The 227,913-nt window shown below is 51.4% G+C and carries 232 protein-coding genes, 1 other RNA gene, 8 pseudogenes and 1 other annotated feature (2 of these 242 only partly in view); of the genes and pseudogenes, 83 read left to right on the top strand and 158 right to left on the bottom strand.

All coding sequences use genetic code 11. The features are described 5' to 3' along the window. The 5 genes from sufC to ydiJ form a co-directional block, all read right to left on the bottom strand. Positions 1-537, bottom strand: partial view of a Fe-S cluster assembly ATPase SufC gene (gene sufC / locus ACX9GT_RS12335; RefSeq protein ID WP_473191323.1) — the 5' portion only. 210 nt of this gene lie to the left of the window's left edge; only the first 537 of its 747 coding nucleotides appear in the window; it begins with the start codon at positions 535-537; the stop codon falls past the left edge of the window. 21 nt (positions 538-558) lie between these two features. Beyond that, positions 559-2,055 (bottom strand): Fe-S cluster assembly protein SufB, encoded by a 1,497-nt coding sequence (gene sufB / locus ACX9GT_RS12330; RefSeq protein WP_473191322.1) that lies wholly within the window; start codon positions 2,053-2,055, stop codon positions 559-561. Positions 2,056-2,069: 14 nt separating this feature from the next. After that, positions 2,070-2,441, bottom strand: a complete 372-nt coding sequence (sufA, locus tag ACX9GT_RS12325) for a Fe-S cluster assembly scaffold SufA (RefSeq protein WP_473191321.1) — start codon at positions 2,439-2,441, stop codon at positions 2,070-2,072. Between the two features lie 219 nt (positions 2,442-2,660). Further along, positions 2,661-3,077: a 1,4-dihydroxy-2-naphthoyl-CoA hydrolase gene (gene menI / locus ACX9GT_RS12320; protein WP_473191320.1), complete on the bottom strand. Its 417-nt coding sequence runs from the start codon at positions 3,075-3,077 to the stop codon at positions 2,661-2,663. Further along, positions 3,074-6,130: a D-2-hydroxyglutarate dehydrogenase YdiJ gene (gene ydiJ, locus ACX9GT_RS12315; protein WP_473191319.1), complete on the bottom strand. Its 3,057-nt coding sequence runs from the start codon at positions 6,128-6,130 to the stop codon at positions 3,074-3,076. Before ydiJ ends, menI begins: the two co-directional genes overlap by 4 nt. 245 nt (positions 6,131-6,375) lie before the next feature. Here ydiJ and ydiK point away from each other — a divergent pair, with 245 nt between their 5' ends. Further along, the gene (gene ydiK / locus ACX9GT_RS12310) at positions 6,376-7,470 is read left to right on the top strand and encodes an AI-2E family transporter YdiK (protein WP_473191318.1); all 1,095 of its coding nucleotides are present in this window, start codon (positions 6,376-6,378) and stop codon (positions 7,468-7,470) included. Between the two features lie 127 nt (positions 7,471-7,597). Beyond that, an RNA gene (rprA, locus tag ACX9GT_RS12305) (antisense sRNA RprA) lies at positions 7,598-7,708 on the top strand. A 75-nt stretch (positions 7,709-7,783) separates the two neighbouring features. On the opposite strand, the gene ACX9GT_RS12300 is transcribed toward rprA, so the two are convergent. The 4 genes from ACX9GT_RS12300 to ACX9GT_RS12285 form a co-directional block, all read right to left on the bottom strand. Then, positions 7,784-8,989, bottom strand: coding sequence for an MFS transporter (locus ACX9GT_RS12300; RefSeq protein WP_473191317.1), 1,206 nt, complete (start codon positions 8,987-8,989; stop codon positions 7,784-7,786). Positions 8,990-9,240: 251 nt separating this feature from the next. Next, a complete protein-coding gene (locus tag ACX9GT_RS12295) occupies positions 9,241-10,680 on the bottom strand; it encodes an FGGY-family carbohydrate kinase (protein WP_473191316.1) in 1,440 nt (479 codons plus the stop codon). Positions 10,681-10,824: 144 nt separating this feature from the next. Further along, entirely contained in the window at positions 10,825-12,297 is a 1,473-nt protein-coding gene (locus tag ACX9GT_RS12290) for an FAD-binding oxidoreductase (RefSeq protein WP_473191315.1), read from the bottom strand. A gap of 21 nt (positions 12,298-12,318) precedes the next feature. Further along, on the bottom strand, positions 12,319-13,107 hold the full coding sequence (locus tag ACX9GT_RS12285; protein WP_473191573.1) for an SDR family oxidoreductase: 789 nt from the start codon (positions 13,105-13,107) through the stop codon (positions 12,319-12,321). Between the two features lie 370 nt (positions 13,108-13,477). Between ACX9GT_RS12285 and ACX9GT_RS12280 the strand changes: the two genes are divergently transcribed. Further along, positions 13,478-14,182, top strand: coding sequence for a MurR/RpiR family transcriptional regulator (locus ACX9GT_RS12280; protein WP_473191314.1), 705 nt, complete (start codon positions 13,478-13,480; stop codon positions 14,180-14,182). Positions 14,183-14,234: 52 nt separating this feature from the next. Here the strand turns inward: ACX9GT_RS12280 and ppsA are convergent, their stop codons facing one another. Then, positions 14,235-16,613: a phosphoenolpyruvate synthase gene (ppsA, locus tag ACX9GT_RS12275; RefSeq protein WP_473191313.1), complete on the bottom strand. Its 2,379-nt coding sequence runs from the start codon at positions 16,611-16,613 to the stop codon at positions 14,235-14,237. Positions 16,614-17,093: 480 nt separating this feature from the next. Here ppsA and ppsR point away from each other — a divergent pair, with 480 nt between their 5' ends. From ppsR to ACX9GT_RS12260, 3 genes are all read left to right on the top strand, one after another. Further along, positions 17,094-17,915 carry a posphoenolpyruvate synthetase regulatory kinase/phosphorylase PpsR gene (ppsR, locus tag ACX9GT_RS12270; RefSeq protein ID WP_473191312.1) on the top strand — a complete coding sequence of 274 codons (822 nt, stop codon included), beginning with the start codon at positions 17,094-17,096 and terminating at the stop codon, positions 17,913-17,915. Between the two features lie 177 nt (positions 17,916-18,092). Next, positions 18,093-19,139 (top strand): 3-deoxy-7-phosphoheptulonate synthase, encoded by a 1,047-nt coding sequence (locus ACX9GT_RS12265; protein ID WP_473191311.1) that lies wholly within the window; start codon positions 18,093-18,095, stop codon positions 19,137-19,139. Between the two features lie 55 nt (positions 19,140-19,194). Further along, complete coding sequence (locus ACX9GT_RS12260) at positions 19,195-19,683, top strand: glutathione peroxidase (RefSeq protein ID WP_473191310.1); 489 nt, start codon at positions 19,195-19,197, stop codon at positions 19,681-19,683. Here the strand turns inward: ACX9GT_RS12260 and ACX9GT_RS12255 are convergent. From ACX9GT_RS12255 to thrS, 23 genes are all read right to left on the bottom strand, one after another. After that, the gene (locus tag ACX9GT_RS12255; RefSeq protein ID WP_473191309.1) at positions 19,680-21,122 is read right to left on the bottom strand and encodes a protein adenylyltransferase SelO; all 1,443 of its coding nucleotides are present in this window, start codon (positions 21,120-21,122) and stop codon (positions 19,680-19,682) included. The two genes, ACX9GT_RS12260 and ACX9GT_RS12255, sit on opposite strands and share 4 nt — an antisense overlap. A gap of 251 nt (positions 21,123-21,373) precedes the next feature. Beyond that, on the bottom strand, positions 21,374-22,111 hold the full coding sequence (locus ACX9GT_RS12250) for an EAL domain-containing protein (RefSeq protein WP_473191308.1): 738 nt from the start codon (positions 22,109-22,111) through the stop codon (positions 21,374-21,376). A gap of 556 nt (positions 22,112-22,667) precedes the next feature. Further along, positions 22,668-23,681 (bottom strand): lipoate--protein ligase A, encoded by a 1,014-nt coding sequence (locus ACX9GT_RS12245; protein ID WP_473191307.1) that lies wholly within the window; start codon positions 23,679-23,681, stop codon positions 22,668-22,670. 58 nt (positions 23,682-23,739) lie between these two features. Beyond that, on the bottom strand, positions 23,740-24,198 hold the full coding sequence (locus tag ACX9GT_RS12240; RefSeq protein WP_473191306.1) for an NlpC/P60 family protein: 459 nt from the start codon (positions 24,196-24,198) through the stop codon (positions 23,740-23,742). Between the two features lie 131 nt (positions 24,199-24,329). Then, positions 24,330-24,722 (bottom strand): 4-amino-4-deoxy-L-arabinose-phosphoundecaprenol flippase subunit ArnF, encoded by a 393-nt coding sequence (gene arnF, locus ACX9GT_RS12235; protein WP_473191305.1) that lies wholly within the window; start codon positions 24,720-24,722, stop codon positions 24,330-24,332. Next, entirely contained in the window at positions 24,719-25,063 is a 345-nt protein-coding gene (gene arnE / locus ACX9GT_RS12230) for a 4-amino-4-deoxy-L-arabinose-phosphoundecaprenol flippase subunit ArnE (protein WP_473191304.1), read from the bottom strand. Before arnE ends, arnF begins: the two co-directional genes overlap by 4 nt. Next, positions 25,060-26,724 carry a lipid IV(A) 4-amino-4-deoxy-L-arabinosyltransferase gene (arnT, locus tag ACX9GT_RS12225; RefSeq protein ID WP_473191303.1) on the bottom strand — a complete coding sequence of 555 codons (1,665 nt, stop codon included), beginning with the start codon at positions 26,722-26,724 and terminating at the stop codon, positions 25,060-25,062. Before arnT ends, arnE begins: the two co-directional genes overlap by 4 nt. Then, positions 26,721-27,632 (bottom strand): 4-deoxy-4-formamido-L-arabinose-phosphoundecaprenol deformylase, encoded by a 912-nt coding sequence (gene arnD, locus ACX9GT_RS12220; RefSeq protein WP_473191302.1) that lies wholly within the window; start codon positions 27,630-27,632, stop codon positions 26,721-26,723. Before arnD ends, arnT begins: the two co-directional genes overlap by 4 nt. After that, entirely contained in the window at positions 27,629-29,611 is a 1,983-nt protein-coding gene (gene arnA / locus ACX9GT_RS12215; protein WP_473191572.1) for a bifunctional UDP-4-amino-4-deoxy-L-arabinose formyltransferase/UDP-glucuronic acid oxidase ArnA, read from the bottom strand. Before arnA ends, arnD begins: the two co-directional genes overlap by 4 nt. Beyond that, entirely contained in the window at positions 29,611-30,591 is a 981-nt protein-coding gene (gene arnC, locus ACX9GT_RS12210; protein ID WP_473191301.1) for an undecaprenyl-phosphate 4-deoxy-4-formamido-L-arabinose transferase, read from the bottom strand. The genes arnA and arnC overlap by 1 nt, the downstream gene beginning before the upstream one ends. Next, positions 30,578-31,732: a UDP-4-amino-4-deoxy-L-arabinose aminotransferase gene (gene arnB, locus ACX9GT_RS12205; RefSeq protein ID WP_473191300.1), complete on the bottom strand. Its 1,155-nt coding sequence runs from the start codon at positions 31,730-31,732 to the stop codon at positions 30,578-30,580. The genes arnC and arnB overlap by 14 nt, the downstream gene beginning before the upstream one ends. Before the next feature lie 376 nt (positions 31,733-32,108). Next, positions 32,109-32,864 (bottom strand): vitamin B12 ABC transporter ATP-binding protein BtuD, encoded by a 756-nt coding sequence (btuD, locus tag ACX9GT_RS12200; protein WP_473191299.1) that lies wholly within the window; start codon positions 32,862-32,864, stop codon positions 32,109-32,111. Positions 32,865-32,879: 15 nt separating this feature from the next. Beyond that, complete coding sequence (locus ACX9GT_RS12195) at positions 32,880-33,431, bottom strand: glutathione peroxidase (RefSeq protein WP_473191298.1); 552 nt, start codon at positions 33,429-33,431, stop codon at positions 32,880-32,882. A 71-nt stretch (positions 33,432-33,502) separates the two neighbouring features. Continuing rightward, a complete protein-coding gene (btuC, locus tag ACX9GT_RS12190; protein WP_473191297.1) occupies positions 33,503-34,510 on the bottom strand; it encodes a vitamin B12 ABC transporter permease BtuC in 1,008 nt (335 codons plus the stop codon). A 176-nt stretch (positions 34,511-34,686) separates the two neighbouring features. Next, complete coding sequence (locus tag ACX9GT_RS12185; RefSeq protein WP_473191296.1) at positions 34,687-35,094, bottom strand: DUF2502 domain-containing protein; 408 nt, start codon at positions 35,092-35,094, stop codon at positions 34,687-34,689. Positions 35,095-35,766: 672 nt separating this feature from the next. Next, positions 35,767-36,063 (bottom strand): integration host factor subunit alpha, encoded by a 297-nt coding sequence (gene ihfA / locus ACX9GT_RS12180; protein ID WP_004943604.1) that lies wholly within the window; start codon positions 36,061-36,063, stop codon positions 35,767-35,769. Positions 36,064-36,067: 4 nt separating this feature from the next. After that, positions 36,068-38,455, bottom strand: coding sequence for a phenylalanine--tRNA ligase subunit beta (gene pheT / locus ACX9GT_RS12175; protein WP_473191295.1), 2,388 nt, complete (start codon positions 38,453-38,455; stop codon positions 36,068-36,070). A 14-nt stretch (positions 38,456-38,469) separates the two neighbouring features. Further along, entirely contained in the window at positions 38,470-39,453 is a 984-nt protein-coding gene (pheS, locus tag ACX9GT_RS12170) for a phenylalanine--tRNA ligase subunit alpha (protein ID WP_473191294.1), read from the bottom strand. Between the two features lie 140 nt (positions 39,454-39,593). After that, positions 39,594-39,717, bottom strand: a sequence feature (Phe leader region). Next, positions 39,668-39,712, bottom strand: a complete 45-nt coding sequence (pheM, locus tag ACX9GT_RS12165) for a pheST operon leader peptide PheM (protein ID WP_459402801.1) — start codon at positions 39,710-39,712, stop codon at positions 39,668-39,670. Its footprint overlaps the feature before it by 45 nt. Before the next feature lie 115 nt (positions 39,718-39,832). After that, complete coding sequence (gene rplT / locus ACX9GT_RS12160) at positions 39,833-40,189, bottom strand: 50S ribosomal protein L20 (protein ID WP_473191293.1); 357 nt, start codon at positions 40,187-40,189, stop codon at positions 39,833-39,835. Between the two features lie 43 nt (positions 40,190-40,232). Further along, on the bottom strand, positions 40,233-40,430 hold the full coding sequence (gene rpmI / locus ACX9GT_RS12155) for a 50S ribosomal protein L35 (protein WP_004931418.1): 198 nt from the start codon (positions 40,428-40,430) through the stop codon (positions 40,233-40,235). 97 nt (positions 40,431-40,527) lie between these two features. Continuing rightward, positions 40,528-41,079, bottom strand: coding sequence for a translation initiation factor IF-3 (infC, locus tag ACX9GT_RS12150; protein WP_071882841.1), 552 nt, complete (start codon positions 41,077-41,079; stop codon positions 40,528-40,530). Positions 41,080-41,082: 3 nt separating this feature from the next. Beyond that, positions 41,083-43,011 carry a threonine--tRNA ligase gene (gene thrS / locus ACX9GT_RS12145; protein ID WP_473191292.1) on the bottom strand — a complete coding sequence of 643 codons (1,929 nt, stop codon included), beginning with the start codon at positions 43,009-43,011 and terminating at the stop codon, positions 41,083-41,085. A 356-nt stretch (positions 43,012-43,367) separates the two neighbouring features. Between thrS and ACX9GT_RS12140 the strand changes: the two genes are divergently transcribed. The 3 genes from ACX9GT_RS12140 to ACX9GT_RS12130 all read left to right on the top strand — a co-directional run bounded on the left by ACX9GT_RS12140 (position 43,368) and on the right by ACX9GT_RS12130 (position 46,130). Beyond that, positions 43,368-43,946 (top strand): DUF2239 family protein, encoded by a 579-nt coding sequence (locus tag ACX9GT_RS12140; protein ID WP_473191291.1) that lies wholly within the window; start codon positions 43,368-43,370, stop codon positions 43,944-43,946. Positions 43,947-44,008: 62 nt separating this feature from the next. After that, positions 44,009-45,373 (top strand): MATE family efflux transporter, encoded by a 1,365-nt coding sequence (locus ACX9GT_RS12135; RefSeq protein ID WP_473191290.1) that lies wholly within the window; start codon positions 44,009-44,011, stop codon positions 45,371-45,373. A gap of 67 nt (positions 45,374-45,440) precedes the next feature. Continuing rightward, positions 45,441-46,130, top strand: a complete 690-nt coding sequence (locus ACX9GT_RS12130; protein ID WP_473191289.1) for a MarC family NAAT transporter — start codon at positions 45,441-45,443, stop codon at positions 46,128-46,130. Positions 46,131-46,151: 21 nt separating this feature from the next. Here the strand turns inward: ACX9GT_RS12130 and ACX9GT_RS12125 are convergent, their stop codons facing one another. Both ACX9GT_RS12125 and ACX9GT_RS12120 read right to left on the bottom strand, forming a co-directional pair. Then, a complete protein-coding gene (locus tag ACX9GT_RS12125) occupies positions 46,152-47,036 on the bottom strand; it encodes a PHP domain-containing protein (protein WP_473191288.1) in 885 nt (294 codons plus the stop codon). A gap of 113 nt (positions 47,037-47,149) precedes the next feature. Continuing rightward, the gene (locus ACX9GT_RS12120; RefSeq protein ID WP_473191287.1) at positions 47,150-47,812 is read right to left on the bottom strand and encodes a transglycosylase SLT domain-containing protein; all 663 of its coding nucleotides are present in this window, start codon (positions 47,810-47,812) and stop codon (positions 47,150-47,152) included. Positions 47,813-47,921: 109 nt separating this feature from the next. Here ACX9GT_RS12120 and ghoS point away from each other — a divergent pair, with 109 nt between their 5' ends. Beyond that, positions 47,922-48,221: a type V toxin-antitoxin system endoribonuclease antitoxin GhoS gene (gene ghoS / locus ACX9GT_RS12115; protein ID WP_473191286.1), complete on the top strand. Its 300-nt coding sequence runs from the start codon at positions 47,922-47,924 to the stop codon at positions 48,219-48,221. A 91-nt stretch (positions 48,222-48,312) separates the two neighbouring features. Here ghoS and ACX9GT_RS12110 read toward each other — a convergent pair whose 3' ends face one another. Further along, positions 48,313-48,762 carry a GNAT family N-acetyltransferase gene (locus ACX9GT_RS12110; protein WP_473191285.1) on the bottom strand — a complete coding sequence of 150 codons (450 nt, stop codon included), beginning with the start codon at positions 48,760-48,762 and terminating at the stop codon, positions 48,313-48,315. Positions 48,763-48,994: 232 nt separating this feature from the next. Here ACX9GT_RS12110 and ACX9GT_RS12105 point away from each other — a divergent pair, with 232 nt between their 5' ends. Further along, positions 48,995-49,864, top strand: a complete 870-nt coding sequence (locus ACX9GT_RS12105; RefSeq protein WP_473191284.1) for a fructosamine kinase family protein — start codon at positions 48,995-48,997, stop codon at positions 49,862-49,864. A 49-nt stretch (positions 49,865-49,913) separates the two neighbouring features. Here ACX9GT_RS12105 and ACX9GT_RS12100 read toward each other — a convergent pair whose 3' ends face one another. Continuing rightward, entirely contained in the window at positions 49,914-50,474 is a 561-nt protein-coding gene (locus ACX9GT_RS12100) for a YniB family protein (RefSeq protein ID WP_473191283.1), read from the bottom strand. A gap of 195 nt (positions 50,475-50,669) precedes the next feature. Here ACX9GT_RS12100 and hxpB point away from each other — a divergent pair, with 195 nt between their 5' ends. The 5 genes from hxpB to ACX9GT_RS12075 all read left to right on the top strand — a co-directional run bounded on the left by hxpB (position 50,670) and on the right by ACX9GT_RS12075 (position 55,555). After that, positions 50,670-51,335, top strand: a complete 666-nt coding sequence (gene hxpB / locus ACX9GT_RS12095) for a hexitol phosphatase HxpB (protein WP_473191282.1) — start codon at positions 50,670-50,672, stop codon at positions 51,333-51,335. Positions 51,336-51,601: 266 nt separating this feature from the next. Beyond that, on the top strand, positions 51,602-52,438 hold the full coding sequence (kduI, locus tag ACX9GT_RS12090; protein WP_473191281.1) for a 5-dehydro-4-deoxy-D-glucuronate isomerase: 837 nt from the start codon (positions 51,602-51,604) through the stop codon (positions 52,436-52,438). 58 nt (positions 52,439-52,496) lie between these two features. Beyond that, positions 52,497-53,258, top strand: a complete 762-nt coding sequence (gene kduD, locus ACX9GT_RS12085) for a 2-dehydro-3-deoxy-D-gluconate 5-dehydrogenase KduD (protein WP_473191280.1) — start codon at positions 52,497-52,499, stop codon at positions 53,256-53,258. Positions 53,259-53,432: 174 nt separating this feature from the next. Next, entirely contained in the window at positions 53,433-53,981 is a 549-nt protein-coding gene (locus ACX9GT_RS12080; RefSeq protein WP_473191279.1) for a metal-dependent hydrolase, read from the top strand. 182 nt (positions 53,982-54,163) lie between these two features. After that, complete coding sequence (locus ACX9GT_RS12075) at positions 54,164-55,555, top strand: L-cystine transporter (RefSeq protein WP_473191278.1); 1,392 nt, start codon at positions 54,164-54,166, stop codon at positions 55,553-55,555. Positions 55,556-55,636: 81 nt separating this feature from the next. Here ACX9GT_RS12075 and kdgR read toward each other — a convergent pair whose 3' ends face one another. Continuing rightward, a complete protein-coding gene (gene kdgR, locus ACX9GT_RS12070) occupies positions 55,637-56,428 on the bottom strand; it encodes a DNA-binding transcriptional regulator KdgR (protein WP_459398667.1) in 792 nt (263 codons plus the stop codon). Positions 56,429-56,659: 231 nt separating this feature from the next. On the opposite strand from kdgR, the gene ACX9GT_RS12065 reads away from it, so the two are divergent. Further along, positions 56,660-58,066, top strand: coding sequence for an MFS transporter (locus tag ACX9GT_RS12065; protein WP_473191277.1), 1,407 nt, complete (start codon positions 56,660-56,662; stop codon positions 58,064-58,066). A 40-nt stretch (positions 58,067-58,106) separates the two neighbouring features. Here ACX9GT_RS12065 and htpX read toward each other — a convergent pair whose 3' ends face one another. The 4 genes from htpX to ACX9GT_RS12045 form a co-directional block, all read right to left on the bottom strand. After that, the gene (gene htpX / locus ACX9GT_RS12060; protein WP_459398669.1) at positions 58,107-58,985 is read right to left on the bottom strand and encodes a protease HtpX; all 879 of its coding nucleotides are present in this window, start codon (positions 58,983-58,985) and stop codon (positions 58,107-58,109) included. A gap of 275 nt (positions 58,986-59,260) precedes the next feature. Next, entirely contained in the window at positions 59,261-61,309 is a 2,049-nt protein-coding gene (gene prc / locus ACX9GT_RS12055; protein WP_473191276.1) for a carboxy terminal-processing peptidase, read from the bottom strand. Between the two features lie 19 nt (positions 61,310-61,328). Next, on the bottom strand, positions 61,329-62,039 hold the full coding sequence (gene proQ, locus ACX9GT_RS12050) for an RNA chaperone ProQ (RefSeq protein WP_473191275.1): 711 nt from the start codon (positions 62,037-62,039) through the stop codon (positions 61,329-61,331). A gap of 95 nt (positions 62,040-62,134) precedes the next feature. Further along, complete coding sequence (locus ACX9GT_RS12045; RefSeq protein ID WP_473191274.1) at positions 62,135-62,632, bottom strand: GAF domain-containing protein; 498 nt, start codon at positions 62,630-62,632, stop codon at positions 62,135-62,137. A 233-nt stretch (positions 62,633-62,865) separates the two neighbouring features. On the opposite strand from ACX9GT_RS12045, the gene yebS reads away from it, so the two are divergent. The 3 genes from yebS (at position 62,866) to ACX9GT_RS12030 (ending at position 67,156) form a co-directional block, all read left to right on the top strand. Continuing rightward, complete coding sequence (yebS, locus tag ACX9GT_RS12040; protein WP_473191571.1) at positions 62,866-64,113, top strand: membrane integrity lipid transport subunit YebS; 1,248 nt, start codon at positions 62,866-62,868, stop codon at positions 64,111-64,113. After that, the gene (locus ACX9GT_RS12035) at positions 64,082-66,712 is read left to right on the top strand and encodes a PqiB family protein (protein WP_473191273.1); all 2,631 of its coding nucleotides are present in this window, start codon (positions 64,082-64,084) and stop codon (positions 66,710-66,712) included. Before yebS ends, ACX9GT_RS12035 begins: the two co-directional genes overlap by 32 nt. Before the next feature lie 195 nt (positions 66,713-66,907). Then, the gene (locus ACX9GT_RS12030; protein WP_473191570.1) at positions 66,908-67,156 is read left to right on the top strand and encodes a DUF1480 family protein; all 249 of its coding nucleotides are present in this window, start codon (positions 66,908-66,910) and stop codon (positions 67,154-67,156) included. 71 nt (positions 67,157-67,227) lie between these two features. On the opposite strand, the gene ACX9GT_RS12025 is transcribed toward ACX9GT_RS12030, so the two are convergent. Further along, complete coding sequence (locus ACX9GT_RS12025; protein WP_473191272.1) at positions 67,228-67,614, bottom strand: ASCH domain-containing protein; 387 nt, start codon at positions 67,612-67,614, stop codon at positions 67,228-67,230. Positions 67,615-67,928: 314 nt separating this feature from the next. Between ACX9GT_RS12025 and yniD the strand changes: the two genes are divergently transcribed. Next, the gene (gene yniD / locus ACX9GT_RS12020) at positions 67,929-68,036 is read left to right on the top strand and encodes a small membrane protein YniD (RefSeq protein ID WP_473191271.1); all 108 of its coding nucleotides are present in this window, start codon (positions 67,929-67,931) and stop codon (positions 68,034-68,036) included. Here yniD and ACX9GT_RS12015 read toward each other — a convergent pair. After that, the gene (locus ACX9GT_RS12015) at positions 68,033-68,209 is read right to left on the bottom strand and encodes a hypothetical protein (protein ID WP_473191270.1); all 177 of its coding nucleotides are present in this window, start codon (positions 68,207-68,209) and stop codon (positions 68,033-68,035) included. The genes yniD and ACX9GT_RS12015 overlap by 4 nt on opposite strands. 170 nt (positions 68,210-68,379) lie before the next feature. Here ACX9GT_RS12015 and ACX9GT_RS12010 point away from each other — a divergent pair, with 170 nt between their 5' ends. The 4 genes from ACX9GT_RS12010 (at position 68,380) to ACX9GT_RS11995 (ending at position 73,714) form a co-directional block, all read left to right on the top strand. Further along, positions 68,380-68,589, top strand: coding sequence for a hypothetical protein (locus ACX9GT_RS12010; protein WP_473191269.1), 210 nt, complete (start codon positions 68,380-68,382; stop codon positions 68,587-68,589). A gap of 554 nt (positions 68,590-69,143) precedes the next feature. Next, the gene (gene pckA / locus ACX9GT_RS12005; protein ID WP_473191268.1) at positions 69,144-70,760 is read left to right on the top strand and encodes a phosphoenolpyruvate carboxykinase (ATP); all 1,617 of its coding nucleotides are present in this window, start codon (positions 69,144-69,146) and stop codon (positions 70,758-70,760) included. Between the two features lie 255 nt (positions 70,761-71,015). Then, positions 71,016-72,275: an oligosaccharide MFS transporter gene (locus tag ACX9GT_RS12000; protein WP_473191267.1), complete on the top strand. Its 1,260-nt coding sequence runs from the start codon at positions 71,016-71,018 to the stop codon at positions 72,273-72,275. Beyond that, positions 72,272-73,714 carry a glycoside hydrolase family 32 protein gene (locus tag ACX9GT_RS11995; RefSeq protein ID WP_473191266.1) on the top strand — a complete coding sequence of 481 codons (1,443 nt, stop codon included), beginning with the start codon at positions 72,272-72,274 and terminating at the stop codon, positions 73,712-73,714. Before ACX9GT_RS12000 ends, ACX9GT_RS11995 begins: the two co-directional genes overlap by 4 nt. 35 nt (positions 73,715-73,749) lie before the next feature. Here ACX9GT_RS11995 and ACX9GT_RS11990 read toward each other — a convergent pair whose 3' ends face one another. The 3 genes from ACX9GT_RS11990 to ACX9GT_RS11980 are packed head-to-tail and all read right to left on the bottom strand — an operon-like array spanning position 73,750 to position 76,739. Then, on the bottom strand, positions 73,750-74,751 hold the full coding sequence (locus tag ACX9GT_RS11990) for a LacI family DNA-binding transcriptional regulator (protein WP_473191265.1): 1,002 nt from the start codon (positions 74,749-74,751) through the stop codon (positions 73,750-73,752). A 57-nt stretch (positions 74,752-74,808) separates the two neighbouring features. Next, positions 74,809-75,369 carry a HutD/Ves family protein gene (locus ACX9GT_RS11985; protein WP_473191569.1) on the bottom strand — a complete coding sequence of 187 codons (561 nt, stop codon included), beginning with the start codon at positions 75,367-75,369 and terminating at the stop codon, positions 74,809-74,811. Further along, positions 75,369-76,739: a formimidoylglutamate deiminase gene (locus ACX9GT_RS11980; protein WP_473191264.1), complete on the bottom strand. Its 1,371-nt coding sequence runs from the start codon at positions 76,737-76,739 to the stop codon at positions 75,369-75,371. The genes ACX9GT_RS11985 and ACX9GT_RS11980 overlap by 1 nt, the downstream gene beginning before the upstream one ends. A 194-nt stretch (positions 76,740-76,933) precedes the next feature. Between ACX9GT_RS11980 and hutC the strand changes: the two genes are divergently transcribed. The 5 genes from hutC (at position 76,934) to ACX9GT_RS11955 (ending at position 82,244) form a co-directional block, all read left to right on the top strand. Beyond that, positions 76,934-77,671, top strand: coding sequence for a histidine utilization repressor (gene hutC / locus ACX9GT_RS11975; protein ID WP_473191568.1), 738 nt, complete (start codon positions 76,934-76,936; stop codon positions 77,669-77,671). Positions 77,672-77,807: 136 nt separating this feature from the next. Continuing rightward, entirely contained in the window at positions 77,808-79,028 is a 1,221-nt protein-coding gene (gene hutI, locus ACX9GT_RS11970) for an imidazolonepropionase (RefSeq protein ID WP_473191263.1), read from the top strand. After that, positions 79,025-79,825: an N-formylglutamate deformylase gene (gene hutG, locus ACX9GT_RS11965; protein ID WP_473191262.1), complete on the top strand. Its 801-nt coding sequence runs from the start codon at positions 79,025-79,027 to the stop codon at positions 79,823-79,825. The genes hutI and hutG overlap by 4 nt, the downstream gene beginning before the upstream one ends. Positions 79,826-80,128: 303 nt before the next feature. After that, on the top strand, positions 80,129-81,664 hold the full coding sequence (locus ACX9GT_RS11960) for a serine hydrolase domain-containing protein (protein ID WP_473191261.1): 1,536 nt from the start codon (positions 80,129-80,131) through the stop codon (positions 81,662-81,664). Positions 81,665-82,076: 412 nt separating this feature from the next. After that, positions 82,077-82,244: a hypothetical protein gene (locus ACX9GT_RS11955; protein WP_473191260.1), complete on the top strand. Its 168-nt coding sequence runs from the start codon at positions 82,077-82,079 to the stop codon at positions 82,242-82,244. 70 nt (positions 82,245-82,314) lie between these two features. Here ACX9GT_RS11955 and ACX9GT_RS11950 read toward each other — a convergent pair whose 3' ends face one another. Further along, positions 82,315-83,190, bottom strand: coding sequence for a nucleoside-specific channel-forming protein Tsx (locus ACX9GT_RS11950; RefSeq protein ID WP_473191259.1), 876 nt, complete (start codon positions 83,188-83,190; stop codon positions 82,315-82,317). A gap of 461 nt (positions 83,191-83,651) precedes the next feature. On the opposite strand from ACX9GT_RS11950, the gene ACX9GT_RS11945 reads away from it, so the two are divergent. Continuing rightward, positions 83,652-85,025 carry an IS4 family transposase gene (locus tag ACX9GT_RS11945; protein WP_473189182.1) on the top strand — a complete coding sequence of 458 codons (1,374 nt, stop codon included), beginning with the start codon at positions 83,652-83,654 and terminating at the stop codon, positions 85,023-85,025. Positions 85,026-85,230: 205 nt separating this feature from the next. On the opposite strand, the gene ACX9GT_RS11940 is transcribed toward ACX9GT_RS11945, so the two are convergent. The 4 genes from ACX9GT_RS11940 to ACX9GT_RS11925 form a co-directional block, all read right to left on the bottom strand. Then, positions 85,231-85,503 (bottom strand): hypothetical protein, encoded by a 273-nt coding sequence (locus ACX9GT_RS11940; RefSeq protein WP_473191258.1) that lies wholly within the window; start codon positions 85,501-85,503, stop codon positions 85,231-85,233. Positions 85,504-85,575: 72 nt separating this feature from the next. Continuing rightward, on the bottom strand, positions 85,576-86,469 hold the full coding sequence (gene yddG, locus ACX9GT_RS11935; RefSeq protein ID WP_473191257.1) for an aromatic amino acid DMT transporter YddG: 894 nt from the start codon (positions 86,467-86,469) through the stop codon (positions 85,576-85,578). Positions 86,470-86,559: 90 nt separating this feature from the next. Further along, positions 86,560-87,930: an APC family permease gene (locus ACX9GT_RS11930; protein ID WP_473191256.1), complete on the bottom strand. Its 1,371-nt coding sequence runs from the start codon at positions 87,928-87,930 to the stop codon at positions 86,560-86,562. A gap of 128 nt (positions 87,931-88,058) precedes the next feature. Further along, positions 88,059-89,477, bottom strand: coding sequence for a glutamine synthetase family protein (locus ACX9GT_RS11925; protein ID WP_473191255.1), 1,419 nt, complete (start codon positions 89,475-89,477; stop codon positions 88,059-88,061). Positions 89,478-89,714: 237 nt separating this feature from the next. Between ACX9GT_RS11925 and puuD the strand changes: the two genes are divergently transcribed. From puuD to ACX9GT_RS11880, 9 genes and pseudogenes are all read left to right on the top strand, one after another. Further along, on the top strand, positions 89,715-90,476 hold the full coding sequence (gene puuD, locus ACX9GT_RS11920) for a gamma-glutamyl-gamma-aminobutyrate hydrolase (RefSeq protein WP_473191254.1): 762 nt from the start codon (positions 89,715-89,717) through the stop codon (positions 90,474-90,476). Then, positions 90,473-91,030: an HTH-type transcriptional regulator PuuR gene (gene puuR / locus ACX9GT_RS11915; RefSeq protein WP_459398699.1), complete on the top strand. Its 558-nt coding sequence runs from the start codon at positions 90,473-90,475 to the stop codon at positions 91,028-91,030. The genes puuD and puuR overlap by 4 nt, the downstream gene beginning before the upstream one ends. Before the next feature lie 15 nt (positions 91,031-91,045). Further along, positions 91,046-92,542, top strand: a complete 1,497-nt coding sequence (puuC, locus tag ACX9GT_RS11910) for an aldehyde dehydrogenase PuuC (RefSeq protein WP_473191253.1) — start codon at positions 91,046-91,048, stop codon at positions 92,540-92,542. A 10-nt stretch (positions 92,543-92,552) separates the two neighbouring features. Then, positions 92,553-93,833 carry an NAD(P)/FAD-dependent oxidoreductase gene (locus ACX9GT_RS11905; protein WP_473191252.1) on the top strand — a complete coding sequence of 427 codons (1,281 nt, stop codon included), beginning with the start codon at positions 92,553-92,555 and terminating at the stop codon, positions 93,831-93,833. A 379-nt stretch (positions 93,834-94,212) separates the two neighbouring features. Continuing rightward, the gene (locus ACX9GT_RS11900) at positions 94,213-94,377 is read left to right on the top strand and encodes a YnfU family zinc-binding protein (protein ID WP_459398702.1); all 165 of its coding nucleotides are present in this window, start codon (positions 94,213-94,215) and stop codon (positions 94,375-94,377) included. Between the two features lie 873 nt (positions 94,378-95,250). Continuing rightward, complete coding sequence (locus tag ACX9GT_RS11895; protein ID WP_473191251.1) at positions 95,251-95,658, top strand: hypothetical protein; 408 nt, start codon at positions 95,251-95,253, stop codon at positions 95,656-95,658. 159 nt (positions 95,659-95,817) lie between these two features. Continuing rightward, positions 95,818-96,168: pseudogene (locus ACX9GT_RS11890) on the top strand (helix-turn-helix domain-containing protein); the annotation flags it as partial. Positions 96,169-96,246: 78 nt separating this feature from the next. Further along, the gene (locus tag ACX9GT_RS11885; protein ID WP_473187570.1) at positions 96,247-97,389 is read left to right on the top strand and encodes an IS4 family transposase; all 1,143 of its coding nucleotides are present in this window, start codon (positions 96,247-96,249) and stop codon (positions 97,387-97,389) included. A 104-nt stretch (positions 97,390-97,493) separates the two neighbouring features. Further along, positions 97,494-98,183, top strand: a pseudogene (locus tag ACX9GT_RS11880) (IS630 family transposase); the annotation flags it as partial. A 348-nt stretch (positions 98,184-98,531) separates the two neighbouring features. Here the strand turns inward: ACX9GT_RS11880 and ACX9GT_RS11875 are convergent. Together ACX9GT_RS11875 and ACX9GT_RS11870 are read right to left on the bottom strand one after the other, a co-directional pair. Next, positions 98,532-98,891 (bottom strand): helix-turn-helix domain-containing protein, encoded by a 360-nt coding sequence (locus ACX9GT_RS11875; protein ID WP_473191250.1) that lies wholly within the window; start codon positions 98,889-98,891, stop codon positions 98,532-98,534. 62 nt (positions 98,892-98,953) lie between these two features. Then, the gene (locus tag ACX9GT_RS11870; protein WP_473191249.1) at positions 98,954-99,214 is read right to left on the bottom strand and encodes a type II toxin-antitoxin system RelE family toxin; all 261 of its coding nucleotides are present in this window, start codon (positions 99,212-99,214) and stop codon (positions 98,954-98,956) included. A 256-nt stretch (positions 99,215-99,470) separates the two neighbouring features. Between ACX9GT_RS11870 and ACX9GT_RS11865 the strand changes: the two are divergent. Continuing rightward, positions 99,471-99,869 (top strand): annotated as a pseudogene (locus ACX9GT_RS11865) (transposase); the annotation flags it as partial. Positions 99,870-100,349: 480 nt separating this feature from the next. Here the strand turns inward: ACX9GT_RS11865 and ACX9GT_RS11860 are convergent. From ACX9GT_RS11860 to ACX9GT_RS11600, 53 genes and pseudogenes are all read right to left on the bottom strand, one after another. Then, on the bottom strand, positions 100,350-100,580 hold the full coding sequence (locus tag ACX9GT_RS11860; protein ID WP_473191248.1) for a hypothetical protein: 231 nt from the start codon (positions 100,578-100,580) through the stop codon (positions 100,350-100,352). Between the two features lie 15 nt (positions 100,581-100,595). After that, positions 100,596-100,835, bottom strand: a complete 240-nt coding sequence (locus ACX9GT_RS11855) for an Ig-like domain-containing protein (RefSeq protein ID WP_473191567.1) — start codon at positions 100,833-100,835, stop codon at positions 100,596-100,598. A 179-nt stretch (positions 100,836-101,014) separates the two neighbouring features. Continuing rightward, positions 101,015-101,182, bottom strand: a pseudogene (locus ACX9GT_RS11850) (isocitrate/isopropylmalate family dehydrogenase); the annotation flags it as partial. 139 nt (positions 101,183-101,321) lie between these two features. Continuing rightward, complete coding sequence (locus ACX9GT_RS11845; RefSeq protein ID WP_473191247.1) at positions 101,322-101,531, bottom strand: hypothetical protein; 210 nt, start codon at positions 101,529-101,531, stop codon at positions 101,322-101,324. A 91-nt stretch (positions 101,532-101,622) separates the two neighbouring features. Next, complete coding sequence (locus tag ACX9GT_RS11840; protein WP_473191246.1) at positions 101,623-101,904, bottom strand: hypothetical protein; 282 nt, start codon at positions 101,902-101,904, stop codon at positions 101,623-101,625. An 11-nt stretch (positions 101,905-101,915) separates the two neighbouring features. After that, complete coding sequence (locus tag ACX9GT_RS11835; RefSeq protein WP_473191245.1) at positions 101,916-104,363, bottom strand: tail fiber/spike domain-containing protein; 2,448 nt, start codon at positions 104,361-104,363, stop codon at positions 101,916-101,918. Then, on the bottom strand, positions 104,360-104,983 hold the full coding sequence (locus tag ACX9GT_RS11830; RefSeq protein ID WP_473191566.1) for a hypothetical protein: 624 nt from the start codon (positions 104,981-104,983) through the stop codon (positions 104,360-104,362). Before ACX9GT_RS11830 ends, ACX9GT_RS11835 begins: the two co-directional genes overlap by 4 nt. Beyond that, on the bottom strand, positions 104,970-106,196 hold the full coding sequence (locus ACX9GT_RS11825) for a baseplate J/gp47 family protein (protein WP_473191244.1): 1,227 nt from the start codon (positions 106,194-106,196) through the stop codon (positions 104,970-104,972). Before ACX9GT_RS11825 ends, ACX9GT_RS11830 begins: the two co-directional genes overlap by 14 nt. 113 nt (positions 106,197-106,309) lie before the next feature. After that, on the bottom strand, positions 106,310-106,576 hold the full coding sequence (locus ACX9GT_RS11820; RefSeq protein WP_473191243.1) for a hypothetical protein: 267 nt from the start codon (positions 106,574-106,576) through the stop codon (positions 106,310-106,312). Between the two features lie 68 nt (positions 106,577-106,644). Next, positions 106,645-106,989, bottom strand: coding sequence for a hypothetical protein (locus ACX9GT_RS11815; protein ID WP_473191242.1), 345 nt, complete (start codon positions 106,987-106,989; stop codon positions 106,645-106,647). Next, positions 106,986-107,675, bottom strand: coding sequence for a phage baseplate protein (locus ACX9GT_RS11810; RefSeq protein WP_473191241.1), 690 nt, complete (start codon positions 107,673-107,675; stop codon positions 106,986-106,988). Before ACX9GT_RS11810 ends, ACX9GT_RS11815 begins: the two co-directional genes overlap by 4 nt. Beyond that, on the bottom strand, positions 107,672-108,685 hold the full coding sequence (locus tag ACX9GT_RS11805) for a hypothetical protein (protein ID WP_473191240.1): 1,014 nt from the start codon (positions 108,683-108,685) through the stop codon (positions 107,672-107,674). Before ACX9GT_RS11805 ends, ACX9GT_RS11810 begins: the two co-directional genes overlap by 4 nt. A gap of 262 nt (positions 108,686-108,947) precedes the next feature. Then, positions 108,948-109,610 carry a hypothetical protein gene (locus ACX9GT_RS11800; RefSeq protein WP_473191239.1) on the bottom strand — a complete coding sequence of 221 codons (663 nt, stop codon included), beginning with the start codon at positions 109,608-109,610 and terminating at the stop codon, positions 108,948-108,950. 10 nt (positions 109,611-109,620) lie between these two features. Further along, positions 109,621-111,597: a lytic transglycosylase domain-containing protein gene (locus ACX9GT_RS11795; protein WP_473191238.1), complete on the bottom strand. Its 1,977-nt coding sequence runs from the start codon at positions 111,595-111,597 to the stop codon at positions 109,621-109,623. 109 nt (positions 111,598-111,706) lie between these two features. After that, positions 111,707-112,273, bottom strand: a complete 567-nt coding sequence (locus tag ACX9GT_RS11790) for a hypothetical protein (RefSeq protein ID WP_473191237.1) — start codon at positions 112,271-112,273, stop codon at positions 111,707-111,709. Further along, complete coding sequence (locus ACX9GT_RS11785) at positions 112,273-112,713, bottom strand: hypothetical protein (protein ID WP_473191236.1); 441 nt, start codon at positions 112,711-112,713, stop codon at positions 112,273-112,275. Before ACX9GT_RS11785 ends, ACX9GT_RS11790 begins: the two co-directional genes overlap by 1 nt. 57 nt (positions 112,714-112,770) lie before the next feature. Beyond that, on the bottom strand, positions 112,771-114,075 hold the full coding sequence (locus tag ACX9GT_RS11780) for a hypothetical protein (RefSeq protein WP_473191235.1): 1,305 nt from the start codon (positions 114,073-114,075) through the stop codon (positions 112,771-112,773). Beyond that, positions 114,072-115,016 carry a hypothetical protein gene (locus ACX9GT_RS11775; RefSeq protein ID WP_473191234.1) on the bottom strand — a complete coding sequence of 315 codons (945 nt, stop codon included), beginning with the start codon at positions 115,014-115,016 and terminating at the stop codon, positions 114,072-114,074. The genes ACX9GT_RS11780 and ACX9GT_RS11775 overlap by 4 nt, the downstream gene beginning before the upstream one ends. Further along, on the bottom strand, positions 115,009-115,422 hold the full coding sequence (locus tag ACX9GT_RS11770; RefSeq protein WP_473191233.1) for a hypothetical protein: 414 nt from the start codon (positions 115,420-115,422) through the stop codon (positions 115,009-115,011). Before ACX9GT_RS11770 ends, ACX9GT_RS11775 begins: the two co-directional genes overlap by 8 nt. Positions 115,423-115,430: 8 nt before the next feature. Next, on the bottom strand, positions 115,431-115,886 hold the full coding sequence (locus ACX9GT_RS11765) for a hypothetical protein (RefSeq protein ID WP_473191232.1): 456 nt from the start codon (positions 115,884-115,886) through the stop codon (positions 115,431-115,433). Position 115,887: 1 nt separating this feature from the next. Continuing rightward, entirely contained in the window at positions 115,888-116,355 is a 468-nt protein-coding gene (locus tag ACX9GT_RS11760; protein ID WP_473191231.1) for a hypothetical protein, read from the bottom strand. A 51-nt stretch (positions 116,356-116,406) separates the two neighbouring features. Next, positions 116,407-117,435 (bottom strand): hypothetical protein, encoded by a 1,029-nt coding sequence (locus tag ACX9GT_RS11755; protein ID WP_473191230.1) that lies wholly within the window; start codon positions 117,433-117,435, stop codon positions 116,407-116,409. A gap of 13 nt (positions 117,436-117,448) precedes the next feature. Further along, the gene (locus tag ACX9GT_RS11750) at positions 117,449-118,045 is read right to left on the bottom strand and encodes a hypothetical protein (protein ID WP_473191229.1); all 597 of its coding nucleotides are present in this window, start codon (positions 118,043-118,045) and stop codon (positions 117,449-117,451) included. Next, positions 118,045-119,361 (bottom strand): DUF2213 domain-containing protein, encoded by a 1,317-nt coding sequence (locus ACX9GT_RS11745; protein WP_473191228.1) that lies wholly within the window; start codon positions 119,359-119,361, stop codon positions 118,045-118,047. The genes ACX9GT_RS11750 and ACX9GT_RS11745 overlap by 1 nt, the downstream gene beginning before the upstream one ends. Continuing rightward, positions 119,342-120,157, bottom strand: coding sequence for a hypothetical protein (locus ACX9GT_RS11740; RefSeq protein WP_473191227.1), 816 nt, complete (start codon positions 120,155-120,157; stop codon positions 119,342-119,344). Before ACX9GT_RS11740 ends, ACX9GT_RS11745 begins: the two co-directional genes overlap by 20 nt. Continuing rightward, entirely contained in the window at positions 120,120-121,532 is a 1,413-nt protein-coding gene (locus ACX9GT_RS11735; protein WP_473191226.1) for an anti-CBASS protein Acb1 family protein, read from the bottom strand. Before ACX9GT_RS11735 ends, ACX9GT_RS11740 begins: the two co-directional genes overlap by 38 nt. Continuing rightward, positions 121,532-122,854 carry a terminase large subunit domain-containing protein gene (locus ACX9GT_RS11730; RefSeq protein ID WP_473191225.1) on the bottom strand — a complete coding sequence of 441 codons (1,323 nt, stop codon included), beginning with the start codon at positions 122,852-122,854 and terminating at the stop codon, positions 121,532-121,534. The genes ACX9GT_RS11735 and ACX9GT_RS11730 overlap by 1 nt, the downstream gene beginning before the upstream one ends. 11 nt (positions 122,855-122,865) lie before the next feature. Further along, complete coding sequence (locus ACX9GT_RS11725) at positions 122,866-123,903, bottom strand: terminase small subunit (RefSeq protein WP_473191224.1); 1,038 nt, start codon at positions 123,901-123,903, stop codon at positions 122,866-122,868. Positions 123,904-123,912: 9 nt separating this feature from the next. Then, complete coding sequence (locus tag ACX9GT_RS11720; RefSeq protein WP_473191223.1) at positions 123,913-124,167, bottom strand: hypothetical protein; 255 nt, start codon at positions 124,165-124,167, stop codon at positions 123,913-123,915. A 2-nt stretch (positions 124,168-124,169) separates the two neighbouring features. After that, positions 124,170-124,784: a Mom family adenine methylcarbamoylation protein gene (locus ACX9GT_RS11715; protein WP_473191222.1), complete on the bottom strand. Its 615-nt coding sequence runs from the start codon at positions 124,782-124,784 to the stop codon at positions 124,170-124,172. Next, positions 124,781-125,290 (bottom strand): ParB/Srx family N-terminal domain-containing protein, encoded by a 510-nt coding sequence (locus tag ACX9GT_RS11710; protein ID WP_473191221.1) that lies wholly within the window; start codon positions 125,288-125,290, stop codon positions 124,781-124,783. Before ACX9GT_RS11710 ends, ACX9GT_RS11715 begins: the two co-directional genes overlap by 4 nt. Before the next feature lie 351 nt (positions 125,291-125,641). Beyond that, positions 125,642-126,229, bottom strand: a complete 588-nt coding sequence (locus ACX9GT_RS11705) for a hypothetical protein (RefSeq protein WP_473191220.1) — start codon at positions 126,227-126,229, stop codon at positions 125,642-125,644. Between the two features lie 247 nt (positions 126,230-126,476). Next, entirely contained in the window at positions 126,477-126,701 is a 225-nt protein-coding gene (lysC, locus tag ACX9GT_RS11700) for an Rz1-like lysis system protein LysC (RefSeq protein WP_473191565.1), read from the bottom strand. After that, the gene (locus ACX9GT_RS11695) at positions 126,619-127,023 is read right to left on the bottom strand and encodes a hypothetical protein (protein ID WP_473191690.1); all 405 of its coding nucleotides are present in this window, start codon (positions 127,021-127,023) and stop codon (positions 126,619-126,621) included. The genes lysC and ACX9GT_RS11695 overlap by 83 nt, the downstream gene beginning before the upstream one ends. Next, positions 127,008-127,487: a lysozyme gene (locus tag ACX9GT_RS11690; RefSeq protein WP_473191219.1), complete on the bottom strand. Its 480-nt coding sequence runs from the start codon at positions 127,485-127,487 to the stop codon at positions 127,008-127,010. Before ACX9GT_RS11690 ends, ACX9GT_RS11695 begins: the two co-directional genes overlap by 16 nt. A gap of 1 nt (position 127,488) precedes the next feature. Further along, positions 127,489-127,761: a phage holin family protein gene (locus ACX9GT_RS11685; protein ID WP_473191218.1), complete on the bottom strand. Its 273-nt coding sequence runs from the start codon at positions 127,759-127,761 to the stop codon at positions 127,489-127,491. A gap of 213 nt (positions 127,762-127,974) precedes the next feature. Then, complete coding sequence (locus ACX9GT_RS11680; protein WP_473191217.1) at positions 127,975-128,634, bottom strand: antitermination protein Q; 660 nt, start codon at positions 128,632-128,634, stop codon at positions 127,975-127,977. Then, entirely contained in the window at positions 128,631-128,915 is a 285-nt protein-coding gene (locus ACX9GT_RS11675; RefSeq protein WP_473191216.1) for a DUF1364 domain-containing protein, read from the bottom strand. Before ACX9GT_RS11675 ends, ACX9GT_RS11680 begins: the two co-directional genes overlap by 4 nt. Beyond that, positions 128,912-129,508, bottom strand: coding sequence for a DUF1367 family protein (locus ACX9GT_RS11670; RefSeq protein WP_473191215.1), 597 nt, complete (start codon positions 129,506-129,508; stop codon positions 128,912-128,914). The genes ACX9GT_RS11675 and ACX9GT_RS11670 overlap by 4 nt, the downstream gene beginning before the upstream one ends. A 963-nt stretch (positions 129,509-130,471) precedes the next feature. After that, positions 130,472-132,757, bottom strand: coding sequence for a DNA cytosine methyltransferase (locus ACX9GT_RS11665; protein WP_473191214.1), 2,286 nt, complete (start codon positions 132,755-132,757; stop codon positions 130,472-130,474). Beyond that, positions 132,754-133,581: a DNA adenine methylase gene (locus ACX9GT_RS11660; protein WP_473191213.1), complete on the bottom strand. Its 828-nt coding sequence runs from the start codon at positions 133,579-133,581 to the stop codon at positions 132,754-132,756. Before ACX9GT_RS11660 ends, ACX9GT_RS11665 begins: the two co-directional genes overlap by 4 nt. Then, on the bottom strand, positions 133,581-134,180 hold the full coding sequence (locus ACX9GT_RS11655; protein ID WP_473191212.1) for a hypothetical protein: 600 nt from the start codon (positions 134,178-134,180) through the stop codon (positions 133,581-133,583). The genes ACX9GT_RS11660 and ACX9GT_RS11655 overlap by 1 nt, the downstream gene beginning before the upstream one ends. A gap of 204 nt (positions 134,181-134,384) precedes the next feature. Next, positions 134,385-134,639 (bottom strand): hypothetical protein, encoded by a 255-nt coding sequence (locus ACX9GT_RS11650; RefSeq protein WP_473191211.1) that lies wholly within the window; start codon positions 134,637-134,639, stop codon positions 134,385-134,387. Continuing rightward, the gene (locus ACX9GT_RS11645) at positions 134,636-134,965 is read right to left on the bottom strand and encodes a hypothetical protein (protein WP_473191210.1); all 330 of its coding nucleotides are present in this window, start codon (positions 134,963-134,965) and stop codon (positions 134,636-134,638) included. Before ACX9GT_RS11645 ends, ACX9GT_RS11650 begins: the two co-directional genes overlap by 4 nt. Beyond that, complete coding sequence (locus ACX9GT_RS11640) at positions 134,955-135,188, bottom strand: hypothetical protein (RefSeq protein ID WP_473191209.1); 234 nt, start codon at positions 135,186-135,188, stop codon at positions 134,955-134,957. Before ACX9GT_RS11640 ends, ACX9GT_RS11645 begins: the two co-directional genes overlap by 11 nt. Next, positions 135,175-135,372, bottom strand: a complete 198-nt coding sequence (locus tag ACX9GT_RS11635; protein WP_473191208.1) for a hypothetical protein — start codon at positions 135,370-135,372, stop codon at positions 135,175-135,177. The genes ACX9GT_RS11640 and ACX9GT_RS11635 overlap by 14 nt, the downstream gene beginning before the upstream one ends. A 40-nt stretch (positions 135,373-135,412) precedes the next feature. Continuing rightward, positions 135,413-135,874, bottom strand: a complete 462-nt coding sequence (locus tag ACX9GT_RS11630) for an ASCH domain-containing protein (RefSeq protein ID WP_473191207.1) — start codon at positions 135,872-135,874, stop codon at positions 135,413-135,415. Beyond that, the gene (locus ACX9GT_RS11625; protein WP_473191206.1) at positions 135,871-136,692 is read right to left on the bottom strand and encodes a chromosome partitioning protein ParB; all 822 of its coding nucleotides are present in this window, start codon (positions 136,690-136,692) and stop codon (positions 135,871-135,873) included. The genes ACX9GT_RS11630 and ACX9GT_RS11625 overlap by 4 nt, the downstream gene beginning before the upstream one ends. Positions 136,693-136,853: 161 nt before the next feature. Next, on the bottom strand, positions 136,854-138,461 hold the full coding sequence (locus ACX9GT_RS11620; protein ID WP_473191205.1) for a DUF4942 domain-containing protein: 1,608 nt from the start codon (positions 138,459-138,461) through the stop codon (positions 136,854-136,856). A gap of 156 nt (positions 138,462-138,617) precedes the next feature. After that, entirely contained in the window at positions 138,618-138,896 is a 279-nt protein-coding gene (locus ACX9GT_RS11615; RefSeq protein ID WP_473191204.1) for a hypothetical protein, read from the bottom strand. Continuing rightward, a complete protein-coding gene (locus tag ACX9GT_RS11610; RefSeq protein WP_473191203.1) occupies positions 138,880-139,275 on the bottom strand; it encodes a hypothetical protein in 396 nt (131 codons plus the stop codon). Before ACX9GT_RS11610 ends, ACX9GT_RS11615 begins: the two co-directional genes overlap by 17 nt. Before the next feature lie 16 nt (positions 139,276-139,291). After that, a complete protein-coding gene (locus tag ACX9GT_RS11605; protein WP_473191202.1) occupies positions 139,292-139,690 on the bottom strand; it encodes a zinc-finger-containing protein in 399 nt (132 codons plus the stop codon). Continuing rightward, positions 139,691-140,716, bottom strand: a complete 1,026-nt coding sequence (locus ACX9GT_RS11600) for a hypothetical protein (protein WP_473191201.1) — start codon at positions 140,714-140,716, stop codon at positions 139,691-139,693. It lies immediately after the preceding gene. A gap of 40 nt (positions 140,717-140,756) precedes the next feature. Here ACX9GT_RS11600 and ACX9GT_RS11595 point away from each other — a divergent pair, with 40 nt between their 5' ends. Then, positions 140,757-141,014, top strand: coding sequence for a hypothetical protein (locus ACX9GT_RS11595; RefSeq protein WP_473191200.1), 258 nt, complete (start codon positions 140,757-140,759; stop codon positions 141,012-141,014). Positions 141,015-141,063: 49 nt separating this feature from the next. On the opposite strand, the gene ACX9GT_RS11590 is transcribed toward ACX9GT_RS11595, so the two are convergent. After that, entirely contained in the window at positions 141,064-141,261 is a 198-nt protein-coding gene (locus ACX9GT_RS11590; protein ID WP_473191199.1) for a hypothetical protein, read from the bottom strand. Between the two features lie 84 nt (positions 141,262-141,345). Between ACX9GT_RS11590 and ACX9GT_RS11585 the strand changes: the two genes are divergently transcribed. After that, on the top strand, positions 141,346-141,564 hold the full coding sequence (locus ACX9GT_RS11585; protein WP_473191198.1) for a hypothetical protein: 219 nt from the start codon (positions 141,346-141,348) through the stop codon (positions 141,562-141,564). Positions 141,565-141,700: 136 nt separating this feature from the next. On the opposite strand, the gene ACX9GT_RS11580 is transcribed toward ACX9GT_RS11585, so the two are convergent. Next, positions 141,701-142,165 (bottom strand): toxin YdaT family protein, encoded by a 465-nt coding sequence (locus ACX9GT_RS11580; RefSeq protein ID WP_473191197.1) that lies wholly within the window; start codon positions 142,163-142,165, stop codon positions 141,701-141,703. 10 nt (positions 142,166-142,175) lie between these two features. Beyond that, a complete protein-coding gene (locus ACX9GT_RS11575) occupies positions 142,176-142,424 on the bottom strand; it encodes a YdaS family helix-turn-helix protein (protein WP_473191196.1) in 249 nt (82 codons plus the stop codon). 106 nt (positions 142,425-142,530) lie between these two features. Between ACX9GT_RS11575 and ACX9GT_RS11570 the strand changes: the two genes are divergently transcribed. The 9 genes from ACX9GT_RS11570 to ACX9GT_RS11530 all read left to right on the top strand — a co-directional run bounded on the left by ACX9GT_RS11570 (position 142,531) and on the right by ACX9GT_RS11530 (position 149,559). Beyond that, positions 142,531-142,971 carry a helix-turn-helix domain-containing protein gene (locus ACX9GT_RS11570; protein ID WP_473191195.1) on the top strand — a complete coding sequence of 147 codons (441 nt, stop codon included), beginning with the start codon at positions 142,531-142,533 and terminating at the stop codon, positions 142,969-142,971. Between the two features lie 380 nt (positions 142,972-143,351). Continuing rightward, positions 143,352-143,561: a hypothetical protein gene (locus tag ACX9GT_RS11565; RefSeq protein ID WP_473191194.1), complete on the top strand. Its 210-nt coding sequence runs from the start codon at positions 143,352-143,354 to the stop codon at positions 143,559-143,561. Between the two features lie 466 nt (positions 143,562-144,027). Then, a complete protein-coding gene (locus ACX9GT_RS11560) occupies positions 144,028-144,267 on the top strand; it encodes a hypothetical protein (protein ID WP_473191193.1) in 240 nt (79 codons plus the stop codon). 180 nt (positions 144,268-144,447) lie between these two features. Then, positions 144,448-144,621, top strand: a complete 174-nt coding sequence (locus tag ACX9GT_RS11555; RefSeq protein ID WP_473191192.1) for a DUF1482 family protein — start codon at positions 144,448-144,450, stop codon at positions 144,619-144,621. A gap of 249 nt (positions 144,622-144,870) precedes the next feature. Next, the gene (locus ACX9GT_RS11550) at positions 144,871-145,167 is read left to right on the top strand and encodes a hypothetical protein (RefSeq protein WP_473191191.1); all 297 of its coding nucleotides are present in this window, start codon (positions 144,871-144,873) and stop codon (positions 145,165-145,167) included. A gap of 3 nt (positions 145,168-145,170) precedes the next feature. Next, complete coding sequence (locus tag ACX9GT_RS11545) at positions 145,171-147,633, top strand: hypothetical protein (RefSeq protein ID WP_473191190.1); 2,463 nt, start codon at positions 145,171-145,173, stop codon at positions 147,631-147,633. Beyond that, on the top strand, positions 147,630-148,133 hold the full coding sequence (locus tag ACX9GT_RS11540; protein ID WP_473191189.1) for a siphovirus Gp157 family protein: 504 nt from the start codon (positions 147,630-147,632) through the stop codon (positions 148,131-148,133). Before ACX9GT_RS11545 ends, ACX9GT_RS11540 begins: the two co-directional genes overlap by 4 nt. Positions 148,134-148,208: 75 nt before the next feature. Next, a complete protein-coding gene (locus tag ACX9GT_RS11535) occupies positions 148,209-148,451 on the top strand; it encodes an excisionase (protein ID WP_473191188.1) in 243 nt (80 codons plus the stop codon). After that, the gene (locus tag ACX9GT_RS11530; protein ID WP_473191187.1) at positions 148,435-149,559 is read left to right on the top strand and encodes a phage integrase Arm DNA-binding domain-containing protein; all 1,125 of its coding nucleotides are present in this window, start codon (positions 148,435-148,437) and stop codon (positions 149,557-149,559) included. The genes ACX9GT_RS11535 and ACX9GT_RS11530 overlap by 17 nt, the downstream gene beginning before the upstream one ends. A 124-nt stretch (positions 149,560-149,683) precedes the next feature. Here the strand turns inward: ACX9GT_RS11530 and icd are convergent, their stop codons facing one another. After that, positions 149,684-150,937 (bottom strand): NADP-dependent isocitrate dehydrogenase, encoded by a 1,254-nt coding sequence (gene icd, locus ACX9GT_RS11525; protein WP_473191186.1) that lies wholly within the window; start codon positions 150,935-150,937, stop codon positions 149,684-149,686. Positions 150,938-151,076: 139 nt separating this feature from the next. Between icd and rluE the strand changes: the two genes are divergently transcribed. The 7 genes from rluE (at position 151,077) to ACX9GT_RS11490 (ending at position 156,874) form a co-directional block, all read left to right on the top strand. Further along, entirely contained in the window at positions 151,077-151,703 is a 627-nt protein-coding gene (gene rluE, locus ACX9GT_RS11520; RefSeq protein WP_473191185.1) for a 23S rRNA pseudouridine(2457) synthase RluE, read from the top strand. Positions 151,704-151,720: 17 nt separating this feature from the next. After that, positions 151,721-152,167: an NUDIX hydrolase gene (locus tag ACX9GT_RS11515; RefSeq protein WP_473191184.1), complete on the top strand. Its 447-nt coding sequence runs from the start codon at positions 151,721-151,723 to the stop codon at positions 152,165-152,167. A gap of 105 nt (positions 152,168-152,272) precedes the next feature. After that, positions 152,273-153,376: a tRNA 2-thiouridine(34) synthase MnmA gene (mnmA, locus tag ACX9GT_RS11510; protein WP_473191183.1), complete on the top strand. Its 1,104-nt coding sequence runs from the start codon at positions 152,273-152,275 to the stop codon at positions 153,374-153,376. Positions 153,377-153,378: 2 nt separating this feature from the next. After that, positions 153,379-154,005, top strand: coding sequence for a high frequency lysogenization protein HflD (gene hflD, locus ACX9GT_RS11505; protein WP_473191182.1), 627 nt, complete (start codon positions 153,379-153,381; stop codon positions 154,003-154,005). Between the two features lie 22 nt (positions 154,006-154,027). Further along, positions 154,028-155,398: an adenylosuccinate lyase gene (purB, locus tag ACX9GT_RS11500; protein ID WP_473191181.1), complete on the top strand. Its 1,371-nt coding sequence runs from the start codon at positions 154,028-154,030 to the stop codon at positions 155,396-155,398. 525 nt (positions 155,399-155,923) lie between these two features. Next, positions 155,924-156,076, top strand: coding sequence for an ogr/Delta-like zinc finger family protein (locus ACX9GT_RS11495; protein ID WP_473191180.1), 153 nt, complete (start codon positions 155,924-155,926; stop codon positions 156,074-156,076). A 318-nt stretch (positions 156,077-156,394) separates the two neighbouring features. After that, positions 156,395-156,874, top strand: coding sequence for an Hcp family type VI secretion system effector (locus tag ACX9GT_RS11490; RefSeq protein WP_473191179.1), 480 nt, complete (start codon positions 156,395-156,397; stop codon positions 156,872-156,874). Between the two features lie 60 nt (positions 156,875-156,934). On the opposite strand, the gene ACX9GT_RS11485 is transcribed toward ACX9GT_RS11490, so the two are convergent. From ACX9GT_RS11485 to ACX9GT_RS11470, 4 genes are all read right to left on the bottom strand, one after another. Continuing rightward, positions 156,935-157,726, bottom strand: a complete 792-nt coding sequence (locus ACX9GT_RS11485) for a DUF4225 domain-containing protein (RefSeq protein ID WP_473191178.1) — start codon at positions 157,724-157,726, stop codon at positions 156,935-156,937. A gap of 1 nt (position 157,727) precedes the next feature. After that, complete coding sequence (locus ACX9GT_RS11480; RefSeq protein WP_473191177.1) at positions 157,728-158,045, bottom strand: hypothetical protein; 318 nt, start codon at positions 158,043-158,045, stop codon at positions 157,728-157,730. An 84-nt stretch (positions 158,046-158,129) separates the two neighbouring features. Beyond that, positions 158,130-158,324, bottom strand: coding sequence for a hypothetical protein (locus tag ACX9GT_RS11475; protein ID WP_473191176.1), 195 nt, complete (start codon positions 158,322-158,324; stop codon positions 158,130-158,132). 321 nt (positions 158,325-158,645) lie between these two features. Continuing rightward, on the bottom strand, positions 158,646-159,347 hold the full coding sequence (locus tag ACX9GT_RS11470) for a GNAT family N-acetyltransferase (protein WP_473191175.1): 702 nt from the start codon (positions 159,345-159,347) through the stop codon (positions 158,646-158,648). A 260-nt stretch (positions 159,348-159,607) separates the two neighbouring features. Here ACX9GT_RS11470 and phoP point away from each other — a divergent pair, with 260 nt between their 5' ends. The 3 genes from phoP (at position 159,608) to ACX9GT_RS11455 (ending at position 162,944) form a co-directional block, all read left to right on the top strand. After that, on the top strand, positions 159,608-160,279 hold the full coding sequence (phoP, locus tag ACX9GT_RS11465) for a two-component system response regulator PhoP (protein ID WP_020826469.1): 672 nt from the start codon (positions 159,608-159,610) through the stop codon (positions 160,277-160,279). A 5-nt stretch (positions 160,280-160,284) separates the two neighbouring features. Continuing rightward, complete coding sequence (phoQ, locus tag ACX9GT_RS11460) at positions 160,285-161,742, top strand: two-component system sensor histidine kinase PhoQ (protein ID WP_473191174.1); 1,458 nt, start codon at positions 160,285-160,287, stop codon at positions 161,740-161,742. A gap of 80 nt (positions 161,743-161,822) precedes the next feature. Continuing rightward, positions 161,823-162,944: a ribosomal protein uL16 3-hydroxylase gene (locus ACX9GT_RS11455; protein WP_473191173.1), complete on the top strand. Its 1,122-nt coding sequence runs from the start codon at positions 161,823-161,825 to the stop codon at positions 162,942-162,944. Positions 162,945-162,991: 47 nt separating this feature from the next. Here ACX9GT_RS11455 and pepT read toward each other — a convergent pair whose 3' ends face one another. From pepT to lolC, 8 genes are all read right to left on the bottom strand, one after another. After that, entirely contained in the window at positions 162,992-164,224 is a 1,233-nt protein-coding gene (gene pepT / locus ACX9GT_RS11450; RefSeq protein ID WP_473191172.1) for a peptidase T, read from the bottom strand. 342 nt (positions 164,225-164,566) lie between these two features. After that, the gene (locus tag ACX9GT_RS11445; protein WP_473191171.1) at positions 164,567-165,337 is read right to left on the bottom strand and encodes a hypothetical protein; all 771 of its coding nucleotides are present in this window, start codon (positions 165,335-165,337) and stop codon (positions 164,567-164,569) included. Positions 165,338-165,398: 61 nt separating this feature from the next. Next, positions 165,399-167,855, bottom strand: coding sequence for a hypothetical protein (locus ACX9GT_RS11440; RefSeq protein ID WP_473191170.1), 2,457 nt, complete (start codon positions 167,853-167,855; stop codon positions 165,399-165,401). 219 nt (positions 167,856-168,074) lie between these two features. Then, positions 168,075-168,932, bottom strand: a complete 858-nt coding sequence (gene cobB / locus ACX9GT_RS11435; protein ID WP_473191169.1) for a Sir2 family NAD+-dependent deacetylase — start codon at positions 168,930-168,932, stop codon at positions 168,075-168,077. Between the two features lie 9 nt (positions 168,933-168,941). After that, positions 168,942-169,856, bottom strand: a complete 915-nt coding sequence (nagK, locus tag ACX9GT_RS11430; protein WP_473191168.1) for an N-acetylglucosamine kinase — start codon at positions 169,854-169,856, stop codon at positions 168,942-168,944. A 53-nt stretch (positions 169,857-169,909) separates the two neighbouring features. Then, the gene (lolE, locus tag ACX9GT_RS11425) at positions 169,910-171,157 is read right to left on the bottom strand and encodes a lipoprotein-releasing ABC transporter permease subunit LolE (RefSeq protein WP_473191167.1); all 1,248 of its coding nucleotides are present in this window, start codon (positions 171,155-171,157) and stop codon (positions 169,910-169,912) included. Further along, positions 171,157-171,861 carry a lipoprotein-releasing ABC transporter ATP-binding protein LolD gene (gene lolD / locus ACX9GT_RS11420; RefSeq protein ID WP_473191166.1) on the bottom strand — a complete coding sequence of 235 codons (705 nt, stop codon included), beginning with the start codon at positions 171,859-171,861 and terminating at the stop codon, positions 171,157-171,159. The genes lolE and lolD overlap by 1 nt, the downstream gene beginning before the upstream one ends. Next, on the bottom strand, positions 171,854-173,056 hold the full coding sequence (gene lolC, locus ACX9GT_RS11415) for a lipoprotein-releasing ABC transporter permease subunit LolC (RefSeq protein ID WP_473191165.1): 1,203 nt from the start codon (positions 173,054-173,056) through the stop codon (positions 171,854-171,856). Before lolC ends, lolD begins: the two co-directional genes overlap by 8 nt. Positions 173,057-173,352: 296 nt before the next feature. Here lolC and mfd point away from each other — a divergent pair, with 296 nt between their 5' ends. Beyond that, the gene (mfd, locus tag ACX9GT_RS11410) at positions 173,353-176,832 is read left to right on the top strand and encodes a transcription-repair coupling factor (RefSeq protein ID WP_473191164.1); all 3,480 of its coding nucleotides are present in this window, start codon (positions 173,353-173,355) and stop codon (positions 176,830-176,832) included. 17 nt (positions 176,833-176,849) lie between these two features. Here mfd and ACX9GT_RS11405 read toward each other — a convergent pair whose 3' ends face one another. The 10 genes and pseudogenes from ACX9GT_RS11405 to ACX9GT_RS11360 form a co-directional block, all read right to left on the bottom strand. Continuing rightward, on the bottom strand, positions 176,850-178,067 hold the full coding sequence (locus tag ACX9GT_RS11405) for an acyltransferase family protein (protein WP_473191163.1): 1,218 nt from the start codon (positions 178,065-178,067) through the stop codon (positions 176,850-176,852). A gap of 404 nt (positions 178,068-178,471) precedes the next feature. Continuing rightward, a complete protein-coding gene (locus ACX9GT_RS11400; RefSeq protein ID WP_473191162.1) occupies positions 178,472-179,008 on the bottom strand; it encodes a glycine zipper 2TM domain-containing protein in 537 nt (178 codons plus the stop codon). 359 nt (positions 179,009-179,367) lie between these two features. Further along, on the bottom strand, positions 179,368-180,672 hold the full coding sequence (locus ACX9GT_RS11395; RefSeq protein WP_473191161.1) for an NAD(P)/FAD-dependent oxidoreductase: 1,305 nt from the start codon (positions 180,670-180,672) through the stop codon (positions 179,368-179,370). A gap of 332 nt (positions 180,673-181,004) precedes the next feature. Further along, a complete protein-coding gene (gene ycfP, locus ACX9GT_RS11390; RefSeq protein WP_473191160.1) occupies positions 181,005-181,547 on the bottom strand; it encodes an alpha/beta hydrolase YcfP in 543 nt (180 codons plus the stop codon). Positions 181,548-181,617: 70 nt separating this feature from the next. After that, a pseudogene (gene nagZ / locus ACX9GT_RS11385) lies at positions 181,618-182,639 on the bottom strand (beta-N-acetylhexosaminidase). A gap of 32 nt (positions 182,640-182,671) precedes the next feature. Continuing rightward, positions 182,672-183,541, bottom strand: a complete 870-nt coding sequence (gene thiK, locus ACX9GT_RS11380; RefSeq protein ID WP_473191159.1) for a thiamine kinase — start codon at positions 183,539-183,541, stop codon at positions 182,672-182,674. Next, a complete protein-coding gene (lpoB, locus tag ACX9GT_RS11375; RefSeq protein ID WP_473191158.1) occupies positions 183,522-184,100 on the bottom strand; it encodes a penicillin-binding protein activator LpoB in 579 nt (192 codons plus the stop codon). The genes thiK and lpoB overlap by 20 nt, the downstream gene beginning before the upstream one ends. Before the next feature lie 25 nt (positions 184,101-184,125). Then, positions 184,126-184,515 carry a YcfL family putative periplasmic lipoprotein gene (locus tag ACX9GT_RS11370; RefSeq protein ID WP_473191157.1) on the bottom strand — a complete coding sequence of 130 codons (390 nt, stop codon included), beginning with the start codon at positions 184,513-184,515 and terminating at the stop codon, positions 184,126-184,128. 12 nt (positions 184,516-184,527) lie between these two features. After that, positions 184,528-184,878, bottom strand: coding sequence for a purine nucleoside phosphoramidase (hinT, locus tag ACX9GT_RS11365; RefSeq protein WP_473191156.1), 351 nt, complete (start codon positions 184,876-184,878; stop codon positions 184,528-184,530). 144 nt (positions 184,879-185,022) lie between these two features. Then, positions 185,023-185,397, bottom strand: a complete 375-nt coding sequence (locus ACX9GT_RS11360) for a winged helix-turn-helix transcriptional regulator (RefSeq protein ID WP_473191155.1) — start codon at positions 185,395-185,397, stop codon at positions 185,023-185,025. A gap of 98 nt (positions 185,398-185,495) precedes the next feature. Between ACX9GT_RS11360 and ACX9GT_RS11355 the strand changes: the two genes are divergently transcribed. Together ACX9GT_RS11355 and ACX9GT_RS11350 are read left to right on the top strand one after the other, a co-directional pair. Further along, positions 185,496-186,251, top strand: a complete 756-nt coding sequence (locus tag ACX9GT_RS11355; protein ID WP_473191154.1) for an SDR family oxidoreductase — start codon at positions 185,496-185,498, stop codon at positions 186,249-186,251. 18 nt (positions 186,252-186,269) lie between these two features. Beyond that, positions 186,270-186,452: pseudogene (locus ACX9GT_RS11350) on the top strand (type II toxin-antitoxin system HicB family antitoxin); the annotation flags it as partial. 261 nt (positions 186,453-186,713) lie between these two features. On the opposite strand, the gene ACX9GT_RS11345 reads toward ACX9GT_RS11350, so the two are convergent. From ACX9GT_RS11345 to ACX9GT_RS11335, 3 genes and pseudogenes are all read right to left on the bottom strand, one after another. Further along, positions 186,714-187,121: a hypothetical protein gene (locus tag ACX9GT_RS11345; RefSeq protein ID WP_473191153.1), complete on the bottom strand. Its 408-nt coding sequence runs from the start codon at positions 187,119-187,121 to the stop codon at positions 186,714-186,716. Beyond that, entirely contained in the window at positions 187,114-187,572 is a 459-nt protein-coding gene (locus ACX9GT_RS11340) for a hypothetical protein (RefSeq protein WP_473191152.1), read from the bottom strand. The genes ACX9GT_RS11345 and ACX9GT_RS11340 overlap by 8 nt, the downstream gene beginning before the upstream one ends. A gap of 5 nt (positions 187,573-187,577) precedes the next feature. Beyond that, positions 187,578-187,799 (bottom strand): annotated as a pseudogene (locus ACX9GT_RS11335) (phage integrase); the annotation flags it as partial. 7 nt (positions 187,800-187,806) lie between these two features. On the opposite strand from ACX9GT_RS11335, the pseudogene ACX9GT_RS11330 reads away from it, so the two are divergent. Next, a pseudogene (locus tag ACX9GT_RS11330) lies at positions 187,807-188,091 on the top strand (IS630 family transposase); the annotation flags it as partial. Between the two features lie 90 nt (positions 188,092-188,181). Here the strand turns inward: ACX9GT_RS11330 and ptsG are convergent. The 14 genes from ptsG to yceD all read right to left on the bottom strand — a co-directional run bounded on the left by ptsG (position 188,182) and on the right by yceD (position 200,474). Further along, entirely contained in the window at positions 188,182-189,615 is a 1,434-nt protein-coding gene (ptsG, locus tag ACX9GT_RS11325) for a PTS glucose transporter subunit IIBC (protein ID WP_473191151.1), read from the bottom strand. Between the two features lie 338 nt (positions 189,616-189,953). Further along, positions 189,954-190,730 (bottom strand): metal-dependent hydrolase, encoded by a 777-nt coding sequence (locus tag ACX9GT_RS11320; protein WP_473191150.1) that lies wholly within the window; start codon positions 190,728-190,730, stop codon positions 189,954-189,956. 14 nt (positions 190,731-190,744) lie between these two features. Beyond that, positions 190,745-191,752 (bottom strand): DNA polymerase III subunit delta', encoded by a 1,008-nt coding sequence (gene holB, locus ACX9GT_RS11315; RefSeq protein ID WP_473191149.1) that lies wholly within the window; start codon positions 191,750-191,752, stop codon positions 190,745-190,747. Continuing rightward, a complete protein-coding gene (gene tmk / locus ACX9GT_RS11310; protein WP_473191148.1) occupies positions 191,752-192,390 on the bottom strand; it encodes a dTMP kinase in 639 nt (212 codons plus the stop codon). The genes holB and tmk overlap by 1 nt, the downstream gene beginning before the upstream one ends. Further along, positions 192,380-193,405, bottom strand: a complete 1,026-nt coding sequence (gene mltG / locus ACX9GT_RS11305; RefSeq protein WP_473191147.1) for an endolytic transglycosylase MltG — start codon at positions 193,403-193,405, stop codon at positions 192,380-192,382. Before mltG ends, tmk begins: the two co-directional genes overlap by 11 nt. Positions 193,406-193,418: 13 nt before the next feature. Continuing rightward, the gene (pabC, locus tag ACX9GT_RS11300; RefSeq protein WP_473191146.1) at positions 193,419-194,216 is read right to left on the bottom strand and encodes an aminodeoxychorismate lyase; all 798 of its coding nucleotides are present in this window, start codon (positions 194,214-194,216) and stop codon (positions 193,419-193,421) included. Between the two features lie 135 nt (positions 194,217-194,351). After that, on the bottom strand, positions 194,352-195,593 hold the full coding sequence (fabF, locus tag ACX9GT_RS11295) for a beta-ketoacyl-ACP synthase II (RefSeq protein ID WP_473191145.1): 1,242 nt from the start codon (positions 195,591-195,593) through the stop codon (positions 194,352-194,354). 81 nt (positions 195,594-195,674) lie between these two features. Next, positions 195,675-195,911 (bottom strand): acyl carrier protein, encoded by a 237-nt coding sequence (gene acpP / locus ACX9GT_RS11290; RefSeq protein WP_004719003.1) that lies wholly within the window; start codon positions 195,909-195,911, stop codon positions 195,675-195,677. Between the two features lie 154 nt (positions 195,912-196,065). Continuing rightward, complete coding sequence (fabG, locus tag ACX9GT_RS11285; protein ID WP_473191144.1) at positions 196,066-196,800, bottom strand: 3-oxoacyl-ACP reductase FabG; 735 nt, start codon at positions 196,798-196,800, stop codon at positions 196,066-196,068. A gap of 11 nt (positions 196,801-196,811) precedes the next feature. Beyond that, complete coding sequence (gene fabD, locus ACX9GT_RS11280) at positions 196,812-197,741, bottom strand: ACP S-malonyltransferase (protein ID WP_473191143.1); 930 nt, start codon at positions 197,739-197,741, stop codon at positions 196,812-196,814. Positions 197,742-197,759: 18 nt separating this feature from the next. After that, entirely contained in the window at positions 197,760-198,713 is a 954-nt protein-coding gene (locus tag ACX9GT_RS11275; protein WP_473191142.1) for a beta-ketoacyl-ACP synthase III, read from the bottom strand. A gap of 6 nt (positions 198,714-198,719) precedes the next feature. Beyond that, positions 198,720-199,754: a phosphate acyltransferase PlsX gene (plsX, locus tag ACX9GT_RS11270; RefSeq protein WP_473191141.1), complete on the bottom strand. Its 1,035-nt coding sequence runs from the start codon at positions 199,752-199,754 to the stop codon at positions 198,720-198,722. Between the two features lie 12 nt (positions 199,755-199,766). Next, positions 199,767-199,934: a 50S ribosomal protein L32 gene (gene rpmF / locus ACX9GT_RS11265; RefSeq protein ID WP_004943042.1), complete on the bottom strand. Its 168-nt coding sequence runs from the start codon at positions 199,932-199,934 to the stop codon at positions 199,767-199,769. Positions 199,935-199,952: 18 nt separating this feature from the next. After that, positions 199,953-200,474, bottom strand: a complete 522-nt coding sequence (gene yceD, locus ACX9GT_RS11260; protein ID WP_473191140.1) for a 23S rRNA accumulation protein YceD — start codon at positions 200,472-200,474, stop codon at positions 199,953-199,955. 142 nt (positions 200,475-200,616) lie between these two features. Between yceD and ACX9GT_RS11255 the strand changes: the two genes are divergently transcribed. After that, entirely contained in the window at positions 200,617-201,198 is a 582-nt protein-coding gene (locus ACX9GT_RS11255; RefSeq protein ID WP_473191139.1) for a Maf family protein, read from the top strand. A 2-nt stretch (positions 201,199-201,200) separates the two neighbouring features. Here the strand turns inward: ACX9GT_RS11255 and rluC are convergent, their stop codons facing one another. Continuing rightward, positions 201,201-202,160: a 23S rRNA pseudouridine(955/2504/2580) synthase RluC gene (gene rluC / locus ACX9GT_RS11250; RefSeq protein ID WP_473191138.1), complete on the bottom strand. Its 960-nt coding sequence runs from the start codon at positions 202,158-202,160 to the stop codon at positions 201,201-201,203. Between the two features lie 555 nt (positions 202,161-202,715). Here rluC and rne point away from each other — a divergent pair. Together rne and ACX9GT_RS11240 are read left to right on the top strand one after the other, a co-directional pair. After that, entirely contained in the window at positions 202,716-205,985 is a 3,270-nt protein-coding gene (rne, locus tag ACX9GT_RS11245; RefSeq protein WP_473191137.1) for a ribonuclease E, read from the top strand. Positions 205,986-206,097: 112 nt separating this feature from the next. Further along, a complete protein-coding gene (locus ACX9GT_RS11240) occupies positions 206,098-207,102 on the top strand; it encodes an IS110 family RNA-guided transposase (RefSeq protein WP_473188564.1) in 1,005 nt (334 codons plus the stop codon). A 32-nt stretch (positions 207,103-207,134) separates the two neighbouring features. Here the strand turns inward: ACX9GT_RS11240 and ACX9GT_RS11235 are convergent, their stop codons facing one another. Next, a complete protein-coding gene (locus ACX9GT_RS11235) occupies positions 207,135-207,302 on the bottom strand; it encodes a hypothetical protein (RefSeq protein WP_473188563.1) in 168 nt (55 codons plus the stop codon). 218 nt (positions 207,303-207,520) lie between these two features. Here ACX9GT_RS11235 and pyrC point away from each other — a divergent pair, with 218 nt between their 5' ends. The 4 genes from pyrC to solA all read left to right on the top strand — a co-directional run bounded on the left by pyrC (position 207,521) and on the right by solA (position 210,741). Continuing rightward, a complete protein-coding gene (gene pyrC / locus ACX9GT_RS11230) occupies positions 207,521-208,570 on the top strand; it encodes a dihydroorotase (RefSeq protein ID WP_473191136.1) in 1,050 nt (349 codons plus the stop codon). 76 nt (positions 208,571-208,646) lie between these two features. Further along, positions 208,647-208,886, top strand: coding sequence for a DNA damage-inducible protein I (gene dinI / locus ACX9GT_RS11225; protein WP_473191135.1), 240 nt, complete (start codon positions 208,647-208,649; stop codon positions 208,884-208,886). 345 nt (positions 208,887-209,231) lie between these two features. Then, positions 209,232-209,486: a biofilm formation regulator BssS gene (gene bssS / locus ACX9GT_RS11220; RefSeq protein ID WP_473191134.1), complete on the top strand. Its 255-nt coding sequence runs from the start codon at positions 209,232-209,234 to the stop codon at positions 209,484-209,486. Positions 209,487-209,628: 142 nt separating this feature from the next. Continuing rightward, a complete protein-coding gene (gene solA / locus ACX9GT_RS11215; RefSeq protein ID WP_473191133.1) occupies positions 209,629-210,741 on the top strand; it encodes an N-methyl-L-tryptophan oxidase in 1,113 nt (370 codons plus the stop codon). 99 nt (positions 210,742-210,840) lie between these two features. On the opposite strand, the gene ACX9GT_RS11210 is transcribed toward solA, so the two are convergent. Together ACX9GT_RS11210 and ACX9GT_RS11205 are read right to left on the bottom strand one after the other, a co-directional pair. Then, complete coding sequence (locus tag ACX9GT_RS11210; RefSeq protein ID WP_473191132.1) at positions 210,841-211,899, bottom strand: AI-2E family transporter; 1,059 nt, start codon at positions 211,897-211,899, stop codon at positions 210,841-210,843. Positions 211,900-212,108: 209 nt separating this feature from the next. Next, on the bottom strand, positions 212,109-213,251 hold the full coding sequence (locus tag ACX9GT_RS11205) for an IS4 family transposase (RefSeq protein ID WP_473187570.1): 1,143 nt from the start codon (positions 213,249-213,251) through the stop codon (positions 212,109-212,111). Positions 213,252-213,664: 413 nt separating this feature from the next. Between ACX9GT_RS11205 and ACX9GT_RS11200 the strand changes: the two genes are divergently transcribed. Both ACX9GT_RS11200 and ACX9GT_RS11195 read left to right on the top strand, forming a co-directional pair. Continuing rightward, positions 213,665-214,219 (top strand): cytochrome b, encoded by a 555-nt coding sequence (locus ACX9GT_RS11200; RefSeq protein ID WP_473191131.1) that lies wholly within the window; start codon positions 213,665-213,667, stop codon positions 214,217-214,219. 24 nt (positions 214,220-214,243) lie between these two features. Beyond that, a complete protein-coding gene (locus tag ACX9GT_RS11195) occupies positions 214,244-214,822 on the top strand; it encodes a YceI family protein (RefSeq protein WP_473191130.1) in 579 nt (192 codons plus the stop codon). Between the two features lie 54 nt (positions 214,823-214,876). Here the strand turns inward: ACX9GT_RS11195 and trhO are convergent, their stop codons facing one another. Then, positions 214,877-215,929: an oxygen-dependent tRNA uridine(34) hydroxylase TrhO gene (gene trhO / locus ACX9GT_RS11190; protein ID WP_473191129.1), complete on the bottom strand. Its 1,053-nt coding sequence runs from the start codon at positions 215,927-215,929 to the stop codon at positions 214,877-214,879. 196 nt (positions 215,930-216,125) lie between these two features. Here trhO and ACX9GT_RS11185 point away from each other — a divergent pair, with 196 nt between their 5' ends. The 5 genes from ACX9GT_RS11185 (at position 216,126) to ACX9GT_RS11165 (ending at position 222,232) form a co-directional block, all read left to right on the top strand. Continuing rightward, a complete protein-coding gene (locus ACX9GT_RS11185) occupies positions 216,126-217,223 on the top strand; it encodes an NADH:flavin oxidoreductase/NADH oxidase (protein WP_473191128.1) in 1,098 nt (365 codons plus the stop codon). 269 nt (positions 217,224-217,492) lie between these two features. Beyond that, positions 217,493-218,419 (top strand): Kdo(2)-lipid IV(A) acyltransferase, encoded by a 927-nt coding sequence (locus ACX9GT_RS11180; RefSeq protein ID WP_473191127.1) that lies wholly within the window; start codon positions 217,493-217,495, stop codon positions 218,417-218,419. A gap of 80 nt (positions 218,420-218,499) precedes the next feature. Next, positions 218,500-218,784 (top strand): YciI family protein, encoded by a 285-nt coding sequence (locus ACX9GT_RS11175; protein ID WP_473191126.1) that lies wholly within the window; start codon positions 218,500-218,502, stop codon positions 218,782-218,784. 202 nt (positions 218,785-218,986) lie between these two features. Beyond that, positions 218,987-220,225: a multidrug efflux MFS transporter MdtG gene (mdtG, locus tag ACX9GT_RS11170; RefSeq protein ID WP_473191125.1), complete on the top strand. Its 1,239-nt coding sequence runs from the start codon at positions 218,987-218,989 to the stop codon at positions 220,223-220,225. A gap of 471 nt (positions 220,226-220,696) precedes the next feature. Next, positions 220,697-222,232 (top strand): peptide MFS transporter, encoded by a 1,536-nt coding sequence (locus ACX9GT_RS11165; RefSeq protein ID WP_473191124.1) that lies wholly within the window; start codon positions 220,697-220,699, stop codon positions 222,230-222,232. A gap of 46 nt (positions 222,233-222,278) precedes the next feature. On the opposite strand, the gene ACX9GT_RS11160 is transcribed toward ACX9GT_RS11165, so the two are convergent. After that, entirely contained in the window at positions 222,279-222,677 is a 399-nt protein-coding gene (locus tag ACX9GT_RS11160) for a VOC family protein (RefSeq protein ID WP_473191123.1), read from the bottom strand. Positions 222,678-222,825: 148 nt separating this feature from the next. On the opposite strand from ACX9GT_RS11160, the gene ACX9GT_RS11155 reads away from it, so the two are divergent. Further along, positions 222,826-223,614 (top strand): AraC family transcriptional regulator, encoded by a 789-nt coding sequence (locus ACX9GT_RS11155; RefSeq protein ID WP_473191122.1) that lies wholly within the window; start codon positions 222,826-222,828, stop codon positions 223,612-223,614. Here ACX9GT_RS11155 and leuA read toward each other — a convergent pair. Then, a complete protein-coding gene (leuA, locus tag ACX9GT_RS11150) occupies positions 223,586-225,253 on the bottom strand; it encodes a 2-isopropylmalate synthase (RefSeq protein ID WP_473191121.1) in 1,668 nt (555 codons plus the stop codon). The genes ACX9GT_RS11155 and leuA overlap by 29 nt on opposite strands. Before the next feature lie 128 nt (positions 225,254-225,381). After that, positions 225,382-225,621, bottom strand: coding sequence for a YceK/YidQ family lipoprotein (locus tag ACX9GT_RS11145; RefSeq protein ID WP_473191564.1), 240 nt, complete (start codon positions 225,619-225,621; stop codon positions 225,382-225,384). A 279-nt stretch (positions 225,622-225,900) separates the two neighbouring features. On the opposite strand from ACX9GT_RS11145, the gene ACX9GT_RS11140 reads away from it, so the two are divergent. After that, positions 225,901-226,125 carry a hypothetical protein gene (locus ACX9GT_RS11140; RefSeq protein ID WP_473191120.1) on the top strand — a complete coding sequence of 75 codons (225 nt, stop codon included), beginning with the start codon at positions 225,901-225,903 and terminating at the stop codon, positions 226,123-226,125. Between the two features lie 299 nt (positions 226,126-226,424). Further along, positions 226,425-227,913, top strand: the 5' portion of a protein-coding gene (locus ACX9GT_RS11135) for a potassium/proton antiporter (protein WP_473191119.1). The gene runs 233 nt beyond the window's last position; the window shows 1,489 of its 1,722 coding nt (coding positions 1-1,489); it begins with the start codon at positions 226,425-226,427; its stop codon lies beyond the right edge, outside the window.

The raw sequence follows: 227,913 nt of genomic DNA, 5'->3' as shown, positions 1-227,913 counted from the left end.
ATCAATATCCAGCCCGGAATCGGTTTCATCGAGAATGCACAAATCCGGCTCCAATGCCGCCATTTGCAGGATATCGTTACGTTTTTTTTCGCCACCAGAAAAACCGACGTTTACCGAACGGGTCAGCAGATCGGCGGGCATACTCAGCAACGCGATCTTCTCCTCAATAAAATCGGCGAAATCGAAGCGATCGAGCGCCTGTTGCCCGCGATATTTACGCACCGCGTTAACCGAGGTTTGCAGGAAGAAATGGTTGCTGACGCCAGGGATCTCAACCGGATACTGAAACGCCAGAAAAACCCCTTCACCGGCGCGATTTTCCGGCGCCAACGCCAGCAGATCCCTTCCTTTAAAGCTGATTTCACCGGTGGTCACCTGATACTCTTCACGCCCGGCCAGCGTGGCGGCCAAGGTACTTTTGCCGGAACCGTTCGGGCCCATGATGGCGTGCACCTCACCCGGTTTAATCTCCAGATTCAGGCCCTTGAGGATCTCATTACCTTCTGCGCTAACGTGCAAATTCTTGATGCTTAACATGCTGTGTCCTCATTGGCGTGCTTAACCCACGCTGTGCTCCAGGCTGATCGCCAGCAGTTTCTGTGCCTCAACGGCAAACTCCAGCGGCAGTTCGGAGAATACATCCTTACAAAAACCATTAACGATCATCGAGATAGCATCATCTTCGCTGATACCACGCTGTAGGCAGTAAAATAACTGGTCGTCACCGATCTTCGAGGTGGTGGCTTCATGCTCCAACTGGGCGCTGTTGTTGCGCACCTCCACATACGGGAAGGTATGCGCGCCGCTGTCCGGGCCGATCAGCATCGAATCGCACTGGGTAAAGTTACGTGCGTTTTCCGCCCCCGGCAGGATCTTCACCAGGCCACGGTAGGTGTTCTGGCTATGCCCGGCGGAGATCCCTTTGGCAATAATGGTGGATTTGGTGTTTTTACCGATATGGATCATTTTGGTGCCGGTATCGGCCTGCTGATGGCCGTTGGTTAGCGCCACAGAGAAAAATTCGCCGCTCGAGTTATCCCCTTGCAGGATCACGCTGGGGTATTTCCAGGTGATCGCCGAACCGGTTTCCGACTGCGTCCACGACATTTTGGAACCGGCACCTTCACACAGCGCCCGCTTGGTGACAAAGTTCAGAATCCCACCCTGGCTTTCGCCCCCGGCAAACCAGTTTTGCACCGTCGAATACTTCACTTCGGCATCTTTATGCAGGATCACTTCTACCACCGCCGCATGTAGTTGATAGCTGTCACGCACCGGCGCTGAACAACCCTCAATGTAGCTGACGTAGCTGCCCTCATCGGCGATCAGAATGGTGCGCTCGAACTGGCCGGTTTTGGCCGCGTTGATGCGAAAATAGGTAGACAGTTCCATCGGGCAACGAACGCCTTTCGGCACATAGACAAAGGTGCCGTCAGAGGCCACCGCGGCGTTGAGCGCGGCAAAGAAGTTGTCGTTATGCGGCACCACGCGGCCCAGATACTTGCGTACCAGATCCGGATATTCTTGAATTGCCTCACTGAACGAGCAGAAAATCACTCCGCTTTCTGCCAGTTTTGTACGGTAGGTGGTAGCCACAGAAACCGAATCGAAGATGGCGTCTACTGCTACCTCGCTGCCTTCGCGCACCGGCACGCCCAGTTGGTTGAACGCCAGTTCCACTTCACTGGTCAGGTAATTGTTTTCCGTCACCGCGCCGGGTTGCTGCTCGGCCCCCGGCTGAGAGCCGCAGGCGTCGTCACAATGGCCGCAAGAGGGGGCGGAATAATAGCTGTAATCCTGATAATTCAATGCGTCGTAGTGGGCCTTCAGCCAATGCGGCTCCTCCATTTGCAGCCAGGCGCGGTAAGCCTCCAGGCGGAACGCCAGCATCCACTCGGGCTCATTACGCTTGGCGGAAATCGCGCGTACCACCTGTTCATTGATGCCCCTGGCTAATTCATCGGTGGCCAACTGGGTGAAGAAACCTTCCTTGTAACGGCCCTCGCTGACCCAAGCCTGTACATCATCAGTCACTTCTACCTTGCTTCGTGTCATGTTGATTGCATCGCTCAAACGCCAAAGCTCTCACCGCACCCGCAGGCGTTCTGAGCTCTAGGGTTATTGAATTTGAAGATCTGATTCAACCCGTCACGGACAAAATCCACCGTGGTTCCATCAATAAACGGCATCGCTTTCAGTGGCACATACAGCACCGCGCCGTCGCGTTCGAAACGTAGATCGTCTGCGGCAGGTTCACGCGTCAGATCCAACACATAGGCAAAACCGGCGCAGCCTGATTGCTTCACCCCAAGCCGCAGCCCCAAGACCTGCGGCTCCTGCTGCATCAATTTAATAATTTGCGTCACTGCGTTGTCGCTGAGCGAAATACCCTGCCAGACACTGTCTGCCAAAGAGAACGTACCAACATCTTCCGTTTGCATAAGACCCGCCTCGCTCTGGTGTTTCATCCTGTCCAATTAAACATAGATATAAAATACCTATTTAAGCATCCTGTCTGTCGCAAAAATGCGCTTCGTTGTATTAAGTTTAGCTGTTACTGAGTTTTTTGAACCGCTGGCGGCCAAATGAACTGATTGGAGGGAGAGCGAGGAAAGAATTTAGTGAATTGCCCGCAGATCGGCTATCTGCGGGCAAGAGAATTACTCAATGACCGCCGTAGTGAGGCGAGAAGTGCAGCACAGGCGATCGCGACCATCGAAAATTTCGATCTGCCAGACCTGATTACGCCGGCCGACGTGCAATGCGCGGCAAACGCCACGCACCTGCCCTTCAAACACCGCCCGAATGTGGTTAGCGTTGATTTCCAGCCCAACCACCTTTTGTTCCCCTTCGGTACACAGGTAACCGGCCATGGAACCCATCGATTCCGCCAGCACCACCGAAGCGCCGCCGTGCAACAGGCCGAACGGCTGGGTGGTGCGATTGTCAACCGGCATCACCGCTTCCAGATAATCATCTTCGATGCGGGTAAACTGGATCCCCACATGGCCCACCATGCACCCTTCGCCGGTGCGATTGAGCTGTTCCAGCGTTGCTTCACGTTTCCACAGTTTCACACCATTATCTCCAGAAGAGCCTGTAACGGATGCCGCACGCCATTACCTTCAATGCGTTTCACCTGGCTGCGGCAGGAATAACCGGTCGCCAAGCAACGTTGCCGCGGCAAACGTTGCAGCGCCTGGTGCCAAGAAAGCTCATAAATCCCCAAGGAGTTCTGTAGATTCTTGGCTTCATGGCCGTAGGTTCCCGCCATGCCGCAACAGCCGACGCTGACGTTCTCCAATTTTGCGCCAAAACGGCTAAAGATCGCGGCCCACTGCTGGGTACTGGCTGGCAGCGCAGTGGTTTCGGTACAGTGGCCAAACAGATACCAGGCTTCCCCGGTTGCTGGTTGTTCCGGGCGAGCCGCCAGCAACTGTTGCAGCCATTCGTGTACCAACTGCACCTGGAAATTGCCCCGGTTATCACCGAGGATTTCCTGATACTCATCGCGGTAGCACAGCACCAACGCCGGATCGACCCCTACCATCGGCATACCGAGCTTCGCCACCCGGTTGAGGAAATCGGCAGTTTTGCGTGCCGTTTTGGCAAACCGCGTCAGGAACCCTTTAATGTGTTGTGCTTTACCGTTAGGGGAGAATGGCAACAATACCGGTTGGTAGCCCAGCTTCTCCACCAGCCGCACAAAATCAGCCACCACCTGCGCATCGTAATAGCTGGTAAACGGATCCTGCACGATCAGCACATGCTGCTCGCGTTGTGCCTCGCTCAGTGCTTCAAGCTGTTCCAGCGTCATGGTAAAGGCGCTGTGGCCGGAAAGCTGCTGGCGCAAGGTCGGGCTGGAGAGCAGCGGTAAATCCACCATGCCGATGGTGCTACGGCTCAGTTCGCGCATCCAGGGCTGTTTAAAGAAGAAGTTGAACACCTTCGGCGCTTTGGCCATCAGCGGCGTATAGCTCTCCACCCCGGCGACCATATAATCGCGCAGCGGGCGCAGATAACGGGTGTGATAAAGCTGTAGGAAGCGGGAACGGAAGCCCGGTACGTCGATCTTGATCGGGCACTGGGTCGAACAGGCTTTACAGGCCAAGCAGCCGGACATCGCCTCTTTCACTTCGTGCGAAAAATCATACTCCCCTTTGCCTGCACGCCAGCTATTGCGGGTTTTCTCGATCACTGTGCGGAAGCTCAAACGCTGCTGCGGCAGTTGCTGCTCCAGCGCCACCGGATCAACCCCCTGCTCGGCCAGCAGCCGCAACCATTCACGCACCAGCGCCGCACGGCCTTTTGGCGAATGAATACGGTTACCGGTGATCTTCATCGACGGGCACATCGGGCTACGCACGTCAAAGTTGAAGCACAGGCCGTTACCGTTACATTCCATTGCGCCACGGAACGAAGTGCGGATATCCAGCGGAATACGGCGATCCAGCGTGCCGCGTTTCACCGCGTCCACTTTCATCATCGGCTCATCCACGCCCATCGGCGGGCAGATTTTGCCAGGATTGAGGCGATTAAGCGGATCAAACGCCGTCTTGATGCGGCGCAACTCTTCATACAGAATTTCACCGAAGAATGCCGGGCTGTATTCCGCGCGGAAACCTTTACCGTGCTCGCCCCACAGCAACCCGCCGTATTTGGCGGTGAGTGCCACCACCCGATCAGAGATTTGCTTCATCAGCACTTCTTGCTGCGGATCGCACATATCCAGTGCCGGGCGCACATGCAACACCCCTGCATCGACGTGGCCAAACATGCCGTAACTCAGGTTGTAACTATCCAGCAACTGGCGGAATTCGGTAATGTAATCGGCCAGATGCTGTGGCGGCACACAGGTATCTTCGGCAAACGGGATCGGCTTGGCCTGCCCTTTGGCATTGCCCAGCAGCCCCACCGCCTTTTTGCGCATATTGTAGATACGCTCAATGCCGGTAAGATCGCCACAAATCTGATAACCAATCACTCCAGACTGTTGCTTGGCAATCAGATCGTCCAGGCGCTCACACAACGCCTCCATCTGGCCATCGATCAACGCTTTATCGTCACCGGCAAACTCGACGATATTCAGCCCGAGCATCTCTTTATCCGGCACGTTAGTGATCAACTCGCTGACCGAATGCCAGACGATATCCTCGCGCGCCAGATTGAGCACCTTGGAGTCGATGGTTTCCACCGACAGCGCCTTGGCTTCCACCATCACCGGCGCATTGCGCAGCGCAGAATCAAAAGAATCGTATTTGATGTTCACCAGGCGGCGTACTTTCGGCAGCGGCGTAATATCCAGCCGCGCTTCGGTGATAAACGCCAGCGTGCCTTCGGAGCCGGTAAGAATGCGCGTCAGATCGAAGGTTTGCAGATCGTCGCTCAGCACATGGCGTAAATCATAGCCGGTGAGGAAGCGGTTAAGTTTGGGGAATTTATCCAGGATCAGCGCACGCTGTTCGCGGCAACGGTTAAGCACCGTGTCGTAAACACGCCCTTCCGGCGTGTTTTCCTGGGCAATCGTTTCCGCCAACGGCGTCGGCATGGCGCGGGTATCGATCATATCGCCCCCCAGCAGCACCGCCCGCAGCCCGAGCACGTGATCCGAGGTTTTGCCGTAAACCAGTGAACCCTGGCCGGAGGCATCGGTATTGATCATACCGCCGAGGGTGGCACGGTTACTGGTGGAAAGCTCAGGAGAGAAGAAATAGCCGAACGGCCGCAGATACTGGTTGAGCTGGTCTTTAATCACCCCGGCCTCAACCCGCACCCAACCCTGTTCAACGTTGATATCCAGAATACGGTTCATGTAGCGCGACATATCGACCACAATGCCAGCGTTCAGCGCTTGGCCGTTAGTGCCGGTGCCGCCGCCGCGCGGGGTGAAGGTCAGCGCTTTGAAGCGCTCTTCTGCCGCCACGCGGGCGAGTAACGCCACATCACTGGTGGAACGGGGGAACACCACCGCATCGGGCAACAGTTGATAAATACTGTTGTCCGTTGCCATCGTCAGACGATCGGCGTAGCTGGTGGCAGTATCGCCGCTGAATCCGTTTTGTTTTAACGCTTCCAAAAAATCGAGCACACATTGAACGAGGCCGGGTGCCTGAGAAATCTGTGGGATCATTCGCTTTTTTGACCCTGTCTGTCTAATTTTTAACTACTTAACCGGGCCTAGATGCAGACCCACCCCTATCTTTATATCGCCAGTAAAAGCTAACATACTGCGTTTTGTGCAGGCACTCACATTATCACAAACTGACGGCAACAGAAGCGCTGGCGGCAAAACGTGCGCTTGGCTGTGAAAGTTGCCCGAAATGCACCATGATAAAAACGGATAGAAGATTTCACTAATAGGATGAAAACGCATTCATGACACAATCGCAACGCCGATACGATTTACCCACGATTATTTTTGGCGTGTTGTTTATTGCCATTATGATCGTCGCCAGTTTTTGGGTGGTTCAGCCGTTTATTCTTGGCTTCGCCTGGGCTGGCATGGTGGTGATCGCAACCTGGCCGGTATTGATGAAACTGCAACGCTTGCTGTGGGGCCGCCGCTCGCTGGCGGTGCTGATCATGACCATTCTGCTGATCCTGCTGTTTGTGCTGCCGATTTCGTTGCTGGTCAGCAGCGTCGTCGACAATAGCGCACCGATAGTCTCCTGGGTGAATTCGCCGGGTAAGATCCAGATCCCGGATCTGGAATGGCTACGTGCCATCCCGCTGATTGGCGACCGGGTTTATAGCAGCTATCACCTGCTGGTGAGCACAGGCGGAGCCGCGCTGATCGCCAAAGTGCAGCCCTATTTCGGCCAGACGGCCACCTGGTTCGTCACGCAGGCCGCGCATATTGGGCGTTTTCTGGTGCACTGTATGCTGATGGTGCTGTTCAGCGCCCTGCTGTATGCCCGGGGTGAACAGGTCGGGCTGGCGATCCGCCATTTTGCCGTGCGCCTGGCTGCCGAGCGTGGCGATGCCGCCGTGCTGCTGGCAGGGCAAGCGATCCGCGCCGTGGCGTTGGGCGTGGTGGTGACGGCTCTGGTGCAGTCGGTGCTGGGGGGAATTGGTCTGGCGGTGGCTGGCATTCCTGCTGCTACGCTGTTGACGGTATTAATGTTCGTGTTCTGCGTGGCGCAGTTGGGGCCATTACTGATTCTGATCCCGGCGATTATCTGGCTGTACTGGACCGGCGACACCACTTGGGGCACCGTGCTGCTGGTCTGGAGCTGTGTGGTGGGTACGCTGGACAACTTCCTGCGCCCGGCGCTGATTCGCATGGGCGCAGATCTGCCGTTGATTCTGATCCTGTCCGGTGTGATCGGCGGTCTGCTGGCATTTGGGATGATCGGCCTGTTTATCGGCCCGGTGGTGTTGGCGGTTTCTTATCGTTTGGTCAGTGCCTGGGTCAATGAAGCCCCAGAACCCAATACCGATATTGAGGAAGTGGTTAAGGACTTAGAATAATTGTAATCAATCAACGATCTGCCCGACCGAGGGCAGATCGTTAATCCCCTTGCCCCCCTTTTCGCTTTATACCGCCAGGCTTGATTAGGACGAGTCTTAGTGACGAGCCCTGTCTAAGTACTTATTCTGATTGCTATATCTTGCTGATTTGCAGGCAAGTATCCAAACAATATCATCCCATGCATGTGAATTGCTGTGTGTAGTCTTTGCCCGTCTCCTACGATGGGCTTTTTTTTTGTTACCCGCCGGTGGACGGTACTTGAAAAGGTCCGTACCCACGGCTTTCACTGCGGGTACGCTGTATTTCTCAGGATTATTCAGCCGTAACAGGTTTGACCGTGGAAAGTGGTTGAGCTGTGACACGGTGCTTGAGCACAAAGCAGGCAGCAATACCAAAACAGGCCATCACGACGGTATAACCAAAATAAAGCTGGTAACCGGTTTTCTGATCGGGGGCATAATCCATGATATAACCATTAATCAATGGGATAAAAATATCCGGGCAATAACCAACCGCAGAAATCACGCCAATTGCCAGACCGAGCTTACTTTCAGGCACCTTCAGGTTCTCAATAATCGCCCAGTACAGGCCGCGTACTGCGTAAGTCAGCAGGCCGACAAACAGAATAAAGAAAACACAGAAGCCAATCACCACGCCCGCAGACAAACGGGTCGCCGGAATACAGATCAGCCCGACAAGTCCAAGTGCGCTAAGCATTAATGCGTAGGTTAATACTCTGATATTCCCTAATTTATCCCCCAGAAAACCACCGACTACGCCTCCTACTGGCCGCAGCCACAGCTTGATCGTGGTGATCGTTCCCGCCATCACCGCGGTAAATCCCCAGCCACCGGCCTGCAAATAGCCTGAAAAACTGTAGGTAGACCAGAATAAGTGATAGCCGGAGGAGATAATAATCGCGATCAGCCATACCTCGGGTTGGCGCAGGATAAAACCTAAATCCTTCATCAGGTTTTTATGGGTGACTTTTGTCTGCTTTTCTTCTGTCTCGTTCGGTGAGTTTCCTTCAAACCAGATACAGACAAAACAGACGACGGCTAACGCAATACAAAACCAGGAGTACAGATGAATAACGTAGACCAACCCCTGAACCACGTTCGCGTCATTCGGGCCGACCGTCATCGAGAAGATAAATAACGCAATACTCGCCAGAATTGATTCCACCAAGCCACGGCCACCATCATAAATACCGTAAAAGCGCCCGGCCTCATTTTTGGCCGCAAGCAGCTTGATGCGCTTCATAACGGCGCCCCAGAAGGTTAAACCAGTCGTCACTCCCCAGCCGGAAAAAATGATTAACAGCGCGGTGTAGGAAGGTAAGGTGCTATACCAAAGCCCTAACAGCCCCGTTCCCAGTAGCGACAGGGTGATCAGCTTCATCGGTTTCACTCTATCTGCCAACCAGCCGCTGGGCGTGTAGCAGATAAAGAATAAAAAACCCATGACTGAATACAACTCACCGAGCTGTACATTGGAAATATTAAAGGCGTGGATCATCGTATCCTGATAAATCTGCCTCAAGTATAACATCGGATATATTGCCCCACCGGCGACAGTCAGCAATAATATTTGTATATATCTGGCACTATTTTTAACTTGCGCAGTCTTTGCTGTATTTTCCATAATAGTCATACCTGTGTGATATTGTTTACCCTCTTTATTCCAAGCAGCAAGATGCCCTAAGCCAGATATTTACTTAACACCTATGCGTATTACCCAAGGCACCTTGGAATGGCGTAGAGAGATTTTTATATTGATGGTTTATTAAGAAAACCATAGGCCTCTGACAGGAGTGGATCGGTATAATTGCGTACTTTCATATAGACATTTTTATTAATCTCATCGTAGTAAATATGGTTGTTCTGATTAGGAGCGTACTTCTTCTTAACTTGCACCATATCTCTTTTCGCCTGGTTGAAATCCCCCACCACGCCTAATCCAACGGCGGTACACATGGCAGCCCCCAGGCAGGCTGAACTATTGGCCTTCAGGGTATAGGTCTCTTTACCAAACAGATCGCAGATAATCTGCACTAAAACATCGCTTTTTGCCCCGCCGCCAATAATACGAATGCTGCTTATCGTGGATGCCGTTTCCTGTAACATCGCATCAATATTATTTTTTATCGTGTAGGCAATAGCTTCCAGAATAGAACGATAAATATGATATTTAGTATGCCGCTCATCAAAGCCAAGCATGATCCCTTTGCGGAATTGATGGCTTGGAGGGCTCAGCCAGTCAAGAATAGTGATCAGCCCTTCCGAACCTGGTGCGATGGATTCGGCTATACGATTTAACACATCCTCTTCACTGATATTTTCCATTTCAGCGATCTTACTGATATCTTCACCGGCTAAATTTTTAAACCAACTCACCGTCCACATACCACGGCGGATCCCGGTAGATTCATAGACATATTTAAAAGGTTCACACGCCAGCGTCGGGAAAAAACTCTCAGCATTAGAGTAATAATCATGACGATAAAGCATGGCCGAAATAAATGTCCCTAACGAGATCATGATTTCATCGGTCACAGTGATACCTGCCCCCAACACTTCGACCGCCTTGTCATTGCCAGTGGCAAACACCTGAATGTTGGCGTTCAGACCAAAACGCTCGCAGAGTTCTGCACGGAGCGGCCCGTAACTCTCACCGGGTTTTATTAACTCAAACAGCTGGCTACGCGTTAACCCCTGACGCTGGATCTCGGCGTCATCGGCCCATTGCAGAGTTTGCCAATCCATTGGCCAATAGACCTCCTGGTTGGAACAACTGTCTTTGAACGCGCCGGTCAGCCGTAGCCCAAGGTAACCGGAGGTGGTGGTGACATATTTCACCGCGTCATTCTGGTGGACATAGGGTTGCGACATACGCATGTCCATCCAACTGATGACCGGCTCAACCAACTCACCGTTTTCATCCAGTAACACCCGGCAACAACGGATAGTACACAGCCCCATTCCCAGAATCTGATGCCGATCGCCGGTAAATTTATCCAGGCAATCGTCTATGGCCCGAACCAGGCTCTCCCAGAGGTCTTCACCGGGATGGTAAACAACCCCGGCTGCCGGTGTTTCCGTACCCTGTAATAGATCACTGCCATAACAAATTTCATTACCCTGCCGATCAAAAATACCCACCTTGGTACTTTGCGATCCACTATCAATGCCCATAAATAGCTTTTGCATTATTCACTTCCATTATTCTTGATAGCTATAAGGCGGGAGAGATATTTATCTATCCTGAGTTGCAATATTATTGACTGCAACGCCAAGCACGCAGGATATTACATAAGCCTCTCCCGTTCCCTTTGGAAGATTTATCCGTGAAAATTACTCGAAGAAATGTTCAGTACCCGGCTGCGGATAAATACAGCCAAAGTTCATGATGCCTTTCGGATCATAGACCTGCTTCAACCCTTGCAGAATATAATAGGCGCTGCCATGTTCCTGCTCGGTCCATTCGTTTCGATATTTTCCAATACCGTGATGGTGACACATGGAACCACCCAGTTTCAGCGTTTCTTCCACAATAATACGCTGGATAGGATGGTGATAAATACGCATTTCATCCTTGGGTTCGCAGTGAATATGATAGTTATAAACAAAGTACATATTAGTACCGTTAATATAACTGTGCGATGAGTGCCCCCCCAGCATGGTGAGATCTTCACTGCGTTCAAATTCACTACGAATACGCTGGATCACGCGATCGTAGATTTTCGGGATCATTTCCCAACTTGCTGAAATCTCGGTGGTGAAACCATCATGCCGATTGTGATTCACCATCTCGCTCACCTCTTGCTCGATGCGCGCCTGTGACCAGTTGAGATGATTGAACCAGTCTTCGATCAGTTGGCTTTTAACCGGTTTCAGGATCCCCGCCGCATGCTCTTTGATGATGTCGTTGATGCCATCAATGGTGGCATTCACAATGCCGGAAGGCCCTTCCACCATAAAGATCAGGACACATTTACCTTCGTGGAAGGCCGAGAAATGCTGCGCCGCATCCTCTTCTGAATAAACCCGCGCCACCGAAGGGCGATAGCCTGCCGCCATAACGTCACGCAGGATCTTGATACCTGAAGCAACATCCTTGATTAAGTGGCCAATAAACCGGTTGTTCTCCGGGTAGAACTTGAACAGTTTCACCGTAACTTCAGTGATAAAACACAGGGTACCTTCGTTACCAATCACCACATGGCGGATGTCCGGGCCACCCGCACGGCGGGCGACGCTCTTGATGCGTGAAATATGCCCATCAGGGAAGACACACTCCAGGCCAAGCACCATGTCCTCAATCCCGCCGTATAGGGTAGAGAACTGGCCGATGCTGCGGGTTGCCACTAACCCACCATACTGCGCCACCGGTTTGGACTGGGGTGAGTGGCCGGTGGTCAGGCCCTGCTTGCGCACTTCATCTTCCAGCGTTTGCAGGCAAACACCGGCTTGCACCTTGGCTTCCATATTATAACTGTCGATCTTGATGATTTTATTCAGGCGCGCCGAGTCAATCACCAGCGTATTTTCTTTCCAGTTTTCCAGGCCGCCCTCAGTTGCCGTCTTGCCACTTCTTGGAATAACGTTAATGGCATTTTCATTACAGAATTTAAGGATCTCAGCCACTTGGTTGGCACTTTCTGGCAGCACAATTGCCGTAGGCATAGGAACATTCAGCTGTTCTTTGGCCTTGGCATATTTCTTATATCTGTCGGCTGCTGCATCATAGAGCTTGGCATGATCGGTCACGATCTGATCCGCTTTCAGCAGGCTACGCAATTGTTCTAATGTGTCATGCTTGTTCATAATTACCCTTATCATTATTGATTAACGCACTAAAAATCCACCGTCGACCGCTATCACTGAGCCGTTGACATAATTGGATGCATCTGAGGCCAAAAAGACCGCCGTTCCCATCAGATCGGCAATATTTCCCCAGCGATTAGCCGCAATATGAGAAAGCACCCGTTGATTAGCGTCAGGATCTGAACGTGTTTTTTCAGTTAATGGCGTTGCATAATATCCAGGGGCGATCGCGGTGACCTGAATATTAAATTGTGCCAATTCGTCGCAATAGGCTTTCGTCAGCCCAACAATGCCGTGTTTACTCGCTGAATAGGCCGGTGACCACTGCCCGCCCAAATAAGAGAACATAGAGGCGATATTGATAATTTTCCCGCTTCGTTGTGGGATCATGTACTTGGCCACTTCGTGCGACATTTCAAAGGCGGCGCTCAAATTGAGAGCGATCATTTTATCCCACTGTACGCGGGTAAATTTGAGAACATCCGGCTCGTTAATGCACATCCCGGCATTGTTAACCAATATATCGATTCGGCCAAAACGCGCGGCTACCTGATCTATGGCCCGCTGTGGCTCTCCTTCACGGGTAATGTCCGCAAGAATAAACTGATAATCTACCCCACACTCTTCTACCAGATGCCGGGTTTCCCCTTCGTCGTCCGCAATGGCGATAACAGCAACATTGGCGCCAGCTTTAGCAAACGCCAGGCTGTATGCCTGCCCCAGCCCGCTGTTGCCTCCTGTGACGATCGCTGTCCTTCCCTTTAGGGAGAACAGGTTCAAACTGAAGTCTGTGATTTTTTCCAACATGATCGTTTCCTGATGGTTTTTAACATTTCACTTTCATTAGCCCTGACCCTGGATAACATTTATACCAATTATTTTCCACAAAACCATGCCTTAGATCCTATTTGTGGAAAATTATCACCATTAAGTTAAATTTAACCTGTTTTTCAGGTTAAATAGGAATAAATACAAATAAATATTGCATTATTATGGTTATTAATTCTTATTTTTATTGAAAAAATGGAATTTTAGACTTTTTGAGAGATGAGTTAATAGGCTGGCGATGAGGAGTGGCTTTGCCGAGGTGGTTATCTCTTCAGCAATCGGGGTACTCATCGGGCTGATTTTCTCGTAACATTGAGCAGAGATGATCGAGGCTTAACATCGGAAATAAATCATGATAAAGATTGATTACAATAGTTTGAATGTATTGGAAAAGAAACTATTAGACAGCACCAAGGAATGCATTCAGCATAATTCAACGGTTTCTATTACTGAGCTGAGTGCTCAGTTTGATGTTTCAACGTCAAAAATCTCCAAGTTTGTTAGAAAGCTGGGGTTTGAATCTTTCAAACAATATAAAAAATTTATTATCAGCGAACATAATGATGCTCCCCCGGCAAAACCATCAAGCGAGCTACAGCGCATATCAGACTATATCGCTAACTTTGACGATAACCTTGCTCATGATTTTTGGTTAAAGATAAAAGATTGCAATAAGCTGATTATCTATGGGCTAGGCCCTTCTTACATTTGCGCTGATTACTTTGCCTATCGTCTGCGGATTTTTTCTGATGTATTTTCGCTAGCGACCAATGAAGTGACTACCGTCAGAAACTCTGACAGCAAGGACACTAAACTCCTGGTGCTATCGACTACCGGGCAATTCAAATCTTTTGATGAAGAATTATCCGATTTAAATTACAAAGAGATAATCTTTTTATTTGAAGAGTTCCGCTACTTCCCCAAATTGCAGCAAAACACGCTTTTTTATCTTACCAATAGCGGTGGCAACAGTAAGCTAAAGCCCTATGAGAAATCACGGACGTTATTTTTTATTTTTCTAGAGGAAGTGATACAAAAATTCATGCCTAATACTTAGCCTAGCGAAATAGCGTAGAGGGGCACCTATTCGGTGCCCCTGGAAAGATCAATTACCTTTTCTTCGACAGATTCATCCAGGTTTGCACCACGGTATCCGGGTTAAGCGACAAACTGTCGATCCCCTGATCCATCAACCACTCGGCAAAATCGGCATGATCCGACGGCCCTTGGCCACAAATCCCCACGTACTTGCCGTGGCGCTTGGCGGCTTGAATCGCCATGGTCAGCAGCATTTTTACCGCTTCGTTGCGTTCGTCGAACAGTTCGGAAACCACGCCAGAGTCGCGATCCAGCCCCAGAGTTAGCTGCGTCATATCGTTGGAACCGATAGAGAAGCCGTCGAAATGCTCGAGGAACCGATCGGCCAGCAAGGCGTTGGAAGGGATCTCGCACATCATGATCACTTTCAGCCCATTCTCGCCACGCTTGAGCCCCTGACGCGCCAACTCCGCCACCACCGCTTCCGCCTGCGCTACGGTGCGGACAAACGGCACCATAACCTCGACGTTGGTCAGCCCCATATCATTGCGCACCCGTTTCATTGCCTCGCACTCCATGGCAAAGCAGTCACGGAAGCTGTCAGCAACGTAGCGACCAGCGCCACGGAAGCCCAGCATTGGGTTTTCTTCGTGCGGTTCATACTTCTCGCCGCCCACCAGGTTGGCGTATTCGTTGGATTTGAAGTCAGAAAGACGCACGATCACGCGCTTCGGCCAGAATGCTGCGCCCAACGTGGCGATCCCTTCGGTCAAACGGCCCACATAGAACTCGACCGGATCATCATAACCCTGCATCAGCGCACGGATTTCGGCTTGCAGTTCTGGCGTTTGCTGGTCGAACTCCAACAGCGCACGCGGGTGCACGCCAATCATGCGGTTAATAATGAATTCCAAGCGAGCCAGACCCACACCTTCGTTCGGTAGCCGGGCAAAATCGAAGGCGCGATCCGGGTTACCCACGTTCATCATGATCTTCAGCGGGAGTTCTGGCAGCTCGGTGACCGCTGAACTCTGCACGGTGAAGTCCAGCATGTCGCTGTAAACAAAACCGGTATCGCCTTCGGCACAGGACACGGTGACTTTCTGCCCATCTTTCAGCAGATCGGTGGCATGACCACAGCCAACCACCGCCGGGATCCCCAATTCACGGGCAATAATCGCCGCATGACAGGTTCGCCCGCCACGGTTGGTGACAATCGCGGCGGCTTTTTTCATGATCGGCTCCCAGTCCGGGTCGGTCATGTCAGTCACCAGCACATCGCCAGGCTGAATACGATCCATTTCACTGATATCGTAAATCACTTTCACTGGGCCAGCCCCGATGCGCTGACCAATAGCCCGCCCTTCCACCAGCACGGTGCTGTTGCCGTTCAACTGGTAACGCTCCATCACTTTTTCATTGGAGCGCACGGTTTCCGGGCGCGCTTGTACGATCAGCAATTTGCCGGTGTGGCCATCTTTTGCCCATTCGATATCCATCGGGCGGCCGTAATGTTTTTCGATCAACAAAGCCTGATGCGCCAAGGCCTGCACTTCATCATCAGTCAAAGAGAAACGGTTGCACAACGCCTCTGGCACATCTTCGATCCGAACCTGTTTGCCGTGATCTTGTGAAGGTGCGTACACCATGCGGATTTTCTTCGAGCCCAGGTTGCGGCGCACAATGGCTGGTTTACCTTTCAGCAACGTCGGTTTGTGCACATAAAATTCGTCTGGGTTGACTGCGCCCTGCACCACCATTTCACCCAGGCCAAACGCCGAAGTAATAAACACCACCTGATCAAAACCGGATTCAGTATCGATGGTGAACATCACCCCAGACGACGCCAGATCGGAACGCACCATGCGCTGCACGCCCGCAGACAGCGCCACGCCGCGATGATCGTACCCTTGATGCACCCGGTAGGAGATCGCACGATCGTTAAACAATGAGGCAAACACGTGCTTGATCGCCACCATCACGGCATCGATGCCTTGCACGTTGAGAAAAGTTTCCTGCTGGCCAGCAAACGACGCATCTGGCATATCTTCGGCCGTGGCGGAAGAGCGCACGGCAAACGAGGCTGCGCTTTCGCCGTCTGCCAGTTGCTGGTACGCCAGGGTAATTTCGCGCTCGAATTCTGGGTGGAAAGGCGTATCGATCACCCATTGGCGAATTTGCGCACCGGCTTTGGCCAATTGAGCAACGTCGTCAATGTCGGTTTGATCCAATAACTGATAGATGCGTTGGTTAACACCGCTTTGCTCAAGAAAATCATTAAATGCCTGTGCGGTGGTGGCAAACCCGTTTGGTACGGCAACACCCAAATCGGAAAGATTGGTGATCATTTCACCGAGGGAGGCATTTTTACCGCCGACACGGTCAACGTCGTGCATGCCAAGTTGGTTATACCAAAGTACATTACGCAAGTCTGGGCCATTGTTGGACATCGAGACAATCCTTATTGCTATCAGTAGGGTCTAAGCGGATTTTATTTGGTAAGCAGAACCAAGCCAGACTAGCACAATGATCTATAGAAATTGGAAAGGTGAATCGATCAACCCAATAAAGAAAATGGATTTTAAGATAAACACTGAAATAACCGAATTTAAATGGGGATCGTTCCCTTTAGCACTAAACAAATATAATTCAATAAGTTAGATATTTTTATTTTCAAATTAAACACTCATGCTACTCAAAAATGGATTTGTGGAAAATAACATCAATCAACTAAGTACATTCGCCACTAACTCACAAAAACCGTTTTATAAAAAATAAAATCATGTTTTATTAAGAGAGTTAGTGGCCTATTTTTAGACTGGCTGGTTAAAATATGGCTTTATTAATCGCCATTAATCATGATATTCAATCATTCACAGATCACGATATTTCTCACCCCAGGATCACTGTTTTCAGTCAAGGAGTTGTGGATGGAAAGAAGCGTTTTTTATATTTCAGACGGCACGGCCATCACCGCCGAAGTGCTGGGGCATGCGGTGCTGTCGCAGTTCCCCATCAAGGCGACGACCTATACCCTGCCATTCGTAGAAACCGAAGCGCGGGCCCGTGGCGTGTGCCAACAAATTAATGATATTTATCATCAGACTGGGGTTCGCCCGCTGGTGTTCTATTCGATTATCTCTCCAGAAGTACGCCAGGTGATCACCCAGAGTGAGGGTTTCTGCCAGGATATCGTACAAGCACTGGTTGGGCCGTTGCAGGGCGAACTGGGGGTAGAACCCACGCCCATCGCCAATCGCACCCACGGTTTGACTGAAAGCAATCTCGGCAAATATGACGCCCGTATCGCCGCCATTGATTACACTTTGGCGCATGATGATGGTATTTCACTGCGTAATCTCGATCAGGCACAGGTGATCCTGCTTGGCGTTTCGCGCTGTGGCAAAACCCCCACCAGCCTGTATCTGGCCATGCAGTTCGGTATTCGCGCGGCCAATTACCCGTTTATCGCCGACGATATGGACAATTTACAACTGCCCGCCGCGCTAAAACCCTTGCAGCATAAGCTGTTTGGCCTGACGATTGACCCGGAACGGTTGGCCGCCATCCGCGAAGAGCGGCGGGAAAACAGCCGGTATGCTTCACTGCGTCAGTGCCGGATGGAATTGGCAGAAGTGGAAGCCCTGTTTCGCAAAAATCAAATCCGCTACCTCAATACCACCAACTATTCGGTGGAAGAGATCTCGACCAAAATCCTCGATATTCTTGGCATGAGCCGCCGTATGTTCTAAGTAAAGCAGCAGGAAACTGGCCTGCTGCCGCCCACTTTTTACCCTGTCAGGCTTTTTTGCTGAATTTGCTCAACAGAACCGGGTTTCTACGGTTGAATTCAGCGATTTTTGCGTTATTGTGATCGTCATCACTTCCCGGTATTCCTGCCGTAGCGAAGAACAGTTTTAGAGAAAATCATGCACAAAACAGATGAATTGCGAACCGCGCGCATCGACCATCTCGTTACGCCTCAAGCGCTAGCGGAAAAGTTGCCGATCTCAGACGCCATTGCCAATAACGTGACAGCGTCACGCAAACGTATTGAAAACATCCTGATGGGCGAAGACCGCCGCTTGCTGGTAGTTATTGGCCCCTGCTCCATTCACGATCTGGATGCGGCTGCCGATTATGCTGGCCGCTTGAACGTTTTGCGTGAACGCTATCAGGATCGCCTGGAAATCGTGATGCGCACCTATTTTGAAAAACCGCGCACCGTGGTCGGCTGGAAGGGGCTGATCTCCGATCCCGATCTGGATGGCAGCTTTCAGGTCAATCGTGGGATCGAAATGGCCCGCAAGCTGTTGCTGGCCGTTAACCAGCTCGGCCTGCCCACCGCCACCGAGTTTCTAGATATGGTGATCGGCCAGTATATTGCCGATTTGATCAGTTGGGGGGCGATTGGCGCACGCACCACGGAAAGCCAGGTACACCGCGAAATGGCCTCGGCGCTCTCCTGCCCGGTGGGCTTCAAGAACGGCACCGACGGTAATACCCGTATTGCCATCGATGCCATCCGCGCAGCTCGTGCCCGCCATATGTTCCTGTCGCCCGACAAGCACGGCCAGATGACCATTTACCAGACCAGCGGTAACCCATTTGGCCACATCATCATGCGCGGGGGCAAAAAGCCGAACTATCACGCCAATGATGTGGTGGCCGCCTGCGACAGCCTGCGCGAGTTCGATCTGCCGGAGCATTTGGTGATCGACTTCAGCCACGGTAATTGCCAGAAAATGCACCGCCGCCAGTTGGAAGTGGCAGAGAACGTCTGCCAGCAGATCCGGGCTGGTTCAGTGGCGATTACTGGCGTAATGGCGGAAAGTTTCCTGGTGGAGGGTACGCAGAAAATCGTCAGCGGCCAACCGTTGACCTATGGCCAGTCGATTACCGATCCTTGCCTGAGCTGGTCCGACAGCGAACAGTTGCTGGCAATGTTGGCAGATGCGGTGGATACTCGTTTCTGATCGCCTTGAGTGGGGTGTGTCTCACGCCCCACCAGCAGAAATGCGGAGCCCTTGTATGAACAACTCTTTGTTATCTATCCCCTGCGTCACCTTGCAGGGCGAGTTCAAAACGCTGGCTGACTTCTCCGCTCGGGTTTATCTGGTAGTCAACACCGCCAGCCAATGTGGTTTTACCCCTCAGTATCAAGGGCTGGAAAATCTCTGGCAGCGCTACCGCGAACGTGGCTTGGTGGTGCTCGGGTTTCCTTGCAATCAATTTGGCAAACAAGAGCCGGGTAACGCGCTGGAAATCGCCGAATTTTGTAATCTGAATTATGGCGTTAGCTTCCCGCTATTCAGCAAGATCGACGTTAACGGTGCAGACGCCCACCCACTGTTTAGCGAATTGAAACGCCGGGCACCCGGTCTGCTGGGCAGCCAGCGTATCATGTGGAACTTCACCAAGTTTCTCTTCACTGCGGATGGTGCTCGAATTACCCGTTTTGCCCCGTTCACCAAGCCAGAACGCTTGCCCGAGCACATAGAAAAACTGCTTGAGCCTTAGCTCGAGCAGGAAATCTCCAGATGTTTGCCCCAGTCTGGCGGCAACGCGGCGAGATCGTCATATTGCGGATCATCAGCAAACGGCTGTAACAATGCCTGGTGCAGCCGTGCCAGTTTGCTGACATCATGTTGTTCCGCCGCCTCGATCGCCTGCTGAGCCAGATAATTGCGCAAAATCAACCGCGGATTCGCCGCCTTCATCGCTTGCTGACGCTCGGCATCGCTCACTTGTTCTTGCTGCAAGCGCAGGCGGTATTGCTGATACCAATGATCAAACGCGGCGCGATCGATAAACTCATCCCGCAGCGGGGATTGCGCCTGCTGCTGTTCAACCGTGCTCAATAGGCGGAACGTGCGGGTATAATCACGCCCTTCCTGCGCCATCAGGCGCAGCAGGCCAGTCAGCAGATCGTTATCCAGCGTCGACGGCGTGAAAAAGCCCAGCTTGGCGCGCATCTGTTCGCCATAAGCCTGCATTAGCGCGGGTTCATAGGCCGCCAGCGCATCCTGTAACTGTTCGGTTGTCATCAGGCCGGAAAGCGTGTGCGCCAACCGGTGCAGGTTCCACAGCCCGACCGCCGGTTGATTATCGAAAGCGTAACGGCCCTGATGATCCGAGTGGTTACAGATGTAATCCGGTTTGTAATCATCAAGGAAGCCATAAGGCCCGAAATCCAGGGTAAGGCCGAGGATGGACATGTTATCGGTATTCATCACACCGTGCGCAAAGCCGACTGTCTGCCAATGGGCAATCAGGCGCGCGGTACGTTCTACCACCTCGGTAAACCACAGCGAGTAACGCTCTTTTTCTTCAACCCATTGCGGCCAGTGATGGGCAATCACGAAATCCGCCAGTTGCTTCACCTGATCTGCCTGCTTGCGGTAATAGAAATGCTCAAAATGACCAAAGCGTATATGGCTTTCTGCTACGCGCAGCAGCATCGCTCCCCGCTCTGGTTGTTCGCGAAATACCGGTTGTTCGCTGGTTACGATGGTCAACGCCCGCGTAGTGGGGATCCCCAAATGATGCAGCGCTTCAGAGGCCAAAAACTCGCGGACTACCGAACGCAGCACCGCCCGGCCATCCCCCATGCGCGAATAAGGCGTCAAACCCGCCCCTTTCAGGTGCCAGTCCATGCGGCGACCATCCGCCAACCTCTGTTCACCCAGTAAAATCCCTCGGCCATCGCCCAACTGCCCAGCCCAGGAACCAAACTGGTGGCCGCTGTAAACCTGCGCCAATGACTGCATGCCCGGCAACAGCGTTTCCCCTGCCCAAACTGGCGTTTTTTCCGGTGTAAACCAGCTGTCATCCAAACCCAACTCACAGGCCAACGGCTGGCTGTGGTACAGCAAGCGAGCACCTTTGAGTGGCGTTGGATTCAACTCGGTGTAAAAACCGGGCAACTGCTGATAATAAGTATTTTCAAACTGTGGCATAGGCCCTCCATTACCTTCAGTGTAGAGCCTGAGCACGCTGATTAATACGGAGGAATTGCAGGGATAACGCTCTGCCTGTTTACCAGGCAGAGGTGAATGCATTACCGGCGACGCCGGGAAATTTTTAATGCTTTACCACGTTGACCAAAAAAATGCTTTGCGAACGAAAAAATCGCGATAAATAACAAGACTGGGATCACGAGAACAATCATTCCGTCCATTGTTAACCTCATTAGGTGTGTTAGAAATAATCAGCTATTGCTATCGAATCCCGCATCAATCCTTCGCAGAGTTCGTAGATTATCCACACTAATGACAGGCCATAAAAACCCCTGTAGACCTAAAACACCAGCGTTTCTGAGTTTATTGAAGTACTCTTTTTTTTCTATTCCGCAAACGATCACCCCCTTACAGAGCAGATTGATATTTTTCAATAGCGAATCAATAACCACGTCATAACCCGGATGGGTAAACAGCTGCCAGTAAAAGCGTTTATCTACTTTTACGTAGTCAAACAGGCCATCATACAGTGCCGTGAGCGTTGTTTTACCCGAGCCAAAATCATCCAGCCACAGGGTAAAATATTCACTCAATAACCTGACCGTTTGATTGTTTTTTCCCGCAGAAAGATGAGGGAAACTCTCGCTGATCTCAAAATTAATAAACGGCCATTGCTGAACACGCTGGCGTAGCACAAGGTTGCTAATAAGCACATCAGCAATGGTTTCTTCAATATTGATGGTTAATAATACGTCATTCTCAACGAACCATGATGCCTGCTGTTCAACCAGCAGCAATTGTTCATTAAATAATTCAATCCGTTGTTCAGGGGATAATAAATTAACCCCAATTTCCATCGGCATTGCCAGATCGCCATCCGGGCTATTGAAACGACTGAGGATCTCCACCGCCAGTAATCTTCCTTCCATTGAGTAAACCGGGTGGAAGACAGAATGACTAATAAAGTCAGCTTCAAATTTAACTTTCATTTTAATGCCAAAGGATTAACGGCGATTATTCAATGCTATATCAATATATTCTATCGCTCAACCCCACCTAAGATTAATCGTAAATTTTAATGTAATTACCAATACATTATCAATAAATCAATAGTTTAAAGCTATGTTAAAACCATAAATAGTTTAATTATAAATTAATTTATCTTAAGGCTAGGAAACCAGCGGAAGAGTGATTTCTATTCTACTTGAGTTTATGGCGTGCAAGCCCGCCGCCCATTTTATTTATCATTACTGATTTATTTAGAAAAATCCTAAAAAAGGGGAAGCCGAGAGAATGTCATCTGGAACTCTCTCAATATTGGGAATACCACTTAATCATTAATTTTATTTATGTATAAATAACTTCTGTTACACCGTGCATCAGAGCGACCAAGTCATCACTGCCTTGATTTTTGCCATATCTGTACTACCAATGCATTTACCCCAATCAAGACAATAAAACAGCAGCAGTTAACTATCTGCCAGCGTTGATAGCATAAAAAAGGACAGGTTTCCCCGTCCCATACTCTTCATCTGCCCGATAACGCTATTTGATCGTTTCCATCAACCAGTCACGTAACGCAGAAAGCTCGTCTGATTGCTGCGGAAACTGCAATTGCAGACGCTCACAACAGGCTGCCAGCGCCTCACTGCGATAAGGGCACCCCACCAGCATCGTGGCCAAAGCCTGCAAAGGGGCAGGATTAAGGCTGTCGGTAAAGATCTGCGCCCGTACAATCGTGCCCTTTTCCACATCAAAGAAAATATCTACGCCTCCCCAGCTAAAACGCTCATTCAGCAGATGGCTGAACGCAGGCGCTTTACCGAAATTCCATTCCCAACTGCTCTGTTTAGCAAATTGTTGTTCAAAATCAGGTAAGTTGGGGAAAACATCCGGTGAGATCACTTCCGCGGGTGCACTGTCACCATAGTGGGCAAAAAATGCCTGGATGATAGCGTCACAAACCTGCTGATGGTGAATCTCTGGTAAGAATTCCGCCAGATTGGCGACGCGAGAGCGAACGGAAGTAATACCTTTCGCCTGTAGCTTTTTAGGATCGGGGTTGAGGTAATCAGCCAAGCGATTGAGATCGGCGTTCAGCAGCAGAGTGCCATGATGGAAGCCCCGATCTTGCGTCTCGCGATAAGCAGAACCGGATATTTTGCGAACCCCGTCGGCCGTATCTACCACCAGATCGTTGCGCCCGGAAGCTACCGCGTTAATCCCCAACTGCGCCAGCGCGTGCAGAATAATGCCGGTTGAAACGGTTTTATCGTAACCCGGCTTGCCCGCCATAAAGGTAAAACAGGTATTACCGAGATCGTGAAACACCGCACCACCGCCGCTGCTGCGCCGTGCCAGGCGAATGCCGTCCTGCTCCATCCGCCGGGTATTACACTCTTTCCACGGGTTCTGTGATTGGCCAATGACCACGGTTTCCGCATTGCGCCACAGGAACAGGATGTTCTGCGTCGTCATTTCGCGGAAGATACACTCTTCAACCGCCAGGTTGAACCAAGGATCGTAAGAGTCAGAAATTAATAAACGTAAGGAATTCATGGCATTCACCAATAACAATGTGATGCTGCCATGATACACCAGCGCAACAGGTTACACGCTAGATTCGGCGCGCTTGCCAGTAGACTTTCCGCCAATACACATTGTTCAGCGAGGAACGCGTTACACCACGGCTGGTGGAAGCGTGGATAAATTGGTCGTTGGTATCGTAGATGCCGACATGCAGGCCATTCTCACCGCTGCCGGTTTTGAAGAATACCAGGTCGCCCGGCAACAGTTCATCACGCGATACTTTGGTGCCGACACCGGTCTGCTGTTCCGTAGAACGTGGCAATTGCAGGTCAAAACGATCGCGGAAAGTACGGTAGACGAAGCCGGAACAGTCGACACCGCCTTGATCTAAACCACCATAGCGATACGGGGTGCCATACCATTGGCGTAATTGCTCATTCAGTTGCGCGACAACCACGATTGAATCGGACAGGCGGCCATTCGGCGGTGGCGCATGGCTGCTGCAACCGGCCAGAATCAAGCTGACTAATAAAAACCACACACGCATCGCATCGTTCCCTTCACTGAATACGTTGCCACAGAGCCAACACTGAGTAATTTAAATAAGGATAGCGCCGATTTATCTCGCAAGACAGGAAAAAGACAAGCGTTGTGAAGGAGATATCGAGGATTTGTCCGCTATTGGGGGGATTTGACCTTCGCCTTGCTGTTAATCAACCAAACACCAAACAGGATCGACAGGGTTCCCAGCGTTTTCAGCAAAGTCGCCGATTCGTTAAACCAAGGCAGGATCACCGCGGCCAGATAGACCAACGCATAGCTGACGCTCAATAACGGGTAAGCGCGATTCAGTGGCAGGTAACGCAATGCAAAGAACCAGCACAGCATCGACAAGGCATAGCCGAAAATGCCACCACTGACTGCCAGTAACGCCAGCCAATGATGACGTAATAACGCCAGCGTAATATCTGCAAATGATAAGAGCGGGATCTGCGCCATGCCCCATTTCATCAGCAATTGTGCCAACGTCACAAGGAAGACACTGGCGGCTCCCCAAGCATAGCCTTTCATGGATTAAGACTCATCAGCAGTATCCCCAGCATAATCAAAAACACGCCGCACCAGTGGCGCAGCGTGGTGGGTTCATTAAACAGCCAGCGTGCTGCCAAAGTGACCAGCACGAAGTTGAGGCTGAGCATCGGGTAGGCCACGCTGAGCGGCAAACGCTGCAACACGTTGAGCCAGATGAGCATGCCCAACCCCAGAAAGATCACTGCCAGCGCCAACCAACGCAGAGTGGTGTTCAAGCGTCGTTCTACCGCCTGTTCCCAGGTTTGGGCCGCCTGTTTCTGGCATAGCTGCCCTGCGCAGGTCAGCAGGCTGACCAGAATCACCAACCCGTAGGCCATCATGGCTGCTGCTTGTACCACAACAGGGCCAGGCGATGCATTTCGGTAACGCTATCTGGCGCTGGGAGATCCTGCGGTACATGTTCACCACGGGAAAGATGCAGCACCAGTGACACATCGCCCTGCTTGCGTGCCTGCTCCAGCCACTGCGGGAAATCTTCATCGCGGATGTAGTGGCTGCGTGAATCTTCGTAATTCAGGCCGTAGGAAACCTCACCCCGCTGGCTGAACATCAGTATATCGCTGCGCTTCAATTCCCAGGCCAACCCTGCTGCCACACCTACGTTGTCGGCGAGAACATACTGGCTCTGACTCAGAACCGGCAGATTGGCCCGCACAAAGTTTTGCGGTTGCTTGGAGTCAATCACCTGCTGCGGAATGGCATAGCCAATCAGCAAGCAGAGCAGCAACGGACAGGCCGCAGCCCACGTCCAACGCTGTGCATTATTGCGCGCAGAGATCACGGCAAACAGCAGCCAGCCACCAAACGCGATGATACCCAGAATGATTTTCGGATGTTCTTCTGACGTGAACAGATGCACTTTAGGCAATAAATCGAAGCCCATCAATAACAGCGCCACAATACCAATCAGGCCAAACAGACCATTTAGTACCGCATTAGCCTTGAATATCCGGGTGCGCAATTGCGCCACGCAATCTTCCGCATAGGCCGCCATCAGCAAGGCCAACGGGGCCATGCACGGCAGAATGTAAGTCGGTAATTTACCTTTAGCGATACTAAAGAAAATTAGCGGCATCATCACCCAGCTTAACAAGAAGAACAGCTCTGGGCGCTGAGCGCGCTCACGCCAGCCTTTGACCAGTGAACCGGGCAACAGCGCCAGCCATGGCAACACGGCGGCAATCAGGATCGGCAAGTAATACCAGATAGGGGCTTTATGTTGGGCATTCTCTTCGGCAAAGCGCTGAATATGCTCAACCCAGAAGAAATAGTTCCAGTAATCCGGTTCACGCTGGGCCACCGCCAGCGCCCACGGCAGGCTAAGCAGCACAGCAACCACCACCGCGATGGGCCCGTAAATCAGCAATTCTTTGATTTTGCGCTGCTGGATCACAATCGGGATCACCGCAATCACCGGCACCGCCAAGGCCAGGAATCCTTTGGTCATAAAGCCCATGCCACAGGCCAAGCCGAGCAGCACGTAGCCCCCGAGTTTGCCTTTGGTGGTGGTGGCTTTTAACGTCAGGTAATAACTGACCATCGCCGCCGTCAGCCACAGCGAGATCATCGGATCGAGCACGCTGTAAGTCCCGATGCTGAATACCAGGAACATCGACAGGAAGATCAACACCGCCAGATAGGCACGGTGCGCGTTCTTCCACATCAACCACGCCAGTGCAAACACCAGCAGTGCAGCCATGCCGGTACTGAATACCGAAGCGAAGCGCACGGCAAAATTGTTATCGCCAAATAGCCACTGGCTAACGTTGTTGAACCAGTAACCTGCTACCGGTTTTTCAAAATACCGCAGGCCAAGCAGATTAGGGACGACCCAATCGCCCTTCGCCAGCATTTCACGGCTGATCTCGGCATAGCGGGTTTCATCGGGTTGCCATAACAGGCGTCCATTGAGCGGAATCAGATAGACTAGGGCAAAAAAAATGGCCAATACCATGGCCCAGGTTCCTTTCAGCGCTTTCATGAAACGTCTTTTTCCTCTACTTCAGTTTGACAGCCTAACCAGCCTTCACGGCCAGGAAAGGGGGCTCGCGTGATGCGGCCCAACGGCAGCGACGACGGATCCTGTGGCAACAAGGCACTCAGCGGGCAGAATTCAATGCCCTGCTGCTGCGCACGCTGCAACAGATCTTCAAACATGGCCGCCTGAGACATCCCCTCCACCTCGGTATGAATGGTGTACACCGGCACGCCCCGATCGTTTTCGATCGCATGCAGAATGTAGTCATTGAAGTCGGCGATGCTGACTTCGCTGCCAATCACTTCATCAAAGGTAGGGAGTGTGACGGGAATTTGCACCGTTCCAGGTTGACCGTTGTTTAATAGCGGACGAAACGGGTGTGTGCCACGGCAATCGCTGTTGTACTGAAAATCAAAGCCCTGCTTCACCTCGACAACACGCTGGTCGGCACGCCAGCCAGCCACTGCTGAGAACTTGACCGGTTGCCCGGTGCTCGCAGTCAGTGCGTCAACGCCCAACTGCACTTGCCGCGTCAATTCCTGTTCCGACCAGCGCGCCACTCGAGCCTGCCAACCTTGATGATCCCAGGCATGCAGCCCCACTTCATGACCCGCCTCGGCGGTACGTTTCATCAACGGCCCTAACGAGCGGGAGATGTTACGCCCCGGCCAGGCAGTGCCCGCCAGCAGAATATCCCAGCCGTACAGCGAAGCCGCATTTGAGCGCAGCATTTTCATCAGAAATTGAGGACGAAGGAGGCGCCACAAGTGGCGCCCCATATTGTCCGGCCCAACACTGAAGAAGAAGCTGGCCTGAATATCGTACTTATCGAACAGCTCCAGCAAACACGGCACCCCTTCACGGGTGCCGCTGAAGGTATCTACATCAACTCGCAGGCCGACCTTCTTCATGCACCATTACCTTCCTCTACCGTGGTACGCAGGAAGTAATCCAGCGTATCGGCAACGGTCTGTTGCATGGCGATGGTTGGCTGCCAGTCCAGCAAACGGCGCGCATTTTTGATGCTTGGGGTACGGTGTTCAACGTCCTGATAACCCTTGCCGTAGTAGCTGCTGCTTTCCACGTCTTTGAAACCGGCAAACGGTGGGAAATTGCCACGCAACGGATGGTTGTTGAAGCTTTCCAGCAGCATTTCCGCCAGTTCACGAATGCTCGCTTCATTGGTCGGGTTACCGATGTTAACGATCTGACCGTCACACTGCCCATGACGGTTTTCAATAATGCGATACAGCGCTTCGATGCCGTCATTGATATCGGTAAAGCAGCGCTTCTGCGCACCACCGTCAACCAGTTTGATCGGCGAACCTTCAACCAGGTTGAGGATCAACTGAGTGATAGCACGTGAAGAGCCAATGCGTGCCGCATCCAGATTATCCAGGCGTGGCCCCATCCAGTTGAACGGACGGAACAGCGTGAACTTCAGGCCTTCTTTCGCGCCATAAGCCCAGATTACGCGGTCCAACAGCTGCTTAGACACGGAGTAAATCCAGCGCTGCTTGCTGATTGGCCCCACGATCAGACGCGAATTGTCTTCATCAAACTCTTTATCATCACACATACCGTAAACTTCAGAGGTGGATGGGAAGATGATGCGTTTGTTGTACTTCACACAATCACGGACGATTTTCAGGTTTTCTTCAAAATCCAGTTCAAACACTTTCAGTGGATTACGGGTGTATTCGATCGGTGTAGCGATCGCCACCAGCGGCAATACCACATCACATTTCTTGATGTGATACTCGATCCACTCGGAATGAATGCTGATATCCCCTTCCACAAAGTGGAAGCGCGGGTTATCCAGGAACCGGCTGATGGCGTCGGAACCAATGTCCAGGCCATAGATGTCATAGCGATCTTCACGCAGCAGACGTTCAGTCAGGTGGTTACCGATAAAACCGTTAACCCCGAGGATCAGCACACGGGTTCTACGTTTCATGGCCGCACTTGGCTTCGGAGCCAGGCGCACATCGGTAACAATGCCCATCTCCAGCGCCAGACGCGAACCCTGCACGTATAAGCCAGATTCACTTTGGCCTGCGACGATCTCCAACGCGCCATCACCACAGGCAATGATCAGCGGCGAAGTGCTCAACACGGTACCCGGCTGTTTGCCATGCTGGGTGTCCAGCACGCGTGAGCGCCACACGGTCAGTTTGCGCTGGCCAAGATAGCTGAAGGCACCTGGGTAAGGTTCGGTTACGGCGCGCACCAGATTGTCGATCTCGCGGGCGGATTTATGCCACTGAATCTCGCCATCGGCGGCGGTGCGGCGGCCAAAATAGCTGGCCTCTGCTTCATTTTGCTTGGTAAAGGTTGCCGTGCCGTTTTTCAGCTTTGGCAGTTGCTGTTTCAACAAACTCTGTGCAGCTTCCAACACTTTCTTATGCAACGTCAGCGCGGTGTCGCTGTCTGTGATAGCCACTGTTTGCTGGCCGACGATGTCGCCCGCATCTGGATGCTTGACCATCTTGTGCAGCGTGACGCCGGTTTCTGTCTCGCCATTCAGCAGCGCCCAGTTAACCGGCGCACGCCCGCGATAGCGTGGTAACAGTGAACCATGCAGGTTAAAACCGCCCTTCGGTGCCAGCGCCAGCACTTCTTCGCTCAGCATGTTGCGGTAGTAGAAAGAGAAAATGATGTCAGGCTGTAATTCGCGGATACGCTCAACCCACAGCGGGTGGTTCACGTCTTCCGGCGCATACACCGGTAAATCCAGCTCAGCCCCTTGACGGGCAACAGAAGAGAAGAAGTTGTTTTCACCAGGATCGTCGGTATGGGTGAACACTGCCTTCACGTCATAGCCCGCTTCAGTCAGTGCTTGTAAGCCAGCACAGCCGATATCATGGTAAGCAAATACAATAGCTTTCATCATTCTTCTTCCTGAGTATTTTGGGTCTGCTTATCGCCGACCACTTTCTGAACAAAATAACGAGGGCGGGCGCGGACATCATTGTAAATCCGGCCGATGTACTCCCCCAGCAAACCCATGCCGACAAACTGTGCGCCAATGAAGGTGAAAAGCACCGCAAACAGAGTGAACACCCCGCCCGCCGCCCATTCAGGCCCCAAGATCAAACGCAGGGCGATCAACAACACCGCCAAGACAAACCCGGACAACGCAATCACACTGCCGACAACGCTGAGCAAACGCAGCGGCGTGGTCGTCAGGCAAGTGATCAGGTCATACATCAGGTTGATCAGCTTCATCAGGCTGTATTTGGAATCACCGAATTCACGTTCGGCGTGACGCACCTCGATTTCAGTGGTGCGCCGGGCGAAAGTATTCGCCAGAATGGGGATAAAGGTACTGCGTTCGTGACAGTGCAACATCGCTTCAATAATATGACGACGATAAGCACGCAGCATGCAGCCGTAATCACCCATCGACTTACCGGTCGCGCGCTGGATCATCATATTGATCATGCGCGAAGCCGACTTGCGGAACCAGGAATCCTGACGGTTGGCACGCACGGTACCCACTACGTCATATCCCTCTTCCGCCACGCTGACCAAGCGGGGAATTTCTTCTGGCGGGTTTTGCAGATCGGCATCCAGGGTGATCACCAGATCGCCACTGACCTGATTGAAACCGGCCATGATGGCAGAGTGCTGACCGTAGTTACGATTCAGCAATACCGCAATAATGCAACTGTCTGGCTGTTCAGCGGCCGCCGTCAGCATCTCGGCAGAATTATCACTGCTACCATCATCAACCAGAATAATTTCATAGGGTTGGGCTAATTGCTTACAGGCGGCAGTGGTACGTTCCAGCAACGCAGGTAAACTTTCCTGCTCGTTGAATACCGGGATGACCACCGAAACTTTCTTAATCGGTTCAGCGCGAGACACGAGATGACTCCACAACAGAAGATAAGGCATTGACCACGCGATCGACATCAGCTTCGGTCATATCAGGGAATAGCGGTAAGGTGCATAAACGCGCCGAATTCCATTCGGTATTAGGCAACGAAAGCTGCGGATAACGCTCACGATAGAATTTTTGCGTATGGGCGGCACGGAAATGCAGGCCGGTGCCCACACCGACGTCTTTTAACCGTTCCATCAGTTGGTCACGATCGATGCCACAGCGTTCCGCATCAACGCGGACCATAAACAGGTGCCATGCGTGGTCGTGCGGGTAATCCGGCAACCCCAACGGCTGGAAAGGAGAATCTTTCAGCGCCTCGAGGTAACGTTCAGCCAACGCTTTGCGCCGCGCATTCAGTTCCGGCAGGCGCGCCAGTTGCACTACGGCAATCGCGGCGTGAATATCGGAAAGGTTGTACTTATAGCCCGGTTCAACCACTTCAGCCTGCGGTTTGCGCCCTTGCAACTGACGATCGAAGGCGTCTACCCCCAAACCGTGGAACTTCAGGCAACGCACGCGATCGGCCAATGCGTCATCATCGGTAGCAATCAAGCCACCCTCGGCGCAGGTCAGGTTTTTGATCGCATGGAAGGAGAAAATCGCAGTACCGCGTGCGCCGACCCACTCGCCATTAAAACGAGTGCCCACCGCATGGGCCGCATCTTCAATCAGGGGGATCTTATGACGTTCGGCCACATCACGCAGCGCATCCATCGGTAATGGCGCACCTGCATAATGAACAGGAATGATCGCTTTGGTACGTGCCGTGATTGCTGCTTCTACATCGGCGGCGCTGACCATTAACGTATCGCGGTCAACATCGATCATCACAGGCGTTGCGCCAAGCAGTTCGATCATGTTTAGCGTGGAAACCCAGGTCTGCGAAGGCGTAATTACCTCATCACCTGGCCCAATACCCAGTGCCATTAAGGTGACATGCATGCCTGCGGTCGCAGAACAAACGACAACAGCATGTTTACATCCGAAGGTTTTACAAAACTCACTTTCCAACTGCTGATTCTGTGGCCCGGTGGTGATCCAGCCGGAACGCAGTACCTTTTCTACCGCCGCAATTTCTTCATCACCAATAGCCGGGCGTGAAAAAGGCAGGAATTGATCCATAGTTAGACCTCAAACGTCTCGAATTTCTTTAAGCCACTGTAAAACTGTTTCATTTAACCAATGTTAAACGCCAGAGAGAATGATTCCTGGTGGGTAAACTGCCAATGTACGTCGGTAAGCTTAACTAAACCTTAAGCTGTAAATGACTGTCAGGAAGTTTTCCGAAAGACATTGCCATTGACAAAAATAAAAATACTCATTGCAATCAAAATGTTGCGTTATTATAGTTTTCTATTTACCGCGTCTAGCGTAGCACGCCATTGACGTTTTTCAACGAAAGAATCTGTTTTTGGGGGAAGAATCAGATAATAGATTGATGATTTGCAGGCGATCTATCAAAAATCTAACTGATTAAAATAGCAGCAAAAAAATCCAGCTATGCCGTTTTGGTCATAATCCAACGCTGGTCACCCAACGCCTGTAAGTGAAAATCAACGTCATAAATACGTGACAGCATCTCTGGCTCCATCACGTTGTGCGTACTCCCTTGTGCCACCAGCCGCCCAGCATGCAATAACCAGACACTATCGGCCTGCTGCAACGTATGGTTCAAATCATGTGCACAGATCAGCGCACTGCGGCCGCTGTGACAAAACTCCCGCAACAGGCGGTCAAGCGCCACTTTCTGCGCAACATCCAGGCTATTGGTGGGCTCATCAAGCAACAGTAACTGGCTATGTGGGTTGACAGTAGGCCACACCTGCAACAGAACCGCAGCCAGACGCACCCGCTGCCATTCGCCACCGGATAACTGAGTCAGCATGCGTGATAGCTTGTCTGACAGTTTCAAGCGCTCAGATAAATAAAGGATGGTGTTTTCTAACTCACGTTCATCCGAACCCACAGGTTGATGCAAAGCGAGGTATTGGAATACCGGCATCAGAGCAACAGGTGGCTGCTGCTGGCAGAGATAAGCGCGGCGCATCGCCAATTCATAACCTGGGTAATCATCCATTGGCCTGCCCGACAACAGAACTTCCCCCTGCCCCGGCAGGATCCCTGCCAGCCTTGCCAGCAGCGTACTTTTCCCGGCACCATTAGGGCCGATCAGGTGAACCTGCAACCCAGCACTGATTTGCCCTGAACAAGGGGCAAAACGACCTTCTATTCCCACCTGGCTGAGTTGCAGCATGTTTTAATGGCCTCTTTACTTCGCCAGCGCCAGCTTGACCGCTTGTATCACGACCGGATCCTCCGGCGTCATATCGGGAGAGAAACGCTGGATCACCGTGCCATCGCGGCCAATCAAGAATTTCTCAAAGTTCCACAGGATATCGCCCGTTTGTTTTGGTGCGCGCCCCTTGCTGCTCATACGCTCTAAAAACTCACTGCCTTCAGGGGTGACAGCCTGTGATTGTGCGGCAATCAATGCCTGATAAAGCGGATGACGATTCGTACCATTCACCTCAATTTTGGCAAACATCGGGAATTTGACGCCAAAAGTACCGCGGCAGAAGGCCAGGATCTCTTCATTAGTACCGGGTTCCTGCCCCAGAAACTCATTGGACGGGAAACCCAACACGGCAAAACCTTGCTCATGATAGGCTTCATAGAGTTTTTCCAGACCTTCATATTGCTTGGTCAGGCCACATTCCGAAGCAACGTTAACCACCAGCAGCACTTTCCCTTGATACACACCCAAGGTAGTCGGCTGGTTTTCAATAGTTTGCAGCGGAACGGCATAAATTGGCTTACTCATCAGATTTTATCCTATGGTTTTATTTGCAGGTGAAGCAGAGAAAGTGCCACCGGTTCATAGCGGTAGCTCACTTACCTTACGCTTTTTGACCGAGTCAGTAACCAGATAAATAGCGGTGCGCCCAGTGTGGCAGTCACTACGCCGATGGGGAGTTCTGCGGAGAGCAGCGCGATACGCGCAACGACGTCGGCCACCAGCAACACGCCGGCCCCTGCCAACGCACAGCCGGGCAACAGGAAGCGCTGGTTGGTCAAGCCACTGAGCCGTAGCATATGAGGGATCACCAAGCCTACAAAACCAATCACCCCTGCCAGTGCCACACTGGCTCCCACCAGCCAGCCGATCGCCAGCACCAACAAGTTGCGCCACAGATGAAGAGAAAGCCCCAGTTGCCGGGCCTGAATTTCACCCAGCGCCATCAGATTTAGCGCTTTACCCTGCGCGCATAGCCACAGCAGCACCGGCAACAATATCAGCAGCAACCATTTTTGCCGCCAGTCGACCCCACCAAAACCACCCATCATCCAATACATCAGTTGCCGCAGATCGAGGCTAGAGCTGAAATAAACCGCCCATGTCATGATGGCGCTACAGACAATGCCCAACGCCACTCCCACCAATAGCAGGCGTGCATTGCTCATTCGGCGACGGCGGGCAAAGCTCAATAATAGGAAGGTCATCACCAGTGCGCCGAGGATCGCACTCAGGCTCATCAAGGCAACCGGCAATAATCCGTTGCCGAACAGCACCGTCAGAACCAGTGCCACGCCAGCCCCATTCGCCACACCAAGCAATCCAGGCTCTGCCAGCGGGTTTTCAAACAGCGCCTGCATCGCCGCTCCCGCAACTGCCAAGCTGGCCCCCACCAACATGACCGCCAGCGCTCGCGGCAGGCGCAGTTGCCAGACAAATAGCCGCGCAGACTCACTCAGCCACTGAGTGGGCCAGATCCAGACATCCCCGGCACTCAGGCTGAAGACAAAAGCCACCACAACGCCCAGCGTCAACAGTGACAAATGGCGTTTATCGCGTTGGCGCTGATTTTGCTGCAATAACGTGAACGTTTGGTGGGTAGGCATAGGCGCAACAATTCCTGCAGACCGTTGTCATGGCCTGATAATTAACATCTTGCAGCGAATATTAAGAGGTTAGCGCCGTGAGGGAAAGGGTTGTGTCGCAGATCGGCCAGGAAAACAGCGGCTAGCACTGCCGATCACCCAACAGGTGATGGCAATACTAACCGCGGGTGAATCAATTAGTGGCGCGGATCGTTGTTGTTTTGTGGATAAGGCCGACTGTGGGCATTATGGCTATCGTTGCGGTTATTGCCACGATCGCCATCATCGTGCGCATTACGATCATTGTTACGATCGCCATGGAACGGATTCCTGCCGCGCTCAGCATGGCCGCGAGGATCCGATGGCTGCCAACGCCCGCCATCCCAATACATGCCGCGTTCATTCCGTTCCCCGACACTCTGCCCCTGATGCGCATGCCACCACTGTGGCGGACGCCAGTCATAGCCATCCCAGTAATAGCCACGTTTGTCTTGATCGCCCAGGTGCAGTGAAACACCAGGTACATTGATATCAATAGAGACATTCGCCTGGGCTGCCACCGGCAGCAGCAGAGGTAAACACACCAGCAACAGGATCTTTTTCATTGATAATCTCTCTTTATTGCAAAACTGAGAAGGTTATATCAGTGCAGCTATTTCACGCCTATCGCTTCAAAGCCTATTTTCAGATCGTTTTCGCGCCCTTTACACAATCCCTACATTGTCACCATCCCTATTTAATTAATACATACGCTAACAGAGCTTAACGAATAATTGACGCACTGATTTCGCCATGGTTATTTATAATCATCTGACACTCATCTAAGGGTATTATTATGATTAAGCGCATTGGGGTTTTATTAGCCATAGCTTTGCTCACTACGGCTCTGTCTGCCTGCTGTTTCGGCCCGCGTGGCGGCCATGGCGGCGGTTCACACGGTGGTGGCTCGGGTCATTACTATCATTAACCCAGAGACTATGACCCCTGAGTTATTTTCAGCGTACTATTAAAATAAAGCGATATAGGAATGCTCTGTAAATATCATCAAGTGCATTTGTAGCAGTAAATATAATTGGTAAGATTGCCTACTGTTTCCATGTTAGTGAGAAATAGGGTAACACCACGTTCCTGAGTAATAGAAATGACCATGGGTAACAGTAATGAAAATAATAAAAAACAGGTAACAAGATATTCCCACATAATGTCACCGTTCAAATTATGACTCTGTATGAAATAAGAAAAAGGCCGCAAACGCGGCCTTTTTGGTGTTACGCAACTTATTCTTTCGGGCTCGCGTTTTCCACCCGGCTTTTTAGTTTTTGCCCCGGACGGAAAGTGACCACGCGGCGCGCCGTAATCGGAATGTCCTCACCGGTTTTCGGGTTGCGTCCCGGACGTTGGTTCTTGTCACGCAAATCAAAATTACCAAAACCTGACAGTTTTACCTGCTCACCGTTCTCTAAAGCCCGACGGACCTCTTCAAAGAACAGTTCTACCAGATCTTTGGCGTCCCGTTTGCTAAGCCCGAGCTTCTCAAACAGGTGTTCTGACATTTCAGCTTTAGTAAGCGCCATAGGTTCAATCCCTCAAGGATGCTTGGAATCGCTGTTTTAGAGCCTCTACGCATCTTGCAACGGTAGCGGCGATCTCCTCTTCTTCCAGTGTACGAGCGGTATCCTGCAATACCAGACTGATAGCCAGGCTCTTGTAACCCTCTGCTACGCCCTTGCCACGGTACACATCAAACAAGTTTACGCCAACTACCTGATTTGCGCCAACTTTCTTACACTCTGCCAAAATATCTTCTGCGGCGACGTTTTCAGCCACGACAACCGCGATATCACGACGGTTTGCAGGGAAGCGAGAAATTTCACGCGCTTGAGGTACGGCGCGGGTTGCGACCTTATTCCACTCCAGTTCAAACACCACAGTACGGCCGTTAAGATCCAGTTTACGCTCAAGTTCTGGGTGAACCACACCAATGAAACCTACGCGCTCACCGTGCAAATAAATCGCCGCACTTTGCCCTGGGTGGAGGGCCGAATGGGCCTCTGCCTTGAACTGAATTTCAGATAACTTACCTGTCAGCTCAAGCACAGACTCCAGATCCCCTTTCAAATCATAGAAGTCCACCGGCTTTCTTGCCAGATCCCAGTGTTCTTCATGGGTATGCCCGGCAATCACGCCAGCCAGCATGACGTCCTGGCGGATCCCCAGATTCGCCGTAGTATCAGGCACAAAGCGCAGGCCGCTTTCAAACAGACGCGCTCGAGTTTGCTGACGATTCTGGTTGTACACTACCGCAGACAGTAAACCCGTCCACAGCGACAGGCGCATAGCAGACATTTCTACCGAGATCGGGTTTGGCAGGATCAGCGCTTCTTCACCCGGATGCAGCAGCGCCTGTACTTTCGGATCGACAAAACTGTAAGTAATTGCTTCTTGGAAGCCGTGATCGACCAGCAGGGTTTTTACCCGCTTCAGCGCCAGATCGGATTCACGATGCGTTGTCATCACCAGATCGGCACGCACAGGGACGTCTGGAATATTGTTGTAGCCGTATACACGAGCGACTTCTTCTACCAGATCTTCTTCGATCTCCATATCAAAACGCCAGCTTGGCGCAACTGCCAACCAGTTGTCACCCTGCTCGGTTACCTGGCAGCCGAGGCGGCGCAGGATATCGCTCACCTGCTCGGCAGGCACCACATGGCCAATCAGGCGATCCAGCTTTTCACGGCGCAATGTGATAGAGGCACGTTTCGGCAACGCGTTTTCATCGGTCACATCAATGATAGGCCCAGCTTGACCGCCACAGATATCAATCAGCAAACGAGTTGCACGCTCCATAGCCTTATACTGCAATGCCAGATCCACACCACGCTCGTAACGATGGGAAGCATCGGTATGCAAACCATGACGACGCGCACGGCCAGTAATCGACAGCGGGCTGAAGAACGCACATTCCAGCAGCACATCCTGGGTTTCGTCATTCACACCAGAATGCTCACCGCCAAAAATGCCGCCCATTGCCAGCGCTTTGTGATGATCGGCAATCACTAGGGTATCTGCATTCAATTTAGCTTCGTTGCCATCCAACAAGCGCAGCGTTTCGCCTTCAGATGCCATACGCACCACGATCCCACCTTCGATGCGGTTCAGATCGAACGCATGCATCGGCTGGCCAAGTTCCATCAGCACGTAGTTGGTAACATCAACCACGGCATCAATAGAGCGAATCCCACAGCGGCGCAGTTTTTCCCGCATCCACAACGGTGAAGGGGCTTTCACGTTGATCCCTTTCACCACACGGCCCAGATAACGCGGGCACGCCTGCGGTGCGTCTACTCGGATTGGCAGCGTGTCGGTAATGGTGGCAACAACCGGACTCATATCTGGTTCGTTGAGCGGCAACTGATTCAGCACGGCAACGTCACGCGCAACGCCAATGATGCCCAGGCAATCCGCACGGTTCGGGGTGACGCTGATTTCGATCGCGCTATCATTCAGCTTTAGATACTCACGAATATCAGTACCGATCGGCGCGTCTTCTGGCAGCTCAATAATGCCGTTATGATCGTCAGAAATCGCCAGCTCGGAAAACGAACACAGCATACCTTCTGAAGGTTCGCCACGCAGCTTGGCGGCTTTGATTTTGAAATCACCCGGCAATACCGCGCCAACGGTGGCAACCGCCACTTTTAAACCAGCACGGCAGTTTGACGCACCACAGACGATGTCCAGCAGACGATCGCCACCCACATCAACCTTGGTGACGCGCAATTTGTCGGCGTTAGGATGCTGCCCACACTCCACTACGTGGCCAACCACCACGCCGTTAAAAGCACCAGCTACCGGCTCAACGCCGTCTACCTCCAGGCCTGCCATGGTGATTTGATCGGACAATGCTTCGCTGCTGATGGCCGGGTTTACCCACTCGCGCAACCAGAGTTCACTGAATTTCATGTGATATTCCCGCCTTACTTAAACTGTTTGAGGAAACGCAGATCGTTTTCGAAGAATGCGCGCAAATCGGTGACGCCGTAACGCAACATCGTCAAGCGCTCCATGCCCATGCCGAAGGCAAAACCGGAGTAAACTTCCGGATCGATACCTACATTGCGCAGTACGTTCGGATGCACCATGCCACAACCTAACACTTCCAACCATTTACCATTTTTGCCCATCACATCAACTTCTGCGGAAGGCTCAGTAAACGGGAAGTAGGAAGGACGGAAACGAACCTGCAAATCTTCTTCAAAGAAGTTGTTCAGGAAATCATGCAGCGTGCCCTTCAGATTGGTAAAGCTGATGTTTTTATCGACAATCAGCCCTTCCATCTGATGGAACATCGGGGTGTGCGTTTGATCATAATCGTTACGATAGACGCGGCCCGGTGCGATAATGCGGATCGGTGGCTGCTGGTTCTTCATGGTACGGATCTGCACGCCAGAGGTCTGGGTACGCAGCAAACGCGTAGCGTCAAACCAGAAGGTATCGTGATCGGCACGCGCAGGGTGATGAGCTGGAATATTCAGCGCGTCAAAGTTGTGATAATCGTCTTCGATTTCCGGGCCGGTTTCGACAGAGAAACCCAGTTCGCCGAAGAAAGTTTCAATACGATCGATGGTGCGGGTCACCGGGTGCAGACCGCCATTCTCTAAACGACGACCTGGCAGTGAGACATCAATAGTCTCAACCACCAGGCGTGCGTTCAGTACGGCAGATTCCAGCATGTTCTTGCGCGCATTCAGCGCATCCTGAACGTCCTGTTTTGCCTGATTGATTACCGCTCCGGCAGCCGGGCGCTCTTCCGCTGGCACTTCACGCAGTGACTGCATCTGCAAGGTGAAATGACCTTTTTTGCCTAAATATTCGACGCGTACCAAATCTAACGCGGCAACATCCTGGGCATCTTCTATGGCTGCCTTGGCTTTGGCAACCAGCTCTGCGAGATGTGACATTGCTTTCCTCTTCCTTTGGCCATGACGGCCCGCTAAGTTATGATTGATTATTATTCGAGCACGCCTTTGGCCTTATCCTCAATGAATTTCACGTTGCAACCCACAGCACTACGGTTTGAAAGGCGAAGAAGATGGCCAAAAACAAAAAAGCCTCCGCATTGGGAGGCTCAGGCGCTACTTTTCGTTTCTTTTCTTACGCCGATGCCCCCTGAAATCAGGCGCTAAAGTAAAAAAAGAAACGGAAAATAGCAGAGTGCATGCTTGCATTACCTTGTCGATTGATTGACGACCAGTTTGATAGTGGATGCCAATAAAAGTCAATATTTGTCTCTGAAAAATAACAATTAAAAGAGGGAGCAAGCTCCCTCTTTCGTCTTTCTTACACCAGAGCCGCTTTCGCTTTTTCAACCAGTGCGCCAAAGGCCACTTTGTCGAATACTGCGATATCAGCCAGGATCTTACGGTCAATTTCAATAGAGGCTTTTTTCAGGCCGTTAATGAACTTGCTGTAAGACAGGCCGTTCTGACGGGAAGCGGCGTTAATACGTGCAATCCACAGCTGACGGAACTGACGCTTACGTTGACGACGGTCACGGTAAGCATACTGGCCTGCTTTGATTACTGCCTGGAAGGCAACACGATAGACGCGCGAACGGGCACCGTAGTAGCCTTTCGCCTGCTTCATAATTTTCTTGTGACGTGCGCGTGCAATTACACCACGTTTTACGCGAGCCATATGCTCTCTCCTAAAGTCTTATTCTTGATTCAAAAAATGTGGCTTATGCGTACGGCAGGCACGCAGTAACCAGGACCAGATCGTTCTTAGACACCATGCCTTTCGGACGCAGGTGACGTTTACGCTTGGTTGCTTTTTTGGTCAGAATATGACGCAGGTTAGCATGTTTACGCTTAAAACCACCGCTGCCGGTTTTTTTGAAGCGCTTGGCTGCACCACGTACAGTTTTAATTTTTGGCATGTTAATTAAATCCACTTCGCATTGTTAAACAACGAATCAGTGAGGCGAATAAAACCCACGCACGCTTGCACGGCGCGGGTTCAATTACTTGGAAGCCTTACTGTTTCTTCTTGGGTGCGAGCACCATAATCATCTGACGGCCTTCGATCTTCGTAGGGAAGGATTCGACCACTGCCAGATCAATATCTTCACACAGGTCTTTACGGACGCGGTTAAGCACTTCCATACCGATCTGCTGGTGCGCCATTTCACGCCCACGGAACCGCAGGGTGATTTTGGCTTTATCGCCATCTTCCAGAAAGCGAATCAGGTTGCGTAGTTTGACCTGATAGTCGCCATCATCGGTGCCAGGACGGAATTTGATTTCCTTAACCTGGATAACTTTTTGCTTCTTCTTCTGTTCTTTGGTCGACTTGCTCTTCTCATAGAGGAATTTGCCGTAATCCATGATCCGGCAAACTGGCGGCTCGGCATTTGGGCTGATTTCTACTAAATCGACGCCCGCTTCCTCAGCTTTTTCAAGAGCTTCATTCAGACTGACAATACCAATCTGCTCGCCATCGACGCCGGTTAGGCGAACTTCTTGCGCGCGAATTTCTCTGTTAATGCGATTTGGACGCGCCGGTTGAACTCGTTTTCCGCCTTTAATACTTTATTCCTCCAGTTGATGAAGACTACGGCTGCGAATCTCTTTCAGCAGCTTGTCTACGACGTCACTCACGTCAAGGCTCCCCAAGTCTTTGCCACGGCGGGTACGAACGGCCACTTTGCCTGATTCGACCTCTTTATCACCGCACACCAACATGTAAGGAACTCGACGTAAAGTATGTTCGCGAATTTTAAAGCCAATCTTCTCGTTTCTCAAGTCCGCTTTTGCCCTAATCCCTGCATCTTGCAGTTTTTTGGTCAATTGCTGGACGTAATCAGACTGGCTGTCGGTGATATTCATCACCACTACCTGCACTGGAGCAATCCAGGTTGGGTAGAAACCGGCATATTCTTCGGTAAGGATACCGATGAAGCGCTCCATGGAGCCAAGAATAGCACGGTGAATCATTACCGGTACCACGCGTTCGTTGTTTTCGCCGACGTACGACGCGCCTAGACGGCCCGGTAAGAAGAAATCGAGTTGCACGGTACCACATTGCCATGCGCGATCCAAACAATCATGCAAGGTAAATTCAATTTTTGGACCGTAGAAGGCACCCTCACCCGGCTGATATTCAAACGGAATCCCGTTTTCGGCCAGCGCGGCGGCCAGATCGTCTTCAGCACGTGTCCACATATCGTCAGTACCGATACGCTTCTCTGGGCGAGTAGACAATTTCACCGCAATTTTTTCGAAGCCAAAGGTGCCGTACATATCGTAGACCATCTTGATGCAGTCGTTCACTTCAGCACGCACCTGATCTTCAGTACAGAAGATGTGGGCATCGTCCTGGGTGAAACCACGGACACGCATCAGACCATGCAGCGAACCTGAAGGCTCGTTACGATGACAACTACCGAACTCGCCCATGCGCAGCGGCAGGTCGCGGTAAGACTTCAGGCCTTGATTGAAGATCTGCACGTGGCCCGGGCAGTTCATCGGCTTGATGCAGTATTCACGGTTTTCTGACGACGTAGTGAACATGGCGTCTTTGTAGTTTTCCCAGTGGCCGGTTTTTTCCCACAGCACACGGTCCATCATGAACGGCCCTTTCACTTCCTGATACTGGTACTCTTTGAGCTTCATGCGCACAAAGGCTTCCAGTTCGCGGAAGATGGTCCAACCGTCGTTGTGCCAGAACACCATGCCCGGCGCCTCTTCCTGCATATGGTACAGGTCAAGCTGTTTGCCGATCTTACGATGGTCACGCTTCGCCGCTTCTTCAAGACGTTGCAGGTAAGCATTCAGTTGCTTTTTGTCTGCCCATGCGGTGCCGTAGATGCGTTGCAGCATTTTGTTTTTGCTGTCGCCGCGCCAGTAAGCACCCGACGTTTTCTGCAGTTTGAAATGATGGCAGAAACGCATGTTTGGCACGTGCGGGCCGCGGCACATGTCGATATATTCTTCGTGGTGGTACAGGCCAGGACTGTCGTCACGGCTGACGTTTTCATCCAGAATTGCCACTTTGTAGCTTTCGCCACGAGCAGCAAAGGTGTCGCGGGCTTCCTGCCAGCTCACTTTTTTCTTGATGACGTCATAATCTTTGTCGGCCAACTCATGCATCCGCTTCTCCAGCAGATCCAGATCTTCCTGCGTCAGGGTACGGTCAATGTCAACGTCATAGTAGAAACCATTGTCGATCACCGGGCCGATGGCCATTTTGGTGTCTGGCCACAGCTGTTTGATCGCATGGCCTAACAGGTGCGCACAGGAGTGGCGCATGATTTCCAGGCCTTCGGCGTCTTTGATGGTGATGATGGCTAATTGCGCATCAGACTCGATCAAATCGCTGGCATCAACCAGTTCGCCGTTGACACGGCCAGCAATACAGGCTTTTGCAAGACCAGGGCCGATATCGCGGGCAACGTCCATCGGGGAAACGGCATGATCATATTGACGCTGACTTCCGTCAGGAAGAGTAATAACAGGCATTAATAATTCCTTATCTACAGTGGTGACCCACACGACAGATCACATGCAGTACAGATATTTTGATGAGTATTGAGTAAGTTATGCATCATATCTCGCCCACAATTGCCAGATTGCTGCACAACTTGATACGCCCATAAAACGCGTACCTTCAGCGGCTTTTTACAACCCTGCGGATAGTAACATTAAATTTGTAGCGGATAAATAAAGTGCAATCGCACCAGCATCAACAAGTTATTGCTGTTGGTGATGAGTGTGCCAGGCGATGGGTAAAACACCGTGAATATCACAGTGCTTGACTTTTAAGCACAATCCCGCCAAATTAATCCGGGTAAAATAATAATGTCCGGGTATAAAAAATGAATACGATTAATTCTGCAACATGCACCGCATTTTTACGCCACCAACGTGTCGCCACAGGTTCCTACTCTGAAGTTGCAAAAGTGCTGGCATCGCTCGATCTTTCAGCTGGCGGTCTGTTGGTGTTTGATGATGCCACAGGAGCACAGGTCGACTATCCCTGGCCTGAGGGCTATGTCTGGCCGCAGCCAGGGGAGAATCCCCCAGCGCAGGAGACTGAACTTGCCACTCAGCCTTCCGTCGGGCGGCCAAAGCTCGGTGTGGTGGCACGTGAAGTGACGCTGCTACCCCGCCATTGGGAATGGTTAGCACAGCAGCGTGGCGGTGCTTCTGCCGCATTGCGTCGCCTGGTTGACGAAGCTCGGCACAATACGGCGGAACAAGACCACGAACGCCAAGCAAAAGAGCAAGGTTACCGATTTATGACCGCCATCGCCGGTTGCTTACCTGGTTATGAAGAAGCGGTGCGAGCGCTGTTTGGCCATGACGGTAAAGTCTTTGCCGAGCGTATTGTTCATTGGCCAGCCGATATCCAGGCGCATCTGGCCTGGATGACTCGCGATGCTTTCACCTCGTGATATCACGCACACTTAGGCACGATGGGTGCTATTACCTCCTTATAAGTGCAGGAAAACGTTAAATGCCAACCCGTTCGCAACCAAGGCAGAAGCCGCTCTGGCGCATCTACCTGATCTTTTTGGTACCCATGGTACTGTCCAATTTCCTGCAAGGATTTTCTGGCACGCTTAACGGTATTTATATCGGCCAAATGCTTGGCACTCATGCTTTGGCAGCGATTGCCGGTATGTTTCCCGTGGTTTTCTTCTTTATCTCACTGGTGATTGGCGTCGGTGCCGGGGCATCGGTGTTGATTGGGCAGGCATGGGGGGCAAATGAACCTGAGAAGGTGAAAACCATCGCCGGAACTGCGCTGATGCTGGGCGTCATCATTGGCTTGCTGGCCGCCGTGTTTGGCTCTCTGTTTGCTCGCCAGGCGTTGCAGGCTCTGGGAACGCCACCGGATGTGCTGGAAGAAGCGGTTTCCTACGCCCGTATCATGATGCTGATTATGCCGCTGTTGCTGGTGTTTATTCTGTTCACTCAGTTGCTACGCGGCGTCAGTGACACGGTTTCTCCACTGTTGGCACTTTTACTGTCTACCAGCGTGGGTTTGCTGCTGACCCCGGCGCTCATCCGTGGTTGGTTAGGATTTGCTCCAATGGGCATCCAGAGTGCGGCACTGGCGGGTATGGTGGGTAACGCGCTGGCCATGATCTATCTGGCGGTGCGCCTGCGCCGTCAACAACACGTGCTGGCCCCCGATCGTGCCATGCTGGCCGCGTTGAAGCTGAACCCGGTGGTGCTGCGCAAAGTGTTGCGCATTGGCTTGCCGACCGGTTTGCAGATGGTGGTGATTTCAATTTCTGAGCTGGCCATTCTAACACTGGTTAACCGCCACGGTTCGGATGCCACCGCAGCCTACGGTGCTGTCACGCAGATCGTCAATTACGTGCAGTTCCCGGCGCTGTCGATCGCCATTACGGCTTCCATTCTCGGAGCCCAAGCGATCGGCGGCGGGCATATGGAGCGGATTAGCCCCATTCTGCGTACCGGGCTGTTCATCAATCTCTGGTTGACCGGCACGCTGATCGTGTTGGGCTACTTGCTTTCGCATTGGCTATTGGGCTTGTTCCTCACTAACCCTAGCGTCTTGGCGCAGGCAGAACATTTGTTACACATCATGCTGTGGAGCATGCTGGTGTTTGGTTTCCAGGCCATCGTCGGTGGTATTATGCGCGCCAGCGGCGTAGTGCTGGTGCCCGTATCCATTTCGATTCTGTGCATTCTGGTCGTGCAGTTACCTGCGGCTTACCTGCTCAGTACCCACTTTGGCTTGGAGGGCGTATGGATGGCGTTCCCCATTGCTTATTTGACAATGCTGGCATTGCAGACCACTTTCTACAGGCTGGTTTGGCGGCACAAAAAAATCGAACGTTTGGTATAACCTTGTTGAGATGAAGCGTCAGGCGCTTTTCTGACATCCACGTCCACAATTTTTGGGGTTTGTTTTTATGTTGACCATTTTGCAGTTGTTTCAAGCCATCGGGCTGGGACTGGTGTTACTGCTACCATTGGCTAACCCACTGACCACGGTGGCGTTGCTGCTTGGCCTGTCGGGCAATATGACGAGTGAAGAGCGTAATCAACAGTCGCTGATGGCTTCGGTGTATGTGTTCTTTATCATGACGGTAGCGTTTTATGCCGGCCAACTGGTCATGAAAACCTTCGGCATCTCCATTCCCGGTCTGCGCATCGCCGGTGGCTTGATTGTCGCTTTTATCGGTTTCCGTATGCTGTTTCCACAGCAAACTCCGGGCGAAACCCTGGAAGTAGAAACCAAAAATAAAGAGCTGCGCAAAAAGACCTCCGCCAATATCGCCTTTGTGCCATTAGCGATGCCGAGTACCGCCGGGCCGGGTACGATTGCGATGATCATCAGTTCTGCATCGAGCATCAAAGAAAATACGCTGGGATTTGCCCATTGGGTGTTATTGGTAGCACCCGTGCTCACCTTCCTGGCGGTTTCGGTGATTTTGTGGGGCTGTTTGCGCAGTTCGACCAGCATCATGCGTTTGGTGGGTAAAAGCGGCATTGAAGCCATCTCCCGCCTGATGGGTTTCCTGCTGGTCTGTATGGGCGTTCAATTTATTATCAACGGTGTGCTGGAGATAATCTCCACCTACACACCAAACGCCCTCTAAAAACCTTAATTTGGCAAGGGCTCATGCGCTAGCGGCTGCAACAAATCGGCGTATTTCTGCGAGATGCTGTAAGCCGTAAGCGCATTGCCCAACTTCTATTTTCGGTTTGTTGCGCCCATGGAAATCACTACCGCAGGTCACAAATGCCGAACGATCAACAGCGAAGTCGTATAGCTGGCTGGCCAACTCTGGCGAATGGTAGCTGGAGAATACCTCAATACCCATCACGCCCGCTTTCAGCATGTCATCAATCACCTGAGTATGATCCTGTTTAACGTTGGCACCAATATGCGCCACGACCGGTACCCCGCCATTATGGCGAATCACGTCGACCATTTCGCTCATTGCCGGGTAAGTGACCGGCATGTAGCAGACTTTCCCAGGGCCAAAGAAATCCCAGTAAAAGTTAATCAATGGCATATCGGCCCTGGCACCACCCGCACGATAAGGCAGTAATAGCGGATGGCCGTCATTGCGTTCATCCTCGAGGATCACCTCTCCCATCTGCTCTTCTTGCGGAATAGCCCCGCCACACACCTGCTCCAACCGTTGTTCATCAAGATAGAAATTCAGCTCGCGCAACTTTTCGAACTTTTTCGGTGTCAGTTCACGCTGGATCGCACTGAAATTCTGGTGGATCGCCACAAAGTCTTCACTGGGAGTAAAACCATAGCCCAACAGATGATAGTTACGCCCGGCAAAGGTGCAGTCGATCTCAATGCCAGATAGCACATTCAGGCAAGATGACGCCAAGGCCTTGGCTTGCTCTACCGAATAGGCGTTGTTGTGATCGGTCACCGCCAGCGTGCTGATGCCCTGTTTCTGGCAGCGGGCAATCAATACCTCAACCGGGAAATCCGCGTCATCGCTGTAATTGGAGTGCATGTGCAGGTCAATCTTTTCCATGGGGATATCCCTTATGCAGAAAACTATCATCAAAGCCGGTGGGCAATAACTAAAAGTGAGGAGTGTATAAAAGCAAAACCGGTCTATTACGACCGGTTCTAAGAAACTTAATACTATTCAGACATCGCCTGATAGGCGGTAGTGACTTTCCAGAGATAGCGCGGCGCTTGCGGTGCCGGGTGCTTCTTCTGGATATGCTGGTAGAACTCGTCCGGGCTCATCTGGTTAATACGGTTTACCGCCACACGTTTATCGGATGAAAATGTCCGTAACATCGCCCCGGCACCATTCACATAAGAGACGATGGTGGCATAGCGTAACGTTTGTGGATCGGTGATCCCGGCTAGCTGCTGGCTTTGAAGAATATTGATATAGGCCGTTCCCAGATCAATATTGACCGCCGGATCCTTCAACTCACGTGAGCTTGGTTGCCCATCCTTTCCCTTCATACGGTAGGCATCACGCCCGGCGGTTGATGCTTTCAGTTGCATTAATCCTACTGCATTCGAGGTGCTGACGACGTTCGGGTTAAACCCGGACTCCACCTGAATAATGGCCTTAATCAAGGTTTCGTCGACGCCATAGTTGCTGGCAGCCTGACGAATGTAATCATTATAGGCGACCGGTGTGCCGGTTCGGTTGCTGGGGGTTTGCGGTGGGGGCTTGAGCCAACCGCCTGATGTACCACTGCCTGCCGTGTTGCCCGTTGTCTGCGGATCGTTCGCGCAACCGGCTAATAGTAAGATTGCCATCAGGCAACCGATTTTTGTTTTCACAGAATCCCTCACTCCTTTCAATGAGTTGCGTAGCATATACAACCTGTAAGGACGCCTGTATAACTTTTTTGGTCTATTCTCAGGGTATCCATATACCAAGAGGTGATTTATGAGTCAATCTCCACCCACCTGTTTTGTGGTGACTTTCAACGTTCAGGAAGACGGTTCAACCGATTTATCCAAGCTAAGCGGGCAACTCACTCGCGAAGGATTTACCACCTCGGTCACTGATGAGCGAGGCATCCAACATCAACTGGAGAGCACCAGCTTTGCGTTGATAACGCCGCTGGATCAACAGGTTGTACAACAACTGGCCCAAGGGTTCGGCCAGGTTGCCTTAGGCAAGCCCCCCAAGGTCACCGTTGCTACCTCCAAGGACTACGTCAAGCGGTTACATACTGATACATAAAATAAAGTCATTCACCGTCGCGGGATTCATCACCCACTTTGGGTAACGAAACCTGCGACGATCACCCCACCAACCTTGCACACATCCCCCCCTAGTGCTGCTGATAAATATCAGGCCGAACAATATGCCAGGCGAAGTTCTCTTCATTGATTGGCTGATACCCCACTTTTTGATACAACCAAGGCGCGCTGTTGGTAACCAACATGATGCGCCGCAGGCGCTGCAACACCGGATGTTCCAGCGAACACTCCATTAGCCAGCGTGCCAGCCCCTGCCGTTCAAATTCTGGCGTGACGAAAACGTCACACAGATAGCCAAAAGTCACGTAGTCAGTCACCAAGCGGGTAAAACCGATTTGCTGGTTCCGATGATAAAGCCCAAAACACAGGCTGTTCTCTATCGATAGGCTTACCGTTTCCAGCGAAATCCCTTTCGCCCAACTGGTGGTGGTCAAAAAAGTGTGGGTAAAAACCAGATCCAACTCACTCTTATCGCTACTGATGTGAAATTCGCCGCGCTGCCATCGCATGTTTTGCTCCATCACTACTCCTACTGTTGGCTGATTTAAGGACACAGTGCACAAACATCGCCGAGCAACCAGCAAGTTGCAAGAGTAGGCGTACTTAAATTAATCAATAGCGTATATACTTTGACCAGACACGCGGCAGTGGAATTATCACCAGTAGTTGGTACAGCTGTGCGCCATGTCGTGTTTTCGCAACAGGAAAGACGCTAACCTAATGAAATCGCAGGCAACACAGAGGGGAATGACTATGTGGCAAGCCGTTAGTCGTCTGTTAAGTGAACATCTTGGCAGCGCAGAAATCCGCGAAAGGACTGAACTACCCGGAGGAGAAATTCATTCGGCGTGGCGCGTGAGTTACGGTGACAGCGAGGTGTTTGTGAAATGCGATACCCGCGAACTGCTGCCGATATTCACGGCCGAAGCCGATCAACTGGCACTCTTGGCGCGCAGTAAGACCGTACGCGTACCCGAGGTGTACGGTGTTGGCAGCGATCGCGATTACAGTTTCCTGCTGCTGGAATATCAACCACTTAAACCGTTAGATGCGCATGGTGCGCATTGTCTGGGCCAGCAGTTGGCCCGCCTGCACCAATGGAGCGAACAACCGCAGTTCGGTCTGGATTTCGATAACGATCTTTCCACCACGCCGCAGCCCAATGCCTGGCAACGCCGCTGGGCCGAGTTTTTTGCCGAACAGCGCATCGGCTGGCAGTTGCAGCTAGCTGCCGAAAAGGGCATGACCTTCGGCGATATCGATGAAATCATCGACGTAGTGTATCTGCGACTACAACACCACCAACCGCAGCCTTCCCTACTGCACGGGGATTTATGGCCCGCCAACTGCGCGTTGGCCGCCGATGGCCCGTTCCTGTTTGACCCGGCCTGTTACTGGGGCGATCGCGAGTGCGATCTTGCCATGTTGCCACTTTACCCGGACCTGCCAGCACAGATTTATGATGGCTACCAAAGCATTTGGCCACTGGAGGCCGGTTTTATTGAGCGGCAGCCGCTGTATCAACTCTACTACCTGCTTAACCGCAGCAATCTGTTCGGCGGCCAGCATTTGGTCACCGCACAGCGCGCTATCGACGCCTTGCTACATCCTGACGTGCTCTAAATAATAAGGGCGCTGCAAGCAGCGCCCCGATTCTCAAACCTTTGCCACATTACGCTGTGCCAGCCATTTGCCCCAGCAGTTTAAACACGAAATAGGCCACCACCGCGATCACCACCGGCAGAATGTACAGCGGGAAGTACTGTAGGAAGATAGTATGATGCGGTAGTGTAATACGTTCTTCTAACTGCGCCCGCGTCTGCCCGTCGTTCCCCTTCGCCTGCTCTAAAATCATCTGATCTTCCAGCCCTTCACGGATAAACTTCACCTGACGCGACATCCGCGCACCAGAAGTCTGTAACGCCAAGCCAACAAAAATCAGAAAATAGATGATGATGAACATCAGGTTGGCACCGCTGAACAGGCTCTTGTCGACATCCGGCACCGGCGAGTTGTACCAGAAAATATTCAGGAACGAGGTATTAAAACGCAGCATATCCACGATGACGTGAACAAAATCCAGCATCACGGCGTTAATACCTTTGGTTTTTTCACTGTGTTGATAAACAAAGCTCAACAGTGAAACCAGTGTTGAAAGTAACGCCGGGATGAAAACCACCCACCCGAGAATCCGTTTCAGTATGGCGATGCGCCCAGCCTGTTGATACGTCATGTGTTCCCCTTGTAAGTGACGTAACCGTCAATGGGCTAAGTCTACTCGTAGTTAATGAGGCTCGCCCACCGTTTTCTTTATCAATTGATTAGCAGATCCAAACGAGCATAACCAGAGAGGTACAGACCCACCGGCAAAAATGATAAAGTGGGGAAAACGTGATCTTTTACCGGCGCAGTAGGAGCTAATCATTAAATGACTTATTCGCAACGCATAGAAACCGCTATTTTTGACATGGATGGTTTATTGATCGATTCGGAACCCCTGTGGCTACAAGCGGAATTGGATATCTTCGGCTCGCTAGGGCTGGATCTGTCCGATCGTCACAAACTGCCAGATACGCTGGGCCTGCGCATCGATCTGGTAGTGAAAATGTGGTACCAGTCGATGCCGTGGCAAGGCGTGTCACAAGAAGAGGTCGCCGGGCGCATTATCGAACGGGCCATAGAGCTGGTGCGAGAACAACGCCCGCTGCTGCCCGGCGTGCAGCAGGCGCTGGAACTGTGCCGCAGCCTGGATTTGAATATCGGCCTGGCCTCCGCTTCACCGCTGCACATGCAGCAACAGGTTTTGAAGATGTTCGATCTGGAAAGCTACTTTGATCAACTGGTTTCTGCCGAGTATCTGCCCTACAGCAAGCCGCACCCGGAGGTTTATCTGATTGCCGCAGAGCGCTTGGGCAGCGAACCGTCGAACTGTATCACGCTGGAAGACTCCTTCAATGGCATGATTGCCACCAAAGCGGCACGTATGCGCTCCATTGTGATTCCAGCACAAGAATATCATCAGGATCCCCGCTGGGCTCTAGCGGATTATAAACTGCATAGCCTTGAGCAGTTGACCGCCGATCATCTGGCATAACCCTGTCGGCATCGGCCCCTGCTGATGCCGTTTATTTTCCCTCCCAGTTGCATCTCCGGCACTTTTTTACTGCAAAACCCCGACTGCGTCATAAAATAAATAAAACGGCATTTCATTTTTATTGAATTCGTATGTCAGGCGTTCTATGCTGGCACCATAAAGAAAACGCCGGGCAGCCGATGACCGCTGTTACTGCCACACAGTGCCAGTTGGCGGCCCGGTGCTTTCTTCCTCAATGGTGAACTTCAAAGAAGAGAGACATTGCCATGGACGTTCGTCAAAGCATTCACAGTGACCACGCTAAACGGCTCGATACCGCTGGATTACGCCGCGAATTCCTGATTGAAAACATCTTCGAAACCGACAACTACACAATGACCTACAGCCATATTGACCGCATCATTATCGGTGGGGTTAAACCGGTAAATGTCACGGTCAGCATCGGCGACGAAGTGGGTAAACAACTGGGCGTGAGCTATTTCCTTGAGCGCCGTGAATTAGGCATGATTAATATCGGCGGGCCGGGTGTGGTAGTCGTGGATGGCCATACCTACGAAATTGGCCACGAAGAAGCGCTGTACGTAGGCAAAGGTGCACAGCGCGTTGAATTCAGCAGCCTGGATGCCCACAAACCCGCCAAGTTCTATTACAACAGCGCCCCGGCGCATACTCATTACCCCAATAAAAAGATCACCCTGGCAGAAGCTTCACCGCAAACGCTGGGTGACAACGCGACCAGCAACCGCCGTACCATCAACAAATTCATCGTTCCAGACGTCTTACCCACCTGCCAGTTGACCATGGGCCTGACCAAACTGGCGGAAGGCAATCTCTGGAACACCATGCCCTGCCATACCCACGATCGCCGCATGGAAGTGTATTTCTATTTCGACATGGACGACGATACCGCAGTGTTCCACATGATGGGGCAACCGCAGGAAACACGTCATCTGCTGGTACAAAACGAACAGGCGGTGATCTCGCCAAGCTGGTCGATTCATTCCGGTGTCGGCACCAAACGTTATACCTTTATCTGGGGTATGGTTGGCGAAAATCAGGTTTTTGGTGACATGGACCATCTCGCTACCTGCGATCTGCGTTAAATCCCTTCAGCCATCATCTGCACGGTGCACCCGCGCCGTGCAGCACGAGAATACAGTCATGATTTTGAATTCCTTTGATTTAGCAGGCAAAGTGGCGCTCATCACCGGCTGCAATACCGGTTTGGGCCAAGGTGTAGCGGTTGGGCTGGCTCAGGCCGGTTGCGACATTATCGGCGTCAACCGCAGCGATCCACATGAAACAATGGCTAAAGTGACTCAGCTTGGGCGCCGCTTCCTGAATTTGAAAGCCGATTTAGGCAAGATTGACGCTATTCCTTCATTATTGGAAGAAGCCGTCCGCGAATTCGGCAAAGTGGATATTCTGGTCAATAACGCGGGTATTATCCGGCGTGAGGACGCGCTCAGCTTCAATGAAAAAGATTGGGACGATGTGATGGACGTTAACATCAAAACCCTGTTCTTTATGGCGCAGGCCGTGGCGAAACAGTTTGTCAGCCAAGGGAGCGGCGGCAAAATCATTAATATCGCCTCGATGCTCTCTTTCCAGGGCGGTATCCGCGTGCCTTCTTATACCGCCTCAAAAAGCGCCGTGTTGGGCATTACCCGCCTGCTGGCGAACGAATGGGCGCAATATGGTATCAACGTGAACGCCATTGCCCCCGGTTACATGGCCACCAACAACACTCAGCAACTGCGCACCAATGAAGAACGCAATCAGCAAATTCTGGAGCGCATTCCCGCCGGGCGCTGGGGCACGCCAGAAGATATTATGGGGCCGATCGTCTTTCTGGCCTCTGCCGCTTCCGACTATGTGAATGGTTATACCATTGCGGTTGATGGCGGTTGGCTGGCACGTTAAACGCGTGCATCAAGACACTTTCTTGGGCTCTGTGCATGCAGAGCCTTCTATTGATTCAACCCGTTGTAATACGCCGTAAAATAAACAATTAGTTACGCGGTAACATCTTCCGAAACTGTAAAAAAAACCATATACTGGATAAATTAACAGTTTAGTAACCGGAATAACCACAGCATGACCGCGGAAGGACATCTTATTTTCTCTGTTGCCTGTGCGATCTTCGCCAAAAAGGCAGAGGTCACGCCTGAGCTAGCCCACGGTGACTGGTGGCACATTATTCCTGCCGCCTTGCTGACATCATTATTACCGGACATCGACCATCCTAAATCCGTGCTAGGTCAGCGCCTGCGCTGGATCGCGATTCCCATATCACGCGCTTTCGGTCACCGCGGCTTCACTCACAGCCTGCTGGCCATTGTCGGTGGCATGATGTTATTCCGGTTAGATGTGCCCCACAGTTGGCCCATCCCTATTGATGTGCTGCACGCCATGATCATTGGTTACTTCAGCCATTTACTGGCCGATATGCTGACCCCGGCCGGAGTACCGCTGCTTTGGCCCTGCCGCTGGCGCTTCGGTCTGCCGCTGCTGAATTCGCAGAAAGGTAACCAACTGGAACGTGTCTTGTGTTTATGCCTGGTCGCTTTTGCTCTTTATTGGCAAGGAGGATACACACTCCCCGTGCAGTCATATTTTGAGCAAATTAAAAATATTCGATTGTGATCACAAAAAACCGGTGATTTTCTCCTCTTTAGGTCTATAAATTAAACAAATTCGAGCTGAAAGTTATATTCAATTCCATTTGGATATAAGTGGGCTTTCCAGCAAACTGTTACGATATTTACATCGCTACACATCGGTGAGTAGCACTTTTAAACTATAAAAAAGATGATTGGAGACATGGGATGAATCTACCGCTCGTATTAAACGTGCTGGTTTTTGTCGCCCTCCTTTTGCTGTTGGCGCAAACCCGCCATAAGCAATGGAGTCTGGCGAAGAAAGTTTTGGTCGGTCTGGTGATCGGTGTGCTGTTCGGTTTGGCATTGCAAGGGGTTTACGGTTCAGACAACCCGGTGCTGAAAGAATCCATCACCTGGTTCAATATTGTCGGTAACGGCTATGTGCAATTGTTGCAGATGATCGTGATGCCACTGGTCTTCGCTTCGATCCTGAGTGCGGTAGCCAAACTGCATAATGCCGCTTCTTTGGGCAAGATCAGCGTCCTGACCATCGGCACCCTGCTGTTCACTACGCTGATCGCCGCATTGGTGGGGGTATTAGTGACCAACCTGTTCGGCCTGACTGCCGAAGGCTTGGTGCAAGGCACGCAGGAAAGCGCGCGTCTGTTAGCGATTGAGAGCAACTATGTGGGTAAAGTGGCCGATCTGACCGTGCCGCAGTTGGTATTGTCATTTATACCGAAAAACCCCTTTGCCGATCTGACCGGTGCTAACCCGACTTCGATTATCAGCGTGGTGATCTTTGCCGCCTTCCTGGGCGTTGCCTCGTTGCAACTGCTGAAAGACGATAAAGAAAAAGGCCAGCGCGTATTGGCAGCGATCGACACTCTGCAAGCCTGGGTGATGAAGCTGGTACGACTGGTGATGAAACTCACGCCATACGGTGTGCTGGCGCTGATGACCAAGGTGGTTGCTGGTTCCAACATCCAAGACATCATCAAACTGGGTAGCTTCGTAGTCGCCTCTTACCTCGGCCTAGCGATTATGTTTGCGGTTCATGCCCTGCTGTTGGCCTTTACCGGGGTTAACCCGCTGAAATTCTTCCGCAAGGTGTTGCCGGTTCTTACTTTTGCCTTCACCAGCCGCTCCAGCGCCGCCAGCATTCCGCTGAACGTGGAAGCACAAACCCGCCGTCTGGGTGTGCCGGAATCCATCGCCAGTTTCTCCGCTTCGTTCGGGGCCACTATCGGCCAGAACGGCTGTGCGGGCTTGTATCCGGCGATGCTGGCCGTAATGGTCGCACCCACCGTGGGCATCAACCCGTTAGATCCGGTGTGGATCGCTACGCTGGTAGGCCTTGTGACCATCAGTTCCGCCGGTGTTGCCGGGGTCGGTGGTGGTGCAACCTTCGCTGCCCTGATCGTTCTACCCGCCATGGGCTTGCCGGTAACGCTGGTTGCCTTGCTGATCTCCGTTGAACCTTTGATCGACATGGGCCGTACCGCATTAAACGTTAGCGGCGCGATGACCGCCGGTACCGTTACCAGCCAATTGATGAAGCAGACCGACAAGTCCATCATGGACAGTGAAGACGAAGTGGATCTGGCTCATCGGTAAAGATTTATCGCAGTGACAAAAAAACCGGCGTCATTAAATCAATGCGCCGGTTTTTTTATTGCGGTGACACAGGGTAACCGATTAAAACGGATAGTCGTGATACCCCATCTGCTCGGAAATCAAGCGAGCAGCGGTGTGCAATTGCGCTACATAACCATCTTTAGCTTCTTCAGAGAAACGGATAGTTGGGAAGGAAATACTCAAGCCAGCGATCACCACGCCAAAGCGGTCAAACACCGGAACCCCGATGCAACGCAGCCCTTCTTCCTGCTCCTCAATATCTTCACCAAACCCCTGCTCGCGCACTTTATCCAACAGCGGCAGCAACGCCTTGGCACTGACGATGGTATGAGGAGTACTGCGGGTAAACTCGACGTGAGAGAGGATCTCTTCAACTTCACCGCGATCGCGCCATGCCAGCAGCACTTTGCCAATGGCGGTACTGTGCAGAGGGTTACGACGACCAATGCGCGAATACATACGCAGGTTATACATTGAGTCAATTTTATGGACATAGACAATGCTGTCTTCATCCAACGCACCCAGGTGAATAGTTTCGCGGGTCTGGTTCGACAGCTCACGCATCTGGATGTCGGCACTGCGGATCAGATCGACGTTCTGCAACGATTTGGCCCCCAGCTCAAATAATTTCAGGGTGAGAGAATACTTCTCAGACTCCCCTTCCTGAGCGACGTAGCCCAGCGATTTCATCGTCTGTAGGAAACGATAAACGGTACTTTTGGACATCATTACCCGTTGAGAAAGTTCGGTAATACCGATTTCGCGTTCGTCGCCCAATGCCTGCAAGATGCCAAACACTTTCAGCACTGATGAGACCGAATCCGGTTGCTTGTCTAGATCTGCGTTAGCCATGGTCAATACCTTACTCACCTGTTTTTGTTTTAGGAAATTTGAACAAGAGTTTCAGTATAATCGGAACATTTCACCCCGCGCAATGAAAGTTGCGGAATAATGACCAGCAATGAAGCAATTAGCGACACACTTCTCACCACTTTTTACACTTACCGCGGAAAACGGTGGGTGCATTCAGCGGCAAATATGATTAGCATGTTAATACTTCCCCTGTTTATAAATGTCCTGACTATGACGCGTTCTTGTTCCGACGGCCTCCCCGTCCCACAGCGGTATGGCGCGATCCTTGCCATTGCATTGGGTATTACCGTTTCCGTGCTCGACGGCACGATCGCCAACGTCGCCCTGCCGACCATTGCCCGCGATCTGCAAGCCAGCCCAGCCAGCTCGATTTGGGTAGTGAACGCCTATCAACTGGCCGTTGTTATCTCATTACTGTCTCTGGCTTCGCTCGGCGATCTGATTGGTTATCGCCGTATCTATCTGGCCGGTTTACTGGTCTTCAGCATAACTTCACTGTTCTGTGCCCTGTCTGATTCACTGGTCACCCTGACGATTGCCCGCGTGCTACAGGGCTTTGGCGCGGCGGCGATTATGAGTGTCAATACCGCGCTCATCCGTATTATCTATCCACAACGCTTTCTTGGCCGTGGTATCGCCATCAATTCACTGATTGTGGCTTTTTCTTCGGCGGCAGGTCCGACAATAGCGGCTGCCATTCTGTCTGTCGCATCATGGCAGTGGCTGTTTGCCATCAACCTGCCAATAGGCATTGTTGCCCTGCTGTTGGGGATGAAATTCCTCCCGGCAAACAGCCAGAAAAACAGCAATCAGCGTTTTGACCCTATCAGTGCGCTCATGAACGCCCTGACTTTTGGCCTATTGATCACCGCCATCAGCGGATTTGCCCAAGGGCAGAGCCTGTTGCTGATCGCCAGTGAAGTTGCCGCGTTATTGGTGATTGGCTATTTCTTTGTTCGCCGCCAGTTGAACCAGGAGTCCCCGCTATTACCCGTGGATCTGTTGCGCATACCTATCTTCGCTCTGTCGATGGGCACCTCTATCTGCTCTTTTACCGCGCAAATGCTGGCGATGGTGTCGTTGCCGTTCTTCCTGCAAGGCGCGCTGGGCCGTGACGAAGTCGCGACCGGCTTGCTGTTAACGCCTTGGCCACTGGCGATCATTGTGGTCGCACCGATTGCAGGCCGTCTGGTAGAACATATTCACGCCGGATTATTGGGGGGCATTGGCTTGGCGACTTTCGCCCTCGGCCTGTTCCTGCTGGCGATGCTGCCACAAGACCCAACGGATCTGGACATCATCTGGCGCATGGTACTCTGCGGCGTCGGGTTCGGGCTGTTCCAATCTCCCAACAATCACACCATCATTTCCGCCGCGCCGCGTCATCGTAGCGGCGGTGCCAGCGGCATGCTCGGTACTGCGCGCCTGCTGGGGCAAACCTCCGGCGCGGCGTTGGTGGCCCTGATGTTCAACCTGTTCCACAGCAACGCCACTCACGCCTCGCTGGTGCTTGCAGGAGTCTTTGCCAGCGTGGCAGCAATAGTCAGTTGCCTGCGCATCACTCAGCCCCGTTCTGCGCCACCAGCACGCAGCAATGAGCCCAACTCAACGACATAAAAAACCCCGGCAAGCGGGGTTTTTTACTGTCTATTGACGACTACTTCAGGTATTGGCCGGAACGCAGCGCTTCAATACGCTTATCCAGCGGCGGGTGAGACATGAACAATTCGCTGAACGACTTGGATTTGCCGTTGATGCAAAACGCCATCATGCTGCCCGTTTCTTGTGGTTCGTAGCTGGTCTTCAAGCGTTGCAGTGCAGCAATCATCTTCTCGCGGCCCACCAGTTTGGCAGAACCGGCATCAGCATGAAACTCGCGATGACGCGAGAACCACATGGTGATAATGCTAGCCAGAATACCAAAGACCAGTTCCAGCACCATCGATACACCGAAGTAAATCATCGGGTTACCATTGCCTTCACCTTCGCCATCACGGTTACCCAGGAAGCCCGCGGCCACCTGCGCAATCAGGCGTGAAATAAAGATCACGAAAGTGTTCACCACCCCTTGGATCAGGGTCATGGTCACCATGTCACCATTAGCAACGTGGCTGATTTCGTGCGCAATAACCGCTTCTGCCTCATCACGGCTCATGCTTTGCAGCAGGCCGGTGCTGACAGCCACCAGCGAAGCATCACGACGTGCGCCAGTGGCGAAGGCATTGATATCCGGTGCGTGATAGATCGCCACCTGCGGCATGGCAATGCCAGCCTGCTGTGACTGACGGCGTACCGTTTCCAGCAACCAGTTTTCAGTTTCGTTACGCGGCTGTGTAATTACTTCGCCACCGACGGAGCGCAGCGCCATCCATTTAGACATCAGCAGTGAAACAAACGCACCACCAAAGCCGAACAGACCGGCCATGATCATCAGGCCCTGAACGCTACTGGATCGAATTCCTGTCAGGCTGAGCACCAGCCCGAAAACCAACATCACCGCCAGGTTGGTGAGCAGGAACAGAGCTATACGCATCATAGAATGTTTACTTCCTCATAAATGTTAATAAAACGCTGCCTTAGATACTCTGAACGTATGGGCATTCGTCACAGTTTCAACAGTTGCGCGCCATTAACCTACTAAAAATACGAAACTTTACAAAAACAGCACTCAATAGCGATTCTGTAAATTGTAAACGATTGTTGCGTAAAAGTGTGAGACTTTATAGCAATAATAAAAGATGGATTATGCCCGTACGCTGCAATAAAAAACGCACCCAATACAGGTGCGTTTTCCACTCAGAACCCAACAAATTACTTGGCTGGGGCTGCTTGCTGCGAGGGTTGCTGTTTTTCGATATTAGCGAGATCCAAAGCAATTCTGACCGTCTCATCCAGATACGGATCCGGATCTTTGTAATCCTTCGGCACATCGTCCAGAGACTTCAACGGTTTCTTCCCTTCACGCTGCAAGCGCTCGTTAATGCGTTTCAAGCGCGTCGCATCATCGTCATGGTTCTCTTTCTCGCGCGTGGCCAGATTGAGGGAAACGATGTTACGTTTGTCTTTCAACGCCTTGTAATGAGCAATGTCCTGCGCGATGAACTGGAATTCTGGATCCTTGGCAATGCGCTGTTCGTGATCTTTCAACAGTTGCGGTTCGAACGGCTTCATATCCCCCGTCCTGGTGTAGGTAGCTGCATTGATGCTATCCCACGGCATGGCGTTATCTTCGAAGCTTTCACCGGTTTCTGCCGGATCGATACCGGTTGGCATCAGGATATCCGGTGTCACACCTTTACGTTGGGTACTGCCGCCATCAACACGGTAGAACTTCTGAATGGTGTACTGCACGGAGCCCAGCGCTGGCCACTCAGGGCGCAGCATCTGGTCGTAAATCCGGTTCAACGAGCGATACTGCTGCACGGTACCTTTACCGAAGGTAGGCTCACCCACGATCAAGGCACGGCCATAGTCCTGCATTGCCGCAGCGAAAATCTCAGACGCCGAAGCGCTGAAACGGTCAACCAGCACCACCAACGGGCCTTTGTAGTAAATCACGCCGTCGGCATCCGCATCTTCACGGATTTTGCCGTTGTTATCACGCACTTGCACCACTGGGCCGCTCGGGATAAACAGGCCGGAAAGTGAGACAGCCTCCGTCAGCGCACCGCCGCCGTTGGTACGCAGATCAATGATCAGGCTATCAACGTTCAGCTTGGCCATTTTCTGCAACTGGACTTTGACATCATCGGTCAAACCCACATAGAAACCGGGAATGTCCATCACCGCAACTTTCTGGTTGCCAACGGTTTTGATGGTCATTTTCACCGCACGGTCTTCCAAGCGGATACGCTCACGAGTCAGCGTCACTACTCTGGTTTTAGTGCCCTTGCCTGCTGGCAGGATATCCAAGCGCACCTTGCTGCCCTTCGGCCCTTTAATCAGGGAAACCACGTCGTCCAAGCGCCAGCCGATCACATCCACCATCGGTTTACCCGCCTGACCCACGCCGACAATACGGTCACCCACGGTGATCGCCTTACTCTTCGCCGCCGGGCCGCCCGGCACCATGGAGTTGATCAGCGTGTAGTCGTCATCCATCTGCAACACCGCACCGATACCTTCGAGCGACAGGCTCATTTCGGTATTAAACTGCTCGGTATTGCGTGGCGACAGGTAGTTGGTATGAGGATCGATTTCGTGGGCGAAAGCCGTCATGACCAGCGTGAAAACGTCTTCGCTGTTGCTTTGCGTCAAGCGTTTGATCGCGAACTGGTAACGCTTGGTCAGCGTGTCACGGATCTCTTTTTCAGTTTTGCCGGTCAGCTTCAGGTTGAGTTGGTCATATTTGACCTTTGCATCCCACAGGCGATCCAACTCCGCTCTGTCTTTTGGCCACGGCGCCTTGCTGCGGTCGATATCAATAGTGTCATTGCCGGTGAAGTTCATCGGCTTTTCCAGCAGCGACAGCGCATACTGGTAGCGCTCAAACCGGCGTTTCTGCGCCAGGTTAAATAACGCGTAAGGCGTATCCAGCTTGCCAGATTTCAGCTCTTCGCCCAGCGTATTGCGCTTGTCGGCAAACTGCGCGACATCAGAAGCCAGCAATACGTTATGGCTGTAATCCAGCATATTCAGGAAGCGATCGAAAATCTTGCCTGAAAAGTCCGCATCGAGGGCAAACTGGCGATAATGAGAGCGAGTGAAGCGCGAAGTAACGCGCTCACTCACGGTAGCATGTTGCGGTTCCTGCTCGAGCTGTGGCAGTTGATCGATGCGGATGTTGGCTGTATCCGCTCCGTAACTGACACCCGCCCACAGCAGAGCAACGACTGCTGTTAATCTGACAAATTTGTTCATGCCTTGGTTGGCCTCCGTATCAGAACTGCAAGTGTTCTGCGCGCACAATCATCGCCAGACCGGAAGAGAGCTGCACACGTACGCCATCTTTAGCGATTTCGAGTACGGTAGCATCCATCGCACTCTTCCCTGCTCTGACTTTGATTTCTTGGCCAATTTGCAGTTTAGAGATATCGGTGACTGGCACATGACGCGGCTGGCTTTCCTCTTTAACTGCACGAGGTTCACGAGCTGGCTGCGGGCGAGTTTGTGGGCGCGGCTTGCGGTTCTCTGGCGCGGCACCGCCTTCACGACGTACCGCGGGCTTTTTGCCAGCAGGACGCGGACGACGAGGTTCAGCGGCAGCAGATTCACCGGCGGCTTCACGTTTTTTGGCGTTTTGCTCAGCACGCTGAGCCTGAACGCGCGCTTTGGCCTCTTCAAGCTGCTGGCGGGCATGATCAACATGCTGCTGCTCTAACTCACCGCACGGATTACCGTCAAGATCAACGCGCTGTGCGCCAACTTTAACGCCGTAAAGGTAACGCCAGCTTGAAGTATACAGGCGCAGGGCAGAACGCAACTGCGTTTTGCTGAGGTTTTCTTCCCCTTGCACACGTTCTACCAGATCCTGAAAAATACCGATTTTCAACGGGCGAGCTTCGCCCTCGGCGCTAAAGCAGAGCGGGAAACGCTCGGCAAGAAAAGCAATGACTTCTTTGACTGAGTTCAACTTGTGTTGATTTTCCATGAAATTTCCTGATTACAACGGGTTGCCAACAAGCCGCAGGCATGAACAGGCGTCATTATAATGACGCCATCGCTAAATGCCACGTTAACCGTAGATCAACTTGCTGCTACAGTGACGTATTTCGCACAATTGCCTTGTGCTAACTGCGCACAGAGCCCTGCCACCACGGCTTTCAGGCCAATTTCGTCCTGTTCATCGAAGCGTTGATAAACTGTGCTATCAATATCCAGAACGCCAATAACCTGACCGCTGACTTCCAGCGGCAGTACGATTTCGGCATTGCTGGCTGCGTCACAGGCAATATGCCCCGGAAACGCATGGACGTCACCGACACGTTGTACAGCGTTTTCTGCCACTGCCGTACCACATACGCCTTTCCCAACCGGAATACGCACGCAGGCGATCTTGCCCTGGAACGGGCCGAGCACCAGCTGATTGCCATCCATCAGGTAAAATCCCACCCAATTCACGTCCGCCAGACGTTCATTGAACAACGCACTGGCGTTGGCCAATGCGGCAATAAAATGGGTTTCCCCTTCCAGCAACGCACCCAGATCGCGTTTTAATTCCGCGTAGAATTGTTCTTTAGTCATTATTAACCGTTCACACTTTCAGAGAGCCGAAGCTTAATCCGTATAAAATAAGCATTAAATGCCCATAGCCACAAGGTTAATCATCTGTTGCTTCACAAAACCCTGCTTAACAGGGTATGTTTGCCACGTTAAAACCGTCTGAAACCTGCTTTGCTGCCCGCTTTTATGCCAGCCAGGTTTATTTTCCAGCTACGCTAGAGCCTATCTGCAAGTTTCCGAGCAACCTTGTCATGATGAAGATACATGCAATGACCGGCCCATTATCCAAAGCTCGCCCTCAGCGCTGCTGTGAATGCGATCTGTTATTCACTCTGCCGCCGCTGTGCAGAAACCAGGCTGCCTACTGCCCACGCTGCAATGCCAAAGCGATCCATGGCCGGGACTGGTCAATGACCCGCCTGACCGCCATGGCGATCGCCATGCTGTTACTGATGCCGTTCGCCTTTACCCAACCCTTGATCAGCATTCGTTTACTGGGCACTCGCATTGACGCCAGCCTGCTGGAAGGTATCTGGCAGATGAGCAGCCAGGGCGACCCGATCACCGCCAGTATGGTGGCCTTCTGCACCCTGGGTGCGCCGCTGACGCTCGCAATCTCATTACTGTACTTACGTTTCGGCCACGCGCTCGGCATGAACCTGCGCCCGGTGCTGCTGATGCTGGAGCGGCTGAAAGAGTGGATCATGCTGGATATTTACCTGATTGGCATGGCGGTTGCGGCTATCAAGGTCAAGGAATATGCCGACGTTCAGGCTGGCAGCGCGTTAATCGCCTATCTGTCGCTGACGCTGCTCAGTATTCTGACCCTGATCCACATGAACCTGGAGCAACTGTGGGATCGCTACTACCCGCAGGAACAGCCAGAAGGTAAACCAGAAACGCTGCATGTCTGCCTGTCGTGCCATTTCACCGGTTCCCCGGATGAACGGGAACGCTGCCCGCGCTGCCATATCCCGATGCGCCGCCGCCAACCCTACAGCTTACAGAAAACCTGGGCAGCGCTGATCGCCGCCATTATTTTGCTGATACCGGCCAATCTGCTGGCGATCTCGATCGTTTATGCCAACGGCGTGCGCATGGAAGACACCATTTTCTCTGGCGTCGTTTCACTGGCAACCTCCGGTAACCTGCCGATTGCCGCCATCGTATTTATTGCCAGCGTGTTGGTACCTTTTACCAAGGTGATCGTGCTGCTCACCCTGCTGTTCAGCATTCATTTAAAAACCTCGCACAGCCTGAAAACGCGGATCCGCCTGCTGCGGCTGGTTACTTGGGTCGGCCGCTGGTCGATGCTCGATCTGTTTGTGATTGCGTTAATGATGTCTCTGGTCAACCGTGACCAATTGTTATCTTTTACTATGGGACCGGCAGCCTTTTACTTTGGCGCTGCGGTTATTTTAACTATCCTTGCCGTACAGTGGCTGGACAGCCGATTGATTTGGGATGCACATGCAACAGGAAACGCCGAATACGCCGACTGAGGCGCGGGTCAAAAACAAGCGCCGTATTTCGCCATTCTGGTTAATGCCGTTTATCGCCCTGCTGATTGCCGGTTGGCTGGTATACAACAATTTTCAGGAACGCGGTAATACCGTCACCATTGATTTCCAGTCGGCGGCCGGTATCGTTGCTGGCCGCACGCCGGTGCGTTATCAGGGCGTCGATGTGGGCACGGTGCAAAGCATTTCGCTGAGTCAGGACCTACACAGTATCCTGGTGGAAGCCAGCATCAAAAGCGATCTGGAAGACTACCTGCGCGAAGGCACACAGTTCTGGCTGGTGACGCCCAAAGCCTCGCTGGCCGGGGTTTCCGGCCTGGATGCCCTGGTTGGCGGCAACTACATTGGTATGATGCCGGGCCGTGGCAAGCCGCAAACGCACTTCACCGCGCTGGATACCCAGCCGAAATATCGCCTGAATACCGGCGAACTGATGATCCACCTGCGGGCGGACGATCTCGGCTCACTGAACCCCGGTTCACTGGTTTATTACCGTAAAATCCCGGTGGGCAAAGTTTATGACTACACCATTTCTGCTGGCAACGAAGGCGTCATCATTGATGTGCTGATCGATCGCCGTTTCGCCAAGTTGGTCAAAGATAACAGCCGTTTCTGGAATGTTTCCGGCTTTAAGGGTGATTTCAGTCTGGCCGGAGCTTCGGTGCAGATGGAAAGCCTGGCCGCGTTGGTCAACGGTGCGATCGCCTTTGACTCACCGCTTGACGGCACCCAAGCCAAGGCCGATCAAAGCTACGCTTTATATCCGGATCTGGCCCGCAGCCAGCGCGGCGTGAATATCACGCTGGATCTGCCAAGCGGTAATAATCTGAGCGAAGGCCGCACGCCGCTGATGTATCAGGGATTGCAGGTCGGCACGCTCACCCGCTTGACGTTGCAGCAGGACAGCAAAGTCACCGGTGAATTAACTCTCGATCCTTCGGTGGTCGATTTGATGCGCAGCGGTACTCGGATTGAAATGCGCAGCCCGAAAATCAGCCTGAGCGACACCAAACTGAGCCAGTTGCTGATCGGCACAACGCTGGAACTGGTGCCGGGCGAAGGCGAGCCGCAGCAGCATTTCAGCGTGCTCGACAGCAATAAAACCCTGCTGCAACAGCCGGGCGTGCTGACGGTGACGCTGCATGCCCCACAGAGCTACGGCATTGATGTCGGCCAGCCGCTGATCGTACACGGCATCAAGATTGGCCAAATCCTTACCCGCGCCCTGACTGATAACGGCGTGACCTTTACCGCCGCCATCGATGCACAGTATCGCCGCCTGGTGCACCAAGACAGCAAGTTCGTGGTTAACAGCCGCGTGGATGTGAAATTCGGGCTGGATGGCGTGCAAGTGCTGGGTGCCAGCGCACAAGAGTGGTTCGACGGCGGCGTGCAACTCATCCCCGGCAGCAAAGGCGAACCGGCAGCGCAATATCCGCTGTACAGCAATAGCGAGAAAGCCGAGGCCGGGATCGTCGGCAACACCCCAACGCCGACGTTAACCCTGACGGCTGCCAGCCTGCCGGACGTACAGACCGGTTCCGTGGTGCTGTATCGCAAATTCCAGGTGGGCGAAATCGTTAACGTGCGGCCAAAAGCCAATGAGTTTGAGGTTGATGTTTATATCAGCCCGGAATACCGCAAATTGCTGACCAGCGAGAGTATTTTCTGGGCCGAAGGCGGTGCCAAAGTGCAGTTGAACGGCAGCGGTTTGACGGTGCAGGCTTCACCGCTGAACCGGGCGCTGAAAGGTGCGATCAGTTTCGACAATCTACCAGGCGTCACGCTGGATAAAGGTGCCAAACGCGTGCTCTACGGTTCCGAAACCACGGCGCGCGCCGTCGGCAGCCAGATTACCCTGCGTACCTATGATGCCAGCAAGCTGTCGCCCGGTATGCCGCTGCGCTATCTCGGTATCGACATCGGCCAGGTTGAGTCGCTGAAGCTGGCACCCGAGCGCAACGAAGTGCTGGTAAAAGCGGTGCTGTATCCTGAATACGTGCAAACCTTCGCCCGCCTCGGCAGCCGTTTTGCCATCGTTTCACCGGAGATCTCCGCCGCCGGGGTGAATAACCTCGACACCCTGCTGCAACCTTATATCAACGTTGAGCCGGGTAACGGCCGCGCATTGCGCATTTTCGAACTGCAAGAAGCCAGTATCACCGATTCCCGCTATCTCGACGGCCTGAACGTGATCCTGGATGCAGCGGAAACCGGCTCACTGCAAGTTGGCACGCCGGTCTTGTTCCGAGGGATTGAAGTGGGTACGGTCACTGGCTTCTCTCTGGGAACGATGTCCGACCGGGTGCTTGTTTCGTTGCGGATCAGCAAAAAATTCCAGCATCTGGTGCGCAACAACAGCGTATTCTGGCTTGCCTCTGGCTATAACCTGCAATTTGGTCTGACCGGTGGCGTGATTAAAAGCGGCACTTTCCAGCAGTTTATCCGCGGAGGGATTGCTTTTGCTACGCCGCCAAGCATTCCGTTGGCACCACAGGCGACAACAAATAAACACTTCCTGCTCGACGCGGAAGAACCTAAAGAGTGGCGTAATTGGGGCACGGCGATCCCCAAAGATTAAATGCAACAGGCAGAGCGCACCGTGCTGGTGGTGATTGCGGTAGGCTCCAATCAGGGCCGCCTCAGTTTTGCGGTGGAATACCAGACGGCGGCCAGCTTGAAGTTTTCTGTGGCTTTTTTTGCTCCGTTGGCTATGCTCATACAGGCGACCTCAACTGGTCTTACCTCCCACCACCTGCATGAGCAAGGAGTTCCAATGGGCAAAACCGTTGTAAAGATAGGCAGTTTCGAGGTCGATGACGCACATTTAACGTCTGCGTCTGAACATGCCGAAGGGAAAACCACTCTCGTCATTCCCTGCAAATCAGATCCCGATCTGTGTATGCAACTGGACGGCTGGGATGAACATACCAGCATCCCTGCCATGCTTGATGGTAAGCAGTCCTTATTGTACAAACAGCATTACGATCGGCAGGCCGATGCCTGGGTCATGCGGCTGGAATAACCCTACAAAGCAAAAAACGCGCGGTGTTCCCATTGGGCACCGCGCGTTTTTTTATGCGATATCGATACCGCTTAAAACTTTTCGATCACCTTAAAGTGCATCAGCACCAGCGTCATATCCGGTGAGAACAGTTCGTACTCTTCAAAAAAGCGTTTATGCTCTTTGCGCCAATAAGCCAGCGAACGATCGCCCTCACCTTCGGCCATCGCATGAGCTTCACTCACTTGATCATAAGTGCTCATCTCCACGGTGGTCAGTTCGATCGCACAAACCGGTTCATTCTTACCATCGACCACCACAAAAACGTCACCGGGTTGTGGGATACCCTCACCATCCAGACTGGAACAGGTGGCCGTTTTAACACCGTCCAAAACCCGCTTGGCCAAATCATCCGCCTGCTGTGCAGTATCACCAAACGCCCAACGTTCTATCTCTTCATATTTTGCCGCAAATGCCATAGCTGTACCTTTATCGATTAAGTCACTGATGCCCACAGGATAGTACACTTGCGCCTGCCGTATTGCACCGGGCCGCCCGGCATTCCAAGCCCTTTTTACGCGATTTGGGGTAAAACCCTGTGCGTAGCACGCAGCAGCAGGCATACTGTGGGCCAAAATCTACCCAATAGTCGCTAGGCAAACCAATGAAGAAGGCAGAGAAAGACCCCGATGACACCTTTAGTGATTTGCTGAAGATCGTGGCTTTTACCGCTATTGCGATCGTCGGCCTGGGCATTGGGTATCTCTGCCTCTAAAAGGATGAGGAAGCGAAATTGCCAACCAAACGTATGCGTGCCAAACATTGGAAAATGTTTGTGATTCTGGTGTTGATCTGTCTGGCGTTGTTGCTGTTACGCTGGGCGGCTATCGCCTTCGGTTAATCACACTCCCTGCTGCCAGCTTCAGTTGCCCGCTTTGCCGTTGGCTCCAGCAATTCCCGCAAGTAAGCGATACGCGCCTCGCCCTGCGGCAACCAAAGACGGCACCAGCGGTTCTGTACTTCTGCCCGTTGGCTGAGCCGATAATATTCTGCCAGTTGTTCGATCAGTTTCATTGATTCGCCCTCCCGTTGTTTGACGCCACCAGTATTGAATACAAAAACCAGAAGAAACACTGACGGATTATTTTTTATTCTTCCTGTTTTATTTTTTGTTCATCCTCACGGGTGGCGAACCCGGCAGGCAACTGCTACATTGACCAAAAATCACCCAGCCGAGGTTAGCGATGAGGTTCTCGGAGCAGGAGATAAAGCCCGTATGGGATGAAGTTGCCCGGTTGATTGGCGACAGCGTGATGCAGTTGCGCCATCGCGGCGAGGTTTTATCAGTAGAAACGCTGGCCAAACATCTGACACAACAGCTGGCAGCCAGCCATGACGTTGAACGCCGGATCCTGATCGGTGCAGCGATCAACATGCTGAAAGATGGTAAGTGAATCGCCAACCTGATGGCTGGCGATTCTAAGAAAGCCCGAGGTATGCAAGCTCGGCCTCTCTCAGGGCGATACTCTCACACGCAATCCGTCGACATTAATAGGATTTATCGGGAAATTACGGTTATTGGCATAATTTATGCCATGTAAAAGCGTTTTGTAATGACAATACACTTTTATAGTTTACTCAGTTTATTATTTACCCGATGAAAAAATGAACGCCAGCAAGTAATGAATTGAAATCATTCTTTTAACTCAAGAATATGCTGAAACACCGTTTTAATAAAAATACCCAGTAAAATTATAGTAATACAATTTAATATATTGCCATATTAATTCGATATCCCCCTTTGCTTTCATATTTTCTTAATTAACTCTCGTCAATGTCTGGTTATTAAAATCATCAGGCGGACAGGCGATGTTATGCTATAGTAGCCGCTTGGTTAATAAATAGAGCCGGAACGGTAAAAGCTGAATCCGGTCAGCAGGAATCGCCCCCCGTTTTAGCACGCGACACCGTACAAAACGGGCAGAACATAGCCAATAAGGAAGTAGATATGTCTTCAACTGTTACCCCACAAACTCTCACTCGTTACGGTATTCATCAAGCTAGCGAGATCGTTTATAACCCTAGCTATGAACAGCTGTTTGCCGAGGAAACCCGCACCGATTTGCCCACATTGGAACGCGGTACGCTGACCCAGTTAGGCGCGGTCAACGTCGATACCGGCGAGTTCACCGGCCGTTCGCCAAAAGACAAATACATCGTGCGTGACGACACTACGCGCGATACCGTCTGGTGGTCCGACAATGGTACCGGTAAAAACGATAATCAGCCGCTTTCGCCAGAGGTTTGGCAACATCTGAAAACCCTGGTTGGCAATCAGCTTTCCAATAAGCGCCTGTTTGTCGTGGACGCATTTTGCGGTGCCAACGCCGATACCCGGCTGAAAGTCCGTTTTATTACCGAAGTGGCCTGGCAGGCGCATTTCGTCAAGAATATGTTTATCCGCCCTACCGAGCAGGAACTGCAAGGTTTTGAACCCGACTTTGTGGTGATGAACGGCGCTAAATGCACCAATCCCGATTGGCAGCAACAGGGTATGCATTCAGAAAACTTTGTCGCCTTCAATCTGACCGAACGTATACAGTTGATCGGCGGCACTTGGTACGGCGGCGAAATGAAGAAAGGGTTGTTCTCTATTATGAACTACCTGCTGCCGCTGAAAGGCATCGCTTCCATGCACTGTTCAGCTAACGTGGGTGAGAAAGGCGATGTGGCGATTTTCTTCGGCCTGTCTGGCACCGGCAAAACCACGCTTTCCACCGATCCGAAACGCCAACTGATTGGCGACGACGAACACGGCTGGGATGACGATGGGGTATTCAACTTCGAAGGAGGTTGCTACGCCAAAACCATCAAACTTTCAGCCCAGGCCGAGCCAGAGATTTATCAGGCGATCCGCCGTGATGCGCTGTTGGAAAACGTTCAGGTGCTGGCGGATGGCAGCATCGATTTTGACGATGCCAGCAAGACCGAGAATACCCGCGTTTCCTACCCGATTTACCATATCGAAAACATCGTCAAACCGGTTTCCAAAGCCGGGCACGCCAAGAAAATCATTTTCCTGACGGCGGATGCCTTTGGCGTATTGCCGCCGGTTTCACGCCTGACGGCAGAACAGACCCAATACCATTTCCTCTCTGGCTTCACCGCCAAACTGGCCGGTACTGAGCGCGGCATCACCACGCCTACCCCAACCTTCTCAGCCTGCTTCGGTGCCGCGTTTTTGGCATTGCACCCAACGCAATATGCTTCGGTGCTGGTGAAGCGCATGGAAGCGGCCGGGGCGCAGGCTTATCTGGTAAATACCGGCTGGAACGGCAGCGGCAAGCGTATTTCGATTAAAGATACCCGCGGTATTATCGATGCCATTCTGAGTGGCAAGATCGAACAGGCGGAAACCTTTACGCTGCCGATCTTTGATCTGGCCGTACCATTGGCATTACCTGGCGTGGACCCGTCGATCCTCGATCCGCGTAAAACCTATGCCGATGAATCGCTGTGGCAGGAAAAAGCACAGGATCTGGCACAACGTTTTATCGATAACTTCAGCAAATATACCGTGACAGAAGCGGGTAAAAAGCTGGTGAATGCCGGGCCAAAACTGTAATTTCCCCTAAAGAGTGCACTCTTTTACGGATGCTTAAATATCGGGGCTCTGCATGCTAAGCCCCTTTTTATTTCAAAACCGATAGCCCCAGATAATCCCTTCCTATCGTTGCTGCTTCACTCGTGATGCAGCTCACAAAGCATAAATGTTAACGTTACCTTTTGTGATTAACATCGCAATCAGGCATGGTAGTGGCTTTATCCAGCCAAAAGTTAACGTTAACAATAATGCACTCTCATCCATCAGGGCTTTCACATGAACCGCGAAACCAAAAAATATTATGTGCTCTTAAGCGGCCTGCTGTTCTTTTTCTTCTTCACCTGGTCATCCAGTTTTTCCCTGATTTCCCTCTGGCTAAATCAGAAGATTGGTTTAAAAGGCGCTGAAACCGGCCTGATCTTCTCAGCCATCTCGCTAGTCGCCCTGTGCGCCCAGCCGCTGTACGGTTTTATTCAGGACAAACTCGGGCTGCGCAAACATCTGCTGCAATTTCTCGGCGTAATGTTGCTGCTCACCGGGCCGTTCTTTATCTACGTTTATGCACCGCTGCTAAAAGCCAACTTACTGCTTGGCGCACTGGTAGGTGGCATGTTTATCGGAGCCACCTTTTTCGCTGGGATCGGCGCGCTGGAGTCTTACACCGAACGCGTCAGCCGCATTATCGGCTTTGAGTTTGGCCGCGCCCGCATGTGGGGCTCGCTCGGCTGGGCCTGTGCCACCTTCTTTGCCGGGTTTATCTTTAACATCAACCCCAACATCAACTTCTGGCTGGCCTCCGCCTCTGCCGTGATATTTCTGCTGTTACTGAGCCAGATACGTGAGCTAAAAACCAATGCCATGGCGGGCCTGGAGTTCGGTAAGCCGGAGAACCTGAAGCTACAGGATGCGCTGGCCCTGCTGCGCCTGCCGAGCTTTTGGGCGTTGGTGGTATTTGTGCTCGGCATCAGCGTTTACAACGTGTTTGACCAGCAGTTCTCCGTGTACTTTGCCTCGCAGTTCCCCACCTCGCAGCAAGGCAATGAAATGTACGGCTTCCTCAACTCCCTGCAAGTGTTTCTGGAAGCTGGCGGCATGTTCCTAGCCCCGTTGCTGGTGAACCGCATAGGTGCCAAGCAAGGGTTACTGCTGGCCGGTAGCCTGATGGCGTTGCGCATGTTTGGCTCCGGCTTGGCAAGCGGTGCGCTGATGATTTCCATCATGAAACTGTTGCACGCCGTTGAGTTGCCCATCCTGCTGATTGCCATTTTCAAATATATCGCCACCCGCTTCGACAGCCGCCTGTCTTCCACGCTGTATCTGGTGGGCTTCCAGTTCGTAACCCAGGTGATGGCCAGCTTCCTGTCGCCGCTGGCTGGCTACGGCTACGACCACATCGGCTTTGCCCCCACCTACCTGCTGATGGGCTCTGCCGTCGCCTGTACCACACTCATTTCCTGCTTCCTGCTGCGCGCTGAGCAGGCAAACCAAGCACCTCAATTTCAACCTGTAATTAAATCAAGCGAGTCGATGCAATGAAAAAAACCTTAGCTCAAGCCGCTCACACAATTGAGACTCTGCGCGCACAGCGCCGGGACGATTACTACCCACGCTTCCACCTGGCCGCACAGGCTGGCTGGATCAACGATCCCAACGGACTGATCTGCATTAACGGGGTTTATCACGCGTTTTATCAACACCACCCTTACGATGCAAACTGGGGGCCGATGCACTGGGCACACGCCACCAGCAGCGATCTGGTGCACTGGCAGCATCAGCCTATCGCGCTGGCTCCGGGCGATGACTACGATCGGGACGGCTGTTTCTCCGGCTGCGCGGTTGATGATCATGGCGTACTGACGCTGATTTATACCGGCCACGTCTGGCTGGGCAAAACCGGCGACGACGACCAGGTGCGCGAAGTGCAGTGCCTAGCCACCAGCCACGACGGCGTGAACTTTGTTAAACAGGGGCCAGTGTTGGTTCCGCCGGCAGGTATTCAGCACTTCCGCGATCCCAAAGTGTGGCGCGAAGCGGGCAGTTGGTGGATGGTGATCGGTGCTAAAGAGAACAACCTCGGCCAGGCCCGGTTATATCGATCTTCCGACCTGCGTGACTGGCAGTTCGAACGCGTTATCGCCCAGGCGCAAAATGCGGCCCAGGGCTATATGTGGGAATGCCCGGACTTCTTCCCGCTGGGTGAACGGCAGGTATTGCTGTTCTCGCCGCAGGGGTTGGTTGCGCAAGGTTACCGCAACCGTAACCGTTTCCAGAGTGGTTACCTGCTAGGCAACTGGCAGCCGGGGCAGGATTTTACCGTCACCCAGCCTTTCTGTGAGCTGGATGCCGGGCATGATTTCTATGCGCCGCAGACCTTCACCGCCGCCGATGGCCGCCGTATGCTGTTTGCCTGGATGGATATGTGGGAATCCGCCATGCCCAGCAAAGCGCATGGTTGGGCCGGGGCATTGACCTTGCCGCGCGAACTGACGCTGGATGCTCAGGGTAAAGTGCTGATGAACCCAGCCCGCGAACTGGCCGCATTGCGCACTGAACCTCAACGTTTAGGTGCTCTACAGTGCCACAACCAGCAACAGTTGTTGGGTAGCAACCTGCATGAACTGCTGCTGATTGTGGATATCAACGCCAGCGAGGCAGAACGCTATGGCATGGCCGTGGGCAAAGCCGCGCGCGTGTATGTTGATAATCAGGCCCGCCGCCTGGTTCTAGAGCGCTTTAGCCCTGAACTGGGCCTGTGCGGTTGCCGCAGCGTGCCGTTGCCGGAAGGCGATACGCTGACATTGCGGATTTTTGTTGATCGTTCTTCACTGGAAGTGTTTGTCAATCAGGGAGAAGCCTGCCTGACCAGCCGTATTTACCCTACGGATGGCGATCGTCATCTCAATCTGTTTGCCGAGGCGGGCAGCGCGCAGTTTGTTGATGTGCAAGCATGGGAGCTGGCCACTATCTGGCGGTAAAGCCTCACCTGCTCCCGCCGCGCAGGAGCAGGTTGTTACAGCGAATCGCGCAGCAGCAACGGGCAGGCAATCCGCACCGTTTCCTTATGCGTAAGCTGATTAATCAAATGCAGCGCCGCCTGACGCCCCAATTCATAATGCGGTAATTGCACAGTGGTTAACGGCGGTTGGAACAGCTCGCCAATCCCCACCATATTGTCATAACCCAATACCGCCACCTGCTCAGGGATTTTCCAACCCTGCGCCAGTAAGGTTTGATAGACCATGAACGCCACACGATCGTTACCACACACCACCGCATCACAATCCTGCACGCCTGGGGAGAAATGCCTGGCTAAAATCGTGACAACGTCACGATAATGTTTATCCCCACCACTGAGATCCAAGTGATATTGACGCAGTTGGCCCACATCGCCACCGGCTTCGCGCCAGGCGCGCTCTAAGCCACGCCGCCGCAGCCCGGCTGCCAAGGCGCTTTCCGGCAGTTGAATGCACAATGGCGCACGATAGCCGCGAGCGATCAACGCCCGCATCGCATCGTACTGGCCTTGTTCATCATCGGGAATATAGCTGGCGACCGAACTTTCTGGGCTGATGCAGTTGGCCAATACCAGTTGCTGATCCAGCAACTTGGCCGGAATGGTGACTTGACGCAGCCCCATAGTGGTAAAGATCACGCCGTCTGGCCGGTGCGCCAGCAGCAAATCGACCATCTGTTCGGCATTATCGTCGGCAAACAGGTTGACCACAAAACTGTTCCAACCCTGTTCACGGGCGGTTTTTTCAATCGAGAGGATCATGTCAACTGAGAACGGTGTCGTCGCCGTATCGAGCGCCAGCACGCCAAGGGTTTTCACCCGGCTGCTGTCGCCACGAATACGCCGTGCCGCAAGATCCGGCACGTATTCCAGTTGATCAATGGCCTGTTTTACGCGCTGGTAGGTATCCGGCCGAAGTTTGCCGGGCTCGTTGATGGCGCGGGATACCGTCATCAACGACACACCAGCGAGTTTAGCAACATCTTTCAGCGAGGCCATGTGCCCTTCTCTGTCTGGGATAGAAGGTCTGATAATCCCATAACTTAGCCACAGACTCTAGCGGGCAGTGATATCCGCCCACAGCGCGATCGCCCCTTCTCGTGGCGAAAATCGCAGCGATCGCTGTTGCTGTTGCCACCAGCAGCCCTGACGTTGGCTCAATGGGCTGCCATCCTCCAGTTGCCACTCGCCCTGCAACACATACAGCACGCCAGCATGTGAGGCCGGGACGAGCACTTCAGCCGTGATGCGCTGGACATTGGCACTACAGCGCCCGCGCCGCGTCATGATGTTAAAATCCTGGCTGCTGCCGCCGAGCAAAAATGCCTCCAGCGCCACATCGCCGGGAAAGGCAAACGGCTCTCCCAACTGCTGCAAGCGATGGTCGATCTGGCCCGCGCTGTACAGATGTACGCCATCGCCTTCCAGCAGGGTGATTGAGCGATCGATACCGTTAAAGGCCGAGAACGGGCCATCTTGTGCGATCGTGGCAATGCTGGCGCGCCAGTCAAAATCGGCATTGCCCGGTGGCTGGCTGGTGATCTCACGGGTTTCACCACCGCCGTTGCGCCATGGGCTGACCGGCAGGCTGGCAAAATCGAAACGGTTCAGGTTCATCATGCCTCCTGTTGGAAGGTTTTCAGCACGTGCAGAAACTCGGCGCTGCTCTGCTGTTGCAGCGCATGGCGCCCCTGCTCAATCACCTGACGGCCCGCCACAAATACGTCGCGGATCTGCTCTTTGCCCCCGGCGAACAGCCAGCGGTTGAGGATGGATTCATCCGGTGCCGCAGCCAGGTAGGGATCGTCACCGTCCAGCACCAGCCAATCCGCACGGTAACCCACCGCCAGTTGGCCGATCGCCGTACCACAGGCCTGCGCCCCGCCCTGTAACGCCTGCTGGTAGAGCACATCGGCCACCGCGGGCTGTTCTGGCGTGGTCAGGCGATTGCGGCGCTGATCGCGCAGCCGCTGGCCATATTCAAACCAGCGCAACTCTTCCACCACGTTCAATGAAACATGGCTATCGGAACCAATGCCCCAGCGCCCTTGATGATGCAGATAGCTGTCGCCGGGGAAGATGCCGTCACCCAAGTTGGCTTCGGTGGTTAAACACAGCCCGGCGACCGCTTTACTGCGCGCCAGTTGTTCCAGTTCCTCACGATCCAGATGGGTGGCATGCACCAAACACCAGCGGCTTTCCACCGGCAGGTGATCATACAGCCAGGCCACCGGGCGTTGACCGCTCCATGCCAGGCAGTCGTTAACCTCTTTTTGCTGCTCCGCAATATGAATATGCACCGGCAAGGCCGAATCGGAGGCGGCCAACACTTGCTGCATCTGGCTAAGCTCCACCGCCCGCAGCGAATGGAAGCACAACCCATGATTCTGTAACGGTTGCCCAGCCAGTTGGCGAGTAATGGTCTGCTGCTGTGCCAGATAGCTCTCCACATCCTGAATGAAGCGCTTTTGCCCCGCTTGCGCTGGCTGAGCGCCAAAACCGGCATAGCTGTAGAGCACCGGCAACAACGTCATGCCAATCCCCGCCTGCTGCGCAGCCTGGCTGAGGCGGCCGGTCATTTCGCCACGATCGGCATAAGGTTTACCGTCTGGGGCATGGTGTAAATAATGAAACTCTGCCACCTGGGTATAGCCGCCCTTGAGCATTTCGATATACAGTTGACGGGCAATCACCTCAACCTGCTCTGGGGTTAAGCGCTGCACCAGCCGATACATCAGATCGCGCCAAGTCCAGAAACTGTCTTGCGGATTGCCTGCCACCTCTGCCAAGCCAGCCATCGCGCGCTGGAAAGCATGGGAATGCAGGTTTGGCATGCCCGGCACCACATCACCGTGCAAGCGCAGACAATCGGTAGATTCGGCATTCGGAGTAACCTGGGTCAGTTGGCCGTGCACATCGACATCGAGCCGCACGTTGTGAGCCCAACCGGACGGGAGCAGTGCGCGAGAAGCAAAATAAGCAGGCATAGCAGTATTCCAAAGTAGGTGTAACAGCTAAGAAAGCGCGGCAGGCGCATAGGTTAAAATTTTGTGAACCAATTTCACTCATCGGGTGAATTGGCCCTACTTGTATATACATATACATATGCCAACATCAACAGTAAACTGATGTTATTATTTTTTTATTTGACGAGGTTAACGTCGTGGTAGATCAACAGATCATGCTGCAACTGGCTGCCGCAATGAGCGATACGCCCGCCCCGATTTATCAACGGGTCAAACAGGCGATAGTGAGCCAAATCCGCGCGGGCCACTGGCAACCACACCAGCGCGTGCCCTCTGAAAGCGAACTGGTGGCCGAGCTTGGCGTCAGCCGCATGACCATCAACCGCGCCCTGCGCGAACTGACCAGCGAAGGCTTTCTGATCCGCATGCAGGGGGTTGGCACTTTTGTCGCCGAAGCCAAAGCGCACACTGCCCTGCTGGAAGTGCATAATATTGCCGACGAGATTGCCGCACGCGGCCACCGCCATAGCAGCAAAATCCTGGAGCTTAAAGCCCGGCCGGCAAGCGACGAAGAGGCAGCAGCGCTCGGCATTCAACCTGGGCAACCCCTGTTTTATTCGCAGATCGTCCATTACGAAAATGACATCCCGGTGCAGATAGAAGATCGCTGCGTTAATCCGCTGATCGCGCCGGATTATATGCAGCAGGATTTCGATCGGGTCACGCCCTATATTTATCTGACGCAGGCAGCGCCGTTGACCGCGGGTGAACACATCGTAGAAGCCGTCATACCCACGCAACACGAGCGTGAACTGTTGCAGTTGGAGGCTCATGAGCCGGGCCTGTTGATCCACCGCCGTACCTGGTCAGATAAAACGGTGGTGACCTCCGCCCGTTTGCTGTATCCGGGCAGCCGCTACCAGCTGTTTGGCCGCTTTACCAATCAGGTCTGAATCCCGCCGGGGCAAACTCCGCCCCGAGCTTCATCACATTCTCATAACAAATTTTTATCCTCTCTCTTGTAGCATCCCGATGAATGCGTTAGCTTGGCTTTAATTGTATATACAACCATGTGGGAGTGGGAACACCATGACGTCTGAGATCCACTGTGACAGCCTGTGGCACGGTGCCGATATTGTCACCATGCGCGACGGCAAATATCACATTATCAGCAATGGCGCGATCGCCGTGCGCGACGGCAAGATTGTCTGGATGGGCGAAGAGGCCACCATGCCGGTGCTGGCGGCGGCTAAAACGGTGCGTTTCGACGGCGGGATCATTACCCCCGGCCTGATCGACTGCCACACGCATCTGGTCTTTGGCGGCAACCGCAGCGCTGAATTCGAACAGCGTTTAAATGGCGTCAGCTATGCCGAGATCGCCGCACAAGGCGGTGGCATTATCTCCACGGTAAAAGCCACGCGCGACGCTGAAGAAGCACAGTTATTAGAGCAGGCCCTGTTTCGCCTGCGGCCACTGCTGGCAGAGGGCGTCACCTGTGTAGAGATCAAGTCCGGCTATGGTTTAACGCCGCACAGCGAGCTGAAAATGCTGCGCGTTGCGCGCCAGCTAGGCGAGTTGTTACCAGTTGAAGTGAAAACCACCTGCCTGGCGGCACACGCGCTGCCGCCGGAATACGCTGGGCGGGCCGACGATTATATCGATCTGGTCTGCCATACCATCATCCCAGAAGCGGCAGCGGCAGGTTTGGCGGATGCGGTGGACGCCTTCTGCGAGCATCTGGCGTTTTCTCCGGCACAGGTCGAGCGGGTGTTTAACGCCGCAGAACAGGCTGGCCTGCCGGTCAAACTGCACGCCGAGCAGCTTTCCGCTCTCGGTGGCAGTGCGCTGGCGGCACGCCATCACGCCCTTTCTGCCGATCATCTTGAATACGCCACCGCAGAAGACGCCGCTGCGATGGCCGCCTCTGGCACCGTGGCAGTGCTGCTGCCGGGAGCTTACTATATGCTGCGTGAAACCCAATGCCCGCCGGTCGAGCTGTTCCGCAAACACGGCGTGGCGATGGCGATCGCCAGCGATGCCAACCCCGGCACTTCGCCAGCGCTGTCGCTACGCTTGATGATCAACATGGCCTGTACGCTGTTCCGCCTGACGCCGGAAGAAGCGCTGGCCGGCGTGACGCTGCATGCCGCCAAAGCGCTGGGCTTGCAGGCCAGCCATGGCTCACTGGAGACCGGCAAGGTGGCAGACTTTGTTCACTGGCCGCTGGCACGTCCGGCGGAACTGGCTTACTGGTTGGGCGGCCAACTGCCCTGCACGGTGATTTTCCGAGGAGAAGTACGTCAATGATTCGCGATCCCTTTGAGTTCCACAGCGGTAACCTGCCGCTGTTGATCAGCATTCCCCATGCCGGTACTCGGCTGACTCCGGCGGTTGAACGCGGCTTGAGCGATGATGCGCGGCCACTGCCGGACACCGATTGGCATATTCCACAGCTGTATGATTTTGCCCGTAAGATGGGTGCCAGTATGCTGGTCGGTAACTATTCACGCTTTGTGATCGATCTTAACCGCCCCGCAGACGATAAACCGCTTTACACCACCGCCACCACCGGTCTGTTCCCTGACGTGCTGTTCGATGGCCGCCCGAGTTTTCTGCCGGACCTGGCCCCGAGCGATGAAGAACGTGCGGGCTACTTGCAGAACGTTTGGCAACCCTATCACCAGCAATTGCAGAACGAGCTGGCACGGCTGAAAGCCCAGCACGGCTATGCACTGCTGTTTGATGCGCACTCCATTGCTTCGGTGATACCGCGGCTGTTTGATGGCAAGCTGCCGGATCTCAATCTAGGCACCAACAGCGGAACCAGTTGTGCCAGTGCCATGAGCGATCGGCTGATCGCCTGTTGTGAACAGCAGCAGCAATTCACCCACGTGCTCAACGGGCGCTTCAAGGGCGGTTACATCACCCGCGCTTATGGCCAGCCGCAGGAAAACCAACATGCGGTGCAACTGGAGCTGGCGCAGGTCAATTACATGTCAGAACAGTATCCATTTGCGTTTGACGCACCGCGCGCCGCGCCGTTACAGCACCTGCTGCAACAGATGATTGAAGGCATGCTGGCCTGGGGCGACCAACAGGCTTAACCTTCCAGCTTCGGCGTGCCTGATGCGCCGAAGCTTGCACTCATTTCCCCCGCGAGTTTCACCTATTATCAGCAGCCTGATCTTTTTTCCGAATCTGTTGTTATCACTGCAATTTGTGTACTGCATCGCAATTTTGATGGAAAGATAACCAACGGATCTGCACAGCGCACAAAACAGCGGCCTGCACGTTTTACCGTGCGCGACAATCTGGCGAAAACCCGGCCATGCTTCAGCCCAGACTCAAGCCGCTGCATCCAGATACCTGAAGCCGAACGGGAACAACCATCAGCTCTGGAGGCAACTATGTTTGATACCCCGCTAAACTGGCACGCTGCGCAGGCCATGGCCGTCGGGTTGTTGGCCAACTGGCAAACGGCGGGCGAGCCCGGTGGGGCAATTACCCTGTTTGACAGCACCAAAACCCAGGCAGTGGCCTGTGCAGGATTGGCCGATCTGGCCCGCAATGAACCCTTTACCGCCGACAGCGTGGTGCGCTATGCCTCTCTCACTAAACATATTTTTGCCGCACTGGCGCTCAATGCAACCGATAACGCCATTCGCCTTAACGATCGCTTAGGTGGCCTGCTGCCTGAACTGGGTAAACAACTGGCAAATGTGACCGTCGGCCAGGCGCTGGATATGACCAGTGGCCTGCCGGACGTGCGCGAAACACTGGGCCTGCTTGGGATCTCCGTCAATACCGTCAGTGATGCACAGCCGGTGCTGGAATTTATCCGCAGCCTAGGGCGACTCAACTACCCGGCGGGCAGTGAAGTCGCTTACACCAACACCGGTTACCGCCTGGTGGAAGCGGCGTTAAACGCCAAGGGATATGACTTCAACGCTTTGGTACAGCAGCATCTGGCGCGCCCGCTTGACGTTCAGCTACAGGCACCAGAAAGCTGGTTCGATGTGGTGCCAGGATTGGTACCCGGCTATTGGCGCGCAACACAAGGTTGGCAACAAACCAGCAGTGGGCTGCATCTTTCGGCTTCCGGTAGCCTGACCGGCAGTGCCAACGCCCTCACCCGCTGGCTGCAATCTCTGCTGGCAGACCGCGGCCCCGGTAAAGGTGTACTAGCGCAGCTTGGCGCACCACGCAAGCTCCACCACGGCCCAACCAGCCGCTATGGGCTCGGGCTGGCACAAACGCCCCTTGGCCGCCATACCCTGTTCGGCCACGGGGGATCCCTCACCGGTTATAAAAGCTATTTCCTGTTGGCCCCTGAACGGCAAGCCGGTGCCTTGTTGGTGGCCAACCGCGAAGACTGCGACAGTTTTAGTATGATTTTGCAGGTCATGGCCGCGCTGTTAAGTGAAGCCTTGCCCGAACGCAGTACGGCAATCCCTGATGGGATCTACGCCACCATCGCCGAGCCTTACTGGCTGGAAGTGAAAGACGGTAACGTCGCCTATCTGGGGACCAGCGAACCGCTTTATCAAAGCGCCGACGGCTATGCCATGTCGCTTTCTGCCCATCTACCGATGCGCCTGAAATGGACCGGGAAAGCGGTCGAGGGGGAAGTTGGCCATCTGGAACACAGTTTCTTACCGGTGACGACCGAGTTCGGCTGCCTGAAGCAGGTGCAGGGCATCTGGTATCACCCGCAATACCGCACCGCTTTCGAGATCCGCGGCAATAAAATCCACATTGGTGTTGGCCCCGCCGCACAAATTGGTACTCTGAGTTCTCTCGGTAACGGGCGGATGCTGGTTGAAAGCCAAGACGGACCATGGCTCAAACGTTTTTGCCTCTATTTTCGCGGCTACAGTGTGGATCTGATCGCCAATCGCAGCCGAGTCTTAACGTTCAAACGCGACATGACCGTGCACGCTTAACGTTGTCTCAGGATCCGCTATCGGCCAAGCGGACAACACATCATATTCACCGTGGTTATTCATGCCAAAATGCTGAAAATTTATTCATGCGGAAAACTATTCATAAAAACCGAATAAAATCAGCCTATTTTTCTTGCGGAAAAATAGGCCATCCAGTACTTTGTGTGGGTCACAAAAAAGAGTTAGCTTGCTCTTTTTCGTTGCGCCTCAAAATACTATTTTATGTCATCAGAAAGTGATGATACTTATTATTTCCCGCCTTTCCGTGCGGGATTTCTTTTTGTAGGTTACTGTTATTTTTCGTGCTCTTTCTTGAGCTTTTGTTAGCGATAAACTAAATTTCAGTACTCACAAACCTTAACCTCCCGCGGTGGCCAGGCTGGCAACGAGTGGGCGTTCAGGAGTTACAGCTATGCAAATGACCCTTATGGAATACATCACGCAATACTTCAATGGCGATCTCTATCGCTATGCCCGGTATGAAGGTGTGAGCCGTGAGCAAATTCTCAAATGGATAAATAACGAATGTTATGTCATCAAAGGGAAATTGGTCATGCCGGTTAAACATTTGCCCGGTTGAGTCAACATTGTAACGGAGACAAAAAAACCCCGTTTGAACGGGGTTTTTTGCTATTAGATACCACGGAAAATCAGAAATTATAACCGACAACCGCGTAGTAACCCCAACCGGTAGACTTGATCGGGCCTTGCGGTGTACCGATATCAACCCCATCCTGCCATTGACCACCGTTATGGAAGTAACGGGCAACAAACGAGTAATGCCAGTGATCGTAGTTCAGCGCCAACACATGGCTGGAAGCAATGGAATTGCTGGTGCGAGCCTGGCGGCCATTAACGGTGAAATCGTTCTTACCCAGATCGGAACCAAAATCAAAGTTAGTGAAACCAATATAGTTCAGGTTGCCGCCCCACATCTGAGTCAACGGCACAAAGTATTTCACTTTGAAACGGTAGCCATCCCAACTGTCTTCATTCGCCGCACCGTAGTTCTGCCACTGATATTTGGCGTAAATGTTCATCGACAGGCTGATTGGCAAACCCGTGTCGATGTCAGTCCCTAGCCCCATATACCAAGTGCTCTGGCGCGATGCGTTGTTGCGACCCATGTCGTAGATATAGTTGTTGGCGAAATACCACTCTTTAAATGGCCCAAAGCTCAGATCGGCACCGGTCAGTTTGTCGATCGAGAAACGCGGTTCGATCTCCATAAACAGCGGTGAGCCGTTATCCCAAATACCCCGGTTTGGCGTATTGCCCGTACCAAAGAATTTCGGCACATCCACGTAGCCATAAAAATCCAGCCAGTCTTTCTTGGTGTAGGCTTCGTATTCCAGATACACGTCATTGTTCAGTTGTGGCCCGAAGCGGGTGTGGTAGCTACCTACCACATTGACACTCTGGTGCCACCAATCTGAAACGAACTGGCTATCTTTGCTATCCGCCATTGATGATGTGCTGTAAGACGCAGTGAGAAGCACACCTGCTGCGAGAGCGATTTTTTTCATTTTATTACCACATGCTTAAAGGGCCATTGGCGGCCCGTTAGAAAGATGACGATGAGTCTGGTGTAACGAACGGTTAATCCGACGCGCGCATTATAGAAACCTGCGGGTGCAAGAATCTGTGATCCAGTGGGATATTTTACGCAAAAGTAACCGATTGCGTTCTCATTTTATGAATTATTTTTCATTTGAATTCATATTCAATGTGATAGCCATCATAAATAAGGGCTTTTAGAACAAAATTTGTGCCGTTTATCTACGGCCAACAAGATTAATCGGACTCAGGATAATGGCGTAAAAAAGCCGACTATGGGTGTTAATGCTGATCAGTTAAGGCTAACCAGTTCCCTCTCCCTTGGGGCTGTCTCTTATACACAACTCCCCGACATACTCGTCGGGGGTTTTTGAACTTTTTTCCTATCTGTTGATCTGTCTTGATATTCTCCCTTCCTTCGGTTTTTAGTATGGTGCTTTCTGATTGTGATTCATGGGCTCAAGACACTTTCGGTCTTGCTCAACTCGGCGACAAACGCAGGACTCATCGCCTGGTGAAACTCACTGCTTCACTGGCTCAACACACAGGACTTTCTATTGTGAAATCATCACATTCCCCTGCCGAAGTCGAAGGCGCATACCGCCTCATGCGTAACCCCAATGTCTCGCCGGAAGCCGTCGCTGATGCGGGTTTCATCGCAACGGCAAGCGCCGCCAAAGAGCACCCACTTCTCCTTGCATTAGAGGACACGACTTCCATCAACTTCAGTCATCCCACGGCTTTTGACGAACTCGGCAATACAACGACCAGCCCTAAAATACGGGGGCTACTGGCGCATTCTGTCTTGCTTTACTCACCCAAAACGGCACAAGTGGTGGGCCTTATCGACCAGCAGCGCTGGAGTCGTGACATCGCTGAATACGGTAAGAAACACCAGCGAAAACAACACGCTTACGAAGAAAAAGAAAGTTACAAATGGCAGCAGGCGTCTGAACTCATGGCGCAGCGGCTCGGCGATACGCAACAGCAAGTTATCTCGGTCTGTGACCGGGAAGCCGATATCTGGCATTACCTCGACTATAAAATCAGCCAGGGCCAGCGCTTCGTCGTCCGGGCGGCACAAAATCGCCGGCTTGAAGACAGCAGTGATAAACTCTTCGAGTTGCCTGCCACACTCACACAAACAGGCAGCCATTGGCTGAATGTCGTTCAAAAAGGAGGGCGCGCAGCCCGTCAGGCACAGATGTTCGTCAGTTACTGTCCTGTTGAAATAAAACATCCAAACCAGCCCGGAGCCTCCGTACCGTTGACGTATATCTGCTGCCGTGAAGAAGAGCCGGAAGGGGCCTGCTGGCATCTGTTAACCTCAGAAAAAGTGGGCTCGGCAGCAGAAGCGCGCGTCATCATCAGCTACTACGAACGTCGCTGGTTAATAGAGGAATATCACAAAGCGTGGAAAAGTGGTGGGACGCAGGTTGAGGCGTCTCGCATGCAAAGCCGGGCCAATCTGGAACGTATGGTGGTCATTCTTGCCTTTATTGCGGTTCGGGTGTTGGCGTTGCGTCAGGGCGGGCTGAGCGAAGAGACGTTGAATGCGTCCTGTGAACGCGTCTTAAGCCCAATAGAATGGAAACTGCTGTGGGTAAAACAGGAAGGAAAAGCGTTACCGAAGCAAGCGCCGACGCTGAAATGGGCGTATCTGAATCTGGCAAAACTGGGGCACTGGTATGACAGCAAACGAACGGGCCGTGCGGGCTGGGTAGTGATGTGGGAAGGCTGGTTCAAGCTTCAGGATATCGTTGAAGGGTATAATCTCGCGAAGTCTCTTGATCAGGAGATCTGATCAAGAGACAGCCCTTGGGGAGAGGGTTAGGGTGAGGGGAAGATCACTGAACTAAAGCCCCTCACCCCGGCCCTCTCCCACAGGGAGAGGGAGGCCACACCTTTAGCACCTGCTGCATAATTATGCAGCTTTGCGCTTAACTGACCGGCATTAGACTATGGGTGTCGGCTTTAACTCAAAGGTTGGCACTGTACAAAACGGTGATCTAGCGCACTCCGGGAAGCGCCTTGGCAATATTCTCCTGGCGGAATACCACTTCATCCCCCCGGGCAATTTCCCAACGGGCGACCGGAATGTCGGTCTTGGGTGCCGCAACCACTACGGAACCATAAATCAGCTTATCGTCACGGCGCAGAATAACCACATCCAATTGGTATTCGTGCAGTAAGTTAGCGGTGGTCAAGCGCACAATGTCGCTGGTACTGAAGCTGTGCCCGTCAAGCGCAGGTTGCTGAATAAACTGAATATCATTTCTCATTTTTCACGTTCCTTCAGGCAGAACAGTTAATTTGAGATTAGCTTAAATCCATCACTTCGCGAATCACCAAGGTTAACCTGCGCGCGTGGCCCGCCAGCAGATCAACGAACCGGCAGTGACCATGGCCACTCCCTGCCAGAAGTTAATGGTCAGCGACGTGCTGAGAACCACGGCGGCAAATACCGCCGACAGCACCGGCGTAAAATAAGAAACCGTGGCCAGCAAGGTCATGTTGCCATGCAAGATCCCGACATTCCATGCCGCATAGCCAGCCCCCATGGCGATCCCGGCAGACAGCAATGCCACGCTAACCGGCAGGCTGAAATGCATGCCGCTTTCATTACTGAACGGATATTGCAGCCACAGGGCCAACGCGGCCAGCGTAATAAACAGCACCACCGCGTTTTTGCCTTGGGCGATCCTCTTGGTGACGTTGCAATAGACCGCCCAGATCACCGCACCGCTGAACGCCAGCCCATAGCTCAGGGGATTGCTACGCACATTGACCAGCATTTGTGCTGGCGACCATCCCCCATCGCCGCTCATGATCCAGCCAATGCCAAACAGCGACAGCAGCAGCCCAGGGATCACCCACCATGTAGCCTTCTGGCCATTAAACAGGATCGCCATCAGCACGGTAAAACAGGGCCACAGATAGTTGATCATCCCCACTTCAATGGCCTGCATACGGTTACTGGCGTAACCCAGCGACAGCGAAAGACAAATCTCGTAGGCCACAAACAGCAGGCTGCCAATAATCAGATAAGAACGGGGGAAATCACGCAGCTTCGGAATACCCATCACGATCAGCAAGAACAGCGTGCTCACGCTGTAGATCATCGCCGCGCCGCCTACCGGCCCCAAGCCTTCGCTGACGCTGCGGATCAGGCCGACCACGCTGCTCCACAGCACAATCGCCAGCAGGCCAAACAGAGTTGCTTTATGGGATACGGACAAGGCAGGCATCAAGGTAGGATCCAATCATCGGTTTTTTAGGATTTTCACTCTACTGGCCTGAAAGGCAAAAAGAAAGGCGGGATCACCCGCCTTGCAAGATTACTGCTGCGGCTGCCGCTCAAACTGTGGCGGCGGCTGGCGGAAACGACGGGTGAGGTACACCAAGTAGGCAAACCCCAGTGCCGCCCAGATCAGCCCCATGGTAAGCGAGCTTTTCTCCAGATTCAGCCACAGAACGCTGACCGTCAGCGCCCCCACCAGCGGCAGGATCAGGAAGTGAAAACGATCCTTCCAGGTTTTGTTGCGCCCTTGGCGGATAAAGAAGTGGCTGATCACCGAAAGGTTAACGAAGGTGAACGCCACCAGCGCGCCAAAGTTGATCAAGGCGGTAGCGGTGACCAAATCAAAGGACAGCGCAGACAACGCCACCAGCCCGACCATCAGCACGTTAAGCGCGGGCGTGCGCCATTTGGGGTGTACATAGCCGAAGAATTTTTCCGGGAACACGTTATCGCGCCCCATCACATACAGCAGCCGTGAAACGCTGGCATGGGAGGCCAAACCGGAGGCCAGCGTATTAATAAAGGTGGTGCAGAGGAAAATCGCCTGGAACAGTTTCCCGCCCACGTACAGCGCAATTTCTGGCAGCGCCGCATCGGGCTCTTTGAAACGCTCAATATTGGGGAAAAACAGCTGAATAAAGAAGGACACGCTGATGAAAATCACCCCACCGTACAAGGCGGTGAGAAATATCGCCTTGGGGATCACTCTGGCGGCATCCGGCGTTTCTTCACTCAGCGTGGTGACGGCGTCAAAGCCCAGAAACGAGAAACAGAGAATGGTCGCCCCGGTGATAATCGGCACCAGATGGGCGTTTTCACTGACAAAAGGTTGCAGGCTCCAGACCGTGCCCACTCCTTCCCCGTTATGCAAGCCATGCACCACCAGGAAGATAAACACCACAATAATCGCCACCTGGGCCAGCACAAACAGCGTGTTGAAGTTGGCGACCACATTGACGCTTTTCAGGTTGATCGCCGTCATGATAATCACAAAACCCACTACCCAGATCCATGGAGGCACTTCGGGGAACAGCGCGGTGAGGTAAATCTTCGCCAACAGCGTGTTGATCATCGGCAGGAACAGATAATCCAGCAACGACGACCAGCCGACCAGAAACCCAACGTGCGGGTTAATCGCTTTTTGCGCGTAGGTATAGGCGGAACCGGAGGTGGGAAACTGGCGCACCAGCTTGCCGTAGCTGATGGCGGTAAACAGTACCCCCGCCAGCGCCAGTAGATAGGAGGCCGGAACGTGGCCATCCGTTACGCCGGAAACAATGCCGAAAGTGTCAAACACCGTCATCGGCGTCAGGTATGCCAGGCCCATCATTACCACTTGCCACAGTTTTAATGTTTTACGCAGTTGCGGTTTGCCCGCGCCATTACGGTCGATGGCACTTATCGTCATGGGTTATTCCTCGCCGGCGTCCTGTACGCCAAGTTGGAAGAAAGTAGTCACCGCTGCGCACGGCTTCGCCGGGCCACAGGGAACCCGCGGGAATACGCCGGGCGCGCGGTGGGATCAGGCTGAACGCCTCAGGCGTTTTTCAGCATCCACTCGATTTCGGTTTCGGTGATCAGCCGTTCAAACTGCACCAGCTCATCGGTCTTGCAGGCCAGATAGACATGGCTGAATCTTTCCCCCAGCAGCGCATTCAGCACCGGCTGGTGTTCGAATTCATACAAAGCGTCACTCTGGCGAATGGGGAACGGTAAACCTTCCTGCTCCAAGCCGTTGCCGGTCACCGGCTCAAGCAGCGGTAATGAGGTGTCGAGGCCGTACACCATCCCGGCCAGGATCGCGGCCATCACCAGGTAAGGGTTGGCATCAGCCCCCGCCACGCGGTACTCCACGCGGTGGCTGTCGCGATCGCCGCAGGGAATACGCAGGGCGACGGTGCGGTTATTGTGGCCCCAAGAAGCCTGCGTCGGCACATACATGCCGGGTTGGAAGCGGCGATAGGCATTCACATTGGGTGCCAGCAGCGCCATGGAGGCAGGCATCAGGGCGATCATCCCCGCCAGTACCTGCTTCAGCAGCACGGAGTCTTCACCATCGTCGTCGGCAAACACGTTGTTGCCTTGATTATCCAGCATGCTGATATGCACATGCATACCGCTGCCCGCATGTTCTTCATAAGGCTTGGCCATAAAGGTGGCCTGGATGTGGTGCTTCTCTGCCACCATGCGCACCAGGCGTTTCAGCGCCAGCGCGTGATCGCAAGCCAACAGCACGTCGTTGGTGTGATGCAGGTTAATCTCGAACTGACCGGGGGAGGCTTCTGCTACCGCGCCGTCTGCCGGGATCCCCTGCAAACGCGCCAGTTCATCAATCTCACTCAGCACATCGGCAAAGTGATTGAGGTTATCGACCGAATACACCTGGCTTTGCGTGTTGCGCTCCTGAGTGCCAGGCGCGCACGGCGGTTGCAGGTAACCTTCAGAATCGCGCTGGCGATCGATGAGATAGAACTCCAACTCTACCGCTACTACGGGGGATAACCCGCGCTGACGCAAACGCTGCCACACCCGGTTCAGCACATTACGCGGTTCAACGTCAAAGGGAGTACCATCTTCATCCAGCATGGTGAGCAGTACCTGCCCGATATATTCCGGATCGGCCGCCGACGGCATCAGGGTTCCAGCCACCGGGACACAGATATGATCCGGCTCACCCAATTCTTGCCCTAACCCGGCCTCTTCCACCACGTTGCCAAGAATGTCCATTGCAAACACCGAGGCCGGGAAGTAACAGCCTTTCTCCAGTTTGCCCAAGCCAGCAACCGGGATACGTTTACCACGGAAGCTGCCGTTGAGATCGGTCAGTAAAACATCAATATGCTGGGTTAACGGATAACGTTCCAGATACTTCTTCACTTCGCGCTGGAACGCGCTACTTCGCCTTTCTTCGTTGTGCTGCACAAAGTTTTCCACTTCTACGATGTTGGTTTGCATGATTCACCCGTCATTGTGTTTGGTCTGTGGTTCTCACACTTATTGCTTTCGATGTTTATTGACCATCTTGCTCAATATAATGTCCACCAATGAAACATAGATGCAACAAAATTGTTTTGCAAGTGTTACTTTTGGTTTGAATATTGGCCATTGCACTGCTAGATTTAGTTAATATTGAACAAAAAAGGCGATATTTTGGCATAACGGTCATAATTTCGAACACATTAAGGGGATAGCATGGGCAATATATTTAACAGACCACTCATCGGTATTGTGATGTGCAGGTATAGGTTAAACCAACACCTCACACAGACCTTGCAAGAAAAGTACCTGAATGCGGTTTTGACCGCTGGCGGGTTGCCTGTCGCCCTGCCACACGCGCTGGCAGAGCCGGAAATGCTGGAAGAATTGCTGCCACATCTCGACGGCATCCTGCTGCCGGGCAGCCCCAGTAATGTGCAGCCGCACCTTTATGGTGAAAACGGCGATGAGCCTGACGCCGATCCTGGGCGAGATGAATTGAGCCTGGCGCTGATCCGCCTGGCGCTCAACAGGCGCATTCCCCTTTTCGCCATTTGCCGCGGTATGCAGGAGATGGTGGTCGCCACCCAAGGCACCCTGCATCGCCGCCTGTATGAACTGCCCGAATTGCTTGAGCACCGGGAAGATCACGATCTGCCGCTGGAACAGCAATATGCTCCCGCGCATGAGGTGATTGTTCAGGATGGTGGCTTGCTGGCGCAGTTGCTGCCGGATTGCAACAAATTCTGGGTGAACTCACTGCACGGCCAAGGGGCTAAAACGCTCGGCCCCAGCGTGCGCATTGAGGCGCATGCCGCCGATGGGCTGGTGGAAGCCATCAGCATCCGCGATCAGCCGTTTGCGCTGGGCGTGCAGTGGCACCCGGAATGGAACAGTGATGAATATGCGCTATCCCGCCTGCTATTTGATGGATTCATTACCGCTTGCCAGAATTATCAGAAGGAAAAACGCCTATGAGCGATGTCAGCTTGGCACCGGGGAAACGCTTGTCGCAGATCCGCCAGCAATTAGGCTTGTCGCAGCGCCGGGTCGCCGAACTGTCTGGATTAACGCACAGCGCTATCAGCACCATTGAACAGGACAAAGTCAGCCCGGCCATCAGTACGCTACAAAAGTTACTGACGGTGTATGGGCTGTCACTATCGGCTTTTTTCGCCGAGCCGGAGCAACCGGATGAACCACGGATCGTCATCAATCATGAAGACCTGATTGAAATCGGCAGCCAAGGGGTTTCGATGAAACTGATCCATAACGGTGACCCCGAACGCACGCTGGCGATGATGATCGAAACCTATGAGCCGGGAACCACCACCGGTGAACGTCTCAAACATCAGGGGGAAGAGATCGGCACCCTGCTGGAAGGCGAAGTCATGCTACAGGTCAATGGGCAGACCTATCACCTGCAAGCAGGCCAGAGCTACACCATCAATACCGGTATTCCCCATAGTTTCAGCAACACGTCGGCGCGGGTGTGCCGGATTATCAGCGCCCACACGCCGACCACCTTCTGATTAACGGAGCAAGGTATGGATTTCCACCATCTACAGTATTGGCAACAACGGGCACAGACCCTGAAGATTGAAAACCGGCTGTTTATCAATGGCCGCTACCAACAAGCCGCCGCTGGCGAAACCTTCGCCGTGGAAGATCCTGCCGCCCAACGCGAACTGGTGCAAATGGCACGCGGTGGTCAAGTGGATATCGATCTGGCGGTGAACGCCGCCCGCGAGGTATTCGAACATGGCGACTGGTCGCAGGCGGCACCCGGCCAGCGCAAGGCTACGCTATTGAAACTGGCGGTGCTAATGGAAGAACACCATGAGCAGTTGGCGCTGCTGGAAACGCTGGACACCGGCAAACCGATCCGCCACAGCCTGCGTGATGACGTTCCCGGTGCCATTCGCTGCATCCGCTGGTACGCAGAAGCCATCGATAAAGTTTATGGCGAAATCGCCCCCACCGGTAACGACGCGTTGGCGCTGATCCAGCGGGAGCCGATCGGCGTAGTGGGTGCCATTGTGCCCTGGAACTTCCCGCTGCTGCTGGCCTGCTGGAAACTGGGCCCGGCGCTGGCGGCCGGTAACAGCGTGGTATTGAAACCTTCCGAGAAATCACCGCTGACAGCGGTCTATCTGGCTGCTTTAGCGCAACAGGCCGGGCTGCCGGACGGCGTGCTGAACATCGTGCCAGGTTATGGGCATGATGCCGGGAAAGCGCTGGCGCTGCACCATGACGTTGATGCTCTCGCCTTCACCGGCTCCACCCTAGTGGCGAAGCAACTGATGAAATATGCCGGTGAATCCAATATGAAGCGCGTCTGGCTGGAGGCTGGCGGCAAAAGCGCCAACATCATCTTCGCCGACTGCCCAAACCTGGATAAAGCCGCACAGGGTGCCGCCGCCGGTATCTTCTACAACCAAGGCCAGGTGTGCATTGCCGGTACGCGTTTGCTGGTGGAAGAAAGCATCCAGCAGGAATTCCTCCAGGCGCTGCGCAAGCATGCCGCGGCCTTCGAGCCCGGTAACCCACTCGATCCGCAGACCATTATGGGGACGCTGATCGACCATGGACACTGCGAAAAGGTAGTTGGCTATATTGAGCAGGGGCTGGAGCAAGGAGCCGCCCTGTTCCTGGATGGCCGCGAGCACTCTCAAGGCCACCAGCAAAGCTATCTCGGCCCGACCATTCTTACCCAAGTGGACAACGCCATGAGCGTAGCGCGCGACGAAATCTTCGGCCCGGTGCTGGCAGTGACCCCCTTCAACGGTGAACAGCAGGCTTTGGAACTGGCCAATGACAGCGAATACGGGTTAGGAGCCGCCATCTGGACCCGCGATCTCTCCCGCGCACATCGCATGGCACGCCAGTTGAAAGCGGGCACCGTGTTCGTTAACAACTACAACGACGGCGATATGACCGTGCCCTTCGGCGGCTACAAGCAAAGTGGCAACGGGCGCGACAAGTCATTGCATGCGCTGGATAAATTTACCGAACTGAAAACCACCTGGATTTCTCTGGAATAAGGACCGAATCATGACCGAACACGTAAAAAGTTATTATGCGGCGACGGCCAATGCCCATCAGCCTTATCCGCAGTTGAATGAATCGATCGAATGTGACGTTTGTATCGTTGGTGGCGGCTATACCGGCCTGTCTTCAGCGCTGTTCCTGGTGGAGGCGGGCTACAACGTGGTGCTGCTGGAATCCGCACGCATCGGTTTCGGCGCCAGCGGCCGCAACGGCGGGCAGTTGGTCAACTCCTACAGCCGCGATATTGATGTGATTGAAGCGCGCTACGGGGCAGAAAGCGCTCGCGTGCTGGGCAGCATGATGTTTGAAGGGGCCGACATTATCCGCAGCCGCATCGAACATTACGCCATCGAATGTGATTATCGCCCAGGCGGTATTTTTGCCGCACTCAACAACAAGCAATATCACGCGCTGATCGAGCAGAAACAAAACTGGGAACGTTACGGCAATACGCAGCTTGAGCTGCTGGACAGCGAACGCGTCCGCCAGGAAATCGCCAGCGATCGCTACGTCGGCGCATTGCTCGATCGCAGCGGTGGTCATATTCATCCGCTCAACCTGGCGCTGGGCGAAGCCGAAGCTATTCGCCAACAGGGTGGCCGGATCTTCGAACAATCGGCGGTGACCAACATCCGCCACGGTGAGCCTGCACTGGTCAGCACCGCTAACGGGCAAGTGACCGCGCGCTATGTCATCGTCGCCGGTAACGCCTATTTGGGTGACAAACTGGAACCCCGCTTGGCCAAACGCAGTATGCCGTGCGGCACCCAGGTGGTGGCCACCGAACCGCTGGCCCCGGAAGTCGCAGCCTCGTTGATCCCGCAGAACTATTGCGTGGAAGACTGCAACTACCTGCTGGATTATTACCGTCTCACCGGTGATAACCGCCTGCTTTACGGCGGTGGCGTGGTTTACGGTGCGCGCGATCCTGACGATATCGATAATCTTATCCGCCCCAAACTGCTGAAAACCTTCCCACAGCTAAAAGGGGTGCGCATTGATTATCGCTGGACCGGCAATTTCCTGCTGACGCTGTCGCGCATGCCGCAGTTCGGCCGGTTGGAAAATAATATCTACTATATGCAGGGTTACAGCGGCCACGGCGTAACCTGTACCCATCTGGCGGGCAAACTGATTGCAGAATTAATGCGCGGCGATGCCGAACGCTTCGATGCTTTTGCCAAATTGCCGCACCTGCCATTCTTTGGCGGACGTAATCTGCAAATCCCGTTCACCGCGATTGGCGCCGCCTACTACACATTGCGCGATCGGATTGGGGTTTAAGTACGGAGCACTTCACATTAGTTCGATTAAACAATCGACAAGATGATCAATAATCAGTCAATGTTATGATTGCAGGCGGTTTCATACGGAAATACTCATCATTATGATGCAATATTGCATCGATATTTTGATGAACTATCGTCTCAAAAATCATATAGTACTGGCAGATTAAAAATCACCGATTTCCCTGGTGTTGTTATACTTGCCCCTCACTTTTGTAGGGGCTTTTTTTCCTTACACTTCCAACTGACACTATTCCTTTTAATTTCAGCAGAATCCGGCAAAGTTCACGGTTCCACTCTGCGCATTGAACAATAGTGAGCTATCAGTCACCGAACAGAGTACACTGCCTTCACCACACATCTACCCGGTGAAAGATATGTCCCTCCTTGATGCCTTCAAGATGTTTAGTGATACATCATCAGCCAATGTCACTTGCCCAAAATGCTCTAAAGTTTCGCCACAGAATCGCCAGAAGCTTAACAAGAACATCACCATGATCTGCCCTCACTGTGGGCATTATTTCCGTAAGAACGAAAATTAAAGACATTATTCATAACGTCTTTTGTCAAAATATCTTGCCAGCACTACCGCTCATCAAGAGTTTTCATTACCTCATATCCCGCCGTTTGCCGCTTTTCACTGACCCCGCAGGCTCAGATCACCGTGGCACAACTTGCTCCATGTTAAATCCCTAGTTAACCTACGGCGCAGAAGTCAGGATCGCTAAAAGCAGGACAGTGTTATGAAACATTATATAATCCCCACTCTCCTCGTCATTGCGACGATCCTGAGTATTTTATACATCGCCAATCTGGCTGAATGGTTTATACACTGGTGGGCTAAGCCGGAAATTTTTTGATACTCGATGCGAACAAAAGTAGCCGAACTTCCCTTCCGGGGGGCTTTGGCTGTACCCATAGAGGCTCTTCACGCTGTTAAGACCGTCGATTGAATTTAGAACAATGGTGACTTCACCTTTCTACAAAAGTCAGCAAGCGCCATGTCAGAACTTCCTGCTGTTACGCTATCTATCTTCCCTGAGAATTTTTTAACCGAACGTGGAGAAACCTCTTTTTTCTGGTTTTATGAACTGCCTAACCCGCAATAACAAAGAATTAAATTCTGAAAAATATTTCAACGTTGTTCAACGATATCCACCTTATGCAAAACAGCTCCAGATTGTGTCAGCACACTCGGTTATCCCACATTCTTGCCCGCGCTATTGCACAAACGTCGTCAACCACCTTTACTGATCGTATACCATCTGCCGATGCAAAGAGGCTCTATGAAGATTATTATATGTACCGTTTTAGTCGCCATGCTGGCTGGATGCGTTTCAGCTTCGATTTCAGGTGGCAGTTCAGGGGTTTCAAGTGCGACGATTGGAATCGGTTCCGGTGCGCGTTTTTGATTCTTGGCGCAGCCGCATCCTGGTACAGATTACGTAAGGACGGTGCACTTCCCAAGTTGTAAAAAAACCCCAGACATTGAAGGGGTTGGGTGTTATATTATCGATAATATTGCAAGCAACGGTTTTTCTTACATGCACATCAATACGAAACACAAGCTCTTCATACTCATCTATCTAACAGCGGCTTATGCTGTTGCTGTCCCTTTCATTTACATGATTATGGGGCTGGTTTTTGGTGGAGCTCTGACTGATATGTGGAAAGGTGAATATTCATTCTTTGACTTTTTTGAGCAGCGGAAAATAATCTACCTTAAACTTTCTGCTGTTGGAAGTTTAATGGGGTTTGCTTACTGGTTTGCGTTCTACCGGAAATACCGATACTTCGATCCGCTAGATAAATACTTCAAATAATATTCACATTAACCTGATAAAAAAACCGCCGAAGCGGTTTTTTTATATTTGGGTTGTTGGTTCAATACTCACACCATCTCCATACCTTATTGCCATTCTATACCTGTCATCATTGAAGATGCTTGATTTTGTTGATGAAGAGGATCATGCTTTCATCCCATGAAGATATTTATCACCGCTGAGCAAAAAATCGAACTCGAACGCCGGCATGATTCCAGCCGGGACAAACACGTTTGCGATCGTATTAAAGCCGTCCTTCTCGCCTCCGAAGGTTGGAGTTCGGTCATGATTGCTCAGGCTCTGCGCCTGCATCAGACCACTGTTGACCACCATATCAGTGAATATCTGAATAAAGGGAAATTGAAACCCGAAAATGGTGGCTCTGATGGCATGCTCAGCGCAGAAAAAACCGAACAGCTTATCAGCCACTTAACTCAACATTTATTCCATCATACTGTCCAGATTGTGGCCTACGTGGCACAAAAATGGGGTGTCATCTTAGCTATCCCCTCATATGAGTGAGGCATGGTACGGCTTCTGAGGTATGATCTCCGTTATTGACCCGCTAATAACGAGCAGACAATCTCCATGCTTAACCACGAAATAATCCTTAACCACATTGATGACATATTCGGGCAGGACATGCATGCCAAGCGTGTATTGTCGCTCGCCAATGCAACCCACGGGGTGATTGAGTCGGGCTCATTGGCCATCCATGCAATTGGCAATGGGCTCTCTTTGGCAAGCGGCCTTGAGCGAAAGCACGCCGTCAAGCAGGTTGATAGACTGCTCACCAACACTAAACTAAACGTCTGGAGCCTGTTTGATGACTGGGTTCCCTATGTGGTGGCTGAACGTACTGACATCGTCGTCTCCATGGATTGGACTGAGTTTGATACTGATGACCACAGCACCCTGGTTATCAGCTTGCAAACCAACCATGGACGCAACACGCCGCTCCTGTGGAAAACCCACCAGAAATCCTTGCTCAAAGGGCAACGCAACGCTCATGAAAAGGCGCTGTTAACCAAGCTCAGGAAGACCTTGCCGCAAGGGGTTTTTGTCACCGTCGTGGCGGACCGTGGCTTCGGTTATATGGCGTTGTTTGAACGTCTTGAACAAGAGTTGGGTTTTGCCTATATCATTCGTTTTAAAAGCAATATTCTCGTTGGCTACCCAGGTATGGCTCAGGTGCCGGCGACTGAATGGCTTACCCCGACCGGGCGAACTCGCACGCTCAAAGAGGTGGAGCTTACCGGGCAACGACAGCGGGTCGAGCGGGTCTATTGCTGTCACAAGAGCGGTATGAAAGAGCCGTGGTTTCTGGCGAGTAATCGCGTCGATTTGAGCGCTGCCAAGGCCTTGAGTCTGTATGGTCAGCGCTGGGGTATCGAGAGCAGTTTTCGGGACATCAAGGACTACAGATTTGGCATGGGAATGGGTCAGGTTCGTGTCAAAAATCCGGCACGACGCGACCGATTATTTCTGTTCAGTGCGCTGGCGATAGTCCTGTTGACGCTGCTGGGCAAGGCGGGTGACAGCGTGGGTCTGGAACGAACGATCAAGGTCAATACCAGCAAAAGCCGAACGTATTCATTTTTCCGACAGGGTGTCATCTACTATCAGTTGCTGCCTAAAATGAAAGAAGCCTACGCGACGTTGTTGATGGAGAAGTTTACTTATTACCTGAGGCAGCATCGGTTATATACCCGCACACTTGGAATTATTTGAGTCTCTAAAAATGAGGGGATCATTGCAGCATCGGTTATATACCCGCACACTTGGAATTATTTGAGTCTCTAAAAATGAGGGGATCATTAAGGGGTGTCATATACAGCGTCCCAGGAATGAACAAATGGCTGCACCGGCACGGCTTCAGCTATAAGAAACCCTCAGGCGTACCCCATAAATTCAGCGAAGAGAAACAGCAACAGTTCATTGAATATTATGAAGAATTAAAAGTTGCCACGAGAGGTGAACCGATCCTTTTTCTGGATGCAGTACATCCGACTCAGGCGACAAAACTGAGCTTCGGCTGGATAAAAAAGGGGGAAAAAAAGACTGTTGAAACAACAGGAAGCCGTACTCGGATGAACATTCTGGGCGCTCTGGATCTGAATGATGCTGCCCATCCAGTCATTCATGATTACGAAACGATTAATGAATACACTATCTGTCTATTTTTCAATGAGATAAGAACATGTTATCCCGACTATAATCAACCAATTCATATTATTCTGGATGGAGCGGGGTATAACAAAACAAACCTGGTCAAAGATTGGGCATTTGTCTGCAATATAAAATTGCATTCCCTGCCACCTTACAGCCCCAATCTAAATCCCATAGAACGGTTATGGAAGTTGATGCACGAATGTGCAAGGAACAACCGTTACTTTGCCAGTAAGCCTGATTTCCGAACGGCTATTTTTAACTTTTTTACGACAACGCTCCCTGAGATGGCGGATTCATTATCGTCCCGGCTGAATGACAATTTTCAGGTGCTAAAGCAAGCGTCTTCAAGTTAATCGGGTATATATTTTTTTATTTCATTTTCACGGATAATTATCGTCATTCCTTTACAATAGCCCTTTTCGATATTACACAGCCTATTACTGCCAGATTCCCACACCGCCGTACATACGGGTCCGTATACGGCGGTTCGGTTATGTTGGTCGTCGCCTCCCTATAACTCTGGCAGGCCCAGTCTGATAAACAAGATGTTCGGCAGGGCTATGCTCAGTGCTGGCACAGAAGAGATGCAAAAGCCCGGTACCACGTTATGGAACTTAAATAACCGAAAATAATCACGACGAAAATCTTGTGGTACTGATAACCCGCAGTCCGGCGGGTTTTTGCTATCAGTGAATGGGGCATTACGGGATCAACTGCTCAGGCTGGCAATCATACAGCGCAGCCAGTTTTTCACGAGTACGCTTCTGAGGGCGATCTGACGCCTCCCATTGTGAAACTGTTGATTGTGTTGTGCCGAGTTTCTCCGCGACATCGTACTGAGACAGGTCACGATAGATACGCCAGGCAGCCAGGATAGAAACATCTTGGCTAACCATGATATTGACGACCGCGTTAGGGATAGTCACATCATCATTTTTTGATGGCACATAAGGCACATCTTCCCATTCATCCTTTGCGTTGATCAGGTTTTCGTATTCGGCATATGGCACCACGGCATATTGTGGTTCGCCTTTATCGTTACGGATAATTTGCACGGTCATTTTCGTTTACTCCAGTGTGAACTCAGGCGTAGCGCTCAGGGGAAAGGGCAGGTTTCCCCGCCTTAGTATGTTGTCGATGACCTGCGCTTAACTGCGGTAATCTCGCAGATAACCGGTTCACCCTCAGTGATTTCGAAGATTATTCGGTAGTCCCCGACCCTTAACCTGTATTGCTTATCAGTCACTTGGAGCTTCTTGATATCTAGCGTTACGGTGGGAAAGGCTTCGAGCTGATTAACCTTCTCACTGATGGCTTTGCGGTATCTTGTGTCGATTGAAAGCAACTGTTTGAGCGCTTTTTTCGTCCACTGAACCGTAACCATCGTTTCCCCATTTTTGTTGAAGAGCTATCCGCTTTGGATGATTAGATAATAAGTCTTTATCTCAAAAACCTCAATATAAATGCGATTTAAATACGATTTAACTATAATCTATCTCGCAGTTAAACCTTGAACCGTCTAAGTGCATTTTTTTTATACCCGGAGAGAATATGGCAATAAAAGTTTTCACCTGGGCCAGAGGGTAGTTACGCACAGCAGGTGTTGGATCCTGCATAAATCACAGATCAGTGATGCCCGTAAAGCAGCAAAAGAGTCGTGGCTGCTCTTCAGCAGTACAGATGACCTCAAACCACGTGAAATCATGAAGTTGTACAGTCGTCGAATGCAGATCGAGTAGAACTTCCGGGATGAGAAAAGCGAACGCTTCAGGTTCGTTCTGCGTGCCAGTTACAGTCGTTCAGCGGGAAGAATGCTGGTCCTGAGCCTGCTGGCAACGTTGAGCACAATAGTCCTGTGGCTTATTGGCTATCATACTGAAAACAAAGGACTCCATCTGAGGTGTCAGGCCAACAGCATTAAATCACGGCGTGTTATCTCGTATCTGACGTTAGCGGAGAATGTCTTACGACACTCCCCGCTAATTTTAAGGCGAACGGTGCTGAGCACCGTTGAGGTTGATGACAAAGTGGTTTTTTAAGCCAGAGATACTCGGGCCTAGCGCACCGAGGGGCGCTCCGGCGGCTTACGCCGCTACGCCCCCTTCGGCACGCTCTCCCTAATATCTGGCTTTGTCAGCAGTCTGAACGGTGCTAAGCACCGTTCTTAATCACCTCACCAGAACATACCGAAATATGGTGCTGGTTTATGGGGATCCCTCAGCGCACGCGGCGGGCTGTTAATTAACACATGCTTTCTTACCAGAGTAAATTAGTTCATTTATAGCAAAATTAATCTTAGGAAATCACTACAATGAACATGAAGCATTCATTCGCGTCTTTGCTCTGATTTTCTAGTTAAGTAATCATCAAGAATTGCAGACATTATTTTCAACTGCTTTTCTTGACTTTCGTTAATACTCTTTAATTCCATTATTATTTGCTTAGCCATAACTGCATATCTAATTATGAAAAAGATAATAAATGATGAAATTACAAAGTATAAAAATGCAACGGCAAACTCACTTGAATCCCCGTAATACATAAAATCCCCTTTCTTTATTTGGTGTGAGAATATCGTAGCAGGGATCAACTGATTGGCAAAACCCTACCAACTTAACTACCCACTCATAGCGCAGTAAGTTAATCAGCCAGAGCCCCCAGCTTTCCGGAGAGGACTCACGCAAAATCACAGTGGCCCCTTCCCATTCTTCGACCGGCAACGCCTTAAGATTCAGTTTTTTTCCTACCATTTGGTAATGCTCCTATTAGGCTGTGACAGTCACGACACACGTAGCGGTTTCCCCGCCGTCCGTGGTCTTAATGGTGATCGTTGAGGTGCCCGCAGCAAGGCCGGTGATAACGCCTTTATTGGATACCATGACATTACTCGGCGCAGAGAATGTCCACGTTAACCCACGATTGGTCGCTGAGGCTGGTGCGATCGTTGGGGTTAACGTGAGACTGGTACCGAAAGCCAAAGAGGTTGTGGCCTTATCCAAAGTCACGCCAGTAACCGGAATGTTTACGGCATAAATCCGCACCGGCTTACCTTTGATGCGCAGCGTGTAGGATGTGGGAGGATGAAAATAGCTCACTTTTCATACCGTTTTGCAGAAGAATTTTGGGAGGGGGAAAAACAGACGGGAGCCATAAGCTCCCGTAATCATTTAACGCTAAAACACCCTTACATGTGTTTAACGATAGCGTCGCCAAACTCTGAGCATTTCAGCAGCTTAGCGCCTTCCATCAGGCGTTCGAAGTCATAGGTCACGGTCTTGGCAGCGATTGCGCCTTCCATGCCCTTAACAATCAGGTCAGCCGCTTCGAACCAGCCCATATGACGCAGCATCATATGCTTGCCCCATCATAACTAATTGATTAATATAAATTACTTGCTAATTCATATCGCTAAAAATCGGCATTAGTGAGCCTTGATTGGCGGTAGTTGCAGTTGGGTTTTGCAGAAAGAAATTTTCTCCTGAATCTACAATTTAACGTGACCGGTCATCATTACCTCGCACCAGAGCCGCAGCATCCCGCAGTACACCTTTGTGAAGCGTGTTACCCACCGCCCTACGCTTCGATTCCAGTTCATTTACGATCGCCATCCTGTCAACGAGCTGTCCACGATAAACCAGCTCAACAACTACCGCCCCAATTTCCGCAGCGATCATCCCGCTTCTTTCTTCGTCCAGATCCATAGATGACTCCATTTATTTTTTTTCGCTCAGAGTAACATGGTGATAGATCTCAGGACAGCTTGCCGGAATTTCTCCCGGCAAGTGGTGGCTGTCAGATGCGAGTGGCTCCCGAAAACTCATCAAGCATCAATAGTTGATTTTCAGCTTGTTTAAAAATATTCCCGCCGTTAGGATCGTACAGAAATGGATATGAACCCTCTCCACTCTGTGTGCTGTCCATTGATTTTCTAATGTATACAACTCCGCTACACGATGCATTGATAGTCACATCGATAATATCAACAGTTGTTTCAATTATGTGCTCTTGTGACCCAACGCTAACACCATCAATAGTAATGCTGGCTACTTTTTTTTGCGTTAGTTTAAATGTCATTTCTAGACCCCTTAATTACTAATTAATCCATAGGCTTTCCACACACCAGGATATCCGCTTGCCACACAAGCCCAGCCCTCATAACCGCTTGGCACAGGAGCAATATTTATGACCCTATCTCCAACAAGATGATCGCCAGAAGTTGGTGGAGCGCTGCCATACATGATCAAAGGCTTTAATGGATGCTCTGTTTTACCCGGCAACGTGGATATTACGCCGTAACTGGCCCCTACAGATATGATGTCGATAAAATCACCGCCAACTAATCCCGCCCCACCATAGAACACGATAGCAAGAACATCACCAGCTTTCGCACGAATAGAAAAAGACCCGTTCACATACCAGCCTCTAACCGTGCTAGTGTCTCCAAGTGTGCCAAAATGGCTAGTGCCTTGAGTTATATTTTCGACACGTACACCTATTTGTGTATCGGTTTTTTTTCTGTAAATCGCACAAAAGCTTATCCATGAGTCAAAGCGTATTTCCTCAGTAAATATTGAAAACTTTGGAAATGTAACGCCAGTAGCAACTAATGATATGTTTTTCTGCTTAACAGCAACAGAAAACCCATTATTGCCACCATAAACGCCACTGGGTAGAGTTGAACCTGACGGGTATATGCTAAAATCGCCACCAATCATTATGTTGCTTGGTGTTATTGGGACTCTATATTCAGCACGATAACCGTTGTTACTGACAGACATATATGTGCCAGAGTTCTCGGTTTTCTGCCCATCCACGCTCCAGCCGTTAGCCATAACGCAGTTTGCATCTGTATCGACTTGTAGCCCTTTCATGTCCATGAAATCATTAACAGTATCAAAATAAACAGCATTGAATGTAATGCTGTTTTGTATTGCGTTTGTCTTTGTTAAATCGTTACGTACATTAAGAGTCTTTCTAAACTCACCGCCGAACATTTTGAACGCCTGAATGTTTCCTGTTCCAGTGAGCGTCAATCCAACGTTTTGACCGATAATGCAACCAACAAAATCATTTGCGTTAAAATCCCGCCCATTACTTAACAGTATTTCAGTATCACTGAAACGTGTGTTATTAAATGTATTCCAGTATGCTTGCTTAAATCCGGGGTGCAGTGTATCAATTCCAAATAGAGTCTCATCGAAATGACAACCGTTTATTTCAGAATACCAGAGTCCGGAAATATTAACCAATCCTTCCACACGCAAGCCATGCAGCCTGAATCGCTTGCAAGCTAAAATATTTAGCAATGGGCCTGTATACCCAGGGGCTGCGCGCAATACTGCCCCTTCTGCAAAAATAGACATCGTGAACTGAGGGTCGTTATTATTGCTGTTCCGCTCAAGAAAAGTGAGCGGACCGTTCATCAGGTACACCCCTTCTGTAATCGTAAAATTGGCATTTGCATTAGCTAACGCTTGCAGTGCACCAGTATCGATCGTCACGCCATCCCCGGCCGCACCGGTATCACCAGAAGTCAGAGAATCACGGTTTTTATCGTGTTGAGTTCGTGGGACAGCTCCTGCTATTGGCTGCTCAACAGTAACAAGAGCGTCGCCAAATCCGTCCCTCGGAGATGCCAGATTGGACCTCAAAACAACATCACTAACACTTTGCCACTTCCCTGAACCTGTTCCCCCTGTAGTTTCTGGCGTTGAATTTGGTGGAACAATCTTACCCGTTAGTCCGTAGTCGCCAGTCCAGTAATACCAAGATGAATCATCATTATTGAAAATGAATTCTTTTGTTGATTTGAGAACACCACCGGTTAAAAAATTTAATGGGCCCGTAAAAGCATCACCACTAATTCCAGTCCCTGGGTTAATCGCAAGAAATGAATTCATCTCAACAGAGAATGTTACCAACAATGGTAATCCATTGATGATATCCCCTTCTTGCAATAGAATCATATTGCCTTTAACGATGGAAAATGTACCTACAACCATACCAGATACGGTAAGCTGTAAGGTGCAGGGGCCTGTATTATTTTTCTTTGGAAAAATGGTTAGTGGCTGACGAAGATTAAACGTACTAATTCCGTTAATATAGAATGTTGATGGAATGGATATTGTTAATCCGTTCTCAGTGCCACCGGCATTGGCTGATAAAAACCTACCATTTTGCAAATCTTCAATCTGAACAAAATTGTTCTCAGAGCCACGCGTTGCAAAGTTTGAAGCAACATCACCCAGCGACCACCCCTTTGCAAATGTTCCCTCCTGCCCACGAATAACCGTCAACGTATCCTGATTAACAGATACAAGATGGCAAATTTCGAAAACAGTTTCTTGGGCATCAGTGAGGGTCAGCTTTGAATAATATGTGCCATCTACCGATGGGTTAACCAGGTCGGCATCTGGCAGTAATGTTTTTGCAAACTGCGCCCCCGTTCCCGGCATAACTGTTATTGTGGTTTGCGTCGCGTTAATATCAGCGGCCAAAGTAGACCTGATGTTATTTCCAAACCCAAGATTCATGATAATACCACTATGTCGTAGGTGTAAATGAATGGCAATTTAACAAAACCCTGCTCTATTGCCGACGCCAATGATTTTGATACTCCATCCCCGTAATCTGGTAGCTTTATGGAGTAAATGCCATTTTGTGTCGTTACGCTAATATCGAATGTATTTTGCAATTTCGGGTCAATGCCATTTTTCCCATGAATAAATCGAGCAATACGCCTTTTTAACCAAGGTGTGGAAAACTGAAAACCATCACCCTTGTAAAAATTCCATGTCAATATTCTTTTGAATAAATCATCCGATGCGTAATAGTATTGACCAGGAACATAGCCCGATAAGCTAGCATACGGGATTGCATCATATTCGACGGTATTATAATCGCCCTTCTGATTTTGCCCTTTAGATAGCTCCAGAGTTGGCCGCGTCTGCCCATAAATCCCAAGCGCTATCCAATCAAGCAGATATCCCGTTATTTTATCTGATGTCCAACAAGGAAGATAAAGCGCATTAAAATAATCGAGGTAACTTTGCGCTATCGTGTTGTAAGCATCAAAGAAAGCCACTATATTTTCATCGTCGTTATATTGTACAAATGGATATGCGGGGATTATCTTTTGCTCAATTTGTTCCATCATATTTTTGCACCGTCATGTGTGATGCGTCAGTAGTAAAATATTTATAGTAATCGCCAGAAATTAATCCTGTATTAGGGTCTGGCTCTACAACACTACCATCAATTGCCACCGATATTTTAATCAGCGATATTTGGTCAACACTAATCACCGATAAGATGGATTGTTGAAAAATGCTTTGCAATTGGTAGATATTTATCGGCGTTCCGACTGATATTGAATTTATGTAATTAACAATTGCGGTCACGGAAAGCTCGGAAATCACACGCGGATCAACTACGTTGTAATTCCTGGTGTTCCACGTGATGATTACATCAACACTTTGTGACGATGGGATAATAAAAGGGATTTTGTAGTAGTCAGGATAATCGAGAATCGTCACCGTTTCGCTGGCCGGGACATGACCGGACGGATTATTCACATCAACAGTCAAGACTGAAGTGTCGGGTATCGATTCATAAATGGCCCTGGCCACCTCATAGGGATCACCACCGCCGACGATGACAGCCCAGATCCCCACAGAAATTTGTCGATATGAAACCAAGTTAGGGTGTACACCCGACACATTAGACAGCGCGGTTCTGAGTGCATCAGGCGTTCCCTGCACGGCGAACATGCCAGCCTGCATCACCTGTGATCGATAATCCTCGTTGTTTTGTGCATCAAGTCCTGGTACACCTTCGTAAATGTTGGTTACCGATAAATTAATTCCCACCGGTACGGAGGTGATGAGCTGCGTCACTGTACCCGCAGGAACGGCCCAGTTACCAGGTGCGACAGCAAGACAGTAAACCGATGTGCTCTGCCCATTGGCAGGGATAACGCTATTATTCTGTACGGCGTACTGATAGTTACCGTCCGATATGATAAATCCACGTGGCACCACAAATCCTGGAGAGCCGATGAAAACCACTGACACGGACGTGTTAGAACCAATTCCGCGCTGTACGCCATAAATCCCACCCAACTGGTTCAATAAAGGGATGTTGGCACCATAGGGGGTGACGGAGTTGATTAGATCCACCATGGCACTATCGATAAGAGCTACCGCACCAGTGGCAGTACCAGCCATGTCAGTTATCAATCCTGGGGGAAGGTTTGCTGTGTATCCGGGCACCTGAGAAGAAACTAAGGTGATGAGTTTTTCAAGCAATTGCTGTGGTGGGGTCGGTTGTGCCCCAGCCTGAGTTACAACTACTGGGAAGTCTGACATGAAATTTTTCCAATAAAAAACCGGCTCAGTGGCCGGTTGGGTTTTATAAAATTTGTAAATCAGGCTAATAGCGTTGATATTTTAGCCGCTAAAATCAGACACTCTATTGCAATTTACTCCGTTTTGACTTCTGCTGTTTTCTTTTCTTTCTCTAACCTTTCAATGTCTATGAAGTTTTCATATTTTAGAACCATTTGCACAGCCCGACATAGGCAATATGGAACAATTGCAAAAGTTATAGAAAATGAAAGCGCGTAGATTTGATGCATCACGGTTTCTGCTTTGTCCATGATGGTGAAAGCATATAGGGATCCTAGTAGGGTAATAACTATGCACGCCACCCAAAGAACCTTCATAACCAAATATGCCAGTATTTTCATTACACCATTCCATTAGTTTAAATGAATTACGATCATATCACCATCGCTTAACAATTCCATGCAGCAGATCACACAGCTATTTGTTGCCGAATAGACGCCCCGGTCAAGGTGGTGATCGCAATGTCGTATGTGGGGTTTTTGGCACCCGATACTTTTCGGATAGATAATGATGCAAAGTACCTACTGAATTGCTGCTGAACCATATTTACATAGTAATCTGGGTATACCTGCTCAACGATGGATTGTTGAGCAGGTATACCGAACTGGGCATAGAACGGTGATTCGCCTAGGCTAAGCTTGAGCGTTTGGATTAAGGTAGTGATCCAGCCATAGGAAAAATCTCCGTTGGCATCCGACTCGACGGCAACCCATTTCTTTATGCCGCTTTCTTCAATGCGCCCCCAAGTTCTCATTGTGGTTTCTCCGAAATTCTGGTCGCATTGCCAGGTTCGACATTATTCACACTGTGCTTGTGATTCATCAGGCTGATGTTACCCGCTGTAGTGTCGCTCTCTACATGCAGCGGACCAATGAGCTTGGCGGTTGTGCCACTTTGCATCTGGTCAGCATCCTGCACTATCTGCCCGTTAAGATGAATAATGCCATTCAGATAGATATGCTCGGCCTTTATCGTGATCTTGCCCTGTTCGATATTGACAGACGAATCCTTACCCGTTGTCTGCAAAAGGACACCTTTGGGTCCGTAAATTGTTACCTGATCCGGGTCTGCTCCTTCCCAACCAATATTCCCGACCGGCATGAAAAATAACGCCGTCATCGACGGTGGTGTGCTCACATCCGGCAAGCCGACACCAAGGCCACTTACATTGCGTATGGATACGCTGAGAGGAACTGTAACCCCTTTATCCCCGATCTTTATCGGATAACGGATGTACTCCGGCCCAAATACAGGGATTGTCACCTCAGGCAAGTTGTAATCACCAGGTAACACATCAAATTTAACAGTAACTATCGAACCTGAAACGGCTGTAACGTGGCAAGGAAATCCCTTACCGTCCAAGTTATCATTACTGTTTATGGCCGACTGGCTATATTCAGCAAGCGATTTAGCGAATGATATTTTTTGTGCATTGCTCATCGTTCAGTCACATCCTTTAATCTTGGAACGGCTTCAAAGACGGTTACCCAGGCATCTTCTGATCCACTTCGGTAGTCGCCGATATGTCGCATTCCCATAACCTCATAAGTCCCTGAGAAGCTGAGGCGTTGCTTCTCCGAGTACTGCCCCATCTGATTACCGACGGCCAGAATAGAGTTTTGGCCTATGGCATCAAATGGCAACCTTACCCAATCACCCACCTGAATATCCGCACGCATGCTGGTTTTGATCGATATTCGCTGTGCCTCAAGCCATGTTGGTTGCCCTATCAAATCCTTGGCTTGTATAGAGATAGGCGATTTTTCTTTAGAGCTGTCGAAAACGTTAATCTGGTTTTTTTGTATGGCCACATTCACACCAGAGAAGGCCAGTCCTCCTAACATGCCCGGAGTGACCCTTTTCAGCATTTGCGCCATTTCAAAAACGCTTCTGAAAACAGCTTTCCAATCTTCATAAAGCACGAGGTTTTGATGGATATTGACGTTGATTTTCAACTCTTTATTCTTTTCACTAAAAGTGATGCTCAACGCTCGAATGATAACATCGCTAAGCTTTTCACCTTGTTTGCCATCCATCGTAATGTTGAGAGGTTTCCCAGCATCATCAGTGACCTCTATCGGCCATATTGGGAGATTCAATGTCTGGTAAATACCCTGCCAATTTCCATAAGGGGAGTAGACAACACCTTTCAGCAGCAATGTTGATGGTGATGGCGTTGCTAAAGGAAGGCCCTTGGTAAAACCTCCGTAAATGGTAATCTTAGCCAAGTGAAGATTTACGGCTTGTTGAAGCATGGAAATTGGCAGGCCATAGACGGTCAGCATTGCCCCTCCGGCCATCATGTCTGACCCAAACGTTGGTGCATCCAGAGTGATCTGCAGTGCTCCGCCTGGGTTAGTTGAACTGTCCCACGGACCTATATTATTACCGCTTGCATCTTTGAACGGCTTATTATTTTTATCAGTAATTTCTATACGGTAATAGCGCATTACGTGGCCTCAAAATTGCTTGTGCTCGCCCTATATACCAATGAACCCGGAGCGTAAGGCAATGCGAGATTAATATTTGAATCGTCTGGTGATGCAATCAGTGGTGTGTAAATCACCGTATTATTATTGGTATCAGTTGCATGGATATAGTACCGATTGGAATACAAGTTAAACGGCACTGAAATAAACAGGGTCTCTGTCCCTACAGTGGTAGTAAAACGAAACGGTGAATTATTAGTTGGGGCAAATTGCGTATATGTAGTCATGATGGGAACAGGCTCGAAATGGATTGAGTTACTCCAGACCAACTTAGCCCTGATGGTGATGGAACCCCATTGGCGAACTTGCTCATCAAGTTCCCCATGACGGCCTCAAGTTGTGACACATAAAGTAGCGGCTGTTCAAATTCAAACGCCCATTTGTATTGCACTTGTTTAACCTGCTCACTAAATCCAGATAGATCGACCAAAGAGCGTAACACGCAACCAACATAGATGAATGATGGTGTCATGACGGTATAAGTCCCGCCTAAATCAGTATGATTATCCAGTGCGACTTTTAAGGTGGTAAACATCACTGGTTTGGCAACGTATCCCCCATTAGTAGTGGTGGCCGGCCTTGTCATATTCATCGTGATTTTGTTGGGTTTTTTAATCACGGCATTTGCTGCCGTTGCCTGGTTGAGGAAGGGATACGTCCCGATATCATTGACAACCAACGTCCCGCCTGCCGCTGGCTCGAAGTTCGTCGTTAAAGTATCCACATTCAAACCAGAACCACCCAGCAGCCCATTTACCACGCTAACCCCTTCGGTTAGCACGGCGATCGGTAACACCCCACCAGGAACAGACTGAGCAATGCCATTCACCAATAAAATCGGCGACTTTTGGAACGCCAGAGAAAAGGCATTTTCATAGAGATTCACGGATCCCCCCTTAGAACGGGATGATAATAGGCGGTGGCATGTTGGAGCGAAGTTGCGCATTGATGTCAGAACCTGGAGCCTGGTTCAGCGCAACATCGATCACTAACCGGTTTTGCTGGCCACCAGCTACAACACGGCTATCTGTGTTTGACTGCTGGATCCTGGCTAGTTGCTCACTCTGACCAATCTGAGGAATGTACTTCTTAAGCTTCTCGATGTAATTGCGGGTTTCTTCTGGCATCGCTGCCAGCCCATACTTATCAAGATTGCCTTGGCCCCAATTGTAAGCAGCCGCCATCATGAGCGGATCGCCGTCATATTTTTTCGATAGCTTGGCGAAGTATCTGGCCGATGCCTCTGCCGCTTTCTCCCTGTCGAACACTTCACCACCACGCAGTCCCATTTCCGCAGCGGTAGGATCCATAAACTGAAACGCACCTTTGGCTTGCCCTTTTCTTGTCATCGGGCCTATCGCCCACGGGTTACCGTTAGATTCTATCTGCTCGACAGCGCTCAGGAAATTCTGCTGTAGGCCGTACTGGCTTTCAAGTTGAGAATAGTCATGCCATGCTGCTGGGCGTTTTTTCCGTGCTGACTGCGCATGTTGAGCTGGTTCCGCGGGCCCGTTATGACTATTGTCAGTAGGTTCATCATTCATTTCATCAGGGAATTGCCACCACTTAAGCTCAAGGTTGGCATTTCTTCTTAAATAATCCCGAGCCCATTTACCGTTTCTCTCCCCTAAACTCCCAACCCAATTGCCGATGCTTTTGATACTCCAAGGGTTTGACGCATCAGAAGCGGCTCCCCTAATAGTGGTAGGGTCAGCCTTCTCGCTGGTGCCATCACCCACCCACCCTGCTATCTTTGTAACTGCATGGCCTATAGCCCTGGTTATGTCACCCACAGCCTTTGTGAAGCCTTTGAGGTCGGATTGGAAACCGGGGTTGCTGATCCAGGCGCTGAATGTCTCAACGCCATCTTTGAGCGTGTCGAATACCGCTTTTCCGTTCGGTCCTTTTAGAAAGCTGTCAACAGCTTGGGTAAAAGTATTAGACAGGTCTCCTATCGGTTTATTCAGGGACGCCAGCGCCGTTATGAACGAATTGAGCATCAAGTCAGTGTTTGTGCCTAAAGTAGAACTTACATCCTGGAAGCCTCGCCCTACACTCTCCGACATCTCCAACCGTTGCGATGCGGACTCATATTGCCTGTTATAGCCCGTGACTTCCTTCTGATTTGCTGCTACCTGGTTGAAGGCATTGAGACTGGTCATGCCCTCAAGTCTTAATCTTGATATTTCTGCATACGCCAACCCAGAGCCGTTATCACGCGCCGCCATATCCGCGATTTTCTGGTAATACAGCGGCATGTTTTTCCCTGGGCTGGCATTCGGATCCAGGCCGAGTGACATAATACCGGGGCGGTAGGGTGAGTCGATTCTCTGGGCATCCGTAAGCCCCTGGATCACGCTATCAACATCACTGAATCGGCTACCGTATATGTTGTGGGCTGCCTGCTTCTGCCCGGTAGTCATCTTGTTGGCTTGCGCATCCGATAACTGGCGACCGGCGTTCTTGGCAATCATGTTGTAGCCGAACGCGCTACCGGTACCCAGCAGGGACATTTTAAGCCCCCAGGAGATCGACTGCTCGAACAGGCTTTTCAACTTACCAACCGTCTTATCAAGCGACTTGTTCACCTGGTCAAAACTTTTTTCCGTACCCTTTGCCAGCTTGTTGACGTTATTCAGAAAGCCTTTTCCGCCACCGCCCCTGTCATCAGAGCCGTTACCGTTATCCCCGCCAGCATTGCCGCCATTTCCACCACTTCCACTATTTCCGCTATTTCCGCCACCTCCGAGGGGGGAGCCGTATTTGCTGTTGTATCTTTCCGCTGCCACTGTGAGTTTTTCATAGAGTGACAACGTTTCTTTCAGTTGTTCGTTATCAACGGGGATCGTCAGGATAGGTAAGCTTTCAGACATTAGAAAATACTCTTTTTGTGTTTCATCAACTCGCGAAACTCGGCAGCAGTACGGACTTCAAAGTTAAATGCCCGCATAAAACCGTCGATCCCTTCGTTGCAAAGGTAATCTAGGATGGTACTGACGAGGTGATCTCCGTCTCGCCAGAACTCTCTTTGGCGATCGATGTCGGCAACGATGTTGCCCACTCCATAGCAGTTTGCGATGTATAAGCACTGTTCCAGAGAGAACTCACTTCTTTCATGAGTTCGGTGACCTGACTTGGCTTGTTGATCACATAAACGCATGTAAAAAAAATTATTTCCCCCATCACATCATCGGGATCGACAATCCCGCGATCCATGGCCACATCAAGCGGGATTTCCTCCCAGCCCTTACCATCAACCGGCACTATCGCTGATGCATTCCTGATGATTTCCTGCACAAGGGTGTTCTGCACCCCGCTTGGCCCTTCCCATACGCCATCAATTTTTGATACGCGCTCGAGCATAAGGTAGGCAACTCGTGGTCCTGCAATGACGCCTAGCCCCTGCCCAAAGATGGCTGCAAAGGCTTTTCCCAGTGTCAAGAAATGCTCTCGATACACGGCCTTGGAGATCGGTACTGCGTGGACGTAAATGTTGCCGCTTTCGGTTTCAACAGGAACAACCAGATTCATTTTGCGTGAAATTTCCATTACAGCTCCCACATTGCGGCGTTGGTATCGTAGATGCCAAAAATTGAAATAAGATAAGCCGGATCTCGTCCAGAAAAACTAACGTCACCAGCCGAGCGAATTGTTGCGTTACGAATTGAAAAATCACCGAGCACCGTTGAATCGGAATAGATTTTCGCATCGCCAAGCAACGTGTCGGTTTCGATCTGATTTTTGAACAGTTGAGCCATACCTTGGGATCGCACCAAATGGATTTGCACGTTAATCATCTGGTAGGGATTGGGGGAAGAAACGCCCCCGGTCATTGTCGGCAGTAAAACCCCGGCATCACCTTGGAACTGGATATCAATACCATCCTGCGTCAAATATGCTGCTGAGATATTAAGTTGGGGGTATTGAGTGAATTTAATCGACCCTCTGACCTTGTTTAAAAAACCTTGTTGCACAAAAGGATTCGGCATTTTATTTTTTCCAATAAAAAACCCGCACTCGGCGGGTTATTGAACGGATGGCAGCGCTTAGGAAAGCTGCATGGTCACGTTGATGTTGAAGATGATCTTGGTAAACCCACGCATCGGCGTGTATTCAGCAGATAGCCCCGCATAACGACCAATTGCATAGTCATTCGGGTTATTTTTGACATAGGTTCCAAATGGCACTGCTGCAACAGCCGGGTTGCCGTTTACCAGCCCAAACGTCACACCAGAGTTGAATACTGCCTGGGCGCGATTCTGCAATCGGTTGACGCCATCCTGATTGAAATACAGCGGATTGATTGGGTTGTTGCTGCCGTTGATCACTTCGTTCGCCAACGCCATATGCGTATTGATCTGGATCCAGTCTACCGAATACCAGTACGTCATATCGTTGCCATCAGAGGACACCCCCCTCACCACCAGCGTGTTGCTGATCCCCCCTTCCGCACCTGTACCAACATAGTTGATGTTGTTTTGCGTCAGTTGCGTTTTTGCCGGACCGGATCCCGAATACTTGGTAACGCCAATCAGATAACGGAATGCCATAGGCGGCACTTTGTTGATGTCCGATGGACTGGCCGAGATGTAATTCCACATCAACGACGCAACACTGCATTCGGTTTCTGGAGCCGTGGTATCTTGCACCATCGTAATGGCTGACTTGATGCCAGCATAGAGATTTACCGGGCCTGCGGTGGTGGTAATGAAGAAGTACAGTAATGACTCATTCGCCGCATGATTGCCCACCAGAGCAATGAATTCAGGAACACCATCCCATGCCCGTGGAACGAGATATGCATAGACCTGCAGTGTTGGTGCATCGATGTAAGTGGACAAGAGCGCCACGCTATCTTTTACCGCGTCAGCAACGCCCAACTCCAAAACATAGACCGACTGATTTGCCCCTTGAGCGAACCAAGTGGTACCCATTGCCAATAGCTCTGTTGCACCGGGCAATCGGGCATTCCCAAACGTGGTGACCGGTGTGACGGTCTGTGTGAAAGCTACCGTCAATGTCGTTGCACTCACCACTGTCGCTACGTGCGTGCCGTTATAGGCTGCTGGGTATGCACCTGTTATGGTTAACTCTAACGTGGTGCCCACGGCATGGCTGGCAGGTAATGGTGACGTGAGCGTGACGCTCAACACGTCATCGGCTACCGCCATTGCTGTGATGGGAATGTTCACCAGCGCGGTTAAATCGGATAACTGGGTAATCAGCGCTGTTTTGCCATGATCCAATAGCGTGGCGCCAGTGGAAATAAACGCCCCGGTTTGTTGTAGCGTTGACGGGATCAGTCCAACCGTTTGTGAGACGTTTACCGTTACAATTTGATAATCACTCATTGCAATAACCCCACATGAATAAACGCTGCTTTTATTAGTTTCATGGATATATCCCTGGCCGTTTGTTGGTAATAGTTGATCTCGAAATCGATATGTTTTTTCTTGGCCAGTGCGTTTATTTCGACTTGGTTTAACTTGTCGTCAAAAACAACCGGCGAATTGGTGATGCCGAACTCCTCGAAGTCCAGCGCGGTGTTTACGATGTAATCAACGTAATCAAGCGCCTGGGCATTGTTCATGCCGTACAGCGTGATTCGCACCGTATCCTGTACGTGCTGAGAACGTGTCAAGTAATGGGGGGCTGCCTGTAGCGGCTTGGTATCCCTGACGTCTGCAACGATGTACGGTGGTGGCATGTCAGATGGCGACAAGAATGATGGGTAAACAGTGCCGTACTTCGTCAGGCGCATCCATATTGGCGTGCTGTTCGACAAAATCAGGTCAGTATCGATATCATCTGGATCGTTAATAATCTGCGGCTGCATCGAGGGTAAAACAGCAGTGCCACGGTAATGGAAAATGCCTGATTGGGTGTACTTGCTTTCCATTCTGGAAAAGTTGAATTGCACCCCTTCATAATATCCGAGGTAAATTGCTGACGGGCCCACCACGTTGAAGTCGTCTATCTTCTCCACTGGCGTGAAAATGATGTTATTGATCGACTGTGAAACGGTTTCCGTCTGCTCACTCACCACTTGCCGGTGCAAACTACCGGGGATCTTGACAGATTTTGCCACGTTAGCCAGACCAAGCCGCTCCAGTTCTTCGGCTTTCACCACGTTGGCATTGACCCAAAAAACGTAACCATCCAGCGGTAGAACCTGCCGAACGTACAGGGTGAAAGTTATTTGTTGGTTTGACGAGATGGTTTCAACAGCGGATTGTAAAACTTGGGCCAGATCCGTTTTTGCAGAACTGGCAACTTCTTCTAGGCTAGGCATCGAAACTTATCCAAGCATTGAATGATGATAGGAACAGGCCCCCGTCGATAAATGACGGCCTGCGTGGGCCATGATGGATTTTCAGGCGACTGTTGATGCCTTCGAGCGCAGCAAGCGTGGGAACTCCATCAACATTCAACCCGGCCATTTCTTCCCGCTCAAGAAAAATAGTGAAAGCCCTTACGATGCCCCCTAGAATTATTTCGTCCTGGTTAAACGGTGCGTCGTATTTGATGTGGTTGATCAACTGGTCAGTAACAGCATCATGAACCTCTTTGAGTATCTCTTCCTGATGTTCGGCATAAAAGCAGGAAAACAGCTTGTAGTACTCCTCCAAGTCCTCCGCCACCTGATATGTCGTTGCTGATGTGTCACCATAGCCATATGGCATATCAACCACACCCATGCATACCTTCACCGTGTCAGCCCCCAGTACGGCCCCAGTTCCATCAGAATGGCTAGTGCGGCCCTTCCATATGGATCCTGCAACATCATCAAATCAGCAAGGCTGAGGTTACTCATTGCATCACCCAGCACTGATGATCCAGACGTTCCCTGATCGGCGGCTGATGTCATGATCCCGTTTATTTTTTTACCCAGGCCAAGCGCTTTGCGTATATCAGCAAAGTAAGTGCCAGGCGGCACGTCATTGGCATAATTCAGCAGGAAAGATCCGGCCAGGTTATAAACGCAGGAACAGTACAAGGTCGGCAGCAGATTAAGGCCTATATCATGTGGCACCCATTCAAACGCTGAGTTATAGGAAAACGTGAGTGCATAGGCATCATCTGAAATAGCTGTGTTGGGAACCTTCATATACTCACGAACAAAAATCAAAAAACCTTCGATGCTCGGCAGGCTCCCTGACATGTTATTTCTCCACTTTTAATTTTTGCTTAAACGGTTTTTTGTCTTCTTGGCCGGGTTCAAGCGGTTGGCTCTCGATCGTCATCTCAAAGCCGGGAATTTCTTCCTTCCCATGGCTTTTCGCTGCCTTGGTCAATTCGTTATTCATCGCTAAAACGCTGTTATCACGAATTTCTTGTGCGCGGACATCCAAGAATTCTTGGCGAGCCTCATAGCCTGACTTCATCTTCGTCAGTTTGATTTCCTTGTCCTGCGAGTAACACAGCCCTGAGAAATTGGCGGGGATTTTTGCAACATCTGCGAAACCGTAAGGTTCATGCTGAGAGATAATTGAGCTGCAATCTTCAGGGCTGCAATCAATCACAACTTGATCACCGGCACCGATAGGTCGGGAAAAAGTCTGTGTGCGCTCTGGAAGTTTGTAGTTGAACAAATGGGCCTGAGCTGAGCAGTTGGCAATAAACAGTTTCATTGTTGATCCTTGAAAAATGGACGGCTCTCACCGCCCATTATGGTGGGAATGTTATTCGTACTTTGCCGACAGTAACGTCACACCTTCTGGGCGCAAGTTCCATCCCGGTGTGGTTCGCATGGTGTACAGGGTTGTAAGTGCACCATCTGCGATCGGCGTAGTGATTTCCGTTGGTGCTGCCACATCACAGAACATCTGATTAACTGCACGTTGGTTTGGCGTCAGTCCTGCGAATACGTTGGTGTTGATTGCAGCGTTGTTCTCTGGAACCTGCAGTACAGGCGCAGAAATAACGATCAGATCGGTATCACCGGCCCCCTTACCAACCAACGTGTCATCCACGGTGAAAACAACATCATCACCTACAGCCTCGTCGGCAATGGCCTTAACAACCACACCTGCAGTAGCCGTACCTGCACCCGGGCGCTGGTAGCTGGTTAGCTGGACAACGCCGGTATAGGAAATCTGGCTCAGGAAACGCTGTGGCCCACAAATAACAATCCGGGTCGGTAGCCCAAGGATCAGCATGCGGATCTTCAACGCAGCAATATAGCCAAGGAGTGCCTGAGCCAATTCACCGCGGTCCCATTTGGTGTAAGTGGTTTCGCCATTGCTATCGGCTCCCAGGCTCACTGTCGTTGCACCGGGTGCGTTGACAATCCCTTCCCCATCCGTTGGCACCATGCCATACAGAAGCATTGTGCGTAACGTCTGAGCGGTACCTTGACGTGCGGCCAATTGAAGCGCCGCAGGCAATGCATAACCCCACTCACTCGCAGCAGTATCGTCATAAAGCCCATACTGGGAGCGAGTAGAAATGCGGTAGGTCTTCATCTGCATGTAACCAGGCACAACAGAAGAAGAGGAAAGCTGGTTTGCCAGTGACTGACTGACGTTGTTCTGCGTGGTCAGTCGCAATGTTTTCTGGTAGACCAGCAGGTCATTGGTACCAATTTTGACCTCTGGCTTGGTACTCGGAAGCAAGTCGAATGCACCGGTTACCATGCTGTATTGCATGGCAATCTCTGGCAGCATCATTGACGGGTTTAGCGTTTTGAACGCTGGGGCAAATGTGCTCATTGTGTGGCCTCAGTTAGATTTGGAAAAGTCCCAGCGGGGCATCGTTCCAGTTGACATCTTTTGTGGTGGCGTCCTGCTTTGCCGCCAAGTTGCCAGATGGCGAGATATACAAAAGCTTGATCGCAATACCGCCTGTAGCCGCCACGTCCACATATCCTTTGTCTGGATCCCAAACGAATTTATTGGCGTCTACTGCAACGGCACCAGTAGCCAAAGCAGCCACATCAGCGCTAACAGGAAGTGGGATCCGAGCACCGGAACCCAGGCGGTAAAAGTGAATACCGTTACCAGCCATAAATTGCGGAACACTATTATTCGGTGTTACAACGCCGTGGAATGCCTGATTGAACACGCAGAACCCGTTACAGAGATCCGTAGTCGCTTGCTTGATAATGGAACCAAGCGGACGTTGTGGTGACGTAGGGATAAACTCAATAATCCCCATTCCACCCCACATAGAACCAGTCACGTCATCGGCAACAACACCGGCGTTTAGCAGCAGGCGGATCGCAGGGTCGTCCTGCGCATCACCTTGTACCAGCCCGGTAGAGTCGAGATTAAAGCTGTTCTTAAATGCTGGGCCAGACTTGAAAGCGTTATCTAAAGCCATTAGTGATTTCCCCCACGGGTGTTAAATTCAACGAGCTTTTGTGCAGGGAACTTAACGGCGTTCAGCCATGTATCCATGTCACCTTTAAACTCTTTGATTGGCCGGCCAGCTTCATCATTACGGACGAACTGAACCAAATGACCAGGTGTGTTTGCGATCTCTTTTTCAGTGGAGTTTTTCGCGTCAGCAAAAATCTCTTTTTCAACCATCGCCAGGACAGCCGAATCAGCAATAGCTCTGATATCGAGATCTTTGTGAGTGGCTGACAGTTTTTGAAGGCCAGTAAGGATGCGCTTGCGGTACGCCATGGAGTTTTCACCCGCAAACGGCGATGGCGCTTTCTTTCCGCAAGCTGCGTAGGCTGAATCCGCCACGACTTGTGCCGTAGTCAAACTGGCTTCATCCTTGCGGCTTTCTTCTGCTGCTGCTTCCGAATCAGCCTTAGCCTTTTCCTCTGCCGCCTTGGCTTCTTCTTCCGCTGCCGCGTCAGCTTTGGCTTTCTCTTCTGCCTCTTTTTGCTTGGCTTCTTCCTCTTCTGCATCGGCGCGTTTTTTTTCATCCTCAGCAGCAGCATCAGCACGGGCTTTTTCGGCCTTCGCCCTTTCTTTCGCTTCTGCCTCAAGCCGGGCTGCGGTTGATGATTCCAGACTGTCCATGCGGGCACCGATAGCATCGAAGCGCGTATTGATGGTTGTTGATAAACCACTCATCGCTTCGGCCAGGAACCGCTTAAGTTCTTCTTCATTCATGTTCAAATCACCTGTATTAGAAATATCGATACCTTCCGGGATTTTATTTTTATCCCAGACACCCAGGGTTCCACTGTCTTCAGTTACTAAAGCGATGTGATCTAATAAGAAAGGTTTCCCCTCTATTAGCAATGTGGTATCACCATCTTCAATTACAACGTTACCCGATTTGTCGTCAAAAACTACGGAAGGGCTTGTAGATACCTTACCCTTCAATATTTCATCAACGACGTCACGAATATATATTCTGACAACTGCCCATATCTCATCCCCCTTGATATAGGGAAGCATGACGCAGCCAACAACTCTTTTTTTGAAGTCTTCCTCTGTTAGTTTTGCACCTTCTGGGTGATTTCTAATAACTGGCAAGCCGTTACAACGTTTCAGAAATTCATCGTTAAGATAAAGATCTGGATTACGCCAAACGTTTTCATGAATGCTGGTTCTATAGGCTAGGCCAGTGCCAGTTATTCGGAGATTAACCAACCACATATTGGAAAACTCAACAGGGGAAGGTATAGTGCCATCGCGAATATTTTCGGCCAATTCAAACTCTGTCAAATTCACGTTTACCTTTTTCAGTTAAAAATTCGACTGGTAGTTTTTGCGGTGCGTAAATGGGGATTGCCTTGCAACTGCAAAAAACCTCCTCACCTGCTGCCGTGATTTCGTCGTAATACCCGTTAACCGGTTTTATCAAACCTTTTTCCAATGCCCACGAACCACGAATGAGATAAATTTTCTCGTCCCGTTCTTTGTGGTCTTCCCGATAGTTATATCCGGGACGACGCCATGGGGAGTGCCAAGTGAACGCAATGGCTCCCCCTTGTATCGAGATCAGGTAGTTGATGTTGCTGGCCAGCTTATGGCCCTGGTCGATAGCAACACGGCGATTGATGAATGATTGTTCCATCAACTGTTTTTTTATCTCGGCTTTTTGGGCGTTCTTGTCGATTGCATTACTGCCCCCGGGCGGTACCGACGACACCCAACCTTTAAATCGCTGTATGGTTTTCTCAATAGCCGTTTCCCGATTGATCTTAATCAGGTCAGCAGCCATGAAAATACGTCGGTCTAGCTCCTTCCTCAGGTCTGGTTTGATGTTGTTCAACGTGATGCGGCTTGGACCATCCACAGGTTGATCGTGCAATGCACCGCCATCGATAACCAAACGCCTGTAAACAGCCCTTAGATGATTGCGCGTGGTATCAATATTTAAGGTTTCTTTGTTTGCCGCGATACGCAGCTTATTTGACCATGTGAGAAGTGACTTTTCAGAGTCCCAACCATTATCGATATAGTAATTAACTGCATCAGTCAGGATTTCATAAAACGTCTTTTTCCTCTTCGGTTTGGTAGCCATTATTGTTTACCTGTATTGGCGGCGCGTTCTTTTCCAATATGTCGTAATCGAAAACGATAGGTGAGTCTTTCGAGATTTCCAGCTTATTAATGGTTTCATTGGCCCATTCAATTAATGCACACCTGTTGTGATTATCAACAAATGGCACCATGGCAGAAACGTATTTAACGGCACTGTCTATTACTTTACTGTCACTCACTTGTTTATCTTCCGGTGACTTCTCGGTTAGCTCCGGCCATTTGGCGCTAAATGTACCTCTCCACTTCAAAAATGTAGTGTGGTAATCATCGGGAATAATATCAGGGTGTTCTTCCTTCAACGCATCAAAGAAATCCTCACTCCACGCTATATATTGCACAATGCGTTCGAAAAACATGATAACGGGATCTATTTCTTGCCGAACGCTATCAATGTATTGGGATACCGCCTTGGAGTCTTCTTTGCCATCACCAAAGCCATTAGCAAATGCTTCTTCCTTCAACATGATTGCCGGAGTGTCGCTGGCTGATGCGATGTTAGACACGATGTTGTCACGCGCTGTCTTCATGGCACCATCGATATTCTGCAAGTTCAGGGACTCGACAGAATCCTCTTTGCCGATATTGATGACGCTCCCGTTCTCAGCCTCCTTGAGGAAGCTGCGCTTTATCTTGTTAGCTACCCCCATCAAGTTGGAGATTACAGACGAGTTCTGCTCTGTTTTGGCGATCAACACCCCCGCCTTTTTACTCACCAGATTATCGGTGACCATGGTCTGAAGGTATGACTTCAACGGGTACAACGCCCGTTGGAATACAGATCGCCCAGTGTACCCAAAAGCAGACGTTTGGTAGTTGAGGTAAATCGGTGCACCGTTAAACACTTTTATCGTGCGTGATGGATGCCATTTTTTACCAGCAATACTGAGGAACTTTGCAGGAAGCTGAAATGTTGGCGAGTTGGGGTCTTGTTCCGTTACCATTGAGCCTGCGGCGTTCAGCGGATCCCAGACGTTGATAAAAATATCAGCAGCAGTCAGGCCAAAGCCAGGGAGTGTTGTATCACTACCGGCACTCAACGTACCGATGCCAACAGCCGCAGCGCCATAACAACGATTAACAAAGAAGAGATTCTTTATTTTCTCGTTTATTTTTAGCGCCTTCCACGTATCTTCAAATGCCTTGACTACCCGATCATCCGGGTCATCATCCACGCTGTAAATGCGCGGCTTAAACATGGCCTTATTGATTGGCGTTTCAACTAATTTTCCACCAAGGGGGTGCTGGGCCCAGATGATTTTACACATCTCATAACCGGCTTGGTCACCTGGTTCTATACCATCGCACATGAGCATTTTGGCCAGTTGCGATCCAATGACGTTAGAAAATTCAGCCATTACAGTGCTGCTCCGTTACCAAATGCGATGATCAGGCCGTACATGTAACAATCAAGAAGATCGTCGGCCCGCGTATGTGCTTTTTTGTCGGCCAGATGGAATCCGGCGACCTGCTTGGAAAGGTGGTTAGCTTCTGCGTTCTTGAATGGAACCGTTTTATTAAATGCAGGCTCTGCAATCTTGCATCGGCCCAAATAGTGATATCCAGATGCCATCACCCCGCGTTCGTCTTTGCCCTTACTCGTCAACGCAGAATCTATAGGCTTCATGTCCCAATCTTCCGTATCAGCTTTTTGAAGCAAGATTGCACCCATAGCAGCATCCTCCATGAAAAGGCCACCACTCCCCATGCGGGGCTTGCAGATACGGGATAAGCGATCGAGGTTTTGATAAACACTAGGGATGTACTCAGGCAGTAATGAGCCTTTGATTTGCGTTACATCCCAATCAATGATCACCAACTCAGGTTCTTCCACGTAGTTGTACGTGTAGGCGAAATATACAAAGCCGGTACCATCGTTTTCTTGACCGCCTTTCAGTGCGGTGTCTGCGATGGCAAAGATCAGATCGCAAGTTTCCGGCATCGCTACCGGCTTGCCATCCACCAGCCATTTGTTGATGTCGAACAGCGCATCCTTAGACCAGTCCACGAATTCAGCCAGGAACTCTTGCCGAAATACTCGCGGTTCGCAGTTCTTTTCTTCTTCTGCCAACTCTTCAGGTGGTACAAACGGGTTAGAAGATGTCGGCGCATGATGTTCAAAAAACCCGAGTTTTTTGTTGTTACACAGTGCGTAGAAGAAGTTGTCCTCATCAATACCGTCAGGAGTGGAAAACACCCAAACACGACCACGAGTAGTCAATAGCGTTGGCTTGATCGACTTCGGCCAAATTTCTTCCAACATTTCGGGTGATTTTGTGAATGCTGCTTCATCGATCAGCACCACGTCATATTCACGACCACGGCCCGCGAGTTTATTATCGTTTGTTACCCAGAAATCTATCTTGCCGCCGTTCTTCAGCAAAATACGCTTTTCGCTACGTGACTGGCTCTTAATAAGAGGGCCAAGCAGCTCTACCAGCTTGTCGAAGATTTCCTGATACTGCCTATACTCAGCAGTGAAAATGCCAACCTTACCGCCTTCTGGCTGGCCGGTGCTGGGTGATGTGAACTTATTGGTTGCGTAGCTGAATGCTGTAACCACCAGCATTACTGTTTTGCCCCAGCGGCGACCACAACGCACCACGTTGTACCGGTGCTCAGATCCTTCGGTCCAAATCCTCAATTGCCCGGCATGCAATTCCGGAAGGAAAATTTCCATACCTCCCCCGTTTATTTGCTGCCGGGTGGCTTCAGTGAGTTGTGAATAATGATCTGTTGGTTGCCATTGCCACCATTTCGTAAAATTTCGATTTCAGCACGTAGCTTTTCGTTGGCCAGCTGGAGGCGTTCAAAATCTAGCGACTGAATTTTTTCAGTGCGGCGGAATGTCAGGAGTTGCAGCAGTTGTGCCCGTGCCGCTTTTTTATCTTCTGTCAGGATCTCAATGCCGAATTTACTTTCCTTCACACCTGCGAAGTACTGGAAAGCCGGGCCTTGCAGATCACGCGTATCAGCAAAGAAGGTTTCTCCCACCCCTTCACCATTGCAGCGAGGGCAATCCGGGTTAGGATCCGCATTCTCGACAAATCCCAAGCCGCCATATTCGGGCTTAGGCCTATTGTCTGCCGTTGCCTTTGCGTCGGCTTTGTCGAATTCCTCAATGTCTCGCCACTGGTAAAAGTAATTTTCACCCCAGCAGTGACGACAATTCACACGGCGGAATTGAGAGAGCTGGTTCGGGTCCGCTTTGATAATGGCCATAAGCTGATCGACCAACTCATCCAGATCGGCTTGATATCGTTTCGAAGCTTTTGCCTCAAGGTCACGAATTGCTTGGCGAACCTTAACATTCCTATACAATCGGCTGGCAGCGGCATAGGCTGTATTTCCCTCGCATGTGTAACCAGCTTGTCGGTATGCATCAACCCTGCTCTTGGTGATAACGTACCAGTGGGCGAACCAAGCTTGTTGCAAGGTTATGCCGTATTCGGCAGGCTCTATCGATAATTCCGTACCGCTATCTTCATGCTCTGGATCCGTCCGTTCTTCCGTCCGTGCTGCTTTACGTTCGACCGACCGACCATTTTTGATTTGGTCGGCTTTTTTGGTCGGCGATTTGGACGGTTTTTTTTTACGTACCCAACCGTTTTTTTTCGCCATGTCGATCAGCGTGGTCTTCGCTATACCGTGCTTTTTTGCCACCTTGTCGATGGAGATCTCGCCAGCACAGTAATCGCGCTTTAGTTCGCCCCCATCTGGTTTGCTCATGCGGCTTACTCACTTCGGTTTTAAATGCTCCAGCAAGAAAATCATGGCTCGCGTGTCGCCTTTCTTGGCCTTGATGTAAAGTGCGTTCGACAGGTCTGCAATCCCCTTGGCCTTCCCCCTGCGTACTGCCTGGCGGTAAGTGGCGATCGCGTCTTTGTCGGCTCGCATCTTTTCAATGTCGATATCCAATGCGTCGGCTATTTGCTGCTCTGACAATCCACGCCCGGATAATGCCTCGATTTTGTCGAGCGTCGGCTTGTCCATGGCTATACCCTCTTGGGATATGGCTTATGGCGAGCGATGAGGATTTTTTTCATTTTCTTGTCGAGGGGCATCAGGTATTTGTGTTTCCCTGACGTCTTGAATTCTTGTGCGTTGGGGTCCAAGTGTTGGCGAACGGCATCAATACTTTGCTTCACACCCTTTGCCGCCACACTGCGCGGATGGACTTTTTTACCTTTGACGATGAATGCACCCAACGTTCCTGCACCGACCAGACCTTCATAAATCCAGTTGGTCGCCTGATAGATGCCTCCATGGTGATTTTGGTCTTTGTCCGCATAAGAGACGATCAGCCGTAGGCCCGGACAAACCGCAGCCAGGAATTTAATCGCCTTTGCTAAAATCTGGCTTACTGGCGATTGGTGATCCCTCAGGGCTACGCGGGTCAATTCGCAAACTTGATCCTGCTGCAAGCTGTAAGGCTGGCCAATGTGGTTGTTGGCGCCACGGCTAAATATCACCACGCCAATAAACTGGCCATCTTCCCAGGCACCGACCTTTACCAGCTTTCCGACCGGTACCGCTTTGGCGTAGTGCCAATTCAGGCAGGCATAAGCGGCCGCTTTGTGGGTTGCCCAGTCCACAGTGAGAGTAGTCATAAGACACCCCCGCAGTGTGGACACAGCTTTCCTTCCAATTGGTCGAGCTTGCCTTGGTCGTTCTCATCACCAGGAGCGAAATCGATGTTCAGCATCTGATCGATTTCTTCCGCACTGAATCCGGTCAGAGTAAGGTCGAATCCTTCCACCAGCAGATCACCCAATTCCATTGTCAGCAGGTCGATATTCCAACCGGCATCCAGTGGCAATTTATTATCCGCTAGGCGGTAAGCTTTTTTCTCCGAATCCGTCAGTCCGTACAACGTAATTGTGGGTACCGGGTCAAAACCGATTTTTTCCGCAGCCAACAATCTACCGTGACCGGCAATCACCTCCCCGCACTCATCGATCAGTATCGGATTGGTCCAGCCGTATTTTTTTATGCTCCCAATTATTTTTTCCACCTGCTCCGGCGAGTGAGTTCTCGCGTTTTTCGCATAAACCATCATCGAATCGAATGATTTATAAACGATTGCAAGCTTTTCCTGATTTTTTACTGTGGTCATTTCTGAGGATCCAATAATATGGCCCTGCTTGTACAAGCAAGTGGGCCTTGGTTCGTACTCATGACCTGTACTGTGGGTATGAATGATCGTCAGTAGCTCCAACTATTGACGGTCGCCCACCTTCCAAATAGAATTTTCTGCTGCCTTCTTTAATTCAAACCTCGGAAATTTTTCAATCACTGCATTCAAAAACAGATCGTTTGTGCTGAATTTCCACCCGTAAAAATCAAATAGACAGAAGAAAATAAAAAAAGCGCTGGCAACCAGTGCCCAGGGTGGGCTGATGGGTGTTGCACACAGCTTTGCTTGCGCATTATCGGTGACACTCAGTGAATGCCACCTGTAATGCTGTCAGTCCCTCAGGAACTCATCTGTACGACTGCACATTTTGCTTTCGAGTAACTCCGCACTGGTGCAGGTAATAACCGCTGTGTGATGAGGGTGGACGTTCTCAGCCATCCACTTGATCAGCGGCTTTGCGACTTCTTCAAAACTCAATGCCAACGCAGCGTTCTCATCGCTGACCGCACACTCGCCTAGGCATGGCCCTTGCTCGGTAAAACAGTTGGTGCAGGCATGATCGTGTTTTTCTTGCTGCTGGAATGTTTCATGGATACCGCCTCCCATGTTGTACCACCACCAGCATTTACCGTATTCGCGATTCAGGGAGTGGTCATCCAGCAACTCAATTACTCCCAGGTCACTTATCGCTGCCTCATGCTCTGGCTGATAACCCTCCCCAGTGGCGACCTTTATATATTCAACCATCTCCTCGCGCGATGGGATTAAGGTCACGGCTTGAATGCCAGGGATTTTACTTTTAGCAATGGCATCAAATAGCGCGTTAATGTGATCCCAATCACGACCACCGTTCGGGAAGTAATCCTGCATCGCCGCCAATGCATCACTCTTAATTTCTTCTGCTGTTTTGTTTGTCATTATTTATTCCTGTGTTTGTTAGTCAGAACCGCATGACCCGGAGTCACTAGAACTGCCGCCAGAATCGTGTGAACAGCTTGAATCACTGCCACTACCATAGTCCGCGCCTATCCATACAGGACTTGCCGGGTTTAGTGGGTTCATCAAGCTGTCAGTGCTTGATTGCTGAGATTTGCGACGACGAAGAATCTCTGCTTCACGGCGTAAAGCTTCATCAATGCGATTGCTCATTGGTTTCTCCCGGCAGCTAACTGCCATTGCGTTTATCTTCGATAGCCCTGATTGCTGCTTTATCAAGATTGCAGTTTTCTATCGTTTCCAGTAGCTGATCATTCCAAATGACACTACCGCCGTAGGTCAACGGCAGTTCAGGCAATGGCGGGATGCAATCAGCGGTCAGACGGGCGGGGATTGGTACTGTTGGAACCGGAACGTATTTTATTCGCTCTATCGAGCACCCCGTCAGCGACATCCCGACCAACAATGTCACGAGAGCAGGCGGACTTTGCCAGTATGGTTTTGTAGACCACTCTGACAGGCTCACTGTCGTTTGCGTTTTTCTGTTTTGCATCTTCATTAGCCTTGGCGATATCGTTGAACAGGTTCATTGTGGTGATAACATTTCCTGTTATTTTTTCTGCGCTATCTCTTTCTTCTTTGGCTTGAAATAAGGCCTTGTCTGTCTCAACGTATTGACCATGGTAGTGGAATGCTGAATAAGCCAACCCCCCAAGGAGCGACAGAATAAAGATGGCAATGACTACCAGATATCTAAGTTTTATTTCTGGCTCCATGTGCAGACTTTGTGCTCTATCTCTCTGCGATTCATCAGGCCTTTCCACTGCTTGCCACCCGCATAAATCCACTGACGCAGTCCTGCGCAGGCACCGGCATAATCCCCAGCGTTTAATTTTCGCAACAGAGATGAATGCTCGAACGCGTACACGCCGACGTTGTAGCTAAAGCTGATTAGCGCGGCTTTTTGATGTTCACTTGCAGGGACTTTTACTGAACGTTCTACTGAACGGGAAAAAGGAACCAAGTCTTTATCAAGCATCACCTTGCACTCAGCCGGCGTGTACCTTTTCCCGAGCACGATATCTTTGCCTGTATGTCCATAACAAACGGTGAGCACGCCAGCCACATCGTAATATGGCTCGTAACGGACACCCTCGATATCAACAATCAACACAGCCGCGATCGCAAGTGCACCACCACCAGCGGCGGTGAGAATCTTGTTTCTTAAGTTGGATGTCATGTTAAATCTCGTTCGGGGCTTTAGCGCCAAGATCAGCAACTACACGCGCTGTTGCTGATGGATTCTGTGCGCTTGTTTTGCTTAAGATGTCCTGCAATATCTTTGTTCGCTTCATTTGCTCCCGCCGATTCAGCAGATAAGTTAAAACACCAAGGGCTATGCTAAAAAACACGCCGATGATGAATCCCCAATCGTGCAGCGATAGGCTGGCAAAGAAGGCAGTAAGACCAGCGCTGCCATATGAGGCGTTACTGTACTTATCGTCCATCTTCATGATCTCCACCTCCCGGCTGTCGGGGTGTGTTGTTGTTAATAAAAACGGCCACGCAATAGCGCAGCCGTTATTTTTGTGAGCAATTCTGTTTTACAGTCACATGATCCAACCCTCCAGAAACGCGAAAACCCGCACGGAGGCGGGTTTTTTGATGTTTAGTAGTATTGAGAGTATTAAACTCCCACTATGGGAGTCAATTTAGGGCAAAATTATTCACGGGTCAATACCTGTTTCACGATGAACGCTGATTTCTGACATGCCAGTGATTCGTTGATACTCACTTTCCGCCTGAGCTTCGTTTGCATAGCACCACGCCAGCAAGTCATCATAAAATGCGTTCCAACGTCGCGACCATGTGGGCTGCGAAACACCGGGTACCAAAGCTGATATTGCCCGATGCACCTTGGCGCGAGTCATTGGCTTAAGGCCAGTTCCTTTGCACTTAGAGCAGTTGTTATGGGTCAGCACGCCCGTTCTCTCTGTTTTCTTTCTGTCTACCACCTCACCTACGCCACCACACCGGCACTTTTCGCCTGGTGTGTCCAAAGTGCGACAATAATCAGCCAGGACAAACGACGACAGCGTTTTAAGTGCATATCCTGACCTTCCCCCCTCAATTATGCCAACATGCTTTCTCGATACCTTTAGGGCATACTGCGTCAATTCATTGAGGGCCATTTTCCCTGACGCTAGATCCTTGGTGTACTTGGCATATAGCAAACTCAGCCCACCACGATACCGCGCTTGGGTCATGCCTAAGGCCGTCAGTACGTCGATTTTTGACAAATGGCTATTACCAGTGGATCTTGCTTGGTATGCCACAATCTGGGCAGATTTTGGATCGCCCATCGTCAGTGCGAATTTGAGCCTCATAATTTGCCCTCAGCTATCAAAACGTACTGAGTGCGCATTACACCTTCAGCATGGTATAGCCGCGCTGTGTCGTTATCGATATTGCGAGTGCGCCGGTCAACTTCATCATGGCAAGCACTGCACGCCCAAGCGACTTGTATATCCGGTGGCTTGATGGCCGTTCCGCAGGTTCCGGCAAGCCGGAAGTGTGCAGGAACTGTGGTTTCGTCATTATGGTTACAGATGCCGGGGATCCGTATCTGACACTCACGCCCACGAGCTTCCTTGGTTAGCTTGCTCATGATGCATACTCCATAAGCTGTGAAGCAGCATTTTCGGCAGCGTCCGGTGATGTGAATGTCTTATTGAGGATGAAGTGCCACAGTACGTTAAGCGTAGATTTATAGAGTTCCCCAAACTCGTTATCGTCCATACTGGCGAATGAGATCGATACAGGTTCTTTGACTAAGACGCCGTTCGGCATGACTTGCTCGGTGTAATACCCTGCTTCGATTGTGACCCAACGCCGGAACGCATCGAACGATTTTAGCAACGTCACACGATCAGCCCGTTGTGCCGCAACTTTTCGCAGGTAGCCTTTGGCCAAACTGTTTAATGTATCCCCATGACCAGCAAACTCAGCCAAATGACGAACATAGCCGCGGATCAGGCTCTTTTCTTCCGGCGAAATCGCACCGCCAGTTGGCGTCCAGTATTCAAAGCCAAGGTTTAAGAGGGAAAAGAACTTGCGGTGAAACTTGGGGTTACGGACACGCTTAAAGTCGGCTGATACTACCGCGCCGATCTTTATCTTGTTATGCAAGAACTCCCTAACATCGGGCGTAGCCGGTGTCAGTGTGTCATGACTGGTTTTAATAAATGATAACTGTGCCATCTTTCACCTCGGATTGATGGCACAACAATGCTGATTCAGGGCGTCAGGTGTTCAAGCTGACCTACTGATTATAACATGCATTCTGTGGTGTTCTAACTGATTTTAGGGGCAATAAATGTGTACCCCAACGACTCTGCCAACTCTATAAAACCTCGAACTGTTCCCACAAATTGATCGTTCCTCATGATTTCTGCAGCGGTGACAATCCCACTCCGTGTGTAAAGGATCGTGCACCCTTCATAAGGTAATTTGATGGGTAATTTATAGAGGTAATGCTCACTCTTTAGCATAGAAGCCACCTAAGGTATTATTTAATAAAAAATCACCCGCGCTTAATTTGGGCATTATATTAAATTCCTTGGTGTTTTTAAAAAACAAAAAAATACCACAACTTATTTATAAGAATATCTTTATTATTAATTTAATGGTGTAACGTTAGGTAGCCTTATTAATCAACGAGCCACACCTCCTTTTTGTGTAAATAAATGCAAATCCCTGAGTGCAGATTGCCTCATGACCATATAATCCGCAAGCATTTACAATGTGACCTGAGTCACACTTTAAAACAGGGCCACTCAGTGGCCCAGATGCCACAAAAAAACCAATAAAAACGCCATTCGGGGCCACTCAGTGGCCCTAAATTTTTACCATTAGACAACACCAATGAACACAGATATTGAAACAGAGATCGTTAATGCAATTCTGTTGCTATTAACAAAGAAAAGGCGCAGCAAAAAATGGCTTGCGGAACAACTAGGAGTGGATTATGGGAAAGTGAAAAGAATGTTACGAGAAAAAAATCGACAACCACTGCTAATAAAAGTCGCGGATGAAATGTTAACGTTACTCGGTAGTAGTTTACGTGAAATAATTACGATGAAATTTCTTGGCGAATTAGCGAAAAGTCTTAAGATATGTGAACGGTTGGAAATGATACCCCCGTGTTTAAACGGGGGGTGATATTTATGCTGCCATTTGCCGCATGCACAGTTCCGGCAAGTTAGCCTGTACCATGTCACATGCCTCTGTCGGACATACAGCATTACCACAACGGGCTACCTGGTCTTTCTGTGATATCGGTTTACCATCAGGGTCACGGTCAATGATGTAGTTCGGTGGGAACCCCTGCGCATTGTAGAGTTCACGTGGGATCAACATGCGCATGCAGATATCGACAATGACGTAATCGCCAACGCGTATATACTGGCGTCTTGGCTCAGGGAACAGATACGAGTCGCCTGGTAAGTCGCTGTATTCATCTACGAGACGAGCAACGCACCATGCATTATAACGTTGCTCGTCCGTCAACGGCTCGATATCACATTGTGCCTCTACCAATCCAAACCGGTCACGCGTTGGAACTGTGTGCATCGGGGCGTCAACGTCGATCCCATCTCTCTCATTGCCGTAATACTTCTGTAAAAAAGCTTGAACGTGGCCGATGTGCTGCCCACCGGACATGATTGTCGGGACCGGTTTGATAGTAGGTTTCCCGTCTTTGCAAGCGCCCTTCAGATGCAATAAGTGTGAGGTGCAAAGCGCATGATGATCAACCTGTGTCACCGTGTGTAATGGCTGATCCGCCCCCAATCCCGAACCGGTATAGTTGCCACCGTAGTGCTTGATCAAGTGCGCCGTAGTAATAGCGAATTTATTACCTCCAGCGGTGATCGTCCCCAATGGTTTTTCAAGATGGAGAACGCGGGGAGCCTGCCCCTCTCTCTCTCCGTATCCCATCTGAATCAGGGTGGCGGACGCTAGCGCAGTATGAGACGTTGTTGGTAGGGTGATCATCGGCATATCAGCAGCACGCGGTTTGCCTGAATATTTTGGACCACCAGCCCCAACCAGCACTCCAGACATAAGCTGACTTTTACCGCCACCACCAGCAGTGACCGTTCCCAGCGGAACATCTACCGGGTGTCCAGTGCTATTGCCAAATTGCCGGACCACTACCGGAGCCGCCAAACTGAAGCCGTGAGTCTGTGTAATTGTCTGTACCGGCTGATGGAGAGATTGCCCACGGAAACAGTCGTAACTTGTACGGTTACTGGTGTGGTTGCATTTCACAGCAAACGGTTCCAGCAATAGATGCTCAGCTTTGCTTGTTACCGTTGTGAGTGGTTGAACGGTGGGATAAGACAGGCGATCACCACCGAACCCGGTTTGCCCAATACGGACAATGTACGGATCAGGATTATCGATTACGTAACGTTGCAGGCCACGCACTATACGCCGCAACGTATTATCTGCCAGCGGTTTTTTACGCCCCAAAATTGAACGTGTCGGCTGTGTCCAATCAATACAATCAGCCGCCGTTCTCCACGGTTTAAGCTTGCCGGATTTCACCTCGTCTGATTTTGGATCGCCATACTTTGCCTCTGGCCATACAACTGGCCGACCATCGCAACGGGCAATGATATACAGACGCTTGCGGATCGTTGGCGCACCGGACATATATGCTTTACGCTCCCGGTGATCAACGTTGTAACCAAGCCCTGCAATCAGCCGATCAGCATCAGGACTGTTGATATCAATATTCAAAAACTCACAGCACTCCTTCAGAGCTGGATGATCTGCAGAAATACCGCTTCCCAGCATCCCGATAAAACCTTGGAATGTCTCCCCGCGACGGTCTGGGTCTGGGTAGTATTTACCAGCACGTTCGATCAACGGCCCCCACATCCTAAATTCTTCAACATTTTCCATCATCAACACGCGGGGGCGCACCGCCAAAGCCCAACGCAGCACAACCCAGGCCAAACCTCTGATCTCTTTTTGTACCGGTGTCCCGCCTTTTGCTTTTGAAAAATCGCGGCAATCGGGAGAAAACCAGCCCAGCAGTACCGGTATCCCCCCAGTAGACGCGACAGGATCCACGCTGAAAATATCCTCTGGGTAGTGCAATGTTTCAGGATGGTTCATGGCGTGCATAGCCATCGCAACTTTGTTGTGATTCATTGCGATATGTGGTGCATATCCCAGCGCACACTTGATGCCCTCACAACTGCCACCACCCCCGGCAAATCCGACAACAACCAAACCATTTTCGATATCAGGCCTGGCTATCTCAATTTCTTGCCGCCGTGCCCACTTATGTGCAGTTTGCTGAATCTCTGTAGGATCAACGCGTCGCAGGAACATATCGTTCATTTCTGATAAGAGCGCTGCTTGGCGCTCTGGGGTCAGTTTGTGAACAGGGATCACTGATGATGCACATTGTTGTACTTCTGTTGGCCATACGCTCATGCTGCATGCTCCTGTTCTTGGCAGTTGGGACTAATCCAAAGGCATTCAACACGCACCTTCGTACCTCGCCCGGCGCTGATACGCGATTCGCGTTCTTCCTTCCTCCAGCCTATTAACGTGTCGTTATACAGCTTGCTGTCGTAACCGCTTAACAACACCATTCCGCGCACTTTCAGCAGTTCTTCCAGTAAGATAGCGTGCTCATCGGCGGTCATTTCGTACTGGTAGTAACGATTGCCAGCAACCCTGGTTTCGGGAAGGTATGGGGGATCAACGAAAAATAAAGTATTCGGCGCATCGTGCCTGCGGATAACATCAAGAGCCGTTTTATTTTCGATAATCACCCCTTCAAAACGCTGTCCAACAGCCGCCAGGTTATCCGGATATTTTGCCCACAGGTGCGCGGCTGTCGCGTATTTGCGTTTACTGTCGCTACGGAAGCCGGATTGCCCCCCCACTCCCGCCGCTGTACCAAAACCCATACATGCCCGAACTACCATCCTACGAGCGCGCTCTATTGGGTTTTCCGTTGGCGTGTAAGCTGCGTTAAATTCATCACGGCTGTATGGGGTTAACGCGCAAAGCGTACGGAGGCGGTGATTATCAAGTGGGTCACGCAGTACGCGGAACAGATTAACGATCTCGCCGTCAAGGTCGTTGTAAACCTCTGCGTAGCTACGTGGCTTTCTGAGCAGTACGGAGGCCGCTCCTCCGAACGGCTCAACGTAGCAAGTGTGCTCTGGCATATGTTCAATAATCCATGGAGCAAGCCGGAACTTGCCACCATGGTACCGCAATGCAGGGGATTTGATTTCTTGTTGCATTACTCCCCCTCGACCTTGAAGGCTTGAGCACGCAGCGTCGCGGCGCATTTAGTAATGGCTTTATTCCAGGTTTCAGTTTCTGACCATAACAGACTCATTTCGTACTCAGCGGGGCAGAATTTTTTATCCGGCAACTTGACAGGCTGCTGTAGTCGCTGCTCAAGCTCTACCACCTGACGCTCCGCGACCTTGGCTTTGTTCATCCATTCCACGCAAAAAATCGCGCACTTATCCGCGCCAGCGCTTTCAGCTTCGGATAATATTTCGAGCTCTGCTATGCGCCGGTCTTTCTCTTCCAGCGCTGCGAGTAGGGCGTTGATTTTTGCCTGCTGCACATTCCAAACCAGCGGGGCGTTACTGCAATCGTCCGGTGATTCGCATCCACAATGCGGGCAAATTGCATCGTTATAATCACCGGTATCAGCAATCTCCCCGCCGCCGTCGCATTGCTGGCTCGGGTATATCTCGCCGCACTCTTGGCACTCAACAACGTAATAACCACCAGAATTATCATCTGTGACATATCCATCCGCCACGGCCTCCCGACTTTTGGTATCAAGAGGCTTTCTTGCTTTCAGTTCTTCGAATTGCTTACTCATCAGTTGATCCTCACTGGAAGATAGGCCATTGGCGATTCACAGCGGTGTACGTTTGCCCCAGCACGTGAGTGCAAACGAATATCAATGTCTCCGTTACACACACGCACTCTGTTGACCATACAGTCCTGCAAGTGACCGTATGCAACCATCGGTACACGATCACCAATGTAAACGGACGTTGCTCGTTTCAATTTGTAGCGCGGCTTACTCATGCTTTGCTTCCTCCTGGGCGTTAACTTGCCCGTTGAATCCTTTTTCGGTGAAAAATTCCAAGCCAGTCCGATATGCTTGAATTAGTTCTATAGATTCGGGGAGGAACGCAAACTCTTGCGACCATCGCCCCATACTTTCTAACCCTGCCTTCAGCTTCCCCACGATCACCCGCTCGATGTATTCCCTGCGGGATTCGAGTAATTCTGGCGATGCGACACACATATAAAATCTGAGTTGCTCTATCACCCTCTCTCCCCCTGTGTGTGCTGCCAAACGAGTTCGCCTGTCTTTTCAAACTCATCAAGCGCGGCCAGATAATCGATATTGTCTAAAGAAACTGAGCTTGTGCTGCTGCCGTGATCGTTTATTTGCCTCAGGCACTCTCGGGAACCGTTAATAAGAGTCAGCATGAAGTGCTCCGGAACTTTGCTACCATCGCCATACAGGCATGGCACTTGCTCAAGCCAGATTAATCGCCTCATATGGTGAAGTCGGTCATAGTGGCGCTGGCGATCATTCAGGGCTTTTGCCGCTGCTGACTTTTCGGCGTCGGTTCGGTTGTCACTCTTCATGATGGGCCTCACACGTTTTAGCCCAATCAACAGCGTGATTAATTGGGTCGCCAAACATCCCGCAATCGCCATTCAGGTGTACTGAGTGGTATTTCCCGGTGCTATCCATCAGCAGTTCATAGCCGTTATCGCAGACATGGTTAACGACACCCCGATCGCCATCGTTCATATAAACGGTATCGCCGAGTTTTAATTTCGGCTTCAGTTCGCTATTGGTTGCCACGTTTTACCTCCACATCGGTAGTGATCGCCTGCACGGATGCACCGCCGACAATGCGAATGTTTTGGCCGATAAAGAGCTTATTTAGCCGCCCCTCTGCCTCGCGTAATGCCTGCCGGTAAACCTGCTCTATTTGGCAATCTGGCCCCCAGCTACCGAGGTTGGAAATCTGTATTGTCAGCTTCACGGTTGCACCGGTTGTTGTTCTAACTTTTGGCTTGCAGCTATTAGTTGCCATTGGGTGCCACCTCCAATTCGGTCAAATCGATATAGCTTTCAGGCACAATGAGATTGAACATTTTGTGTGGACGATGGTGGGCCTCGAAAAAACCGAGACGGCCTTTCATTGGCTTGAATGGCAAGGTACGAGCATTGGCCAACGTAAATCCCACGGGACCGAAGAACCACGGCGATTCGCTTTTATCGACGCAATCGGCGATCGTTACCATGCCGACAAAGCCGCCTTTTTTCAGGTATTGGGTATCAGGTAATTGGAGGGCGACGTGGACGCCTTTGGCCCTACGCAGAATTTGCCTTGCTAATGCCATTTCAGCCACCGTTGGCTTATGTGCTGATGCATGAATAAGTACAGGCCCACGATAGTTCGTGTTCCAAGTGCGGTTTTCGATGTCCTTGTAGCCGTTCACAATGAGCCAAGCCCACGGCTGACGAATTGAAATAGCTTTCACGGCTTCACCTCTTGGGTACGGTACTCATCCAAGATATAAAGGACGTCCAATGCTGTGCCTTCCGGCAAGATATAGGCTGTACGACCATCAATTTCACGCACCTCAGCCCGAGCCAGAATATTCACCAGACTGCGTGATTTAGCAGCGCTGAACTGAGGTATAGCTGTTGATTTAGTGGCTTTTACTTTCCCCTTGTCCTGAGCTTTGTTCGCATCACCTTTCAGAACCTCAGCGGCCTTTTCGCCATGCTTTTTGACGCGTTCAACTGCCAGCGGAATATCAATCACGCCCTCCTCCACTAATTGATGAACATCATGGTTCGCAGAAATTAATACCAGTGCATTATTTACTTTATAAAGGGGTATATGCAGAACCTCGGAAATTTTGCTTGGTGATAGATTTAGATTCTGCAAATCTTTAACAAGCAGCGCTTCTTCATAATCAGTTATTGGCAATTGCTTACTGCTGGTTCTAATACGTGCAATACGTTCAACATCGTTCCCTTCGAATGGCTCTATTTTTATCCACTCAACCGGCAAGCCTGCCTCATCACGCATGCGGCGATAGGTCAATGTACGGCGATGCCCTTCAACAACCCACACGCCGCCTTCATCACGAGGTGTAACCTCAAGGTTCGGGACTTTCCCACCTTTCAGCATGTACTGATAAGTTTCTTCATTTGCCTCGCGATAGCGTTCGTTATCGACTCGGCGGTTAAATCCTTCTTTGATGTGAATATCATCAAGGCGAATTAACAGCGATGTTTTCCCTCGCTTAATTACCTTTCCATCAATCATTTTATTAAATGAGTTTGTCATTGGTCATACCTCTTCTTTCGATAATGATGATTTTGCTATTTAATTTTTATTGCTTTTTCAACATTCATGCGTACACCACCAGCATGCAAATACATGCCACCAGCGCGGTAAAATTACAGACGAAAAATATCCATGCCCCGATAGATAGCTTCTTCATGGAGTTAATCCCTCCGCACCGCAGCCAAGATCACTACTGAAATGCTTGTGCCAGCGAACTCATTGCTGATAGGTTCAGACCAACTCACGTCCCAACCGGGTAAAATATCTTTCCCCTTCATTCCTTCCGGCAGGATGGCAACCAACCGGCTACCGGATTTTGTCAACGATGCAGCAGCAACCACATGTGCCAGTGCTCGGCCTTCGCTGAACGGCGGGTTCATAACGATCCGGTCGAAACATCCGCCTTGCTCAGCCCATTGGATGAAATCGGCATTAACAACACGATGCCCCTTTTCTTCCAAAACCTTGCAATTCAGAACAGAGATCTCAACGCAGGTTGTTTTTTCTTTGGGCAGGAAGTCGGCTATCCCGCCCAGACCTGCGCTTGGTTCAAGGCATGAGTGGTTAGGCCCGATTTGTGCAGCCTCAACGCAACGGATCGCCAGACTTTCAGGTGTTGGGTAGAATTGGTGGGATTTCTGGTCTGGGATGCACCCTGACGCGACGATCTCGCCAATCACATCCGTAGGGTCATAGTCAAACTCAAACCAAACACTGTGAGCCTGACGCATCTTTGAGGCCCCGATAGAAATGAGCACTCTTTCAGCTTCCGCTCTGGCAAATTTATCAAAATCACCTTGCCCGAATTGGCGGCTGTTTTTATTTTCAGTCAGCCCAGCCTTCCAATCACGGCCAGACCAACCGCCCCAATAACCGGTAGGTGCTTTACGCAGGGCAACCAGCTCGGCGATAACGGCAAATGGCAAAGGCCGTAAAATCATTTCGAAGTCTTTAAGCTTCTTTTTCGGCTTTTGGCGGAATTCTGGCGGGATCGCCGTTGGGAACATGCTCGCCAATACGCAATTCAGGCGCCATGCCATTTCAGGGTGAACTTCAAAATGAGCAGTCCCCTTGAGGTAACAACGGATCCGCAAAGCCCCACCATCAATCGTTAACCAGGTGCCTGTCTGCCGATATGCCTGTTTTATCATTGCTTCGGTGGAACCGTGCCGGGGTTCATCACGCCCCATAAATTTGGCAACCACCTGCCGCAGATCATGAATATAACCGGCAACCGAATAGTTAATGGTGTCATAGCTGTTACGAACGCCTGCAATGATCATGCGCTTGCCGAACCCCTCAGGGCGGTTTGTCACATGCTCACCAGACAGCGCCCGGAAAATACCATCGACCCGTTCACCAAAGAATTTTTGCCGTGAATTGAGCAGCTCCATGATTGTCGGGCGTGCGGTTTCTTCCTCGAAATCCGGTGTTTTCATTTCGCTGATCTGTTCGTTCCATTCGTCACGACGCTTTTGAGGCATGTATTCGTATACATCAGTGAGATTCAGAGCCTTTTGCCAAAAATCAGCATTCAGGCTGGCGATCGCGCCGTCGACTTTAAAAACTTCGGAAACACTAGGCATGCACCGGCCCTGCTTAAGACCATTGCCATTGATAAAATGGTGTACAGATGCCGTATGGGTAGACACGATGCCAGACATCATTTCTATATCCGTGCGCAGTTGCTTGTACTGACCGAGCAGGTTATCAATCAGGTCGGTAGATGCCGGGGCAAAAAAGCCCTCGCTCAAAACTAATTCACTCATGATGAAATCCTTATGCCTTAGACTCAGCAGCTAAGCGGCGCAATATTTCCGCTTCGGTTGGCAATGGAGTTGCCGCCACGCTCATGTAAATTTCGCGGCGAACCGGTGTACCTCGTTTCAGCAGATGCTCCACACGGTAGAATGGCATTCTCAGCATCATGGCAATTGCCCAGGCGTTCTGCCGGAAAGGTGAAGCTGATAAATCCCAGTCAGCACCCGGCGACTGTACATATTCCGATTGCCGATTTTGACGATCGCGCCGGAACTGAGCTGTGGAGCAATGACTTCAACCGGTTTTGCTGGCTGTTGATAGCAGGCTCTTGAGCGGGCCCGCGCTGCCGAATTCCAGCCATCAATGATCGTCTTGCAGTAGTCACGGCCATCATCCATCGGGATACGGCGTTCGTTTATCAGACGGTTAATTTCTAACGACATTTGTCATTCCCCCTCTAACATCTGAGAGCAACCGATCGAACAACTTATGCAGGTGGCAAAACTTCAATTCGGCATCACTGAAACACCATGTTGTCTTAATTTTCTTCGTGCCCTTGCCACTTGCCCGGTAGTTGGCATCGCCCATTTCGATAAAGCATGCTGTGGTACTTATCAGCAGATAGCGGGCCATGTTCCCCTGCCCCGTTCGTACCAGCTCGACGTTGGGTGAACGGAGCATTGAACGCAGACGAATCCGGACCTGTTCCCGGTTCATGCCACTTTCTGGGTGGAGTGTTTTGATCAGGGCGTAAATCTCATTCGTGGAGAGATTTTTTCCCTGGATAGCATCAACAAATTGCTTGGTCGTAATTCTGGTCATTGGTCATACCTCGCACTTACAGCGAATTTTTATAATCGGTGGCCAGTCGCTGCACTCTCCTGCACTGGTCAACATCAAACATCCCGATGTGGCATTCTGAACCGGGAATTCCCAGGCTCTCAGCAAGCCACTGATACGCGTCAGCGCGTTTCATACCGAATTCCTGCCACAACGGATCGAACGCCGCATGAGCCAAGCGTTTTGCCGCCCGCAGTTGCGCGTTAGCCAAACGACCAAGCGGCAATGCGTCGCTGTCACGGTGGCAACCGACATACGCACCACACGGCGAGCATGACCAAAAATAATGCTTTGCTAAATCTCGGCGCTGCGGGTAAATCTCAAACCCTCGCGTCAGTTCTGCTGGTTTACCGCAGTAATCGCAGATGACCACCCGGTTGATATTTATCGTTTCCATTTAATCTCCTGTGTACGGCTGTTCGCCGGTTTCTTTGTAGGCCTGGTACAGATAACCCCTCCATGCGATACGGCATGTGGTGTCATGTGATAAACCCAAGCGAGCTTTTGAGTAATTCGATTTGGCCATTTCCTCAGCCTTATTTTTTGGCTTCTTGCTGGATATAATTAACCGGGCAAAAGAACCATCGTAATCAATAAAACTGCGTTCCTGATTCACCAGGTGGGGCGGCGACAATGTTTTCCAGTCATTCGCAATTGTGTGCAATATCACGGACTCCGGTGTATGTCCTTGTTGCCGGAACTCATCCAATCGCTCAATGCAGGCTATTGCCCCTCGCTGGGTTTTTAAGGGTTTCCCCAGCTCAACGCAGAATTCACCCCACTGACACCAAATCTCAGGTGATAGCCATTCAGGTAGTTCAAGAGAATTAAAATCAAACTCCTTCCCGCTCCCCCCCTTGGGGGGTTGGGGGGGGGCTTTTTTCTCTTTTTCTTTTTCCTTCTCTTTATCCTTCTCTTCTCCTTCTCCTTCTCTTGCTTCCAAGGATCTCGGAAGCCCCTTCGATGCCCCTTCGTTATTTCCATCAATTATTTGCGTATTCCCCCGTCGCCCGACAAGGTGATAATCATCCCGATACATATCAAAAAACATTGATAAATAAGGATTTTCAGGGAGCGTGTTATAAGCATTTTGCACCCCTTTACATTGCTTATCTGTGGGCTTTAATCGCTTACCAATTTGTTCATGGGCCATTCCAGGCACCCACACCATCTCGGTATCGGTGTCGTAGTAGCAAAAACCCGCATCTTCCGCCCTTTTAAGCCCCTTTGAAGCCCCTTCGAAGCCCAAACCAGTTTCATGAGCGATATAAAGAAGCGGTAAGTAATAAAGCCCCATCATGTGGGCGTGTGGGGATGTTAAAAGATAAAGCGACACCACCAATGCTTCAGCACCAGCATCCCGTAGTTTCCTATGGGTCTTGCCGATCCAAAATGTTGGTGATACTTTTGCGAAGTCCCGCATACTGCCGCCTAATTATTTCGTTAATTTCAGTGAGATAACCATGATGGATATTTTGGTTGTAAAACATAAGCCTCAGATATGCATTGGCGCATCGTCTGATAGACTTAGCCTGGTGATCGACAGAACTGAGCAAGAGTTCGACTATCAATCGTCCGATCCAATGCCTGATGACTACCGTTCTGTTGCTATTCCTATTGAGGAAATACCTGCTCTTATTGATGCATTGAAGATCGCATACGAAAAAACCAAACATTTCCCAACGTTAGATGTAGAAGCCAGATTTAAAGATCCGATTTAATTTCTACGCCCCCTTGCCGTTTTGATTGCGGGCTTACCCTTAACCCGCTTTAATGGCTTGGCATAGGTTTTAGCAACCGCCAAACTGCTAGCGATCGTCGCATTTGGCCGATCGCTGTAATGATCAGCACCGCGTAATGCTGCCGAACGCGTAATGCTGCCGAACGCGCAACATCAAGACTGAAACCATCACGAACCAACTGATCGCGAATCTGTGCCTCTACCTGTTCTTTTGTGAAATTAGCCATTGGTTTTCACCCATATTTGGTGCCGAACCTTCCCCTGGTATATCCTCGCGGTTCCTACACCTAAGGAACCAAGGGAGGTTCGACATGACTGTTAAAAATCAATTTATTGCTACTAATCCAGTAGTAACGAGAGATGCTAATACCGGTAAAACACGTGTTTGCCTGGAGGTGACCGCTCTTGAAAGCTATCCACCAGGTACTGAGATTGCATTGATGCCATCTCTTTCCGAGTATCTTCTCGACTCAGATTCCACAACTGAATTATTGAAACAACTCCTGGAGGTGCAAAAAGCTCAGGCATAAGCCATTTGAGAACGTACCAAGCAATATTTCTGGCAATACGTTTCCGAAATGAATTTTCTTTCTTTAGCGCCAATACTCTGGCGCTAGTTTTGTTTTTATTGAATATTGAATTGCTCATTGGTCATTCCTCGCTTACTTAGTGCAGGTGCGTTCTGGCTACCTGCCGGAATCTCGCGAACTCACGTTCAGCCTCATCACACTCACGATCGAATACAGCCAGAGGCGCATGCAGCAGCGCGGCCGTAATCGCGTCTTGGTGCTCTTTCAATGCACGGGTTGCCAGATACTCAATGCTGTTCCCTGCCACCATTTGGGCCCGTAACGTTGACGGCATTGCATCCAGGATCGCCGGTAACAAATCCATGATGTTCTGCTTCGCCCGCGCTGTGTCGCCGTCCAGCCAGCGGAAAAGCTGTTGTTTGTTGTTGTGCCAGGCGTCAAAATCAATCGTGCCGTCAGCACGCTCAATGATGCCCAGGCGCGGAACGGCCATGCTGCGCTGGTGATATGCAGCGGTTACCAATTCAGCTATACGGCGCTGTCCAACCTCTGCAGCCCATGCCCGTAATGTGTTGCGTACCTGCTCGTGTTTGATTTCCATAAATCAGCTCTTAAACTCCTTGTTGCGTAGATTGTCCTGGTGGCAGGCCGTCAGTAGGGTTTGGGTATAAATCAGGTCTCAACTCATGCGGGGTAATCCCTGTAAGTTCGTAAACCTTCAATACCCGCCCCGAAGGCACATTACCTTTGTACTTATTTTTCCACCGACAAACGGATTGCTCCGAAATCTCTAATTGCGCCGCAAAACCCCGTAAAGATCCTGCGGCGTCGATGGCGCGCTGTAGTGCAGTTTTTTTCATGATTAAACCTCAGTGTTAATTACAATTAATGATTAAACCTTAGGATTAATAAAAAAGCAACCATTAGGTTGTTTTTGATTCACAACCTATGGCTTATACTGTTGATATGAAAAAAGAAAAATCTTTGATGCCACCGCCCCTAGCGGAGCGACTTAATGTTTTGATGAAACGATCTGGGGTGAATAAATCTGGGCTGGCGAGGATTTGCGAAATAACGCCGCAAGCGGCCGGTAAGTGGTTCACTACAGGGAATATCAGTAAAGAATCAGCCATAAAGATTGCTGAGGCTTTTGGTGTCTCTCTAACTTGGTTATTGGGTGATGAATCGTCAGAGAGTTCAGTGCCAGTAGAGGATGATTACAACCCGGCCGAACTGAATGACAGGCATAAGATCCTTCTAAAACTGTTTGACAGACTGCCGGAGAGCGAAAAAGACAGCCATATAGCAGCACTGCATGTGAGAGTTGAAGATTACGATAAGTTATTCAAGGAATTACTAAAATCACGAAATCTTGATGAAATAATGCAAGCAAAGAAAGACAAGTAACACCACCCCTTCCCATTAAGCCGACTTATGTCGGTTTTTTTCGTCAAAAAATCATCAAGTTAAAACCTATGGTTTAAATATTTTAACTCCAATGGTTGTATTTAATTTAAACTAATGGTTTAATTAATCACATCAAAGGCAAGCAGCCAACGCGATAAGGCAAGGAAAGCCCACGAAGTAGCTACCGGCGAGCGTATGAAACACCGGGTGAATCGCGAAAATTTTTAGCCGGTTGGGGTGATGGAGAACCGAAATCTATCACGCAGGGGTGGGAAATCCAGATTACCACACCCCAGCCAGCTAAATTCACGGCACAGCATGCTGATCAGGTAGGTAGTACGTTCCGCCAGCCGGGCGATAACGGCGCGAGGTAGTGACCAATGTCGACCGACAACAGGAGAGAGAAAGTGAAATTTCGAGATCTGCCAATAGAGATTCAGATAATTGCCGCAGAATTGCTAAAAGAAAAAATTATCGATCCGCGCATAGGCTTAGTGAAAGAGCCAGCGGTAGAACTGGCTCTGGAAATCAGAATTGCGTTTGAAGCGCTTTTCAGTGAATCGACTCCTAGCGAAGCCCAAGCTTCTTAGCGATTCCTTCAAGAATTCCATTGTGCCGATCACTCACGATACTTATAGCCGCCCCACATGCGGCGCATTGAATGAAGTGTAGTTTGTGCTGGCATCCGCTTACTTTTGTATTGCTGTTCAGTTCAAAAGAGGATGAATCACATTTAGGGCATTTAGTAGTTAAAGCCATCTTTATTCCTTACTTATGGTGTGAGAACTGTAAGGATACCACCGAGCTTGATGTGGATAAAAGACAGGCAACACCCAGCCAGCGGTGGTGTAAAACACTGGCAGTAAGTGGCTGGTTTTGTGTTACATCCGTACACCCTCCAACCAATGCACTTACGGACCACCGGGAAAGTCCGGTAGCGAGGATATGACCTGACACCCCGGAAAGACGGGACCGCGCGAGGGCGGTGACGTTACCCCCTGGACCTGACAGCCGGGAAAGACCGGCAACTATTAACCATGGCGATAAGGATGCTTGATGAAACCGACTTCATTAAAACCAGGCATGCGCGTGTTGATAAAGCCGCATTTTGGCAGTGGTGAATTAACTGGAACCTTTATTCGCCGTGTTGCTGGCCAACCTAATCGTCCGGCCCATAGCATTATCCGTGTCGACGAATTTGCGGGGCTGGATGGAGACAATGTAGTTGATACCCCGTTTTCTGATTACGATGTCTCTCGACGATTACATCCGTTACTTCCAAATCCAAAGAAGTAACCAACGTTAAATTTTACAACCATGCGAGGCTTGACCAATGGATTATTCAAAAACCTGTATTGAGGATTTACTATTTTGCTTTGAATCTTTCGGCTATGAATTTTATTGCGATGGTGACGAACAGAAATACCACGCGGTAACCGGTGCGCTTTAATTTAAACGCTAACACTTGGGATTAATATGCAAGAAATACTATTTGCATTGGTTGTAACTGTTTGCCCTGCTCATGCACCTTGTACTGATGTTGTTTATGAAGTCTATGACAATAAACAAGAGTGCGAACATGTCATTTTCGAAAGGAGAATATTTAACGGAAACTGTTATGAAGTTGATTCAATTATCAGCAAGCGTTGAACATGTTCCCCACTGCACATAGTGGGGATATTGAAATGAACCTCACGTCATCCTTTAACAATTGGTGGGGGCGCCAAGGCGATGGGGTTCATTTCAATATGATGTAAAAAGGCCCGCGCAAGGCGGGCCAGTCTACTGGCTTAACGTTATCCGGGAACGGCGGAGTCAGCGACCAAACCGACTCCAGCGAGGTATGACCAATGGCTTACGCCATCGGACGCCGCAATTGTAGTGCAAATGGGGGTAACCATGCAAGATTTACCAAAATCAATAAATACCACGTTGTATATCGTTGCTCAAAAATACAACTGGCAAAGTGAATTCACCGTGCATGTTTTCGATTATAAACCGATACGCAACAAGGACGTCATTAATATCGTTTTGTGTGAGACACAATTATCGATGGACATCCCCGACTCAGAATTCACTGCGCTTGCTATTAACATGTTAGAAGAGGAAAAAGAGTCGGTATTACGTGAGGCGCAATCAAAAGCTCAAGACATTCAGGAAAAAATAAAATCTTTACTACCTAAAAGCGAGGGATGACCAATGCCTTTATTTACCTGTGGGTTCTTACCCAAAAAATCAGCATCAGCAAATGGCACTGTTGCATTAGCTATTGCCATCGAAGCTAAAAACATTAAATTAGCAGAAATGAAAGCAACAATGCTTTTAGAGGAAGCATTTCCTGATTCAACTGCCAATTTTTTTAAACCTAAAATTTGTGCTGACCGTGTTGGATTGCCCCGCCCTGCCGTTAATGAATTCAGTTCATATTGGATGAAGCATAACCGTTGGAACGAAGAAACCAAAGAGTTTGAGCCTATCCCATTGCCTGATCTTGATGATGATGGCGAGACACCAATCACCAGTACAAAGAAAATATTCGATTTATCCACAGATGTTCGGGTTACTTACGTCCTGATGTACGGCAGCAGGCCCGACACAGTGGATCAAGAACACCTGTCGAACGCATTTGAGATGATCAACAACGATGAAGCTGACCCAACATTACGCGCCATCATTGAAGGCCTACCCCGTATTCCACAAGTAAAAACGATGCCTGTCGCATCGTTGGAAAAATTGATTGAAGCGATCCAGGCACATTCCCCAGCGTTTACATCATGGCCTGATGTCAAAAAATTTGGCGAACAGCTATTAGCCGGTGAATCCGTGCATGAAAATGATGGTGCTGTGTATGATGATACTGATGAAATCATTGATCTAATGAAAGTCAGCCCTCGCGAACGCCAAGCATCTGTATTGCTTTTTGGTAACTCGCCCATTACTGGGGATATGTTTTCTCAAGTCTGTGACTATCTGAATGATTTGGATAATGGCGATGCCGACGGTGAAGAATACGAAGGTCGCCTTAACCAATACATTCTAAACGCCATGGCTGGACACCCCCCAGTTAAGCAAATGCATGTTGAAGGATTGAACAACATGCTTATAGGTCTGCATAAACATTTCGATAATCAAGAGCCAGGCCGCAGAGCAGTTACCCTATTCATCAGAGATTGGACAGATAACCCAGACAAGCGCGATAAACTGTCTGGCACCAGCACCAGCACCAGCACCAGCACTGACGATAGCACCACGTTACCGGATTATGATGCTCTCGAAAAACACATTGCACTATCGATCATGTCCAAGCACCCTGCCACTGCCAAGGCTTCCGATGTCACAAAGGCCAAAGATATTATCGCTTCTCGCGATTCTGTATGGCGTGCCTGGAATAAAACTTTTCGCGTCATCGTCGGCATTCTGAATGTTGATGTTGACACCAGGCACGCCATTATTTCAGAGGGCCTGAAAAACCTGAAATTGGTCAATAACGACGATGAACGCCTGCACTTTGTTAAATCCCGCTTAGCTGGCAATCCAGCATGCCCCGAACTGGCGAACTATGGACAGCAGACTGAAAAGCCACTGGCGGTGCAAAGTCTTGGCAATAGTAAATTCTCAATCGAAGGGTTGACAGGCGCACAGCAAAGCACTGCATCAAAAGAGCCTGAAAGCGATACAAAAGCGCCAATACCTGAGGCAAAAACGCCAGATATTGCAACGGTACCGGTAAACGTTGAGTCGCAATCTACATTAGCTGATTTGGGTGCCGCGCATGAGGAACTCCGCAATCGTGCTGATGAGTTAGAAAAAGAACTGGCAGCAAAGACCGGTAGCGCGGCTGAAAACCTGAAAATATGGAAACAGGTTCAACGCACCGATCCTGCTCGCACCAAGCGCCAAGATACCACCAACGGTAAAGGCGATGTCACTCGCTCAATAACGAGCATTAAGCCCGTATACCAATACATGAGGGCTACTGAGATCTTTGGGCCGTTCGGTATTGGTTGGGGGGTGGACGTGGTTGAAGAACGCTTTGACCGCGGCATACCGCTGATGGAACCCATAATCGATAATGCGGGCAGGGAAACTGGGAAAAAGGTCATGCGGGATGGTGATGGCTCGATCATGACATCTCTCAATCACACCATGAAAATCACTCTCTGGTACCTATATGGTGGTCAACGAGGCGAAATCACTGCATACGGTCACACAAAGGCTCTCTACTCCAGCAAATATGGGTTGACGGTTGAAGAAGAACCGTCGAAGAAAAGTCTGACAGATGCCACAACAAAAGCCCTTTCGTCACTAGGTTTCAGTGCGGACGTTTACTTGGGCCTGTTCGAAGATGCCGAATACTCGCAAGAAAATGCAATCGAGCATGGCATTAAAAATGCAAGTGATAAGGCTGAGGAGTCAGTACGCCTTCGTAAAGAGCTTGATGAGAAGTTCACGAAAAATACTGAAACCATGCGTTCTGCTGTCACCAAGAATGAAGTTGCTCAGGTTGCATCATCACTCACACGCACCATTGGCACGCACATCAAGAGTGCTAAAGCGGTTGGCGATACCCAACTTGCGAGTTATTTAGACAGTCGTTTACATCGGCTGGAAGAAATCAAGAAAGAATGCTTGGCAAAGTTTGACGCGGAGAAACCAGAATGAGCACTCGTACCATAGATTTAGCTATCGAAATGAAAAAGCTGCAGGAGCTGGCGGAAGATGGCGAACTGACCCCGGAAATGATCAAGGACACGCTCGAAGGGCTTGAGGGCATGCTGGGAGATAAGCTTGATGCAACTATGTCAGTCGTACGTAGTTTCTTGGGCCAAGCGGAAATTTGTGACTCAGAAGCTAAACGCCTTGCGGCCCGAAAAAAAAGCTGGGAGGGCCAAGCCGATCTACTGAAAAAATACATACTTGACTGCCTTATAACATCTGGTTCTGACTCCGTGAAAACTGCAAAAAATACTTTTACTGCACGTAAAGGTTCGGCATCACTTGTGATTGACGACGAAGAGTTACTACCGGATGAGTTTGTCGAGTCTTATACCGAGATCGTCAACAAGATTAAAAAGGATGAACTGAAAAAAGCCATCATAGCCGGCACTGACATAAAAGGGGCGCATATCGAAACCGGACCCCGTTCACTGCAAGTCCGCTAACTGATTTCCAAAAATCAAAACCACACCGGCCAGCACGCTAATCTGCTGGCCGGTTATATCGTTGAGGTATGACCAATGGCTCGTTTGCTACGTATCACCGACTGGGCAAAGGAAGAGTTCGGGGAGAAGCCCCCGGCCTACTCAACCCTTTTGACTTACGCAAAAAACAAGATGATTTACCCACCGCCGCAGAAAGCCGGTCGTTCCTGGTGGGTTGAAAAAGGGGCGCGATTCACCGGATTGACCTGCCAACCTGAGACTAAGAAAAGCGACGATCCCCGCCTATTGAGGATTTTAAGTGATGGCAAGACCACGTAAATACAACATCAGTGTTCCGGGTCTTTCTTGCTATACAGACCCAAGAACAAAAAAAGTATACTGGCGCTATAAACACCCAATCACAAAGAGATTACACGGGTTAGGAGACAATGAGGCCGAAGCCACGGCAATTGCCATTGATGCAAACGCCAGATTCGCAGAGCAGTTATTGCGAAGCACGCTGATTGTTCGTGACAAGTTGAGCCGCGCCGTTGGCGGGAGCATAAGCGTTTCGACGTGGCTCGATCGTTATCTGAAAATCCAAGATGAACGCAAAGATGCAAAAGAGATCACGGAAAATACCGTGAAGCAAAAAATCGCCCCGGTCAAAGCCATGCGGGCTGCATTGGCTACAAAACCGATTAAGGATGTTGATACCCGCGATATTGCCGACATCTTGGACGATTACAAGAATAGGGGCTATTCCAGAATGGCCCAGGTGGTTCGCACAACGCTGATCGATGTATTCAAAGAGGCCCAGCACGCTGGTGAAGTGCCACCGGGTTATAACCCTGCCGAAGCGACTAAAAACCCTTACAACAGAATAGGACGTGAACGCATGGTATTAGATGAATTTAACGCCATTCTAGCTGTTATTGAACCACCATTTGAGTACATGAGGAATGCAATGCTACTGGGTCTTATAACCGGTCAACGTGTCGGTGATATTAGCAAGATGCAGTTTTCCGATATCTGGGATGGTCACCTGCACGTTGAGCAGATAAAAACTGGTGCGAAGCTAGCGATCCCGCTATCCCTCCACTGTGACGCTATTGGCATGACGTTGGATCGGATAATAGCCCAATGTCGTGACAACATCGTCAGTCCTTACCTGATTCACTACACTCACAACACATCAATGGCCAGACGTGGAGGATTAGTTCAACCCAACACATTAAGCAGCAGTTTTAAAAAAATCCGTGATCTCTCTGGACTGTCTTGGGAAAAAGGCACTCCTCCCACATTTCATGAAATCCGCTCGCTGGCTGAACGTCTGTACAGGGAACAAAAAGTGAATACCAAAGATCTGTTGGGGCATAAGTCCCAGCGTCAAACTGACCGTTATAATGATGATCGAGGGAGGGATTGGAAGGTCGTTGGGGGGTAAAATTCGCCTGTTTTATGTACAGTTTTGTAGAAGAGTTTTGTAGGAGTTTTGTAGAAGAATTTTTGGAGGGGGAAAAACAGACGGGAGCCATAAGCTCCCGTAATCATTTAACGCCAAAACACCATTACATGTGTTTAACGATAGCGTCGCCAAACTCTGAGCATTTCAGCAGCTTAGCGCCTTCCATCAGGCGTTCGAAGTCATAGGTCACAGTCTTGGCAGCGATTGCGCCTTCCATTCCCTTAACAATCAGGTCAGCCGCTTCGAACCAGCCCATATGACGCAGCATCATTTCAGCCGACAGGATGATGGAACCTGGGTTCACTTTATCCTGACCAGCATACTTAGGCGCGGTGCCGTGGGTAGCTTCAAACAGCGCACAGTCGGAACCGATGTTGGCACCAGGGGCGATACCGATACCGCCAACCTGTGCGGCCAGGGCGTCAGAAATGTAGTCACCGTTCAGGTTCATACAGGCGATAACGTCGTATTCTGCCGGGCGCAGCAGGATTTGCTGCAAGAATGCATCGGCGATCACGTCTTTAACCACGATCTGTTTGCCCGTATTCGGGTTCTTGATCTTCAGCCATGGGCCACCGTCGATCAGTTCACCACCAAACTCTTCACGTGCCAGTTCGTAGCCCCAATCTTTGAAGGCACCTTCGGTGAACTTCATGATGTTGCCTTTGTGAACCAGGGTCACAGAATCACGGTCGTTGGTGATCGCATATTCGATCGCCGCACGCACCAAGCGCTTGGTGCCTTCTTCAGAACATGGCTTGATGCCAATACCGCACTGCTCTGGGAAGCGAATTTTCTTCACGCCCATTTCATCGCGCAGGAATTTGATCACTTTATCAGCTTCTGCTGAACCGGCTTTCCATTCGATACCGGCGTAGATGTCTTCGGCGTTTTCACGGAAGATCACCATATCAGTCAGTTCAGGCTGTTTTACCGGGCTTGGCGTGCCCTGGTAGTAACGCACCGGGCGAAGGCACACGTACAAGTCGAGCTGCTGGCGCAGGGCAACGTTCAGGGAGCGGATGCCGCCACCAACCGGAGTGGTCAATGGGCCTTTGATAGCAACGCGGTAGTCACGGATAAGACTCAGTGTTTCGTCCGGCAGCCACACGTCTTTCCCATAAACGTGGGTGGATTTCTCACCGGTATAAATCTCCATCCAAGAGATTTTACGTTCACCGTGGTAGGCTTTTTTTACTGCTGCATCAACCACGTGAATCATAGCAGGGGTAACATCGACACCAATACCGTCACCTTCGATGAACGGGATGATCGGGTTAGGCGGAACAACCAGTTTACCCTGGGCATCAACCGTAATCTTTTTACCTTCTGCCGGAACAACTACTTTGCTTTCCATCAACCTCTCCTTCATTCTTCAAGCGCAATTTTTGTTAATGCTTTGTAAGATGCGTGTCAATACTACTTGAATATTCAGTCCGCGCCAATCCGAAACGGATTCGGTTATAATGCGCCTATCATCCGTAATATCAACGACTATGAATAAATTCCCTGTTAAAAATCACCGAGTTAAACGATTCAGCCCAGCCAAACCCGCCGCTCGCGCAGCGCCGCAGGGGCCGCGCCGAATCGTGTTATTCAACAAACCTTTTGATGTATTGCCGCAGTTTACCGACGAATCCGGGCGTACCACGCTGAAAGCCTTTATCCCCTTTACCGACGTCTATGCGGCCGGGCGCCTCGATCGCGACAGCGAAGGTTTACTGGTGCTTACCAATGACGGCAAGTTGCAGGCTCAACTGACACAACCGGGTAAAAGAACCGGCAAGGTGTATTACGTGCAGGTGGAAGGCGAGCCGCAGGACAGCGATTTGGCGCAATTGCGCACAGGCGTGACGTTAAAAGATGGCCCAACCTTGCCCGCTGGCGCGGAGCTTGTGGAGGAGCCGCAGTGGTTATGGCCACGCAACCCGCCAATCCGCGAGCGCAAATCCATACCCACCTGCTGGTTGAAAATCACCTTGTATGAAGGCCGTAACCGCCAGGTGCGACGCATGACGGCGCATATCGGCTTCCCTACCCTGCGCCTGATTCGCTACAGTATGGGAAACCTTTCCTTGGGTACATTACAGCCCGGTGAATGGCAAACCCTTGATTCGCTGTAACCACTAGAGGAACAGCTATGTTCAAGCCACACGTTACCGTTGCCTGCGTGGTTCATGCCGCCGGTAAATTTTTGATCGTCGAAGAAACCATCAATCACAAAGCCTTGTGGAATCAGCCGGCAGGCCATTTGGAGGCGGATGAAACGCTGATCCAGGCCGCCGAGCGCGAGCTGTGGGAAGAAACGGGCATTCGCGCCACACCGCAGGCGTTCCTGCGCATGCATCAGTGGCTCGCACCGGACAGCACGCCGTTTCTGCGCTTCAGCTTTGTGATTGAACTGGAAAGCCCGTTGCCCACCGAGCCGCACGACAGCGATATCGATCGTTGCCTGTGGCTGACCGCCGAAGAGATTTTCTCCGCCAGCAACCTGCGTTCCCCGCTAGTTGCCGAGAGCATTCGCTGTTATCAGCAGCCGGAGCGTTATCCTTTATCACTGGTCGCCAGCTTCAACTGGCCATTTTGACGGCATAGACAACATATAAGTGCCGTGCGCGCAGGCGGCCAACATGGTAAAGTACTGCGCTTGTTTTTTATCACACAGTCATGTGTTCAAGTTCGTGAGATCCCCATGTCAGACAACAGCCAGAAAAAAGTAATCGTCGGGATGTCCGGCGGTGTCGACTCTTCCGTTACTGCCTATCTGTTACAGCAACAGGGCTATCAGGTCGCTGGGCTGTTTATGAAGAACTGGGAAGAGGACGATGACGAGGAATACTGTTCAGCCGCCACCGATTTGGCCGATGCGCAAGCGGTTTGCGACAAACTTGGCATTGAGCTGCACACGGTGAACTTCGCCGCCGAATACTGGGATAACGTGTTCGAACTGTTCCTCGAAGAATATAAAGCGGGCCGCACGCCGAACCCGGACATCCTGTGTAATAAAGAGATCAAATTCAAAGCGTTCCTGGAATTTGCCGCAGAAGATCTGGGGGCAGATTACATCGCTACCGGCCACTATGTGCGCCGCCAGGACGTTGACGGTAAAAGCCGCCTGCTGCGCGGCATCGACGGCAACAAAGACCAGAGCTATTTCCTCTATACCCTCAGCCACGAGCAGGTGGCACAAAGCCTGTTCCCGGTGGGCGAGCTGGAAAAACCGGAAGTTCGCCGCATCGCGGAACAACTGGAGCTGGTCACCGCCAAGAAAAAAGATTCCACCGGTATCTGTTTTATCGGCGAACGTAAATTCCGCGACTTCCTCGGCCGCTACCTGCCTGCGCAACCCGGCCCGATCGTCAGCGTTGACGACCAGACCATCGGTGAACACCAGGGGTTGATGTATCACACCCTCGGCCAGCGTAAAGGGCTGGGCATTGGCGGCATGAAAGACAGCAGCGAAGACCCGTGGTATGTGGTGGATAAAGACGTTGCCAACAATATTCTGATCGTTGCCCAGGGCCACGATCACCCGCGCCTGATGTCCACTGGCCTGATCGCCCAACAGCTGCACTGGGTCGATCGCCAGCCATTGACGGCAGCCCTGCGTTGCACGGTGAAGACTCGTTATCGCCAGCAGGACATTCCCTGCACCGTAACGCCGATCGACGCAGAACGCATTGAAGTCCGCTTCGACGAGCCGGTGGCTGCCGTAACCCCAGGCCAATCCGCCGTATTCTATCTCGGCGATATTTGCCTGGGCGGCGGCATTATCGAACAACGCTTACAGGAGTAATCGTGGCGAAGAATTATTACGACATCACGTTGGCAATGGCTGGAATCAGCCAGTCAGCGCGCTTGGTACAGCAACTGGCGCACGAAGGGCAAGCCGATCGCGAAGCGTTTCACACTTCGCTGAGCAGCCTGTTGCAAATGGATCCTCCTTCTACGCTGGCGGTATTCGGCGGTGAAGAGCGTAACCTGAAAATGGGCCTTGAAACGCTGATGAGCGTGCTCAATGCCAACAATAAAGGCTTGGCCGCTGAGTTGACCCGTTACACCATCAGCCTGATGGTGCTGGAGCGCAAGCTGAATGCCAACAAGTCGGCGATGAATACGCTCGGTGAACGCCTGAGCCAGTTAGAGCGCCAGCTGGCGCATTTCGAACTGGAGTCAGACACCATCATCAGCGCGCTGGCCGGTATTTATGTCGACGTGGTTGCGCCGCTGGGGCCGCGGATTCAAGTCACCGGTTCACCGGCTATCCTGCAAAATCCGCAGGTGCAGGCCAAGGTACGCGCCACGCTGCTCGCAGGCATTCGTGCTGCGGTGCTGTGGCAGCAGGTCGGCGGCAGCCGCCTGCAATTAATGTTTTCCCGTAATCGTCTGTTCAAACAGGCGCAAAAACTCGTTGCTCATTGTTAATCGATCCCAGGAGTTGCTACCGATGGAATTATCCTCACTGACCGCCGTTTCCCCCGTTGACGGACGCTACGGTGATAAAGTCAGCGCACTGCGCACCATTTTCAGCGAATACGGTTTGCTGAAATTCCGCGTGCAGGTTGAAGTACGTTGGCTGCAAAAACTGGCTGCCTGCACACAAATCAAGGAAGTTCCGGCTTTTGATGCCGACGCAAACGCTTACCTCGATAAAATCGTCGCAGAGTTCAGCGAGCAAGACGCACAGCGCATTAAAACCATTGAACGCACCACCAACCACGACGTGAAAGCGGTTGAATACTTCCTGAAAGAAAAGGTGGAAGCGGTTCCTGCCCTACAGGCGGTGTCAGAGTTTATCCACTTCGCCTGTACTTCAGAGGACATCAACAACCTGTCACACGCGCTGATGCTGCAAACGGCACGCCAGGATGTGGTGCTGCCATTCTGGCGCAAAATCATTGATGCACTCAAAGGGCTGGCGCTGGAATATCGTGACATTCCGCTGCTGTCCCGCACCCATGGCCAGCCAGCGACCCCGTCCACCGTCGGTAAAGAGTTCGCCAACGTGGCTTACCGTATGGAGCGCCAGTTTCGTCAGCTGGAACGCGTTGAGATCCTCGGGAAAATCAACGGTGCCGTGGGTAACTACAATGCCCACATCGTGGCTTACCCGGAAGTGGACTGGCACCGTTTCAGCGAAGAGTTTGTCACTTCGCTCGGTATTACCTGGAACCCATACACCACCCAGATCGAACCGCACGACTATATCGCCGAACTATTCGATTGCATCGCGCGTTTCAACACCATTCTGATCGACTTTGACCGTGATATCTGGGGTTACATCGCCCTCAATCACTTCAAACAGAAAACCATTGCCGGTGAAATTGGTTCCTCCACCATGCCGCACAAGGTTAACCCGATCGACTTCGAAAACTCCGAAGGCAACCTGGGCCTGGCTAATGCCGTGCTGGGCCACCTGGCGAGCAAATTGCCGGTTTCCCGCTGGCAGCGCGATCTGACCGACTCTACCGTGCTGCGCAACCTGGGCGTCGGCCTGGGCTATGCATTGATCGCCTATCAGGCCACCCTGAAAGGCATCAGCAAGCTGGAAGTGAATCAGGCGCACCTGCTGGACGAACTGGATCACAACTGGGAAGTGCTGGCTGAACCCATCCAGACGGTGATGCGCCGTTACGGTATCGAAAAACCGTACGAGAAGCTGAAAGAGCTGACCCGTGGCAAGCGCGTGGATGCGGCGGGGATGCAAGCGTTTATCGACAGCCTGGAACTGCCGGAAGCAGAAAAAACCCGCCTGAAAGCCATGACTCCGGCCAACTATATTGGCCGTGCCACCAGCATGGTAGATGAGTTGAAATAAGCTCGCGGCAAGACTATCAAGGCGACTTTTCAGTCGCCTTAGCTATGTCTTATTATATTGAAATAAAAAGATTTATTTCTAACCGCGTCCACATAATGACCACATCGACAAAAGCCCATTGCTGGGGCTTTTCTTTTGGCACAAAAAAGCCAGCCCGTAGGCTGGCCGGTCACTGCTCTGTGGCCTGCATCGGTGGATGTGCAAAGCTTTCTTTACTTCTTTTCCTTGGTGCGGCCTCACTGTTGACTGGTTTTCAGTCTACTGGGGTAATCCGCTTCCCTTCAATTGGCTACACAGATCAATTGTCATAAATTGATCGCTAAAACCGATCGAAAGATAATCAACGGGCAGGTGATGAAATCATCACGGATTGCGGCCAAGTGATAACGGATAGCAAGGGAGTCATAACGGATTACGCGGGTTGCCAATAGCAAAAATATCAGCGCACAAGACGTGTTGACCGCTCACCGGTTCCCCGCAGGCCTGGCGCAACTAAAAATTACCTGTAGCAAATGTGGCGCATGGATGCACATCCGTAAGTCAGTATGGAAAGCTCCGCAATTTGCTGACCGGTATTGCACCTGCACCAACGTAGAATGCAGTGAAACCGGGGTGTTTAATGTGACGTGGTCGCACGCCATCAGCCCCAGCGGGGCTGGAAAGCAAGGGGCTGATTAAAGCCCTGCTGGAAAGGTTGCGACCAGATGAGCGGCAAATGGCATTAGACCTGTTGCAAGGGCATGCCGGATAACGAGACCCCCACCAAAAATAGCTGGCGTGTGTCATGTCGGCAGCACTGGCAGCAACCAGCAAGTTGATCGTATTATCACTGAATCCTTTGGTGATGCGGCATGCTCAAGCCTTGATATAAGCAAGGTAGGTTGCGCGACGGGAGGAGAACGAACAAGAGAAGGTGCGACACGTTCACCTGGTCAACTTCGGTAGGTTGGGGTTATGTGTTGAAAATATTTTTTTACTTATTGTTAAAGGACTTACATGGCTAATTCAATCTATTTGACATTGAAGGGTGAGAAGCAGGGCGTAATATCTTCAGGGTGTGGCTCTTATGATTCGATTGGCAATAAATTTCAGGCTGGACATGAAGACCAAATAATGGTTTATGCGTTGACTCATGGTATCAACCGAGAACAGCATACCGCACATCAACCGTTTACAATTACCAAGCCAGTAGATAAGGCCACACCTCTGATTGGTATGGGTATCACCAATAATGAAGAGATGTATCTTCTGCTGGATTTTTATCGGACATCCAGTGTTGGTGCTCAGGAGAAATATTTTTCCATAGAGATCAGGAAAGCCAAACTAAAACGTGTGTCGTTGAATTACCCACATGCATTAACTAACAATGATAGCCAGCCTGAAGAAGTATTAAGCGTTGTCTATCAAGATATAAAATGGGCTCATCATATGGCTGGGACAACAGGTTACAGCCTATGGGAAGATAGGGTGTATTGAACAGTTTTTTTGATAGTGTATCGGTACATAATGCTTGTTTACTATGTACCGGTATTGTTGTTATTTTTTTTCTGATAAATCATTCCAATTGGTAGAGTTACCACTCATTAACTGATAGAGGGATAACCCTGTGGCTGAATCTCCTACCAGTTCGCTGATGAGACCGGCTGCCCCCATATCTCTCCATCCAATAATATAATCATCCCTGATGTATCGGAACAGTTTCCAAGAATCTGTTTTCAATACCGACCTGAAGAGCGAGCCTGCGGAAAGAGAAAGGTCGCCTATAGAGTAGGCGATATCACCGTCTTTATCGTCGCCCCCTAAAGCCTTGGCGGCATGTCTGTAGGCGCTTCGCAGAGGTATGGATGTAGGATCTTCTCGATATACAAGATAGTATCCATTTTCCCATGAATTCTCTAATCCATGAAAGAGTAAAGGTGCTCCTAGTGAACCACATGCCAATCCTAAACTTGCAACGCATATGCCTCCACCTCCGAATGCTTGTAATCCACCGCTAATAAAACCAACTTGTTTTAATGTGATATTTAACACTGAGTTTTGTTGTTTTTTTCTTTCTGCAATGGCATATAATTTCGCAGTTCCCATCTGCAAATTTACATACGTTTTGTAAAGCTTATTATATTGCTCTTGAAGTTTTAACATGGCACTGGGAAATTGCAATTTACCATATTTAAAATCTAAGATGTAACTATCTGATAATTTATGCTCTTCCACAACGAAGCTATTGATAAGCCTGATATCATTTAAAGAGAAATGAGCCAAATCGCTAGCCATTCTATTTACTTTTTCTTTTTCTCTTTCTAATATTGTAAGTGAAAACCCATCCATGTTATCGTCCTCTTAGTGTAAATAAAACCTTCAAACTCCAGAGTAATTTCCTTAGAAATGGTGTAAATGCAAACATTATTGCAAATAATGACATGTATATTATTGTGAATAATATATATTCTTTTTCATTCATCTCTCGAGTGAAAAAGAAATAAGCCACTATCATAAAAAATGCATACCAATATAATCCTGATAAACTCCAGAAGAATTGCCAGCTAACGCTAGTTTTTTTATATCTTGCAATTTTAATTAATGTGCTAGCATCTATCTCCTTCATACCAAGTTCTATTAATTTTTTTTTCATCTCACCGTCATCCATATTTTGAAATCCTTATTCATAATGATTAAACGGGGTTTTCTTTTGCTGCCGCAGGCCAACCCGGAAACGCATTAACCTGTAAAATTAATCCGTTTCCGGATTATCAGTTGAAGGGTTTACACTTGGTAGTTTCCGGCGCGGGCTATACAACGAGCCATCCACAACAATGAATCCTTTATTAATCCATTGTGTTACCTGTTGCGGCTTGACGTCACACACCCTCGCAAACTCGGCTTGATTGCCGCCATAGTGGGCGGTGATGCATTCAAGTAATGACATTGTTTTTCTTAACACATTCATATTGTTCAGCGCTGCGCCCTTCAATGATGCCGTAAACCCTAGCCAATGAGTGTATAGTAAAAAACCTTACACTAAATGCAAGGCGTTTTACTTTACTAATAACATAATGGGGGGTTCATACGCCTTACCCAACCGGCAACAGCCAATCGCCGTCCAAACGGAAAGCATGCCCCGGCCTAAAGTTCACCACTGCCCCAGATAGCACTAAATGAGGCTATGCAATCTCTCTAACCAATTGTTTTAATTGACTTCCCCCGCTATCGCGAGGGGGAGCAGGTTACGAAGAAGTCGCCTTAATTTTTACGGCATAAACGCCTGCAACCGCTGTTTTTGCCGCCCGTCGGCAGTAAAGTTCCCATCATCCAACCACTGTTCGAACGCAGTACGCACTGCGGGCCAGCGATCTTCGGTCATCGCGAACCAGTCGGTATCCCGGCTGCGCCCTTTGGTCACCAGAGCTTTCATAAACCGCCCCTCATAGCTGAAACCGAAACGCAGCGCCGCCTGCCGGGATGGCTCATTCAGGCTGTCACACTTCCATTCACAGCGGCGATAACCCAATTCGTCAAAGGTGTAGCGCAACATCAGGTAAATCGCCTCGGTGGCGCAAGAACGCTGTTTCATCAGCGGAGACCAGTTGACGTGGCCAATCTCCAACACGCCGATTGCCTCCTCAATGCGCATAAAAGCCACCGTTCCTACCGGCGTTTGACTATGCGAATCGTTCACCACCAAATTCACCAGGCTCGTATTGGCTTCGAGCTTTGCCAAATGTGCACGCATTTCCGGCAAACTTTCGGGCCGTTCGCCCATAAGATAGGTCCAATCGCGGCCATCCGCTGCTTGCTGGTACGCATTGAATAGCGCGGTAAAATCTCGCTCGGCGTCTAACGCTGTAAGCTGGCAAAACTTACCGGCTAAGGTTGCGCCGGTCGGCCGTAACCGTGGTTGCCATTGTGGTAATGGATCCCCCACCGGCTGACCATATTGATTTATCACCATAAACGTCTTCCATCTGATTGCTGCAAGGTTGAATTTTTTTGGGTATAAAAAGCATCCCCTTCGTTTAAGTTTGGTTTACCTTTGTCTCTATGCTGTTTATCCTGCGTTTATTACTCACTGTCGATAATTGCCGCATCCCATTGTGTGATAACACGGATTTCCCAGCACCCGCCTGCGGCATCAACGGGTTTATACCTACCATAACTTAGCGCGCTCTGGGTAGCCGGAACTTCACCCGCGTATTTACAGGAGTCTGCCCCATGCGAGTACTGGTTGTTGAAGATAATGGTCTATTGCGCCACCACCTTTCCGTGCAGATGCGCGAAATGGGGCATCAGGTGGATGCGGCAGAAGATGCCAAAGAGGCTGACTATTTCTTGCAGGAACATGCGCCTGATATCGCGATTGTCGATCTTGGCCTGCCAGGAGAAGACGGCCTGAGCCTGATCCGCCGCTGGCGCGCCCATCAGATGAAATTGCCCATTCTGGTACTGACCGCCCGCGAAAGCTGGCAGGATAAAGTCGCGGTGCTGGAAGCCGGTGCCGATGATTACGTCACCAAGCCATTCCACTTGGAAGAAGTGATCGCCCGTATGCAGGCGCTGATGCGCCGCAACAGTGGACTGGCTTCGCAGGTGATCGTCCTGCCGCCCTTCCAGATCGACCTTTCGCGCCGTGAGTTAAGCGTTAACGAACAGCAAATCAAGCTGACGGCGTTTGAGTACACCATCATCGAAACCCTGATCCGTAACGCGGGCAAAGTGGTGAGCAAAGATTCGCTGATGCTGCAACTTTACCCGGATGCCGAGCTGCGTGAGAGCCACACCATTGACGTGCTGATGGGCCGCCTGCGTAAAAAACTACAGGCGGAATATCCACAGGAGGTGATCACTACCGTGCGTGGTCAAGGCTATCGTTTTGATGCTAAGTGAACATCATGTTCAAAAAGGATAAAAAGCCCTTCTCGCTGCGCGCCCGGTTTCTGATGGCCACCGCCGGGGTGATCCTGGCGCTGTCGTTATCCTATGGGCTGGTGGCGGTAGTGGGCTATATCGTCAGCTTCGACAAAACCGCTTTCCGCCTGCTGCGCGGTGAGAGCAACCTGTTTTTCAGCCTGGCGCAATGGAAAGAACAGAAGCTGACCATCGCCATTCCGCCCGATCTCGACCTCAACTCCCCGACGCTGGTGTTTATCTATGACGATAAAGGCAACCTGCTGTGGAGCCAGCGCGAAGTACCGAAACTGGAAAAACTGATCCAGAAAAGCTGGCTGGAAGAGTCGGGTTTTTATGAGATTGATACCGATACCCGCATCAGTAGTGAAGTGTTGGGCAATAACCCGAAAGCCCAGGATCAACTGAAAGATTACGATGACGCAGACCAGAATGCCCTGACTCACTCGGTGGCCGTCAATACCTACGCCGCTACCCCGCGCCTGCCCGCGTTAACCATTGTGGTGGTAGACAGTATCCCCCAGGAGCTACAGCGTTCAGACGTGGTATGGGAATGGTTCAGCTACGTCTTGCTGGCTAATCTGTTGCTGGTGGTGCCACTGCTGTGGCTGGCGGCCTATTGGAGCCTGCGGCCTATTAAAGCACTGGTGAGCCAGGTCGGTCAGTTGGAGAATGGCGAACGCGAACAGTTGGATGAAAATCTCCCCAGCGAACTGCGCGGGCTGGTGCGTAATCTCAATATTCTGCTGCGCAATGAACGACAGCGTTACACCAAATATCGCACCACGCTGTCGGACCTGACTCACAGCCTGAAAACCCCGCTAGCGGTGCTGCAAACCACGCTGCGCTCGCTGCGTTCCGGCAAGCAGACCACCATCGAAGAAGCAGAGCCGATCATGCTTGATCAGATCGGCCGTATTTCACAGCAGATTGGTTATTATCTGCACCGAGCCAGTATCAATTCGGGTCAAACCGTGCTGACGCGCGAGATCCATTCGGTCTCAGCCCTGCTCGACAGCCTTGCTCTGGCGCTGAATAAGGTCTACCAACGCAAAGGGGTGGCGATCACGCTTGATATCTCGCCTGAGGTGACTTTTATGGGCGAAAAGAACGACTTTATGGAAGTGATGGGCAATGTGCTGGAAAACGCCTGTAAATACTGCTTGGAGTTTGTGGAGATCACCTCGCTGCATTCCGACAAATACCTGACCATTGTGATTGATGACGATGGCCCAGGCATCCCTGAGAGCAAACGTGAGCTGATCTTCCAGCGCGGCCAGCGCGTCGATACCCTGCGCCCAGGGCAAGGCCTGGGTTTGTCGGTAGCCGCCGAGATTATCGAACAGTATGACGGCCACATTACCATCAGCGACAGCCCGCTGGGCGGTGCTCGCATGGAAGTGACCTTCGCCCGCCAGCATGACTCCCACCATCACGAGTAAATTCTGTCGTTCAGGCCCCGATCCACAACGTCGAACTTCCGTTATAATCCCCCCAAGCTCACTCAATCCTGGAATAGAACATGGATTATCAATTAGATCTGGACTGGAACGACTTTCTGCAGCGCTACTGGCAAAAACGCCCGGTGATCCTAAAGCGCGGTTTCAAAAATTTTATCGATCCGATCTCCCCGGATGAGTTGGCCGGACTCGCGATGGAAAACGAAGTAGACAGCCGCTTGGTCAGCCACCAGGATGGCCGCTGGCAGGTTGCGCATGGCCCCTTCGAAAGTTTCGACCATCTGGGGGAAACCAACTGGTCGTTGCTGGTACAGGCGGTCGATCACTGGCATGAGCCTTCCAGTGCGCTGATGCGCCCGTTCCGCAAGCTGCCGGACTGGCGCATGGACGATCTGATGATTTCGTTCTCTGTGCCAGGCGGTGGTGTAGGCCCGCATCTTGATCAATACGACGTCTTCATTATTCAGGGCACTGGTCGCCGTCGCTGGCGCGTGGGTGAGAAAGTGCCGATGAAGCAGCACAACCCACATCCAGATCTGCTTCAGGTCGAACCCTTCGACGCCATCATCGATGAAGAGATGGAACCGGGCGATATTCTGTATATCCCACCGGGTTTCCCGCACGAAGGCTATTCGCAGGAAAACTCGCTCAACTATTCCGTGGGCTTCCGCGCCCCAAATGGCCGTGAACTGGTCAGCGGCTTTGCCGATTACGTACTGGCACGAGATCTAGGCAGCCAGCGCTACAGCGATCCAGACATTACCCTGCGCGATCATCCGGCCAACGTCTTGCCGCAAGAGGTGGATGCGCTGCGTCAGATGATGCTGGATCTGGTGCAACAGCCGGAACATTTCCAGCACTGGTTTGGTGAGTTTATTTCGCAATCGCGCCACGAGTTGGATATTGCGCCGCCGGAGCCGCCGTATCAAGCTGGGGAGATCTACGAACTGCTGCAACAGGGCGAATCATTACAACGCTTGGGTGGCCTGCGCGTGCTGCGCATTGGCGAACAGTGTTTTGTTAACGGTGAACTGATTGATACCCAGCACCTACAGGCGGCGGATGCGCTGTGCCAACATTTCAGCGTTGATGCAACCCTGCTGGGCGACGCGGTGAACGATCCTTCCTTCCTCGCCCTGCTGACCACGCTGATCAACAGCGGTTACTGGTATTTTAACGACTAATCGATATTAAGCGGGCGCAGTAAACTGCGCCCGACAAACACGTCTGCCTACTTTTTGGCACGCGCCGCCGTTAATGCCGCGATACGCATAATCACGCCCACGGCCTGCTCCATGCCTTCAAGCGTAATGAACTCATGCTTACCGTGGAAATTATATCCCCCGGTAAACAGATTTGGGCAAGGCAACCCTTTGAACGACAGCTGTGCCCCGTCGGTGCCGCCGCGAATCGGTTTCATCACCGGTTGAATATCGCAATCGCGCATCGCCTGCTGCGCCAGCGCAATGACATGCGGATGGTCGGCAACCTGAGCGCGCATGTTGTAATAGCTGTCCTCGATCGCCACTTCGATATAGCAATCCCGCGGCAGCCCGCGCCCGACGATTTGCGCCACTTCGATCATTTTGCGCTTACGTGCTTCAAAACCTTCACGCTCAAAGTCACGCAGGATGTAATGCATTTCGGCGCGCTCAACGTGCCCTTTGATGCTGCTCAGGTGATAAAACCCTTCATAACCTTCGGTATTTTCAGGTGTTTCATCAGGCGGAAGTGCCTGGTGGAAGCGTGACGCCAGCGACAACGCATTGACCATCACCCCCTTGGCGGTGCCGGGGTGCACATTGTTGCCGACAATTTTCACCGTCACCGATGCTGCATTGAAATTTTCACACTCCAGCTCACCCACGCCGCCGCCATCAACGGTATAGGCCCACTCGGCATTAAAGGCCTCCACATCAAAGAAATGTGCCCCTTTACCCACCTCTTCGTCAGGCGTAAAGGCAACGCGGATGTCACCATGTGGGATTTTTTGCTGTTTCAGCCGCATCATCGCGGTGAGGATTTCGGCAATACCGGCCTTGTCGTCGGCCCCCAGCAGCGTTTTGCCGTCGGTGGTGATCAGCGTTTGCCCCAGCATCTGGTGCAGGATCGGGAACATCACCGGTGACAGCACTTCATCACCAATCCCCAAGGCAATATCACCACCGCGGTAATTCTCCACTACCTGTGGCGTCACATTTTTACCGGAAAAGTCCGGTGAAGTATCAAGGTGAGAAATAAATCCAATCGTAGGCACCGGCCAAGCGACATTGCCTGGCAAGGTCCCCATCACGCAGCCGTGCTCGCTGAGCGATACCTGTTCAAACCCCAACTCAATCATTTCCTGCCGCAACGCACGCGCCAACTTCAGTTGCCCATCGGTACTCGGCACATGTTTGACGTTCGCTTTAGCCTGTGTGTCGAAAGAGACGTAGTTAAAAAAGCGATCAAGTAGTTTATCCATGGTTCCGCCCTCAGAATTTCGCGTTTCATTATGCGGAACCGATTCGGATCAAATATTGAGACAGGTCATTAATAATCAGATTTACCTGAAATCATTAGTCTTATAGGAATGTTAGTTGAGTAGACCTGCCGACTCCTTCTCAGAACCGTACTTGCGAAGAATCCCGTTACCACTCGGACACAGTTCCCCAGTTGAAGATCTGGCGAAACGCACCGAAGGTGGTTTTTCGTTTCAGAGCAGTAGATTACGCTCAGAGCAGAGGATCTCAAAAGGATCTTTCAAAGAGCCTCCCCAAAACGAGACCACCAGTGTACATTTTCCCTCGGCATAAAGGTGACAGATCTACTCCTCTCCCCCTTGAAATGGGTATTTAATATCCTGCGTTATTTTCATTTTCGTGCCTGACTGATCAGTAAACGAAGGCCAATCATACGACTTATTTATAAAACCCCATGAATAATATTCTTTATTATCATCAATGAATTTTATATTCAAAACACTCCAGTTTTCATCGTAACAATGCGATTTCTTTGAGTAATCCGCCTCAGTAAAACACGCTCTGATTTGTTCTTTTGATGAAAACAAAATATTTTTAAATGCAACACTATACTTTCCATCATTACTAAGCATAATAAAATCTGCGTAATTATATTCCCTCCCTCCTCCAGAATATGATGCTGACCATTTGTAAACCAATGCTATGGCTTGTTTCTCTTTACTCAATGGGTATATTGCTGGATATATAGTCACTCCACCGCTTGATAAGTCATCGTCACTACGATTCTCACTTTCATTGCTATGGTGATATTTACTAAAACTCCAATCGCCATCAACATGGTAGCTATCGTTTATTTTTTTTATCTTGACCAACTCAGGACTGCGATTAATAAAATAGAACGTATTTTCCTCACTCTTACTTTTCCATATTGAGTAATCGCCATTCCCATTACATTTCTCTTTTATTGAGCTGCATATATCTTCATATTGAACACTGCCAGCTTTCACGACTGCCATCACGATAGGCTTTATACCCTTTGAACTAGCCTCTTCTTCATTAGCTATAACAGAGGTAGATATAACTAATAATAGAAAAGCTATATATATCTTCTTCATCCATATGCTCCCACCCCCCCTCTTTTTTTGCTTGAAGGGGAGAATTATCATGTTTATTAAATCACCCAAGATTCGTGATTTTTTCTCTTATCGCATTTACTTTATCTGTATCATTCCTACTTTGATATAGAGTTGTCGCACGCTGATAAGCATTAATTGCCTCTACTCTGTTCTTATCCGTTCCACTTTCGCTTCGTAGAGGATCGTGGTATCTTCCCCAACTATATGCATAAACACGGTAGTTGTATATTTCACTATCTTCAAATAAAAAACCACTATTTTTTCTCAATACATTTAAGTGCGTTGCCTTCAGAACATCTACCGCCCTATCAAAATATTTAACTCTATCGTTATAGCCATTAAAACCACCATTAATAAGTGCAGTAACTATATTTAAATCATCTTGTCTAGCAAAACCAGCTACTCTTTTATTAACACAGTAAAACCAAAATGCTGACTTTACACAATGTGGATACGTAGCAACTTTATCTCTTGATAAACCATTAGATAAAAAGTCCTCACCAGCATATATCCCATATTGTTCATATGTATCACGCCACGTAAGCTGAATTAGTCCACGGCCATACCACGGAGCATAGTCTTTTTCACTACCGCCGCCTTCAACTGTCAGCCTCAGCCCACCGCTTTCATGGCAACATTGAGCCAAAAAATGAGCCTTCTCACGACATGTCGTCATACCAAACTCACGAAATCCTTCATTAAACACCGGCAGATACTGTTCCAATTTTTCTTTGTCAGCGTTAGGGGCGATCTTCAACAACTCATCCAGAGTTATATCTCTGTTACACGCACACCTATGCCCCTCGGCCAATGCTTCCAAAAAGGCCACCGGATGCAGATGCCACAACGCCTCTCCACTGCGGAGCTCTGGCACATGCTTCATCCACACCATCGCGTTGATATGCTGCCGGTTGTATTCCGCATCACCCGGAAAACGCTTCGCCATCTCGGCCAGCGTCCCCTGCCACAGCGCCGAACTCGCATCATGAACCCATTCGCTATGATGCTTCACAATAAACCGCTGCAGCTGATCCTGGATATGTTTCTCCCGGCAATGCAGATGCTTCCACAGCTCACTGTTGGAGATCTTTCCGTCTCCGTCCAGGTCCATCTGTCTCAACAGCCGTTGATACCCTTCCGACACCGTGGCCGAGTACATCCCTTTTGTGTTGCTGTCCGCCTGCACCTTCAGCCGTTCAAACACATCCCGGAACCACGGCTCCTGCCTCGCCTTCAACACATCCTGCGGCGGCGCGTCCTCCGTCAGCAGTACAAAACCCCGCTTGGCCAGGTCGAACTGATTGATGACCGTCACCTCGTCAGCAGGTAGCCAGGAATTTTCACCCGCGATGTAGTACCAGTCCTTGCCCTCCACCGTCTTTTTATCGGACTTCCCCATCGGGGTAAACCGATCTTCATGGGTCGTTAACGGATCATCCTCCTCGCCACACACCACAAACCGGTTTTCACTCTCACTGTACAGATACCGCGTTTTCCCCGCCAGTGACCGGACAAGCGGCTCTCCCTTCGTCACTCCCGCCTTGTTGGCCACAAAATCCGGCAACCGGCTGTCCTGGCTGAACACTTCCAGGTGGCAAAAATGGTACGGGGCTTCAAAGGGCGATTCATGCCGCCCCATATGCCCGATAACGTCACCGGAGTTCACCGGGATGGCCTCATCCCCCTTCAGCGTCACCACCTCATTGAAGACCCCTTTTTTTCGCGCGGCCTCCATCCACGCCGGGACAAACCGCTTCTCTCGCTTCAGGTATTTGGCCAGCCCGGACACCCACCCCGTCATGCCAGCTTCAACGGTCGATGCCCTCCCTTCAGGCACCGTCTTCACCCGCACGAACACAAACGGGGCCACCCTGCCGCGTAGGAAGAAATTCGCTTCTTCCAGGATCTCCACCACACTGCCACGCGGCAGAACCGCCTGGCTCTCGAGCGGAACGGCGTAAGGGAGCCGCCCGTCCGTCGATGTCGGGATAGCGGCACCTTGGGGCAACCCACTGCGTACCCACCCAGGAGCCGGGTTGTCCTGCCGCACTTTCAGCGAGCTCGCCACCACCTTGGCGGTCGGGTTAGCCCCCACGCCATACACCGACAACGGAGCCAACTGCACCCACAGCGTGTAAAAATCCAGCGCGTTATCCGGCTTCTCCGCATCGGGCGTACAGGTCGATTTGATCAGCACAAACGTTGACGTGAAGCGAAAGGCTTTCGGGAGGGAATTGTGCTTGTAAGCCGCTGTCAGATAATCATCATTCAGCCGGTAAGCGACAATGTGGCCATCGGTCATCGCCTTCAGACCGCTATGGCCCTGACCACTCGGGTTGTACACACCACCGGCATAGAAACTGTCATTCAGGTGGATCCCCCCGTGCCAGTGGCCCTGCTGTTTGAACAACCAGAAAGTATCCCCCTGGCTTCCCTGCAACGCCGACATCAACTCACCGGCGGATGAATAGCCCTCAACGGGCAGAATCATTTTCATGCCATCAACTCCTGTAAAAAATGTCCCTGTCCAACAGGTCATGAGGAGGTCTTAAGCCAAAAGCGTATATTACAACTTGGCTTCTATGCACTATAAGTGCGACAACTCTATGATTTGTTTTAAATCGTCATTTTAAACTAACATTAGGATGATGTGCTAAAACTGTCCGGCTAACCTGACATTATCGGTACAAAAAAGTACTTGGCGTATACTTCCGTTTCATTGGGCTCCAGACCCGTCATAGGGGATATCTGCCCGCTCGAGTTTACCCGCCAGCAGTTTATGCATAAACCGCGGCACCACTTCACTGGCCGGGCCATAGTGTTTCTCATCGAACTGGCTTTCCACCTGACTGGGCTCCAGATTCAGCTCAATGGTATAGGCACCCGCCGATCGCGCCTCATGCACAAAGCCCGCCGCCGGATAAACATGGCCAGAGGTGCCGATGGCTACGAAGAAGTCGGCTTTTGCCAGCGCGTCGTAAATCTCGGTCATTCTCAACGGCATTTCACCAAACCACACCACGTGCGGGCGAAGCGGTGCTGGGAATTGGCAGCAATGGCAACGATCATCCACGTTCAGATCGCCAGGCCAGTTGAATACCTGCCCGGAGTGGGTACAACGCACTTTCAGCAGTTCACCGTGCATATGCAACACGCGCTTACTGCCTGCACGCTCATGCAGATTGTCGATATTTTGCGTCACCAGCAGGAAGTTATCCCCCAGCCACTCTTCGAGATCGGCCAGCACGCGGTGAGCGGCATTCGGGGCAATGCCCGGTTGCTGAAGCTGCTGACGGCGCGCGTTGTAAAACGCCTGCACCAGCGCAGGATCGCGCCGATAGCCTTCCGGGGTGGCCACATCTTCCACCTGGTGTTCTTCCCATAACCCGTCGTCTGCGCGGAACGTGCGGATACCCGATTCAGCAGAAATCCCAGCTCCCGTCAGCACCACGACAAAAGGCTTTTTCAGCTCTGCCGCTGCCATTGTATCTCGGTGGAAAATCCGTGAGCGAAAACGCTGATGCAGCACATGCTTATTCTTGCGAAACCGACACAACCGATGGCGAGTGTGCATGAACTCTCCTTATTTATTACGCACCAAATTGAGAAACGCAGCCCCACGAACCCCACCGGCATCACCGTAACGCGCTTTCTCGATGCGTGGCAGTTTAGCCACACGCAGCAGATGCGCTGGCAAGCGTTGCGGCAACGCCTGGTAGATCGCGTCGAAATTCGATAGCCCACCGCCAATCACCACCAGATGCGGATCGATAATAGTCAGCAGATTGCCGAGACATATCGCCAGCACGTCCAGAAAACGATCAACATGCGCCACGGCCTGTGGCTCACCCGCCTGATAATGCGCAATGATCTGCTGCGCAGGCAAGTGGTGTTGATAAAAGTGGTGGTACATCCACTCAAATCCGCGGCCCGATATGTAATTTTCAATGCAACCATCATGACCACAACCGCAGGCTACGCGAGGTATATCACGCCCCAGCACCTCCAGCGCATCCACTGGCAAACGGAAGTGGCCAAACTCACCGGCGATATAGTTACGCCCAGACAGCACTTTGCCATCCACAATCAAGCCACCGCCTACACCGGTGCCAAGGATAATACCCAACACGCTGGGATAGTGACGGAATTCATCATCCCAGGCTTCTGACAAAGCGAAGCAGTTGGCGTCGTTATCTACCCTGACCTCGCGGCCAATCAGCGTGCCCAGATCGCGCGGCAACGGTTGCCCCATTGCGGCGGGCACGTTGGCGGTAAACAGAGTGCCATCTTCATTCGGCAGGCCCGGAATTCCTATCCCCACTGAACCTTGCATACCGCAAAACGCATCGGCCTCATGGGTGAGATCGCGCAACACCGCCAGCAGTTGCCGGTAGTCATCACGCGGCGTTGGTAGGCGTTTCTGCCAGATACGCCGTAGATCGGCATCGAACACACCCAATTCAATCTTGGTGCCGCCCATATCGAAACCGTAGTACATAACTCGACCTCAGGCTAAAAAAATGGGGCGTATTCATCAGCCCCAGGTTTTTACTATTGCCCGCTCAGTACGCGAGCAGGATCGATGCGGCTCGCACGCCGGGCCGGATACCAACTGGCCAGCAGGCTGAGCACAATGGCGGTCGCCAGAACGATAATTACGTCCAGCCAGTGCAGTTCGGACGGCAGGAAATCGATAAAGTAGATATCACCAGACAGGAAAGAGTGCCCCATCAGCTTTTCGATCCCTTTGATAAGATTGGTCAGTTGCAACGAAGCAATAACGCCGACCACCACGCCGCTTAAGCTACCCACCAGCCCGGCCAGCAAGCCGTACCAGATGAAGATGGCACGGATAAACCCGTCTTTGGCACCGAGAGTACGTAGCACGGCGATATCACCGCTTTTATCCTTCACTGCCATCACCAAGGTGGAAACAATGTTAAAACAGGCCACCCCAATCACCAGCACCATCGCCAGATACATAATGGCGCGGATCATCTGGATATCGCGATACATATAACCGTAGGTGCCGATCCAACTTTTGATATAGACATAAGCATCGGTGACTTCACCGGCATCACGCACCAGTTTATTCGCCGCGAACACGTCATTGACTTTGATAGCCAGGCCAGTGACACTGTCACCCATATCCAGATACTGTTGCGCATCGGCCAGTGGCACCATCGCCAGGCTGTGATCAAGCTGGCCGCTGAGTTGTAGAATACCGGCCACTTGCAGGCGAATACGTTTCGGTTGCAGCAGCTTCATTTCCGGATCGCTGTTCGGGATCATCACCGTCACATAAGAACCTTGCTTCACCCCCAGCGCTTCGGCAACGCCTTTGCCCAGAATCACCTGCTGTTCACCGCTTTTGAAATTGGCCCAGGCATCGCCCTGCACGTATTTCGGCAGTGCGCTGAGCTGGCTTTCCTGCGCAGGATCCACACCTTTGACCTGCACCGCACGCAGTTGGGTGCCGTTTTCCATCAGGCCAGTAAAGTTGATATAAGGCGCGGCAGCCAAAATGCCCGGCACTTTCTCCACCCGCTGCTGGATCTCGGGCCAGCCTTCAAACGGCTGATTGACCGGTTCGATCTCACCGTGCGGCACCACCGCCAAAATGCGGTTTTGCAGTTCACGCTCAAAGCCGTTCATCGCACTCAGGCCGACGATCAGCACCGCCACCCCCAGCGCGATACCAATGGTGGAGATCACCGAAATCAGCGACACCATGCCGCCGCGCCGCCGGCCACGGCTAAAGCGCAGCGCCATCAGCAAGGAAAGTGGCGAAGCGCTCATTACTCGGCCCCCATCAGGGTCAGGTGCGCTTGCAGATGGCCATCACGCATTTCCAACTGGCGGCTCAGGCGCTTGGCGAGTTGCAGATCGTGGGTCACCACCAGAAACGCAGTGCCCTGACGCACGTTCAGTTCACCCAGCAAATCAAAGATGCTGTCGGCGGTGCGCTGATCGAGGTTACCGGTCGGTTCGTCCGCCAGCACCAGCGACGGGTTATTCACCAGTGCGCGAGCGATCGCCACGCGCTGGCGTTCGCCGCCGGAAAGCTCAGAGGGGCGGTGCTTGCTGCGTTTTTCCAGCCCGACCGCCGCCAGCATTTCCAGCGCTTTTTCCTGCGCCAGCGCCGGTTTCGTACCGCCAATTAACAGCGGCATAGCGGCGTTTTCCAGCGCGGTGAAATCTGGCAACAGATGATGGAACTGATAAATAAAACCAAGCTGACGGTTACGCAATTCGGCCTTGGCGGCGGAAGAGAGCGAATTCAATGACTGGCCCTTGTAGATCACTTCGCCGGAAGTCGGCGAATCCAGCCCGCCCAGCAGGTGCAACAAGGTACTTTTACCGGAACCCGAGCTGCCGACGATCGCCATCATCTCGCCCGGTTGCATGGCAAAACTGACATTGCGCAGCACATCGGTATGCAGATTGCCTTCCTGATAGGTCTTGCACAGGTTGTCACACTGCAACAAAAGATGGTTACTCATAACGTAAAGCCTCAGCGGGTTGTACGGCGGCAGCGCGCCATGAAGGGTAAAGCGTGGATAACAGGGAAACCGCCATCGCCGCGAAGGCAATGATCGTCACCTGTAGCGGATCAATCGCCACCGGCAGCGTAGCGCCGTCAAGCAAGACACCCAGAATCGGCACCAGGTTATTCAGATTACTGGCCAGCAGCACGCCCAACAAAGTGCCCAGCAGCGAACCAATAATGCCCGCACTGGCACCCTGCACCATAAAGATCAACATAATCTGGCGCCGCGTCAGGCCCAGAGTTTGCAGAATGGCGACTTCGCCCTGCTTCTCCATCACCAGCAGGCTCAGAGAGGTAATGATATTGAATGCCGCTACCGCCACAATCAGGCTAAGCAGCAACCCCATCATATTTTTCTCCATGCGCACCGCCTGGAACAGCTCACCCTTACGTTCGCGCCAGTCTTTCCATACGGTGCCTTCTGGCAGCGTTTGCTGGCTGAGGGTATCCACCTGCAACGGCTGTTGCAGGAACAGACGCCAACCGGTGATATTCCCCGCCGGATAACGCATCAGGCGTGAAGCATCCTGCTGGTTAGCCAACAGTTGGTAACCATCCACCTCACTGTTGGCGTGGAAAGTACCAATAATGGTAAACAGGCGCTGGCTTGGAATGCGGCCCATCGGGGTAAACTGGCTGGCGCTCGGCACCATCAGGCGCAGCTGATCGCCACGTTTGACGCCCAACTGCCCGGCAAGCTGTTCGCCGATGATGAGATTGTATTCGCCCGGCTGCAACTGTTGCTGCTTGACGTTAACCAGGAACGGCGACAGCGGATCGGCGTCATCCGGATTCACCCCGAGAATCACCCCGACGGCGACGCTACGCGCGCTTTGCAGCACCACGTCACCGGTGGTCAGCGGTGCAACGCGGGCCACGCCTTGCAACCCCTGCACGGCAGACGCCGGGAGTTGCTCAGGGTTGATCGAACCCTGCTTACCGGTAATCAACGCCTGCGGCATTAAGCCCAAGATGTTGTTTTCGAGATCTTTTTCGAAACCGTTCATCACCGAAAGTACGGTGACCAATGCCATCACACCCAGCGTAATGCCGATGGTGGACAGCCAGGAGACAAACCGCCCAAAGCGGTCTGAAGCTCGCCCGCGCATATAACGCAGGCCAATGAATAACGCGACAGGTTGATACATGAAATCCGTTTAGTTGCCGTAGCTTAAGCACAATGAGCATGGATAATAATGGCTCCACCCGGTTTATGGAACCACCCGGCGGGTTTTATTCTCTTACCTGCGGTTAAATAACGCCCAACAGCAGCCTGGTGTATGCTTTACCTGTGTCAGTTTATTAGCCGCTGGGCTAGTATAAAGGAGGTAAAGGCGCGCTGTTATTTGCGCCAGGTAAACAGGGCTTTGTGGTATTCACGCGTCGAGCACCACGGTGAACACCACAAAAACTGTTATTCAATTCATTGATTAAAGATAACTGAATGAGCACTTCTGATAATAGCCGCCGCTCCGCCTCACCCTCTTCTCGTTACTCTCTACCTGACCGCGCGGGTGATTTGCGCCAACTGGGGCAACTGACCGGCTCTGCCTGTGCCGTGGAATGCGCCGAGATCGCCGAACGCCATTGCGGCCCGGTGATGCTCGTCGCCCCGGATATGCAAAACGCGCTGCGGCTGCGTGATGAGATCCAACAGTTTACCGATCAGAGGGTGACCAGCATTTCCGACTGGGAAACGCTGCCGTACGACAGTTTCTCGCCGCATCAGGAAATCATCTCGGCGCGCCTTTCCAGCTTGTATCACCTTCCGACCATGGAACGCGGCATTATTATTCTGCCGGTCAATACCCTGATGCAGCGCGTTTGCCCGCATGAGTTCCTGCACGGCCATGCGCTGGTGATGAAAAAAGGTCAGCGACTTTCACGGGATCTCCTGCGTGCTCAGTTGGAGCAGGCCGGTTACCGCAGCGTCGATCAGGTGATGGAGCACGGCGAGTTCGCCACCCGCGGTGCGCTGCTCGATCTGTACCCAATGGGCAGCGAGGAACCATACCGTCTCGACTTTTTCGATGATGAGATCGACAGCCTGCGCACCTTCGACGTGGATACCCAGCGCACGCTGAGCGAAGTAGATGCCATCAATCTGCTGCCCGCCCATGAATTCCCCACCGATAAAACCGCCATTGAACTGTTCCGCAGCCAGTGGCGTGAACAGTTTGAAGTGCGCCGCGACGCCGAACATATTTATCAGCAGGTGAGCAAAGGCACTTGGCCAGCCGGTATTGAATACTGGCAACCGCTGTTCTTCAGCCAGCCGCTGCCTTCTTTATTCAGCTATCTGCCCGCAAATACGCTGATCGTCAACACCGGCAACCTGGAAAGCGCCGCCGAGCGCTTCTGGCTGGATGTGAATCAGCGCTTTGAGAGCCGCCGGGTTGACCCGATGCGCCCTTTGCTCGCCCCCGACACGCTGTGGCTGCGCGTGGATGCACTGTTCGCCGAGCTGAAAGCCTGGCCACGTATGGCGCTGAAAACTGACGATCTGCCTGCCAAAGCGGGCAGTACCAATCTGGGTTATCAGACCCTGCCCGATCTGTCCGTCCAGGCCCAGCAGAAAGCCCCGCTGGATAATCTGCGCCGGTTTATCGAAAGTTTCAGCGGCAGCGTCATCTTCTCGGTCGAAAGCGAAGGCCGCCGTGAAACCCTGCAAGATTTGCTGGGCCGCATCAAGCTGAGCACCAGCCTGATCCAGCACCTTGATGAGGCGGAAGCGCCCGGCCGCTATATGATGATCGGCGCCTCCGAGCGCGGTTTTCTCGATAGCCTGCGCAACCGGGCGCTGATCTGCGAAAGCGATTTGCTCGGTGAACGCGTCAGCCGCCGTCGGCAGGATAATCGCCGCACCATTAATACCGATACGCTGATCCGCAACCTGGCGGAACTGCACTCTGGTCAACCGGTGGTGCATCTGGAACACGGCGTCGGGCGCTATGTCGGCCTGACTACGCTGGAAACCGGTGGCATCAAGGCTGAATACCTGATCCTCTCTTACGCTGGCGAAGACAAACTGTACGTACCCGTTTCCTCCCTGCATCTGATCAGCCGCTACGCTGGGGGTGCCGACGAGAATGCGCCGCTGCACAAGCTGGGCGGCGATGTCTGGTCGCGGGCGCGGCAGAAAGCGGCCGAACGCGTGCGTGACGTGGCGGCCGAACTGCTGGATATTTATGCCCAGCGCGCCGCTAAGTCTGGCTTTGCGTTCAAGCACAACCGCGAACAGTATCAGTTGTTCTGCCAGACTTTCCCGTTTGAAACCACGCCCGATCAGGAACAGGCGATCAACGCCGTGCTGAGCGATATGTGTCAGCCGCTGGCGATGGATCGTCTGGTGTGTGGCGATGTCGGCTTCGGTAAAACCGAAGTGGCAATGCGCGCCGCGTTTCTGGCGGTGGAGAACAATAAGCAGGTGGCGGTCTTGGTGCCGACCACCCTGCTGGCGCAGCAGCACTTCGATAACTTCCGCGATCGTTTTGCCACCTGGCCGATCCGCATTGAGATGATGTCGCGTTTTCGTAGCGCCAAAGAGCAACAGCAGGTGCTGGAAGAAGCCGCAGAAGGCAAAGTGGATATCATCATCGGCACCCATAAACTGCTGCAAAGCGATCTGCGCTGGAAAGATTTGGGGTTGTTGATCGTCGATGAAGAACACCGCTTCGGCGTGCGCCACAAAGAGCGCATTAAAGCGATGCGCGCTGACGTGGATATCCTGACGCTCACCGCCACGCCAATTCCGCGCACCCTGAATATGGCGATGAGCGGCATGCGCGACTTATCGATTATCGCCACCCCGCCAGCGCGCCGCCTGGCGGTAAAAACTTTCGTGCGCGAATACGACAGCCTGGTAGTACGCGAAGCCATTCTGCGTGAGGTGTTGCGCGGTGGGCAGGTGTATTACCTGTACAACGATGTGGAAAACATCGATAAAGCTGCAGAGCGGCTGGCAGAACTGGTGCCAGAGGCACGTATCGCCATCGGCCACGGCCAGATGCGCGAGCGCGATCTGGAGCGGGTGATGAACGATTTCCATCACCAACGCTTCAACGTGCTGGTTTGCACCACCATTATCGAAACCGGTATCGATATCCCGAGTGCCAATACCATTGTTATTGAGCGGGCCGATCGCTTCGGCCTGGCGCAACTGCACCAGCTTCGCGGCCGCGTTGGGCGTTCACACCATCAGGCTTATGCCTACCTGCTCACGCCGCATCCAAAAACCATGAGTGCCGATGCACACAAACGTCTGGAAGCGATCGCCGCGTTGGAAGACTTGGGCGCAGGCTTTGCGCTAGCAACCCACGATCTGGAAATCCGTGGCGCTGGCGAATTGCTGGGTGAAGATCAGAGCGGCCAGATGACCACCGTCGGTTTCTCGCTGTATATGGAACTGTTGGAAAGCGCCGTCGATGCGCTGAAAAACGGGCGCGAGCCTTCGCTGGAAGATCTCACCAGCAATCAGACCGAAGTCGAACTGCGCATGCCAGCCCTGCTGCCGGATGATTTTATCCCAGATGTGAATACCCGTTTGTCCTTCTACAAGCGCATCGCCAGTGCGAAAAATACCGGTGAACTGGAAGAACTGAAAGTGGAGTTGATTGATCGTTTCGGGCTGCTGCCGGATGCGGCACGCCATCTGTTGCAAAGCGCGGCGATGCGCCAGCATGCGCAGAAACTGGGGATCAAACGTATTGAAGGTAACGAGCGCGGTGGGTTTATCGAGTTCGGCGAGAAAAACCGCGTCGACCCGAGCTATCTGATTGGCTTACTGCAAAGCAACCCACAGGTTTACCGCCTCGATGGCCCGGCCAAGCTGAAGTTTATGCTGGATCTCACCGATCGCCCGGCCAGGCTGAAGTTTATCGAAGAACTGCTGGCCGCCTTCAGGGAACATACGTTGGCGGCGTGATAATGCCATGCTTACATTCAGATTTTGATATAGATTTGCCGGCGATATAGCATTGAACTGATAGACCAGTTGACGCAAAGGAACAGCAGAGCGTAAACCAGTGAACTCGGGTAGTCACCTAATACGGGTCTTAACAATCCTTCGTAGACTAACTGGTGAATCGTGACCAACGAATCGTAACTGCCAAACGGGATAGTGTTTAGCAGCAAAGAAAGAAAGGCCGCGTTGACGTAGATAAACAGCGGATTAATACCGAACGCTTCAAAAGAGCGACTCCAGGTTACCTTGCCCTGAATATCAATAATCCACATGAGTAATGCGAGGAAAGATGCGGCTAAGCCACAAGTCACCAGGACAAAAGTGGGCGACCATATCTTTTTATTAATCGGGCAACCATAGCTGAGTAAAAAGCCGATGAAGGTCAGGCTGGTGCCTATAATAAATAGCGTTTGTACTTTCTGCTGAATATCCTTGGTGCGTGAGAGTATTTTGCCGCAATAAAAACCTAACAGGACATGGGCGATCGCCGGGAGGGTGCTCAGCAAACCTTCAGGGTCAATCGCCAGTCCGGCATCTTTATACATGTGGTTGACGCCGAGAACGGCCTGGTCGATCCGCGAAATAATATTCTGCTCACTTTGCTCAAACCCATTGCCTGCAAGCAAAATTGCCAAATATCCCAACAGGAGCGTGACGATGATATGCGGGATGTATTTATGGTTGACCAAAAGGGCAATGATTGCGGTGGCTGCATAACAGATCGCCAATCGCTGCATCACCCCTAAAATACGGATATGTTCAAAATTCCACAGTGAAGGCCCTAGTCGCTGCCAGAATTCAACTCCCTCAGCAGTAAGTTTGTAGGAGGTTCTGAGAAAAAGGGCAAACCAGGCAATCAATAACCCAATCATAAAGATAACCAAGGTGCGGGTCAGAATTTTGGTTATGTTCGCTGAACTGGCGGAGAACTGGCTTTTCTGGAGAGAAATATACGTAGAGATGCCCATAATGAACATGAAGAATGGGAAAACCAGATCGGTTGGCGTCAGCCCATGCCAAGAGGCATGGCCGAGAGGAGCATAAACGTAGCTCCAAGAACCCGGGTTATTGACCAGAATCATTCCTGCGATTGTCATACCTCGTAGAACATCTAAGGAAAGCAAACGATTATGAGAACTGGAGATTTTCGACATGGTATCTTGTTGTCCTGAAATTAAAAAAGGGTGGATACGCATTGTGTTTGAACCACAATGAGGCCAGCCAAGGTTGGCGATCTCAGCTTTAATTTAATTTAAATTCATTCACTTGTGTTTCGGTGCCATTTTAATAAACGTCGATATATGTACTAGTAAACAGGATGGTTTGATGCCACGCCTGTCACAACTCAGAAAAAAATAGCTTCCAGTGATTAATTTTATTAACCTTTCAGCTGTGAAACCGGCGATGGGCTGGAAAAAAGATTGATAAAAGAGTGGCGTGAACCCTTCCTGTGCAATCGCTTGAAAGGTCCATGTTGCAGTATCACGATAGGTGTGTTTGCTGCCGGGGTGAGGTGTTTGTCGTGCGGTGATATTCCCCTCTCCCAAATAGGAGAGGGAATTGCTCAGGCAGACAAGGGGTTAATTTTTTACCGTTTAGCTCAGATCTTATTCAGCACCAGTTGGCCGTTTCTATCCAGCGGGATCTGGGTGCCGGGATCGTGATCCATACGGATTTTGCCCTGCTGGTTGCCTATCTGGTAGGTGACGTCATAACCCAGCATTTTTTGCGATTTATCGTAAACCGTTTTACAGCGCTGCTGTGTACTGGTCGTTGTGTCACTATTCTGTAGGCTTCCCTGAACCTGATTTCCAGCATAGCCACCTCCTAATGCCCCCACCACGGTCGCCACATCGCGGCCTCTGCCACCACCGATCTGATGACCAATTACGCCACCGGCGACGGCTCCCAACACCGAACCGGCAATGCGATTCTCATCCTGCACGGGCGCTCGGTGGGTGACCGTGACGTTACGGCATTCCTGACGCGGGGTTTTAATCGTTTCTTTGATTGGCGCTGCGGCGAGAACCTGCGCATATTGCGGACCGGCAGAAAACACGTCCAGACTGGCTACGGCAGCAATCCCCAGAGCGGCGGCAATCCCAATCCCAACACCGGCTAACATTGATTTGTTCACAGGAAGTCCTCCTGAATGTGTTACCACGCATTTTGTACCGGAAAATCTACCGACGTTGCACCACGTTTATTCTTCTGCGCATCGGCGCCGGTTTACGGCGTGCGCGACGCGCCGTCTGTAAACGAGATGAAGTCTGCGCAATAATCCAAGCCCCCGCAATAAGACTCAGTGAGCAAATAGCAGTAAAACCGCGCCAATCCTTATTATTTGGGACGATTCTTAAGTGGTTCACCTAAAGATACCGCATTCTCTGCTAGTCAATCACTCATCCACCACTCATTCTGCGGCACGCGGGTATAAAAAAACCCACGCGGCGAACCTGCGTGGGTGATCGAGCGAACTAAAACGGCAGAGCAATATCAGTGCATTTTCAGGCGCGGGCGGATCACGCGGTTAATCCCCCCCACCAACATCATCAGGCCAGTTTTGGTATAGCCGTGCAGCGCTACCTGATGCATGCGGTACAGCGAGATATACACCACACGCGCCACGCGCCCTTCGATCATCATCGAGCCACGCATCAGGTTGCCCATCAGGCTGCCAACAGTGCTGAAGCGCGAAAGCGATACCAGTGAGCCATGATCTTTATACACATAAGGCTTCAGAGGCTGACCATTTAGCAGCGCCAGAATATTAGTAAAGCAGCGTGATGCCATCTGGTGCGCAGATTGCGCTCGCGGCGGCACAAAACCACCGCCCTCACGCGGGCAAGAAGCGCAGTCACCGATCGCAAAGATGTTAGGATCGCGGGTGGTTTGCAGCGTGGTCTCTACCACTAACTGATTGATACGGTTAGTTTCCAGCCCGGCAATATCTTTCATAAAGTCCGGGGCCTTGATTCCGGCCGCCCACACCATCAGATCGGCATTGATAAATTCACCGCCCTTGGTATTCAAGCCCTTTTCATCGGCGCTGGTCACCATGGTATTGGTCAGCACGCGCACGCCCAGGTTATTCAGCTCCTGATGGGCGGCGGAAGAAATACGCGGTGGCAAGGCGGGGAGAATGCGCTCACCGGCCTCAACCAGCGTGACTTTCAACGCGCTGTTGTCCAGCCCTTCAAAACCGTAGCTGTGCAGCTGTTTTACCGCGTTATGCAGTTCAGCAGACAGTTCAACGCCGGTAGCACCACCGCCCACAATCGCGATATTGACGCTTTCTTTATCGCCTGGCTTGGCCGAGAACTTCAGGAACAGGTTCAACATTTCGTTATGGAAACGGTGCGCCTGATGCGGGTTATCCAAGAAAATACAGTGATCTCTCACCCCTGGAGTCCCGAAATCATTTGAGGTACTGCCGAGCGCCATCACCAGAATGTCGTAACTCAATTCACGCGCAGGAACCAGTTCCGTGCCCTGCTCATCGCAGATCTGCGTCAGTTGCAGCGTCTGTTTTTCGCGATCGATGTTGGTCAGTGAGCCGAGTTGGAAGTTGAAATAGTGATTACGGGCGTGTGCCAGATAATTCAGCGCATCAACGCCGTCGTCCAGCGATCCGGTGGCCACTTCATGCAGCAAAGGCTTCCACAGATGGCTGTGGTTGCGATCCACCAGCGTGATCTCGGCTTTGTTCTTGTGGCCCAATTTGTGCCCCAGACTGGTTGCCAGTTCCAGACCACCGGCACCACCCCCGACAATCACAATTTTCTTCTTTGGCGTTGTCAAAATAACCCCCTAAATGTGAACCTATTGTTATCTAAGGGTAAAGAAATAATATCCTTAGAATACAGTCAGTTCGCTTAAATTAAACCTGCTATCTGAGGCCAGAATAGCATGAGAGGTCATTTGGTCATACCAAAATTGATGTACATCAAACTTTTTTGGTTAAAGGCTGGACGAAGGGATTTTTTGGGTATTGTGATTCAAATAGTTAGCGCCCGATCACAATTTCGAATTGTATCGCTGGCCAACAAGAAAAGACCTGAGAAAGCTCAAAAAACCACCACACCTGCCCTTTGGGAGCCGCCATGGTGGCCTGAAATAACGTTATAAAACTGTTACGCGAGAGCCTTGAACGCCTTGATGCGTTGCAGATGCGGCGAGATATTTTTGAACTTGTGCGTTTGCTGTTCGTCCCAGACGATCTCGTAGTACTTGTCCAGCAATTCTGCGCTGCGCTGATTGTCTAGCACCTCATCATGGCGGGAAAGCACCACCAGACAGCGATCGCGGTTTTTCTCACGAAAATCTTCCACACACTTGGTGGCGATGTCGCGATACTCTTCCGGCCGGTCGATCTTGCCGTGCATGTGTTCTTCCGGGTACAGATTCGGGTTGAAAATCACCTGACGAATTCCGCACAGGAAACCAATACGTTCAGCCCAAAATCCCCCCAGGCCCACACCGCAGATCAGCGGGCGGTTATCCCCTTCCTGCTGAACCGCTTTATCCACCTCTTTCAGTAAATGCTGCATATCATGGCGTGGATGCAAAGTGCTGTAACTGATAAAACGCACGTCCGGATCGATGAACTGTAACTGCAAAACCTTTTCATGATTGCCGGGACTGTTGGAATCGAAGCCATGCAAATAGATAATCATGTAGATCCTCGCAACAAGCTAGGGGCCACCTGCCCCCATCATTAACGCCGTATGACGACGCCCTAATCATTCACCCTGCGGAACGCTGTTTTTGTGCTCTTCCCAGCGCTCGCTCAACGCGCTCAACTGCTGGTGCGCCAACTGCCAGCGTTCGGAAGCGCGCAACTCCTGACGGGTGAACTGACCGCGATGATATAACCGCTTCAGTTTTTCTACTTTGACCGGGAACAGGTTATCCAACACGCTGACCGCACCTGCACGGTGATTACATACCAGGATCATATCGCAACCGGCATCCAGCGCCGCCTGACCACGCTCAGCGTAGCTGCCCATGATCGCCGCCCCTTCCATCGACAGATCGTCAGAGAAAATAATACCGTCAAAACCCAACTCCTGGCGCAGAATCTGTTTCAGCCAGTAGGGCGAACCACTGGCCGGGCGCGGATCGGCTTCAGTATAGATCACGTGGGCAGGCATCACGGCGTCGAGCAAACCGCGGCCAATCAGTTCGCGGAAAATCGACATATCATGTTCACGAATTTGTGCCAACGGGCGCGGATCGCGCGGGGTTTCTTTGTGAGAATCCGCCGTCACCGCGCCGTGCCCTGGGAAATGCTTACCGGTGGTTTTCATACCCACACTGTGCATCCCTTGTATAAAACGTTCGGCCATCGCCAGCGCCTGCTGTGGATCGCTGTGGAAAGATCGCTCACCGATCGCCGCGCTGGCATGGCCCAAATCCAGCACCGGAGCAAAGCTGATATCGATGTCTTGCGCAATCATTTCCGCAGCCATCAACCATCCGGCTTCCTGGGCCAAGCGCCCGCCTTCCTGTGCATCGTTGAGCGCAGCAAACGACTGTGCTGCCGGTAAACGGGTGAATCCTTCGCGGAAACGCTGTACGCGCCCCCCTTCCTGATCCACCGCCACCACCAGCCGATCGTGAGATGCCGCCCGGATCTGCCGCACCAGTTCGCGCAACTGTTCGGCGTCGTGAAAATTGCGGGTAAACAGGATCAAACCGCCGACTAAAGGATGCTTTAAAATCTCACGTTCTTCTGCGTCCAGCTCGTAGCCGACGACATCTAGCATTACTGGGCCCACGGCCACCTCACTTGATTAATTCATTGAGAACAGGGGGATGAGAAACAAAAACGCCGGTATAACGCTGCGCCCCAGCGCAAAAACTCCCGATCCCCGCTTTGCTGCCAACGGACTTCAAACCACATCAGCATCAGGTAATCCACCCACGGCAGCCAGCGTTGTACCTGTGCAGCCAGTTGCCGACGATCTGAGTAGCCCTGCTGCTCGTAGTGGCGTAAAAAATGTTGCTGGGCGGCAGGTGAGAATTGATTGAAGCGAAACAGTGCGGCCAGTTCCAGAGCAATATCGCCGTCGGCGGCATACTCCCAGTCAATCAGCCTTAGCCGTTCACCTTGCACCAGCAGATTGCCAGCATGAACATCCATATGTAACGGGGCCAACATTAACGGCTGCGGCGATGTGCTTTGCATAAATGCGTGCTGCCAAGCTAGCCAGGCAGGGGTAATACGCCGCCGATCGAGCTGTTGCCAATAACGGGCGAACTGTTGCTGCAAATTCAACCGATAACCGCTTAGCGGCTGGTGATGCAGTTGAGCCATCAACGCCGCCAGTTCGCCACTTTCATTTAATGCCAGAAAAGACGATTCACTGACGCTCTCGCCTGTAAGCCATTCGACGATCAGCCAGCCAGACGTTTGCAGCAAGATCTGCGGCCCGATCCCAACGCCACAGCGCTGCAACACGCGCCCTTCACGGCGGCGGCTGACGCCAAGCCGGTACTTGTCCTGCGTCTGCTGGCGTGCCAGCAGATGTATCCCCTCACCTTCGATCCGCCAGCTTTCACCGGTCAGCCCCTGCACCGGGCTGAAACGACAACCGGCGGTATTGACCGCCGGTAGCCTGTGACTGATTAAGCGCCGAAGCTGAGCCTCACTGCTTGACGTCGCCATTACCCGACCAGACGATTTCACCGCTTTGTACCAACATCAGTTGCATGTCCATCGTTGGAGCCTTTACGTCGCCGCTGACATCGCTATACAGCACGTACTGCGCATTGACGATACGCGCCAGGCCGATCGCTTTGCTGCGCGAGCCCAGACTGTCTTCCGCTGACAGGCCAAGCGTTTGTTTGGCGCTGGCCAGTTGTGCTTCCGGCACGATACTGAAGGTTTGGTTGGACGCCAACGCCTGATGCAAGGCAGAAGTCGCCTGCGCGATTGGCAACGCGCCGTTGGTGTTATTTTTGACGCTATCCAGCAGCAGTACACTGCCGGTGCTTACGCCATCGGCTTTCAGCATGTCATTGACTAACGGCTGCACGCTGCCCAACCAATCGAGCTGCTGGAGTTTCGGCGGCTGTGGTACCGGTTCAGGAGCCGGTGGCTGCGGTTTAGGCTCCGGCTGTGGGATCGGCTCAACCACCACGGGGGGTTGCTGCGGCTCTGGTGGGCGCGACGGGCAGCCGGTCAACACTAACGCGGCCAACGCCACAAATAGATACTTTTTCATTATCCCTCTCAACGGAACCCAATACTTATAAGAATAGATACAGACGCACGCGTTTAGCATCAAGGTTACTCTTCAGTGAATAGACCTCAACGTCTGAATTCGCTGCAACGGTGACGGTACGCGGCGGTTCAAAAGGCAGAATATCGAGCCCCTGTTTGTCATACCAATAGAAGCGGTAATGCACCGTTACCGGGGTATTCTGGCTATTGCTCAATACCGAGTTCGCCCGCAAACCACCTGAGCCCGCAGCAATCGACGGGTTATCCGCCACCATGCCCGCACTCAGCACCGACGAATCCATCACTACCCTTTGCCGTTCATTGACCGCGATGCCTTGTGGGCGACTGCACCCCATCAGCATCACGGCAGGTAATACCAGCGCCATCAAGCAACGCAAGGTTTGGGGATAGCGCATGGTGTTCCTCAATTAACGTGGCAGCAGCGGGCCCAGCACGCGCCCACCGACTAAATGCATATGAATGTGGTAGACCTCTTGCCCGCCGTGGCGATTGCAATTGACGATCAGGCGGTAGCCATCTTCCGCAATCCCTTCCTGCTCGGCAATCTTGGCCGCGACGGTGATCATGCGGCCCAAAGCCGCTTCATGCGCGGAAGTGACGTCATTCACGGTTGGGATCAGCACGTTCGGTATGATCAGGATGTGGGTCGGTGCCTGTGGGGCGATATCACGAAATGCGGTGACCAACTCATCCTGATAAACCACATCAGCAGGGATTTCACGGCGGATAATTTTACTGAAAATAGTTTCTTCGGCCATCTCAAGCTCCTTGTGAACATAAAAGATTTACGCAGTATGAGTGACAGATTCTACCGCTTTCAACCTGATTGCGCATTTTCCGCATTGAGTGATGGAGAATTACTCAACAGGCGCGGGTATCACATCAGAACAGACGTGCTTATGCTAGCCACTGATCAATTGCGGCGCATTGCTGCGCATCCACTCAGCAAGCGAGTCCAGCGTTGGGCGTAACGTCTTGCCTAGTGGTGTTATCTGGTACTCCACTCGTGGAGGCACTTGTGCAAACACTTTGCGGGTGACGAGACCACATTGTTCAAACTGGCGCAGTTGGCGCGTCAGCTCTTTTTGCGCAATCGGGGCGATCGCTCGTTGCAATTCACTGAAGCGTACCGGGCTATCGATCACAATCAAGCGATAGAGGATAGGTATCGCCCATTTACCTGAAACCAGGTTGACAAAGTTAACCATCGGACAGGGTTCATTGACCTGCGGTAGCGCCAAATTTTTTTCTGCCCATCCCTTCGCTATTGATGCCATTTCATTCCACCTTGTCTTTTAGTATCCAAACGGTACCTACTATGCAAAAGATACTCAGGTGATAATAATGGCGTAACTCATCGCTTGAAGGAAAGGTTATGTCTCGATTAAAAGGTAAATATGCACTAATTACCGGGGGAACCAGCGGTATCGGGCTGGAGACTGCACGCCAGTTTATCGCTGAAGGTGCCATTGTGGCGATCACCGGTCGCAGCAAAAGTGGATTAAAAACCGCAGGTGAAGCTTTGGGAAAAGTACTGCTATTGCATAGCGATGCGGGAAATATCGACCAGCAAAGCACTCTTGCCAAACAGTTGGCGCAGTGCTGGCCACAACTGGACATACTTTACATCAATGCTGGCGATGTCACACACCGGCCATTGCAAGAATGGGATGAGGCAAGTTATGACCAGTTGATGAATATTAATCTCAAAGGCCCGTTCTTTTTGATCCAATCCTTGTTACCGTTGCTTGCCAACCCGGCGTCAGTAATCCTTTGTGGTTCAGTCAGTGCACATATTGGCCTGGCTCAAAGCAGCGTTTATGCCGCCAGTAAAGCCGGGATGTTGTCTTTAGCAAGATCGCTCTCTGCTGAGTTGCACACGCGCGGTATTCGCGTTAACGGCCTAAGCCCTGGTCCTACCGAAACTCCAGCGCTGGGCAAACTGGGCTTGCAGGCAGAAGCAGAACAGACATTGCGTGAGAATATCCGCGCACTGGTGCCGATTGGCCGTATGGGGACAACATTGGAATTAGCAAAAGCTGCCGTATTTCTCGCTTCTGACGAATCCAGCTACATGGTGGGTAGCGAGTTATTAATTGATGGTGGCGTGGGGAATCTATCGTCGGTTTGAACTGTGAACCTGCGGGCTTGGGCTGTCGTGGAAATTGATGTTTCTCGGCTGCTTGGCGGGTCGGAAAAAATTAACGTCACTCTGCCCAAATCGTTAATTGACCGTATCGATCGCTGTGTCGCCACACATCCAGAATTTAAAAGCCGCTCCGCGTTTTTAGCCGAGGCAGCACTGCTGCAAATCAGCGGTATCCACCAATAACAGAAGCCCCGTAATGCAGGGTCCATCAACAATCTGGGCCAGCTAACGAGCTGGCTTTTTTATGCCCAAAGCACACAGCCTAAAGGGAAAAGGAACTCCTTTGTGAAACCTGTAAATAACCCTTATAAATCAATAAAAAGAAGTCACTCGCTGCCATACTGAAGGTAACTTAAAAAATAAATTATTATCAATGAGTTAACCACCTATGACTGCGTGCTAAAATCGACTCTAGCGTTGGGCGTTTGATCAATTTGCGGATCACTATTTAAGGATTGCTTCTTTCACAAACCAAAGAAGGATAGCCACAATTGCAGGTACCATTAGCGTCCAAAGAAGCCGATCATTAATACCATCAAGCCGTTTGTTGATGCTATCAAACTGATCCTCGAATTTATCGTTAATGCGTTTTTCAGATGCCGCTAATTCTTTCACCACGTCGGCACGCAATGTCTGATGGTCAGTGCGAATAGCCTCTATGTCGGATTTCGTGGCATAATTGGATTTGATGACAGCAAGGTCTGTTTTGATGACAGAAACATCATTTTCAAGTTTTTCAACCCGTTTTTCCAGCCGCTCTAACATACCATCCCCCCCATCATCACCGCCTTTGCGCACAATTCGCTCTTCTGGGAATGTTAGCAGTACTTCTTTACGTTTGGTATCACTCATCCTTGTTTACCTCTTCCTGATCTAACACCCATTGAACAACAGGGAAAGCACGGTAATGACTTATAAATCCACAATTCAAACAGTTAACTTGATACTTAACATTGCTCAATCGCGGCATTGACTCTTCTTCAATAAAGGTATAACTAACCGATTGTGTCATCGCAGCAAACGTAGCATTCGCTTGCTCTTCAAAGGATAACTGAGAAAAATCATCGGGCAACTTTGCCCTGTCCACGGTCGTTGTCTCTGGAACGGATAGCTTATTTGAACCACAAGAAAGGCAAGTTCTACTTGCTCCCCTTTCATCCAAAAATTTTGCAAATAGTTCAGGCGTAACCTTTCTTACCTGACTGTCAAGTTTAATAAACAGCTTATCGCGTATCTGCTCTTTTCTCTCAGCCTCAGCAGCGAACACTTCCTTTGCAATTTCATCCGGGATTTTGACCATCATCCTACCTATATATTCATGAGCGGATTAAACCTCACCGCATCTTCCAAGTAGTCCGGCGCAAAGTGCGCATAGACCATCGTTTCTAACATGTTTGAATGCCCCAGAATCCGTTGCAGCACAAGTATGTTACCCTCATTCATCATAAAGTGAAGGCACAAAACATGGACGACTTGTCGTATTGGCTGGCCGGAGGCAACCTCTTTAATACACGTTCTCACATACGGATGCCAAAGTGCAAAAACCATTACGCTGATTGTCGATAATGACATCATTCAAAAGAGTAAAGAAACCTTGAAATCCTGAGGAAGAACCCGAAGTTTATTTTTACTTATCAGCCTGTTTACTCATTATAAGTAAACAGGTTCGAGCTCTTGTGGTTGACTTTACATGAAACATGTTACACACAATCATCGTTGCCGAACGATGTGGCAATTGCTGAAAAACGTATGTCAGTTTATGAAAGCCACTTCACCATTCCCAGGCAATAAACCTAGCTTAACAAAAGTAGTGCGGTATTAGGCGCGATTCAATCTGGTGGATAGATAATTAAATATAAAACCATAAAAAAAGGGAGGCCATCGGCCTCCCCCATAAGCTCCCCAGCCTGAATCAGTGGTTACGGATGTACTCATCCATATCTGTTTTCAGGTTATCAGATTTGGTACCAAAGATGGCCTGAACGCCGGAACCTGCGACCACAACGCCCGCAGCACCCAGTTTCTTCAGCCCAGCCTGATCAACCTTGGATATGTCGGCCACGCTGACGCGCAGACGAGTGATACAGGCATCCAGGTTGGTGATGTTTTCTTTACCACCAAAGGCGCTCACCAAGGCTGCTGACATTTCTGTGCCACCCTGTGCCACCTGATCGACAGCGTTGTCTTCACGGCCAGGGGTTTTCAGATCCAGTTTCGCGATCAACACACGGAAGATGGTGTAGTACACCAGACCGTAAATGATACCGACGATTGGGAACAGCCAGATTTTGCTGCTGTTACCGCTCAGTACGATGAAGTCGATCAGACCGTGCGAGAAACTGGTACCGTCACGCATACCCAGCAGAATACAGATTGGGAATGCCAAACCGGCCAGGATGGCGTGGATCACGTACAGGATCGGCGCAACGAACAGGAAGGCGAACTCGATTGGCTCGGTGATACCGGTCAGGAACGAGGTCAGCGCGGCGGAGATCATGATACCGCCGATTTTGGCACGGTTTTCCGGCTTGGCTGAGTGCCAGATGGCAATTGCAGCCGCTGGCAGACCGTACATTTTGAACAGGAAACCACCGGACAACATACCCGCCGTTGGGTCACCCGCCATATAGCGAGGAATATCGCCGTGGAATACCTGACCGGCTGCGTTGGTGTACTCACCAATCTGCATTTGGAAAGGTACGTTCCAGATGTGGTGCAGACCAAACGGCACCAGAGCACGCTCAACCACACCGTAGATACCAAACGCCACAACCGGGTTCTGGTAAGCCGCCCATTGTGAGAAGGTCTGGATCGCCGTACCGATAGGTGGCCAGATAAAGGACAGGATCACACCCATCGCGATAGCGGCCAGACCGGAGATGATCGGCACAAAACGCTTACCGGCAAAGAAGCCCAGATATTCTGGCAACTGAATGCGGAAGAAGCGGTTAAACATATAGGCAGCGATGGAGCCGGAGATAATCCCCCCGAGAACACCGGTATCCGCCAAGTGTTTGGCTGCAATCTCTTCCGCTGGCAAATTCAGAACCAGCGGCGCAACCACGGCCATGGTTTTCACCATAATGCCGTAGGCCACCACAGCGGCCAATGCAGAAACACCGTCGTTGTTAGTGAAGCCCAGAGCCACACCGATAGCGAAAATCAACGGCATATTGGCGAATACAGATCCGCCAGCTTCTGCCATCACGTGGGAGACTACCATCGGCAGCCAGCTAAAGTTGGCGGAACCGACGCCCAGCAGAATACCTGCGATAGGCAATACGGATACCGGCAGCATCAGCGATTTACCTACTTTCTGCAGGTTTGCAAATGCGTTCTTGAACATAGTTGAGTGTGCTCCTGAGTAATGGTGCTTTGCTACTTCTCGCGAATTTTCGCGCTGCAAGGGGGGGAGAAAAACCCCTGCAATTCAGGGTGTCTGAGCACCCCTTGAATTTTTACGCAGAGTAAAATAAATACCCCGAGTAATGTTTGATGGCAGTCACGTTTCAATGAATAAGAGCGTGGATTTCTCTCTAAATCGCCTAATTTTTGTCTATTAAGATGAAAAAGAGAGCAGGCACCGCCATAAAACGGGTGGGAACATTACCCGTTTCGGCGATTAATTACGAGCTTAAAAAGAATTTCGTTCCTATCAACTGCACCCTAAGCCTAGGCGAAAGATCACAATTTGATATGAAATAAGCGTGAAAAATTGGCCGTGGTCGCTTCTGCCAGCGTTTCCAGGCTTACGCCCTTCAAGACGGCAAGATATTCAGCAACATCACGTACATAGGCAGGTTGGTTTTCTTTACCCCGGTGCGGCACTGGCGCAAGGTAAGGAGAGTCGGTTTCCACCAGCATGCGATCCAGCGGCACATAGCGCGCCACCTCACGCAATGACTCCGCATTGCGGAAGGTGACAATGCCGGAAAAAGAGATGTAGAAACCCAGATCCAGCAATGCCTGAGCCGTGGGTAAATCTTCGGTGAAGCAGTGCAGCACCCCGCCACATTCCTGTGCATTCTCTTCACGTAGAATAGCTAATGTGTCTTCGCGAGCATCGCGGGTATGCACAATTACCGGCTTGCTAAGTTCGCAGCCAATACGGATATGCTCACGGAAAGAAGCCTGCTGCAGCGGGATATTGTCTTTCTGGTAGAAATAATCCAGCCCGGTTTCTCCTAACGCCACCACCTGCTCTGCCGCCGCCAAGCGGCGCAGTTCAGCGTAATCGTAGCCATCTTCCAGGTTCAACGGGTGAACGCCGCAGGAGAAGGCCACATCGGCACGCGAGCCGATCAATTGTGTCATGGCTTGGTAACCCGGCAGCGTGGTAGCTACCGCCAGCACGTAGCCTACATCCCGCGCTTTGGCCTTTGCCAAGGCATCATCAACATTCTGATGCAATGCATCAAAATCCAGGCTATCAAGATGGCAATGCGAATCAACTAACAACATAGTAATAAACTCTTTTACAACGAGTGGGGTTGTGAATAGCCAACGGAGCCTAACATCTGCTCCCAGCTAAGTAACTGTTCGGTGAGCAATAGCTCGCGGTTAACACCAATGACGTTGAGCAATTGTTGGCGACAATGCAGCCACTGCTGCACGATCTGCTGCAATGAGGTGCTGCTCAGGCGGCTGGCCAGTTGCTGTACCAACGGTTGCTGATCCTGGTTCAGCACATAACCTGCCGCCCCTTGTTGCCACTTCATTGCGTCTACCAACAAAGCACATAGCCAGTGTAGCCGTTCAGCGACATCGTCATGATTCAGCACCGGGAGTAACGCCAGCATGTCGCGTTGCGGCAAGGCACTATTCAGCGCCGTACACAGCGCAGTACGCTGCTGCCAGTGCTGGGGTTGTAGTAACTGTTCGGCAGCAATCGGCGCACCGTCATGCAACCGTAGTGCGGTAAGACGATCGCTCTGGTTACCTGGAGCCTGGCGATTCAGCCATTGCAGGCTAAGCGCTTCATCAGGGCTCGCCAAGTGCCAATAGAAGCAGCGGCTGCGCAGCGTGGCCAGCAGGCGTGAAGGTTCACGGCAGGCCAGTAGGAAGAAAGTGTTGGCAGGCGGCTCTTCCAGCGTTTTCAGCAACGCATTGGCAGCGGCCTCGGTCAACAGTTCGGCCTGCGGTAGCCAAACCACCTTCGCTCCCCCTTGCTGCGCGTGTGAGTAGAGAATTTCTATCACCTGACGGATAGGTTCAATGCCTAAACTGCTTTTGCCTTTTTCCGGCGTCAATACGTGATAATCTGGGTGATTACCCGCCAGCATCAACCGGCAGCTATGACATTCCCCGCAGCTTTTCTCGCCGTTGCGCTGCTGGCAAATCAGCCAGCGGCTTAATGCGTAAAGTAACGCCTCGTCACCATTACCCGGTGCGGCATGCACAAGCAAGGCATGATGGCCGCGACCAGCCGCATATTGCCCCACCAACTGGCGATAAGGTCCGTTAAGCCACGGATACCAGTTCATTACGCCCCTTCCTGCTGTTGCAGCCACTGCGCTACCACTTGGCGAATATCGGCGGTCACCTGATCCAGTGGTTGCGCTGCATCCACGGTCACAATGGAGCTGTCTTGTGCGGCCAGTTGCAGATAGCGCTCGCGGGTGCGTTCGAAGAACGGCAACGCTTCCTGTTCAATACGGTCCAACTCACCACGCGCACGTGCCCGTTGCAGCCCAACCAGCGGCGGCAGATCGAGATAGACAGTCAAGTCAGGGCGAAAATCGCCCAGTACGATATCGCGCAGTGACTCCATCAACTGCGGATCAACCCCTCTGCCACCGCCCTGATAGGCTTGCGAGGAGAGATCGTGGCGATCGCCTACTACCCAGGCACCGCGCGCTAACGCCGGTTTAATCACGGTTTCAACTAGCTGGACACGGGCAGCGTACAACATCAGCACTTCTGCTTTGATGGTCGGCAATTCGCCGTCAGTACCGCGTTTAAACAGGTCACGGAGTTTTTCTGCCAATGGCGTGCCACCGGGCTCACGAGTGAATACGATCTCGTTGATGCCCCGCTCATTCAGCACGCTGACGATAGTGTTGCGCGCGGTGGTCTTGCCTGCGCCTTCCAGCCCTTCGATAACCACGAATTTACTTTTCATTCTTGTCCTTTAACACCTGGCGGTAAGTGCGCACCGCCTGATTGTGGCTGGCCAGATTGGTGGTAAACGTATGCCCGCCCTTACCGTCGGCAACAAAATAGAGATAAGCCGTTTTTTCTGGATTAGCCGCTGCTTCTAGTGAAGCCCGGCTCGGCATCGCAATCGGCGTTGGCGGCAGGCCACCGATCACGTAAGTGTTATAAGGCGTCGGAGTTTCCAGATCTTTACGGCTGATGTTGCCAGTATAGCTGTCACCCATGCCGTAGATCACCGTTGGATCAGTCTGTAAACGCATCCCCAGGCGTAACCGGTTGACGAACACCGATGCCACCTTGGTCCGTTCTTCCGCTACGCCGGTCTCTTTCTCTACGATCGAGGCCATGATCAACAACTCATCCGGCGTTTTATACGGCAACGTGGTATCTCGCGCATCCCAGATCTCTTGCAACGCTTTGTTCAGGCGCAGATGTGAACGTTTCAATAGCGCCAAATCGCTGGTTCCAGCGGTATAAAGATAAGTATCAGGATACAAGCGCCCTTCGAGACTGCTACCGGCGGGTAGCCCCAGCGCCAACGCAATCTCAGCCTCACTTTTACCCGCTAGGGTGTGTTTGACATATTTGGCTTGCTGCAACACTTGCAAACCGTCACGCAGGCGCGAGCCTTCGATAAAGCGCGCGCTGAATTGCGCCTCTTTACCACTTGCCAGCAGCTTCAGCATTTCACGCACCGTCATCCCCGGCGTGAAACGATAAGTACCCGCTTTGAACTTGGCCAATTCCGGTTCCAGCCGCAGCAACCAAGGGAACCACCTGCCGTTGTGGATCAGTTTATCGCGCACCAATAGCCCTTCCAGCGCCACGCGTCCGGTACCAGCGGGCAGCTTGAAGAGGGTCTCCTGCTGGATCGCCAGCGGCATGTCAGCGAAGCGTTCAACTCTCTGGTACCCCCAAAACGGCAGAGCCACAATCAGGGCAAGAACCAGCAACGCAATTTTGAGCTTTTTTCTCTTCATCAATCAGCCATCATTAACAGTGTGGACGCAAAAAGTCATACAGCTGGCGCGAGTAATAGCACCATGACTGTGCTTCATTGACTGGCAGCAATGGCATCAACGCATTGCTCACCAAAACCTCATCAGCATCGGCCAGCGTTTCCAGCGGTTCACTGACCAGGTACAGTTGATATTCACTGCCTGTCAGTAACTCAATCACCCGTCGGCGCATCAACCCGGCAACGCCCGCCTGATCCAGATTCGGCGTAAAGACCGTTTTCCCTTTACGCCAGAATAAATTAGCCGCACAGCATTCCACCAGCATGCCGGTAGTGTCAAGCACCAGCGCCTCATGGGCATCAGTCTGGTCAAGATGCGTGCGAATCAACACCTGCTCCAGGCGGTTAAGGTGTTTCAACCCGGCCAGTAACGGGCTGCGAGCCAACGGGATCGGGCTTAACGCCAAACGGATCCCCTGCTCGCGCCATTGCAGATAATGCTGGGGGTAAGTACTGCGTGAAATAATACGTGTGGGATGTTCGCAGCCGTGCGGGCTGTAACCCCGCCCACCGCTGCCACGCGTCAGTATCGCTTTGACCACGCCCAGTGGGATAGATTCTGCCGCATGCACCATTTCACGCTCAAACGCCAACCAGTCAACGGCAGGCAACAGCAAGCGTTGCGCCGCCTGCTGCATCCGCTCAATATGCCAGGGTAAAAGATCGACTTTCCCCTCCACGACTCTCGCCGTGGTGAAACAGCCATCACCAAACTGCAAACCGCGATCGCTAGGTGCCAAGGCATCATGCTGATGTCCGTTGATCCAGTACATAGTTCCCCTCCCTATAGGCTTCACCACAGCATAACAGGCGCATAAAACCATAGCAGCAGAGGCACTACTGCCGGGCACATAAAAAAAGCCCGATCCATAATGAACCGGGCTTTTATCAATTGCTGATGAGCTTAACTACACGCGACGGAAAATCAGCGAGCCGTTAGTACCACCAAAACCGAAGGAGTTACACAGGGTGTACTCCATCTCTTTCGTCTGACGTGCTTCATGCGGGACAAAATCCAGATCGCAACCTTCATCCGGGTTATCCAGATTGATGGTTGGCGGTACGGCCTGATCGCGCAATGCCAGTACGGTAAAGATCGACTCAATCGCACCCGCAGCACCCAACAGATGGCCGGTCATCGATTTGGTGGAACTGACCATCACGCTTTTAGCATTGCTGCCAAACACGGATTTCACCGCCTGAGTTTCGGCTTTATCACCGGCCGGCGTCGAGGTGCCATGCGCGTTGATATAACCAATTTGTGACGCGGTTATGCCTGCATCAAGCAGCGCATTTTCCATTGCCAACGCGGCGCCTGCACCGTTTTCTGGTGGTGACGTCATATGGTAAGCATCGCTGCTCATACCAAAACCGACAACTTCTGCGTAAATCTTCGCACCGCGTTTTTTCGCGTGCTCGTATTCTTCCAGCACCATCATGCCCGCACCGTCACCCAGCACGAAACCATCACGGTCTCGATCCCAAGGGCGGCTCGCCGCCTGCGGGTTGTCGTTGCGGGTAGAGAGCGCACGAGCAGCGCCAAAACCGCCCACGCCCAACGGAGTGCTGGCTTTCTCTGCGCCACCGGCCAGCATCACATCCGCATCATTGTAGGCAATGATCCGCGCCGCATGGCCGATGTTATGGACACCTGAAGTACAAGCGGTGGCAATAGAGATACTTGGGCCACGCATGCCGTACATGATAGTCAGATGACCCGCAATCATGTTCACGATGGTCGAAGGCACAAAGAACGGGCTGATTTTCCGTGGGCCACCGTTAACCAAGGAGCTGTGGTTCTCTTCGATCAAACCCAGGCCACCGATACCGGAGCCGATAGCGGCACCAATGCGGCTGGCGTTGGCCTCGTTGATTTCCAGCCCCGCATCCTGCATGGCTTGCATGCCGGCTGCGATGCCGTATTGAATGAAGGCGTCCATCTTGCGCGCATCTTTGCGCGAGATGAAATCTTCAGAATTAAAATTCTTTACCAAGCCAGCAAAACGCGTTGCATAGGCAGTAGTATCGAAATGGTCGATCAGGCTGATGCCACTCTGACCGGCAAGAAGAGCGTTCCATGTGGACTCTACCGTATTGCCGACAGGAGACAACATGCCCAGTCCGGTCACAACTACTCGACGCTTAGACACGTTTGTCCTCCAAGGAGGGAAAATATGACACTAGGGATAGAAAAAACTTAGGCGGTCGAGTGACCGCCTAGATATGTTCGCTTACTGCTGGCTAGCGTTGATGAAATCAATAGCTGCCTGAACAGTAGTGATTTTCTCAGCTTCTTCGTCTGGAATTTCGGTGTCGAATTCTTCTTCCAGAGCCATTACCAGCTCAACGGTGTCAAGAGAATCAGCGCCCAAATCTTCAACGAAAGAAGCGTTATTTAAAACTTCTTCCTGTTTAACACCCAGTTGCTCAACAATGATTTTCTTAACGCGTTCTTCGATAGTGCTCATACTCTTAAATTTCCTATCAAAACTCGCTTTCGCGATGGTTTTCGTAGTGTATAAAATGTTGAAAAAGATGCAACTAAATCCCGGCTGGTCAAACCACGATTTTACGCTATTTTGCGGTTTTTGCCGCAAATAACGCAAATGGTTTTCACATTTTTTAAATCATGTACATGCCGCCATTGACATGTAACGTTTCACCGGTGATGTAGCCAGCCTCATCAGAGGCTAAAAATGCAACAGCGCTGGCAATTTCTTTAACGTCCCCAAGCCGGCTAGCCGGAACCTGGGCTAAAATGCCTGCGCGTTGATCTTCTGTCAACGCCCGTGTCATATCCGTCTCAATAAAGCCAGGTGCCACGACGTTGACCGTAATGCCACGTGAAGCAACTTCACGTGCCAAAGATTTACTAAAACCGATTAGACCGGCTTTAGCCGCCGCGTAGTTTGCCTGCCCTGCATTACCCATGGTACCTACAACAGAACCTATGGTGATGATACGGCCAAACCGCTTTTTCATCATAGCTCGCATTACCGCTTTTGACAGACGGAATACCGAGGTCAGATTAGTGTCCAGAATATCCTGCCACTCATCATCCTTCATTCGCATCAGCAGGTTATCACGCGTAATGCCGGCATTATTCACTAAAATGTCGATTTCGCCAAATGCTTCACGAATCGATTTCAGTACGCTGTCGATAGATTGAGCATCAACAACGTTCAACATGAACCCTTTACCGTTATCACCCAGATACTGACCGATCGCCTGCGCACCGCTTTCGCTGGTGGCCGTACCGATCACTTTAGCACCACGTGCAACAAATGACTCTGCAATAGCTCGGCCAATACCACGGCTTGCACCGGTGACCAGAACAACTTTTCCTTCGAAGCTCATTGTTTTCCTCTTTATTGTTCAAGCGCCGCTGACAGAGTGGCGGTGTCATTGACCGCCGCAGCCGTCAGGGTATCAACAATGCGTTTGGTCAGGCCGGTCAGAACTTTGCCTGGGCCGACCTCCAGCAGTGATGTCACGCCTTCTGCCGCCATGAATTCTACACTTTCCGTCCAGCGTACCGGGCTGTACAGCTGGCGCACCAGCGCGCTGCGAATAGCTTCTGGCGAAGTTTCAGCACGGACATCAACGTTATTGACCACCGGCACCTGCGGCGCACTGAATGTCACGTCCTGCAACGCTACCGCCAGTTTATCGGCAGCAGGTTTCATCAATGCGCAATGCGAAGGAACGCTCACCGGTAATGGCAGCGCACGCTTGGCACCGGCAGCCTTACAGGCAGCCCCCGCGCGTTCAACTGCGTCTTTATTACCCGCAATAACCACTTGCCCCGGCGAATTGAAGTTTACCGGCGAGACCACCTGCCCTTGAGCAGATTCTTCACAGGCTTTGGCAATGGCTTCGTTATCCAGACCGATAATCGCATACATGGCACCGGTACCTTCCGGTACGGCTTCCTGCATCAGTTTACCGCGCAGCTCTACCAAACGGATTGCCGCAGCAAACTCCAGCACGCCCGCACACACCAGCGCTGAGTATTCACCCAGGCTGTGGCCCGCCATCATGGCTGGGGTTTTACCGCCCTGCTGCTGCCAGACGCGAAAAACCGCCACCGATGCCGCCAGCAGTGCTGGCTGGGTCTGCCAGGTTTTGTTCAGTTCTTCTACCGGCCCCTGCTGCACCAGTTGCCACAGATCGTAGCCCAAAGCCGAAGAGGCTTCGCTAAAAGTCTGTTCCACGATCGGAAACTGTGCGGCCAAATCGGCCAACATGCCAACGGTCTGTGATCCTTGACCTGGAAAAACAAAAGCAAATTGCGTCATTTTTATCTTCCTGTTAAATCAAAAACGAACCAGCGCCGAACCCCAGGTAAAGCCGCCGCCAAACGCTTCCAGCAACACCAACTGACCACGCTGGATACGCCCATCGCGCACGGCCTCATCAAGCGCCGACGGTACAGAGGCGGCAGAGGTGTTACCATGACGATCGAGCGTCACCACCACTTTATCCATCCCCATACCCAATTTTTTCGCTGTTGCGCTGATGATACGCAGGTTGGCCTGATGCGGAACCAGCCAATCCAACTCGCTACGATCCAAATCATTGGCTTTCAGCGTTTCATCAACGATATGTGCCAGTTCAGTCACTGCCACTTTGAAGACTTCATTACCAGCCATGGTGACATAGGCTGGTTGATCCGGGTTCTGACGATCTTTATTCGGCAGCGCCAGAAGATTGCCGTAACGACCGTCGGCATGCAGATGCGTTGAGATAATCCCTGGCTCTTCGGATGCGCCCAGCACTACCGCGCCCGCACCATCACCAAACAGGATGATAGTGCCGCGATCTTCAGGATCCAACGTGCGTGAGAGTACGTCCGAGCCGATCACCAACGCATGTTTCACCGCGCCATTCTTCACATACTGATCGGCCACGCTCAAGGCATAGGTAAAACCGGCGCAGGCCGCAGCAATATCGAAAGCTGCACAATCTTCAATACCCAGCATCTGCTGCAACTGGCAGGCAGAACTTGGGAACGCATGGCTTGAAGTGGTGGTTGCCACAACGATCAGGCCGATATCTTCTTTAGCCACACCGGCCATTTCCATGGCGCGGGTCGCGGCATGGAAGCTCATGGTTGCCACGGTTTCATCGGCAGCAGCAATACGACGCTCACGGATACCGGTACGCGTGACGATCCACTCGTCAGAGGTATCCACCATTTTTTCTAAGTCAGCGTTGGTGCGCACTTGTACGGGTAAATAACTCCCCGTACCGAGAATCTTTGTATACATGTACGATCAGTCACTCTTGGGTAATACAGCTTCAAGGCGCGCAGCAATTCTGTCAGGAACTTGCCGCTGCACCGCCTGCACAGCCTGTTCGATAGCGACCGCGAACGCGCTTTGGTTCGCCGCGCCGTGGCTTTTGATTACGGTGCTCCGCAATCCTAACAGACATGCACCATTATACTGGTCGGGGTTCAGATGACCGAAACGCTTTGCCACCCTTTTTTGCAACCATCGGCCCAACAATTTCAACCACCATGCCTGCTTGCCACCCTCTGAGGATGACTTCAGCAACGATAAGAACATCCTTATCACACCTTCCATGGTTTTCAGGGTGACGTTACCCACGAAACCGTCGCAGACCATGACATCGGTTTTACCGGTGAGCAGATCGTTTCCCTCCAGGTAACCAATATAGTTGATTGCCGGAGTATTTTTTAGCACGGCCGCAGCTTCGCGGATATTATCCAGGCCTTTGGTCTCTTCTTCACCAATGTTGAGCAGCGCTACGCGAGGTTGCGCAATGCCCAACACCTCTTCCGCCATCACCGCCCCCATCACCGCAAATTGCACCAGCATGGTGCTGTCGCACTCCACGTTGGCCCCCAGATCCAGCACCACGGTCTTACTGCGCCGCTGATTCGGTAGCACCGTCATCAGGGCCGGGCGCTCAATGCCATCCAGCGGCTTTATCAGCAATTTGGCCAGCCCCATCAAGGCACCGGTATTACCCGCACTGACACAGGCCTGCGCTTCACCACTTTTAATCAGTTCCAGCGCAATACGCATGGAAGTCCCACGACTAGCGCGGATCGCTTGTGAAGGTTTGGCATCGCCAGCAATAACAAACTCGGCGGGCACAACTTGCAAGCGTTCCAGCAGAAGCGGATCGGCTTTGGCAAGTAAAGGAGAGATGATGTCGGGATCGCCGACGAGCAGGAGATGAAGCTGTAAATTAGAGGCCAGTGCCTGCAATGAAGCAGGCACTGTGACGCAGGGACCGAAGTCCCCGCCCATAGCATCTAACGCCAGGGTTAGACGATTCAAGGTATCGCTAACTTAGCCGATAACCTTGCGACCGCGGTAGAAACCGTCGGCAGTGATGTGGTGACGACGATGAGTTTCACCAGAAGTCGCATCTACAGACAAAGTGGTGGTGGTCAGCGCATCGTGTGAACGACGCATGCCACGTTTGGAACGGGTTGGTTTATTCTGTTGTACGGCCATGGACCTTACTCCTCAATATTACTTACGCTTTAAACTGGCTAATACGGCAAATGGGTTTGGTTTCTCCGCCTCTGGAGGCAGTTTGCCAAACACCATGTCCGCTTCGGACACTTCACAGTGTTCAGATTCATGTACCGGAACGACAGGCAGTGAGAGAATAATTTCATCTTCAATCATTGCCAACAGATCGACTTCGCCAAACTCGTCAACTTCAATCGGTTCGTACGCTTCCGGTAATGCCTCAGCCTGCTCATCATTGACGACCGGGCTAAAACAATACGTTGTGTGAACATGATGCGCGAACGGGACTCCACAGCGTTGACACATTAGCGTTACCGCAACATCTGCCTGCCCTGTTATCACCGCGAGGCGCTGTTTGTCGATATCAAACGACAACGAAACCTCAACATCACTGTCCACACTGACCACGGAGTCGGCAACACGTGTAACCTGCTCAGACGTATAGACACCAGCATAGTCCAGGCGTTTCTGAGCGGTACGTACCGCATCAATGGTCAAGGGTAATTTTACCTTTTGCATAGGGCGCGCATATTAACTTTGTAACGACATAGAGTCAAAGAAAAAGGCCGTAAAACGGCACCTTTCACCAATATTCGCTTCCACAGCGGCCGACAGTTTAAAATGGTCGCCCTATTTACGCTACGGTTTGCGAAAAAAAATTATGCAAAGAATATTACTTGCTTCAACATCGACCTACCGCAAAATGCTGCTGGAAAAATTACAGCTGCCTTTTATTTGCGCAGCCCCACAAGTAGATGAAACTCCACTGGCCGGTGAAAATGCCGAAGCTCTGGTATTACGGCTCGCGGCGGCAAAAGCCCAGGCGCTTGCCATGGCTTATCCTGATCACCTGATTATCGGCTCCGACCAGGTCTGCGTCATCGATGGGCATATCACCGGCAAACCGCACACCGAGGAGAATGCTCGCAGGCAACTGCGCCAAGCCAGCGGCCAAAAAGTCACCTTTTATACCGGACTGGCCCTTTATAATAGCCGCAACCAGCATTTACAGGCGCTGTGTGAGCCCTTCCATGTCCATTTTCGACCGCTAACCGATGCCGAGATCGCAGCCTACGTGCACCTGGAGCAACCCCTTAATTGCGCTGGCAGCTTTAAAAGTGAAGGTTTAGGCATTGCGCTGTTTGAACGGCTTGAAGGGCGCGACCAGAATGCGTTGATTGGTTTACCGCTGATCGCACTGCTGGAAATGTTGCGGGCTGAAGGGATCAACCCGCTGGTATAAGGTTATTTTACGGTTTGTTTACGTAAAACCTGTAGGCAATGCCGCAACTCATCGTCCATCGGCGCTTCGATACGCATCGTTTCGCCAGTGGCCGGGTGTTCAAAGCGTAATGCCGCCGCATGCAGGAACAGACGCTTTAGCCCGCTGCCCGCCAACTGACGATCAAACTCACGGTCACCATAGCGATCGTCAAACGCGATGGGATGCCCGGCATGCAAGGTATGTACGCGGATCTGATGAGTACGCCCGGTGATCGGGCTGGCTTTCACCAGCGTGGCATGCTCGAAGCGCTCTTCCACCTTAAAACGGGTTTCCGAGGGTTTGCCTTCGCTACTGACGCGCACAATACGCTCCCCACTTTGCAGGATGTTTTTCAATAATGGTGCCTGAACCGCCTTACAGTGCGACGGCCACTGGCCGCGCACCAAGGCCAGATAGTCTTTCTGCATCCCTTTAAGGCGCAGTTGCTCATGCAGCGAGCGCAGCGCGGAACGTTTCTTGGCGATCATCAGCACGCCAGACGTATCACGGTCCAGACGGTGTACCAACTCCAGAAAACGTGCCTCCGGCCGTAACGCACGCAACCCTTCGATCACGCCAAAACTCAGGCCGCTGCCGCCGTGTACTGCTGTCCCTGAGGGTTTGTTCAGCAGCAACAGATGGTCGTCCTCATAAAGGATGCAATCGGCTAACGCCGCCACTTTATCCAGCTTGACGGATACCGGCGCGTCCTCACGTTCGGCCACGCGCACCGGGGGAATACGCACCACGTCACCAGCCGCCAGTTTATATTCGGCTTTGATGCGACCTTTATTTACCCGCACCTCACCCTTACGCACGATGCGATAAATCATGCTCTTAGGTACGCCTTTAAGACGGGCCAGCAAAAAGTTGTCGATTCTTTGACCGGCTTCATCGTCAGAAATCGTGATTAATTGTACTGCGGGAATGTTCGTTTTCATGAGGCGGGATTCTAAATAGAGCGAGTAAATAGCGCCACCTCTTTTTATGTGCTTAACTGTCATTCTGACTGCAAGAGAAATTACAGCGAACAATAAGGCAGCAAGCCGGTTTGAACGTTTGCGATTTCTTCCGCAGTTAAGGAAAAGTCACCTTGCTATAACGGTGTCAGCAATGGAATAATGAAGTGACTTTCCGTGCTGATTCCCGTTAAAACAGGGAGAAGTGTGGAATTATACAGTTTGTCTGGTTACACAAAAACGCAGCAATGGCGTAAGACGTAATGTGAAACCAAACAATTAGCGGGCTGCGGGTTGCAGCTTGGCCGGCAAATGGAATCAGATCTGTCGACGTAAATCAGAGGCTATTCCCTGAGTCAAAAAGCGCTGTTTTCACAAAGAAATACAGGCTTACCGAGATAATGCGCCCCTATGCAGGCGACAACCGTGAGGTTGACGGCTTTGCGAGAAGACACGGGGTTTTCGGTTTTTAACCCGGCCATGAGGTTATTTTGCCCGCAGCTTTGTCGATAATGTAAAAATAACGAGTAAGTTAAGATGAAAAGAATGTTGATTAACGCAACTCAGCAGGAAGAGTTGCGTGTTGCCCTTGTAGATGGACAGCGGCTGTACGATCTGGATATTGAAAGTCCAGGCCATGAACAGAAAAAAGCGAATATTTACAAAGGCAAAATCACTCGAATCGAACCCAGTCTTGAAGCAGCGTTTGTAGACTACGGCGCAGAACGACATGGTTTCCTCCCCCTGAAAGAAATCGCTCGCGAATATTTCCCCAGCAATTACTCTTCCCATGGTCGCCCGAACATCAAAGATGTGCTGCGCGAAGGCCAGGAAGTTATCGTTCAGGTTGATAAAGAAGAGCGCGGTAACAAAGGCGCGGCATTAACCACCTTTATCAGTCTGGCTGGCAGTTATTTGGTACTGATGCCGAACAACCCGCGTGCAGGGGGGATTTCCCGCCGCATCGAAGGTGACGATCGTACCGAACTGAAAGAAGCCCTTTCTTCCCTGCAATTGCCAGATGGCATGGGCCTGATTGTCCGTACCGCAGGCGTAGGTAAGTCTGCCGATGCGCTGCAATGGGACCTCTCTTTCCGCCTGAAGCACTGGGAAGCGATTAAAAAAGCCGCCGAAGGCCGCCCTGCGCCATTCCTGATCCATCAGGAAAGTAACGTTATCGTACGTGCCTTCCGCGATTATCTGCGCCCGGACATCGGTGAAATCCTGATCGACAACCCGAAAGTTCTCGATCTGGCCAAGGAGCATATCGCCGCCTTGGGCCGCCCGGATTTCAGCAGCAAAATCAAACTGTACAGCGGTGAAATCCCACTGTTCAGCCATTATCAAATCGAATCGCAGATCGAATCGGCATTCCAGCGTGAAGTGCGTCTGCCTTCTGGTGGTTCCATTGTTATCGACACCACCGAAGCCTTGACCGCTATCGATATCAACTCCGCGCGTGCAACCCGCGGCGGCGATATCGAAGAAACCGCATTTAATACCAACCTGGAAGCGGCAGACGAAATTGCCCGCCAGTTGCGCCTGCGTGACTTAGGCGGCCTGATCGTTATCGACTTTATCGACATGACGCCAGTGCGACATCAGCGTGAAGTGGAAAACCGTCTGCGCGATGCGGTTCGTCAGGATCGTGCCCGTATCCAGATTGGCCGGATCTCTCGTTTTGGCCTGCTGGAAATGTCACGTCAGCGCCTCAGCCCATCACTGGGTGAATCCAGCCATCACGTCTGCCCACGCTGTAGCGGCACCGGAACCATTCGTGATAACGAATCGCTGGCGTTGTCGATTCTGCGTTTGATCGAAGAAGAAGCGCTGAAAGAGAATACTAAAGAAGTTCATGCCATTGTTCCCGTTCAGGTGGCTTCTTACCTGCTGAACGAAAAGCGTGAATCTGTTAGTGCGATCGAAAAACGTCAGGGTGGCGTGAAAGCGATCATCGTGCCTAACGATCAAATGCAGACTCCGCATTATTCGGTGCTGCGCGTGCGTAAGGGCGAAGAAACCCCTACCCTGAGCTACCTGTTGCCGAAGCTGCATGAAGAAGAAATGGCTCAGCCACAGGAAGATGCGCCAATTGAGCGCAAGCGTCCTGAACAACCGGCTCTGGCCTCCTTCTCTTTGGGTGCTGCTGATGCTCCACCTCCGGACGAAGAGCCTGCTGTTGCCAAACCTGTAGCTGCCGTCAAACCGGCAGCACCAGTTGCAGTGGAAACCAAGCCCGGTCTGTTAAGCCGTCTGTTCGGTGGCCTGAAATCTTTCTTCGCCAGCGAAGAAGAACCAAAAACCGAAGCCCAACCGGCCGAAGTCGTTCAGACAGAAAACAGTGACAACCGTCGTCAAGATCGTCGTGGTCAACGCCGTCAGGGCACTGCCCGCAAAGAACGTGGCGAGCGCGGGGATCGTAAAGAGCGTAGCGAGAACCGTGACAATCGCGAACGTGATAACCGTGAACCGCGCGAAAACCGCGAGCCGCGTGAAGGTCGTGACGATCAGCGTCGTAATAACCGCCGCAACGCACAACAAACGGCACCTGTTGTTGTTACCGATGAAGTCCAGACTGAAGAAGCCGCTAAAGCACAGCGTGATGAGCAACAGCAACGCCGTGAACAGCGCTCCGAGCGTCAACGCCGCCGCCAGGAAGAAAAACGCCAGGCTCCGCAAGACGTTAAAGTGCTGGAAACCGTTGATAGTGAAGTTATCAGCAGCGATGAAGATCAGGAAGAGCGTCACCAGCAGCCAATGCAGCGCCGTCAGCGTCGTCCGCTGTCGCAAAAAGTTCGTGTACTGTCTGCGGAAGAGGAACTGCATCGTGCAGCAGAAGAGCTGCTGGCACCAAAAGCACTCCCGGTGAAAACTGAAGTGTCTCAAGTTGCCGTAGTGGCGGAAAGCGTGAAACTGCTGCCTGAAACCGTTGCAGTTCACTCTGACGATAATGCACAGGCAGATAACCGTAATAACGGTGAAAACGGCATGCCACGCCGTTCACGCCGTTCACCGCGACACTTGCGCGTTAGCGGCCAGCGTCGTCGTCGTTATCGTGACGAGCGTTATCCTAACCATTCTCCAATGCCGTTGGCCGGTGCTTTTGCATCACCAGAAATGGCGTCAGGCAAGGTATGGGTAAGTTACCCTGTCACTCAAGTGACGCAACTGACTGAGCCAGCTGAAGTTCAGGTGGAATCTGCTGCTGATATCACAACCGAAGTCGTCGCTGTCGCCAGCATTGCTGCCCCGGTTATTGCGGAAGTCGTGCAGGAGCAGCAAGTGGTTGAAACTCAACCAGTTGTAGAATATGCAGAACCACAAACCGAAGTCAGTCAGGCTACCATCAGCAGCCCAGCGGCCGAAGATGTTGTACAACCTGTAGAAGCTCCGGTTGAAACTGTGGCTGAAACATTCATTAGCCTTGTAGTTGATGTGCCAGCAGAAGTCAAAGCTCCAGCGTTCGCAGCCGTTCCTGAACAGGAATTCGCAGCACAGGCAGAAGTAGAAACTGAAGCGGTTCAAGAAGTGGAACAGGAAACGGTTTCTGCTCCTGTGCAGCAACCGCATGTTGTTGAGCAACCAATGTCTGCGCCTATTCAGAACGTGCCGGATGTGCTCTACAAGCATATTGCTACCGCTCCGATGACCAAGGCACCAGCTCCAAGCTACGAGCCAGAAGCACCGAAGCACAGTGAATGGCAGCGCCCTTCCTTCAATTTTGAAGGCAAAGGTTCTGCTGGTGGCCATGCAGCGGCAAATCAAGCCACTGCGCCTGCCACTAAACCGCAGCCAGTTAACGATTAAGTAACACTCTGCGCGATTAAGAACCCGCCTCTTTTGGCGGGTTAATGAGATGGTCACCCCCACCCTGTGAGCGGTACTCTGACAGGGTGTTTTTTTTCTGAAGGGGATCATCATGCAAAACGTTACACTCATCGGTATCGCTCTCGGCAAGCATTCGTTCCATGTTCACTGTCAGGATAAGTCTGGCAGGGCGCTTCTTCGTAAAAAACTTACTCGAGCCAAGTTATTTGAGTTTCTCGCTGGCTGTTCCTCTGCGACTGTTGTTATGGAGGCCTGTGCCGGTGCGCACTTTATGGCTCGTCGCATATCAGACTTAGGCCATGAGGCCAGGCTTATTTCTCCGCAGTTTGTCCGTCCTTTTGTTAAGAGCAACAAGAATGATTTCGTCGATGCTGAAGCGATATGTGAGGCTGCCTCACGTCCTTCCATGCGGTTTGTACAGCCGAGAACTGAGGCTCAGCAGGCCATGCGAGCTTTACATCGCGTCAGGGAGTCGCTGGTTAGAGACAAGGTCAAAACAACCAACCAGATGCATGCTTTTTTGCTGGAGTTTGGCATCAGCATGCCGGTCGGGATTGCAGTGATAAAACGCCTTGCTGCGGTACTGGCAGATAATGAGCTTCCGCCCTATCTGGCACAACTGCTTATGCGTTTACACGCCCATTACCTTTATCTGGTCGAACAGATCACAGAACTGGAAGTGGCGTTGAAGCAAGAGCTGAGCCGTGATGATACCGGGCAGCGCTTATTGACCATCCCTGGCATCGGTCCTATAACCGCCAGCGTTTTGTCCTCTCACCTGGGGGATGGCAAACAATATGCTCGCAGCCGTGATTTTGCGGCTGCAACAGGTTTAGTTCCCCGACAGCACAGCACTGGCGGGAAAAATACGTTACTGGGGATAAGTAAACGCGGTGATAAAAAGTTGCGCCAGTTGCTTGTTCAGTGTGCCAGGGTTTTTCTCCAGCACATTGACTCCCAGTCAGGACATCTTGCCGACTGGGTCAGAGAGCAACTGACACGAAAGCATTCCAATGTCGTTGCTTGCGCGTTGGCTAACAAACTCGCTCGGATAGCGTGGGCAGTAACGACAGGGCAAACCGTGTTCGAAAGGTAGCGTTAAACCTGCCTTAACCGACAGATTTAACGCTAATTAAAGTAGTTACCCATCTGGTTTTGCGAAGACTGATTATTGATGACATGAACGGCCAAACGGCCTGATGAAAAACCTAACATAAAAAATGGCTCTTGGAAGCCGCCGGGTTTTTTAGGTTTATCAGGCGCGGAACTCATCGTGGCGCGGGCATCCTTGCCCATAGTGACGCCGGATAGATTTAAGCAAGCCCATCATAAATCAAAATCAGTGTTGCAAAAACGGGGGTGACCATAGATTTTTATTCCCGCTGAAAATCAATTCGTCATTAACAAACAGATGCATCCTGAACGCTTTCCGCTTATGCTTACACCCCGGCGTGAATAACCCTCAATTATTCGCTTTTATTACGATATTTTTCTGACCGCCGGAGCTTTGCAACATGACCGCACAACCTCAAGCCCTGAAAATCCGCCGCCCTGACGACTGGCACATCCATCTGCGTGACGATGACATGCTGAAAACGGTTCTGCCTTATACCAGTCAGGTATTTGGTCGGGCGATTGTGATGCCAAACCTGGCACCACCGATCACCACCATCGCGGCAGCCATCAGCTATCGCGATCGTATTCTGGCGGCAATTCCTGCGGAGCATAAATTCACACCGCTGATGACCTGCTATTTAACCGACTCTCTGGCGGCCACAGAGCTGGTTAATGGTTTCGAACAAGGAGTTTTTACCGCTGCCAAGCTGTATCCTGCCAATGCAACGACCAACTCCAGCCACGGCGTCAGTGATATTAAAGCGATCTACCCGCTGCTTGAGCAGATGCAGAAAATAGGCATGCCGCTGTTGATCCACGGTGAAGTGACCGATTCAGCCATCGATATCTTTGACCGTGAGGCACGTTTTATCGATCAGGTAATGGAACCTATCCGCCGCCAATTCCCTGAGCTGAAAATTGTTTTCGAACACATCACTACCCAAGAAGCGGCCCAGTATGTGCAGGAAGGCAATCATTTCCTTGGCGCGACAATCACCCCGCAGCACCTGATGTTCAACCGCAACCATATGCTGGTTGGCGGGATCCGCCCGCATCTGTTCTGCTTGCCCATTCTGAAACGCAACATTCATCAGGAAGCGCTGCGTAAAGCGGTTGCCAGCGGTTCTGAACGGTTCTTCCTGGGTACCGATTCCGCACCCCATGCCAAGCATCGTAAGGAGTCCAGCTGCGGCTGTGCTGGCGTATTCAACGCACCGAGCGCGATGCCCGCTTATGCCACCGTATTCGAACAGCTAGGCGCGCTGGAACATCTCGAAGCCTTCTGTTCGCTGAATGGCCCACGCTTCTACGGTTTACCGGTTAACGAAGACTTTATCGAGCTACAACGCGTAGCGGTAACCCAACCGGAAGAGATCGTGCTGGGCAGTGAATCGCTTGTTCCGTTCTTGGCCGGGGAAAGCATTAATTGGTCTGTGGCAGCCTGTTGATCTTTTTTTAGGTTGGCTCTTGCCTCCGAATACAGGTTACTGTATAAATAAACAGTAAATAGCTTCGGGGGCAATTATGCGTATTGAAGTCACTATCGATAAAACCAAACCACTGCCGCCAGGGGCAATCGAAGCCCTGACTGGCGAATTCAGTAAACGGGTAAACCGCCAGTTCCCTGACACCAGCGTGCAGGTGCGTTATGCCGGAGCCAATGGGCTGTCTGTGCTGGGCGGAGCTAAAACGGATAAAGACCTGATCGAGGAAATACTCCAGGAAACCTGGGAAAGTGCCGACGATTGGTTCAGCGCAGAATAAATAACACTGCAATGCTGTTGTTGCCGGAGGTCGCTCTCCGGCTTTTTTGTTTCTGCCATGTTTGACCCTTGCTGGCATTTCCGCTGATTTAATCATCGAGCTAGAGAACCTTCCCTACCACCAGATCATCAATCCCGTTACGGAATAGAACTTGTGCAGCATATTTTATGGCCTGCTTACGGGTTTGCCTGATAATCGTTCAAATAAGTAATTATTTTTTATAAATTACAGGAAAAGCCCCACAGTTAAGCCGGGGTGCGTATACTGTAACTGTTCTTCACAGCAATAAGTCGCATTGATCCTCGTTAGTAACTCATGCTAGTCACTACTTGATAAGGGGTCTTTATGGACAGAAATGATGAAGTTATTCAGACACATCCGCTTGTTGGCTGGGATATCAGTACCGTCGATGTTTATAATGCCATGATGATTCGTCTTCATTACCTGTCTTCTCTAGACCAAGCAGCCGAAGAAGCTCAAGTGGATCGAACGCTTTGGCTAACCACAGATGTCGCCCGCCAATTGATCAATATCTTAGAGGCTGGCATTGCAAAAATAGAATCAACGGATTACTACGATCTTGACCGAAGAAAACACTGATTCATGCATCACCCCTCTCTAAGGCGCCAGCAACTCTGTGGCGCCTTTTTATTTGGTGCTATTCCTGCACGGCGAGTGCATTGCCGCCGCCAAACTCTTATCATAAAAACCTAGGCCATAGATAACAGAGAAGGTAAGGCGCGTGGAATATGACTTAATCATCGTGGGCAGCGGTTCGGTTGGCGCAGCTGCGGGCTATTACGCCACCAGCAACGGCTTAAAAGTGCTCATGATTGATAGCGCAATACCGCCACACCGTAACGGCAGCCACCATGGCGCTACGCGGATTATCCGCCATGCTTACGGTGAAGGTGAAAAATACGTGCCATTCATTCTGCGCGCCCAGGCGCTGTGGAATGGATTGGAGCAAAAAAGCGGTGAAAAACTGTTCCACCCTTGTGGCGTGCTCAATATGGGCCCACCAGGTTCCGAGTTTATTACTAACGTGCAACACAGTGCAAAAAGCTACAACCTCAACACGCAGTTGCTGAGCACAGAACAAATAAAGCAGCGTTGGGCCGAATTTAATGCTCCTGAGGGCTACATCGGCGTATTCGAACCCGATGCCGGAGTTTTGCTTTCTGAAGTAGCAATTGCCAGCTACATCAGGCTGGCAAGAGAAGCTGGCTGTGCGCAACTGTTCAACTGCCCAGTCAGCGCAGTTGAACCGATTGAAGGTGGTGTAGAAGTCGTAACCGCTGAAGGGCGTTTTCAGGGCCGTAAGGCGGTGATCGCTGCGGGTTCCTGGGTGAAAAACCTGTTGCCACAGTTGCCGATCATGCCACTGCGCAAAGTTTTCTCCTGGTATCAGGCTGACGGTCGTTACAGTGAGAATAATCAATTCCCCGCATTTACCGTCGAAGCATCGGATGGCGGCCGCTACTACGGTTTCCCCTCTGATAATGACGGCTTAAAAGTAGGCAAACACGATGGTGGCCAACCGATTGAAACCGCTGAGCAACGCAGGCCTTTTGGTACTGTCGCCAGCGATGGCGCTGAAGTGTTTGGTTTTCTGCGTCAGTTCCTGCCAGGCGTCGGCGTCTGCTTGCGTGGCGAAGTTTGCAGCTACGACATGAGCCCGGATGAAGACTTTATCATTGATACCCTGCCAGATTGCCAACGGCTGATGGTGATCACTGGCCTGAGCGGTCATGGCTTTAAATTCGCCAGCGTTCTGGGCGAAATTGCAGCACTGTTCGCACAAGACAAGACCTCTCCGTTAGATATTGCCCCTTTCAGCCTGCAACGCTTCTGATCCTCCCCCTCCTGCAACTTGCCAGTTCTGGCTGGTTGCAGGCTAAAACCCAGCAAGGAAATTCATCAATAAGCGAACGAGACACGGATAGAACGCTCTTTACTCTTGAATGTCTTCCCGCGCCAAGCGGCCATCGCCCAGGATCACCGCCCATTTCTGCCCGCCGTCCATCGTTTCCAGCGTGATGCGGGCAATGATGGTCAAGGGCACCGAGAGCAGCATCCCCACCGGCCCCATAAGCCATCCCCAGAATATCAGAGAGAGGAACACCACCAGCGTGGAAAGCCCCAAGCCACGGCCCATAATGCGCGGTTCCAGCATATTGCCGATCACCAGGTTAATCAGGACATATCCCCCTGCCACCACCATGGCATCGCCAAAACCGTTAAACAGCAGAGCTTGAATCAGCGGTGGGATCGCCGCGATAACCGAGCCGATATTAGGGATGAAATTAAACATAAACGCCATCATGCCCCAGATAAACGCAAAGCGGACGCCCACCCAGGTCAGGAATGCCCAGACAATCAGCCCGGTGCCCAAGCTGATAGCCGTTTTGATCACCAGATAGTGCGTCACTCCTTTCAATGCACGTTGAATGGCCGCCATGCCTTCATTAGGTTTGTCCAGCGCCTGCCGCAATTTGTATGGTAAGAGCTGAACTTCAAACAGCATGAATACTACCGTCATCAGTAACAGAAAAATGCTGGTCATGGCGCCGGAAAGATGGCCTAACAGACGGGTGACCAGATTCATCGTGGCACCAGGATCAACAAACTTGACCATGGCATCGGCGGAGATCGTAATATCGATATTGAAACGCTCGGCGTAATATTGCAGTTCGCGTATTTTTTCCAGCATCATGCCGCGATACTGCGGCAGGGAACGAGCAAACTCATTCAAGGAAGAGCCCAACATGCTGATAAACGTCATTAACAGCACGATGACGGTAATCACCAGCAGCATCACGCTCAATCCCCTCGGCACCCGGCAGCGTTCCAGTAATACCACTAACGGATTGAGCACGATAGCAAGGAACACCGCCAGCAGGAAAGGCACCACAATATCCGCAGCAGCCTTGATTCCGGCCAAAATAACCACCAGCATAGCCAGCATCATGATCAAGCGAAGCTTACGGTCATTAAATTCAAAACTGCCCATGAGATTTCCTTGCGTAAAACCGGCCACGCGAACCGTTGATAACTATCATATTAGCAAACTCTGCCGCACTGGCGCAGGTAAATCACCGCCGAACGTAGGGGTAAAATAAGATAATCCCCTTAATGATCCCCTCATTTTTAGAGACTCAAATAATTCCAAGTGTGCGGGTATATAACCGATGCTGCAATGATCCCCTCATTTTTAGAGACTCAAATAATTCCAAGTGTGCGGGTATATAACCGATGCTGCCTCAGGTAATAAGTAAACTTCTCCATCAACAACGTCGCGTAGGCTTCTTTCATTTTAGGCAGCAACTGATAGTAGATGACACCCTGTCGGAAAAATGAATACGTTCGGCTTTTGCTGGTATTGACCTTGATCGTTCGTTCCAGACCCACGCTGTCACCCGCCTTGCCCAGCAGCGTCAACAGGACTATCGCCAGCGCACTGAACAGAAATAATCGGTCGCGTCGTGCCGGATTTTTGACACGAACCTGACCCATTCCCATGCCAAATCTGTAGTCCTTGATGTCCCGAAAACTGCTCTCGATACCCCAGCGCTGACCATACAGACTCAAGGCCTTGGCAGCGCTCAAATCGACGCGATTACTCGCCAGAAACCACGGCTCTTTCATACCGCTCTTGTGACAGCAATAGACCCGCTCGACCCGCTGTCGTTGCCCGGTAAGCTCCACCTCTTTGAGCGTGCGAGTTCGCCCGGTCGGGGTAAGCCATTCAGTCGCCGGCACCTGAGCCATACCTGGGTAGCCAACGAGAATATTGCTTTTAAAACGAATGATATAGGCAAAACCCAACTCTTGTTCAAGACGTTCAAACAACGCCATATAACCGAAGCCACGGTCCGCCACGACGGTGACAAAAACCCCTTGCGGCAAGGTCTTCCTGAGCTTGGTTAACAGCGCCTTTTCATGAGCGTTGCGTTGCCCTTTGAGCAAGGATTTCTGGTGGGTTTTCCACAGGAGCGGCGTGTTGCGTCCATGGTTGGTTTGCAAGCTGATAACCAGGGTGCTGTGGTCATCAGTATCAAACTCAGTCCAATCCATGGAGACGACGATGTCAGTACGTTCAGCCACCACATAGGGAACCCAGTCATCAAACAGGCTCCAGACGTTTAGTTTAGTGTTGGTGAGCAGTCTATCAACCTGCTTGACGGCGTGCTTTCGCTCAAGGCCGCTTGCCAAAGAGAGCCCATTGCCAATTGCATGGATGGCCAATGAGCCCGACTCAATCACCCCGTGGGTTGCATTGGCGAGCGACAATACACGCTTGGCATGCATGTCCTGCCCGAATATGTCATCAATGTGGTTAAGGATTATTTCGTGGTTAAGCATGGAGATTGTCTGCTCGTTATTAGCGGGTCAATAACGGAGATCATACCTCAGAAGCCGTACCATGCCTCACTCATATGAGGGGATAGCTAAGGATAATCCCCCATTTCCCTTAGCAGGATAAATAATCACCAAAGTCGTTAGCGTATTATTTCTCATCGTCTTCAATGATATTTACGCAACATGACAAAACCTGACAATAATAAGTAAAATCAAATAAATTCAACCAGTAATGCGAATTTTATGTTCACAGAAAAATACTCACTCCAACGATTCATTTGATTAAGTTGTCAAGAACTCACACAAATCCACTGATTAATATTATAAAGAAGTAACATAGTTGAATTTATTATTGCTTTTATGTTTTTTAACGTTTAATTATTGCTGCCAGAAAATGAGTCACGTAAGGAAGCCTAATGCTCTGGAAAAATACTGCTGACCGCTTTGGTCATGTTTCTGTTCTGATCCACTGGTTGGTTGCACTGACGGTATACGGGATGTTTGCCCTCGGTCTATGGATGGTCACGCTGGGCTATTACGACGCGTGGTATCACCCGGCACCCGAGATCCACAAAGGCATCGGTGTTCTGCTGTTTATCGTCATGCTGGTGCGAATCATTTGGCGTTTTGTTTCCCCGCCACCCAAACCATTGGCCAGCTATAGCCGTTTCACGCGCGTGAGCGCCGTGCTGGCTCACATCGCGTTATATACCGTGCTGTTTGCCATCCTGATCAGTGGTTACCTGATTTCCACCGCCGATGGTCAGGCGATCAGCGTTTTCGGCTGGTTTGATGTGCCCGCCTCTCTGACCGGTATCCCCCAACAGGCCGATACCGCCGGAACGATTCACCTTTACCTGGCCTGGGCTGTTGTCGTGCTTTCAGCACTGCATGCTCTGGCTGCGCTTAAACATCACTTTATTGATGGTGATGTTACTTTGAAACGGATGCTGGGTCGCAGCGCCGATTAACCTCTTGGTATTATGGAGATTGCTATGTTGAAGAAGACCGTATTAGGCCTCACTGCTGGTGCCCTGCTGTTAAGCGCGGGTTCCGCGTTGGCCGCCAACTTTAAGATCGATAAACAGGGGCAACATGCCTTTATCGAATTCCGCATCCAACACTTGGGTTACAGCTGGTTATATGGTTCTTTCAAGGACTTTGACGGTGGTTTCACCTTCGATGAAAAGGATCCGGCCAAAGATAAAGTGAACGTCACGATCAATACCGCCAGCGTGGACACCAACCACGCAGAACGTGACAAGCACCTGCGCAGCGCTGAATTCCTGAACGTAGAAAAACACAAGCAAGCAACGTTCGAATCCACCGAAGTGAAGAAAAATGGCGATGGCTATGCGGTTGTCGGCAACCTGACGCTGAACGGCGTGACCAAACCGGTCACCCTGGATGCCAAACTGACAGGTCAAGGTAACGATCCTTGGGGTGGCTACCGCGCGGGTTTCGAAGCTAACGGCAAAATCAAGCTGAAAGACTTTGGCATCACCACCGATCTCGGCCCGGCTTCTCAAGACGTTGAGCTGATTATTTCTGTGGAAGGTGTTCGCGAGAAGTAATAAACAAGGGCGCTGATTTCGCACCCCTGCAACATGGGCTCAGTTTTCTGAGCCCTATTTTTTGGGTTCCGGTATGTGCATCGTGGTCTGCAACAATCCCTTGGACTTATTGAAGATTTTGACGCCATTTTCGCGGCCGGCACGGCGTGCGCGCTGCTCATCACGCGGTAACTTCAGTTCTTCACAGCAACTTTCACTGCAACAGCCTGCAAACTTGGTAGCGCAACTCGGGCACTGAATGAACAGCAGATGACAGCCGTCATTCAGGCAATTGGTGTGCGTATCACAGGGCTCGCCGCACTGGTGGCAATGGGCAATCACATCTTCAGAGATACGCTCTCCCATACGCTCGTCAAACACAAAGTTCTTGCCGATAAATTTCAGCGGTAAACCCTGCTCTTTTGCCTTACGGGCATATTCGATGATCCCGCCTTCCACGTGATAAACGTTCTTGAAACCGTTATGCAACATATAGGCGCTGGCTTTTTCACAGCGGATCCCGCCAGTGCAGTACATGACGATATTCTTGTCTTTCTGCTCCTGCAGCATTTCCACCGCCATCGGCAACTGCTCGCGGAAAGTGTCAGAAGGCACTTCGATCGCATGTTCAAAATGCCCGACCTCATACTCGTAGTGATTACGCATATCCACAAACAGAGTATTCGGATCGTCAATCATCTGGTTGACGCGGTCGGCCTGTAAATATTCACCCACATTCGCCGGGTTAAAAGTGGCATCGTCAATACCATCAGCAACGATGCGCTCACGGACTTTCAGACGCAGCACCCAGAAGGATTTACCGTCGTCTTCCAGAGCAATGTTCAGCCGCACCTGATCCAACGCCGGGTGGGCCGCAAATAAGGTGGCTTTGAAGGCGTCAAAATGGCTCTGCGGCACGCTGATCTGCGCATTGATGCCCTCTTTAGCCACATAAATGCGGCCAAAAACCTTCAGCTTATCGAACTGAATATACAGGCTGTCGCGAAACGCCTTAGGGTCATCAAGGGTAAAATATTTATAAAAAGAAACTGTGGTGCGTGGCTCGGTTTCGGCCAGCATACGCGCCTTCAGTTCCTCGTTAGAAATTCGGTTATGTAACACTGGCATGGTGTACTTTCCTGTCTTTCGAGGGGTGACTGATTGAGTGCGTTCAGGCCGCAGGCCCGCGCGCGGCGCACATCATACCCGAAAACACAGCATTACCCAACGGCCATGCTTAGCACACAGCACTTGACGTTATTCGCCAATCCCGATAAGCCTAATCATTACCGTACTCTCTATTCTGACGGACCATGAGGACATTATGAGCCAGCTCTTTACCCCCATCACCCTTGGGCAACTGCGGTTGCCCAACCGCATCATTATCGCGCCAATGTGCCAGTATTCAGCCGATAACGGTAAAGCCACCGAATGGCACACCATGCACCTCGGCCATCTGGCGCTCTCAGGGGCCGGATTGCTGATTGTTGAAGCCACCGCCGTGTCACCAGAAGGCCGGATTTCACCGGGAGATTTAGGCTTGTGGGATGATGCGACCGAACAGGCTCTGGCAGCGGTGATTCAGGCGGTCAAAAAGCACGCTACCATGCCGCTCGGCATCCAATTGGGCCATGCGGGCCGTAAAGCCTCCTGCGCCGTTCCTTGGGAAGGCGGCGGGCAACTTCCCAGCACGGAAGGTGGCTGGCAAACCCTTTCGGCTTCAGGGTTGCCTTTTAATCCTCACGATAAAGCGCCGCAAGCCATGAGCCTGAGGCAAATTGAGCTATTGAAAGCACAGTTTGTCGCCGCCGCACGGCGTGCCGATTGCCTCGGTTTCGATCTGATCGAACTGCACGGTGCGCACGGTTATCTGCTGCATCAGTTCCTCTCGCCGCTGGCTAACCAGCGCGACGATCAATATGGCGGTTCACTGCAAAACCGCATGCGCTTACTGCTGGAAATTTTCAGTGAAGTACGGGCCGTGTTCCCGGCGCAAAAAGCGGTTGGCGTGCGTATTTCCGCCAGCGACTGGGTGGCTGGCGGTTGGGATGAGCGGCAATCTGTTGAACTGGCAACAGCCTTGAAAACGCAGGGCTGTGATTACATTCATATTTCCAGCGGTGGCCTATCACCACAGCAGCAGATCCCGCTTGGCCCGAATTATCAGGTGCCTTTTGCAGCAACCATCATGCATGAAGTCGGCATGCCAACCATCGCCGTGGGGCTAATCACCGAACCAGAACAGGCGGAAGCGATTGTTGCTACCGGCCAGGCTGACATGGTGGCCCTGGCGCGCGGTATTCTCTACAACCCGCGCTGGCCATGGCATGCGGCGGCTAGGTTGGGTGCAAAAGTGCAGGCACCACCACAATATTGGCGTTCAGAACCACATGGGCTAAAGGGGTTGTTTAAAAACGATTAACGGCTGTAGGAGCGGGTCTCAGCGCCCGCTTCGGCCATTCTGCCCGGCGTCTTTTAGCGCTGTTTTTGCTAAAAAAACACCGTTCTAACCCGGTTCAAGGCAAAAAATGGTGTTTTAATGCTGTGAGTTTTCCTGTTGCATTAGAAAAATGTCACAATACACAGCCATAAACGACAGGGAAATCATCACATGAGCCACTCTCTTCGGATTATAGGTTCTGTAGTTTCCCTGTGATTACTGTTAAATGACTGCTTCTAAGCTGAGAACACATGACTCAAGTTCCTTCTTTTAATCGATCTTTACTGCATCCTCGCTACTGGCTCACCTGGTTCGGCATGGGTTTACTGTATTTGCTGGTCCTGCTCCCCTACCCGATTATTTACCACTTGGGTATTGGGCTGGGCCGCTTCTCTATGCGTTTTCTTAAACGCCGAGTCGCCATTGCACGACGTAACCTCGATCTGTGTTTTCCTGAAATGCCAAAAGCCGAGCGTGACGCGTTGATCGTAAAGAACTTTGAGTCGGTGGGCATGGGGTTGTTTGAAACCGGCATGGCCTGGTTCTGGCCGAACTGGCGCATCGAACGCTGGTTTACCATCAGCGGCCTAGAGCACATTGAGCAAGCACGAGCCAACCAGCAAGGCGTATTGCTGATCGGGTTGCATTTTCTAACGCTCGAACTGGGGGCGCGGATTTTTGGTATCCACAATCCAGGTATCGGGGTCTACCGCCCGCATGACAACCCGCTGATGGACTGGCTGCAAACCCGCGGCCGTATGCGTTCCAATAAATCGATGCTGGATCGCAAAGATGTCAAAGGGATGATCCGCGCGCTGAAACAGGGCGAAATCATCTGGTACGCCCCGGATCACGATTACGGCCCGCGCAGCAGTGTGTTCGCTCCGCTGTTTGCGGTCGAAAAAGCCGCCACCACCACCGGCAGCTATATATTGATACGTATGGGCAAGCCAGCCATTATTCCCTTCACTCCACGCCGCCTACCGGAAGGTAAAGGGTATGAATTGATCATGCAACCCGCACTAGAAAACTTCCCGCTGGATAGCGAACATGCAGCCGCTGCGTTTATGAATAAAGTGGTAGAAAAGGAGATCCTGATGGCCCCGGATCAATATATGTGGTTGCACCGCCGCTTCAAAACCCGCCCGGAAGGTGAACCTTCGCTGTATTCAGCGTAACGGTTTTTTACCCGTACCATCTTGAGAAGCAGGGCAAACAGTGTGATGTTATGGTTTTATCATTGGCAAAGGGAGCCACTATGTACGTCGTTAATCTGACCTATCACCGCCCGATTGAAGAAGTCGACAGTCACCTTGAAGGGCATGTCGCCTGGCTGAAGCAACATTATCAGGACGGAACTTTTATCGCCTCGGGCCGCAAGAATCCGCGTATCGGCGGTGTGATCCTGGTGAAAGGTATTGAACGGGCACGGCTGGATGCCATTTTGGCGCAGGATCCGTTCAACGCAGTGGCCCACTATGAAATCACCGATGTCGCCCTCACCCTAACGTCCAGCGGGTTTGAAGCACTGGCTGGCATATAAAAGTTCCGTGGTTCCCGTACGTGCCGCGTGCGGGAATAACCCCCTTCGTTATTTTTAAAACTTTATTTCATTTTCTTACCCATCCCCCTCGCTGGTTAATTGATAACCCGTGCAACTAAGCGCATACTTATCAGGCTATCTATCTGTTTTGCGCTATTACCTCATGTAATTACAAAATTTTTTACTTTCTGCACGGAAACCTATGGCCTTGGCATCAGAACCTGTTAACTGGCAACGTAACCTCTTTATCATCTGGATTGGGTGTTTTCTGGCCGGTGCCGCGTTCAGTCTGATCATGCCATTCCTGCCGTTGTACGTTGAAGCCCTTGGCGTCACCGGCCATCAAGAACTGAATATGTGGTCCGGTCTGGTTTTCAGCATTACCTTCCTGTTTTCAGCCATTGCGTCGCCTTTTTGGGGCGGCCTTGCCGATCGGCATGGACGTAAACTGATGCTGTTACGCTCGGCTTTGGGCATGGCGATTGTGATGGTGCTGATGGGAATGGCGCAAAACATTTGGCAATTTCTGGCGCTGCGGGCGGTGTTGGGGTTGCTGGGCGGTTTTATTCCTAACGCTAACGCGCTGATTGCCACTCAGGTGCCACGCAACCGCAGTGGTTGGGCCTTGGGCACCCTGTCTACCGGTGGCGTCAGCGGCGCGTTGATCGGCCCGTTGATTGGTGGCTTGCTGGCCGACCAGTATGGCTTGCGTCCGGTATTCTTTATCACCGCGGCCGTATTGTTTATCTGCTTCCTGCTGACGTTGTTCTGCGTCAAGGAACAATTCACACCGGTACAAAAAAAAGACATGCTGCACGCGCGCCAGGTATTCGCTTCGCTGAAAAACCCCAAGCTGATCCTCAGCCTGTTTGTCACTTCTATGGTCATCCAGATTGCTACCGGCTCAGTTGCGCCGATTTTGACGCTGTATGTGCGTGATTTAGCCGGCGATATTCACAATCTGGCGTTTATCAGCGGCCTGATCGCCTCGGTGCCCGGCGTTGCGGCGCTGATGAGTGCTCCCAGGTTGGGTAAACTGGGGGATAAAATCGGCCCGGAGCGCATTCTGGTGTGTATGCTGATCGTTTCCGTGCTTCTGCTGATCCCAATGGCATTTGTTCAGGAACCCTGGCAGCTTGGCGTGTTGCGTTTTCTGCTTGGCGCAGCGGATGGCGCATTATTACCCGCGGTGCAAACCCTGTTGCTTTACAACTGTACCAACCAGGTTGCCGGGCGGATATTCAGCTATAACCAATCATTCCGCGATATCGGTAATGTCAGCGGCCCACTGCTAGGCGCGGCGGTATCGGCCAGTTATGGGTTCCGCGCCGTATTCTGCGTCACTGCACTGGTGGTAGTGTTTAACGTTTTCTACTCCTGGTGGTGTTTGCAGCGACGCCCGGCCAGAATGCGCGAAGACAGGCTACAAGAAGAACAATAGCCGGATTTATCGCCACTTACGCCACAACCTCTCAGTTAAGTCCTATTTCACGCACTTTTCCCTGATCAGATCGCACCGATCGCGCACGAGCTAATTTCAGAAAAACCTGATATCAATACTTTGTTTTTAAGAAAGTTAAAAATAACTCAGAGCAATAAACCACCTATTAATGCAAATTCCCTTTTAGACAAAATAAAAACCAAGAAAGTAGATGTTTGTCGACTTTTCGTCTAAAAAATGGGATATAGATACTAGACGAAATTATTGCCCACTAACCAACTGGTTAAAAAATATCACGCCAGAGCTAAAGTTCAGGCCAAGTGAAACAAGGGCCAGCACGTTTTCCATGGTTCACATGCGTTACGGCTGAGGTTTTGTCAGGTAACCCGCGCAAGCTGGGTCACCTTTGTTAAACACACACATACCACAGTACAGCCGCTTTATGGCGGCACATTTTATCGGGAAGATTTTATGCAATCCTCTGTTACACAGAAAGAAAACCGAACCTTCTTCGGCCATCCTTACCCGCTCGGCTCGCTGTTTTTTACCGAGATGTGGGAGCGCTTCTCGTTTTATGGCATCCGCCCATTATTGATCCTGTTTATGGCCGCTACCGTTTATGACGGCGGTATGGGATTGGCACGCGAGAATGCTTCGGCGATCGTCGGTATTTTTGCTGGCAGCATGTACCTGGCCGCCCTGCCTGGCGGTTGGCTGGCAGATAACTGGCTCGGGCAGCAGAAAGCGGTTTGGTATGGCTCGATCCTGATCGCATTCGGCCACCTGTCTATCGCCCTGTCGGCGTTCATGGGTAACGATCTGTTCTTTATCGGCCTGATGTTTATTGTGCTCGGTTCCGGCCTGTTCAAAACCTGTATTTCGGTGATGGTCGGTACGCTGTACAAACAGGGCGACGCACGCCGCGACGGCGGCTTCTCGCTGTTCTACATGGGCATCAATATGGGCTCCTTCCTCGCCCCGTTGATTTCCGGCTGGCTGGTGCGTACGCACGGTTGGCACTGGGGCTTTGGTATCGGTGGGATCGGGATGCTGGTGGCACTGATTATCTTCCGCATCTTTGCCGTGCCATCAATGAAGCGCTATGACAGCGAAGTCGGCCTGGACTCCACCTGGAACAGCCCGGTCGCCAAGAAAAATGGCGTCGGTGCCTGGCTCGTGGCGTTGGCCGTGGGTGTTGCCGTCATCGTTGGCCTGATTTCTCAAGGCATCATCGTGATCAACCCGGTGGCCGTTGCCAGCATGCTGGTTTATGTGATTGCCACCTCGGTCACACTGTACTTTATCTACCTGTTCTTTTTCGCTGGCCTGAGCCGCAAAGAGCGTGCGCGCCTGCTGGTGTGCTTTATCCTGCTGGTTTCTGCCGCCTTCTTCTGGTCTGCTTTCGAACAGAAACCGACATCGTTCAACCTGTTCGCCAACGACTACACCAACCGTATGATCGGTGATTTCGAGATCCCGGCGGTGTGGTTCCAATCGATCAACGCCCTGTTTATTATCCTGCTAGCACCGATCTTTAGCTGGATGTGGCCTGCCTTGGCACGTAACAAGGTGCGCCTGAGCAGCATCACCAAGTTCGTGTTCGGCATTCTCTTTGCGGCCGCAGGTTTTGGCGTGATGATGCTGGCATCCGAAAATGTGCTAAACAGTGGCGGCGCGGGTGTGTCACCGATGTGGCTGGTGGGCAGTATTCTGATGCTGACGCTGGGTGAACTGTGCCTGAGCCCGATTGGCCTGGCGACCATGACCCTGTTGGCACCGGACAGAATGCGCGGCCAGTTGATGGGCCTGTGGTTCTGCGCCAGCGCCTTGGGTAACCTGGCGGCTGGCCTGATCGGTGGCCATGTGAAAGCAGACAAGTTAGAGTTGCTGCCAACCCTGTTCGCCCGTTGCTCTATCGCGCTGGTGATTTGTGCCGCAGTGCTGATTCTGCTGATCGTGCCGATTCGCCGCATGCTGGAGAACACGCAAGGCAAAGCAAACGCGTGATCGGTGTTCTATCACTCTCCAAAGCCAGCGCCTATCGCTGGCTTTTTTATATCTGCCAGGCCTGCTGTTGTAGCACCACGCGATAACCGTCCAAATCCTCGAAGGTTTGCCCATTGGCCTCCCAATAAGGGTTATAAGCCTGCACACGCCGGAACCCGGCAGCCAGCATCTGTTCGCACATCCCTTGCCACTGTTCCGCCTCTGGCAGATAGAACACCAGCAGGTTGTCCTGCGTAGGGGCTTGCCCTACCCGCACACCGCGATGATGGGTAAACTCCAGGTGATAGGCATGCTGCGGATGACCGAGCATGATGCCATCAAAACCCTGATGGTCCTCAAACTCGCCAAGCCGTACAAAACCCAGGCCACAGCAGTACATCTGCGCAATCTCCGGCAACCGATCGGTTGGGCGGGCGATACGTAATACGGCATTGTGCATGTCCATTTTCCCTCCTGTTAGCGTGGAAACAGCATAGCCCTTCCCCTTTAAACCAACGTTCAGTAAATGCGTTTCCCTCGGCCAGCATCTGGTGTCATTGTGCCTGCCATGGCATGCTGCGATGACCGCTTCATGGATGGACACAGGTTCCCCGATGCAATATCTGCCAGAAAATCAGTCTATTATCCCCTTCGCCAAAGATTACCGGCATGGTGACTACGAGCCGGATCACCAGCATAGCTATGCGCAGTTGATCCACAGCCTCAGCGGTGTCGTGCAGGTCAATACCCGAATGGGTAGCTGGGTGGTGCCGCCAAGCCGTGGCGTCTGGCTACCTGCTAACGTGGTGCATAACCTGCGTTTTACCGGCAATGTGGCGGTGAGAACGCTGTTTGTCGATCCGTTGGCGCGTGCCGATTTACCGGTTCTCTGTCAGGTAGTGCAGATCTCCCCATTGCTGCGCGAACTGATCGTCAGCGCGATAGATATTGCTGCCGATTACCGCGCAGGTGGGCGTGAGGAACGCATTATGGAGCTGATCCTTGATGAATTGCGCCTATTGCCGATTCTGCCGCTGAACTTACCAGAACCCCGCGATGGTACGCTGCTGACCTTATGCCGACACATTCAGCAGTCACTGGCACAAACCTGGGAGTTGGAGCTAGCGGCCAAGCAGATCAATATCAGTGGCCGGACGCTATCGCGCCGTTTCCAGCGTGAAACCGGCCTGAGTTTTGCTGATTGGGTGCGGCGGGCGCGTTTGCTCGCGGCGTTAAACGCCCTGGCCGCGGGCAGTTCGGTACTGGAAGTGGCACTGGACCTGGGATATGACAGCCCCAGTGCCTTTAGTTCCATGTTCCGCCGCCTGCTAGGCGTAACGCCCAGCAACTATTTTTCCCAGGCTCAGCCAGTGATTACCTCAAATAGCAGCCAGCAACGTTGAATAATGCCTGCAACGAAGCACTGGCAGAATCAGCGTCGATCCCTACCCCATAGGTGGCTTCGCCATTTTCCACCGTACAACGGAGGTAGGTTACCGCACGGCTGTGGCTCTGATGCCCTAACGTGTGTTCGTGGTAATCGTCTATCGCCAGCACCAGGCCGAAACGCTGGCATAGAGCATCCACCGCGCTGGAAAGTAACCCATTGCCCGCCCCCTGTAACTGCAATTGTTCACCATGCAGGTTAACCAGCGCACTAAAACTGTAGTTATTAGCGCCCTGGCTCTGGGTCTGATAGCTGAGCAACTGTAACGTTGGTTTTTCCACCAAGCCATAGCTGTCGCGGAACAAGCGCCAGATCTGCGCACCGGTCATTTCCTTGCCGCTTTCGTCGGTGGCAAGCTGTACCACTTTGCTAAACGCAATTTGCAACCCACGTGGCAGTACCAACCCGTGATTCTGCTCCAGTAACCAGGCGGCTCCGCTCTTGCCAGACTGGCTGTTAACCCGGATCACCGCTTCGTAATTACAGCCGACATCCGCCGGATCGAGCGGCAGATAAGGCACTTGCCACAGGCCGTCTTTGCGCAGTTGCTGGGCCGCAAAACCTTTTTTAATAGCATCCTGATGCGAACCGGAGAAAGCCGTAAAGATCAACTCACCGGCATACGGATGGCGTGGATGCACAGGCAGTTGATTACATTCTTCAACCACCTCAACCACCTGTTTCAAGCGGCTGAAATCCAGCTTGGGAGCGATCCCTTGGGTGTACAGATTCAGTGCCAGCGTCACCAGATCCACATTGCCGGTTCGTTCCCCGTTGCCAAACAGGCAGCCTTCAACCCGATCGGCCCCGGCCAGCATTGCCAGTTCAGCACAGGCCACTCCGGTGCCACGATCGTTATGCGGATGCACGCTGATACACACCTGTGAACGCTGGCTGAAATGGCGGCAGAACCACTCGATTTGATCGGCGTAGATATTTGGCGTGCTCATTTCCACCGTGGCAGGCAGATTGATAATCATTGGCCGTTGCGAACAAGGCTGCCAAACGTCAGCCACCGCTTCGCAAATCTCCAGCGCAAACTCCGGTTCGGTAGCGCTGAAAGTTTCCGGTGAATATTCGAAGGTCCAGGCGGTTTCTGTTTGTTGTTCACACCATTGACGAATACGCCGTGCGCCATTGACCGCCAATGCCACGGTGGCCGCTTTATCCTGCTTGAACACAATGTCACGGAACATTGGCGCGGTGGCGTTGTACAGGTGCACTATCGCACGCGGCGCGCCGTGCAGAGCTTCAAAAGTGCGATCGATCAGTTCGTCTCGCGCCTGAGTTAACACTTGGATTGTCACGTCATTGGGGATCAGCCGTTGCTCAATCAGGCTGCGGACAAAATCAAAATCGGTCTGTGATGCCGAAGGAAAAGCCACTTCGATCTCTTTGAAGCCACATTCCAGCAGTAACTGATAAAACTGATGCTTGCGGGTATTGTCCATGGGATCGGCCAGGGCCTGATTGCCGTCGCGCAGATCGCTGGAACACCAACGGGGAGCCGATTGCTGGGTGCGGCCAGGCCATTGGCGGCCCGGTAAATCTATCGTCGGAAATGGACGATACTTGGTTGCAGGATGGGTTAACATCAGGATTCTCCTCAAGAAATAGGGCTGTACCCTGCCATTATTTCCTGCCAGAGCACGTCTTGCTCCCGCTTAACGGACAATCATCGTCGCAAAACAGACAATATATCTGCCCTAACTATCCACCACGCTTATTCATAAGGCCCATGCCTGGCGTCAAACGGCAGCATAAAAGTATCCACCACCATCGACAGCGGTACATCAATCACCGTGACATAGCGCCAAGACGTGTCGCGTAAATCCCACTGTACCCCTGGATAGTATTGGTGCCCATGGCCAGCTCCGGGTACGGTGCGGCTGATGATGCTGCCACAACCGGATAATGCCGCGATGCTGCTGGTTAACAGCACCAAACGTGCTAACAATTTGATATGTAACAACGTGATTCTTCACCTTGATTGTTCAGGGAATAAGCAATGCTAGCGTGGATTTTAACATGGTTTTTTCTGAAACAAAGTAAGAGGTTTGAACCTGCCATTCAGCGCTGGCCACAGAGGTTGATACAAAGTTATGCTGGAGCATATCGCATTGAGTTGTTATAACTACAGGGCATAAGTAAAAATCCACGTCCCTACCTTAGGGTAGCGATTGGGCTGATAGACCCAAGGGGATGCGTTACGCCCCTTCCGCCACAACAGAGAGGATTTTTAATGACTGATAAAGACACCACGGCCACCGCAGCAGTACCGGAAAACGCGACCCTGCTGAAAATTCTGGGCAGGTTGCTCTCAGCTCTGGATGCCTCCATCAGTGGTAAAGAACGCAGCGTATTGGTGGCTGAACTGGCTAATCTCAATCTCGATGGGATCTCAGAAGCAGAGAGGAAACTGGCAGCTGAGTTGATCAAACGTGCCTTACAATCACTCGATCATTAAAATCCACCGGCAAACCATTAAATCTCCGTCGGGGTTTAATGGTTTTTCACCGCTAAGCCTTGTCCACCGCCAGAGTTTATTATCATCCCTATCTATCAATCAGCTGATTAATAGAGATAAAAGACAGAAATAGCCCCCTTTCACCTCGATTTTCTGTAAATCTCTCTCGAGATAGCAATAATAGCTCAATTCTTTTGGTAATCAGCCTTGGCGTTTTACCAGAAAAACAGGCTATTATTATGCAGAGCTGATGCTCTGATGCACTCTTCCTTTCATTCTGCCCACAGGAGATCGCTATTTTGGATGCCAGCACGATCAACAACTTGTTCATCATCGGTGCCGTGTTGGTGGGAGCAAGTATTTTCCTCAGTTCTTTCTCCTCAAAATTAGGCATTCCAATTCTGGTGATCTTCCTGGCAATCGGCATGCTGGCAGGTGTCGATGGCCCAGGGGGGATCGTTTTTGACAACTATCCTGCCGCCTATCTGGTCAGTAACCTGGCCCTTGCCGTGATCCTGCTTGATGGTGGCATGCGCACCCGCGTCAGTTCATTCCGTGTCGCCTTGTGGCCAGCATTATCCCTGGCCACCTTCGGCGTGGTGATCACCGCCGGGTTGACCGGGATGGCAGCCGCCTGGCTGTTTAACCTTGATCTGATTCAGGGATTGCTGATTGGTGCCATCATTGGTTCCACCGATGCGGCAGCCGTGTTCTCACTGCTGGGTGGCAAAGGGCTGAACGAACGTGTCAGCGCCACGCTGGAAATTGAATCCGGCAGCAACGATCCCATGGCCATGTTTTTGACCGTTACGCTGATCGCCATGATTGCCGCAGGGGAAACCTCCCTGAGCTGGATGTTCCTGGTTCACCTGTTGCAACAGTTCGGTGTGGGGATTGTTTTAGGTCTCGGCGGCGGTTGGCTGTTGCTGACGCTGATCAACCATATCAAGCTGGCAGAAGGACTCTATCCTCTGCTGGCAGTCAGCGGCGGTATTCTGATCTTCGCGCTCACCACTGCGCTGGACGGCAGCGGCATTCTGGCCGTTTATATGTGTGGCCTAATGCTGGGCAACCGCCCCATCCGCAACCGCCACGGTATCGTGCAAACCTTCGACGGGCTGGCTTGGCTCAGCCAGATCGGTATGTTCCTGGTTCTGGGGCTGTTGCTTAATCCACACGACCTGTTACCGATCGCCATCCCGGCCCTGCTGCTTTCGCTGTGGATGATCCTGTTTGCACGGCCGCTCTCGGTATTTCTCGGTTTGCTGCCGTTTCGCAACTTTACCTTGCGCGAACGGGTGTTTATCTCCTGGGTCGGGTTACGTGGCGCAGTACCGGTGATCCTCGCCGTTTTCCCGATGATGGCAGGGTTACCGAATGCAAGTCTGTTCTTCAATGTCGCTTTCTTCGTGGTGCTGGTTTCGCTGCTGCTGCAAGGCACCACGCTCTCTTTCGCGGCCAGAAAAGCCAAAGTGGTAGTGCCACCGGCACCGACGCCGATTTCCCGCGTGGGATTGGATGTTCATCCAGACAACCAGTGGGAGCAGTTTATTTATCAGCTGACATCAGAAAACTGGTGCGTTGGCGCAGTGCTGCGTGAACTCAAAATGCCACCAGGCACCCATATTGCTGCCCTGTTCCGTGGCAAAGAGCTATTACACCCGAGCGGCAGTACCCGTTTGCTTGATGGTGATATTTTGTGTGTTATCGGCCATGAGCACGATCTCCCCATGCTCGGTAGATTGTTCAGTCAAGCCCCTCCTGTCACACGCGATGAGCGTTTTTTCG

It is taken from the genome of Serratia sp. YWN4, assembly GCF_055790845.1.
The sequence above is the reverse complement of the archived record's forward strand: the minus strand, read 5'-3'. Positions and strand labels throughout refer to the sequence as shown.

Bases quoted from the DNA above. Each gene is read 5' to 3' on its own strand.
- ACX9GT_RS11625 (WP_473191206.1), bottom strand. From the start codon at position 136,692: ATGACAAACTCATTTAATAAAATGATTGATGGAAAGGTAATTAAGCGA.
- ACX9GT_RS11860 (WP_473191248.1), bottom strand. From the start codon at position 100,580: ATGGTAGGAAAAAAACTGAATCTTAAGGCGTTGCCGGTCGAAGAATGG.
- ACX9GT_RS11545 (WP_473191190.1), top strand. From the start codon at position 145,171: ATGCCTTTATTTACCTGTGGGTTCTTACCCAAAAAATCAGCATCAGCA.
- fabD (WP_473191143.1), bottom strand. From the start codon at position 197,741: ATGACGCAATTTGCTTTTGTTTTTCCAGGTCAAGGATCACAGACCGTT.
- ACX9GT_RS12140 (WP_473191291.1), top strand. From the start codon at position 43,368: ATGAATACGATTAATTCTGCAACATGCACCGCATTTTTACGCCACCAA.
- thiK (WP_473191159.1), bottom strand. From the start codon at position 183,541: ATGGCGACGTCAAGCAGTGAGGCTCAGCTTCGGCGCTTAATCAGTCAC.
- ACX9GT_RS11715 (WP_473191222.1), bottom strand. From the start codon at position 124,784: ATGACTACTCTCACTGTGGACTGGGCAACCCACAAAGCGGCCGCTTAT.
- ACX9GT_RS12260 (WP_473191310.1), top strand. From the start codon at position 19,195: ATGAACAACTCTTTGTTATCTATCCCCTGCGTCACCTTGCAGGGCGAG.
- ACX9GT_RS11780 (WP_473191235.1), bottom strand. From the start codon at position 114,075: ATGAGTGATTATCAAATTGTAACGGTAAACGTCTCACAAACGGTTGGA.
- ACX9GT_RS11570 (WP_473191195.1), top strand. From the start codon at position 142,531: ATGAAAAAAGAAAAATCTTTGATGCCACCGCCCCTAGCGGAGCGACTT.
- ACX9GT_RS11765 (WP_473191232.1), bottom strand. From the start codon at position 115,886: ATGTCAGGGAGCCTGCCGAGCATCGAAGGTTTTTTGATTTTTGTTCGT.
- ACX9GT_RS11340 (WP_473191152.1), bottom strand. From the start codon at position 187,572: ATGATGGTCAAAATCCCGGATGAAATTGCAAAGGAAGTGTTCGCTGCT.
- ACX9GT_RS11200 (WP_473191131.1), top strand. From the start codon at position 213,665: ATGCTCTGGAAAAATACTGCTGACCGCTTTGGTCATGTTTCTGTTCTG.
- prc (WP_473191276.1), bottom strand. From the start codon at position 61,309: ATGAACAAATTTGTCAGATTAACAGCAGTCGTTGCTCTGCTGTGGGCG.
- arnB (WP_473191300.1), bottom strand. From the start codon at position 31,732: ATGGATCAATTCCTGCCTTTTTCACGCCCGGCTATTGGTGATGAAGAA.
- ACX9GT_RS12290 (WP_473191315.1), bottom strand. From the start codon at position 12,297: ATGAACAAGCATGACACATTAGAACAATTGCGTAGCCTGCTGAAAGCG.
- ACX9GT_RS12280 (WP_473191314.1), top strand. From the start codon at position 13,478: ATGATAAAGATTGATTACAATAGTTTGAATGTATTGGAAAAGAAACTA.
- arnT (WP_473191303.1), bottom strand. From the start codon at position 26,724: ATGAAAGCGCTGAAAGGAACCTGGGCCATGGTATTGGCCATTTTTTTT.
- ACX9GT_RS11140 (WP_473191120.1), top strand. From the start codon at position 225,901: ATGACTGATAAAGACACCACGGCCACCGCAGCAGTACCGGAAAACGCG.
- nagK (WP_473191168.1), bottom strand. From the start codon at position 169,856: ATGTACTACGGTTTCGATATGGGCGGCACCAAGATTGAATTGGGTGTG.
- yceD (WP_473191140.1), bottom strand. From the start codon at position 200,474: ATGCAAAAGGTAAAATTACCCTTGACCATTGATGCGGTACGTACCGCT.
- phoQ (WP_473191174.1), top strand. From the start codon at position 160,285: ATGTTCAAAAAGGATAAAAAGCCCTTCTCGCTGCGCGCCCGGTTTCTG.
- mltG (WP_473191147.1), bottom strand. From the start codon at position 193,405: ATGAAGAGAAAAAAGCTCAAAATTGCGTTGCTGGTTCTTGCCCTGATT.
- pckA (WP_473191268.1), top strand. From the start codon at position 69,144: ATGTCTTCAACTGTTACCCCACAAACTCTCACTCGTTACGGTATTCAT.
- ACX9GT_RS11345 (WP_473191153.1), bottom strand. From the start codon at position 187,121: ATGAGTGATACCAAACGTAAAGAAGTACTGCTAACATTCCCAGAAGAG.
- ACX9GT_RS12045 (WP_473191274.1), bottom strand. From the start codon at position 62,632: ATGACTAAAGAACAATTCTACGCGGAATTAAAACGCGATCTGGGTGCG.
- pheS (WP_473191294.1), bottom strand. From the start codon at position 39,453: ATGTCACATCTCGCAGAGCTGGTTGCCAAAGCCAAGGCAGCCATAGAA.
- bssS (WP_473191134.1), top strand. From the start codon at position 209,232: ATGGACAGAAATGATGAAGTTATTCAGACACATCCGCTTGTTGGCTGG.
- mdtG (WP_473191125.1), top strand. From the start codon at position 218,987: ATGGCCTTGGCATCAGAACCTGTTAACTGGCAACGTAACCTCTTTATC.
- ACX9GT_RS11755 (WP_473191230.1), bottom strand. From the start codon at position 117,435: ATGAGCACATTTGCCCCAGCGTTCAAAACGCTAAACCCGTCAATGATG.
- ACX9GT_RS11165 (WP_473191124.1), top strand. From the start codon at position 220,697: ATGCAATCCTCTGTTACACAGAAAGAAAACCGAACCTTCTTCGGCCAT.
- ACX9GT_RS12125 (WP_473191288.1), bottom strand. From the start codon at position 47,036: ATGGAAAAGATTGACCTGCACATGCACTCCAATTACAGCGATGACGCG.
- icd (WP_473191186.1), bottom strand. From the start codon at position 150,937: ATGGAAAGCAAAGTAGTTGTTCCGGCAGAAGGTAAAAAGATTACGGTT.
- ACX9GT_RS11175 (WP_473191126.1), top strand. From the start codon at position 218,500: ATGTACGTCGTTAATCTGACCTATCACCGCCCGATTGAAGAAGTCGAC.
- pyrC (WP_473191136.1), top strand. From the start codon at position 207,521: ATGACCGCACAACCTCAAGCCCTGAAAATCCGCCGCCCTGACGACTGG.
- ACX9GT_RS11930 (WP_473191256.1), bottom strand. From the start codon at position 87,930: ATGACGATAAGTGCCATCGACCGTAATGGCGCGGGCAAACCGCAACTG.
- lolC (WP_473191165.1), bottom strand. From the start codon at position 173,056: ATGTATCAACCTGTCGCGTTATTCATTGGCCTGCGTTATATGCGCGGG.
- lpoB (WP_473191158.1), bottom strand. From the start codon at position 184,100: ATGAAAAAGTATCTATTTGTGGCGTTGGCCGCGTTAGTGTTGACCGGC.
- ACX9GT_RS11565 (WP_473191194.1), top strand. From the start codon at position 143,352: ATGTCGACCGACAACAGGAGAGAGAAAGTGAAATTTCGAGATCTGCCA.
- ACX9GT_RS11785 (WP_473191236.1), bottom strand. From the start codon at position 112,713: ATGCCGAATCCTTTTGTGCAACAAGGTTTTTTAAACAAGGTCAGAGGG.
- ACX9GT_RS11945 (WP_473189182.1), top strand. From the start codon at position 83,652: ATGGTGCTTTCTGATTGTGATTCATGGGCTCAAGACACTTTCGGTCTT.
- mfd (WP_473191164.1), top strand. From the start codon at position 173,353: ATGAGCACTTCTGATAATAGCCGCCGCTCCGCCTCACCCTCTTCTCGT.
- ACX9GT_RS12240 (WP_473191306.1), bottom strand. From the start codon at position 24,198: ATGCGTGTGTGGTTTTTATTAGTCAGCTTGATTCTGGCCGGTTGCAGC.
- ACX9GT_RS11235 (WP_473188563.1), bottom strand. From the start codon at position 207,302: ATGGGCAAGGATGCCCGCGCCACGATGAGTTCCGCGCCTGATAAACCT.
- hutC (WP_473191568.1), top strand. From the start codon at position 76,934: ATGCTGCAACTGGCTGCCGCAATGAGCGATACGCCCGCCCCGATTTAT.
- phoP (WP_020826469.1), top strand. From the start codon at position 159,608: ATGCGAGTACTGGTTGTTGAAGATAATGGTCTATTGCGCCACCACCTT.
- ACX9GT_RS11210 (WP_473191132.1), bottom strand. From the start codon at position 211,899: ATGGGCAGTTTTGAATTTAATGACCGTAAGCTTCGCTTGATCATGATG.
- ACX9GT_RS11740 (WP_473191227.1), bottom strand. From the start codon at position 120,157: ATGGCTACCAAACCGAAGAGGAAAAAGACGTTTTATGAAATCCTGACT.
- trhO (WP_473191129.1), bottom strand. From the start codon at position 215,929: ATGCCAGTGTTACATAACCGAATTTCTAACGAGGAACTGAAGGCGCGT.
- ACX9GT_RS11585 (WP_473191198.1), top strand. From the start codon at position 141,346: ATGACTGTTAAAAATCAATTTATTGCTACTAATCCAGTAGTAACGAGA.
- arnF (WP_473191305.1), bottom strand. From the start codon at position 24,722: ATGAAAGGCTATGCTTGGGGAGCCGCCAGTGTCTTCCTTGTGACGTTG.
- ACX9GT_RS11760 (WP_473191231.1), bottom strand. From the start codon at position 116,355: ATGAAACTGTTTATTGCCAACTGCTCAGCTCAGGCCCATTTGTTCAAC.
- ACX9GT_RS11685 (WP_473191218.1), bottom strand. From the start codon at position 127,761: ATGAAGATGGACGATAAGTACAGTAACGCCTCATATGGCAGCGCTGGT.
- ACX9GT_RS11705 (WP_473191220.1), bottom strand. From the start codon at position 126,229: ATGACAAACAAAACAGCAGAAGAAATTAAGAGTGATGCATTGGCGGCG.
- rluE (WP_473191185.1), top strand. From the start codon at position 151,077: ATGAATAAATTCCCTGTTAAAAATCACCGAGTTAAACGATTCAGCCCA.
- ACX9GT_RS12195 (WP_473191298.1), bottom strand. From the start codon at position 33,431: ATGAGTAAGCCAATTTATGCCGTTCCGCTGCAAACTATTGAAAACCAG.
- ACX9GT_RS11240 (WP_473188564.1), top strand. From the start codon at position 206,098: ATGCAAAACGTTACACTCATCGGTATCGCTCTCGGCAAGCATTCGTTC.
- ACX9GT_RS11185 (WP_473191128.1), top strand. From the start codon at position 216,126: ATGAGCCAGCTCTTTACCCCCATCACCCTTGGGCAACTGCGGTTGCCC.
- ACX9GT_RS11995 (WP_473191266.1), top strand. From the start codon at position 72,272: ATGAAAAAAACCTTAGCTCAAGCCGCTCACACAATTGAGACTCTGCGC.
- ACX9GT_RS11675 (WP_473191216.1), bottom strand. From the start codon at position 128,915: ATGAGCAAGCTAACCAAGGAAGCTCGTGGGCGTGAGTGTCAGATACGG.
- ACX9GT_RS12100 (WP_473191283.1), bottom strand. From the start codon at position 50,474: ATGACGTATCAACAGGCTGGGCGCATCGCCATACTGAAACGGATTCTC.
- ydiJ (WP_473191319.1), bottom strand. From the start codon at position 6,130: ATGATCCCACAGATTTCTCAGGCACCCGGCCTCGTTCAATGTGTGCTC.
- ACX9GT_RS12250 (WP_473191308.1), bottom strand. From the start codon at position 22,111: ATGAAAGTTAAATTTGAAGCTGACTTTATTAGTCATTCTGTCTTCCAC.
- ACX9GT_RS11835 (WP_473191245.1), bottom strand. From the start codon at position 104,363: ATGAATCTTGGGTTTGGAAATAACATCAGGTCTACTTTGGCCGCTGAT.
- ACX9GT_RS11900 (WP_459398702.1), top strand. From the start codon at position 94,213: ATGTCCCTCCTTGATGCCTTCAAGATGTTTAGTGATACATCATCAGCC.
- ACX9GT_RS12035 (WP_473191273.1), top strand. From the start codon at position 64,082: ATGCAACAGGAAACGCCGAATACGCCGACTGAGGCGCGGGTCAAAAAC.
- cobB (WP_473191169.1), bottom strand. From the start codon at position 168,932: ATGCACACTCGCCATCGGTTGTGTCGGTTTCGCAAGAATAAGCATGTG.
- ACX9GT_RS12245 (WP_473191307.1), bottom strand. From the start codon at position 23,681: ATGAATTCCTTACGTTTATTAATTTCTGACTCTTACGATCCTTGGTTC.
- hxpB (WP_473191282.1), top strand. From the start codon at position 50,670: ATGACTTATTCGCAACGCATAGAAACCGCTATTTTTGACATGGATGGT.
- ACX9GT_RS11360 (WP_473191155.1), bottom strand. From the start codon at position 185,397: ATGGCATCAATAGCGAAGGGATGGGCAGAAAAAAATTTGGCGCTACCG.
- rluC (WP_473191138.1), bottom strand. From the start codon at position 202,160: ATGAAAACGAACATTCCCGCAGTACAATTAATCACGATTTCTGACGAT.
- ACX9GT_RS11195 (WP_473191130.1), top strand. From the start codon at position 214,244: ATGTTGAAGAAGACCGTATTAGGCCTCACTGCTGGTGCCCTGCTGTTA.
- hutI (WP_473191263.1), top strand. From the start codon at position 77,808: ATGACGTCTGAGATCCACTGTGACAGCCTGTGGCACGGTGCCGATATT.
- kduD (WP_473191280.1), top strand. From the start codon at position 52,497: ATGATTTTGAATTCCTTTGATTTAGCAGGCAAAGTGGCGCTCATCACC.
- puuR (WP_459398699.1), top strand. From the start codon at position 90,473: ATGAGCGATGTCAGCTTGGCACCGGGGAAACGCTTGTCGCAGATCCGC.
- sufB (WP_473191322.1), bottom strand. From the start codon at position 2,055: ATGACACGAAGCAAGGTAGAAGTGACTGATGATGTACAGGCTTGGGTC.
- ACX9GT_RS12110 (WP_473191285.1), bottom strand. From the start codon at position 48,762: ATGGAGCAAAACATGCGATGGCAGCGCGGCGAATTTCACATCAGTAGC.
- ACX9GT_RS11730 (WP_473191225.1), bottom strand. From the start codon at position 122,854: ATGGAAATTTTCCTTCCGGAATTGCATGCCGGGCAATTGAGGATTTGG.
- ACX9GT_RS12000 (WP_473191267.1), top strand. From the start codon at position 71,016: ATGAACCGCGAAACCAAAAAATATTATGTGCTCTTAAGCGGCCTGCTG.
- ihfA (WP_004943604.1), bottom strand. From the start codon at position 36,063: ATGGCGCTTACTAAAGCTGAAATGTCAGAACACCTGTTTGAGAAGCTC.
- ACX9GT_RS11610 (WP_473191203.1), bottom strand. From the start codon at position 139,275: ATGACCAGAATTACGACCAAGCAATTTGTTGATGCTATCCAGGGAAAA.
- ACX9GT_RS12105 (WP_473191284.1), top strand. From the start codon at position 48,995: ATGTGGCAAGCCGTTAGTCGTCTGTTAAGTGAACATCTTGGCAGCGCA.
- hutG (WP_473191262.1), top strand. From the start codon at position 79,025: ATGATTCGCGATCCCTTTGAGTTCCACAGCGGTAACCTGCCGCTGTTG.
- yddG (WP_473191257.1), bottom strand. From the start codon at position 86,469: ATGCCTGCCTTGTCCGTATCCCATAAAGCAACTCTGTTTGGCCTGCTG.
- ACX9GT_RS11990 (WP_473191265.1), bottom strand. From the start codon at position 74,751: ATGGCCTCGCTGAAAGATGTTGCTAAACTCGCTGGTGTGTCGTTGATG.
- ACX9GT_RS11580 (WP_473191197.1), bottom strand. From the start codon at position 142,165: ATGGAAATCAAACACGAGCAGGTACGCAACACATTACGGGCATGGGCT.
- holB (WP_473191149.1), bottom strand. From the start codon at position 191,752: ATGAACTGGTATCCGTGGCTTAACGGACCTTATCGCCAGTTGGTGGGG.
- ACX9GT_RS11470 (WP_473191175.1), bottom strand. From the start codon at position 159,347: ATGGTGATAAATCAATATGGTCAGCCGGTGGGGGATCCATTACCACAA.
- ACX9GT_RS11940 (WP_473191258.1), bottom strand. From the start codon at position 85,503: ATGAGAAATGATATTCAGTTTATTCAGCAACCTGCGCTTGACGGGCAC.
- ACX9GT_RS11805 (WP_473191240.1), bottom strand. From the start codon at position 108,685: ATGCGCTATTACCGTATAGAAATTACTGATAAAAATAATAAGCCGTTC.
- ACX9GT_RS12025 (WP_473191272.1), bottom strand. From the start codon at position 67,614: ATGGCATTTGCGGCAAAATATGAAGAGATAGAACGTTGGGCGTTTGGT.
- ACX9GT_RS12030 (WP_473191570.1), top strand. From the start codon at position 66,908: ATGGGCAAAACCGTTGTAAAGATAGGCAGTTTCGAGGTCGATGACGCA.
- ACX9GT_RS11575 (WP_473191196.1), bottom strand. From the start codon at position 142,424: ATGAAAAAAACTGCACTACAGCGCGCCATCGACGCCGCAGGATCTTTA.
- ACX9GT_RS11160 (WP_473191123.1), bottom strand. From the start codon at position 222,677: ATGGACATGCACAATGCCGTATTACGTATCGCCCGCCCAACCGATCGG.
- ptsG (WP_473191151.1), bottom strand. From the start codon at position 189,615: ATGTTCAAGAACGCATTTGCAAACCTGCAGAAAGTAGGTAAATCGCTG.
- arnE (WP_473191304.1), bottom strand. From the start codon at position 25,063: ATGATGGCCTACGGGTTGGTGATTCTGGTCAGCCTGCTGACCTGCGCA.
- ppsA (WP_473191313.1), bottom strand. From the start codon at position 16,613: ATGTCCAACAATGGCCCAGACTTGCGTAATGTACTTTGGTATAACCAA.
- puuC (WP_473191253.1), top strand. From the start codon at position 91,046: ATGGATTTCCACCATCTACAGTATTGGCAACAACGGGCACAGACCCTG.
- pabC (WP_473191146.1), bottom strand. From the start codon at position 194,216: ATGTACTGGATCAACGGACATCAGCATGATGCCTTGGCACCTAGCGAT.
- ACX9GT_RS11155 (WP_473191122.1), top strand. From the start codon at position 222,826: ATGCAATATCTGCCAGAAAATCAGTCTATTATCCCCTTCGCCAAAGAT.
- lolE (WP_473191167.1), bottom strand. From the start codon at position 171,157: ATGAGCGCTTCGCCACTTTCCTTGCTGATGGCGCTGCGCTTTAGCCGT.
- ACX9GT_RS11750 (WP_473191229.1), bottom strand. From the start codon at position 118,045: ATGGCTTTAGATAACGCTTTCAAGTCTGGCCCAGCATTTAAGAACAGC.
- ACX9GT_RS11515 (WP_473191184.1), top strand. From the start codon at position 151,721: ATGTTCAAGCCACACGTTACCGTTGCCTGCGTGGTTCATGCCGCCGGT.
- ACX9GT_RS11535 (WP_473191188.1), top strand. From the start codon at position 148,209: ATGGCTCGTTTGCTACGTATCACCGACTGGGCAAAGGAAGAGTTCGGG.
- ACX9GT_RS11595 (WP_473191200.1), top strand. From the start codon at position 140,757: ATGATGGATATTTTGGTTGTAAAACATAAGCCTCAGATATGCATTGGC.
- ACX9GT_RS11870 (WP_473191249.1), bottom strand. From the start codon at position 99,214: ATGGTTACGGTTCAGTGGACGAAAAAAGCGCTCAAACAGTTGCTTTCA.
- ACX9GT_RS12295 (WP_473191316.1), bottom strand. From the start codon at position 10,680: ATGCAAAAGCTATTTATGGGCATTGATAGTGGATCGCAAAGTACCAAG.
- ACX9GT_RS11725 (WP_473191224.1), bottom strand. From the start codon at position 123,903: ATGAGCAAACCAGATGGGGGCGAACTAAAGCGCGATTACTGTGCTGGC.
- ACX9GT_RS11180 (WP_473191127.1), top strand. From the start codon at position 217,493: ATGACTCAAGTTCCTTCTTTTAATCGATCTTTACTGCATCCTCGCTAC.
- ACX9GT_RS11660 (WP_473191213.1), bottom strand. From the start codon at position 133,581: ATGCAACAAGAAATCAAATCCCCTGCATTGCGGTACCATGGTGGCAAG.
- ACX9GT_RS11475 (WP_473191176.1), bottom strand. From the start codon at position 158,324: ATGTCATTACTTGAATGCATCACCGCCCACTATGGCGGCAATCAAGCC.
- ACX9GT_RS11275 (WP_473191142.1), bottom strand. From the start codon at position 198,713: ATGTATACAAAGATTCTCGGTACGGGGAGTTATTTACCCGTACAAGTG.
- fabG (WP_473191144.1), bottom strand. From the start codon at position 196,800: ATGAGCTTCGAAGGAAAAGTTGTTCTGGTCACCGGTGCAAGCCGTGGT.
- lolD (WP_473191166.1), bottom strand. From the start codon at position 171,861: ATGAGTAACCATCTTTTGTTGCAGTGTGACAACCTGTGCAAGACCTAT.
- ACX9GT_RS11605 (WP_473191202.1), bottom strand. From the start codon at position 139,690: ATGGAAACGATAAATATCAACCGGGTGGTCATCTGCGATTACTGCGGT.
- ACX9GT_RS11665 (WP_473191214.1), bottom strand. From the start codon at position 132,757: ATGAGCGTATGGCCAACAGAAGTACAACAATGTGCATCATCAGTGATC.
- ACX9GT_RS12265 (WP_473191311.1), top strand. From the start codon at position 18,093: ATGCACAAAACAGATGAATTGCGAACCGCGCGCATCGACCATCTCGTT.
- ACX9GT_RS11830 (WP_473191566.1), bottom strand. From the start codon at position 104,983: ATGGAACAAATTGAGCAAAAGATAATCCCCGCATATCCATTTGTACAA.
- ACX9GT_RS11845 (WP_473191247.1), bottom strand. From the start codon at position 101,531: ATGGATCTGGACGAAGAAAGAAGCGGGATGATCGCTGCGGAAATTGGG.
- ACX9GT_RS11600 (WP_473191201.1), bottom strand. From the start codon at position 140,716: ATGCGGGACTTCGCAAAAGTATCACCAACATTTTGGATCGGCAAGACC.
- ACX9GT_RS12075 (WP_473191278.1), top strand. From the start codon at position 54,164: ATGAATCTACCGCTCGTATTAAACGTGCTGGTTTTTGTCGCCCTCCTT.
- ACX9GT_RS11615 (WP_473191204.1), bottom strand. From the start codon at position 138,896: ATGTCGTTAGAAATTAACCGTCTGATAAACGAACGCCGTATCCCGATG.
- rne (WP_473191137.1), top strand. From the start codon at position 202,716: ATGAAAAGAATGTTGATTAACGCAACTCAGCAGGAAGAGTTGCGTGTT.
- ACX9GT_RS12130 (WP_473191289.1), top strand. From the start codon at position 45,441: ATGTTGACCATTTTGCAGTTGTTTCAAGCCATCGGGCTGGGACTGGTG.
- ydiK (WP_473191318.1), top strand. From the start codon at position 6,376: ATGACACAATCGCAACGCCGATACGATTTACCCACGATTATTTTTGGC.
- proQ (WP_473191275.1), bottom strand. From the start codon at position 62,039: ATGGAAAATCAACACAAGTTGAACTCAGTCAAAGAAGTCATTGCTTTT.
- mnmA (WP_473191183.1), top strand. From the start codon at position 152,273: ATGTCAGACAACAGCCAGAAAAAAGTAATCGTCGGGATGTCCGGCGGT.
- ACX9GT_RS11655 (WP_473191212.1), bottom strand. From the start codon at position 134,180: ATGAGTAAGCAATTCGAAGAACTGAAAGCAAGAAAGCCTCTTGATACC.
- ACX9GT_RS11955 (WP_473191260.1), top strand. From the start codon at position 82,077: ATGCAAATGACCCTTATGGAATACATCACGCAATACTTCAATGGCGAT.
- btuC (WP_473191297.1), bottom strand. From the start codon at position 34,510: ATGCCTACCCACCAAACGTTCACGTTATTGCAGCAAAATCAGCGCCAA.
- tmk (WP_473191148.1), bottom strand. From the start codon at position 192,390: ATGAAAAGTAAATTCGTGGTTATCGAAGGGCTGGAAGGCGCAGGCAAG.
- pepT (WP_473191172.1), bottom strand. From the start codon at position 164,224: ATGGATAAACTACTTGATCGCTTTTTTAACTACGTCTCTTTCGACACA.
- ACX9GT_RS11885 (WP_473187570.1), top strand. From the start codon at position 96,247: ATGCTTAACCACGAAATAATCCTTAACCACATTGATGACATATTCGGG.
- ACX9GT_RS11645 (WP_473191210.1), bottom strand. From the start codon at position 134,965: ATGAAGAGTGACAACCGAACCGACGCCGAAAAGTCAGCAGCGGCAAAA.
- lysC (WP_473191565.1), bottom strand. From the start codon at position 126,701: ATGTCGCTGACGGGGTGCTCGATAGAGCGAATAAAATACGTTCCGGTT.
- ACX9GT_RS11790 (WP_473191237.1), bottom strand. From the start codon at position 112,273: ATGGAAATTTCACGCAAAATGAATCTGGTTGTTCCTGTTGAAACCGAA.
- ACX9GT_RS11440 (WP_473191170.1), bottom strand. From the start codon at position 167,855: ATGAAAATGATTCTGCCCGTTGAGGGCTATTCATCCGCCGGTGAGTTG.
- ACX9GT_RS11530 (WP_473191187.1), top strand. From the start codon at position 148,435: ATGGCAAGACCACGTAAATACAACATCAGTGTTCCGGGTCTTTCTTGC.
- ACX9GT_RS11795 (WP_473191238.1), bottom strand. From the start codon at position 111,597: ATGTCTGAAAGCTTACCTATCCTGACGATCCCCGTTGATAACGAACAA.
- ACX9GT_RS11670 (WP_473191215.1), bottom strand. From the start codon at position 129,508: ATGGCACAGTTATCATTTATTAAAACCAGTCATGACACACTGACACCG.
- thrS (WP_473191292.1), bottom strand. From the start codon at position 43,011: ATGCCTGTTATTACTCTTCCTGACGGAAGTCAGCGTCAATATGATCAT.
- ACX9GT_RS11560 (WP_473191193.1), top strand. From the start codon at position 144,028: ATGAAACCGACTTCATTAAAACCAGGCATGCGCGTGTTGATAAAGCCG.
- ACX9GT_RS12185 (WP_473191296.1), bottom strand. From the start codon at position 35,094: ATGAAAAAGATCCTGTTGCTGGTGTGTTTACCTCTGCTGCTGCCGGTG.
- ppsR (WP_473191312.1), top strand. From the start codon at position 17,094: ATGGAAAGAAGCGTTTTTTATATTTCAGACGGCACGGCCATCACCGCC.
- ACX9GT_RS11695 (WP_473191690.1), bottom strand. From the start codon at position 127,023: ATGGAGCCAGAAATAAAACTTAGATATCTGGTAGTCATTGCCATCTTT.
- ACX9GT_RS11555 (WP_473191192.1), top strand. From the start codon at position 144,448: ATGCAAGAAATACTATTTGCATTGGTTGTAACTGTTTGCCCTGCTCAT.
- ACX9GT_RS11205 (WP_473187570.1), bottom strand. From the start codon at position 213,251: ATGCTTAACCACGAAATAATCCTTAACCACATTGATGACATATTCGGG.
- purB (WP_473191181.1), top strand. From the start codon at position 154,028: ATGGAATTATCCTCACTGACCGCCGTTTCCCCCGTTGACGGACGCTAC.
- ACX9GT_RS12135 (WP_473191290.1), top strand. From the start codon at position 44,009: ATGCCAACCCGTTCGCAACCAAGGCAGAAGCCGCTCTGGCGCATCTAC.
- ghoS (WP_473191286.1), top strand. From the start codon at position 47,922: ATGAGTCAATCTCCACCCACCTGTTTTGTGGTGACTTTCAACGTTCAG.
- ACX9GT_RS11445 (WP_473191171.1), bottom strand. From the start codon at position 165,337: ATGAAGAAGATATATATAGCTTTTCTATTATTAGTTATATCTACCTCT.
- ACX9GT_RS11815 (WP_473191242.1), bottom strand. From the start codon at position 106,989: ATGAGAACTTGGGGGCGCATTGAAGAAAGCGGCATAAAGAAATGGGTT.
- htpX (WP_459398669.1), bottom strand. From the start codon at position 58,985: ATGATGCGTATAGCTCTGTTCCTGCTCACCAACCTGGCGGTGATGTTG.
- puuD (WP_473191254.1), top strand. From the start codon at position 89,715: ATGGGCAATATATTTAACAGACCACTCATCGGTATTGTGATGTGCAGG.
- ACX9GT_RS11810 (WP_473191241.1), bottom strand. From the start codon at position 107,675: ATGAGCAATGCACAAAAAATATCATTCGCTAAATCGCTTGCTGAATAT.
- ACX9GT_RS12010 (WP_473191269.1), top strand. From the start codon at position 68,380: ATGAGGTTCTCGGAGCAGGAGATAAAGCCCGTATGGGATGAAGTTGCC.
- ACX9GT_RS11720 (WP_473191223.1), bottom strand. From the start codon at position 124,167: ATGGACAAGCCGACGCTCGACAAAATCGAGGCATTATCCGGGCGTGGA.
- ACX9GT_RS11255 (WP_473191139.1), top strand. From the start codon at position 200,617: ATGCAAAGAATATTACTTGCTTCAACATCGACCTACCGCAAAATGCTG.
- ACX9GT_RS11550 (WP_473191191.1), top strand. From the start codon at position 144,871: ATGCAAGATTTACCAAAATCAATAAATACCACGTTGTATATCGTTGCT.
- ACX9GT_RS11960 (WP_473191261.1), top strand. From the start codon at position 80,129: ATGTTTGATACCCCGCTAAACTGGCACGCTGCGCAGGCCATGGCCGTC.
- arnD (WP_473191302.1), bottom strand. From the start codon at position 27,632: ATGAAGAAGGTCGGCCTGCGAGTTGATGTAGATACCTTCAGCGGCACC.
- rpmI (WP_004931418.1), bottom strand. From the start codon at position 40,430: ATGCCAAAAATTAAAACTGTACGTGGTGCAGCCAAGCGCTTCAAAAAA.
- rpmF (WP_004943042.1), bottom strand. From the start codon at position 199,934: ATGGCCGTACAACAGAATAAACCAACCCGTTCCAAACGTGGCATGCGT.
- ACX9GT_RS11735 (WP_473191226.1), bottom strand. From the start codon at position 121,532: ATGGCTGAATTTTCTAACGTCATTGGATCGCAACTGGCCAAAATGCTC.
- btuD (WP_473191299.1), bottom strand. From the start codon at position 32,864: ATGCTGCAACTCAGCCAGGTGGGAATAGAAGGTCGTTTTGCCCCTTGT.
- ACX9GT_RS12255 (WP_473191309.1), bottom strand. From the start codon at position 21,122: ATGCCACAGTTTGAAAATACTTATTATCAGCAGTTGCCCGGTTTTTAC.
- ACX9GT_RS12080 (WP_473191279.1), top strand. From the start codon at position 53,433: ATGACCGCGGAAGGACATCTTATTTTCTCTGTTGCCTGTGCGATCTTC.
- yebS (WP_473191571.1), top strand. From the start codon at position 62,866: ATGAAGATACATGCAATGACCGGCCCATTATCCAAAGCTCGCCCTCAG.
- acpP (WP_004719003.1), bottom strand. From the start codon at position 195,911: ATGAGCACTATCGAAGAACGCGTTAAGAAAATCATTGTTGAGCAACTG.
- ACX9GT_RS11925 (WP_473191255.1), bottom strand. From the start codon at position 89,477: ATGCAAACCAACATCGTAGAAGTGGAAAACTTTGTGCAGCACAACGAA.
- ACX9GT_RS11950 (WP_473191259.1), bottom strand. From the start codon at position 83,190: ATGAAAAAAATCGCTCTCGCAGCAGGTGTGCTTCTCACTGCGTCTTAC.
- ACX9GT_RS11770 (WP_473191233.1), bottom strand. From the start codon at position 115,422: ATGGGTGTGGTTGATATGCCATATGGCTATGGTGACACATCAGCAACG.
- ACX9GT_RS11320 (WP_473191150.1), bottom strand. From the start codon at position 190,730: ATGTTGTTAGTTGATTCGCATTGCCATCTTGATAGCCTGGATTTTGAT.
- ycfP (WP_473191160.1), bottom strand. From the start codon at position 181,547: ATGATTATCTATTTGCATGGCTTCGATTCCAACAGTCCCGGCAATCAT.
- ACX9GT_RS11370 (WP_473191157.1), bottom strand. From the start codon at position 184,515: ATGCGCTATCCCCAAACCTTGCGTTGCTTGATGGCGCTGGTATTACCT.
- ACX9GT_RS11455 (WP_473191173.1), top strand. From the start codon at position 161,823: ATGGATTATCAATTAGATCTGGACTGGAACGACTTTCTGCAGCGCTAC.
- ACX9GT_RS11405 (WP_473191163.1), bottom strand. From the start codon at position 178,067: ATGCGTATCCACCCTTTTTTAATTTCAGGACAACAAGATACCATGTCG.
- ACX9GT_RS11875 (WP_473191250.1), bottom strand. From the start codon at position 98,891: ATGACCGTGCAAATTATCCGTAACGATAAAGGCGAACCACAATATGCC.
- ACX9GT_RS11690 (WP_473191219.1), bottom strand. From the start codon at position 127,487: ATGACATCCAACTTAAGAAACAAGATTCTCACCGCCGCTGGTGGTGGT.
- leuA (WP_473191121.1), bottom strand. From the start codon at position 225,253: ATGTTAACCCATCCTGCAACCAAGTATCGTCCATTTCCGACGATAGAT.
- hinT (WP_473191156.1), bottom strand. From the start codon at position 184,878: ATGGCCGAAGAAACTATTTTCAGTAAAATTATCCGCCGTGAAATCCCT.
- ACX9GT_RS11710 (WP_473191221.1), bottom strand. From the start codon at position 125,290: ATGACCACAGTAAAAAATCAGGAAAAGCTTGCAATCGTTTATAAATCA.
- ACX9GT_RS11985 (WP_473191569.1), bottom strand. From the start codon at position 75,369: ATGAACCTGAACCGTTTCGATTTTGCCAGCCTGCCGGTCAGCCCATGG.
- ACX9GT_RS12065 (WP_473191277.1), top strand. From the start codon at position 56,660: ATGACGCGTTCTTGTTCCGACGGCCTCCCCGTCCCACAGCGGTATGGC.
- ACX9GT_RS11775 (WP_473191234.1), bottom strand. From the start codon at position 115,016: ATGCCTAGCCTAGAAGAAGTTGCCAGTTCTGCAAAAACGGATCTGGCC.
- kdgR (WP_459398667.1), bottom strand. From the start codon at position 56,428: ATGGCTAACGCAGATCTAGACAAGCAACCGGATTCGGTCTCATCAGTG.
- ACX9GT_RS12300 (WP_473191317.1), bottom strand. From the start codon at position 8,989: ATGATCCACGCCTTTAATATTTCCAATGTACAGCTCGGTGAGTTGTAT.
- sufA (WP_473191321.1), bottom strand. From the start codon at position 2,441: ATGCAAACGGAAGATGTTGGTACGTTCTCTTTGGCAGACAGTGTCTGG.
- ACX9GT_RS11905 (WP_473191252.1), top strand. From the start codon at position 92,553: ATGACCGAACACGTAAAAAGTTATTATGCGGCGACGGCCAATGCCCAT.
- ACX9GT_RS11495 (WP_473191180.1), top strand. From the start codon at position 155,924: ATGCACATCCGTAAGTCAGTATGGAAAGCTCCGCAATTTGCTGACCGG.
- ACX9GT_RS11825 (WP_473191244.1), bottom strand. From the start codon at position 106,196: ATGTCAGACTTCCCAGTAGTTGTAACTCAGGCTGGGGCACAACCGACC.
- arnA (WP_473191572.1), bottom strand. From the start codon at position 29,611: ATGAAAGCTATTGTATTTGCTTACCATGATATCGGCTGTGCTGGCTTA.
- kduI (WP_473191281.1), top strand. From the start codon at position 51,602: ATGGACGTTCGTCAAAGCATTCACAGTGACCACGCTAAACGGCTCGAT.
- ACX9GT_RS11480 (WP_473191177.1), bottom strand. From the start codon at position 158,045: ATGGATGACGGTGAGATGAAAAAAAAATTAATAGAACTTGGTATGAAG.
- ACX9GT_RS11590 (WP_473191199.1), bottom strand. From the start codon at position 141,261: ATGGCTAATTTCACAAAAGAACAGGTAGAGGCACAGATTCGCGATCAG.
- ACX9GT_RS11620 (WP_473191205.1), bottom strand. From the start codon at position 138,461: ATGAGTGAATTAGTTTTGAGCGAGGGCTTTTTTGCCCCGGCATCTACC.
- ACX9GT_RS11820 (WP_473191243.1), bottom strand. From the start codon at position 106,576: ATGAAAATACTGGCATATTTGGTTATGAAGGTTCTTTGGGTGGCGTGC.
- ACX9GT_RS11980 (WP_473191264.1), bottom strand. From the start codon at position 76,739: ATGCCTGCTTATTTTGCTTCTCGCGCACTGCTCCCGTCCGGTTGGGCT.
- ACX9GT_RS11680 (WP_473191217.1), bottom strand. From the start codon at position 128,634: ATGAGGCTCAAATTCGCACTGACGATGGGCGATCCAAAATCTGCCCAG.
- ACX9GT_RS12015 (WP_473191270.1), bottom strand. From the start codon at position 68,209: ATGAAACTGATCGAACAACTGGCAGAATATTATCGGCTCAGCCAACGG.
- ACX9GT_RS11485 (WP_473191178.1), bottom strand. From the start codon at position 157,726: ATGGATGGGTTTTCACTTACAATATTAGAAAGAGAAAAAGAAAAAGTA.
- pheT (WP_473191295.1), bottom strand. From the start codon at position 38,455: ATGAAATTCAGTGAACTCTGGTTGCGCGAGTGGGTAAACCCGGCCATC.
- ACX9GT_RS11490 (WP_473191179.1), top strand. From the start codon at position 156,395: ATGGCTAATTCAATCTATTTGACATTGAAGGGTGAGAAGCAGGGCGTA.
- ACX9GT_RS11840 (WP_473191246.1), bottom strand. From the start codon at position 101,904: ATGACATTTAAACTAACGCAAAAAAAAGTAGCCAGCATTACTATTGAT.
- rplT (WP_473191293.1), bottom strand. From the start codon at position 40,189: ATGGCTCGCGTAAAACGTGGTGTAATTGCACGCGCACGTCACAAGAAA.
- ACX9GT_RS11540 (WP_473191189.1), top strand. From the start codon at position 147,630: ATGAGCACTCGTACCATAGATTTAGCTATCGAAATGAAAAAGCTGCAG.
- dinI (WP_473191135.1), top strand. From the start codon at position 208,647: ATGCGTATTGAAGTCACTATCGATAAAACCAAACCACTGCCGCCAGGG.
- ACX9GT_RS11355 (WP_473191154.1), top strand. From the start codon at position 185,496: ATGTCTCGATTAAAAGGTAAATATGCACTAATTACCGGGGGAACCAGC.